Annotated in this window: 203 protein-coding genes, 1 tRNA gene and 1 riboswitch (1 of these 205 cut by a window edge); of the genes, 129 read left to right on the forward strand and 75 right to left on the reverse strand. The window is 40.6% G+C overall.

Features of this window, described 5'->3' with window-relative positions:
* Positions 1-450 precede the first annotated feature (450 nt).
* Positions 451-2,205: a S8 family peptidase gene (locus OQ268_RS13865; protein ID WP_407674010.1), complete on the forward strand. Its 1,755-nt coding sequence runs from the start codon at positions 451-453 to the stop codon at positions 2,203-2,205.
* Here OQ268_RS13865 and OQ268_RS13870 read toward each other — a convergent pair.
* From OQ268_RS13870 to OQ268_RS13880, 3 genes are read right to left on the reverse strand one after another with little or no spacing between them, the layout of a single operon-like run.
* Complete coding sequence (locus OQ268_RS13870; RefSeq protein ID WP_265856894.1) at positions 2,195-2,989, reverse strand: polysaccharide deacetylase family protein; 795 nt, start codon at positions 2,987-2,989, stop codon at positions 2,195-2,197. The genes OQ268_RS13865 and OQ268_RS13870 overlap by 11 nt on opposite strands.
* Entirely contained in the window at positions 2,989-3,921 is a 933-nt protein-coding gene (locus tag OQ268_RS13875) for a glycosyltransferase family 2 protein (RefSeq protein WP_265856895.1), read from the reverse strand. Before OQ268_RS13875 ends, OQ268_RS13870 begins: the two co-directional genes overlap by 1 nt.
* Entirely contained in the window at positions 3,918-5,102 is a 1,185-nt protein-coding gene (locus OQ268_RS13880) for a glycosyltransferase family 87 protein (RefSeq protein WP_265856896.1), read from the reverse strand. The genes OQ268_RS13875 and OQ268_RS13880 overlap by 4 nt, the downstream gene beginning before the upstream one ends.
* An 840-nt stretch (positions 5,103-5,942) precedes the next feature.
* On the opposite strand from OQ268_RS13880, the gene OQ268_RS13885 reads away from it, so the two are divergent.
* Genes OQ268_RS13885 through OQ268_RS13895 form a run of 3 tightly spaced genes read left to right on the forward strand, consistent with a single transcriptional unit; the run spans position 5,943 to position 13,245 of the window.
* The gene (locus OQ268_RS13885) at positions 5,943-7,946 is read left to right on the forward strand and encodes a hypothetical protein (protein WP_265856898.1); all 2,004 of its coding nucleotides are present in this window, start codon (positions 5,943-5,945) and stop codon (positions 7,944-7,946) included.
* A gap of 59 nt (positions 7,947-8,005) precedes the next feature.
* Positions 8,006-9,364: a hypothetical protein gene (locus OQ268_RS13890; RefSeq protein WP_265856899.1), complete on the forward strand. Its 1,359-nt coding sequence runs from the start codon at positions 8,006-8,008 to the stop codon at positions 9,362-9,364.
* 11 nt (positions 9,365-9,375) lie between these two features.
* The gene (locus OQ268_RS13895; RefSeq protein ID WP_265856900.1) at positions 9,376-13,245 is read left to right on the forward strand and encodes a beta strand repeat-containing protein; all 3,870 of its coding nucleotides are present in this window, start codon (positions 9,376-9,378) and stop codon (positions 13,243-13,245) included.
* A gap of 543 nt (positions 13,246-13,788) precedes the next feature.
* On the opposite strand, the gene OQ268_RS13900 is transcribed toward OQ268_RS13895, so the two are convergent.
* Entirely contained in the window at positions 13,789-14,829 is a 1,041-nt protein-coding gene (locus OQ268_RS13900) for a S41 family peptidase (RefSeq protein ID WP_265856902.1), read from the reverse strand.
* A gap of 673 nt (positions 14,830-15,502) precedes the next feature.
* Between OQ268_RS13900 and OQ268_RS13905 the strand changes: the two genes are divergently transcribed.
* From OQ268_RS13905 to OQ268_RS13915, 3 genes are all read left to right on the forward strand, one after another.
* A complete protein-coding gene (locus OQ268_RS13905; protein ID WP_008245487.1) occupies positions 15,503-16,699 on the forward strand; it encodes a sulfite oxidase in 1,197 nt (398 codons plus the stop codon).
* Positions 16,700-16,857: 158 nt separating this feature from the next.
* On the forward strand, positions 16,858-17,388 hold the full coding sequence (locus tag OQ268_RS13910) for a DUF305 domain-containing protein (RefSeq protein ID WP_056095405.1): 531 nt from the start codon (positions 16,858-16,860) through the stop codon (positions 17,386-17,388).
* Positions 17,389-17,391: 3 nt separating this feature from the next.
* Positions 17,392-18,783: a beta-propeller fold lactonase family protein gene (locus OQ268_RS13915; protein WP_056095402.1), complete on the forward strand. Its 1,392-nt coding sequence runs from the start codon at positions 17,392-17,394 to the stop codon at positions 18,781-18,783.
* Between the two features lie 6 nt (positions 18,784-18,789).
* Here OQ268_RS13915 and OQ268_RS13920 read toward each other — a convergent pair whose 3' ends face one another.
* From OQ268_RS13920 to OQ268_RS13940, 5 genes are all read right to left on the reverse strand, one after another.
* A complete protein-coding gene (locus OQ268_RS13920; protein ID WP_008245480.1) occupies positions 18,790-19,776 on the reverse strand; it encodes a YeiH family protein in 987 nt (328 codons plus the stop codon).
* A 117-nt stretch (positions 19,777-19,893) separates the two neighbouring features.
* Positions 19,894-20,619, reverse strand: a complete 726-nt coding sequence (locus OQ268_RS13925; protein ID WP_265856904.1) for a substrate-binding domain-containing protein — start codon at positions 20,617-20,619, stop codon at positions 19,894-19,896.
* Positions 20,620-20,654: 35 nt separating this feature from the next.
* On the reverse strand, positions 20,655-21,575 hold the full coding sequence (locus OQ268_RS13930) for a molybdate ABC transporter substrate-binding protein (protein WP_056870676.1): 921 nt from the start codon (positions 21,573-21,575) through the stop codon (positions 20,655-20,657).
* A 19-nt stretch (positions 21,576-21,594) separates the two neighbouring features.
* Positions 21,595-22,050 carry a DsrE family protein gene (locus OQ268_RS13935; RefSeq protein ID WP_008245470.1) on the reverse strand — a complete coding sequence of 152 codons (456 nt, stop codon included), beginning with the start codon at positions 22,048-22,050 and terminating at the stop codon, positions 21,595-21,597.
* A 19-nt stretch (positions 22,051-22,069) separates the two neighbouring features.
* Positions 22,070-23,155, reverse strand: a complete 1,086-nt coding sequence (locus OQ268_RS13940) for a c-type cytochrome (RefSeq protein ID WP_187593149.1) — start codon at positions 23,153-23,155, stop codon at positions 22,070-22,072.
* A 144-nt stretch (positions 23,156-23,299) separates the two neighbouring features.
* Here OQ268_RS13940 and OQ268_RS13945 point away from each other — a divergent pair, with 144 nt between their 5' ends.
* Genes OQ268_RS13945 through OQ268_RS13955 form a run of 3 tightly spaced genes read left to right on the forward strand, consistent with a single transcriptional unit; the run spans position 23,300 to position 25,128 of the window.
* Positions 23,300-24,199: a LysR family transcriptional regulator gene (locus OQ268_RS13945; RefSeq protein ID WP_056095397.1), complete on the forward strand. Its 900-nt coding sequence runs from the start codon at positions 23,300-23,302 to the stop codon at positions 24,197-24,199.
* Positions 24,192-24,698, forward strand: coding sequence for a hypothetical protein (locus OQ268_RS13950; protein ID WP_056095394.1), 507 nt, complete (start codon positions 24,192-24,194; stop codon positions 24,696-24,698). The genes OQ268_RS13945 and OQ268_RS13950 overlap by 8 nt, the downstream gene beginning before the upstream one ends.
* 40 nt (positions 24,699-24,738) lie before the next feature.
* Entirely contained in the window at positions 24,739-25,128 is a 390-nt protein-coding gene (locus tag OQ268_RS13955; RefSeq protein WP_008245456.1) for a YidH family protein, read from the forward strand.
* Between the two features lie 160 nt (positions 25,129-25,288).
* On the opposite strand, the gene OQ268_RS13960 is transcribed toward OQ268_RS13955, so the two are convergent.
* The 4 genes from OQ268_RS13960 to OQ268_RS13975 are packed head-to-tail and all read right to left on the reverse strand — an operon-like array spanning position 25,289 to position 28,910.
* Complete coding sequence (locus OQ268_RS13960) at positions 25,289-26,581, reverse strand: voltage-gated chloride channel family protein (RefSeq protein WP_265856908.1); 1,293 nt, start codon at positions 26,579-26,581, stop codon at positions 25,289-25,291.
* Between the two features lie 18 nt (positions 26,582-26,599).
* Positions 26,600-27,880: a phosphopyruvate hydratase gene (gene eno / locus OQ268_RS13965; RefSeq protein WP_008245454.1), complete on the reverse strand. Its 1,281-nt coding sequence runs from the start codon at positions 27,878-27,880 to the stop codon at positions 26,600-26,602.
* Between the two features lie 58 nt (positions 27,881-27,938).
* Positions 27,939-28,352, reverse strand: coding sequence for an EamA family transporter (locus OQ268_RS13970; RefSeq protein WP_008245453.1), 414 nt, complete (start codon positions 28,350-28,352; stop codon positions 27,939-27,941).
* A 9-nt stretch (positions 28,353-28,361) separates the two neighbouring features.
* Complete coding sequence (locus tag OQ268_RS13975; protein ID WP_187593151.1) at positions 28,362-28,910, reverse strand: phosphatase PAP2 family protein; 549 nt, start codon at positions 28,908-28,910, stop codon at positions 28,362-28,364.
* 42 nt (positions 28,911-28,952) lie between these two features.
* Positions 28,953-29,021: riboswitch (Fluoride riboswitch) on the reverse strand.
* Positions 29,022-29,350: 329 nt separating this feature from the next.
* Here OQ268_RS13975 and OQ268_RS13980 point away from each other — a divergent pair.
* The 8 genes from OQ268_RS13980 to OQ268_RS14015 all read left to right on the forward strand — a co-directional run bounded on the left by OQ268_RS13980 (position 29,351) and on the right by OQ268_RS14015 (position 38,365).
* Entirely contained in the window at positions 29,351-29,587 is a 237-nt protein-coding gene (locus OQ268_RS13980; protein ID WP_231459955.1) for a four-helix bundle copper-binding protein, read from the forward strand.
* A 1,544-nt stretch (positions 29,588-31,131) separates the two neighbouring features.
* Positions 31,132-32,523 carry a TolC family protein gene (locus OQ268_RS13985; protein ID WP_056095310.1) on the forward strand — a complete coding sequence of 464 codons (1,392 nt, stop codon included), beginning with the start codon at positions 31,132-31,134 and terminating at the stop codon, positions 32,521-32,523.
* 7 nt (positions 32,524-32,530) lie between these two features.
* Positions 32,531-35,752 carry an efflux RND transporter permease subunit gene (locus OQ268_RS13990; protein ID WP_056095306.1) on the forward strand — a complete coding sequence of 1,074 codons (3,222 nt, stop codon included), beginning with the start codon at positions 32,531-32,533 and terminating at the stop codon, positions 35,750-35,752.
* Between the two features lie 12 nt (positions 35,753-35,764).
* Positions 35,765-36,844 carry an efflux RND transporter periplasmic adaptor subunit gene (locus OQ268_RS13995; RefSeq protein WP_056095304.1) on the forward strand — a complete coding sequence of 360 codons (1,080 nt, stop codon included), beginning with the start codon at positions 35,765-35,767 and terminating at the stop codon, positions 36,842-36,844.
* Between the two features lie 68 nt (positions 36,845-36,912).
* On the forward strand, positions 36,913-37,143 hold the full coding sequence (locus OQ268_RS14000; protein ID WP_056095301.1) for a hypothetical protein: 231 nt from the start codon (positions 36,913-36,915) through the stop codon (positions 37,141-37,143).
* Positions 37,140-37,706: a hypothetical protein gene (locus OQ268_RS14005; RefSeq protein WP_056095298.1), complete on the forward strand. Its 567-nt coding sequence runs from the start codon at positions 37,140-37,142 to the stop codon at positions 37,704-37,706. Before OQ268_RS14000 ends, OQ268_RS14005 begins: the two co-directional genes overlap by 4 nt.
* Before the next feature lie 31 nt (positions 37,707-37,737).
* Positions 37,738-37,920, forward strand: coding sequence for a hypothetical protein (locus OQ268_RS14010; protein WP_056095295.1), 183 nt, complete (start codon positions 37,738-37,740; stop codon positions 37,918-37,920).
* Between the two features lie 97 nt (positions 37,921-38,017).
* A complete protein-coding gene (locus OQ268_RS14015) occupies positions 38,018-38,365 on the forward strand; it encodes a response regulator (protein WP_265856913.1) in 348 nt (115 codons plus the stop codon).
* Positions 38,366-38,438: 73 nt separating this feature from the next.
* Here the strand turns inward: OQ268_RS14015 and OQ268_RS14020 are convergent, their stop codons facing one another.
* From OQ268_RS14020 to OQ268_RS14075, 12 genes are all read right to left on the reverse strand, one after another.
* The gene (locus OQ268_RS14020) at positions 38,439-38,828 is read right to left on the reverse strand and encodes a YidH family protein (protein WP_056095288.1); all 390 of its coding nucleotides are present in this window, start codon (positions 38,826-38,828) and stop codon (positions 38,439-38,441) included.
* A 340-nt stretch (positions 38,829-39,168) separates the two neighbouring features.
* On the reverse strand, positions 39,169-39,624 hold the full coding sequence (locus OQ268_RS14025; protein WP_056095285.1) for a DsrE family protein: 456 nt from the start codon (positions 39,622-39,624) through the stop codon (positions 39,169-39,171).
* Between the two features lie 4 nt (positions 39,625-39,628).
* Positions 39,629-40,708 (reverse strand): c-type cytochrome, encoded by a 1,080-nt coding sequence (locus OQ268_RS14030; RefSeq protein ID WP_199562757.1) that lies wholly within the window; start codon positions 40,706-40,708, stop codon positions 39,629-39,631.
* Positions 40,709-40,720: 12 nt separating this feature from the next.
* Positions 40,721-42,061, reverse strand: coding sequence for an MBL fold metallo-hydrolase (locus tag OQ268_RS14035; protein WP_056095282.1), 1,341 nt, complete (start codon positions 42,059-42,061; stop codon positions 40,721-40,723).
* A gap of 122 nt (positions 42,062-42,183) precedes the next feature.
* Positions 42,184-42,465 (reverse strand): DUF983 domain-containing protein, encoded by a 282-nt coding sequence (locus OQ268_RS14040; protein WP_187593152.1) that lies wholly within the window; start codon positions 42,463-42,465, stop codon positions 42,184-42,186.
* A gap of 110 nt (positions 42,466-42,575) precedes the next feature.
* Positions 42,576-42,989 carry a DUF6691 family protein gene (locus OQ268_RS14045; RefSeq protein WP_090985890.1) on the reverse strand — a complete coding sequence of 138 codons (414 nt, stop codon included), beginning with the start codon at positions 42,987-42,989 and terminating at the stop codon, positions 42,576-42,578.
* An 11-nt stretch (positions 42,990-43,000) separates the two neighbouring features.
* Entirely contained in the window at positions 43,001-43,558 is a 558-nt protein-coding gene (locus OQ268_RS14050; protein ID WP_056095272.1) for a YeeE/YedE family protein, read from the reverse strand.
* A 163-nt stretch (positions 43,559-43,721) separates the two neighbouring features.
* Positions 43,722-44,060 (reverse strand): rhodanese-like domain-containing protein, encoded by a 339-nt coding sequence (locus OQ268_RS14055; RefSeq protein WP_197413310.1) that lies wholly within the window; start codon positions 44,058-44,060, stop codon positions 43,722-43,724.
* Positions 44,061-44,076: 16 nt separating this feature from the next.
* Positions 44,077-44,697 (reverse strand): class I SAM-dependent methyltransferase, encoded by a 621-nt coding sequence (locus OQ268_RS14060; RefSeq protein ID WP_056095270.1) that lies wholly within the window; start codon positions 44,695-44,697, stop codon positions 44,077-44,079.
* A 7-nt stretch (positions 44,698-44,704) separates the two neighbouring features.
* Positions 44,705-46,123: an MBL fold metallo-hydrolase gene (locus OQ268_RS14065; protein WP_056095268.1), complete on the reverse strand. Its 1,419-nt coding sequence runs from the start codon at positions 46,121-46,123 to the stop codon at positions 44,705-44,707.
* A gap of 85 nt (positions 46,124-46,208) precedes the next feature.
* A complete protein-coding gene (locus tag OQ268_RS14070) occupies positions 46,209-47,006 on the reverse strand; it encodes a sulfite exporter TauE/SafE family protein (RefSeq protein WP_265856926.1) in 798 nt (265 codons plus the stop codon).
* Positions 47,007-47,130: 124 nt separating this feature from the next.
* Positions 47,131-47,772: a Crp/Fnr family transcriptional regulator gene (locus OQ268_RS14075; RefSeq protein ID WP_090985886.1), complete on the reverse strand. Its 642-nt coding sequence runs from the start codon at positions 47,770-47,772 to the stop codon at positions 47,131-47,133.
* A gap of 505 nt (positions 47,773-48,277) precedes the next feature.
* Between OQ268_RS14075 and OQ268_RS14080 the strand changes: the two genes are divergently transcribed.
* From OQ268_RS14080 to OQ268_RS14175, 21 genes are all read left to right on the forward strand, one after another.
* Positions 48,278-49,258: an efflux RND transporter periplasmic adaptor subunit gene (locus OQ268_RS14080; protein WP_265856928.1), complete on the forward strand. Its 981-nt coding sequence runs from the start codon at positions 48,278-48,280 to the stop codon at positions 49,256-49,258.
* Positions 49,251-50,465 carry an efflux RND transporter periplasmic adaptor subunit gene (locus tag OQ268_RS14085; RefSeq protein WP_187593154.1) on the forward strand — a complete coding sequence of 405 codons (1,215 nt, stop codon included), beginning with the start codon at positions 49,251-49,253 and terminating at the stop codon, positions 50,463-50,465. The genes OQ268_RS14080 and OQ268_RS14085 overlap by 8 nt, the downstream gene beginning before the upstream one ends.
* 285 nt (positions 50,466-50,750) lie before the next feature.
* The gene (locus OQ268_RS14090; protein ID WP_265856930.1) at positions 50,751-51,188 is read left to right on the forward strand and encodes a hypothetical protein; all 438 of its coding nucleotides are present in this window, start codon (positions 50,751-50,753) and stop codon (positions 51,186-51,188) included.
* Between the two features lie 108 nt (positions 51,189-51,296).
* Positions 51,297-51,785 (forward strand): DUF3347 domain-containing protein, encoded by a 489-nt coding sequence (locus OQ268_RS14095; RefSeq protein WP_265856932.1) that lies wholly within the window; start codon positions 51,297-51,299, stop codon positions 51,783-51,785.
* 117 nt (positions 51,786-51,902) lie between these two features.
* Positions 51,903-52,475 carry a DUF3347 domain-containing protein gene (locus tag OQ268_RS14100; protein ID WP_265856933.1) on the forward strand — a complete coding sequence of 191 codons (573 nt, stop codon included), beginning with the start codon at positions 51,903-51,905 and terminating at the stop codon, positions 52,473-52,475.
* Positions 52,476-52,482: 7 nt separating this feature from the next.
* Positions 52,483-52,959 (forward strand): heme-binding domain-containing protein, encoded by a 477-nt coding sequence (locus tag OQ268_RS14105; RefSeq protein WP_056095245.1) that lies wholly within the window; start codon positions 52,483-52,485, stop codon positions 52,957-52,959.
* A gap of 12 nt (positions 52,960-52,971) precedes the next feature.
* Positions 52,972-55,755 carry a multicopper oxidase domain-containing protein gene (locus OQ268_RS14110; RefSeq protein WP_265856936.1) on the forward strand — a complete coding sequence of 928 codons (2,784 nt, stop codon included), beginning with the start codon at positions 52,972-52,974 and terminating at the stop codon, positions 55,753-55,755.
* Between the two features lie 12 nt (positions 55,756-55,767).
* Complete coding sequence (locus OQ268_RS14115) at positions 55,768-58,305, forward strand: heavy metal translocating P-type ATPase (protein ID WP_265856937.1); 2,538 nt, start codon at positions 55,768-55,770, stop codon at positions 58,303-58,305.
* A complete protein-coding gene (locus tag OQ268_RS14120; protein WP_056095240.1) occupies positions 58,289-58,612 on the forward strand; it encodes a hypothetical protein in 324 nt (107 codons plus the stop codon). The genes OQ268_RS14115 and OQ268_RS14120 overlap by 17 nt, the downstream gene beginning before the upstream one ends.
* Positions 58,613-59,328: 716 nt before the next feature.
* A complete protein-coding gene (locus OQ268_RS14125; RefSeq protein ID WP_265856939.1) occupies positions 59,329-61,509 on the forward strand; it encodes a TonB-dependent receptor in 2,181 nt (726 codons plus the stop codon).
* Positions 61,510-61,928: 419 nt separating this feature from the next.
* A complete protein-coding gene (locus OQ268_RS17960; RefSeq protein WP_146202963.1) occupies positions 61,929-62,249 on the forward strand; it encodes a DUF6660 family protein in 321 nt (106 codons plus the stop codon).
* Between the two features lie 104 nt (positions 62,250-62,353).
* Positions 62,354-66,736, forward strand: coding sequence for a CusA/CzcA family heavy metal efflux RND transporter (locus OQ268_RS14130; protein WP_090985881.1), 4,383 nt, complete (start codon positions 62,354-62,356; stop codon positions 66,734-66,736).
* A gap of 10 nt (positions 66,737-66,746) precedes the next feature.
* The gene (locus tag OQ268_RS14135; protein ID WP_265856942.1) at positions 66,747-67,979 is read left to right on the forward strand and encodes an efflux RND transporter periplasmic adaptor subunit; all 1,233 of its coding nucleotides are present in this window, start codon (positions 66,747-66,749) and stop codon (positions 67,977-67,979) included.
* A 148-nt stretch (positions 67,980-68,127) separates the two neighbouring features.
* Positions 68,128-70,320, forward strand: a complete 2,193-nt coding sequence (locus OQ268_RS14140) for a heavy metal translocating P-type ATPase (protein ID WP_265856945.1) — start codon at positions 68,128-68,130, stop codon at positions 70,318-70,320.
* Positions 70,321-70,323: 3 nt separating this feature from the next.
* On the forward strand, positions 70,324-70,857 hold the full coding sequence (locus OQ268_RS14145; protein WP_265856947.1) for a divalent metal cation transporter: 534 nt from the start codon (positions 70,324-70,326) through the stop codon (positions 70,855-70,857).
* Positions 70,847-71,590 carry a ZIP family metal transporter gene (locus OQ268_RS14150; RefSeq protein WP_265856949.1) on the forward strand — a complete coding sequence of 248 codons (744 nt, stop codon included), beginning with the start codon at positions 70,847-70,849 and terminating at the stop codon, positions 71,588-71,590. The genes OQ268_RS14145 and OQ268_RS14150 overlap by 11 nt, the downstream gene beginning before the upstream one ends.
* A 9-nt stretch (positions 71,591-71,599) precedes the next feature.
* Positions 71,600-72,286 carry a DUF1345 domain-containing protein gene (locus OQ268_RS14155; protein WP_265856951.1) on the forward strand — a complete coding sequence of 229 codons (687 nt, stop codon included), beginning with the start codon at positions 71,600-71,602 and terminating at the stop codon, positions 72,284-72,286.
* A gap of 22 nt (positions 72,287-72,308) precedes the next feature.
* The gene (locus tag OQ268_RS14160) at positions 72,309-72,485 is read left to right on the forward strand and encodes a DUF2188 domain-containing protein (protein WP_167398035.1); all 177 of its coding nucleotides are present in this window, start codon (positions 72,309-72,311) and stop codon (positions 72,483-72,485) included.
* Between the two features lie 98 nt (positions 72,486-72,583).
* Complete coding sequence (locus tag OQ268_RS14165) at positions 72,584-72,838, forward strand: hypothetical protein (RefSeq protein WP_139222305.1); 255 nt, start codon at positions 72,584-72,586, stop codon at positions 72,836-72,838.
* Positions 72,835-74,784: an LTA synthase family protein gene (locus OQ268_RS14170; RefSeq protein WP_265856954.1), complete on the forward strand. Its 1,950-nt coding sequence runs from the start codon at positions 72,835-72,837 to the stop codon at positions 74,782-74,784. Before OQ268_RS14165 ends, OQ268_RS14170 begins: the two co-directional genes overlap by 4 nt.
* Positions 74,785-74,791: 7 nt before the next feature.
* Complete coding sequence (locus OQ268_RS14175) at positions 74,792-75,484, forward strand: HD domain-containing protein (protein ID WP_265856956.1); 693 nt, start codon at positions 74,792-74,794, stop codon at positions 75,482-75,484.
* A gap of 75 nt (positions 75,485-75,559) precedes the next feature.
* Here the strand turns inward: OQ268_RS14175 and OQ268_RS14180 are convergent, their stop codons facing one another.
* The 3 genes from OQ268_RS14180 to OQ268_RS14190 all read right to left on the reverse strand — a co-directional run bounded on the left by OQ268_RS14180 (position 75,560) and on the right by OQ268_RS14190 (position 78,434).
* Positions 75,560-76,786 (reverse strand): hypothetical protein, encoded by a 1,227-nt coding sequence (locus tag OQ268_RS14180; protein ID WP_265856958.1) that lies wholly within the window; start codon positions 76,784-76,786, stop codon positions 75,560-75,562.
* Positions 76,783-77,094, reverse strand: a complete 312-nt coding sequence (locus tag OQ268_RS14185; protein ID WP_265856959.1) for a QcrA and Rieske domain-containing protein — start codon at positions 77,092-77,094, stop codon at positions 76,783-76,785. Before OQ268_RS14185 ends, OQ268_RS14180 begins: the two co-directional genes overlap by 4 nt.
* A 137-nt stretch (positions 77,095-77,231) precedes the next feature.
* Positions 77,232-78,434, reverse strand: coding sequence for a di-heme oxidoredictase family protein (locus tag OQ268_RS14190; protein ID WP_265856961.1), 1,203 nt, complete (start codon positions 78,432-78,434; stop codon positions 77,232-77,234).
* A 411-nt stretch (positions 78,435-78,845) separates the two neighbouring features.
* On the opposite strand from OQ268_RS14190, the gene OQ268_RS14195 reads away from it, so the two are divergent.
* The 12 genes from OQ268_RS14195 (at position 78,846) to OQ268_RS14245 (ending at position 93,929) form a co-directional block, all read left to right on the forward strand.
* Positions 78,846-79,025, forward strand: coding sequence for a histone H1 (locus OQ268_RS14195; RefSeq protein ID WP_090985867.1), 180 nt, complete (start codon positions 78,846-78,848; stop codon positions 79,023-79,025).
* Positions 79,026-79,190: 165 nt separating this feature from the next.
* Positions 79,191-79,877 carry an AbiV family abortive infection protein gene (locus OQ268_RS14200; protein ID WP_131538550.1) on the forward strand — a complete coding sequence of 229 codons (687 nt, stop codon included), beginning with the start codon at positions 79,191-79,193 and terminating at the stop codon, positions 79,875-79,877.
* A 393-nt stretch (positions 79,878-80,270) separates the two neighbouring features.
* Positions 80,271-81,089 (forward strand): hypothetical protein, encoded by an 819-nt coding sequence (locus OQ268_RS14205; RefSeq protein ID WP_131538549.1) that lies wholly within the window; start codon positions 80,271-80,273, stop codon positions 81,087-81,089.
* Positions 81,090-81,190: 101 nt separating this feature from the next.
* A complete protein-coding gene (locus tag OQ268_RS14210) occupies positions 81,191-82,765 on the forward strand; it encodes a hypothetical protein (protein WP_265856966.1) in 1,575 nt (524 codons plus the stop codon).
* A 526-nt stretch (positions 82,766-83,291) separates the two neighbouring features.
* Entirely contained in the window at positions 83,292-84,089 is a 798-nt protein-coding gene (locus tag OQ268_RS14215; protein WP_265856968.1) for an SOS response-associated peptidase, read from the forward strand.
* 38 nt (positions 84,090-84,127) lie between these two features.
* On the forward strand, positions 84,128-85,138 hold the full coding sequence (locus OQ268_RS14220; RefSeq protein ID WP_265856970.1) for a DUF6602 domain-containing protein: 1,011 nt from the start codon (positions 84,128-84,130) through the stop codon (positions 85,136-85,138).
* A gap of 229 nt (positions 85,139-85,367) precedes the next feature.
* The gene (locus tag OQ268_RS14225) at positions 85,368-86,105 is read left to right on the forward strand and encodes an ImuA family protein (RefSeq protein ID WP_265856972.1); all 738 of its coding nucleotides are present in this window, start codon (positions 85,368-85,370) and stop codon (positions 86,103-86,105) included.
* A 5-nt stretch (positions 86,106-86,110) separates the two neighbouring features.
* Positions 86,111-87,619: a Y-family DNA polymerase gene (locus OQ268_RS14230; protein WP_265856974.1), complete on the forward strand. Its 1,509-nt coding sequence runs from the start codon at positions 86,111-86,113 to the stop codon at positions 87,617-87,619.
* A gap of 12 nt (positions 87,620-87,631) precedes the next feature.
* On the forward strand, positions 87,632-90,862 hold the full coding sequence (locus OQ268_RS14235) for an error-prone DNA polymerase (RefSeq protein ID WP_265856976.1): 3,231 nt from the start codon (positions 87,632-87,634) through the stop codon (positions 90,860-90,862).
* 130 nt (positions 90,863-90,992) lie between these two features.
* The gene (locus tag OQ268_RS14240) at positions 90,993-91,946 is read left to right on the forward strand and encodes an ABC-three component system protein (RefSeq protein WP_265856978.1); all 954 of its coding nucleotides are present in this window, start codon (positions 90,993-90,995) and stop codon (positions 91,944-91,946) included.
* A 2-nt stretch (positions 91,947-91,948) separates the two neighbouring features.
* Positions 91,949-92,215, forward strand: coding sequence for an ABC-three component system middle component 6 (locus tag OQ268_RS17965; protein ID WP_407674006.1), 267 nt, complete (start codon positions 91,949-91,951; stop codon positions 92,213-92,215).
* Positions 92,187-93,929, forward strand: coding sequence for a DUF2326 domain-containing protein (locus OQ268_RS14245; RefSeq protein ID WP_265856980.1), 1,743 nt, complete (start codon positions 92,187-92,189; stop codon positions 93,927-93,929). Before OQ268_RS17965 ends, OQ268_RS14245 begins: the two co-directional genes overlap by 29 nt.
* Positions 93,930-93,957: 28 nt before the next feature.
* On the opposite strand, the gene OQ268_RS14250 is transcribed toward OQ268_RS14245, so the two are convergent.
* Complete coding sequence (locus tag OQ268_RS14250) at positions 93,958-94,836, reverse strand: TIR domain-containing protein (protein WP_265856981.1); 879 nt, start codon at positions 94,834-94,836, stop codon at positions 93,958-93,960.
* A gap of 375 nt (positions 94,837-95,211) precedes the next feature.
* On the opposite strand from OQ268_RS14250, the gene OQ268_RS14255 reads away from it, so the two are divergent.
* The 6 genes from OQ268_RS14255 (at position 95,212) to OQ268_RS14280 (ending at position 101,618) form a co-directional block, all read left to right on the forward strand.
* Positions 95,212-96,147, forward strand: a complete 936-nt coding sequence (locus tag OQ268_RS14255; RefSeq protein WP_265856983.1) for a hypothetical protein — start codon at positions 95,212-95,214, stop codon at positions 96,145-96,147.
* 52 nt (positions 96,148-96,199) lie between these two features.
* A complete protein-coding gene (locus tag OQ268_RS14260; RefSeq protein WP_265856985.1) occupies positions 96,200-96,787 on the forward strand; it encodes a hypothetical protein in 588 nt (195 codons plus the stop codon).
* 66 nt (positions 96,788-96,853) lie between these two features.
* Positions 96,854-97,696 carry a DNA adenine methylase gene (locus OQ268_RS14265; protein ID WP_265856986.1) on the forward strand — a complete coding sequence of 281 codons (843 nt, stop codon included), beginning with the start codon at positions 96,854-96,856 and terminating at the stop codon, positions 97,694-97,696.
* Between the two features lies 1 nt (position 97,697).
* On the forward strand, positions 97,698-98,900 hold the full coding sequence (locus tag OQ268_RS14270) for a metallophosphoesterase family protein (protein WP_265856988.1): 1,203 nt from the start codon (positions 97,698-97,700) through the stop codon (positions 98,898-98,900).
* Positions 98,887-100,683 (forward strand): ORC-CDC6 family AAA ATPase, encoded by a 1,797-nt coding sequence (locus OQ268_RS14275; protein ID WP_265856990.1) that lies wholly within the window; start codon positions 98,887-98,889, stop codon positions 100,681-100,683. Before OQ268_RS14270 ends, OQ268_RS14275 begins: the two co-directional genes overlap by 14 nt.
* A 2-nt stretch (positions 100,684-100,685) precedes the next feature.
* Positions 100,686-101,618, forward strand: a complete 933-nt coding sequence (locus OQ268_RS14280; protein WP_265856992.1) for a hypothetical protein — start codon at positions 100,686-100,688, stop codon at positions 101,616-101,618.
* Between the two features lie 192 nt (positions 101,619-101,810).
* Here OQ268_RS14280 and ligD read toward each other — a convergent pair whose 3' ends face one another.
* Together ligD and OQ268_RS14290 are read right to left on the reverse strand one after the other, a co-directional pair.
* Positions 101,811-102,125, reverse strand: a complete 315-nt coding sequence (gene ligD, locus OQ268_RS14285) for a non-homologous end-joining DNA ligase LigD (RefSeq protein WP_265856994.1) — start codon at positions 102,123-102,125, stop codon at positions 101,811-101,813.
* Positions 102,126-102,180: 55 nt separating this feature from the next.
* Entirely contained in the window at positions 102,181-103,257 is a 1,077-nt protein-coding gene (locus OQ268_RS14290; RefSeq protein WP_265856996.1) for a sensor histidine kinase, read from the reverse strand.
* A gap of 90 nt (positions 103,258-103,347) precedes the next feature.
* Between OQ268_RS14290 and OQ268_RS14295 the strand changes: the two genes are divergently transcribed.
* Complete coding sequence (locus OQ268_RS14295; RefSeq protein WP_186462339.1) at positions 103,348-103,491, forward strand: hypothetical protein; 144 nt, start codon at positions 103,348-103,350, stop codon at positions 103,489-103,491.
* A 16-nt stretch (positions 103,492-103,507) separates the two neighbouring features.
* On the opposite strand, the gene OQ268_RS14300 is transcribed toward OQ268_RS14295, so the two are convergent.
* Together OQ268_RS14300 and OQ268_RS14305 are read right to left on the reverse strand one after the other, a co-directional pair.
* Positions 103,508-104,239, reverse strand: coding sequence for a LytR/AlgR family response regulator transcription factor (locus tag OQ268_RS14300; protein ID WP_265856998.1), 732 nt, complete (start codon positions 104,237-104,239; stop codon positions 103,508-103,510).
* A gap of 59 nt (positions 104,240-104,298) precedes the next feature.
* Positions 104,299-104,679 carry a helix-turn-helix domain-containing protein gene (locus tag OQ268_RS14305; protein WP_265856999.1) on the reverse strand — a complete coding sequence of 127 codons (381 nt, stop codon included), beginning with the start codon at positions 104,677-104,679 and terminating at the stop codon, positions 104,299-104,301.
* 638 nt (positions 104,680-105,317) lie between these two features.
* Between OQ268_RS14305 and OQ268_RS14310 the strand changes: the two genes are divergently transcribed.
* The 3 genes from OQ268_RS14310 to OQ268_RS14320 are packed head-to-tail and all read left to right on the forward strand — an operon-like array spanning position 105,318 to position 110,698.
* The gene (locus tag OQ268_RS14310; protein ID WP_265857002.1) at positions 105,318-106,067 is read left to right on the forward strand and encodes a TlpA family protein disulfide reductase; all 750 of its coding nucleotides are present in this window, start codon (positions 105,318-105,320) and stop codon (positions 106,065-106,067) included.
* 2 nt (positions 106,068-106,069) lie between these two features.
* On the forward strand, positions 106,070-109,297 hold the full coding sequence (locus OQ268_RS14315) for a SusC/RagA family TonB-linked outer membrane protein (RefSeq protein ID WP_265857004.1): 3,228 nt from the start codon (positions 106,070-106,072) through the stop codon (positions 109,295-109,297).
* A gap of 27 nt (positions 109,298-109,324) precedes the next feature.
* Positions 109,325-110,698: a RagB/SusD family nutrient uptake outer membrane protein gene (locus OQ268_RS14320; RefSeq protein WP_131538532.1), complete on the forward strand. Its 1,374-nt coding sequence runs from the start codon at positions 109,325-109,327 to the stop codon at positions 110,696-110,698.
* 58 nt (positions 110,699-110,756) lie between these two features.
* On the opposite strand, the gene OQ268_RS14325 is transcribed toward OQ268_RS14320, so the two are convergent.
* From OQ268_RS14325 to OQ268_RS14340, 5 genes are all read right to left on the reverse strand, one after another.
* Positions 110,757-111,140: a hypothetical protein gene (locus OQ268_RS14325; protein ID WP_145859783.1), complete on the reverse strand. Its 384-nt coding sequence runs from the start codon at positions 111,138-111,140 to the stop codon at positions 110,757-110,759.
* A gap of 90 nt (positions 111,141-111,230) precedes the next feature.
* Complete coding sequence (locus OQ268_RS17970) at positions 111,231-111,722, reverse strand: MauE/DoxX family redox-associated membrane protein (RefSeq protein WP_407674007.1); 492 nt, start codon at positions 111,720-111,722, stop codon at positions 111,231-111,233.
* A gap of 158 nt (positions 111,723-111,880) precedes the next feature.
* Positions 111,881-112,450 (reverse strand): Crp/Fnr family transcriptional regulator, encoded by a 570-nt coding sequence (locus OQ268_RS14330; protein WP_131538530.1) that lies wholly within the window; start codon positions 112,448-112,450, stop codon positions 111,881-111,883.
* An 89-nt stretch (positions 112,451-112,539) separates the two neighbouring features.
* Complete coding sequence (locus OQ268_RS14335; protein WP_131538529.1) at positions 112,540-112,989, reverse strand: cyclic nucleotide-binding domain-containing protein; 450 nt, start codon at positions 112,987-112,989, stop codon at positions 112,540-112,542.
* A 112-nt stretch (positions 112,990-113,101) separates the two neighbouring features.
* Positions 113,102-114,241 (reverse strand): hypothetical protein, encoded by a 1,140-nt coding sequence (locus OQ268_RS14340; RefSeq protein ID WP_265857009.1) that lies wholly within the window; start codon positions 114,239-114,241, stop codon positions 113,102-113,104.
* Positions 114,242-114,537: 296 nt separating this feature from the next.
* On the opposite strand from OQ268_RS14340, the gene OQ268_RS14345 reads away from it, so the two are divergent.
* The gene (locus tag OQ268_RS14345; RefSeq protein ID WP_131538527.1) at positions 114,538-115,380 is read left to right on the forward strand and encodes an RteC domain-containing protein; all 843 of its coding nucleotides are present in this window, start codon (positions 114,538-114,540) and stop codon (positions 115,378-115,380) included.
* A gap of 567 nt (positions 115,381-115,947) precedes the next feature.
* Positions 115,948-116,919: a toprim domain-containing protein gene (locus tag OQ268_RS14350; RefSeq protein ID WP_265857012.1), complete on the forward strand. Its 972-nt coding sequence runs from the start codon at positions 115,948-115,950 to the stop codon at positions 116,917-116,919.
* Positions 116,920-117,050: 131 nt separating this feature from the next.
* On the opposite strand, the gene OQ268_RS14355 is transcribed toward OQ268_RS14350, so the two are convergent.
* Positions 117,051-117,257 carry a DUF6965 family protein gene (locus OQ268_RS14355; protein WP_131538525.1) on the reverse strand — a complete coding sequence of 69 codons (207 nt, stop codon included), beginning with the start codon at positions 117,255-117,257 and terminating at the stop codon, positions 117,051-117,053.
* Between the two features lie 258 nt (positions 117,258-117,515).
* On the opposite strand from OQ268_RS14355, the gene OQ268_RS14360 reads away from it, so the two are divergent.
* The 29 genes from OQ268_RS14360 to OQ268_RS17975 all read left to right on the forward strand — a co-directional run bounded on the left by OQ268_RS14360 (position 117,516) and on the right by OQ268_RS17975 (position 141,385).
* Positions 117,516-117,923, forward strand: a complete 408-nt coding sequence (locus tag OQ268_RS14360; RefSeq protein ID WP_056095082.1) for a plasmid mobilization protein — start codon at positions 117,516-117,518, stop codon at positions 117,921-117,923.
* Positions 117,924-117,926: 3 nt separating this feature from the next.
* Positions 117,927-119,117 carry a relaxase/mobilization nuclease domain-containing protein gene (locus tag OQ268_RS14365; RefSeq protein ID WP_265857013.1) on the forward strand — a complete coding sequence of 397 codons (1,191 nt, stop codon included), beginning with the start codon at positions 117,927-117,929 and terminating at the stop codon, positions 119,115-119,117.
* A gap of 12 nt (positions 119,118-119,129) precedes the next feature.
* Positions 119,130-119,765 (forward strand): ParA family protein, encoded by a 636-nt coding sequence (locus OQ268_RS14370; RefSeq protein ID WP_265857015.1) that lies wholly within the window; start codon positions 119,130-119,132, stop codon positions 119,763-119,765.
* The gene (locus OQ268_RS14375) at positions 119,762-120,142 is read left to right on the forward strand and encodes a hypothetical protein (protein WP_131538522.1); all 381 of its coding nucleotides are present in this window, start codon (positions 119,762-119,764) and stop codon (positions 120,140-120,142) included. The genes OQ268_RS14370 and OQ268_RS14375 overlap by 4 nt, the downstream gene beginning before the upstream one ends.
* Positions 120,129-120,461 carry a hypothetical protein gene (locus OQ268_RS14380; RefSeq protein ID WP_265857017.1) on the forward strand — a complete coding sequence of 111 codons (333 nt, stop codon included), beginning with the start codon at positions 120,129-120,131 and terminating at the stop codon, positions 120,459-120,461. The genes OQ268_RS14375 and OQ268_RS14380 overlap by 14 nt, the downstream gene beginning before the upstream one ends.
* Before the next feature lie 5 nt (positions 120,462-120,466).
* Entirely contained in the window at positions 120,467-120,778 is a 312-nt protein-coding gene (locus tag OQ268_RS14385; RefSeq protein WP_265857018.1) for a DUF4134 family protein, read from the forward strand.
* 57 nt (positions 120,779-120,835) lie between these two features.
* Positions 120,836-121,123, forward strand: a complete 288-nt coding sequence (locus OQ268_RS14390; RefSeq protein WP_322974018.1) for a DUF4134 domain-containing protein — start codon at positions 120,836-120,838, stop codon at positions 121,121-121,123.
* A 278-nt stretch (positions 121,124-121,401) separates the two neighbouring features.
* Positions 121,402-123,840: a TraG family conjugative transposon ATPase gene (locus OQ268_RS14395; RefSeq protein ID WP_265857021.1), complete on the forward strand. Its 2,439-nt coding sequence runs from the start codon at positions 121,402-121,404 to the stop codon at positions 123,838-123,840.
* 11 nt (positions 123,841-123,851) lie between these two features.
* Positions 123,852-124,514 carry a hypothetical protein gene (locus OQ268_RS14400; protein ID WP_265857024.1) on the forward strand — a complete coding sequence of 221 codons (663 nt, stop codon included), beginning with the start codon at positions 123,852-123,854 and terminating at the stop codon, positions 124,512-124,514.
* The gene (locus OQ268_RS14405) at positions 124,511-125,167 is read left to right on the forward strand and encodes a hypothetical protein (protein WP_265857025.1); all 657 of its coding nucleotides are present in this window, start codon (positions 124,511-124,513) and stop codon (positions 125,165-125,167) included. Before OQ268_RS14400 ends, OQ268_RS14405 begins: the two co-directional genes overlap by 4 nt.
* A gap of 4 nt (positions 125,168-125,171) precedes the next feature.
* A complete protein-coding gene (locus OQ268_RS14410; protein ID WP_265857027.1) occupies positions 125,172-125,837 on the forward strand; it encodes a hypothetical protein in 666 nt (221 codons plus the stop codon).
* Positions 125,834-126,607 carry a hypothetical protein gene (locus tag OQ268_RS14415; protein ID WP_265857028.1) on the forward strand — a complete coding sequence of 258 codons (774 nt, stop codon included), beginning with the start codon at positions 125,834-125,836 and terminating at the stop codon, positions 126,605-126,607. The genes OQ268_RS14410 and OQ268_RS14415 overlap by 4 nt, the downstream gene beginning before the upstream one ends.
* 3 nt (positions 126,608-126,610) lie before the next feature.
* Positions 126,611-127,738, forward strand: a complete 1,128-nt coding sequence (locus OQ268_RS14420) for a plasmid transfer protein (RefSeq protein ID WP_187593216.1) — start codon at positions 126,611-126,613, stop codon at positions 127,736-127,738.
* A gap of 4 nt (positions 127,739-127,742) precedes the next feature.
* Positions 127,743-128,363 (forward strand): conjugative transposon protein TraK, encoded by a 621-nt coding sequence (gene traK / locus OQ268_RS14425; RefSeq protein ID WP_265857030.1) that lies wholly within the window; start codon positions 127,743-127,745, stop codon positions 128,361-128,363.
* On the forward strand, positions 128,363-128,746 hold the full coding sequence (locus OQ268_RS14430; RefSeq protein WP_265857032.1) for a hypothetical protein: 384 nt from the start codon (positions 128,363-128,365) through the stop codon (positions 128,744-128,746). The genes traK and OQ268_RS14430 overlap by 1 nt, the downstream gene beginning before the upstream one ends.
* Before the next feature lie 9 nt (positions 128,747-128,755).
* On the forward strand, positions 128,756-129,982 hold the full coding sequence (locus OQ268_RS14435) for a conjugative transposon protein TraM (RefSeq protein ID WP_265857034.1): 1,227 nt from the start codon (positions 128,756-128,758) through the stop codon (positions 129,980-129,982).
* A gap of 6 nt (positions 129,983-129,988) precedes the next feature.
* Positions 129,989-130,828 (forward strand): DUF4138 domain-containing protein, encoded by an 840-nt coding sequence (locus OQ268_RS14440; RefSeq protein WP_265857035.1) that lies wholly within the window; start codon positions 129,989-129,991, stop codon positions 130,826-130,828.
* 9 nt (positions 130,829-130,837) lie between these two features.
* Complete coding sequence (locus OQ268_RS14445; protein WP_265857037.1) at positions 130,838-132,880, forward strand: type IV secretory system conjugative DNA transfer family protein; 2,043 nt, start codon at positions 130,838-130,840, stop codon at positions 132,878-132,880.
* Positions 132,881-132,916: 36 nt separating this feature from the next.
* A complete protein-coding gene (locus tag OQ268_RS14450; RefSeq protein WP_265857039.1) occupies positions 132,917-133,339 on the forward strand; it encodes a hypothetical protein in 423 nt (140 codons plus the stop codon).
* 70 nt (positions 133,340-133,409) lie between these two features.
* On the forward strand, positions 133,410-133,946 hold the full coding sequence (locus tag OQ268_RS14455) for a M23 family metallopeptidase (protein WP_165585740.1): 537 nt from the start codon (positions 133,410-133,412) through the stop codon (positions 133,944-133,946).
* Positions 133,939-135,153, forward strand: a complete 1,215-nt coding sequence (locus OQ268_RS14460) for an ArdC family protein (RefSeq protein ID WP_265857044.1) — start codon at positions 133,939-133,941, stop codon at positions 135,151-135,153. Before OQ268_RS14455 ends, OQ268_RS14460 begins: the two co-directional genes overlap by 8 nt.
* A 9-nt stretch (positions 135,154-135,162) precedes the next feature.
* Entirely contained in the window at positions 135,163-135,963 is an 801-nt protein-coding gene (locus OQ268_RS14465; RefSeq protein WP_265857046.1) for a DUF4099 domain-containing protein, read from the forward strand.
* Positions 135,964-136,426: 463 nt separating this feature from the next.
* Positions 136,427-136,744, forward strand: coding sequence for a hypothetical protein (locus OQ268_RS14470; RefSeq protein WP_265857048.1), 318 nt, complete (start codon positions 136,427-136,429; stop codon positions 136,742-136,744).
* 20 nt (positions 136,745-136,764) lie between these two features.
* Positions 136,765-137,628 (forward strand): hypothetical protein, encoded by an 864-nt coding sequence (locus OQ268_RS14475; protein WP_265857050.1) that lies wholly within the window; start codon positions 136,765-136,767, stop codon positions 137,626-137,628.
* Between the two features lie 23 nt (positions 137,629-137,651).
* Positions 137,652-137,852: a hypothetical protein gene (locus OQ268_RS14480; RefSeq protein WP_265857052.1), complete on the forward strand. Its 201-nt coding sequence runs from the start codon at positions 137,652-137,654 to the stop codon at positions 137,850-137,852.
* Between the two features lie 5 nt (positions 137,853-137,857).
* Positions 137,858-138,682, forward strand: a complete 825-nt coding sequence (locus OQ268_RS14485) for a DNA adenine methylase (RefSeq protein WP_265857054.1) — start codon at positions 137,858-137,860, stop codon at positions 138,680-138,682.
* A complete protein-coding gene (locus OQ268_RS14490; protein ID WP_131535377.1) occupies positions 138,679-139,353 on the forward strand; it encodes a hypothetical protein in 675 nt (224 codons plus the stop codon). Before OQ268_RS14485 ends, OQ268_RS14490 begins: the two co-directional genes overlap by 4 nt.
* A 184-nt stretch (positions 139,354-139,537) precedes the next feature.
* Positions 139,538-139,720 (forward strand): hypothetical protein, encoded by a 183-nt coding sequence (locus OQ268_RS14495; RefSeq protein ID WP_265857057.1) that lies wholly within the window; start codon positions 139,538-139,540, stop codon positions 139,718-139,720.
* Between the two features lie 51 nt (positions 139,721-139,771).
* The gene (locus OQ268_RS17975) at positions 139,772-141,385 is read left to right on the forward strand and encodes a recombinase family protein (protein ID WP_369817107.1); all 1,614 of its coding nucleotides are present in this window, start codon (positions 139,772-139,774) and stop codon (positions 141,383-141,385) included.
* On the opposite strand, the gene OQ268_RS14500 is transcribed toward OQ268_RS17975, so the two are convergent.
* Positions 141,345-141,418 (reverse strand) — tRNA-Met (locus OQ268_RS14500). The genes OQ268_RS17975 and OQ268_RS14500 overlap by 41 nt on opposite strands.
* A gap of 136 nt (positions 141,419-141,554) precedes the next feature.
* Here OQ268_RS14500 and OQ268_RS14505 point away from each other — a divergent pair.
* The 3 genes from OQ268_RS14505 (at position 141,555) to OQ268_RS14515 (ending at position 144,737) form a co-directional block, all read left to right on the forward strand.
* Entirely contained in the window at positions 141,555-141,935 is a 381-nt protein-coding gene (locus OQ268_RS14505; RefSeq protein ID WP_010600323.1) for an START-like domain-containing protein, read from the forward strand.
* Positions 141,936-141,963: 28 nt separating this feature from the next.
* A complete protein-coding gene (locus OQ268_RS14510) occupies positions 141,964-143,391 on the forward strand; it encodes an LptF/LptG family permease (protein ID WP_265857060.1) in 1,428 nt (475 codons plus the stop codon).
* Between the two features lie 134 nt (positions 143,392-143,525).
* Positions 143,526-144,737 (forward strand): bifunctional 3,4-dihydroxy-2-butanone-4-phosphate synthase/GTP cyclohydrolase II, encoded by a 1,212-nt coding sequence (locus tag OQ268_RS14515; protein ID WP_265857061.1) that lies wholly within the window; start codon positions 143,526-143,528, stop codon positions 144,735-144,737.
* A gap of 100 nt (positions 144,738-144,837) precedes the next feature.
* Here the strand turns inward: OQ268_RS14515 and OQ268_RS14520 are convergent, their stop codons facing one another.
* Entirely contained in the window at positions 144,838-149,166 is a 4,329-nt protein-coding gene (locus OQ268_RS14520) for a translocation/assembly module TamB domain-containing protein (protein ID WP_265857062.1), read from the reverse strand.
* A 177-nt stretch (positions 149,167-149,343) separates the two neighbouring features.
* On the opposite strand from OQ268_RS14520, the gene tsaD reads away from it, so the two are divergent.
* Together tsaD and OQ268_RS14530 are read left to right on the forward strand one after the other, a co-directional pair.
* A complete protein-coding gene (gene tsaD, locus OQ268_RS14525; protein WP_265857063.1) occupies positions 149,344-150,345 on the forward strand; it encodes a tRNA (adenosine(37)-N6)-threonylcarbamoyltransferase complex transferase subunit TsaD in 1,002 nt (333 codons plus the stop codon).
* Positions 150,346-150,397: 52 nt separating this feature from the next.
* Complete coding sequence (locus tag OQ268_RS14530; protein ID WP_265857064.1) at positions 150,398-150,595, forward strand: hypothetical protein; 198 nt, start codon at positions 150,398-150,400, stop codon at positions 150,593-150,595.
* A 150-nt stretch (positions 150,596-150,745) separates the two neighbouring features.
* Here OQ268_RS14530 and recA read toward each other — a convergent pair whose 3' ends face one another.
* The 5 genes from recA to OQ268_RS14555 all read right to left on the reverse strand — a co-directional run bounded on the left by recA (position 150,746) and on the right by OQ268_RS14555 (position 154,850).
* A complete protein-coding gene (recA, locus tag OQ268_RS14535; RefSeq protein WP_265857065.1) occupies positions 150,746-151,759 on the reverse strand; it encodes a recombinase RecA in 1,014 nt (337 codons plus the stop codon).
* A 134-nt stretch (positions 151,760-151,893) separates the two neighbouring features.
* Entirely contained in the window at positions 151,894-152,559 is a 666-nt protein-coding gene (nth, locus tag OQ268_RS14540; protein WP_265857066.1) for an endonuclease III, read from the reverse strand.
* Between the two features lie 88 nt (positions 152,560-152,647).
* Positions 152,648-153,829: an MFS transporter gene (locus OQ268_RS14545; protein WP_265857068.1), complete on the reverse strand. Its 1,182-nt coding sequence runs from the start codon at positions 153,827-153,829 to the stop codon at positions 152,648-152,650.
* Between the two features lie 154 nt (positions 153,830-153,983).
* Positions 153,984-154,127: a hypothetical protein gene (locus tag OQ268_RS14550; RefSeq protein WP_265857069.1), complete on the reverse strand. Its 144-nt coding sequence runs from the start codon at positions 154,125-154,127 to the stop codon at positions 153,984-153,986.
* Between the two features lie 138 nt (positions 154,128-154,265).
* Positions 154,266-154,850 (reverse strand): RNA polymerase sigma factor, encoded by a 585-nt coding sequence (locus OQ268_RS14555; protein ID WP_265857071.1) that lies wholly within the window; start codon positions 154,848-154,850, stop codon positions 154,266-154,268.
* 259 nt (positions 154,851-155,109) lie between these two features.
* Here OQ268_RS14555 and uvrA point away from each other — a divergent pair, with 259 nt between their 5' ends.
* Complete coding sequence (uvrA, locus tag OQ268_RS14560; RefSeq protein WP_265857073.1) at positions 155,110-157,923, forward strand: excinuclease ABC subunit UvrA; 2,814 nt, start codon at positions 155,110-155,112, stop codon at positions 157,921-157,923.
* Between the two features lie 8 nt (positions 157,924-157,931).
* Positions 157,932-158,585, forward strand: coding sequence for a LysE family transporter (locus OQ268_RS14565; RefSeq protein ID WP_265857074.1), 654 nt, complete (start codon positions 157,932-157,934; stop codon positions 158,583-158,585).
* 23 nt (positions 158,586-158,608) lie between these two features.
* On the opposite strand, the gene OQ268_RS14570 is transcribed toward OQ268_RS14565, so the two are convergent.
* Entirely contained in the window at positions 158,609-159,643 is a 1,035-nt protein-coding gene (locus tag OQ268_RS14570; RefSeq protein WP_265857077.1) for a DUF2157 domain-containing protein, read from the reverse strand.
* 60 nt (positions 159,644-159,703) lie between these two features.
* A complete protein-coding gene (locus OQ268_RS14575) occupies positions 159,704-161,917 on the reverse strand; it encodes a cation:proton antiporter domain-containing protein (protein ID WP_265857079.1) in 2,214 nt (737 codons plus the stop codon).
* A gap of 219 nt (positions 161,918-162,136) precedes the next feature.
* Here OQ268_RS14575 and OQ268_RS14580 point away from each other — a divergent pair, with 219 nt between their 5' ends.
* The gene (locus tag OQ268_RS14580; protein ID WP_265857081.1) at positions 162,137-162,337 is read left to right on the forward strand and encodes a hypothetical protein; all 201 of its coding nucleotides are present in this window, start codon (positions 162,137-162,139) and stop codon (positions 162,335-162,337) included.
* 67 nt (positions 162,338-162,404) lie between these two features.
* Here OQ268_RS14580 and OQ268_RS14585 read toward each other — a convergent pair whose 3' ends face one another.
* The 6 genes from OQ268_RS14585 to OQ268_RS14610 form a co-directional block, all read right to left on the reverse strand.
* On the reverse strand, positions 162,405-163,403 hold the full coding sequence (locus tag OQ268_RS14585) for a bifunctional riboflavin kinase/FAD synthetase (RefSeq protein ID WP_265857083.1): 999 nt from the start codon (positions 163,401-163,403) through the stop codon (positions 162,405-162,407).
* Positions 163,404-163,538: 135 nt separating this feature from the next.
* Positions 163,539-164,399 carry a YitT family protein gene (locus OQ268_RS14590; RefSeq protein ID WP_265857084.1) on the reverse strand — a complete coding sequence of 287 codons (861 nt, stop codon included), beginning with the start codon at positions 164,397-164,399 and terminating at the stop codon, positions 163,539-163,541.
* Positions 164,396-165,127, reverse strand: a complete 732-nt coding sequence (gene truB, locus OQ268_RS14595) for a tRNA pseudouridine(55) synthase TruB (RefSeq protein WP_265857086.1) — start codon at positions 165,125-165,127, stop codon at positions 164,396-164,398. The genes OQ268_RS14590 and truB overlap by 4 nt, the downstream gene beginning before the upstream one ends.
* Before the next feature lie 26 nt (positions 165,128-165,153).
* The gene (locus OQ268_RS14600; RefSeq protein WP_265857088.1) at positions 165,154-165,948 is read right to left on the reverse strand and encodes an undecaprenyl-diphosphate phosphatase; all 795 of its coding nucleotides are present in this window, start codon (positions 165,946-165,948) and stop codon (positions 165,154-165,156) included.
* Between the two features lie 129 nt (positions 165,949-166,077).
* The gene (locus tag OQ268_RS14605; protein ID WP_265857090.1) at positions 166,078-166,308 is read right to left on the reverse strand and encodes a DUF3098 domain-containing protein; all 231 of its coding nucleotides are present in this window, start codon (positions 166,306-166,308) and stop codon (positions 166,078-166,080) included.
* Entirely contained in the window at positions 166,308-167,186 is an 879-nt protein-coding gene (locus OQ268_RS14610; RefSeq protein WP_265857092.1) for a cell division protein FtsX, read from the reverse strand. The genes OQ268_RS14605 and OQ268_RS14610 overlap by 1 nt, the downstream gene beginning before the upstream one ends.
* 186 nt (positions 167,187-167,372) lie before the next feature.
* On the opposite strand from OQ268_RS14610, the gene OQ268_RS14615 reads away from it, so the two are divergent.
* Both OQ268_RS14615 and leuS read left to right on the forward strand, forming a co-directional pair.
* The gene (locus OQ268_RS14615) at positions 167,373-167,798 is read left to right on the forward strand and encodes a lipocalin family protein (RefSeq protein ID WP_265857095.1); all 426 of its coding nucleotides are present in this window, start codon (positions 167,373-167,375) and stop codon (positions 167,796-167,798) included.
* Positions 167,799-167,991: 193 nt separating this feature from the next.
* Positions 167,992-170,778, forward strand: coding sequence for a leucine--tRNA ligase (gene leuS, locus OQ268_RS14620; protein WP_265857097.1), 2,787 nt, complete (start codon positions 167,992-167,994; stop codon positions 170,776-170,778).
* A gap of 347 nt (positions 170,779-171,125) precedes the next feature.
* Here leuS and OQ268_RS14625 read toward each other — a convergent pair whose 3' ends face one another.
* From OQ268_RS14625 to OQ268_RS14635, 3 genes are all read right to left on the reverse strand, one after another.
* Positions 171,126-172,424 (reverse strand): DEAD/DEAH box helicase, encoded by a 1,299-nt coding sequence (locus tag OQ268_RS14625; RefSeq protein WP_265857100.1) that lies wholly within the window; start codon positions 172,422-172,424, stop codon positions 171,126-171,128.
* 223 nt (positions 172,425-172,647) lie between these two features.
* Entirely contained in the window at positions 172,648-173,982 is a 1,335-nt protein-coding gene (locus OQ268_RS14630; protein WP_265857102.1) for an MFS transporter, read from the reverse strand.
* 332 nt (positions 173,983-174,314) lie between these two features.
* Entirely contained in the window at positions 174,315-175,658 is a 1,344-nt protein-coding gene (locus tag OQ268_RS14635) for an APC family permease (protein WP_265857104.1), read from the reverse strand.
* Positions 175,659-175,981: 323 nt separating this feature from the next.
* On the opposite strand from OQ268_RS14635, the gene OQ268_RS14640 reads away from it, so the two are divergent.
* Together OQ268_RS14640 and OQ268_RS14645 are read left to right on the forward strand one after the other, a co-directional pair.
* Positions 175,982-177,850: a DNA topoisomerase IV subunit B gene (locus OQ268_RS14640; RefSeq protein ID WP_265857106.1), complete on the forward strand. Its 1,869-nt coding sequence runs from the start codon at positions 175,982-175,984 to the stop codon at positions 177,848-177,850.
* A 40-nt stretch (positions 177,851-177,890) separates the two neighbouring features.
* Positions 177,891-180,029: an ATP-binding protein gene (locus OQ268_RS14645; protein WP_265857107.1), complete on the forward strand. Its 2,139-nt coding sequence runs from the start codon at positions 177,891-177,893 to the stop codon at positions 180,027-180,029.
* A gap of 22 nt (positions 180,030-180,051) precedes the next feature.
* Here OQ268_RS14645 and OQ268_RS14650 read toward each other — a convergent pair whose 3' ends face one another.
* The 3 genes from OQ268_RS14650 to OQ268_RS14660 are packed head-to-tail and all read right to left on the reverse strand — an operon-like array spanning position 180,052 to position 188,379.
* On the reverse strand, positions 180,052-181,074 hold the full coding sequence (locus OQ268_RS14650; RefSeq protein WP_265857109.1) for a YihY/virulence factor BrkB family protein: 1,023 nt from the start codon (positions 181,072-181,074) through the stop codon (positions 180,052-180,054).
* An 8-nt stretch (positions 181,075-181,082) separates the two neighbouring features.
* Positions 181,083-183,398, reverse strand: coding sequence for a translocation and assembly module lipoprotein TamL (gene tamL / locus OQ268_RS14655; protein WP_265857111.1), 2,316 nt, complete (start codon positions 183,396-183,398; stop codon positions 181,083-181,085).
* Positions 183,382-188,379 (reverse strand): translocation/assembly module TamB domain-containing protein, encoded by a 4,998-nt coding sequence (locus OQ268_RS14660; RefSeq protein WP_265857113.1) that lies wholly within the window; start codon positions 188,377-188,379, stop codon positions 183,382-183,384. Before OQ268_RS14660 ends, tamL begins: the two co-directional genes overlap by 17 nt.
* A gap of 146 nt (positions 188,380-188,525) precedes the next feature.
* Here OQ268_RS14660 and OQ268_RS14665 point away from each other — a divergent pair, with 146 nt between their 5' ends.
* The 4 genes from OQ268_RS14665 to OQ268_RS14680 all read left to right on the forward strand — a co-directional run bounded on the left by OQ268_RS14665 (position 188,526) and on the right by OQ268_RS14680 (position 194,352).
* Complete coding sequence (locus OQ268_RS14665) at positions 188,526-189,014, forward strand: cytidine deaminase (RefSeq protein ID WP_265857115.1); 489 nt, start codon at positions 188,526-188,528, stop codon at positions 189,012-189,014.
* 292 nt (positions 189,015-189,306) lie between these two features.
* Positions 189,307-192,186 (forward strand): DNA gyrase/topoisomerase IV subunit A, encoded by a 2,880-nt coding sequence (locus OQ268_RS14670; RefSeq protein ID WP_265857117.1) that lies wholly within the window; start codon positions 189,307-189,309, stop codon positions 192,184-192,186.
* Between the two features lie 420 nt (positions 192,187-192,606).
* Positions 192,607-193,227 (forward strand): nicotinamide riboside transporter PnuC, encoded by a 621-nt coding sequence (gene pnuC / locus OQ268_RS14675; protein ID WP_265857118.1) that lies wholly within the window; start codon positions 192,607-192,609, stop codon positions 193,225-193,227.
* Between the two features lie 36 nt (positions 193,228-193,263).
* Positions 193,264-194,352, forward strand: a complete 1,089-nt coding sequence (locus tag OQ268_RS14680) for an acyl-CoA dehydrogenase family protein (protein WP_265857120.1) — start codon at positions 193,264-193,266, stop codon at positions 194,350-194,352.
* Here OQ268_RS14680 and OQ268_RS14685 read toward each other — a convergent pair whose 3' ends face one another.
* Complete coding sequence (locus OQ268_RS14685; RefSeq protein ID WP_265857121.1) at positions 194,353-195,117, reverse strand: response regulator transcription factor; 765 nt, start codon at positions 195,115-195,117, stop codon at positions 194,353-194,355.
* A gap of 93 nt (positions 195,118-195,210) precedes the next feature.
* Here OQ268_RS14685 and OQ268_RS14690 point away from each other — a divergent pair, with 93 nt between their 5' ends.
* Entirely contained in the window at positions 195,211-195,861 is a 651-nt protein-coding gene (locus OQ268_RS14690) for a DUF1349 domain-containing protein (protein ID WP_265857123.1), read from the forward strand.
* 59 nt (positions 195,862-195,920) lie between these two features.
* Here OQ268_RS14690 and OQ268_RS14695 read toward each other — a convergent pair whose 3' ends face one another.
* From OQ268_RS14695 to OQ268_RS14710, 4 genes are all read right to left on the reverse strand, one after another.
* Positions 195,921-196,970, reverse strand: a complete 1,050-nt coding sequence (locus OQ268_RS14695) for a hypothetical protein (protein WP_265857125.1) — start codon at positions 196,968-196,970, stop codon at positions 195,921-195,923.
* 101 nt (positions 196,971-197,071) lie between these two features.
* Positions 197,072-197,953: a class I SAM-dependent methyltransferase gene (locus OQ268_RS14700; RefSeq protein WP_265857127.1), complete on the reverse strand. Its 882-nt coding sequence runs from the start codon at positions 197,951-197,953 to the stop codon at positions 197,072-197,074.
* Between the two features lie 107 nt (positions 197,954-198,060).
* Positions 198,061-198,813, reverse strand: a complete 753-nt coding sequence (locus OQ268_RS14705) for an ABC transporter ATP-binding protein (RefSeq protein WP_265857129.1) — start codon at positions 198,811-198,813, stop codon at positions 198,061-198,063.
* A complete protein-coding gene (locus tag OQ268_RS14710; RefSeq protein WP_121950500.1) occupies positions 198,813-199,547 on the reverse strand; it encodes an MlaE family ABC transporter permease in 735 nt (244 codons plus the stop codon). The genes OQ268_RS14705 and OQ268_RS14710 overlap by 1 nt, the downstream gene beginning before the upstream one ends.
* Positions 199,548-199,694: 147 nt before the next feature.
* Between OQ268_RS14710 and OQ268_RS14715 the strand changes: the two genes are divergently transcribed.
* From OQ268_RS14715 to ispG, 5 genes are all read left to right on the forward strand, one after another.
* A complete protein-coding gene (locus OQ268_RS14715; protein ID WP_265857132.1) occupies positions 199,695-200,384 on the forward strand; it encodes an SDR family oxidoreductase in 690 nt (229 codons plus the stop codon).
* 16 nt (positions 200,385-200,400) lie between these two features.
* Positions 200,401-201,105 (forward strand): PspC domain-containing protein, encoded by a 705-nt coding sequence (locus OQ268_RS14720; protein ID WP_265857134.1) that lies wholly within the window; start codon positions 200,401-200,403, stop codon positions 201,103-201,105.
* Positions 201,106-201,110: 5 nt separating this feature from the next.
* The gene (locus OQ268_RS14725; RefSeq protein ID WP_265857136.1) at positions 201,111-202,085 is read left to right on the forward strand and encodes a LiaF transmembrane domain-containing protein; all 975 of its coding nucleotides are present in this window, start codon (positions 201,111-201,113) and stop codon (positions 202,083-202,085) included.
* 65 nt (positions 202,086-202,150) lie between these two features.
* A complete protein-coding gene (locus OQ268_RS14730) occupies positions 202,151-202,765 on the forward strand; it encodes an RDD family protein (protein ID WP_265857138.1) in 615 nt (204 codons plus the stop codon).
* Between the two features lie 180 nt (positions 202,766-202,945).
* Positions 202,946-204,910, forward strand: a complete 1,965-nt coding sequence (ispG, locus tag OQ268_RS14735; protein WP_265857140.1) for a (E)-4-hydroxy-3-methylbut-2-enyl-diphosphate synthase — start codon at positions 202,946-202,948, stop codon at positions 204,908-204,910.
* 57 nt (positions 204,911-204,967) lie between these two features.
* Here ispG and OQ268_RS14740 read toward each other — a convergent pair whose 3' ends face one another.
* Together OQ268_RS14740 and OQ268_RS14745 are read right to left on the reverse strand one after the other, a co-directional pair.
* On the reverse strand, positions 204,968-205,792 hold the full coding sequence (locus OQ268_RS14740) for an alpha/beta hydrolase family protein (protein WP_265857142.1): 825 nt from the start codon (positions 205,790-205,792) through the stop codon (positions 204,968-204,970).
* Between the two features lie 168 nt (positions 205,793-205,960).
* A complete protein-coding gene (locus OQ268_RS14745) occupies positions 205,961-206,356 on the reverse strand; it encodes a DoxX family protein (RefSeq protein WP_265857144.1) in 396 nt (131 codons plus the stop codon).
* A gap of 102 nt (positions 206,357-206,458) precedes the next feature.
* Between OQ268_RS14745 and hemA the strand changes: the two genes are divergently transcribed.
* The 14 genes from hemA to OQ268_RS14815 all read left to right on the forward strand — a co-directional run bounded on the left by hemA (position 206,459) and on the right by OQ268_RS14815 (position 222,450).
* Positions 206,459-207,685 carry a glutamyl-tRNA reductase gene (gene hemA, locus OQ268_RS14750; protein WP_265857146.1) on the forward strand — a complete coding sequence of 409 codons (1,227 nt, stop codon included), beginning with the start codon at positions 206,459-206,461 and terminating at the stop codon, positions 207,683-207,685.
* 360 nt (positions 207,686-208,045) lie between these two features.
* Entirely contained in the window at positions 208,046-209,626 is a 1,581-nt protein-coding gene (hemC, locus tag OQ268_RS14755; RefSeq protein WP_265857148.1) for a hydroxymethylbilane synthase, read from the forward strand.
* 344 nt (positions 209,627-209,970) lie between these two features.
* The gene (hemB, locus tag OQ268_RS14760; RefSeq protein WP_265857150.1) at positions 209,971-210,939 is read left to right on the forward strand and encodes a porphobilinogen synthase; all 969 of its coding nucleotides are present in this window, start codon (positions 209,971-209,973) and stop codon (positions 210,937-210,939) included.
* A gap of 86 nt (positions 210,940-211,025) precedes the next feature.
* Positions 211,026-212,396 carry a glutamate-1-semialdehyde 2,1-aminomutase gene (gene hemL, locus OQ268_RS14765; protein WP_265857152.1) on the forward strand — a complete coding sequence of 457 codons (1,371 nt, stop codon included), beginning with the start codon at positions 211,026-211,028 and terminating at the stop codon, positions 212,394-212,396.
* A 1,045-nt stretch (positions 212,397-213,441) separates the two neighbouring features.
* Positions 213,442-214,308 (forward strand): sensor histidine kinase, encoded by an 867-nt coding sequence (locus tag OQ268_RS14770; protein ID WP_265857154.1) that lies wholly within the window; start codon positions 213,442-213,444, stop codon positions 214,306-214,308.
* 8 nt (positions 214,309-214,316) lie between these two features.
* Positions 214,317-215,021, forward strand: a complete 705-nt coding sequence (locus OQ268_RS14775) for a response regulator transcription factor (protein WP_025146905.1) — start codon at positions 214,317-214,319, stop codon at positions 215,019-215,021.
* On the forward strand, positions 215,021-215,536 hold the full coding sequence (locus OQ268_RS14780) for a hypothetical protein (protein WP_265857156.1): 516 nt from the start codon (positions 215,021-215,023) through the stop codon (positions 215,534-215,536). The genes OQ268_RS14775 and OQ268_RS14780 overlap by 1 nt, the downstream gene beginning before the upstream one ends.
* 190 nt (positions 215,537-215,726) lie before the next feature.
* Entirely contained in the window at positions 215,727-216,752 is a 1,026-nt protein-coding gene (gene hemE / locus OQ268_RS14785) for a uroporphyrinogen decarboxylase (RefSeq protein ID WP_265857157.1), read from the forward strand.
* A gap of 14 nt (positions 216,753-216,766) precedes the next feature.
* Entirely contained in the window at positions 216,767-217,327 is a 561-nt protein-coding gene (locus OQ268_RS14790; RefSeq protein WP_265857159.1) for a CopD family protein, read from the forward strand.
* 163 nt (positions 217,328-217,490) lie between these two features.
* On the forward strand, positions 217,491-218,639 hold the full coding sequence (locus tag OQ268_RS14795; RefSeq protein WP_265857161.1) for a hypothetical protein: 1,149 nt from the start codon (positions 217,491-217,493) through the stop codon (positions 218,637-218,639).
* 555 nt (positions 218,640-219,194) lie between these two features.
* Positions 219,195-219,764, forward strand: a complete 570-nt coding sequence (locus OQ268_RS14800; protein ID WP_265857163.1) for an RNA polymerase sigma factor — start codon at positions 219,195-219,197, stop codon at positions 219,762-219,764.
* On the forward strand, positions 219,745-220,503 hold the full coding sequence (locus tag OQ268_RS14805; protein WP_265857165.1) for a hypothetical protein: 759 nt from the start codon (positions 219,745-219,747) through the stop codon (positions 220,501-220,503). Before OQ268_RS14800 ends, OQ268_RS14805 begins: the two co-directional genes overlap by 20 nt.
* A 27-nt stretch (positions 220,504-220,530) precedes the next feature.
* Positions 220,531-221,340: an outer membrane beta-barrel protein gene (locus OQ268_RS14810; protein ID WP_265857167.1), complete on the forward strand. Its 810-nt coding sequence runs from the start codon at positions 220,531-220,533 to the stop codon at positions 221,338-221,340.
* Between the two features lie 114 nt (positions 221,341-221,454).
* Positions 221,455-222,450, forward strand: a complete 996-nt coding sequence (locus OQ268_RS14815; protein WP_265857169.1) for an ABC transporter ATP-binding protein — start codon at positions 221,455-221,457, stop codon at positions 222,448-222,450.
* A gap of 4 nt (positions 222,451-222,454) precedes the next feature.
* Here the strand turns inward: OQ268_RS14815 and OQ268_RS14820 are convergent, their stop codons facing one another.
* Positions 222,455-222,865 (reverse strand): hypothetical protein, encoded by a 411-nt coding sequence (locus tag OQ268_RS14820; RefSeq protein ID WP_265857170.1) that lies wholly within the window; start codon positions 222,863-222,865, stop codon positions 222,455-222,457.
* 134 nt (positions 222,866-222,999) lie between these two features.
* Between OQ268_RS14820 and OQ268_RS14825 the strand changes: the two genes are divergently transcribed.
* Complete coding sequence (locus tag OQ268_RS14825) at positions 223,000-223,560, forward strand: DUF4230 domain-containing protein (RefSeq protein WP_265857172.1); 561 nt, start codon at positions 223,000-223,002, stop codon at positions 223,558-223,560.
* A gap of 71 nt (positions 223,561-223,631) precedes the next feature.
* On the opposite strand, the gene OQ268_RS14830 is transcribed toward OQ268_RS14825, so the two are convergent.
* The 7 genes from OQ268_RS14830 to OQ268_RS14860 form a co-directional block, all read right to left on the reverse strand.
* Complete coding sequence (locus tag OQ268_RS14830; RefSeq protein ID WP_265857174.1) at positions 223,632-223,982, reverse strand: cupin domain-containing protein; 351 nt, start codon at positions 223,980-223,982, stop codon at positions 223,632-223,634.
* 145 nt (positions 223,983-224,127) lie between these two features.
* Positions 224,128-225,378, reverse strand: a complete 1,251-nt coding sequence (gene ilvA, locus OQ268_RS14835) for a threonine ammonia-lyase IlvA (RefSeq protein WP_265857175.1) — start codon at positions 225,376-225,378, stop codon at positions 224,128-224,130.
* Positions 225,379-225,722: 344 nt separating this feature from the next.
* Positions 225,723-226,883: a 2-isopropylmalate synthase gene (locus tag OQ268_RS14840; RefSeq protein WP_407674012.1), complete on the reverse strand. Its 1,161-nt coding sequence runs from the start codon at positions 226,881-226,883 to the stop codon at positions 225,723-225,725.
* 10 nt (positions 226,884-226,893) lie between these two features.
* Positions 226,894-227,985, reverse strand: a complete 1,092-nt coding sequence (gene leuB, locus OQ268_RS14845) for a 3-isopropylmalate dehydrogenase (protein WP_265857180.1) — start codon at positions 227,983-227,985, stop codon at positions 226,894-226,896.
* A gap of 2 nt (positions 227,986-227,987) precedes the next feature.
* Positions 227,988-229,451 carry an ATP-binding cassette domain-containing protein gene (locus OQ268_RS14850; RefSeq protein WP_265857182.1) on the reverse strand — a complete coding sequence of 488 codons (1,464 nt, stop codon included), beginning with the start codon at positions 229,449-229,451 and terminating at the stop codon, positions 227,988-227,990.
* Positions 229,452-229,580: 129 nt separating this feature from the next.
* Entirely contained in the window at positions 229,581-230,162 is a 582-nt protein-coding gene (leuD, locus tag OQ268_RS14855) for a 3-isopropylmalate dehydratase small subunit (protein ID WP_265857184.1), read from the reverse strand.
* A gap of 121 nt (positions 230,163-230,283) precedes the next feature.
* On the reverse strand, positions 230,284-230,686 hold the 3' portion of the coding sequence (locus OQ268_RS14860) for a class I SAM-dependent methyltransferase (protein WP_265857185.1). 359 nt of this gene lie beyond the right edge of the window; the window shows 403 of its 762 coding nt (coding positions 360-762); its start codon lies off the right edge, out of view; it ends in the stop codon at positions 230,284-230,286.

Below are 230,686 nucleotides of genomic sequence, written 5' to 3' on the forward strand. Positions count from 1 at the left end.
GCAAAGTGGAAAGTTCAGAGTTGAAAGTTCAAGGTTGAAAGTTCAAAGTGGAAAATGGAAAGTTCAAAGTTGAAAGTTCAAGGTTCAAAGTAGATGGCTCAAATTATGCAACGTAAAATTGGCGCTTAAGCATACTTACTGAAACTATAAATACATCGGGTAGTCGGTTGGACTTTCGCTACTCCGAACATACTTTTACTGTTCCTGCCATCTAGGCCCGATGGGACGGAAATACTTTTTGTGGCATGCCCAATCCGCCGGCAACACCGCCCGCAAAAAGATTGGAGGTACAGCGGGACCGAACCTAACATACATGGCATTGACCTTGCCCTACAACATATTTAGGAGGTATATTGGCTAACTCTTAATGTGATTGTTAAAAATTGTAAAATCTGCCTTGCCCGAAGCAATAAAACCGTATTATTGTAATATTACGTAGATAGTGTTATGATGATTTCGACCTTTAAAAAGTTATTTCTCCTAAGTTTTCTAATGTTTTGTGGAGGCATTGGCTTTGCTCAAAAAAAGAATGTAGAACTGCCACCGAATTGGTTTAATCTGGATTTGACCGAGAATGGATATTTTGGAATCAGTACGGAGAAAGCCTACCGGGAACTTCTCAAAGATAAACAAGCAAAGGAACAGATTGTAGTTGCCGTTATCGATGGTGGTATAGATATTTCTCATCCTGATTTGAAGCAGGTATTGTGGGTTAACAAGAAGGAGATTGCTGGGAACGGTATTGATGACGATGGAAATGGTTATATTGATGATGTGCATGGATGGAATTTTATTGGTTCTAAGAAAGGTAATTTGCAATACGACAACCTGGAATTGGTTAGATTGTTAAGAATTTATACCCCAAAATATCAGTCTACTACTAACCTAACCCCATTGGATAGTACCCAGAAGGAAGAATACAAACTTTATAAGCGGATGATTGGGGATTTCGGGAAGAAATATGAAGATGCAAGTAATACGTTCTCAGTGCTTTTGGCCATAAATAAATTAATGGATTCGGTAGCCAAAACAAACAAAAAGCAGATTCCTTCTTATGAAGATATTGAGCGTTATAAAACTGATGATGATGTGGAAATGCAGATTAAAACCATCATCAGAAAAGGGAGTAAGGATGATGGGAGTTTTGAGAAGTTTTATAAAAACATTAAGGACGGGTATGCGCAATACGATGCCATGCTTAAATACAACTTAAATCCTAAATACGACATGCGGGCAGAATTGGTTGGCGATAATTACGCTGACAGCAAGGACCGTAACTATGGAAATAATGATGTAAAAGGGCCCGATGCCCAGCATGGTACACATGTTGGAGGTATTATTGGTGCACAAAGAGATAATTCGGTTGGGATAATGGGTGTTGCAAACAATGTTCGTATTATGGCAATTAGGGTTGTGCCCACCGGCGACGAGCGAGATAAGGACGTAGCCAATGGAATACGCTATGCGGTTGATAATGGTGCGAGGGTGATTAATATGAGCTTTGGGAAAGCTTACAAATGGGATAAAAAAATTGTAGATGATGCTGTAAAGTATGCTGAAACTAAGGGCGTTTTATTAGTACATGCTGCTGGTAACGACAATCAAAGTAATGACATAGAGGAGAACTACCCTAATAAATATTACGAAAGCGCGGAGGCTGAAGCTTTCAAGCTGGCACATAAAAAACCTAGTCGCCCGGATTTTACACCACCTAAACCCAATCAAAATGGGATGGGTATGCGTCCCCCGATCAACAATACCTCGTTGAAGCCTGCCCCAATAGACTCTGCCAAGTACAAGCTGCCACATGCAAACAACTGGATAGAAGTAGGTGCAAGTGCCTATGCAGACGATGAAACATTAAAGGCAGATTTTTCTAACTATGGAAAATTTAATGTAGATGTATTTGCTCCAGGCTTTTTGATTAATTCTACTGTTCCAGATGGGAAATATGAAGCCCTGGATGGTACTAGTATGGCTTCGCCAGTGGTTGCTGGTTTAGCGGGATTAATTTTAAGTTACTATCCAAAACTTACACCAGCACAGGTGAGAGAGATTATTATGAAATCTGTTACCCCCGTAAACCATAAGGTGAAGTATAAAAATGAAAGAGGCGAGAATGTGCGGGTGCCGTTTAGTGATATTTGTGTAAGTGGTGGTATTGTAAATGCTTACAATGCCTTAAAATTAGCTGCTACATATTAGTTTTCCGGCTATCTGTAATATTGATGAAATCCTTAAAAGTGCCGAACGGGTAATTCTTTTGTTTAATCCATGCGATAAAGTGATCCATTCGGTCTATCATTTTCGGGCCAGTATTTTTACGTACATACGCTGGAAAACCAAAACGATTTACATCACTTAGATCTGTAAACTCCCATGGATGAAAATAGATATTTAGGTAGCCATCTTTTTTGTAAGTAATATTGGCTAACCACTTATAAATGCCCAAAGGCAAATTATGAAAAGAGAGCCAAAACAATGGAAACCTAACTAGCGGACTTACCGAAGCAGGTATTTGTAGTACTTCATTTTTGTTAAAATAAGTTCTGGAAATGTTAAAGTTGTTATACCTACCCGGAAGATAAGTTGGGTTGATGGATGTATTATAAACATAGCCAGCTTTCTTGACTTCGTTTTCATCAACGGGCATCATTCTGGCCATGCGATAGCCCAGTATCGACGTTCCACTTAATTCTTCGAGCTTAAGTTTAGATTGTAAAAGGTGAGCTGGTTTAAAATCTGAGTGATAGTAGCCATGCGAGGCCAATTCGTGGCCGCTTTTTATAATTCTTTCTATAAGATCAGGTATGTTTTCTGCAAAAGTTACGGTGCAGAAAAAGGTTGCCTTTACCTGATATTCATCAAGCAGATCGAGAATGGAAATGGTGCCAGCTCTGGAGATGGCAATCTGATCTGCAAAGTCTATTTGCTTGCCATATTCAAAAGGCATATCAAATTCTTCAATATCAAAACTTAGCAATACCATTATTTAGGGGAAATATTTGTTGAACGAATAATATAGTTGGGGCGGTTTTTAGATTGCATGAACATTTTGCCAACATAGATGCCGATAATACCAAGAATGATGAGTTGCAAACCACCAAAAAAAACGATCGTCATTATCATAGATGCCCAACCCGAAACCTCTACGTTGTTCACGAATGCAAAGATGACATAAGGCACATATAGCACAGATGCAAAAGATAAAATAAAACCAAGGTAGACTGCAGTGTACAGTGGTTTTATGCTAAATGAAGTTACCCCATGCAGTGCAAGTCTAAACATCTTCTTTAGCGTATACTTACTAGATCCTGAAAAGCGTGGAGCAGGATTATACCTGATGGCGTACTGCCTAAATCCTAGCCACTTAACCAATCCACGTAGAAACGGTTCGTTTTCGTGGAAATTTCGAAAAACGTTAACCACTTTTTGGTCTAATAGGCGGAAATCTGCAGCGCCTGGCTCTAAGTCGATGTCGGAAAGCCAGTTTAAAATTTTATAAAATAAACTAGATGATTTTCTTTTTCCTTTAGATAAAGATTTATCTTCTTCTCTAATGGTGTAAACCACTTCGTTTCCTTCTTCCCATTTCTGGATCATCAATGGTATGAGTTCTGGTGGATGCTGCATGTCCCCATCCATTGAAATGACGCAATCGCCAAAGGCATGGTCCATTCCTGCTTTAACAGCCAGCTGATGACCGAAATTCCTCGAAAATTCCAAAAAGAAAATATTGGTAGCTGTGTTGGCAAGTTCTTTAATTTTTTCCAATGTTTTATCGGCGCTGCCATCATCAACCAAAATAATTTCGAAATTATAATCAATGGTAGCGAAAACTTGTTGAAGACTGTCTATTAATACAAAAATATTGTCGGCCTCGTTATAGGCTGGGATTACAATAGAAACTAATTTATTCATTTCAGATCAATCAGATAGTTTTCAAAATCTTCTCTTAGCATTTGATAGATAATCACCAACCAAATAATAGCGCAAGGTAGGGCTTTGAGCGAATATAGACGAACAAATTCCTTTACGGCCTTTGGAAAAAGATCGGTTGGCGATAGGCTTGTTAAAATAAAGGCAAAAATGAATAGTGAGATTATCCAGGTATCTTGCGGCCTTCTTTGAATTACATACCAAATGGCTACACCAGTAAAAGCAATAATGTAGGTGGGTGACTCTGATCCGCTGCTGAAAATAACGGTAAATAATAGTGTAGAAGCTAAAAGCATTAGTTGGAATGCTCTATTTTTAAATTGCTTAATACGCAAATAAGGTAAAAGAAATATTGCCAGGCCGCCTAACAAAAAAGGTGCGTTTGGAAGTTCTGCATTGCCAGTTACCCTACGGCATATACCCATCACAGATATATCCTGAAACGAAGTTAAAGAAGCATTGTCGGCATTTTTATGCACCAGAGAATTGTACCAGTCTCCATAGGATTGGATTACAAAAGAAGGTGAGGATAGAAGCATTGGAAGGCAGAAAAGAATGGCCAGTAAGGCAATGCCAGCAATAATAAACTTTAATTTCTGCTTGCTAAAAAAGAAAAATGCAAGTCCTACGATACCGTATAGCTTGATCAAAGTGCCGAGTGCAATAAAAAAGGCGGACTTAACTTCTTCTTTTTTGCTGATGTAAGCGAAACTTAGCAAAATGAAGCCTGTTAGCGCGATGTTGAATTGAAAACTAAACAAAGCAGTAAGGGTTTCGTGTGCGCAAATCCATGCCATAAGTATCTTTTTGCGCTCACTTAAAGGCAAGCTGAAAATTCCCCAGAGCAATATCGATACGTTTGCCATATTCCAAAGAATCATCCCAAAGCCATCTGGAAGGATAGCGAATGGAGCAATTACTAGAGAAAAAATGGGTCCGTAGTGGTTGCTGTCCTTATATTCGGGATAAGTAAGATAAAGATTTTGAAGCGATTCGGTATGGTTGAAAACGTACTTAAATATGAGGTAATTGTTGTAAGAATGGTGCAGATACTGCTTCGACCCAGCTATAATGGCCAATAATATATAAACTCCAATTACACACTGTTTGGTTAGCAGCAGCGCTGATACTTTTTCTAGCGTCGATTTTTTAAAAATACTCATAACAAATGGAACCGCAATATAGCTATTTTGAGTTTATCTGGCTCAAAACAGTATTGCTCAAATCACAAAATCCAGCTGCGATTTTCAGCTTGTTAAATTTTTTACTCATTGCTATTCAAACACTTTAAACATGAAGGATAGTTAGCGTATCTCCACCGCCAAAAGTATAATGGTTTGATGAGAAGGGAGTTTAATTGGTGTTTTGATTACGTTGCATGTAAATAAGGTTTAGGATGACTTATTTAGATTATTCCCTTGATAGTATTAGCGAATAAAACTTGACAATCTGAGATAAGAAATATATAAAGGCAGAAAATGTTAATTAACTATTAATGTTGATGAATTTTTTCCCCAAAGTGAGGAAATAAAACATCGAAGGTTTTGCCTTTAGTAGTATGAGCGTCTCAACAAGGGTATTCTGTCTTCGTGGTATATCGTTTGTCATTAGAATAGATTGTGCAAATGTTTATTTCAACATGTTAAATATGAAGTATTCTATGGTTCGAACAAGTAATAAACCAAAACAAGTAGTGATTTTAAAGCCTACTGTTTTCTCGTGTATAGCCGGAAATAGAAATAGACAAGTCCGGATTGGATATCAAAATAAAAATCAAATATGTCAACGGTTTTATTAAATATAAAACACTTACATAAAAAAACGCATACCAATTTGGGTTTATTCGCAGTGTTATTTCGGCTAACAAGAAGGAATGAGTACCAACAAAATCGGCATCATCTCAAGCAAGACTTTACGAGTGCTAGATGTCTGGCTATTTACATCCTGGTAGGGCTATTAAGCCTATCATTAAAAAATTATAAAAAATAATATCAAAGTTTACTATGAATATATTTTCAATGTCTATCCTCAACGTTAAACACACTGCTATCAGAAGTGCTCTTTTGTGTTTATTTATAGTAGGTGCTTTAAGTCAGATAGTGCAAGCCCAACAAGGTTTTGGTACGAATAATCCTGCTGCATCATCTGTGGTAGATATGACCGCTACCGACAAAGGAGTATTGCTTCCGCGTATTGCTTTAACAAGTACCGCTTTGGCAGCCCCAGTGGTTTCTCCAGCAAACGCACTAACCGTTTTTAATACGAATACAGCTGGAGATGTGAAGCCAGGCTACTATTATTGGAATTTGGCACAAGCTAAATGGGTAAGCTTAAATGATGAACAAGCAGACGTACGGATGGTTGGTGGGAACAATCACATCACGCAAGACGCAGGTGTACTAGGTAATGGCACGAGTGCTGGTACAGGTTCTGGGAATATTCTGTTCGGGCAAAATTCAGGAAAGTCGACGAACTTATCTAACCGTGATAATAACATCATGATTGGTCAGTCTGCTGGGGGAAATGCAGACACACAAGAGGCTATACTTATTGGATGGAATGCAGGAAGTAAACTTGGCACTTCAACTTTTGGATTGGATGTAGACCCTGGTGTTTATATAGGCGTATTTGCCGGAGCTGAACAAAGTAGGGTGATTCCTAACTTTGGGAGTAGAAATGTATTTGTGGGATCAAGCGCAGGAAGGAACGGGCAGAATTTCAAAAGTGTAATTATTGGTTCTTCAGCGGGAAGTGATGTAAATGGGCAGAACAATATTTTGCTTGGTAGTGATGTTGGTGGTTCGCTCAATTCAGATAACAACATATTAATTGGTACTGCGCTTACCGCTATTAGCAATACAACAGGCAACCAACTAAATATTGGGGGGTGGATCTATGGCGACAATGGTAAAATTGGAATCGGAACTGGAACCACTGTACCATCCGAACGGTTAGATATTGCAAATGGAGGCATTAAAATAAGGGATTTGAATTTACCAGCTTATACTGCAAATCTGTCAACTGATAAAGTTGTTATGGCTGATCCTGATGGAATATTAAAAGCCATTTCAGCATCAAGTTTGATTGGTGACGTTAGCCCCTGGAATGTTCAAAACACATCTACAAAAGCTACACTAAATAGTCAGAACATTTATCAAAATGGAAAGGTTGCAGTTGGGTTTTCTTCCACAGACGCGGTTTCCGCTAAACAATTAGAAGTAAAGGGCGATATATTAGTAAATAAAGTAGATGCTGGGGTGATGTATCGGTTTGAAACAAATAATGATGACCAGGCCAATATCATTGCAGTTGCAGATGATAATATTGTTCCAACAGTATCGGGCAGCGGAGGCTTTTTAAGTGTAGGCAGATTAGTTTCGAGCTTTAGTAATGCAGTAGATACTAAATTCGGAGTTTTTGAATTATCCCCTGGACGAGCAATGGTTAACTACCAAGATAAGGCTACAGGGTTAGAAGCTTCTCTTTCGGCTAAAGAAGGAGAAGCCTTTCTAGGTACAGGCAAGAATTATATAACAAGTAACGAAGGAACTTTTGTTAATGCTACTCAAACCGATGGTGTTCAATTTATTTTTGGTAAACAATTCAATCCTAGTGGTGTACAAACCTATAAATTTCCTACCAATACAGGAGCGGCAAACCAGGTGTTAACAACCAACGGCACAACAAATGCCCAGTTGATATGGAAAGATTTATCAGCGGCAAGTATCAAATCTAATATCATTAAGATAACCGCTGGTTATACTACTACGGCCGATGATTATACGATTTTAGTTAATGCTACAACAGGGGGAATTACGTTAACCCTGCCAACTGCAAGTTCGAGTTTGGGCCGTATACTGGTTATTCGTAAGACAGATGAGACGAGTAATTTACTAACCTTTAGCGAGGCTATTAAAATTTCTGAGACTACAAGTTTTACAACGCTAAACGTTAATTCTACTATTCGAATTCAAAGTGATGGAATTGCCTGGTATAAAATAGACTAATGATGGAAACAGGTAAGCTAATAAACAATCAATTGCGCAATTGTACCCATAAAGTTATAATGAAAAATAAAATCATAATCGTAACGGCTTTAGTTATGGCTCTTGGCTACACGGCAGGGGCACAAACAACTTCACAGAAAATAGGTGAAAATCCAACTATAAAAGATGCCTCAGCCTTGCTTGAATTAGAAGCGAACAATAAGGGCTTATTAATCCCGAGAGTTAATTTGACAAGTACAACACTTGCAGCCCCGGTTACTTCTCCTGCGAATGCGCTAACAGTCTTTAATACTAATACAGCTGGAGATGTAATGCCAGGCTACTATTATTGGAGTTTAATTGAAGGAAAGTGGATACGTTTGACAGATAATACGTTCTATAATGGACTTGAGTTGAACGGAACTAAGGCCGGTTTAGGAGGTACACTAGATCATGATAGCAAAATATTCCTTAATAACAAGGAACTGAGTTTTATGAGCGGGTCTGAAGGGTTGCCGTTTCCATCCACGAGGTCAACGGTGATCAACAAAAATGGAATTAAATTAAGATATAATGATGGCGGTGGCGCCCTAGACCCTGACATTAGGGATTATTATTTAAGCATAGAGAATACAAGAACGGTACTAAACACGAATACACAACTTGGTACACCATTCGATGGCATCACTACTGGACTTAAAAGTATTTTTACATTAAGGAACTTAAACGAGGAAAAGTATATTGGAGGACAATTTGGAGCTATCACTGGGTCATCTGTAGGGCTGAATCTTGTTCAAATTGGCGTGCTGGCAAAAGCAGACTATAATCTTTCGTTAAGCCAGGCTAACCAGGTTATAGGTGGCTATTTTGAAGCGAATAATACCTCAACCGGTTCGCTTAGTAATTATGCTTTGTATGCAAAGGCTACCGGGAGCAATCCATATGCATTGTATGCAGATGGCGGCGCAGTGTTGATTAAAGATCTAAATAGTGCTGCGACACCAGTAGGAGGTGCTGTTAGACCAGTTAATGTTGATGCGAACGGAAAGTTAGTGATAGGTACTTCGGCAATGCCCGGTTTCTTCTACGCTCCTTCGATGGTAATGCCAACAAGCAATATCGACCTACCTAACCATGTTACCTATGATGCTGGTAATCAAACATTCACGGTTGACCTATATGCAGTTTATGGTGAACAATTTGGCATGTTTGGAGACGTTTCGGGTGCCAGCAGAACAGCTATTAAAAGCACGGGAGCTGGAGCACTGCCAGTTCTACCTGCCACTGCTTTAGGTTATTTTGTAACTTATTTTGATAATACGGTATTTGATCCTTCCAGTATTACATTAAGCCCAAGCGGACTGCTAACCTATAAAATTTTAGCTACAGGTACTGTTGGTGCTAAAACTTATATGAATTTAGTATTTAAAGTATTGTAGCATTAAAATTAATGAAGAATTCACCTCTCTATAAGTTTTTACTGGTTGCGGCAATGCTCTGTTTCACTATTAGTGCAAGTGCGCAAAATACCTACTATTGGTTTGGTGGTGCCGGAAATTGGTCACAAGTTAGTCACTGGTCTTTAACTTCAGGTAACAGCGGTGGAGTTATTGCTCCTGCAGTACCAACTTCCAATGATCATGTGATTTTCGACGATAATTCAGGTTTCGGAACGTCAACAGCAACCAATACTGTCACCATTAGTTTAGAAGCTTTCAGCAAAAACTTTATTGTGGCTACAACGGCTACTGGAAATAGTCCTCGGTTTGCTGGTGCTGCTACATTAAACGTATTTGGGTCTATCAGTTTTTCAAATAATACATCTTGGGTCAAAACCGGCGATGTGTTTCTAAAATCAGTTGGAGCGGCAACTATTACGCCCAACGGTGTAACTACAATTAGTTCTAATTGGATAGTAAGTAGCGGAAGTTATACTCTACTAGGTCCCTGGATCGCGGCAAGCTTCCTTTATGTAAATGCAGGTGCAACATTAAGTACCAATGGACATACACTCAACGTCATTAATTTCGTTCATAATGGTCATGTAAACTTAGGGGCTTCCATTGTAAATTGTTCGGGCTCATGGAACTCTTCAGCAGGGGCAACTGTTAATGCCGGCACTAGTACTATTAATGTTAAAAGTACTTCTTATATCATTTTAAGCTCGATTGGTTTTGCTTCTACGGCTGGACTGACCTGGTATAACGTCAATGTTGAAAGTCCGAGTGCTACAAATTTTAGTGGTGGTTCTGGTTGCACTTTCAACGATGTGAGTTTTTTATTAAAAGGTAAGTTCACCATTATCGGCAACAATAATTTCAGGAATTTGACTTTATCTCCAGGAGCTATTCACGAGTTTACGGGAGGTAGCAATCAGGTTTTGTCGGGAGTGTTAACTTCAACTACACCAGACTGTGAGGGATTGACCGAAATCCGCACCACTACCTTCCCGTCGGCGAGAGCAACATTGACTGTACCTGGGATAACCAATGTTATTAACGCCAGAATCACGAATATGGCGGCAAGCGGAGGTACAATAAATGTGGTTGGCGTAGATAATGGAGGGAATTTGGGTTTCACATTTACATCTCCCATACCTAAAACCCTCTATTGGGTTGGTGGTTCAGGCGGCGATTGGAACAACACAGCAAACTGGTCCAATTTATCTGGTGGTCCTGGAGGCTATTGTATTCCTACTCAGTTCGACAATGTTATTTTCGATAGCAACTCTAATGCATCTGTTCCTGTAAATATCGGCGCTTCGGCTCAAGGTTACTGTCATAATATTACCGTAACCGGATGGGCGGGAGCTGTTTTATCCATTACAGGTGGAGCTTCTTCAAGTTTAAATATTTTCGGCGCAAGTACCTGGAAGAACGGAATGAACTATAGTGTTCCAACAACAAGGTACTTATCCTCAGACCCTTCCGAACCACTTGTTTTTGATGGGGTATTGCAGCGAACTAATACTTATTTCTCTGGCTCTGGAGGGTGGATTTTTCAAGATAATTTCGATACAGGAACAGGGGCCGTAGATTATGGAATGTGGCTAGAAAAAGGAACGTTAAATACCAATAGTAAAAATATATTTTTGCAAGGCGTCTTTCGGTCGGCCGAATCATTTGTTAACGAAAATAGTCCGCGAACACTTATTCTAGGCAGCTCAGAATTTAGTGTGGTGAACTGGATAACTAACATAAATGGCGGAACTACCGCCAATTATTCTCTAGATCCTGGTACCAGCCATATCATTGTACGTGGAGATAGTGGCGGTGGTGGTAATTTCAACACCGTTACAGGGCAAAATTTCTACAATCTAACTTTCAAAAGTATTTCCGCTTCATTTGTCGGTTATGACTTGATTTTTAATAAGGTAGTGGCTGAAAATAATTTAACTATCATTGGTCAAAAAAACTATCAGATATTACAGTTAGCGTCAAGCAAAATTACCCGAATTTCGCATATGCAAACAATAGCTCAGCAACTGGTTGCTGGCAGTTTCGATTGTGCGCCAATGGCAGAAATTATAGATAATGGAAATAATGGTACCATAAGTATGCCACCATCGGCAACACCAGTTGTCATTCATAACGTTAGAATGCAAGGAATTGATGCTATTGGAGGAAATACCTTTAATGCAACAGGGGTTGATTTGGGAGGCAATAACGGTTGGACATTCGCCGGAGTAGCATCCAAAACGCTCTATTGGATCGGCGGATCTGGACAATGGAACGATCCTTTACACTGGAGTACAAATGCTGATGGTTCGCCATCCGGTGGCTGTGTTCCCAACCAATATGATGATGTCATTTTCAACCAATTTTCTGGACCTGGTACGTCAGCAATAGCAATTACGGTAAATACTAATCCAGCCTACTTTAAGAATATGATCTGGACAGCAGGTGCTCCTATTGGCGCCACCATCACCTCCGATCAAAATATCTTCTGCTATGGATCAATGACGATGGGACAAAACATGTCGTGGATTTCTACAAGCAATACGATATATTTTAAATCTTCAGTTGCTGCTCAATCGATTTTATTTAATGGATCATCTTCAAGACTTGGACTCGATTTCGATAATCCAACAGGGGGGTGGATATTTCAAGATTATGTAAAACTCGTAAATCTTGCAGGCATACAATTTCGTTCTGGGAGTTTGAGTTTTAATGGAAATAATGCAGAATTAGGAAGCTTTTTTTCATATGACGTGCCAAGTAGAAACTTAAACATCTCCAATTCCCAAATCAATATTACTACGTCTTTTACATATAAAGGAAGTTTAGGAATACTTAATGCGATTGGAAGTACTATCTCAGTGGGTACTACTTTTACTTCGGAAAGTACCATCCTCCAGTGGCACGATATAATAATGAGGGCAGGGGCAGTAGGTAATTTCGTTGGAGGTGGCGCCAATTATAATCGCGTATGGCTGAGGAAAAGTACTACGGTTAGCGGTAATAACCACATGAAGATTTTAGAGATTGATCAGAACCAGGTTACAACAACACTAACCGCAGGTAGCACACAAACGGTTGATAATATGCTTTACTTAAGTGGTACACCTTGTCAGTTTAATCGAATATATTCATCCATAGTTGGAACTTCAGCAAACCTAAACGTTCTCGCTGGAAATGACAAGTTTGATTTTGTTTATGTTAGGAACATCAACGCAAGTGGTGTCACACTATCATTTGAGCGGAACAGTGTTAATGAAGGCGGCAATAACAATATTTCTTTTTTAACGAGTGGAAGTACCGGATTAATCGGTTTGGGCAATGATTTGGAATGCAATGAGTTTGATGCAGCTATCCCAACAACTTATACCTTAAATGCACAAGGATTTTATGGTGGCCCGAGTACAACCTACAGCTGGACTAAAATTGGTGACCCAGCGCACAGTGGTGTTCTAGGCACAGACAGTACGCTAGATATCAGCACACTTGGTTTTGGTACCTATCGCGTTGATGTAAACTATCAAGGAAGCACAAGTTGTATTGTAAACGACCAGATCACCGTTACCCAACGTACTGTAGTTCCAATTACAGCCAATAATCAATCGGTATGTATAGGTTCACAAGCTACTGTCGCCAAGTTGACTGCATCAGGAAGTAATATTAAGTGGTACGATGTTCCAGCGAATGGGACAGCATTGGCATTAAATACGCTATTGATTAACGGCGCAACTTACTATGCCTCGCAAACAGTAAATGGATGCGAAAGTCGTCGTGTAGCGGTGGTGGTAATCTTAAATTCTTGTTTTGTTCCAGTAAATCCTTCGATGAGGAGTAGAGTGAACGCAACAGTTGCGACAAATTAGAATGTAAGATAAGTTAGCGTCACCATTCTGAAATTTTGCTTTTTTCTTGTGAGCTCAAATTGCATTCATGTGTAACGATTTAAAATTTGCCTACATATTTGGCATGTCAATCGCAAAGAGATCCGATTAACATGCCAATAAAGCGCTTTGCGAAAATTACCTCAGTGAAATTTTTACTTATTGTGTTTTTTAAAATCTTATGGCGCTCAATTTAGCTCCGCTGTCTCAGTATTATCTTGGATTTCTGGGTTTTCTAATAAGATCAGCTTTATACCACAAATAGATAGGGATGTTTGGTCGATCTTTTGGAAGTTATGTTTTCAGGGATGAAGAAGTAGTATCAATTATCCAAATTTGCTATCACTTGTGCTTTCTAATCCTATTAATAATCGGTTGGAATGCCAAGATTTCCCAAAAACCTTCTGCTTTAGCATTAAATTAATTAAATCGAGTAGTTGCTTCTGTTTTCCAGTGGTTGATGAGGAACAGAATAACGCACATTTATGCAAAGTTTTCTAATATTATTCATTAAAAAATTGCACCCTATTTATCTGTTTTTAACCAATTTAATGCAGCAATAATCTTTTTGTCAGCGTTAAGGTTCTCGAAATTATCACCGCCAATGATGATCTGGTCTGGTTGCACATCCTTCCAGTATGCATTCCCATTCCGGTCAGCCTCAATGGCAGTAGACATAAACACACCTAATGAATATGCCAACCAGAAAGAATCGTTTGCAGTAGTGTAACCTCCGGTATTTTCGCCGATGAACATCGTGTTTTTACGTCCTTTAAAGGAAATTGCCACCGCCTCACCAGAGCTGGCCGTAAATCGGCTTAGCAAGACGACAACCTTTAAATTACTGGCGGGAGCGCCGATATTTGCAATTGTGCAGTAGGTATCTTTTCCAGAGTAAGCGCTGTTAGGGGTAACACCCCAGCTCTCATCTTCCTTGCCATCGGCACCAACAAATGCGCCTAAGTTGCCTGGTTTAAATAGGTTGGCTATGCCGCCCAACATGGCAAACATTGCTCCACCCGTATTCAGGCGAAGATCTATCACCAATCCCTTTAATTTACTAGGATCAAGTTTGTTTAAGGCACTTTGTATTTCCTGACCAATCCGATCCTGATCTCCTTTAGCTCTTGGGTTGTTTGCAGGAATAAGCAAATAACCATAACCCTTTGCCAGCATCTGGCTTTTTAAAGTCGGTTCCTGTTTTGTAGCTTCAATTAGATTTTTGTAAGTCGGAGTATCAATGGCCTTGCTAGGCACCCGCCACGAATAATATTTGCCTTGATAGTTCATAAAAGCATGGTGGTCGCCTAGCATTTCAAATAATAATTTTATTGCAGGTATCGCTTCTTTAACGGTTTTAGCGCCTGCTGCCTTTGCACGTACCTGACTTTCTATCTGTGACCAATTCACTTTTTCACGGAAGATAGATTTAGTCTTGGCAAAGCTCAATGTAGTATCAATCAAAAGCTTTACACTATCTGTAGGAGATGCATTAGCTTGCCTATATACAAAAAGCGTAGGGATGATCAACGAAAAGAAAACAGCAAATTTCAATAGGAATTTCATAAGATATAGTTTTCAGTAAATCTGATCTTATTTGTGATAATTGCAATTTATTTTATCCCAAACCCCTGTAAAATTATCCCAACCTTATGGATTATTGCAAATAGTTTTCACGCTTGCCCAATTTATTGGGATGAAAAAATGAAATTGTTCAAATTATAATATATTTCCATACACATTACGTAACTTAATGGCAAAGATGTAAACTGTTCATTTAGCGTTTGAAATGCATTAGCAAAGAAAAAAGCCTTTAGATTTTTAAGTCTAAAGGCTTGATAATTAATGTAGAGTCAATCCGCGGAAGTTCGAACTTTTATGAGCATTGCGAAGCGATAGTTGATTTTGAGAATTTGTTAAACAATAAGGTGGAAAGGCAGTATCGTAAAAAGAAATTACTATAAGTTTTACCAAGGAATTTATCATTTTGAAATCTATTCCAATAGCCTCTTCAATGAATTGTTTCGCCCATTTTTGTATTATCAAGAAACGACCGTTTTTTGATAGAAATTGAGATGAGTATTTGATAAACAGTTATAGAACTATTGTGTCTTTTCTAGCAGGCCAGCGATGAAGTAAAGTCTACAGTTGTTTCCTTTCAACCATCAAGAAAAAGGAAGAATACAAGTTATCCTATGAGAGATTTTTGGCTATATTGTAATCACCTACATTTATTGAAATGAAAAACGACAAAACATCACAAAACTACACGTTAAACAGACGTAACTTTGTTACTGGAATTATCCCGGTGATAGCTGGCGCAACAATACCATCCTGGGCTTCGGCGAAGGAGATTCAACAAACCAGAGAAGACAATGACTTTCCAGGACTTATTACGCGAGAGAAAAAGCCATTAAATATGGAGTTTCCATTTCCTACGTTAAAAAACAGGATTACTCCAAATAACCAGTTCTTCATCAGGAGTCATTTTAATATTCCCAATATTGATGCTACAAATTGGGAATTAGAGATTGGCGGCAACACCAATCATGTCATAAAGATCAATCTGAGCGAACTTAAAAAGCTTCCTGCAAAAAAGGTAATGGCTACTATAGAATGTGCCGGAAACGGACGTGCTAACCTCGCCCCAAAAGTGAAGGGTTTAGGATGGGAACAAGGTGGGATCAGCAATGCTGAATGGACAGGAGTACCTTTATCCGTATTGTTAAAGAAGGCTGGCATAAAGGTGGGTACGGTAGACATTATTTTGGAAGGGAATGATGAGGGGATGATTACAGAAGAGCCGAAATCACCAGGAAAAATCAAATTCGCCCGAAGCATTCCGTTAAATATAGCAATGCAGGATCACATCATCATCGCCTATGAAATGAATGGAAAACCATTGAGTGCTGAACATGGTTTCCCGGCAAGGGCAATTATTCCAGGATGGTATGGTATGGCATCTGTGAAATGGCTGATGAAAATTACTGCATCTGAAAAGCCGTTTGATGGCTATTGGCAGACGATTGAATATGCTTACTGGAAGCGTGTTGAAGGACTACCTACCTTGACGCCCGTAACCACTACATTGGTTAAGTCTGAAATATCAAGGCCGGTATTGTTTGAAGCGGTGCCGGCTGGAAAACCTTATCAAGTAAGGGGTGCAGGATGGTCAGGTGATAGTAACCTATCGAAAGTAGAAATAAGCACGGATAAAGGAAATTCATGGCAACCAGCAAAATTAATTGGTCCTGCTATCCCTTTCGCCTGGCAGCTATTTGAATTTGAATGGGTGGTTCCTGCTAAGACTGGAAGATATAGTTTAATGGCTAGAGCGACAGATCAAAATGGCAAAACGCAACCCATGGAGCATGATTTAGACAGAAGAACTTACATGGTTAATTTTATCTCGCCAATTGATGTAGATGTAATATAGCTCAATAAGAACAAATTTCAGGATCTTGCGGTTATCGCATAAGGCTTGTTTGGCATAAACAGTTTATCACAATTAATATTCTACATCAAACCATGATCAGATTCACGTCTATACTTCTACTATTTGCTAGTTTCTCTGCACGAGCACAACATGAACACATGCAAATGGCAACTAAAAAAAATGTCTTCCTTGGGCAAATGGCTCATATGATGATGAAGATGGATGAAATATCAGCTACCACATCTGCAGACAGAGATTTCATACAAATGATGATCCCACATCACCAGGGTGCTATTGATATGGCAGAAGAAGAGATTAAGACCGGAAAAAATAAAGAAATGATTCAGCTAGCTAAAAGTATCAAAGCTGAGCAACAAACCCAGATTCAGCAAATGCGACTCCTGCTCAGCCATCCTGAAGGATTTATCGCTACAGGCAACCAACATCAAAACGCCAACCAGAAGATGATGAAAGTGATGATGGAACAAATGCCTGAAGAAAAACAATTGTCTGATACTGATCTGTCCTTTGCAAGGATAATGCTTCCTCACCATCAGGCTGCCATCGACATGGCTAAAGTTGAGTTGCGGTATGGAAAAAATAAAAATGTAAAAAGACTGGCCGAGAATATTATCTCAGATGAACAGATAGAAATCCAACAAATGAAGACATTTACAAACTCCCATTAACATATGAAAAAGATATCCTTGTTTACGCTATTAATATTCAGTTTTGCCCTACAATCAAAAGCACAATCAATCTATGCCCAAGACAGGGTTTATACAGGCAATCAGATATCTAATACGGTTTCTGTCTTAGATCCCTCAACACAAACGCTATTAGGAAATATTGTTCTTGGTAAACCCCAACCTGATATCTTAAGTCCTCTATATAAGGGACAGGCCCTGGTTCATGGCCTGGGTTATTCCCCTAAAAGGCAATTACTAGCAGCGGTTTCCATTGGATCAAATTCAGTAACCTTTATTTCAACAGCAAAAAATAAAGTTTTAAAAACTGTTTATATCGGACGTTCACCGCATGAGGCAACCTTTAACCCTTCAGGATCACAGGCATGGATATCGGTAAGAGGAGAATCGTATATCAGCGTAATTGATGCAAATAAACTGATTGAAATCAAGCAAATTCCAGTAGCCGACGGCCCGGGAATGGTTGCTTTTACTCCAGATGGAAAATGGGCTTATATTTGTTCCAGCTTTACTGCAGAAGTGGATGTAGTGAATGCAACTTCTTATGCTATTGTAAAGCGTATTCCAGTAGTTAGTCCATTTTCTCCAAATATATTCTGTAGTCCTGATGGGAAATGGATTGCATTGACACATAAGGATGTAGGGAAGATCACTGTCATCAGCACGGAGACAAATACGATACATACAGTACTAAATACAGGTCCAATTACCAACCATGTCACTTTTACTTTAGTTAATGATTCACCTGTGATGCTGGCAACCATTGGCGGAGAAAACAGCTTAAAAGTATTTAGTGTTTCACAAGATTTCAAGCTTACTGATAGCGTTGCGACAGGATCATTGCCACATGGCGTCTGGACTTCGGCAGATGGTAAATTTGCATATGTCGGATTAGAAAATGATGACCAGGTACAAGTGGTTGATCTGGTAAAAATGGCCGTTGTAAAAACCATTGCTATTGGACAATGTCCGCAAGCATTGTTGTACGCCGCTAATGCCAGCCCTGCAAATGCCTCAAAAGAAAATTTAACCCCGCTTAATCTTGCAGACAAAAGTCAGGTGATTAAATTGATGAATAAGGATAATTCAATGTCATCAGGCATGCTAAACGTAAGAAGCGTAGGCTTGACTGATCTTGTCCAACAGGACTTTAAAAAACTCGAGCCAAATACTTCGTATACTTTAGCGTTAACCAACTCCTCAAATGATACGTTTAACGCAGATTATGTCATCAATTCTTTTAAGACCGATGAAAAAGGAGCTTTTAGCGGTCAATCCTCGGGGATAATTAAGAGTGTAGGAACAGGTGGCGCCGATTATAAACATGTGGTTCTTATTGATGATCTTTCAAAAAAGCTGGTGATGATCAGTAACTAATGTATTTTAAACCAAAGATATAACTGCCCATAATGCAGCACTTGAAATTACTATCCATAAAATTACGCCTTGTAACAGTGGCATTATCCCCACTGCTTTCAAGATAGTAAATGAGAGTCCGCTTCCTATCAGGAACAAGGTTAAAGTTAAGCCTGCTTTTGCTAATGCTACAAAGTAGGGCGCAAAAGGCTTAATAAAAGGTAAGTAGGTGTTGGCGATCATTGCCAGGATAAATAGCCCTATAAAATAGGGTATACTAACTTTGCTATTGTTGCTTTTGAACAGGAAAGATGTACCAAACGCTACGGGAACAATCCATAGTGCTCTGGCTAACTTAACAGTTGTGGCTATCTGTAGTGCTTGTTCACCATATTTACTGGCTGCCCCAACAACAGAACTGGTATCGTGAATAGCAATGGCACACCACATACCAAATTGTGACTGTGACAAGTTAAGCGCATGTCCGATAGCGGGGAAAAGAAATAAGGCCACCGAGTTGAGTATAAAAACAGTACCCATTGCAACGGAGATCTGTTTTTCTTCTGCGTTCATTACAGGCGACAATGCAGCAATAGCACTTCCACCACAGATCGCCGTTCCAGCTGATATCAAAAAAGATGTTTTACGTTCTATTTTAAATACTTTTCCCAGGATAAAACCAATGATAAGCACTCCGAAAATAGAAACTACGGTAAACAGTACGCCTTCTTTTCCTGCTTTCATTGCACTGAATACATTCATTCCAAATCCTAGCCCGACAACAGAAATTTTTAGCAGCAGGTTTGTGGCCTTGTGATTTAAATGCAGATAGGGATGTTCCATTAGTTGCGCCAATACTAATCCTAGCAATAAGGCTAAAGGAGGCGACATAAATGGAAAGAGGCACAGCAAAACTGCCAGGATGAAGATAATTTTACGGGTGTTTAAATTTAAGTTTAGCAGGTTACCCGCCTTTATTTTAGAAGAATTTGAATTGTCTTTGATTTGTGTCATAATTTTGATTGTCTTTATTTTCTAATTCAAAGATCCATAACTAATAAACCCCGATCAAATCATTAAAACTTATCTTCCATAACTTCATGTTATAGAAGATAAGTTTTTAGACATTATTTATTCCCAACCCCATTTTTTGAAAATGAGATGTCCTTTATCGGATTGCATAAACTTGATAAAATCCTCAGTTTCCGACTTATGCGTACCAGTGCTACCCCTCACTACAGGTGTACCTCTATAGACTGTTTGTGTAACAGGAATCCTAACCATTGAGGTGAGGTCTGGTAAACGGTTATGCCAGGAGCCAAATGTTATCCAGGCATCATATTGAGGATCATTTTTCCATGCAGCAATACCCAATGCCGAATTTGCAAATGTACCTGCTATACGCTGCTGTATGTTTGCAATCAGATCTTGTCGACCTGCCAAATCTTCCCAAAGCCCCATTTGCCCAGCCCCATTCACATCAAGAATTTTCACACCTGGTTTACAGAGATCGCCCAGATTTTTGATGTTTTTAGGATTGCCGGGCCGTACCAGGATCGCTGCCGCACGTTTATATAACTCTGTCCGAGAGTTCGCCACTATCATGTTTGGGTGGTCAGACATGAATTTTGAAAGCATGTATTCTGCTCCTCCAAAGAACAGATCTGCATGTTTCATTGCATCCGGCATCCATTCATTATCTGGCCCGGCAGTGACTTTAATTACGATATCATGCTGCTTTCCAAAAACCTTCGCACATTCATTGATCGGTCCGAGCGGCCCACCGGGACCATAGACATATAAAGTATCGTTTGGGATTTGTGCATTCCCAATGGTCACTACAGCAACGACTGACAATATGGTTAAAAATATATTTTTCATTGTGTTTATGTTTAAGGTAAATCAAAACCAAACTTTTTGTAGATGGCAGCAGCCTGCGGACTGATCAAAAAATCCATAAAATCTTTTGCAGCGGCCGGATGTGGCGCATCTTTTAACTGTCCCGCTATATATTGCGCATGGATATTCTCTTTTTCAGGAATTTCAATGAGCTCAACAGGATGGCCAATCATTTTCTGATAGTAGGCCTCAGTATACCATACTGGAGCGGCGTCACTTTCGTTGTATAGGATCCTCATTGGTGATTGGCGATGATGGATCATGGTAAGATAAGTAGTCTTATCTTTAACTTTATCTTCCATGATGGTAGATTTTAATGTTTCCCCTCCAGCTTTCACATAGGCTTCTTCAATACGTTTACCGATCCCTTCATTCTCTGGATTGGGCATACTGATCCTCAGCTCTTTATTTGCTAAATCTTTGAGTGACTTCAATGCCTTCGGATTTCCCTTTTGGACCATGATTGCCAACCTGTTTCTAGCATATAAAGTCGTTTTGCTAAACCATTCAGGGGTCATGTCTATCCGGTTCTTACCAGCTGTATAAACATCCGGCTTTAAGGTAATTCTCATGTTGCCCACCACAATGCTACCGGTTTTTATTTGTTGGGCTAAAATGCCTGGGGGAAGCGTTTCGGCAAATACCCGCTGATAATGTGGATATGACTTTTTAAAGGCTGCAATTAATTCGTCAATGCACATAAACTGGTTACCGGCAAAGAAAACCACCAGTTGGGGATCATTAATGTCTCCAAAAAGATCAGGCACATTGTCTACTCCAGGTACTGTGAACTGAACTTTACTTTCAGGTGGAGTATTCCAGGGCGGATCAAAGCGATGATCCTGGGCCTTAACATTTCCACAAAGCAATAAAAATGCAACTGTGGCTAAAAAGGTGTGATTTATATATTTCATGATTTTCTAATTATTTGGTTTAAGGATGTACAACTGCCCATCCCTGATATTGACGGATGATGATTTCACCATTGCCGCTGGGTACATAACTGATAAAATCAAATAAGGTATTTTTTTCGATTTTCCTTTCTCTGACGGTATTTTCACATTGTGCAAGAATTACTCCTCTGGATTGCAGTTCTAACAATGTTTTTTCAAAAGATCCGTTCTTCTGGTAAACAGCTACGCCATCTCCAAAGGCAATAAGTTCTGCATTGATTTTCCCTTTTAACCTGGGATCGTCGAGTGCATTTTTTAGGTTTCGAAGTGTTCCTGCAATCTTTTTCTCATCACCGTTATTGATTACATACAGTGCCTTATAATTTTTCAGGGTGGCTTTTGCCCCTGTAAAATTAGCAGGTGTAGCTTGGGCAAAAGTGGCCGAGGTTGCTGCGATCAGCAAAAATAATGTACAGATTAAGGTTATTTTTTTCATGATTTTAGATTTTGATGATTTATTTAGTTGTTAGTTTTACTTGTTTTTCGGAGGTTACAATTGGTGCAAATGGACCATACTTATGTTGATTTTCAGAAAATTTGTCGGCATATGGTCCGTATGGCGCATCAAAAGGTTTTTTTAACAAATCAGGGTAATCTTTTCCCTGATCTTTATGTGGTCTTGGCTGTGAGTTCACAAAAGCAGCGAGATCCCAGGCCTCCTCATCACTTAACCGCGCATCTCCATATCTGGCACCATATGGCATATTGTTCTTTACGAACCCCGCAAAGTTACTGAGTCTATACATCCCTGCGCCATCATTGTAGCTGTGTTTGCCCCATAATGGCGGATAAACATAAGTTAGTTTGTCTTCATCGAGTATTCCCTCACCATTTGCACCATGACAACTTTGACATTTACTGGTATATAAAATCGCTCCATGTTTGACATTCGCTGCCCTATCCAGGAATTTTAATTTTTCGGTTCCCGTTCCAAACACTTTCTCCCCTTTTTTTACACCTGTTCCAAGCCATTTCATATAAGCCAGCATTGCCTGTATCTCTTTACTAGATTCGTCTGGTACTTTGCCTGCAAGACTTCGATTGAAGCACTCTGCAATACGTGCCGATGCAGGTTCAACCTTTCCTGATCTGCCACTCATTTTAGGAAAACTGGAAATAAAACCAGCATAATTATTTCCGAACAGTTTGGTTCCACCCTCGAGGTGACAATTCTGACAATTCATACCATTTGTAATACGGGCTATGGATCCATTTGGCCCAAAATATTTGCTCGTATGTGCTATTAATTCTTTGCCATACCTGATCATCTGGCCGTACTTGGTGTCCGCCGGAATCGTATTTTCATCAGGCGCTTTCCAGGCATCAGCAGGTACAACCTGGCTTTTGACGTTAACAGCAGCTATACCGGTTTCCACATCCTGTTTGGTTTTTGCTGTCACTACATCTGGCTGCCCATTAAAAAATAAAGTGCAGATGAAAATGGTTCCACAAGCAACAAATAGAAACGCAATGATAGCCGTTGTCCTGGCTGTATATATAAGTGCTTGTCTGATTTCTTTTTCTGTTGATTCCTTATTCATAACCAATATTTTTCTGTTACAAATGTGCATTTATTCTACTCATCAGAAAAAGCATAAAAAGTTATTGATGATAACGTAAGGTTATGATGTCAGTACCCGTTGAAACAAATTGTTTGTATCTTAGGTTATCTACTAAAACCGTGTATGATAGATTTCCGTTTGCAAGTATTTTATGCTGTCGCTAAAAGGCTGAATTTTACAAAGGCCTCGGCAGAGTTATTTATCAGTCAGCCTGCTGTAACCAAACACATTAAAGAATTAGAGCAGGAGTTCAAAATGTCATTATTTGAACGCAGTGGAAACAAAAAAATCAGCCTCACCCCAGCCGGCGAATTATTGTTGCATTACGCAGAACAGATTTTTGGAACTTACCGGGAACTGGAATATGATATGAATCTACTTACTAAACAGCATAAAGGAATATTGAGGATTGGTGCCAGCAGTACTGTGGCACAATATATCATTCCACCTGTATTGGCACAGTTTCACAATAAGTTTAAGGATATACAAATTCAACTGGTTACCGGAAACACAGAAGATGTAGAGCAGCGTTTGATTGCTAAGGAAATAGATTTTGGAATCATTGAAGGCATCTCCCGGAACCCACAGATTAAATACGAACAATATCTAAAAGACGAGCTGGTGCTGGTGTGTTCTGGTCACAATTATGCCATGAAAAAGGAAATGATCAAACCGAATGAGTTGAAGGATTATGATTTATTACTTCGTGAACCTGGTTCTGGTACACTAGATGTTATTGCATATGCTTTAAAAGCACACCAGATAAAGGTGGGGGACTTAAATATAGAAATGCAGTTAGGTAGTACCGAAAGCATTAAATCCTATTTGATTCACAGCAAATGCCTGGCTTTTTTATCTATCCACTCCATATTGAAAGAGCTCAAGAATAATGAATGCCGCATCATAGATATCAAGGATATGGTTATCGAAAGGCCGTTTCATTTCATTCAGCTTCATGGTCAGCAGGACGCTCTGGCGGAACTATTTATGCGCTTCGCTAAAAGCTACAACTATAATGTATAGTGTTACCGAAATTTCGAGGCAATATCAGCCAGCTAAAGTGCTGCTGCTCTTTGTTTCTGAAGCTCCTGGAGGTGACGATAAACATTTTTACCTGGGAAATACTAATCTGTTTCGAACAATTTATCTTGCATTTAGTGAGGTATTTGGCGATTTTAAATCTGTAGAAGATTTTTTGCAGTTCTTTAAAGGCACGGGATGCTTTTTGGAACATCTAACTTGTACACCTATTGATAAATCGTCAGTTAAAATCAGAAAAAACCAGAGGCAGGGGGGAATAGAGCAATTAGCTCATAAAATCAGAACATATCAACCCCGATTAATCATGATCCTAATGAAAAGCATTGAACAAGAGGTTAAAGAATCTATTGACCTATCAGGCTTATCGTTTATCGAAGAAATTGCAGTTACCTGCTATCCTGCCGGCACTGAATCAAACAGGCTTACTTGCATCCGGGATACCAGGGTTATCATCTCCAAACTGGCATCGATATTGACATAACATGCAAATATATTGCTGTAATATACCGATACAGAACAAGATGAAAATTCAAGATCAGGAAAACACCAAACAGCATGCAGGAGACCATTTGGCTAATGAAAGAACATTTTTGGCCTGGATCAGAACCAGTATTGGTATCATGGGATTTGGCTTCGTGGTGATGAAATTCTCGCTATTTATCAAGCAGATCAGTGCCGCACTGGGGAGTAAAGTGCCCCTGCACCAAACCGGAGATTCCCGCATTATCGGGATTTTTCTAGTTGCCCTGGGAGCAATTACTATCATTTGTTCTTACTTAAGATATAATTCAACGAAAGAACAATTGAATCAGGGGGTGTATTACCATTCAACACTTTTTGTTAAAGTTTTAACCGCTTTAGTTTTCATAGCTAGTATACTTTTACTGCTCTACCTTATTAAAACAACATAGGCAGTTAAATCATCTGTACTTGATGCTTTAGAAAAGAGAGGAAGGAAAGCGGTCGATATAGCGTTGCTTTTTGATATAAATTGCTGATTGCATTGGTCAAGGATCTTATAAAAATTTCACCTCTTTATGATAATCCACAGGAACAGGATAAGTCAATATTTTATGTTCCCGTAAATATTTTGGGTACCGCAATACGCTGTGAAGAATATATACCTGAATGGCCACTGAAAAAATAGGCTGTAAAACAGGCTACCGCAAAAAACATGGTGTATTCACTACCAAAAAGTTCTATACCCATAATCGTACAGGCAAGGGGTGTATTCGTTGCACCAGCAAAAACAGCAATAAATCCAAGGGCAGCAAACAAACTAACTGGAGCATTTAATAAGGTCGAAAGTGCATTGCCTAATGTTGCGCCAATATAAAACAAAGGCGTTACCTCACCACCTTTAAATCCAGTTCCTAATGTTAAAGTTGTGTAAATGGTCTTCCATAACCAGCTCCAAGTATCTGCTCCACCAGGCTGAAAAGCAGAGGGAATTGTAACGGCTCCTTGGTATTCGCTATCCACGCCCAAACTTAAGTAATCCGGTTTCCCGATGGCGTAAGTCAAGCCTATAATAATCAGACCACCGATAACAGGAATAAGCCACTGGATCTTACATACTTTAGAAAAAAAGGCCTTGATCTCATGCACCATTACAGCAAACAGGTAGCTGGCCAGACCAAACAATGTGGATGCTAGAATAACCTTACTAAGCAGGAGTAGGTTTACCGGCAGGTATTCAGATAGAAAGTAGGCACTTTTCTCTATGTGATCGATGTGATAAGCGGTATGATGGATGCCCCAGGCAGAGACAGTAAGATCACCAAGCACGCTGGCAATTAATGCGGGAAGTAAAGCCTTGTACTCTATTCTTCCAATGGCCAGAACTTCCATTGCAAATATGGCACCGGTGAGCGGTGTTCCGAACACCGCCCCAAACCCGGCTGCAATTCCCGCGGTAAGGAGCATCTTGGTGTCTACCTCATTTAGCTTAAACCAGCGGCTAAACATTCCTGCGATGCTTCCTCCGATTTGTACCGCGGTTCCCTCTCTTCCAGCCGATCCGCCAAACAAATGGGTAATCACTGTAGTTATTAAGATTACTGGCGCCATCTGCCTGGGCACTCCACCACCCGGCCTATGGATTTCATCCATGATCAGGTTATTTCCTTTTTCTGAGGACCTACCAACTGACTGATAAATCAGGTGGATCACAATACCTGCTAAAGGTAGCAGAAAAATGAGACAGGTATGCTGAAAGCGAAAGTGAATGGCCCAGCCTAGCAGCCAAAGGAACAAGGCAACCATACTTCCTATTGCAATGGCAACAGGAAGTATAAGCAGCGTCCATCGAACCGCATATTTAAAAACCGAAAGGTGTTCAAATAAAAATTTATTATGTTTCATTGTAGGTTAGCGGCTGATTTATAATTTTTTATAAAAAGTATTGATTCCTGCAAATGATGCCCTATCACCAAGTTCTTCTTCTATCCGAAGCAACTGGTTAAATTTAGATACCCTTTCAGAGCGGCAGCCACTTCCTGTTTTGATGTGCCCCGCACCGGTAGCGACAACCAGATCCGCAATTGTCGTGTCTTCAGTTTCACCACTGCGGTGAGAAATAAAGCAATTGTAACCGTTTTTTTGGGCTAGTTCTACGGCCTTTAGCGTTTCGGAAACTGTACCGATCTGGTTCAATTTAATCAGTACGCTGTTTGCAATGCCCTGGTCGATTCCCTGCTGGATAATACTCGGGTTGGTGCAGAATATATCATCTCCAACCAATTCCACTTTGTCTCCCAAAAGGCTGGTCAGCTTTTTCCATCCCTCCCAATCGTTTTCGCCCAACCCGTCTTCCAACAGGATAATTGGGTACTCTTTTAACCATCCTTCCCAAAAGCCAATCATTTCATCTGTTGTGATCCGTTCTTTAGAACTTTTATAAAATTCATATTTTCCATTATTCCACATTTCGCTGGTCGCTGGGTCAAGACAAAGGGAAATATCCTTGCCTGGAGCAAAACCGGCAATATGTATCGCTTCCATGATGATTTGGACGGCTTCCTCATTAGAACTCAGATTTGGCGCAAACCCACCTTCGTCACCAACTCCGGTATAATAGCCTTTCGCTTTTAGCAGACTTCTCAGGGAATGAAAAACAGCTTCGCCCATACGGATACTTTCCTTAAACGAGGGGGCGTTATGAGGGGCAATCATAAATTCCTGAAAATCGATGTTGTTATCAGAATGCCTTCCCCCATTAATGACATTCATGCACGGTACGGGCATTACGTAACCTTCCCTTTCCACTAGCTGCCTATACAAGGGAATCCCTTTTGCAACGGCCGAAGCCCGGGCGAAGGCGATTGAGGCCGCAAGCATCGCATTTGCGCCGAGCCTTGATTTATTCTCGGTTCCATCCAGACCAATTATATGATCATCGAAGGCCTGCTGACCCTCAAAGGATAAGCCGGTGACTGATTTGCCGACTTCGACGTTAATCCCTTTTACTGCTTTTTCCACGCCTTTACCATTATAGCGCTCTGGATCACCATCTCTAAGCTCTACGGCTTCTTTTTCACCCGTACTTGCCCCGGATGGAGAAATACCCCTTGCTGTTGTTCCGTTAAGAGTGACTTCTACTTCTACTGTCGGATTGCCCCTGGAATCCAAAATTTCACGGGCATGAATTTTAGTTAATTTCATAGTTTTTTGTTTTATATTGATTTTTAGTATTTCGGTTGCTTACAAATAATTGAGTTTCTCAAAAGATCAAAACCAGTGTTCCCCCAATGATCAGCAGGGCACCAAAGAATACTTTCAGGGTAAGAGCTTCTTTCAGGAACACCATTGCAAGTATAATAGTTAGGGCAACACTCAACTTATCAACAGGGGCGACCTGGGACACTTTCCCGATCTGCAAAGCCTTGTAGTAGAATATCCAGGACAAGCCGGTGGCAAGGCCAGATAAAAAAAGAAATAGCAGGTTATGCTTTGACAGTTCCGTAATTCCTTTAAGTTCGCCTCTGGCCATTACGATCCCCCAGGCTACAATCAGTATTACCACCGTTCGTATGGCAGTAGCCAAATCAGAATTGACATTGGTTACGCCGACTTTTGCAAAGATGGCCGTAAGGGAAGCAAAGAAAGCTGATAATAGCGCGTAGATCCACCACATAGTTTTATGTTAATTTTCCGTTATTGAATAATTCCAAAGTAATGAGTACAAGAACCGTTGCTCCGGCAATGATCCGGTAAATGCCGAACCAGCGGAAAGAATGCTTTTGAAGATAGGTGATGAAAGAGCGGATGGCCATCCATACATCCCACCCGCACCTGCTTTACTTAAATGAATGATCGTAGTTAGATTCGGTTCATGGGAAGGGCGTAGACGCTTAACGGTGTTTTTAATCAGTCCTGAAGCAATCTGATCTGCACTAGCAACTAGTAGCGCAATGGTAATAAGAACCTGCCAAATTTTTTTGCAGAAATTCTGGAAGAGGCAATAAATAATGAAGGCATAAAAAGGAAGCCAAAAACGCTTATCACTGGCCCAGTACATGATCGTATCCCAGAATGCATTATGGTGCTGATTTATCCACAAGAACCATTCAGTTTCAACCGGCAGGACCATTGCTAACACTGATCTCACTTTGGCAGACAGACAAAGTAAGACAAGCGCAATTAAGATAGCTGCCAGCAATAAGAGTTGAGAATTTATTTTTAATTTTTTCACCTACAATACTTTGACCGGCAGATTTTATTACCTGCTGGAATTTCTATTGTAGGCGCCATCAGCTTTTGAAAAAAGCGGTTGAATCGGAAGGACACCATTTCCGTATTGCAAATATAATACTAATAAAATGATGTGCAAAATCTTAAAGTAGGTGTTGAGAATTTAATTTATCACTATTCCTCCTTATTTGAATACGAGAACCAGTTTCTTATTCTTCTACCGTTTAAACAAGCATCATATCACGGGATTAAAGCTTTTCTTAAACAAAATGAAACCGCCTGGAAATAACCATGTTATCTATATAGGAATTTTTTTTATAACCCTAAAAAATTAAAGTTATGGGATACCATGAATGGAAAAACTGTATTGATGCATGCTTAAAGTGTGCTTCAATTTGCAATCATTGTGCAAGTTCATGCACTCAGGAAGAAGACGTGAAAATGATGGCGCGGTGTATTGAGCTTGATATGCAATGTGCAGCCATCTGCTACTCTGCCGCTCAATTGATGAGTATGGGTAGCTCTTTTGCTCAAGACATTTGCCGTATTTGCGCAGATATTTGCCAGCAATGCGGAGATGAGTGTAGTAATCATCATACCCAGCATTGTCAGGAATGTGCAGATGCTTGTAAGGCTTGTGCGGAAGAATGCAGAAGAATGACAGGAGTAGCTGCTTAAGATGCCAATCACCGTGAGCATTAATTGATTAAGGGCAGCATTCTAGTTGCCCTTTCATTTTTATAAATAGGCAAATTTATTCCATTCATTTTATTTTCATTATTCCCTCATTATTTGATATTTACCAAGGTTTGAGGTTGTTCTTGGTATGTCCTTTCTCTAGCCTTAAAAAAATGGGTTTTTTAGGATATGATTCTCATAAACTCATTCCATTATTCAAATAAGAATTTCAGTTTTTGATGATGAGTACTTGATAATTCGAATTCTATGAAAATGAAGGCTAGATGCGAGTTGAGGAATGCATTAAATAATGCATGAACTTTCAATTCCCGCTTCATCAAATTATTTCAAAAAACAAAAAATACAAATTTCATTTCAATGGCGGTGTTAAATCAATCACGTTGTTAAACCGAGGGTATGTACCTTCTAAATTAAATGCAAGCTACATGGCATTTGCGCATAATTGTAAAAAAATTTAGACCAAACGGATTTCCCCCCGTTTATCCTATAATTGAATAATATTCAAGCTGATCGATGTTCGCAATTGAAACTGATCCACATGCTTATTTGGCTAATTAGATAGCAGTTTATGGAGTTCAACACTGATGTCTAGACAATTGGTGTTTTATAAATAGTTGCGGTATATCTTAATTTTAGGGAAAATTCTAAAAAGTTCGAACCGAAAAATTCAATTTAATCTATTGTAAGTGACTTATTTTCAAGTTCTTAATGTTTAAAAAATAAGAGGCATACTTTTTAGATGCCTCATATTGCCACTTAGTAGGGTCAACCCGCGGAAGTTCGACCCTTTTTGAGCATTGTGAAGCTGTGGTTAATTTTGATAAAGTTTTGAACAACAAGATGGAGGGACAGTATAGGAAAAAGAAATTATTCGATGACAATCGAAAGTAGGGTGAGAAATATCGTAACCTAATATTTGTTGATATTTTGTAACGGTTTTGTTGCGGTTTATCCTCTCATCTTTTTAGATTAATGCAGATTTTAGCGCCTATATATTTAGGTTGTTAAATTTGAAGGGTTTGAAAGTTAAGCAGGTACCAAATTGCTCTATAATTGGAGTCGTCTTGCTGTACCTGATTATCTCTTTGGGCAATATCTTTTTTTTATCCAACCTCTCCCTTTTAGAGTCCGCCCGGGGAATAAAATCAGCTGCGCAGTACAAAGGTAGCTTTTCTCCGCTTGGAAAGGATTCAAAAATTACCAGACAATTTAAGTGTATCCTTGATGAACGCAAGAAAACCGTGCTTCCTGTTTTGGAAGCTTTTCTTATCGGCGTCATCTTATTTTTGGGGCTTTCGCTTTTAGCCTCTAACCTAAACAGGTATTTTCTTGAGATCAGATACAGGATTGCCGGATCAGTCCCAATTTATATTTCCAACCAGGTCTTTCGGATCTGAGATTTATCTCAATTTTCTTTTATTGACAGGTCCTTCAAATGATGAAGTGACGACGGCCGGTTAATCACCGTGTTTCCTGTCCAAGACGTCCGTCAAATCTTTTTCCTTAAATTTTAATTTAAAGACATGATCCGTATTAAACAGATTTTCTGTTTGTTCCCACTTTTATATATGGGGCTGGAAAGCCATGCCCAAACCTCCCCAAAGCCCATCGGGATCGTTGATCTGATCGATCACGTGACCGCTTTTTCACCTTCACTGGCCGCTGATTCAGCAACAGTTGATATACGTGCCGCCCAGTTAAGAGAGACCGCGGCGAATGCCCTTCCAAATCTGAAGCTTAATTATCAGGCAGATCTGGGCTCAAACAATAATGTTGCAGGGCCATACATGGCCTTTGGTATTGTTCCTTCCAATTCCAGAGGTGTTAGGACTGAAAGCACTACCAAGGCTACACTTACTAATCTTGGTATTGTCTCCCTTGATTGGGAGGTCTATAATTTTGGTGCCTATAAAGCTCAGAATGCAGTCGCCAAATCAGAACTTGTCGTTGAACGATCCAAGTTTGCCCAGCGCCGATACCAGACAAGGGCCATCGCTATTGATGATTACCTGAGTCTACTAAAGCTTCAGGACATGCTATCCATTCAAGCAAGCAATATCAGTCGCAATGAGCAGATCAACCGTTCGATTTTATCCCTTGCCAGAAGCGGTGTGCGTCCGGGTGTGGATACCAGTATCGCAGGGGCCGAACTCTCCAAATCAAGATTGAACTATATTGAAATGGACAATACCTACAGACAGGTTCAGCTCGACATTGCAGCAATCAGCGGGCTAAATCCGGAAAGTATTGTCGCTGACAGTACGATCCTGGATCGGCTAAAATCGCTTGAGGTAAACCTATCGGTAAAGTTGACCGACAGTTCAAGCCATCCGCTGCTTGATTTCTACAAAAGCAATTATCTAAGCAGCGTTGAGAAGGAAAACCTGGTCAAAAAAGCCTATAATCCAAAGGTAAGCCTGCAAGCTGCTGCCTGGTCAAGGGGATCAAGCATTGATGCCAATGATAATTTCAACAGTCTCTCGAATGGCTTGGAATGGCAACGGGAAAATTACCTCGTGGGCGTAGGGATCAGTTATAACTTATTTGATCTGCGCAGGCGTCAGTTGAAGCTTAGGACCCAAAAGGCCAGTAGCAATTTTTACTTAAAGGAACTACAGCAGGAGCGGCTAATGTTATCAAATGCCGCCCTTCAGGCAGGCCTTGAGATCAGTACCGCGCATAAAAGACTCGATGAAATACCAAACCAGCTAAAGGCAGCGGCCGCAGGGTATCGCCAGAAGCTCTCGCTTTATAAGAACGGGCTGACCGACATCATTGAGCTCAATGCAGCCCTGACCATCCTTTACCGTGCAGAAACCGATTTTGTCAACGCAAAATATCTGTACATCCGGGCGCTTTTTCAAAAGGCTATCGCCACCAACCAAGTAGATTCACTGTTAAACACATTAAAATAATAAAGATATGTCAATGGTTACCTCGGCCCTGAAAAAGCCGATTACAACAGTGGTGATCACCGCGAGTTTACTGCTCTTTGCAGTTCTCAGTGCGCTGAAGATCCCAATAGATATTTTCCCCCAGCTTAATTCGCCGACAATATATGTTATTGAATCCTACGGAGGTATGTCTCCACAACAGATGGAGGGCTTCTTCTCCACTCGTCTACAGGATCAGTTTCTTTATGTTAATGGCGTTAAGAATATTACCGCCAAAAACATTCAGGGTTTGACGATGCTAAAGCTGAGTTTTTATGAAAGCACCAATATGGCAGAGGCTTCTGCCCAGGTTGCCTTGCAGGTTAACCGGGCCATGAAGTTCTTCCCTCCAGGCGCTTTGCCTCCGCAGGTGGTCCGCTTTGATGCCTCTTCACTGCCAGTAGGCCAGCTTGTACTCTCGGCCAAATCCCGCAGTCTGAAAGAAATCTATGATATGGCGGCAACGCGTATCAGGCCCATGTTTTCCTCTGTCGCAGGGCTTTCAGCGCCACCGCCATTCGGTGCCAATTCCCGCTCGATTACCATTAGTGTAGATCCGAGCAAATTAAGGAGTTATAATCTGACTCCGGACGAGGTGGTAGGGGCTTTATCCAAGTTCAATGTCATGTCTCCTTCGGGAAATCTAAGGTTGGACAATACCATGATGGTGACCTCTATGAACTCCCTGGTTAAAACGGTCGATGAATTCAACAACATTCCAATAGCTACAAAAAACGGCGTTTCAATATTGGTAAGGGATGTGGCAAGGGTTGCCGATGCAGCGGATGTTACCGTGGATTATGCATTGATCAACGGGAAACGGTCTGTGTATATTCCTGTGGTCAAAACAGCAGACGCCTCGACTTGGTCAGTGGTAAAGTCCTTAAAGGCCAAAATCCCCGAAATGCAGAGCCTCTTGCCGGACGATGTCCACATCTCTTATGAATTTGACCAGTCTGTTGCCGTTATCAACTCGGTAAAAAGCCTGATCACTGAAGGTGGTCTTGGTGCACTATTAACGGGCCTAATGGTGTTGCTATTCCTGCGTGATCTGCGAAGCAGTCTTATCGTGGTGATCACCATTCCGGTATCGATTTTAATTGGGGTGCTTTTACTAGGCATGTTCGGTCAGACCATAAATATCATGACCTTGAGCGGTCTGGCACTTGCAATAGGGATCCTGGTCGATCAGGCAACGGTGACGATCGAAAATATCCATCAGCACCTGGAAATGGGCAAGCCCAAACGCGAAGCCATTTACGATGCCTGTGAAGAAATCGCATTCCCGCTGCTGCTCATCCTGCTGTGTATTCTGGCAGTATTTGCACCATCTTTTATGATGAACGGTATACCAAAGGCGATGTTTTTGCCACTATCCCTTTCGATTGGCTTCACCATGGTTGTCTCTTTCATCGTGGCCCAGACCTTAGTTCCCATTCTATCCAACTGGATGATAAACGAAGAACGTTACCAGCACTATGACCATGGTAAGATCCATGCTCATGCAGGAGAGGCCCTGGACGAGAGGCAAGGAGAGCAGGTAGAAAAGCATCTGCAAAATGAAAAGGATGAACCGGAAAAAAATGATTTCTTTGAAAGGGTGAAGGTGCGGTTTATGGCAATCATCCAGCGGTGGATGCCGATGAAAAAAGGTATTGTCGGGATTTATTTAGTTCTGGTGATTTCTCTTGCAGGACTGGGATTTGTTTTTATTGGAAAGGATATGATGCCAAAGCTCAATAACGGACAGTTCCAGATCCGCATCAAAGCGCCGGACGGTACCAGATTAGAGCGCACCGAGGAGAAATTTAAGCAGGTACTTTCCATTATCAATCAGACAGTAGATAACCATATCGCAGTTAGTTCGGGATACGTTGGGCTTATTCCGAGTAGTTACGGAACAAGTAACTTATATATCTTCAATACCGGTACCCATGAGGCTGTGCTTCAGGTGAACCTTGATGAAGATTATAAGGTAAATATGGATGAGCTGAAAGATGCGCTGAGAAAGAACATCGCTTATAAACTTCCTGACCTACGTATCACCTTTGAGCCGATTGACATGACCGAAAAGATTATGAGCCAAGGCGCTGCAACTCCTATTGAGATCAGAGTAGCAGGAAAAGATATGGACCAGATCGAGTCTTACGCTAATAAGGTGCTCTCTAAACTTAAAAAAATAGATTACCTCCGTGATATCCAGATTGCTCAACCCCTGCACATTCCCGTGGTTTCTATTACCCTTGATAGATTAAAGGCGGCGCAGTTTGGGCTGAACGTGGTTGATATCGCAAGGTCAGTTACTGCAAGTACCTCATCCAGCCGATTTACTGAGAAGAACCAATGGCTCGATGAAAAAACCGCCTATACCTACCAGGTACAGGTACAGGTTCCAGAGTATGTCATGAATACAATGGATGAGCTCAAAGAAATTCCTTTGGTTAAAGGGCAGAGCAGTCCGGTACTGGGCGACATCGCTACTTTCAATACCAGTTACCTTCCAGGAGAATATGACCGCTCCGGGCCAAGACGCTTTCTGACCGTGAGCGCAAACATTTATAAAAAGGATCTTGGAACGGCAACTGCTGATGTAGAAAAGGCACTAAAGTCCGTAGGCACGCCTCCTAAGGGACTAACTGCTGAAGTGAAAGGTATGTCGAGCCTGTTGACTGAAACACTATCTTCTCTTCAGGGCGGACTTGCTTTTGCGATATTGGTGATCTTCCTGCTGCTTGCGGCCAATTACCAGTCTTTCAAGCTTTCGCTGACGGTTCTTTCGACCGTTCCTGCTGTAATCCTTGGGTCGCTTACCGCATTATTGCTTACAGGCTCGACCCTCAATCTACAGAGCTACATGGGGATGATCATGTCCACCGGGGTGTCAGTGGCCAATGCGATACTTATCGTGACCAACGCCGAAAAACTCAGGCTGGATTACAAGGATTCTACCCGGGCGGCAGTGGTGAGTGCCGGGATTCGTTTAAGGCCGATCCTGATGACCAGTTTTGCGATGATAGCCGGGATGATCCCGATGGCCTCTGGGTTGGGCGAATCCGGTGAACAGACCGCGCCGCTCGGCAGGGCTGTTATTGGCGGGCTATTCTTTTCAACCCTTGCCGCGCTCTTCATCCTTCCGCAGGTTTTCGCCTGGGTACAGAAAAAAAGCAGCTTAAAAGAACCAAACCTAATGCCTAGAAAAACAAGAATTTAAAAGATAAACAACATGAAAACCAGATTCATTCCCATCATAATAATTATAAGTACTCTGGCCGCGTGTGGCGGAAACCAGAAGCCCGTGAACATCAGTCCCGAAAAAAACGGCAAGGAAGCCAAATATGAAACCACAAAGGTCGAAGAAGAGGCCCTTTCCAGTTTTACCCGCATTCCCGGGGTGCTCAAGCCTTTCAACCAGGTAAACATTTTTCCCAAGGCCAATGGTTTTGTAAAAGCAATACTGGTCGATTTGGGTTCTAAGGTGACCAAAGGCCAGCTGCTGATGACCCTGGAAGCACCGGAACTCGAATCACAATTGCAATCGGCAAATTCCCGTTACCTGCAGGCACGGGAGACCGCATCGGCGAGCAGTGAGAAATACAGACGTCTGAAAGAAGCAGCAAAAGAGGAAGGTTCGGTATCTCCGCTAGAACTTGATAATGCGCTTTCCAGGATGAAAGGAGATAAGGCCATAGCGGAGGCTGAGCGGTCAAATGTATCCTCCGTACGTACCATGCAGGACTACTTGAAAGTATATGCGCCTTTTGACGGGGTGATCGTTGACAGGAATGTATCACCGGGAGCACTGGTGTCGGCGGGCAAATCTTCGGACCTACCCATGCTGGTATTGCAGGACCTGACCCACATGAGGCTTGAAGTTTCTATACCTGAGGATTATGTAGACAAAGTGGACCTAAGCCAGATGGTCAAGTTCCGCTTCAATGCGCTGCCGGGGGAACAGCGCCAGGCCAAGATCAGCCGGTCTGCAAATTCACTGGGCAACATGCGCCAGGAAATCGTCGAGGTTGACGTGGCCAATAAAGATAACAGGTTGAAGGCCGGCATGTATGCCGAGGTTGAAATCCCGCTTAAATCCGGTGCGACTTCGCTTCTTGTGCCTAATTCTGCTATCGTGCGTTCTACAGAACGGAAGTACGTAGTGGAAATTGCAAATGGTAAAGCCAAGCTCGTTGACATTAAGGAAGGGATGAAGGGAACAGAGATGACCGAGATTTTTGGTTCCATCAAAGCCGGGACAGAGATTATTTCGCCCGCGAACGATGAGATCAAAAGCGGTCAGACGCTATAAAACATTGCCGGGCGGATATTAGCCGCCCGGCAAATCTTTTTATTAGTCAGATAAGAAAAAAGGAAAATATGAAAGATTTAGAATTTAACCATGAGTTTGAAATCGGGGGAAAACACATTTGCATAGATGTCCCAAAGAAAAGATGCAACCAGGTCTACATCGAGGGAGAGCTGGTTGGGACGGTTTGGGAATGTAAAAAACAAGGGGTAATATCCTTTGTATCAAGAGATTTTAAGCTTGCCCCTTACCTGGAAAGCATTGCGGCCGAGTTAAACATTTTTTACAGGACCTCCCTATGAGTGCCTATGCCGGATGGACATTTCAACCTTTTCTGATCTGTTTCCTGTTATTAATGACTGTAAAGGTAAAGGCGCAAGATCAAACTGCCGTCCCCAAGATATCGGTAGGCTTTGTCATGGGCTTTCCGACCGGTAAGACGGCTAAAACTTATGTCAACGGATATGGGGCATCAACAAAGGTGGAATTCAAGGTTTCGGAGCACCTCAACCTAACCGGATCTGCGGGCTATATGACTTTCCGCTACAGGGATGAGGTAAAAAAACGTCTCGATTATTTAGGAGAGCCAACAAGCATGAATGGTGTTGTTCCAATTAAAGTCGGAGCAAAATATTACTTTGAAGGTATCTATTACGCTGCCCTTGAGCTTGGTGCAGCAAATACTCTTGGAGACCGGCTGAATACCTCTTTTGCCTACGGACCGACTTTGGGTGCCAGCATTCCAATTTCGAAGCATTATAGTGCAGATCTCGGCCTTCGTTATGAGGGTTGGAAAAGCAGCGGAGGGCAGGTTTCCTTTTTTGGACTTCGTTTGGCTCTGGCAATTTCAGGAACTAAAAAATAATAGGCAAAATATTTAACCTAAAATTTAAATTATGACAGAGAAAAATATTTCACAACCATTTGAAACTTTTGACCATAATAAATCCTCAGCAAAGGGTGGAGATAACGCATATCACCCCGCAAACCAAGATAGAGAGGTTTTATTGCGTTACCTGCTGGAGCGGTTGAACCTGGAAACCGGCCATCTCAATGAGAAGCGAAAATTGAGGAAGTAGGGGCCTTTTTAGACCTTTAAAAAAACATTCGTAGGAATGGCAAATCAGATTTATTATAACCAGGGGCAACCCACAATATGCATGACAAATGGAAAAGATGATATATCTTTTGGAAAATGATGAGGGTATAACCGAAGTATTACAGCTTCTTTTTAACAGTGAGGGGTACGGGGTTTCCGCGTTTTCTTCGGTAAGCTCGTTTATGGCAGGGCTAAGTGATCATGTTGCAGATCTTTTTCTGCTGGATGTTATGCTCCCCGATGGAAACGGCATTGAAGTCTGCAGTTACCTGAAGTCCTTAGAGAAAACCCGGAATGTTCCGATTATCATGATGAGTGCTCATGCGGACCGTTATGACATCAGAAGGGGCTGCGCTGCAGAGAATTTTATTAAAAAGCCTTTCGATATTCACGACCTGCTGCGTTTGGTAGCGAAACATATTTGACCGGTGATAAAGTACGGGTTCTCTCAAGTTTGGTATTCGTGCTCACAATCAGTGTTTCCATGTCAGAGATCCGCTAAGTCGTTCTTACAAGATATATCAACAAAAGCATGCTTGAAATGAAAATAACCACGGTAAGGACTTTGATGAGTGTAGAGGAATGGTAATAACTGCCTTGATTAATAAGTGTATGAGTTTTTTGATAGCGCATAAATGCCAGGATGATGGTCAGTGCGCCTACCCCGACAAGAAGTATTCCTATCCTCTGTGAGTTGCCGGTTTGGTGTACGACGGCTTTGGCCCCAAGAGCGAGAGTGATCTGCTTGATAAAAAGTGAAAACTTTACCACCACAAAACCAAAGCCCATAATTCCTATGCTAGTTCTTATCCAGGCAAGAAAAGTCCGTTCGTTGGCCAGATGGTCACCAGTGTTTGATTTAGGAATGGCTTGTTCTTCTTTTTCCATTATTGATAATATTGGTTGACGGATCACCGCATGCCTGATTAACAAAATTTTATCAATGCTGTTTGGGCGAGTACTGTTTTAATTATGTAGCTTTTCGATAAATTCCCTAGCATTTTTAAATGCGTTACTCCGCACAGCACATACGATGATAGACAATTTTGTCGAACCTTTTGAATTTTAGTGTTGCCGGCATAAGCCATTGATATTTAAACATGACAATAATTTTCGGCGTTTGCGGCCCCGGGTGAAATGGATCCGGCACAACTGATCCTAATCTTTGCATCGTATCCAAATACCAATTTGCACCTTTTAAAGATTCACTGCCGTTTTGGTTTTTACATTAGGGATGAACGATTACCCATCCTTCCGCCGAACGGATGATGATCTCTCCGTTGCCGCTTGGCACATAGCTGATGAAATCGAAGAGATCTGACTTATCGATTTTCCGCTCGCGAACGGTATTCTCGCACTGCGCCAGAATTACGCCCTTTGACTTTAGCAAATTAAGCTGCTCAAGGAACTTTCCATCCTTGCGATAAACCGCCACGCCATCCCCGAAGGCGATAAGCTCAACCTCCAGTTTTCCCTTCAATCTTGGATCCTCCAAAGCATTGTTGATGTTCCTGAGTGTTCCCGAAATATGTTTTTCCTCGGCACTGTTAAGTACATATAGCGCTTTATATGATTTCTTTTTTGCAACAGCACCCGTAAACGGTTTTTTTGTCTCCTGTGCAGATACATTGGTGGTGATGACCATCATGATGACAAGCTGGAGTAAGATCAGTAATTTTTTCATGTTTCTATTTTTTCTGTTTTATAGGTGCGTGCTGTTCAGCCATGTCAATAAAGGGACCATATTTATGCTGCTTTTCGCTAAAGTGATCTGCATATGGCCCGAAGGGATAATCTATTGGCTTTGTGTACAGGTTTTTATAGTCGTTTTTGGAATCCAGGTGCGGTCTGGGCTGCGCATTCACAAATGCAGCTACGTCCCAGGCTTCCGCATCCGTTAAGTTCGGATCTTTGTAGGTGGCGCCATAAGGCATGTTGTTTTTGACAAATCCTGCAAAATTTCCAAGCCTGAACATTCCTGCACCATCGTTATAGCTGTCCCTGCCCCAAAGGGGAGGGTACATATATCCTTTTCCATCAGGTGAGGCAACGCCTTTGCCCGTTTCTCCATGACAGCTGCTGCATTTGGAGGCATATACCATTTTCCCCTTCAGGGGATCTGCAGGCACATCCAGATATGGGATTTTTTTTACCGAATTATCCGCAATGGAATGTGCGGCATCCTGTTTTTTTCCAACCCATTTTAAATAGGCCAACATGGCGACCATTTCCCTGGAATTTCTTCCCGGAGCTTTGCCGTTCATGCTTCGCTCGAAGCACTCATTAATCCGTTCAAAGGCTTCTTCCTTTCTACCGCTTCTTGCGCTCATTTTTGGAAAACCTGCATAAAAGATGGAGAAATTATTCGCAAAGGGCCTGGTTCCTGCATCCAAGTGGCAGTTCTGACAATTCATACCATTAGTCAGCTTTCCTACGATACCCTGCGGCCCTAAATAGTATGCCGTACGGACAATCAAATCCCGGCCATACCTGATCAGATCCGCATCAGCTTTGCCCTGAAGCTGCATCGTATCAGGCGCCTTCCAATATTCGGGTTTAGCAACACGGCGCTCTAAAGGTTTTATTTGATTCTTTTGAATGGATGGATTAGGCTTATCCGCATAGAAACTTTTTGGAAGATGAAATCCGCTGAGTGCTAAAACAAGAGAAAACATGATCACAACGAATAGAAATGACGTCCATACGAGATATTTTCCAAACCGGGCAAATACCTGCAGTTTATCCTCGTTGTTTCTTTCTGTTTTCACACTTTTAAAATATTAATTCTGAAAATCCTTAATGGCCTCACCAATATCAAGCACCTTTTGCTTGCCATCAATAACGGATGCAATCAGTGAGCTTGCAGCCGCACTTCTGTATCCACCGGCGCAGTGTACTGCTACGGGTTGCTCCAGCGGAATTTCGTTTACCCTTTCCCTTAAATTTCCCAGTGGAATATTTATGCTGTTCTCAAAAATACTGTTTTCCATACGCTCTGTCTTGTTCCTCACATCCACAATGGTATATCCATTTTGGTTCTCTTTAAAATTTTGGATATCGATAATCTCATCCGGGACAGTTTCTACTGCGTTTATAAAACCGCCGGCAAGCTGCGTTTCATACCCGATGGATGCGGTCCTCGCGATAAGACTATGCAATGTAGCAAGATTTTCTGCCATAAGATAATAAGGCTCTTCAGGCTTCACAATGCTGCCCAGCCAGGTTTCAAATTTGTTTCCATCCATGATATTTACAGCGCCTTCTATATGTCCCTTCTTAAAAACATCTTCCCTTCGCGTATCGATAATTAGGGCATTTGGTTTTAAGTTTTCACCGGATTCCATGATCTGAACCGCACTTACCGAATCTTCAAACGGTGCTGCGCCTTTCTTGTTCAAGGCCACATCAAAAGGGAAGTAAAATGGAATGAATGGCTGGTTTTCATTTAATGCGCTCACAAAATCGGCCTCAGTCATTTCCTGCAGTGACCAGTTACTTCTTTTTTCAGCACCAATGGTACTGCTATTGGCCTCGCTCAACGCTTTTCCGCAGAGCGTACCTGCCCCGTGTGCCGGATACAGAATCACTTCATCTGAGAGTTTCATCAGTTTGTCCCTTAATGAATGGTACATTTGGGCGGCAAGGAAATTGCGTTCCGCCATTGAATCACCTCCGCTTTCCCTTAAATCCGGCCTTCCGCAGTCACCGATAAAAAGGGTATCTCCGGAAAATAGCGCTTTTTGTTTCCCATCGTGTTCGAGCAAAATACTGATACTATCCGGAGAGTGCCCCGGGGTGTTGATTGCCCTTAAGGTGATCTTTCCCAGGGTTATCGTCTGGTCTTCATCAAATGGGGAAAACAGGTAGGACGGCGTATTGAGTTTGCTGCAATATATTGTTGCGCCGGTCTTATGATGGATTTCAAGATGAGCACTCACAAAATCCGCATGCGGGTGCGTCTCGATAACACCAACTATTTTGGCCTGGTGTTTTTCGGCAAAATGGTAATATGCAGACGGATCCCTGGAGGGATCGATCAATATGATTTCATTCCGGCATTCGCTCAGTACCGCGTAGCTGTAATGGGAGAGGTGCTTGTCTTCAAATTGTTCTATTTTCATGTGTTTTTATTTTTGATTAATGTGTTTAACGGTATGATTCCTGCCTTTGCCAGGTTTACATCAAATTTACCCTTTAGCGGTTCTTCGCACTGTAACTTTTGTCACAGCGCCCCAAAATCTTCTCAGCAGTTTCTGCCTGCACTTTCATCATATTTGATCGGAGAGAGGATATGGAGCAAAAGGGTCCTGGCATAGCGGTAGTTGAAGGTGAACAGTAGGATGACCGGAGAAATAGTGGTTGCGATGATTGCCCACTGCTCTTCTTCGCCAAAGATCATGAATGCCAGAATGCCCGCATTGACAAGTTCTGCGACAATGAAAACATAGCTCACATACATCGCTCCGATAAAGAAGCCCGGCTCTATCTCATAGTTCAGGTTGCAGCAGGCAAATTTTTTATTCATCTGATCATATTTCCAATGGAACATGGAATGGGTATATAATTTTCCCTTTCGGCACCTGGGACATCTATGGTCTATTATAGCCCTTAGTTTGCTCATCAGATTCTATTTTATTAATGAGGGAGCTTGCTTTTCATCGCTCCGTATAGATAGGTGCCCAGGAGCGCACCAAGGATGACCACCGCCATACCGGCATATCCGCTCCCAAGGTTGACGAACATGGGGCCGGGACAGGCGCCGGTGAGTGCCCAGCCCAGGCCGAAAATGGTGCCGCCTAGTAGGTATTTTATATAGGCCTTGTCCTTATCGTGGAAGACAATCGGATTTCCGGCCAGATCCTTGGCTTTGAATTTTTTGATCAGCCATACTGCAATTACGCCAAGTACAACGGCCGTACCAATAATTCCATACATATGGTAAGACTGGAAACGGAACATTTCCTGGATCCTGTACCAGGAAACAGCCTCAGACTTGGTCATGATGATTCCGAAAAGTGTTCCTGCAAGAATATATTTTATGAATTTCATTTTTTTTAGATTTAAAAGATAAAAGGCATGATGAGGAAAGTCATGATCAGGCCACCAACAAAGAAACCGATTACGGCTACTAGTGATGGTACTTGCAGATTCGAAAGCCCGGATATGGCGTGACCAGAAGTACAACCGCCTGCATAACGAGATCCAAAACCGACTAATAAACCACCGATGAGTAAAATAGCCAGCGTTTTTAAATCTTTCATTGCTTCCAGTGAAAACAGGCCGGTTGGATTTAACCCACCATCGAACTTAATGCCCAATTGATTTAAATCGGAGATTGTGGCGGATGATAATTTTACGGGAGATGGACTGCTAAGGTAATTTGTAGCAACAAATCCACCTATTACCGAGCCGATAAGGAACATGAGGTTCCAGGTCTGGTCTTTCCATTTAAAATCAAAAAATTTTACTTTCCTGCCTGCTCCGGCTATGCTGCACATCGTTCGCAGGTTTGATGAAAAGCCAAAGGACTTTCCGAAAAAAAGTAGGATGAGCATAATGAGTACGATCATGCTGCCCGAGAAATACCAAGGCCAGGGTTGTTTAATAAAATCAATCATGTTTTTTTAAATGAAATGTTAATATGGGTGTTTTTGTTGTTGTTAAAAGGTAATGCCTGTGGCGGTTTGAGCAAGTAAGTGCTGAATCATTTTAGCAAACTGCCATCCCGAAGAAATCCGGCCGGCAGCGTTGAATAGATCAATATTTCTTGAATATATTTCTTCATTTTGGCCAGGTACCGATACCTCCAACCAGGTTGAATGCTTCCACCCCAAGTTTTCTCATCTCCGATACCGCTGAGGAGGAACGCTTTCCACTTCTGCAATAGAGGAAATACCGCTTGGCCTTATCCAGCTTTGCAAGTTCTAAAGAAAAGGCAGAACCCAGGAAATCGATATATATGGCTGAAGGAAGCGCGCCTGGGGCATATTCAGGCTTTGTCCTTACATCTAAGAGGACTGCGTCACTGCTTTTTGTAAATTCGTTTTTGAAGTGGTAGCCATCGAGGTTGTACGCACCTTTTGAAAAAAAACTGCTGATCATTTGAAGTAGTTTATTCATTGTATTTATTCGTTTCTTATTGCTCTGTATTTTTTTTAAAGCTGCAGAACAGAAAATCCTGCGTGCTTTGCATTGGGGTAGTGTGCTCTTGCGGCCTGCACTCTATTTCGGTAAACCCTTCTCTAAATATCTCGCGCAGCGTTCTTTCACTGTATCTTGAAACGGGCAGGCCACTGCATTTTTCTGGTCCGGTGAGCGAAAAAGTCGCCATGACCAAGTATTCTCCGGTAAACTGACCTGCCGTGTTTGCATAACTATGGATTTCCTCTGATGAATGAAGGAAATGAAAAGTGGCCCGGTCATGCCAGACTGCATAACTTCTTTGCGGCACAAAATCCCTGATGTCTGTCTCGATCCAGTGTATCCTGCCAGACAGTTCTCCAAGCCTTGCCTTTGCCTTTTCCAATGCCCGGGAAGATATATCCACTACGGTAATATCGCTGTAGCCTTCCTGAAGCAAAAAATCCACAAGCAGACTGTCTCCCCCGCCAATATCGATTATCGGAGCAGATTTATCCAGATTGAACCCCGTTATCATCTCCATTGAAACTGTGGGGTAGACCTGCGTCCAGCTGACCTGGTCAGGACTTTTTTCTAAATACACCTTTTCCCAGTGCGATTTTTTCTCATTTTTCATATCCCTTTTATATTAAGGTACTTGGACATACAAATGCTGTAGTCGGAATACATCCGTTTTCCTGTATGGCCTTAAAACCACCAGCCACATCGATGAGGTTGTGGTACCCGCGTGAGCGCATGATGGAATTGAAAATAACAGAACGGTAACCACCTGCGCAGTGAACAAAGTAGGTCTTGGTTTTATCGACGGTGCCGAGGTTTTCGTTGATATAATCCAGTGGAAGGTTGACAGCACCCTCGACATGCTCGCTTAAGTATTCCTTTGTTTTTCTGACGTCCAGAATATTTACCTCCGCTTTTTTGCCGATTTCGGCCAGCCGGGCTACACAAACCGATTTTATCTCGTCGGTTTCCTGACCAGCTTTTTTCCAGGCAACGACGCCGCCATCTAGGTAACCTACTGCACCATCAAATCCTACTCTTGATAAACGGGTGAGCACTTCTTCAATTCTACCCTCATCTGTAATAAGTAAAATAGGATGTTTAATGTCCGGGATTAAAGTTCCTACCCAGGGGGCGAAATTTCCATCGATGCCAATATTTACCGAGTTTGGGAGAAAGCCTTTTATAAAATCCTCTGGAGCTCTTGTGTCGAGAATTACCGCTCCTGTTTCATTTGCAACCCGCTCAAAAGCATCGGGGTTAAGGGCTTGCATGCCTCGTTCTATCACTTTGTTAAAACTATCATATCCATGGATGTTCATCATGACGTTTTCAGGAAAATATGCAGGAGGCGGTAAAAGACCATCAGTAACCTCTTTAATGAATTCGTCTTTGGACATGCCTGCCCTTAGCGCATAATTGGTCTTCTTTTGATTTCCCAAAAGATCGGTGGTCTCTTTGCTCATATTTTTTCCGCATGCGCTACCCGCACCATGTGCAGGATAAACCATAATATCATCGCTTAAAGGCATGATCTTATTGCGTAAAGAATCAAAGAGATAACCTGCTAGCATCTCACTTGTAAGCTCACTGACCGGTTTCTGTGCCAGATCGGGTCTTCCCACATCGCCTATAAAAAGCGTATCGCCGGAGAACAGTGCTATTTCCTTTCCTTGCTCATCGCTAACCAGGAAACAGGTGCTTTCCATGGTATGTCCTGGGGTGTGCAACACTTTAATCTTTGCCCCACCAAGTCGCAACACTTCTCCGTCTTTCGCACCGTAAAAATCAAAGTCGGGTTTTGCATTCGGCCCGTAAACGATTTCTGCGCCGCTTTCTTTAGCCAGATCAATGTGTCCGGATACAAAATCGGCATGGAAATGTGTTTCGAGCACGTATTTTATTTTTGCGTTGTTCTTCCGTGCACGTTCCATATACGGACTAACCTCTCGAAGCGGATCGATAATGGCCGCCTCTCCGTTGCTTTCTATATAATAGGCACCTTGTGCCAGACATCCGGTGTAAATTTGTTCTATAATCATGATGATTAAATTAGTATGTCAAAATTAATCCTTAACGATATGGTCGTTGGTGACTTTTGTCACACAAGGAGTTTGTTTCTGAAGGTTACTTAAATATTACCTCTTTTAGAATGATGTAGCAACCCATAACCAGTACAAACCACCCGAAACCTTTCTTCAGTTTTCCTCCATCTATTTTTTTGTTTATCATTCCACCTACCACGATACCGGCGATGGCAACGGTAGTAATTTTGGCGAGAAAGATCCAGTCGATATGGAAATGTCCAAGATCGCCGGTGAAACCGATGAGCGAATTAAGCGCTATGATGAAAAGTGAAGTACCTACGGCCTCTTTCATGGGTAAGCCCACTAAAATAACAAGTGTAGGAATAAGTAGAAAGCCACCACCAGCACCCAAAAAACCAGTAGCGAGGCCGATGGCAATGCCGTATAAAAACAGTTTACCGATGTGAAGTGGGGGTTTTTCTATTCGGGTGCTGCTTTCTGCTCTTGCACCTTTAATCATCGCTGTTGCAGCCGCTACCATCAAAACTGCAAAGAGTACCATCATGAGCATGTTTTCTGTTAACTCAAAATCGCCGATTTTTATTATTATCTTGGGTATAAGGGGGATAATGAATTTGCGGGTTAAGAATACAGTTGAGATGGATGCACTACCAAACAGCAAAGCTGTATTAATATTCACCAGCCCACGCTTAAAATTCCCGACTGTACCTGCTAAACTTGTAGAGCCAACGATGAACAATGAATAAGAAGTAGCCAATAGCGGATTAACCCCAAATAGGTAAACCAGTACCGGCATGGTGAGGATAGAACCGCCACCGCCGATCAATCCAAGCGAAATTCCAATTAAGGCAGATGCAACGTATGCAATGATTTCCATTTCTGTTATTTTTTAACAAAAATCGAGTTATCATCTACCAATGTTGGTGACTTTTGTCACACTCATTATATTTTCAAGAAGTGATGCCTTTCGCAGTAAAAATAACTTTATTCTTTTTATGGGCTTAGGCTAAATATTCGATGTAATTACGGTACATCTTAATTTCTCCTGCCTGCTCCATTTTCTTAAGCAGCCTTGAAATTACTTCCCGGGAGGTGTTCAAATCAGATGCAATTTCACTGTGGGTAAGGTGCAGTTCTTTTGTGTTTAAATCTCCAGCTTGCTTTTTCAGGTAAAAGGCCAGCCGCTCATCCATTGCCTTAAAGGCGATATTATCGATGACAAAGAGGAGTTCTTCAAAGCGCATACGGTATGTTTCAATGACAAAGTAATACCATGTTCTGTAATCCCGCATCAGCTTATCCATCAGGGCAATCGGAATCATGAGTACCTTGGTCTGTTCAATGGCCTTTGCCATTACCTGACTGGTTTCCTGTTTGGTTGCGCATATCATGGAAAGTGCACACGCATTTCCTGGCTGGAGATAATACATAAAGAATTCCTGTCCATCTTCTCCCTCCCTGTAGAGCTTTACCATGCCTTCTACGATAAGCACCGTGGAGCGCATATTCTGCCCAGTTTGCATGAGCATATCACCTCCCTGAAAATCCCTAAGCGTCGCATTCTCGATAAGGATGGTCTTAAGGGCAGGTTCAAACTGGGGAAAAAGTCTTTCGATGTATTCCGCAATGGTCATATCTTTCATTTTAGCTGTTTTGGATTTTAAAGATAACTATACTGCAGGCCTGCGCCAAAATTCTTTAAAATATTGGAATACATTTTTTGGATATAGAATAAAGGGTATAATAAATTTACAAAGAAACTCTCTATGGTTCCCTAATTAAAACATGCAGCGCGTTTTTTCCAAAGTAAACCTAACACTTCGTCCAGGGATAAAGCTGACAAAAATCACATATTGTTTTTTATTTTTTATCCCTTGTTAATCTTTATGTTTTTTGATCGACCCGGAAAGAAATAGCCCGATCAGTGCGACTTTTTAAAGGTACCACCATAACTATGAATCGTAACAATGAGGTCATAATTAGCTTCTGAGGCGTGGCTTACTAGTCTTTGGGCATTTAATTTTATATATTGAATTAAAGTGGCTCAAACGCTTGCTGGCTTAAGACTTATTGTTATCCAAATAGGATCAGTGGGGATCTGCTTTTTAAAGGGTCCCCACTTTATGGACTACTTGGGGCAATTTCCTGATGGCGGCTAATATATTTTTTTACGTTGCGGTTTTTCAGTTTCTGCCTATGTTCCCAACCCTGACCCATCTTATTGAATACCTATTTAGAATATATATTCCGCTTCCCGTTCAGACTTTCGGTTTCTTTGTGGCCCTGGCATTTATTTCTGGTTACCTGCTGTTTTCTGCTGAGCTTAAAAGAAAGGAGGCTGCAGGACATATAGCACCTGTTGAGATTATTATACAGCCTAAGAAGGAGATTTTGTTATGGGAATGGATAACCAATGGATTTTTAGGTTTTCTTATCGGGTATAAACTGGTTTATGCTGCAGGGAACTATGCTGCTTTTGCTGCTGAACCCGGACAAATCATCCTCTCTCCAAGGGGAAGCTTACCGGGAGGGTTGCTGCTTTGCGCAATTCTTCTTTTTACCGTCTACCTTAAAAAACGCAGGCTTTCTCTGTCGGACCATAGGCCGGTTCATATTTTAAGGCACCCTTACCAGATTATGCCTGAGCTGATCACCTGGGCTGCCCTGTTCCAGGCCATTATCAAGATCGACAGAAATTCACTGGCCAGCTTAGAGTTAAATCAACCGGTTAAGATTACCCTGCCGGATCTGCCAGGTAAAACGTTATATGGGAAAGTAGATTTTATTGAACCTACCCTTCAGCAAGGTGACAAAACGGTTAGCGCAAGGGTTTATCTGGACAATATGGAACATCAGCTGAAGGTAAACAGTCTAATCAATGCCTCAATAGAGACGGGAAAATCCAAAGGGCTTTGGATACCGAGGTCTGCTCTGCAGGATCTTGGGCAGACAAAAATAATCTGGCTAAAAAAAGGCAGCTTATACTATGCACATAGTGTAAATATTGGGACTTTCAAAGGGAACGAAATACAGATAACAAGAGGCCTTTCCGCAACCGATACCCTGGCAGTAGATGCAGGGTATTTAACAGACAGTGAGAGTTTCATCAAAACAAAGGGTCATGAATAACATAAAAAGAATTAACCTGAAAAGGATCTGTGCCTTACTGATTATTGTGCTTTCAGTAAGTATATTTAACAGCTGCAAACAAAAAGCAGAGCCGGCGGCAAAAGCAAAAAGCAAATTTTACTATACCTGTTCCATGCATCCACAGATACATGAAGACCATCCCGGCAACTGTCCGATCTGTGGCATGAAACTGATCAAGGTCGAACTTACTGGATCAGGAAATTCTGCCACGGAAAAAATAACATTGACAGCAAGCCAGATTCAGTTGGCAGGCATAACAGTTGATACGGTAAGGGAAGAAAATACAGGGGGCGAAAAACTTCTGACCGGAACAGTTGCCACGGACGAAAGTAAGGCGGAAGAGATCAGTGCAAGAGTGGCCGGACGCATACAGCGTTTATTTGTTAGGTCCGTTGGAGAAAAAATAACAATAGGTCAGGCAGTGTATTCCATTTATAGCGAAGACCTGTTATCAGCCGAAAAAGAATACCTTTTGGCCAGGCAGCAGCAGAAGGTATTAAATAATCCTGACGTCGATTATGAGGCCATGATCAAGACAGTAGAGCACAAGTTATTGTTATGGGGCCTGAACTCCGCCCAGATCATAAATCTTTCTTCTTTGTCCAAAACTTCGGCCACTGTTACCATATACAGCAAGGTTAACGGAACGGTAAGCGACATAGCCATCCACGAGGGTGATTACGTAACTGAAGGGATGGCTATATTAAAAACGCAAGGGTTAGCCAATCTATGGATAGAGGCGCAGTTATATGCCGGCGAAAGCGGAAACTATAAGGAAAATGACATGGTGAATGTCTCTTTTCCAGATCTGAACGGACAGGTTGTTAAAGGCAAGGTGGAATTTGTAAATCCTGAACTATCAGATGAATCTAAGGTTGTGCTCATCCGGATCGCAGTTCCAAATACGCAGGGGCTGATCAGGCCGGGGATGTTGGCATACATTTCCATTGGTAATGGAAAACAGAATGCTGTTGCTGTGCCCACATCTTCAATACTAGCAGGAGGTAAAGGCAATAAGGTATGGATCAAAAATCGTGATGGAAGTTTTTCTGGAAGAAAGGTCAATACCGGAGCAGAGAACGGGGGCTATGTGCAGGTATTGTCTGGCATTTCACTAGGTGAAATAGTGGTCACCAGTAGAGCCTACCTCTTGGAGAGTGAATCGATATTCAAAAATGGAGGGTAAGGTTATGATTTGGTGCGTCATATCTTATGGATAAATACCCATGGTAAGTAAAATTTGGCATAGTATGTAGCTTGATTGCGCTAATACTGTCTGGACCTTGGTGAAAAGCAAATCCAGCATTTGACAGGTCGGAGTCGGCGAAACGAAATTACTTTTCGAGGGGCCGAAAAATATTGAAACAAGTTCAATGTCAGAAATTTGAGGTGATTTTCTAATATAATTATATAAAAGATATGGGAAATTATATAAATTTAATTTTGCATCTTTATATAGATTTGTAGTCTGATGAAAACCAAAGCCATCTTTCTTTTAGTGATTTTTCTGCTCAACACTGTTGTTGGCCTTGCCTGTGCAGTTGGAATGGAAAGAGATAATCACGGAGAAATTGATGATCATGTTTCCTCTAAAAAGAATAATCACAAACATGATCATCAGCATAAAGGTGCACATGTGCATAAACACAGTGCTTCAAATGGACCGAATCTTTCAAAAGAAGATCCCTGTTGCAAGACTCTGGTCAACGACCTTGTGGTTCAGGGGAAGCTTGTTCCCCAAAGCGTTAAAAACCAGGTTATCCTACCTGTTCTATTGCTTCCAGATTATAATTACAACTTTTTAATTCCTTCTGTCAAACTGGCTCTCAAAAAGAGCGTTTACGCCGGACAGCGGGAGCGGCCACCCAACAGGGACATCCGGATTTCCATCAATAGCTTTCAGATATAAGATTTCACCAAGAATTACCAATAGAGCCCGTGTTACATTGACATGGTGCCTGGCTTTCGCGCGGCCAAAACTCCTGCGGAAAGAGTGTAAACATTTAATCTTAAAATCATGAAAAAAATATTTTTTCTGGTTGCCCTATTGGCAATCGTTTTCACTGGCCGCGTCCTTGCGCAAAATAGCCAGACACAGTCACTTTTAACTTCTTATTACGATATCAAAAATGCATTGATAAATGCAGATGCGACAGTCGCCGCCTCAAAAGCCACTGAGTTTTCCAGAGCGCTGGGCAGCATGGACATGAAGTCAATGCCAGAAGCCGATATGAATATATTTATAGGTTTACAGGATAAGCTTGCCTTTGATGCCAAGCACATATCGGAGAGTAAGGATATTGCCCATCAGAGAGAATATTTCGCAACTTTTTCTGCCAATCTTTTTAAACTGGCAAAAGCCGTTAAACTCACCAAAGCGCCTGTTTATTATACCTATTGTCCGATGAAAAAGAGCTATTGGCTTTCTGATAACGCTGGTATCAAAAACCCTTATTTCGGTAAGCAGATGCTGACCTGTGGTGCAGTAAAGGAGACTATCAAATAATTCATATTGTTATTGAGCGGACATTTAGCATTGTGATGTTTTGGTCCGTTCAATATAGCTATATGCATATATTCTACATACAGCTCGAAATAATTTATTCAAGATATATCAAAAACAATGAAAACATTAATATATAGCCTTCTGGGCCCACTATTTTTCCTTGCCGCCTGTACAAATGGCAAAAATGAAAAGCAAGATTCCGCTGTTGCGGATTCCACGACCAAAAATGTTTCTAGGGAAACCAATAATGTAAAAAAATCCCAAACGGCTGCGCTTTTATCCGGCTATCTGAAACTGAAAAATGCCCTGACCACGGACGATGATAAACAAGCTGCCGCCGCAGGCAGTGAAATGGTCGCAGCGTTCGCCAGTTTTGATGAAAAATCATTGACTTCGGAGCAGGCCAGGGCATATAGCGATATTCGGGATGATGCCAAAGAGCACGCAGAGCATATCGGTTCCAATGCAGGCAATATTGTCCATCAACGTGAGCATTTCGATATGCTGAGCAAAGACATGTACGATATGATCAAGCTCCTTGGCACTGACAAGCCCCTGTATGTGGACCGTTGTCCCATGTACAACAATAACAAGGGTGCAATCTGGGTGAGTGAGATAAAGGAGATCAAAAACCCTTACCTTGGAAAAACGATGCCCACCTGTGGCACTGTCAAAGAAGAACTGAAATAGCACAAAAATGACGGGCATAAAAAAAACCTTTCTTGGGCTATTAGTTATCTTCATGCTTATGCAGATCTTACAGCCTGCACGCAATAAAAGCGCGCAGGCTATGCCTCAGGATATATCCACACTTGTTCCTATGCCTGATGATGTGCAGGGGATACTTAAAAAATCATGTTATGACTGTCACAGCAACAACACGGAATATCCATGGTATGCCTATGTTCAGCCGCTTCACTGGTACCTTAACAGTCACATACGATCGGGAAAAGAGGAGCTGAACTTTAATGAATTTGCCGGCTATACCTTGCGGAGGCGTCAGAACAAACTGCGGGCCATAGAAAATAGCTTAAAAGATGGTACAATGCCGCTTTCCTCTTATAGCCTGATCCACAGAAATGCAATATTAGATCCAAGGGAAAAGTCGATACTCATAAAGTGGGTACAGAATTCAAGGGATAGTTTGAACAGAAAGAATCTCACTGCTCTTTAAATTAACAAAGAAATGAAAAATATATTAACAGTCTTTTTATTGATAATTTATTCTGTGGTTTCCGCCCAGGATATGAAGGGAATGAAAACGGACAAGAACGGCAGTGCTGGTCAGTCCAGGGTAATCTATACCTGTGTGATGCACCCGGAAATACAATCGGAAAAACCCGGTAACTGTCCAAAGTGCGGAATGAAGCTTATCCTGCAGAAAGGTAAAGTGGATAAGGCAAAGACAGCTGATCCGGGCAAAAAGAAGCAAGGTACAAAAAAGGGAGCTATGGAAGGCATGAAAATGCTGGCAGAAAAATTGGAAAGTAAGCCAAAAGAGGAATCAGTAACCTATACCTGCCCAATGCACCCTGAGATCCATGACTCCAAACCTGGCAACTGTCCCAAATGCGGGATGAAGCTAATCAGGGAAAAGCCCAGGTCAGCGCCTGAACAGAATGGGGGAACAAAGGAAAGTTCCAAAAAGAGTGAGGATATGGGGGATATGGCGGGCATGGCAATGGATGATAACAGTTCTGACATGGAAAATATCAAAACTGCAAAGGCCAATTTGGGCCCGATTAAGACCGTTGCGAATAAATTTCCACCACGTACCGTGCGTTATGATCTTTACATAGCCGATACAACGGTAAATTATGGGAGAAAATCAAAGCGGGCAATTGCGGTAAACGGTCAGATCCCCATGCCCACACTGACCTTTACGCAGGGCGATACCGCCCTGATCTACGTGCACAATAATCTCGACGAGGAAACCGCGCTGCACTGGCACGGACTTTTTCTTCCGAACAAGATGGATGGTGTTCCTTTTCTGACCCAAATGCCGATCAAACCGCACACTACCTACATCTATAAGTTTCCCATCGTCCAACATGGAACGCACTGGTACCACAGCCACAGCGGCCTTCAGGAACAGATAGGTATGTATGGGGCATTTATCATGAACAAACGTACGGAGTGGGATATTCCAACCCTTCCAGTAGTCATTAGCGAATGGACAGATATGAAGCCCGAGGAGGTTCATAGAAGCCTGAAAAATGCCAACGACTGGTTTGCCATCAAAAAAGGGACTACCCAGAGTTATGCAGAAGCGATCAGGACCGGACATTTTAAAACAAAGGTAGCCAATGAATGGAAGCGCATGAATGCCATGGATGTGAGCGATGTTTATTATGAAGCCTTTCTCATCAATGGGAAAAATCAGAACGAACAGCCGCAGTTCAAGGCTGGGGACAAGGTAAGGCTGCGTATTGCAAACGGTGGAGCCTCAGATTATTTCTGGCTTAAATATGCAGGGGGCAAGATTACCGTTGTCGCTACCGATGGAAATGATGTGGAGCCTGTAGAGGTCGACAGGCTGATTATAGCGGTTTCCGAAACCTATGATGTAGTGGTCACGATTCCGGAAAATAAGAGCTATGAATTTTTGGTCACTCCTGAAGACCGTACGGGATCAGCATCACTATGGCTGGGCAAGGGAGAAAAGGTCCATGCAGAGAAAATGCCCAAACTGAAGTATTTTGCCGGAATGAAAATGATGAACGATATGATGGATATGAGCGGCAATATGGTACAGATGGAAGGCATGAAGATGCAGAACCAGATCATGGATATGAATACGGTGATGTACCCGGAGGTAACCGGTGAAGAAAATTCAAAAACAGAGAAAAAAATGAAGGGGATGCCTGGTATGCAGATGTCTGGTGACAAGAGCATGGCAGGGATGAATATGGAGGCAGAAACCGCCGATATCGTTACTCTGAACTATAATATGCTTCGAGATCCAAAGAAAACAACCCTGCCAAAAGGCCCATGGAAGGAACTTAAGTTTGACCTTACAGGAAATATGAACCGTTACGTCTGGACGCTGGATAACAAAACCGTTTCTGAAAGCGATAAGATACTGATAAAAAAGGGCGAAAATGTTAGGATAATCCTTTACAACAACAGTATGATGCGCCATCCTATGCACCTTCATGGCCATGACTTCAGGGTAATTAACCGGCAGGGAGAATATGCCCCGATGAAGAACATTATCGACATCATGCCCATGGAGCGGGATACCCTTGAATTTGCAGCAACAGAGCCAGGAGGCGACTGGTTCTTCCACTGCCATATTCTCTATCACATGATGAGCGGTATGGGAAGGGTATTCAGTTATGAGAATTCTCCGCCTAATCCCGAAATCCCGGACCCCAAGCTGGCACAGCGAAAACTTTTCAGTGATGACAGGGTATTTCATCCAATGGCACGCATCGGAATCGAAACCAATGGCAGCGACGGAGAGATTATGCTCGCCAATACCCGTTACCGCTTTACCACTGAATGGCGGATTGGGTTTGACAAGGAAATGGGCTATGAAAGTGAAAGTCATTTTGGAAGATATATCGGGAGAAACCAATGGCTATTGCCCTATATCGGATGGGATTTTAGAAAAAGAACGGTTGATCCCTTGGACAAGAATGTTTTCGGGCAATCACTTTCGCCGGGAAACAATCTTTTCGGGCAGGGAAATACCAAAAATTTCAGGCAGGTATTTCATTTGGGAGTTCAATATACCCTACCACTGCTGATCGTTGCAGATGCTTCCCTCGATCACAAGGGGAATGTCAGGTTTCAGCTGATGAGGGAAGATATCCCCGTTTCCAAAAGACTGCGCTTCCAGTTTATGGTCAATACCGATAAGGAATATATGGCCGGATTCAGGTACATCGTTACTAAGTATTTTGGGCTTTCAACACATTATGACAGTGATATGGGCTATGGCGCCGGATTGACATTAAGCTATTAACAAATCAAAAACATGGAACACACCTATAAAATAACCGGAATGAGCTGTCAGGGCTGCCGGAGCAAAGTCGAAAATGTGCTGAATGCGATTGATGGCGTTTCTGCACAGGTGACCCTTGAACCTGCTGAAGCCGTCATAACTATGCAAGAACATATCCCGACGGAAAAGCTGCAGGAGGCTCTTTCTGCCGCCGGACATTACGGTATTGAAATGGCAGTTCAGGGAAAACATGTTCTAAAATCTTCAGAACATCCTAATCATGATCATTCAACCCATGAGCAAAGTCCCAAGGTTGAAAATGATGATAAAAATGAAGCGGGAGGCCTGTTTTATTGTCCTATGCACTGTCAAGGTCAGAAGACTTATGATAAGCCAGGTCATTGCCCTGTATGCGGGATGGACCTGGTAAAACAGCCTGCCAAGAAACAGGCATCTCAATTTACCTGCCCCATGCATCCCGAGATTATCAGGGACAAACCAGGATCATGTCCGCTCTGCGGAATGGACCTGGTACCTACAGGGACAAACCTTGAAGAAGAAGATAAAACTTATGAAACCCTGCTCAAAAAGTTCAAGATTGCAGCAGGTTTTACCATACCCATTTTTGTTATTGCCATGACGGAAATGATTCCCAGCAATCCTTTGTTTGATCTAATGGAACTTAAATACTGGAACTGGGTTCAGTTTTTTCTTTCTATTCCGGTGGTCTTTTATGCAACCTGGATGTTCTTTCAGCGTGCATGGCAATCCATCATTACCTGGAAACTGAACATGTTTACACTGATTGGGATTGGTGCCGGGGTATCCTGGGGCTTCAGTATTGTCGCCCTTCTATTCCCCGGAGTTTTTCCTGATCAGTTTAAAACACATCACGGCACCGTTTTCGTTTATTTTGAGGCGGCAACCGTGATTCTTACGCTGGTACTGCTCGGTCAGCTTTTGGAAGCCCGGGCGCATGGCAAAACCAACAGCGCCATTAAGGAGCTGTTGAAGCTGGCACCTAATTCAGCAACAAAAGTGGTCGGGGATAAGGAAATATCAGTATCTATTGATGATATTCAGAAAGGAGATCTGCTGAGGGTAAAGCCTGGTGAAAAAATTCCGGTGGATGGTAGTATTAAGAACGGGGAAGCTGTAATTGATGAATCCATGATCACAGGAGAACCCCTTCCTGTTGAGAAAAAGATAGGGGATAAAATCAGTTCAGGAACCATCAATGGTAAAAAGACCTTTGTCATGCTTGCCGAAAAGGTAGGCTCAGAAACACTGCTTTCTCAGATCATCGAAATGGTCAATTCCGCCAGCCGCTCAAAAGCGCCCATCCAAAAGATGGCCGATAAAATTTCAGGTTATTTCGTGCCTGTTGTGGTATTGATTTCTATTGTAACGTTCGTGGTATGGGCAGTATACGGCCCCGATCCGGCCTATGTTTATGCTTTTGTAAATGCAATCGCGGTATTGATTATTGCATGCCCATGTGCGCTAGGCCTGGCTACCCCAATGTCGGTAATGGTGGGAGTAGGGAAGGGCGCTCAGTCTGGTATACTGATCAAAAATGCGGAATCTCTTGAGAAAATGAATGCTATTGATGTAGTGGTCATCGATAAAACTGGTACGGTTACAGAGGGAAAGCCCTCGGTTGAAAGTGTGGTTAGCGTAGATAAGGGCTTTACCGAAAAACAGATCCTGGAGAAAATTGTGGCTTTGAACAGCAGCAGCGAACATCCATTGGCACAGGCAACTTTGCGTTATGGGGAGGAAAACGAAATATCCGTTAAGGCTATATCCGACTTTGAGGCCGTTACCGGGAAGGGCGTAACAGGCAGTCTGAATGGGGAAAGACTGGCTTTGGGGAACCAAAAACTGATGGAGCATGTTAAAGCGGCGATTGATCCTAGTCTGTCCGAGCAGGTTAGTGCCGCTCAAAGGCAGGGCAAGACGGTTTCTTATTTGGCCGTTGGAAATAAAGCAGTGGGGTTTGTTGTGATTTCGGATAAGATCAAGCATTCCAGCACAGCTGCTATTCTAAAGCTCCAGCAGGAAGGCATCAAGGTAATCATGTTTACCGGAGACAATGAGGATACAGCGAGGGCAGTAAGCGCAACTTTAAATCTGGATGGGTTCAAAGCTCAGATGTTGCCTGAAGATAAGCTGAATGAAATAAAAAAACTACAGGCCGAAGGCAAAAAGGTAGCCATGGCAGGTGACGGCATCAATGATGCCCCTGCACTTTCCCAGGCTGATATCGGGATTGCCATGGGCACGGGAACAGACGTTGCTATCCAGAGTGCCTCGATTACATTGGTGAAGGGGGATTTAAACGGGATCGCAAAAGCAAGGTTGTTGAGCCATAAAGTAATGGGCAATATCAAAGGAAACCTGTTTTTTGCCCTGGGATACAATGTATTGGGGATTCCGATAGCGGCTGGTATTTTATATCCGTTTTTTGGAGTTTTACTTTCTCCCATGATAGCTGCACTCGCGATGAGTTTTAGCTCGGTTTCCGTTATTTTGAATTCCCTGAGATTGAGAAATGCCAAAATCGACTGATATTTTTTTAGTAGAGGAAAAAGGCAGATGCTGTTACCGATGGCCGTTGCGTGAGGATAACAGGGGATATTTGAAAACGCTTCCGGCGCATATCAGGTTAGAATATAAACTGAGCGGTGAAAAACTAAATCTTGTTTTCGCGCACGGCAGTACCAGTAGTATAGATGAATACATACTGATAGACACAGATGCAGACTATGTTTTGGAAATGCTTAAAGAAGCTGATGCAGATCTGCTTTTTGTGGTGCACTTCCACAAGCCGTATCACAGAATTTGGAAACCCCATATTGAAAGTTCAAACATGTGATCAACCTGGGATCCCTCGGAAAGCCTAACGACGGTGACCCAAGGGGTTGTTACCTTATGTTCACTTAAATGCAGGCTGTTCTACAACCGATGCAAATAGTATTGAAATTGAATTCAAGCGTGTCGAGCACGACGTGGAAGCATCCCCCACAGCTATCATAAACAGTCCCCCTGTCCGGTGAGTTTGCTGATGCCTTGAAGCTTGCGAAATAACCCCAATCAATTGGACAGTCAAATTTGAGGGTGCCAGGCTCTTATTCTTCATTTACAGATCTTGCAATCTATTATATCACATAACAACAACACAGAGTATTAGTAAATTTTATACTTTTACACCGTGAAATTCATTGCCCTGGTTTTATCTCTCATCGTATATACGCTAACCGCGGTACCATGCTGCGCTTTAGCGCGAGAAGATAGCCATGTACTGAAAACCGATAAAGCGGAAAAACATGCTTGCAGTGAACATAACGATAATTGTTGCAAAGGCTGTTCACCGTTTTATGTCTGTGGTACCTGTATCGGCTTTACCATCACTACACGGACAACGATCGTTTTTGCGGCCCAGCTTTTACCTGTACAGCATAATACGGCTTACATCCCACTTCAGCTACAGGCCATTTCAATTTCTATCTGGCAGCCGCCCAAACTTTCGTAGTTTATTTTTCCCTCGTCCTAACCGGACATATTTATCGAAATCATTATTTAAAGATCATTATGAAAAGAACGATTGTGGTTTTGGCTATACTGTTGTTTACAGTTACCGCCTTTGCCCAAAATAGATATAAAGCCGTCATCAAAGACGCAAAGACAAACCAAGTACTTCCAGGAGCTACGTTAAAAGTTCTTGGAACGACCATTGGCGCTAAATCAGATAGTGCAGGTAATGCAAGTATTAATGGTATACCCTCAGGTAAACAGATCATTCAGTTTAGTTATGTAGGCTATCAGACCAAAACTGATACGCTGACCTTTCCCCTTGCTGAAACTAACGTTTTGACTATTTTACTTACTGCAGCTGGAGAAGACGAGGACTTGGAGGATGTAGTGATCTCAGCTACAAGGAGCAGCCGTACCATTGATAATATTCCTACACGGGTTGAGGTCATCGCCGGGGAAGAACTGGACGAAAAAGGTAATATGAAACCTGGCGACATCCGCATGATGCTGGCAGAAAGCACAGGCATCCAGACCCAGCAGACTTCTGCGACCAGCGGAAATTCCAGTATCCGCATACAGGGACTGGACGGAAAATATACCCAGATCATTAGGGACGGTTTTCCATTATACTCTGGTTTCTCGGGTGGATTGGGCCTGCTTCAGATTGCCCCATTGGATTTGCAGCAGGTAGAGGTGATCAAAGGTTCATCGTCCACCCTTTACGGAGGTGGAGCAATTGCTGGACTGGTGAACCTGGTTTCTAAAAAACCGACTGAAGCGCGTCAGCTTAATTTCCTTTTAAACGGTACTTCTGCTTTGGGACTGGATGCCAGTGGTTTTTATGGACAGAAATTTGATAAAATAGGTATCACGGTTTATGGTGCATACAACAAAGGGACTGCCTATGATCCTTCTGATATTGGCTTAACCGCTATCCCCAAGTTTGACCGTTTCACCCTGAACCCCAAACTATATTTTTATTTCAATGATGCGACTACGCTTTTGGCCGGAATCAACGCCACAACTGAAAAACGGATTGGCGGCGACCTGGAATATGTGAAGGGAAATGGCAGTGCTGCCCATTCTTATTTTGAGGAGAATAAAACCGGGCGTTACAGCTCTCAGGTTGAGTTGGATCATAGACTGAGCGAAAAGGAAAAGCTTGTTATCCGCAATTCGGTGAGCTATTACGACCGGAGTATTGGGTTGCCAAATTACCTTTTTTCAGGCGTTCAAGTGTCAACCTACAGTGAGGCCAATTATAGCCGTAACGGAGAAAAAGCAGACTGGGTGTTGGGGGTGAACTTTTTGACCGACAATTTTAAGGAAGACCAGAACAGTGACAATGCACTCAGAAGTTACAATTATAATACCATTGGGGCATTTGCACAGAACACCTGGAACATATCTAAAAAAATTAGTCTTGAATCAGGAGTAAGGGGAGATTACCACAATGAATACGGATTTTTCTTCTTACCAAGAATTTCCGGATTGTGGAAGATCAATGAACATTTTTCTACCCGATTAGGCGGTGGTCTGGGTTATAAGGCACCAACTGTATTTACCGAAGATGCTGAGCGGATCCAGTTCAGAAATGTAGCGCCTTTAGATGTGGCCAATACAAAGGCGGAACGCTCTTATGGCGCCAACTATGATGTTAACTATCGCACCTCATTGTTTGACGGAGCGGTTGGATTCAGCATCAATCAGATGTTTTTTTATACCCGTATCAATAACCCGATATTGCTGACTGCTGCTAATGGAGCCAACCTGACCTATGTTCAGCCTAAAGGTAATTTAGATACCAGGGGAATGGAAACAAATGCCAAAGTAACCTACGGTGATTTTAAACTTTTCATCGGTTATACATTAGCGGATGTGAACCAGCATACAGGAGGCACCAGCACAAATTATCCGCTGGTTTCAAAGCACAGGGTAAATAATGTATTGATGTATGAGCTTGAAGATAAATGGAAGATCGGTGCCGAAGCATACTATTTCAGCAAACAGAAGTTAAACGATGGTGCCACTGGTAAAAGCTATTGGACAGCTGGTCTGATGGCAGAAAAGCTTTGGGAACGGTTTTCAATTTTTGTGAATTTTGAGAATTTAACGGACACTAGGCAGACCAGCTTTGATTCGATCTATACAGGTAGCATTACTAGCCCTGTTTTCAGGGACATCTATGCGCCTGTAGATGGGTTTGTAGTAAACGGAGGGATAAAATTCAAACTTTAAACCTGTAGTAATCGACTTTTCTGGGTAGTGGATTCACATTTTAGCCGGGCCAGGGATTTGATGGCCAAAAAATCCCTGGCTGGCTGAATAATTGAAGCTTTCGGTGCGGTTAAAAGACATTTCCCATCAGAAGAGTCTATGCTGGCCGATAAGGTCTGTTAGTGGAAGATTCAGGCTTACCTCTGGACTTATCTCATCAATAAATGAAAACTTCCTTCCCTTTTTACCCAGATTATATGAAGTTTTTTGATTTGGGCAAAGAAGGTTTCCGTTTGGTTGTTCAAGTGGTGGAACTTTTGAATGATGGGTGAAAACCTATAGGCTATGATTATTTTAATAAAAAAGTATTAAATTTTTTCAAACCAGGACTAAAAAAAATTGTTCTTAAATAAGTTTATATATTTGGTAAAATTTTGAAAGTGAAAATATCCAGTTTGTTTCTCTGCTTCATTATCGTAATACTCAGCTGCATTCCATGCGCTGACGTATTGGCTATGGGTAAGTTGCATGGTGGACCATTAACTGAAAAAAGCATAACAACCCATTCTACAGAAAAAGAACGCAGTGATTTCTGTTCACCGTTCTGCGTTTGTTCCTGCTGTAATACCACTTCTGAAGTTATTTCTTCAACACCTCTTGTGGTAATCTCAAAACCAATAAGCTCAGAATATAATGAAGCTTACATGGGTGAGGTTATCTCTTTACCATTATCTGTTTGGCAGCCGCCTAAATTAAGTTAAAAATCGATCTTCATTTCGATGCTATGTTTTTGCCCGTATAATCCATACGAGGCTACGCTGTGCATTGATCTGGTTTTTTTATTTTTTACTTAATTAAACAAATAATGCTGAAAAAAATTATTCAGTTTTCAATAGCGAATAAGCTTGTAATAGCCCTGTTCACCTTGGGGCTGATCGCATGGGGCGTATATTCCCTGAGACAACTTCCCATTGATGCCGTTCCTGATATCACCAATAATCAGGTTCAGGTCATAACCCTTAGCCCATCCCTTGCTACCCAGGAGGTAGAAAGGCTTATTTCCTATCCCGTAGAACAGACCATGTCCACCATACCTGAAATAGAGCAGGTACGCTCCATTTCAAGGTTCGGACTATCGGTTGTAACTATCGTATTCCATGATGATGTTGACATCTACTGGGCCCGGCAACAGGTAAACGAAAAGCTTGCCGAGGCCAAGAATAACATCCCATCAGGACTTGGTAATCCAGAAATATCACCCATATCAACAGGTCTTGGGGAGATATACCAATACGTGATCCATGCAAAGCCTGGATTCGAAAAGAAATTCAACGCACGAGAGCTGCGTAGTATCCAGGACTGGATCGTAAGGAGACAGCTCCTCGGGACGCCAGGCATTGCAGAGGTCAACAGTTTCGGAGGACTTTTGAAACAGTATGAGATTGCGCTTGATCCCGATAAGCTGCGGAGCCTGAACCTGAGCATCAGCGATGTTTTCGCTGCCCTTGAACAGAACAATCAGAACACGGGAGGCGCCTATATAGACAAAAAGCCAAATGCCTATTTTATTAGGAGCGAAGGCCTGGTCGGCAATCTTGATGACATCAATAAGATCGTTGTCAAAAACAATGCGAATGGAATCCCGGTACTTATCCACGATATCGCCACCGTACAGATCGGTAGTTCCATACGTTACGGCGCACTTACCCGTGCCACAAAGGATGGTGAAGGTGAGGCTGTTGGCGGTATAGTAATGATGTTGAAAGGCGCAAATGCCAATAACGTGGTAAAACAGGTGAAGGCGAAGATAGACCGAATCAGCAAAACTCTACCCAAGGGGGTAACCATTGAGCCGTTCTTAGATAGAAGTGCGCTTGTTGATCGTGCCATGGGCACAGTAGCCAAAAACCTGATCGAGGGCGCCCTGATTGTTATTTTTGTCCTAGTTCTTTTTCTTGGGAATTTTAGGGCCGGGCTGGTTGTTGCCTCGGTGATTCCGCTTGCCATGCTATTTGCGATTTCCCTGATGAACCTTTTTGGCGTATCGGGAAACCTGATGAGTCTTGGCGCGATAGATTTCGGACTTATCGTCGACGGGGCGGTAATTATTGTGGAAGCCACCATGCACATCCTCTCTGGGAATAAGCTCGGCCGCGCCTACTCGCAGGCCGAAATGGATGAGCAGGTTGAAAAATCTGCCGTGCGGATGATGAGCGCTGCGGCATTTGGACAGATCATTATTCTGATCGTTTATCTTCCCATCCTTGCCCTTGTAGGTATTGAAGGCAAGATGTTCGGACCTATGGCACAAACCGTTTCCTTTGCCATATTGGGGGCCTTTATTTTGTCCCTTACCTATGTTCCTATGGTTTCCTCGCTTTTCTTAAGCAAAAAAGTTGCGCACAAAAAGAATTTTTCAGATCGGATGATGGATTTTTTCCAGCGCCGTTACACTCCAATGATCAAGGCTGCACTCAATAAAAGAGTAATTGTTGTGGCATCATCGGTTGTTCTTCTGGCCATCAGTATTTTTATCTTTACCCGGATGGGGGGAGAATTCATTCCCACGTTGGAGGAAGGTGATTTTGCGGTAGAAACCAGGTTACTTACCGGCAGTTCCCTTTCCCAGACCATTGATAAAGTAAATCAGGCTTCAAAAATCCTTGTAGAAAAGTTTCCAGAGGTGAAAGAAGTAATTGGTAAGGTTGGTGCTGCCGAGATTCCTACCGATCCCATGCCAATGGAAGCATGCGATCTGACCATCATACTCAAAGATAAAAAAGACTGGACCACTACCCACGATAGGGAAGAACTGGCCGAGTTGATGAGTAAGGCACTTGAAGAAGTTCCCGGCGTGAGCTTCGGTTTTTCACAACCAATCCAATTACGCTCAAATGAACTTATCTCGGGAGTTAGACAGGATATTGGGATCAAAATTTTCGGAGATGACCTAGAATCCCTCACCAGTATCTCCCAAAAGATCGGGAAAATTGTTTCGGGTGTAGAGGGCGCAAAAGATCTCTATCTGGAACAGGCAACCGGTCTGCCACAGATTGTGGTAAAGATCAACCGTGACCGGATTGCACAATATGGATTGAGCATAGGGACGGTTAACCAGGCACTCAACACTGCTTTTGCAGGACAATCTGCGGGGCTGGTATATGAGGGAGAGCAGCGTTACGATATCATTGTGCGCCTTTCCCAACAGAACCGCCAAGGTATTGACGATGTTAAAAATGTCTATGTGACTGCCCCGAACGGCAATCAGGTTCCACTTGACCAACTTGCTGACATAGAGTTTAAGATAGGCCCTAACCAGATTCAACGTGAGGATACCAAACGGCGCATCATAGTGGGGCTGAATGTCCGTGGGCGTGATATCCAGAGTGTGGTAACAGAGATCGAGCAGAAAATAAACGAACAGATCAAAATGCCCGCAGGATATTACATTACCTATGGAGGGCAGTTCGAAAACTTAAAAGAGGCGACACAAAGGCTCTCTATTGCCGTTCCGGTTGCACTTTTACTTATATTGCTATTGCTGTATTTCTCATTTGGATCTGTAAAACAGTCGATACTGATTTTTTCTGCTATTCCGATGGCCGCAATCGGCGGAATATTTGCATTAATCCTAAGGGGAATGCCTTTCAGCATTTCCGCCGGTGTTGGATTTATTGCATTATTCGGGGTAGCCGTGCTCAACGGAATCGTACTGATTACCGAATTCAACAGATTGAAAAAAATGGATAAATATAGTATAAGGGACATTGTCCTCAAGGGAACTGCTATCCGTCTAAGACCTGTACTGATGACCGCAACTGTTGCCTCTCTTGGGTTCCTTCCAATGGCAATATCCAGTGCAGCAGGCGCTGAGGTGCAGAAACCACTAGCAACCGTAGTAATCGGGGGACTCATTACCTCCACCATATTAACCTTAATCGTCCTTCCAGTGCTATATACTTATTTTGAAGGTTGGAAAAGCAAAAAAACTGCCCTTCCAACAACTGTAGTTACCCTAGCGGTGTTTTTTGGACTTTTCATTTTATCGGGACAGGCCCGGGCGCAGACGGTTCCCACCAAGGGTATGAGCCTTGAGCAGGCTTTGAGCACAGCATTGAGTAATAACCAGGCTGTGAAGTCGTCCACCCTGCAGATTGGCAGGCAACAGGCGCTAAGGGGATCCTCAACAGATCTGGGAAAGACCAGCTTTGAGGTGCAGTACGGACAGATGAATACCATCAAACGCGACAATAACTTTTCGGCTTCTCAGAACATACCCTATCCGGGTCTGTTCAAAAGTCAGCGCAACTTGTATGATGCGCAGATCAGGGGAGCTGAAATCGGCCTTCAGGTAACACAGAGAGAACTTTCCTATCAGGTGAAAAGCGTTTACGCCCAGTTGGGCTATTTCATTGCCCTTCAAAAGCTTTACAAAAGCCAGGACAGTGTTTACAGTAACTTTCTGAAGGCCGCCTCATTGAGGTACCAGGCCGGAGAGACCAACCTGCTTGAAAAAACTACCGCCGAAACTCAGTATAATGAGGTTCGCAACCAGATGAGCAAGAACGAAGCTGATATCCTCGCCTATACCGCCGAACTTAAGCGTTTGCTGAATACCAGAGAACAGATCAGTATCATGAACGCGGAATTTGGCCAGGTAGTCTGGAATGTTAGCCAGACTGATACCGTTACATCAGAAAATCCAATTCTTGCGCTGCAGGCCCAGCAGATAGATATTGCCGACAAGACGGTAAGGCTCGAGCGCTCACGCTCTGGCCCCGATTTCAGTATCGGCTATTTCAACCAGTCTATTATCGGAGCACAGAATGTTGGCGGTCAGGATCTTTATTTTAATGGAGGCAAACGTTTTCAGGGGGTTTCCGCAGGGATCTCCATACCGCTTTTCTTTAAGCCTTTCTCCTCAAGGATAAAAGCCGCAAAGATAGATAAGCAGGTAGCCGAAAGCGATTTTATCCTTTCCCAGACAGATCTTCGAGGAAGGTATGAGCAGGCTTTCCAGGACCTTCAAAAAAATTCCAGAAGTATCGCCTATTACAAGAACAGTGCCCTACCGAATGCCAACCTGATCCTAAAGCAGTCCCAGATTGCATTTCAGGCAGGAGAGATCGGCTATGTAGAATATCTGCAGGCTCTGCGTACCTACTCTGATATCCGCTTCAGCTATCTGGAGGCCATCAACCAATATAATCAATCAGTATACACATTACAGTACCTAAAAGGTCAATAACAATATAAAAATGAAAAAAATATTTAAAGCCCTCAGCCGATTATCTTACATAGGGGCACTGGCAGTAGTGCTTTCTTCCTGCGGCAGCAAGGAAAAAGATGGCGCTGGAACAGAAGCCCCTGCAGACAGCACGGCCACGGAGGAAAGCAACTCAGTAGAGCTCAGCCAGTCGCAGTTCAAGTCCGTAGGGGTAGAGCTGGGAAGTCCCGAGCTCCGTGCCCTAAGTGGTATGCTGAAAGTAAACGGTTTCATAGATGTTCCACCACAGAACCTGGTGAGCATTACCACTCAGATGGGCGGTATTGTAAAATCCACTCCGCTGTTACAAGGTACAAAGGTGAGCAAAGGTCAGGTTATTGCCATACTCCAGAATCAGGAATATGTGCAGATGCAACAGGATTACCTGGAGAGCAAAAGCCAGCTTGAACTTTCGGATTCTGAATACAAAAGACAACAGACCCTTGCCCAGCAGAACGTTAATGCTCAAAAAACACTCCAACAGGCCAAAGCAGGTTATCTGGGAAATCTTGCAAGGGAAAATGCATTAAAGCAACGTCTTCAACTGATCAATATCAATCCGTCCTCGCTAAACGCCGGCAATATCCGTAGCCAGATAAATATCTACTCGCCTATCAATGGCTATGTAACCAAGGTTAACGTAAATACGGGCAAATTTGTGGCCCCCAATGATGCAATGTTCGAGATCGTAAACAGTTCGAATCTCCACGTTGAGCTCAACGTTTTCGAAAAAGATGCACAGAAGGTAAAAAAAGGACAGAAGGTGCTTTTTTCGCTCACAAATGATTCAACCCAGCGTACTGCTGTCGTACAGCTGGTAGGCGGTGAGATCAATGCCGATAAGACCGTGACCGTTCATGCTATTGCCCAGGGAAGCGCGGGGTTTATCCCCGGTACCTACCTTAAGGCTTTCATCGAAACAGGTGCCGTTCAGGTAATGGCTTTGCCATCTGCTGCGGTTGTAGACTTTGAGGGCAAAAAATACATTTTCATCCAGAACTCGGCGGACAAAAAGGCAAAGGAACCAGCAAAAAACGAATCCGGAAACAAAGAGGGCGCCACTGAGGCCGGCCATCATTTTGAAATGGTAGAGGTTACAACGGGTATATCCGACGGCGGTTATGTAGAGGTAACCATGCCTTCGGGACGGGATTTTACAGGCAAGGTTGTACTTAAAGGTACATATGATCTGCTGTCAAAAATGAAGAACAGCGAAGAAGAGTAAAGTCCCCACAAAGAATTTTTAGTACACACATTGAATAAAAGGTGCCTCGTTAGGGAGGCATCTTTTTAAAAAAAGTGAACCCAAACGGGCAGAGAATATAGATAAAGCGGTTGCCCTGAATATTCAACAAAAATCAATTTACCCCGATATGGAAAACAAGAAGAAAAAATCCGACACCAAATCATCTGCCAAAAAGCCTGTAGTCCGGAAGGAAGGCTCAGATTCCAAAGAAACAAAAGCGAAGCCGGTAAAGGAAGAAACCAAAACTTCTTCACAGCCTATTTCTGAAAAACCATCCAGGAAGGGAAAAGAAGCTGAAAAGGAGAAAGAGGCACATCTTGACCATGCTGAAGAGGAAGGTCATGATCATGAACATGGCGGGATTTTCGGGAAGAACACGGAAATGATCTTCGCCTTTATCTGTGGCGCGGCGCTGGGGATAGGATTTGGAATTTCTTTCATAGACGGTGTTCCCGAATGGGCAAGCCTTGCACTCTACATAACAGCCTATTTCTTTGGCGGTTTCTTTACGGCCAAGGAAGCAGTTGAAACTATACTGAAAGGTGGCTTTGAGATCGACTTTCTGATGCTGGTCGCCGCAATCGGCGCAGCGATCCTGGGCTCCTGGGCCGAAGGCGCATTATTGCTCTTCCTGTTCAGTCTGGGACATGCGATGGAACACTATGCGATGGGCAAGGCAAGAAAATCTATAGCTGCCCTTACCAGTCTGGCTCCCCCGACAGCCCTGGTTGTCCGGGATGGCAAGGAATCTGAAGTGCGCATTGAAGATCTTCAGCTTGGAGATGTCATTATCATCAAGCCCAACAGCAAGATTCCGGCAGACGGAGTGGTTGTAAAAGGTGAGGGCAGTGTCAACCAGGCTCCTATTACGGGTGAGAGTGTGCCAGTGGACAAATCACCCGTACCGGATGCATCAAAGGACTATTCTGCCGAAAAAACCATCAAGCCCCAGTTCCGTGTATTTGCCGGAACAATCAACGGAGCCTCGGTTCTGGAGGTGAAGGTAATCAGGGAAGCCAAGGATTCTACCATCTCACGCCTGATCAAAATGGTAAATGAGGCGGAAAAACAAAAATCCCCAACGCAGCTATTTACCGACAGGTTCGAAAAGTATTTCGTTCCGGTTGTACTGGTTCTGGTGACCGCACTATGTTTTGCATTCCTGGTTATTGATGAGCCGTTTAGCAAAAGTTTTTACCGCGCGATGTCCGTACTGGTTGCTGCCAGCCCGTGCGCTTTGGCGATTTCTACCCCAAGCGCAGTACTTAGCGGTATTGCAAGGGCTGCACGTGGCGGAGTCCTTATAAAGGGAGGGCGGCCACTGGAAGATCTGGGCGAACTCAACGCCATCGCGTTCGACAAGACCGGAACACTTACCGAAGGCAAGCCCCAGCTCACAAACGTGATTCCACTGAACGACATATCTGAAGAGGAACTAATGGGTATTGCTGTTGCAGTTGAAAAACTCAGCGACCACCCGCTGGCCGAAGCAATTGTAAAAGGCGCACTCGAAAAGATGAAGAAAAAATCCGTTCCTGAGGCACATAACGTGAAAGGCATTACCGGAAGAGGTGTTCAGGCTGAGGTCAACGGTAAAAAAGTATTCATTGGAAACAAGGCCCTTTTTGAAAAGGATGGAATACCCGAAGATATTCTCAAACAGGTTGAAGAGCTGGAAAAGGGCGGACATACTTCAATGCTTGTCAGGGTCGATAAAGATTTCATCGGCATTCTTTCCCTTATGGATGTTCCCCGTGAAGAGGCAAAACATGTGCTTAAAGAACTCGAAGAGCTGGGGATCAAAAAAATGATTATGCTCACCGGGGACAACCAACAGGTTGCAGAAGCGGTAGCTAAACAGATCGGTGTAACCGAGGCATGGGGCAACCTTATGCCGGAAGACAAAGTCAAGGCAGTACAGAAACTCGCCAAATCAGAAAAAATGGTTGCGATGGTGGGAGACGGCGTGAATGATGCCCCGGCCATGGCCAAAAGTACCGTAGGTATCGCTATGGGCGCTGCGGGATCTGATGTTGCTTTGGAAACAGCAGATATTGCCCTGATGGGCGATAAGCTGGAAAGCCTTCCCTTTGCCATCGGGCTTAGCCGTAAAGCCCGGGGCATCATTAAACAGAACCTCTGGATTTCCCTTGGTGTTGTCGCCGCACTTATTCCACTGACCATACTGGGTGTCGCTTCGATCGGACCGGCAGTAATCGCCCACGAGGGATCGACGCTGGTCGTAGTGTTCAATGCGCTGCGCTTACTTGCTTACGACAACGGACATAATAAAAAAGCACCGAAAAAGAGGAAAAAATAAGGCATGTTCAAAAAGGTTAAAAAATTCCTGAAAGCCCTGGGGCCGGGCATCGTTACCGGTGCGAGTGACGATGACCCATCAGGTATTTCCACCTATTCACAGGGCGGTGCAAAATATGGTCTGGCAGCACTCTGGACATTGATCATCACGTTCCCCTTGCAGGCTGCAGTCCAGGATTGCGACCGTATCAGGCTGACCACAATGCTTAGGAAACACTATCCAAAATGGGTATTGTACCTGTTGATCATATTCAGCGTGCTGGCAATCGTCCTGAACATTGGTGCCGATATCGCTGATATGGACGCTGTGGAGCATCTCATATTTCCTGCCGTTCATGCAATTGTTTTTAGTGTGCTCTTTACCGGAGTACCTCTATTCTTCATCATCTATCTGCCTTACTCGACACTTGGCTCAGTTCTGAAATATCTGTTCCTGACCCCCATGGAGATTCTTATCGGCACATGCCTCGACCTCAATCTGGGGTGCCTTTCCTTTGGTGCCTATAGATTTTATTTAAGAAAGAATTATGCAGGCTAAACAACTTATTTCATTAAACATACTGCTGTTTGCAGCGTTTCCGGTCGTCTTACTTATAGTCGGTGGCATGATCGTAACCTGGAAAAAGCCGACGGCTGCTGTGCAGAGTACGATCCTCCACTTTGCTGCAGGGGTAGTTTTTTCAGTCGTGGCAGTCGAGCTTTTGCCAGATATGATTAGGATCCATGATACAACCGCGATAATTATAGGTTTTACCTTGGGTATTTCGGCCATGCTTCTGATCAAATGGTATACCGCCAGGCTTGAGCTCAAAATGGGCGGAACAAACGACAGCAAGCTGTTGCCTTGGGGAATGCTTATCGCGGTAGGCATTGACCTCCTTTTGGACGGTCTTCTTTTAGGGATAGGATTTGCAGCGGGATCAAAAGAAGGAACCCTGCTTGCACTGGCACTTGCGATGGAATGCCTTTCGCTGGGACTTGCAGTAGGTACCAGGCTGACCAAGCTTGGAAATTCCAAAAGGAGGCTGATCAGGGTGCTCTCGCTATTTGGCCTGGTTTTTCTATTGGGAACAGGGGGAGGTTTTTTTATACTGCATTTTACAGGAGAAAAAGTACTGGAACTTGTGCTCTCATTTGGTAGCGCAGCCTTACTGTTTTTAGTTACCGAGGAACTTCTTGTCGAAGCCCATGAAGAAAAGGATTCTCCATTTTTTACCGCGGCTTTTTTCTTAGGATTTCTTCTGTTTATGGTTCTGGGGCTCATTATTTAATCTAAACCGATGAATATTATCGCTAAAATCAGTCAGTTCGATGCGCACCATAAACTTTACCTCTCCCTGGGTGTTGCTCTTGCCGCCCTTGGTATTTGCTATGTTATGGAACTGGAAGCCTCTGTCAGGTGGATGGTTGCATGGCTAAGCTATGCAACAACCAGCATTGCGCTTGCATGGACAACCATTAACTCCTCGCATCCCAGTCAGATAAAACACGATGCCCATGCTCAGGATTCCAGCAGGACGCTCATTTTTCTTTTTGCCATAGCAGCTGCATTTGCCAGTCTTTTTTCCATTATTATCCTTTTGCGTGAGAATTCGGAAAAGACCGATCAGGGCCTTTTTATGACTATCGTTATTCCGTTGCTCTGCGTGGTTAGCTCATGGTGGCTGGTTCATACGGTCTTTACCATGCGATATGCACATTTCTATTACTGTGACATCGAGCATGAGAAGAAAGGAAAAATAGAAAAGCCCGGAGGACTGATCTTTCCGGGAGAAGAAGATCCCGATTATATGGATTTTGTCTATTTCGCTTTCGTGGTTGGAATGACTTTTCAGGTATCTGACGTAGAAATCTCCTCCAAACGGATCCGAAGGCTTGCCTGGATGCACGGTGTGCTTTCATTTGCCTTTAATACAGTAATAGTTGCCCTGACAATCAATGTGCTCTCGGGCATGATCCAAAAATAATTTAATATAAAACTAAAGACCTATGGACTGGACACCAGAAAATTTTCCACTTGAGATGAAGGACCTTGACCCAAGGGTAAGGGAAAAAGCGATCGAGATCGCAAACGAACTTAGAATTACCAAAGAGGTAAGCGAGCTCAATATTGTTGAGGTTGCCATCAACAGGGCCCAGCAATGGTTTATCAGCCTGGAGGGATAACGGCAGTGCAAAGATTATCCCCTGATCACACAAAATATAATCCAAACCGCGGAAAGGTATCCACAAGGCTCCTGACCGATCTTAAAACATTGATTAAAATGCAGACCAAAAGAAACAACAGGCCCAGGCCTGGTGCTGCCAGGGGTGGGGGAACAGCTCCAAAAAAGAAAAAGGCCAAGGGGCCAAAGAAATCGGTTTTCCTGATGGTATTTTATTGGATACTGGCGCTGCTGCTGGCACTCGCCATTTATTTTAAAGCCAAACATTTCTATAATTCACATTGGAACAAGGATACCAACGAAAAAACAACGATTCTGTTATCAACACCCCCGGATCTAAAAAATAAACCATGAAGCAGATTTTTATGAAAAGCCGATATAGTGTACTATATTCCTTTATCTTTTTCTTCATCTGTGTCTCGACCATGCTGAGGATCAGTTTTACTGCGGTTTCGCTCGGAAAGGCGGGGCTGGGATTTGGAGAAATCCTCACCGCCTTTGCTAAAGGATTCGTCTTCGATCTTGGGGTGGCCACATATTTCAGTGTATTTTATGCCTTTTATCTGCTCATCCTTCCCCAAAAATGGAACAGGACTGGATTTAACAAGGTGTTTACCCATATCCTTCTTTTTCTGATGGTCTTGATTTCGATATTTTCTTTTTTCGCTGAATTTACTTTTTGGCGGGAATTTGAGAGCCGTTTTAACTTTATAGCAGTAGATTATCTGGTCTATACTTATGAGGTTGTGCACAACATCAACGAGTCCTATCCGCTGCCGCTTTTGATTTCAGCTGTTGTCATCATCTCCCTTTTATGGAACTATCTTATGAAAGGGGCGTTCAGGAAGAGCTTCGAGTCTGCTACACCTTTTGCCCGTCGATCGGTAAATACGGCCCTGATCATTCTGACAACAATATTCTATACGATAGAGATAGATAACTCCTGGGGGGATAAAAGCGGTAACCGTTATGCAGCAGAAATTTCCAAAGCAGGGATATATTCTTTCGTAGCGGCCTTCAAGGCGAATGAGCTTAACTACGATCAGTTTTATCCCATGCTCGCAAATCAGCTTGCCTTCAATTTGGTAAGAAAAGAACTCTCCTCTCCCTCTAGCAGGTTTATTTTCAAAGGGCCTTCGGTACGTAGATCGGTTCTGGCCGGTAATGGACAGACGGAACCCAATGTCATCACGGTGGTCATGGAGAGTTTTAGCGCTGATTATATGGGCACTTTTGGCAATACACAAAAACTGACACCTGTTCTGGATTCGCTGGCCAAAGAGAGCATCCTGTTCGAGCGCATGTATGCAACAGGCACCCGTACCGTGCGAGGGATGGAGGCGCTTTCCCTCGCCGTTCCGCCAACACCGGGGAACAGTATTGTAAGGAGGAGCAATAATGCAAACCTGAGCACAATAGGCAGTATTTTTTCCAAACGTGGGTATTCCACAGGCTTTTTTTATGGCGGGGACGGTTACTTTGACAATATGAACCAGTTCTTCGGAAGCAATGGCTATGACATAACAGATAGGGGAAGGAAGCTTACAATGGGCGATGCCTATCTGGTAAAGCGGACCATCCTGACCGATAGCGAAGTGAGCTTTGAAAATGCATGGGGCGTATCGGACGGGGATCTTTTCGCTGCGGTAATCCGTGATGCGGATAAAAGGCACTCGTTAAAGACGCCTTTCTACGATTTTGTCATGACCACTTCCAACCATCGGCCCTTTACCTATCCCAAAGGAAAGATAGATATCCCACCGGGTACGGGAAGAGAGGGCGCAGTAAAATATACCGATTATGCCATTGGGGAATTTTTAAGACAGGTCCGGAAAAAGCCATGGTTCAGCAATACCGTGTTTATATTCGTTGCCGATCACTGCGCGGAAAGCGCGGGAAAGAACGAGATTGATATCTCCCGTTACCATATCCCGGCGATGATATACAACCTCAATGGACTGCCCCCTTCGATAATTCCCAGCCTTTGCTCACAGATAGATCTCTATCCAACCTTGTTCGGTCTGTTGAAATGGGACTTTGAGAGCAATAACTTCGGTATGGACGTTCGATCACCCGGGTACCGCCCAAGGATCTTGCTAGGAACCTATCAAAAGCTCGGTTATCTCCGTAGCGACACCCTTGTGGTACTCAGTCCAAGGAAAGCCCCACAGAGTTATCTTTATGATTTTAAAACCAATACACAGACCTCAGCGAAATCTTCTGAAACACTTGGAAGGGAAGCCATATCTTATTATCAGAGTGCCTATTATCTCTTTAGGACAGGCGGATTAAAAGAATAAGAATATTATGAATTATTATCAGTTATTATTGATCTGTGTGCTAGCGGGGTCTGTGATCCTGCTAACAGGTAAATACTTTTTTAAGCGCAGGCGCAGAAACATCTTCAGCATGCTTATTGGAGATGTTCAAGCTTATGTAAGCTATCTTTTTGAGGAGCACTGGCAGACTGACCTGGCATACCACGATCTGGATCATACCAGACTTGTGGTCAAAAGGACCCAGGAAATCGCTTCCAATTTTCGCCTGGATGACCTTCAGGAATTCATACTTTTCTCTGCCGCATGGTTTCATGACACCGGGCAGCTAACTGGGCCTCCTGCCGGCCATGAGCATCGAAGCGTGCGGCTGATGGAAGAGTTTCTTTCAGATAAAGGGATTGCACCGGATATCATCTCCACCATTGGCCGCTGCATACTCTCCACCTCAATTCCACATAGCCCTAGCAATGTCCTTGAAGAAATTATCTGTGATGCTGATACCTATAACCTGGGCAATGAGGAATTTCTCATCACCGATGCAAAGGTTGCGCGCGAAATGCAGAAAAGGGCAGATGTGGACCTAAGCCATTGGGATAAAAAAACACTTGCATTTCTATCGGCTCACCGTTTTTTTACGCCTTATTGCAAGTCTATGCTCTCGCAGGGAAAGCAAAATAATATCCATTTGGTACGGGAACGCATAAAAAATAAATCAGACTAAACACAATAAATGGATTTGGACAATGAATGGGATATACTCTTAGGCTTCTTATCGCGTTTATCCTGGCAGGTATCATTAAAAATAGGTTGACACCCCGAACTGCACCGCTCCGGTTCTGGCAGGCGGGTTTCCAAGGATATCCTTCTGCCACTGTTTTCGGTAGGAAAACCTCAGCACGGTTTGTTGCCTTGGCCTGAAACTGATGCCGGGCATTACACTGAAAAGCTCATCACCAATATTCCCGCCGGTCTCCCTGAACTTTCCCACATTCCAGTCCACATACTCTACCCTGCAGGCTAAACTTACAACAGAATGCTGCCAGCCCAGAATCGTTCTTTTGATCACAGGTTGGACAATATCTATATATCCGCCCATCTGACGGCTCCCGAACTGCTGGGAATAGGTGTCGGGAACATCGACCTTGATCCATGCCCACTCAGCGGTGATGAAGGTCTTAAGTTTGGGAAGTGTAGTGTTAAAGTCTATGGCGAAAACATTTAGCCTGCGTTTGTCATCGATAACAATCCCGTCCGACTGCCATTTATTGTAAACCCCTCCCATATAGGATAGGCCGAGTTCGCCTATATTGTTCCTACGCACTGCTACCTTTCCCGTTAGCAGTGGCTGCCCGCTTGCAATTTCTTCAAACCTTTCCGGATTCCTTTTTGAAGCAGCCAGAGAGGTTCTGTTTTCATGGTTTGCAATAATGGAATCGTCAAAGCTGCTTGTGGCATATAACTCGTAGCCCAGCATCCAGTCACCGCTATAGTTTTTGCCATAAATCCCGAATCCTGCACTGCTCCAGGTTGCAGGCAGCATCTGTGTCATGGCGATCGGACGGTCGGTGAATTCCCATTTAGGACCGTCATGGTTCTGGTTGAATGCACCAATGGGATTTAATATCATCCCACCCCTTAAATTAAGCAAAGGGTGCAGTTCAAGATCCAGCGCAGCAAATTCAACCGCTATTTCTTTTTCAGCAGGTTCAAATTCGATCTCGGAAAGGAACTTGATGCGCTTGGAAATGGTTGAGGCTACAAATAGCGTCATCCTTCTGAACTGGAACTGCTGTCCTTCAGAGATCCCGTCTGTACCCTGATACTGCCAGTTGGCTTCCATATACCCGCCCACCGATACCGGAAGTTTTCCCACGGCAATAAAAGGCCGTTCATAAACTGCATCCATGTTGAGTGAGTTTTTTGCTGTATCACCGGGTTTGGCCCTTAAAAGTTTCGGGTCGATCTGGGCAAAGGCCATCTGACCGATACCAATAGACATGATTAGCGTTAAGAGTTTTTTCATACTGCCTTCAGTGAAATTTTGATCCTGGTTTTTTCTATGGTAATGGGGAAAGTTCTTAAGTTTGCTTCTGCCGGACCATTTGTCATTCTGCCCTTATTGTCAAATTCACTTCCATGGGCCGGACATTGAAGCCTGTCTCCGAAAGCCTGGAGCTCGGTTCCCTGGTGGGTGCACTGCATCCATAGTGCAGAATAATTCAGTTCATCATGCCGGTAGATACAGATGGGGTATCGGAGCAGGTCATTGCTGACTACAATGTATCTTTTGAACTGAACATTTTTTCCCTGTCTGAGCTCAAAGTCTTTCATTTCTACGACTAGGTTATCCCCTGCAATCTCGCCCGTCGCCGGCACCAGGCTGCTGCATCCACTGATCAACGTGGTGATCCCAAGGCCTCCAAGGCAGGCCATTCCACAGCCTTTTATAAAATCTTTTCTTTTCATTTCTATAGTGATTCTAAAAATCTGAGCATCGCATTTTTTTCTGCCCCTGACAGCTGGTTGAACCTGTTGCGGCTTGCAGATGCCTCTCCTCCATGAAGGGTTACCGCCTCTTCGATGCTTTTTGCCCTTCCATCATGCAGCAGATGATAAGATCCCCCCTGTGAATTCATCGAAAGTCCCAGTCCCCATAGGGGCGGGGTCCTCCATTCGAAGGTCTTAGCCGATCCTTCCGTATAACCATCGTCCAGCCCAGGTCCCATATCATGGAGCAACAGGTCGGTATAGGGATGGAATTCTTTGTTGGACAGAGCGGCTACTGGAGAAAAACCTGTTTTTAGGGTAGGCTTGTGACAGCCTGAACAGTTAATCTTTTCGAACAGTTTCCTGCCAGTTTCAACTTCCGCATTCCCCGCATCGCGCTGCATGGGTGCTTTTAGCGTCTGTAGATAAAACACCACGTTATTCACTGTAAGTGTGGGGATTTCAGGGTCAATCACCATCCGCGTATAGGCATCCACAGGATCAAAGCTTGAAGTGATCCCGATATCCTGGTTGTAGGCATTCACAGTCTGGTGGAGCAGGTTATATGCTGCCGCCTTTTTTCCAAAACGATGGATATATTTTCCCTTCAGTACAATAGCATTGTTAATCGCCTGAACATATGTGGGAAGTATTGCGTAATTCGGGATACCAGAAATGCCGTCATTATCCAGATCCTGGGGGTCAGCCATAGCTAGTATATCTGCATCAGCTACCAGTTCGAGAAAGCCAAGGCCGGTATTAGCAGGCGGTGTAAATTTTGAAAAGGTGGCCCCTGATGGGATTTGCTCAGGTTTGTATCCGGGAATAGCCCTGTTCTGCAGTTGTGGGCCTCCCTGGTCCAAAAATTTATTGCCTGTTTCATCGGTCTGCCCGAAACGGACCAGCGTAGTAAAAGGATGGCCTTTGCCGTCACCCGCATGGCAGCTTCCACAGCTGGTTGCAACAAAGCCTGGCCCAAGGCCGTTCTCAGGACTAAATATCTCATTGTTGAAGGCCGCGTCTCCCGAAGCGAACCGTCTGAGCTGTTCATAGCTGAGTCCTTCTACCGGGCCATCAAGAATTTCATCCTCTTTTGGAGAAGAAGGGATTATCTTCTCACAGGACACCATTATAGCAACCAGGCTCATAAGTGAAAGCAGGACAATGGGTAATCTTTTCTGCATGTTATCTGATTTTTTGTAAATCTAATAATAAAAATAGAAAAGACTAAAAATAAATTTAGATTTATCTAAATTTATTTTTAGATTGATTTTAACGGTGTCGGAATTATAATGCACGGCTCCCAAAGTGACCTACTTTTTTAACATGAGCACGGAATGCAGTATTATAAGCCAAAGCAGTAAATCATCTATTGCTTTTAAATCAGGAACTTAACCGGATAGGGTGTTTTGTTGGCGGATGCTACGGTTTATCCATTGTAAGCAGATGTAATAAGGGCAGGCAATGATGCAGGATTCGGAATTTTTAAAGTTCTTTTTGAATTTTGGTTGAAATGTTTAGTTTTAGGGCTGGAATACGGTTTCCTAGATAAAAAACAATACCAGGGTCATCTGGCCCTTTAAAAAAAATCAGTTATGGACAAATTCAAACAGGTGCAGGAAGTTATTGCTTCAGTAGAAGCCGATGTAACAAAATTTTATGATGGTGGAAACGCAGCGGCTGGTACGCGAGTACGTAAGGCAATGCAGGACCTTAAGGTTTTGGCTCAAGAGATAAGGGCTGAAGTTACAGAGAAAAAAAATAACGATAAATAAACAAGAGACTGTTTTGGGAAATAAGGCCATTAGTGTATAAACTGATGGCTTTTTTATTTTATGGTTGACATGCTGAATTTATCTCAGAGTTTAAGAGAATATGTGCAAAAGATTTTTTGCACAAAGCTTATACTCAGCTTATTTTAGAAAGCTACGCTCAAATATATGCATACCTTGGATACGCCTTCAAAACCACGTGGGTGGAACGACCTGACCCTACAAGAATTTAAATCAATATATCCTGTCATAGAGGAAAATGCAAATAGGCATTTCCGCTGCGCTGAAATACTTGGGAAATCTGACGAACCTCAGAATGCAATCGCTCATTTGATTTTGGGTACAGAAGAACTCATAAAAGCTTTTGCCTGTTTGCTAATGTCTAGAAAAGTACCCCTGAGACAGCAATCATGGTTTAAGAAGATTTTCCTTCATCACAAGGTAAGGCATGATCTGGTTAAGGATTTTTTTTCGATGTATCTTTTGTTTCGCTTTTCTTCGTCTACAAACTTAAGGCCAACTGGAATATTCTCCTTTTTAGGGGCAGCATTAATGAATACTGCCATGGCTACAGCTAATTACTTTTGGTGGAGCAATGCCGATAGTTTGAAACAGAGGGCTTTCTATGTTGACTTTATTAATTCAATTGTCGATCCCTCTACTATTACGGCTGGCGACTATCAGGTAGCTAAAGCTTATGTCAATCTTTTCCAAAAAGACATTGCTAAACTTATGAGATCCATTGAGGTAATGTCCGATAAAGAATTAAAGTCTTGGACTCCATTTAACATTAACGAGTTGGATAAGCTTCGGGAACAGGCATACAAATTGCAAAAAGAAAGAAAAAAATCATGAGGCATGGAACGTTTGCTTTCCGTATTTTGCAGAAAATTATTTTGCCATTTTGGAGTTTTTCAAGTCACTTAATAAATCAACGATAAAGAACAGGTTGGTAGCTTTTTCTAAGAAAGCTGAATAATTCTTATAAAGACATCTATAGGTTTATGTGCTGGAATGATTTTCAAAAGCAATTTATGGTTGGAGTGGAGGGAATTTACGACATCAAAACTTATGCTGGGGTACTAAATGGCTACTCATTAGAGTAAAAAAGCTGCAAAAATAAAACCGGGCTTGTAATAATCCTATTGGACAGCTCTGTTTTACGAACAGTTTTTTGTTGCCTAAACAACTAATTCTGTTTAATATTTCCTAGATTGGGATTCACGCTTACCTCAGATTTGACTTTTTATGACGCTAGTAATTGCACAGAGGAACGACAAAGGTGTATCGTTCTCTTCAGATTCCAGGATTTCGTTTGGTGAGGCTGGTTTCTTTGATAAGGGGATCAAGATATTTATTGTTCCTTTTAAATTAAAAGGGCCTGCAAAATCCAGGGAGGATTTCAATAAGTATGAACAAGAGCTAAGCTATGGGCTTGCGGTCGTGGGAAGTTCCATTAATGCGAATACAGTTAAAGACTCCATTGCCGAAATTCTCCCGAATGTAACCTATCTAACAAACATGTCTGATGTATCTATCATAGGGATCAGTTCCCTTGTTCTTAAATACTATAGGGAGGTTTCTCAGGAGCTAACCGCTGTTCTGGGAAAAACAGGCCTTTCGGAAATTCTACTTGGAGGCTACTGCATCGTCAAGAAGCGGGTGCGTATAGTGCGTTTTTATCCGGATATAAAGGAAGATCAAGTCGAGTACCAATTTGAAGAGATACTGCCAGAGCATGGAATGATGTTTTTCGGCTCGGGTAAAGCGTATGCTGAACAGGTCTTTAAGGAAAACGAAACTCTAGATCCATTGCAGATATTAAAAAAGGTAATTGAATCCAAGGCCGATGCTGCGGTAGGTGGAAACATGCAGCGCGGAAACTTTTATGGTGAAAATTTTAAAATCAGTGGAGTCGTAGAGGACCAGCTAGACGAAAAAGGTAATTCAATTAAGAAGACAAATTACAGAAGAGCCTTTCTGGTTGAGAATGAAATTGAAGAATTCAAAAAGCCACCATATTTAGCATTAACATATGGATATACTTCGGTCAAACTGATACCCTGAAGCTAAAGCAGTATGGTACTGGCTAAGAACTAGCCTGCAGTAAAATTTGCCTCCATGCGGATTATATATAATACTGATTTGCAAAACCAATAACAAACGATATGAAGAAAGGATCTCTGGAAGAGTTGTATGACTACTTTAAAAAATTCCATTTATCTGATACGCTCTATTTATTCGGGGCAATTAATGCTGTTTTGAAATATGGTGAGCAAAAGCTCCACAGCTCGAATGTTCCAGAGCATCTGTATAGATGGATAGGTCGGTTGACAGAGCAGGAAAGAAAGTTTGTTGGATTAAATCTGACCCGGATGGCAAGATTTATGATCTTGAGCGGGGCGAATGATCATAAAGGACAACGTATGTTGCTTGATACCCCAGCTTTTCATAAGGCTTACGAAATGGTAATAGAGCTTTATGATACAGACGTTGACATTTCAATCGACCAAGGTCCGGAGGCCATATCTCAATATTTCTCTCGCATTGGTCAAATCCAGTTCCCCCTGCAAGCAAGGCAGCATACCGTTATTGGAAGAGGTTATGCCATGTTCATATCGAATCCTTCTATTGCAACTTCTGCATATGACTTTAACAGAAAGCTAATGGAGTTTTACAAACTGGATTGTTTTCAGTTTATGGCTACAGGTATTGCGATGTGGTTATTGGTAAATGGGATATTAGACTACGAAATGACCATAGAGATCTCCAAATTAAAAGACATCGTCACCCCGGAAGCAATATCTATTTTCACAGAATTGGCAACAGGAACTGCAAAACAATACAGGGAGATGGTTCGTGGTCCAGGTCGAGGCAATCAGATGGATAAATTAAAAGACATTTATGGACATGACCCCTTCACCGCCATGCCCGCAATACGCGTAGATAGATCCAGCGTTCTCAGGGCTGGTACCGTAGTCGTCCCTCAGCCTAAATATTTTCTGGAAAAGGCAAGTGCTGGGATATTTTATTTATTGGCAAATAAAGAACAACAAATCGCAAACGTTGCTGGAAAAACGGGAGAAAATCCCTTTCGGAATGCGTTTGGAATCGTTTTCAGGGAATATATTGGACGGCACCTCAAGACGCCAAGCAAATCACACACATTTATTGATCTAGACGTTGATTTTTCCGAGCCTTGGACTGGACTTCTTCCTGATTTTGCACTTATTAATGCTGAAGTATGTTTGCTTGTGGAAGTTAAAACAACCTTATTAAAACTTCCGGCAAGGAGTTATTTTGAACCTGAAATCATCAAAGGGGAGGTTCAGGCTGGTAACCTAAAAAAGGCCGTACGGCAATTGGATTCATTTAGGAAGGCTATATTAGAAAAAAAAGTTAAAGATGTTAGGTTTGGAAAAGTAACAAGAATCCTAAATATCATAGTTGGATATGATCAGGTATATGTTTTAAACTCTGCTATTCTTCCAGATCTAACCACAGCACACAAGGAAATCTCTTATGATCTTCAGCTCGCCAGTATCGCTGATATTGAAATGATGGGCAGTGCATTGGAACAAGGATTCAACCTAAATGAGCTCATGGGCAAGAAAGTTGCGGACACTGGTGCCGTCCGATGGTCTATCGCTACTTATTTACAACATTGTCATGTAACATCAAAAAATCAAATACTGAATGAGGCTTTTCTTCAATGTATGGAAAGGTTAGGGCTGAACAAGTAAACCTTAAAAGGCCCAAGTTTAGTAAAAACCTAGTGATCACGTATCTAGAAGCAGGAAAGAATCAACAGAGAGAAATGGAAAAAAATTAATGGCATTTATAATAAATCTGCTCAAGTTACGTCTTTATATATGAGAGCGTTAATTTAGAACGGGGAATGATCATCACGATTGTTCCCCGTTTTTTATTTTGTGTCTGAAAGTTAGGCGCTTGACTACTATTAGTTTCTTGGATTTTTTCCTTAATTTTAATCGTGAGGAAAATTGAACCACCATTTGAACTAGTGCTTGATGGGCGGCAGATTATGGTCTCTGAACATGAGTTCGGTTCGAACAGGGTATTCCATGTTAACTTTGGCGGTTGGAAAAAGCCGCTGGTGATTGCTATCGGAATTGGTATCCGGGATCAGAAGTTCTGGACTTCAATCCCCCAGGGGAGACAGGCCGAAGCGCAGGAGATAGGGAAATTAATTGCGGAGCATATCCGCGCTAATAGGAAAGAATCATGTGTTATTACAACGGACAGAAAGTGACCAGAGCCGAGTTTATCCAACTCAAGCAATTGGAAAAAGCGGTCAGAAACTATGATTTTTTGGACAAGGGCGTACATAATGGGTTCAACTATGCGCCATGTGCAATTGTTGTTGCGACTGATGACCGCAGAGATTTTGAGATCCAACAGGCCGAATGGGGATTTATCCCAGGTTATGCAAAAGACCGCGAAGAGGCCAAAAAGTTTAGGGGCATGTATACCACGCTCAACTTTAAGGCGGAGAATCTTTTTACTAATGAAGCTGGTAAAAAATCCATGTGGGCAGAGGCTGCGCGCCAGCGTCGATGTCTGGTGCTCTCAACTGGTATCATCGAATCCATGCATGTACCTACCTATGGTAAGAAGGGCCAGTTGCTGAAGGCAACAGATAAAGTTCCCTATATGATTGGTATTGTGGATAAAGAATATTTCTGGTTTCCCGGAGTATATAATGATTGGTTTGATAAGGAAGCCGGGCAATGGGTGCGTACGGTTGCCTTTGGAACTACCGCGGCAAATGGAATCATGCAGCAGATCCATAATTCTAAAAAAAGAATGCCAACTATCCTTACGGATGATTTGGCCTGGGAGTGGCTAATGGAGGAACCGAGCGAAGAACGCCTGACCGAAATTGCACTTACCCAAATCCCATCAAAATTAATGGAGGCATGTACCATCGATAAGGATTACCGTTTTGCAGGCGAGGCTACGCCGGCTGATTATCCCGATCATCCAGCTCTTGACCTTACCTTTGTGGATCAGGAACAACTGGATTTTGATCATTGGAGAAACTAGCGGTTCTTTTTTAATTTAGCGCAAAAGATAGAAACGAAATGTCAAGCCAAAAGCCGCTCCAACCACAGATGGCAAGCCAGGGATGGAAACAGTTCCTCGCCGCAAAAACCCGAATGCTTGCTGCCTATGATTTAGCGAAGGATCTGGAAAACAATAAGCTGGTAAAAGTCAGACATGGTCTTGTAGCAGAGGCCGAATTTCGAAAATGGCTAAGCGAATTTCTGCCAAAAAGATATGCGGTAACATCTGGATATATCATTTCACCCGGGATTTCCAGCAAGGAGCACATGGTGCATTATGATGTGATCATATATGACCAGTTGGAATCTCCTGTGCTTTGGGTCGAGGATAATCCAGATTCTTCCGGTCAGGGAAAGTCGCTGGCAATACCTGTTGAGTATGTTCATGCGGTATTTGAGGTGAAATCCGCATTTAACAGGCAGTCAGCGAAGGAAGCGGTCGACCAGCTGTCCAAGCTTAAGCCATTATTGGCGCGGGTAGACCCGCCGACCAGTCGCGCCAAGATGTATCTTCCTGCCAATTTCTTCTGTGCAACTGTATTTTTCGAACTCCGTAAAGAGCATGATAAAGATTTTGCAGCTATGGATGAACTAGTTAATGCCACAATGATTCGAAGATTCTACGGGGGAATTATACTCCGGGCCGAAACGCTTGATAGATACAACAGCGGAAAAATAAGCTTCAGAAATGAAAATGTCGATTCTAAGCCAAACAACAACTCATCGTTATCCTTTTGGACAACATCGAAATGCCTAAAGTATAAGGATGATCAATATTTCAGCCTGCTGCTGACATTCTGGGAACAGCATTTTTCCGAGTTTGCCTTTGACATCTTAGCGCTTTTGAAAAACACCTATCAGCCCAATGTTCTGTCCAGTCTATATTGCACGGGTTCCACCTCTTTGGAAAATGGCAGTATCGTAGAAACCAGGTACGCTGATCCGGAAGGCTACAAGCGATACCAGGAAGAAACGGCGGCAATTCTTAAAGCACAGGGTTTCGTTGGATTGGAGCCATCGGATATCTAATTTTACGAGTTTTCCTTATTTGGCAACACAAGGGAATACTTATTTTTTTCTTTTTTGCAAGATAAAATAAACAATCTGTGTGCGCAACATTAGGCTATGCCTTAATTGGAGTTCTCCACCAAAAGCACAATCTTTTCAACATTTTGTATTTTACTAACAATTTTAGCTTTATGTTTGTTGTACAATTTTAGAATACTAAAAATAATAGTATAAAATTAACTCGAATACCATGGATGCTAAAAGGGAATTGTTTCAAAAATTGCAGCAGGATATCCTGTTGTGGCAGGGCTTTAAGCCCGTTGCCTCGGGCAAGGCTGAGCGAATCGGCCTAGGAGAGATTGAAGATGCTTTCCCAGGTGGAGTATTCCCCAAAAAAGCGATCCATGAGTTTATTACTGTAGTCCCGGAACAATCAGCGGCAAGCGATGGCTTCATCGCAGGTCTGCTGGCTGTGCTTATGGAAAACGGTGCGGCATGCGTATGGGCAAGTACTTCGCGTCGTCTTTTCCCTGCCTCGCTCGGCCTGTTCAATGTCGAGCCCGAGCGCATTATTTTTATGGATGTACAGACCGAAAAGGATGTGCTATGGATTACAGAAGAGGCCCTCAAGTGCGAGGGGCTCGCGGCCGTAGTCGCCGAGGTAAATAATTTATCACTTATCGAATCTCGAAGATTGCAGCTGGCTGTAGAGTCAAGTGGCGTAACAGGATTTATCCTCCGAAAAGATGAAAATAAAACCGCAAGTACAGTGGCCACCGCGAGATGGAGGATAAGTCCCCTGCCTTCGCAAACAGAAGATGGAATGCCAGGCCTGGGTTTTCCACGCTGGCAGGTCGAGCTGCTAAAGGTGCGCAATGGGAATCCTGGAAACTTCGTGCTGGAATGGGCTGGAGAAAAATTCGAGGAAGTTAAGAAAGTCAAAAAGGAAATTGTTTGGTCTGAAATGGAGGGCAGGCAGATTGGATAGATATCATGCAAAGGCGTTTTGTTTCCATATGGTTCCGCCAGCTGCTGGCTGACTGGCAGCTTATCCGCAGGCCCGAGCTTTCTGGCGTGCCCTTTGTTTTTACTGCGCCCGACCACGGCCGAATGATGATCACCGCGGTGAGCGAGCTGGGCCATGGATTTGGTGTCGAGGTTGGAATGCGTGCTGCAGATGCAAAGGCCATTTGTCCCGGACTTGAGGTGTTGGATGATAAACCCGGAAGACCCAGAAAACTGCTCAAAGGGCTTGGCGAATGGTGCGTGCGCTATTCTCCTATAGTTGCAATCGATGAATTTGCGATGGATGGGCTGCTGCTTGAGGCAACCGGATGCAGCCATCTTTGGGGCGGGGAACGCGGATATCTAAAAGAAATCGTTTCCAGGTTAAAAAGCAAGGGTTATACCGTCCGCGTAGCGATAGCCGATACGCCCGGAGCCGCATGGGCGATATCCCATTACGGAAAAGTGACCCCGCTGATCCCGATAGGCGAGCATGTAGATGCTTTGCTCAATCTGGTGCCAGATGCGCTGCGCCTTGAGGAGACCACATTAGCGAAACTTCGAAAACTCGGATTCTATCAGATCAAGAGTTTTATTGGAATGCCCAGATCCGTATTGCGCAGGCGCTTTGGCGAGGAATTTCTGCTACGCTTGGCCCAGGCGATAGGCACAGAAAACGAAGTACTCATTCCCATGCAGGTACCTGTGCCTTTCAGCGAGAGACTGGCTTGCCTAGAGCCTATCAAAACAAGGAACGGGATAGAAATTGCCATCAATAAATTACTGGAAAACCTGTGCAAGCGAATGCAGGCCGAGGGAAAGGGGCTAAGATCCGGCGTGCTTACCTGCTACCGTATCGATGGCAAAGTGGTACAGGTTGATATCGGTACAAGTGGAGCATCGCATAATATCAGCCACCTTTTGAAGCTATTTCAGCTGAAGATCGATCAGATCAGGCCAGCCCTTGGCATCGAGCTTTTTGTGCTGGATGCGCCGAAGGTGGATGATGTCGAGGTTCCACAAGAAGAAATGTGGACATCAAAGCCGGGCCTGGATGATCAGAGCGTAATCAAATTGCTTGACCGCGTCGCTGGAAAGGTAGGTTTTCAGGTGATACATCGCTATTTGCCCGCCAAAAGATACTGGCCAGAACGGGCGATACTCAAAGCGGTTTCAGTAACCGAAAAACCAAATGCGCCATGGCGGGTGGATAAGCCAAGGCCTACAGAGCTGCTAAAAACTCCGGTTGCAATTGAGGTAATGGCAATTATCCCAGATCATCCCCCTAAGTTTTTTATCTATAAGGGAGTTCGACATATCATTGCAAAAGCCGATGGCCCGGAGCGGATCGAACGGGAATGGTGGCTGGACGAGGGCGAGCACAGGGATTACTATCAGGTAGAGGATGAGCAGGGCGGCCGTTATTGGCTGTTCCGTTCGGGGCATTATGGCGGAGAAAATAAGTACAAATGGTTTATCCATGGATTTTTTGCATAAGGAAGATAAGTTATGGCGTATAGCGAATTACAGGTTACATCAAATTTTAGTTTCTTGCGGGGGGCCTCGCATGCCCATGAGCTCGTGGAACAGGCGGAGACTTTTGGCTATCAAAAAATAGCGATCACAGACCGTAATACCCTGGCGGGGATTGTCCGCGCACATGCGGCTTGCAGGGAAAAAAACCTGAAGCTTATTCCGGCTTGCAGGCTGGATCTGCTGGATGGGCAAAGCCTTTTGGCATATCCAACCGACAAGGAAGCGTACGGCAGATTGTCGGCGCTGCTTACCCTTGGCAATATGCGCGCCGAAAAAGGTTCCTGCCATATTTCAAGGGCGGATGTTTATGCCCATAGCAAGGGGATCATCTTCTGCCTAGTGATGCCCGGCGAGCTTAACCGCAGGTTTGAATACGAGCCTAGTTTTATCAGCGCTGTCGCAGAATACAGTCAGGCACTGAATGGTCAGTTATATTTAGCAGCTACCAGATCTTATTTGGGAAACGATGATAAGCTTATCTTCCGGACCTCGCAGCTTTCAGATTTTTACGGAATTCCGGTTGTTGCAACGGGCGATATCCATTACCATGATCCCTCGCGCAGGGAATTGCAGGATGTGCTAACATGCGTACGGGAGAAATGCACCATCCAAGATGCCGGGTTTCGCTTGCATCAGAATGCAGAACGATATATGAAAGAGGTCGCCGAGATGGAGCGATTGTTTAGAAAATACCCAAGTGCTATCAAAAATACGATGATCATTGCCGAGGCCTGTAATTTTTCATTGGATGAGCTAAAATATGTTTATCCCGAAGAGATCAATCAAAGCGGCAGAAGTCCAATGGAAGAACTAGAGTTCCTGACATGGAAAGGAGCGCATGAGTTTTACGGTGAAGAAATCCCTGAAAAGGTGGTTAAAATGATCCACCATGAAATGGAATTTGTGAGGCAGATGGATTATGCCAATTATTTTCTTTTTGTTGAAGATATTGTACGCGAGGCCAGATCGAGAGGGATTCTTTGCCAGGGAAGGGGTTCTGCGGCCAATTCTGCGATATGTTTTGTTCTGGGAATTACTTCGGTTAATCCCATGAAATTCGATCTGCTTTTTGAGCGCTTTATTTCGCCCGCCAGAAACGAGCCACCCGATATTGATGTGGATTTTGAGCATGAGCGTAGGGAAGAAATCATCCAGTATATCTACAATAAGTACGGGCGTGACCGGGCGGCAATCGTAGCGACAGTCACCCAGCAGCACCAGAAGGGCGCAATTAGGGATGTGGGAAAAGCGATGGGACTTTCAGTGGATACAATCAATAGGTTGTCGAGTTCTATTTGGGAGTTTACAGATGAATGGTTCGAGGGAAAACGGGTTACAGAACAGGGCTTAAATCCGGATGATCCGCACCTTAAAAAAACGCTGGAGCTTACTTCCCAGATGATGGGCTTTCCTCGGCAGCTCGGCCAGCACACCGGGGGATTTGTGGTAACTCAAGGCAAGCTTACCGACCTGTGCCCTATCCTAAATGCGCGGATGGAGGACCGAACAAATATCGAGTGGAATAAAGATGATATCGATGCGCTGGGCTTTTTAAAAGTGGATGTATTGGCGCTTGGCATGCTTACCTGCATACGAAAGGCGTTTGACCTTTGCCGTGACCACTATGGAAAGCAGTTTACCCTGGCGAATATCCCGCAAGACGACCCCGAAGTCTATGATATGATCTGTCTGGCTGATACATTAGGGGTATTTCAAATTGAGAGCCGGGCGCAGATGTCGATGCTTCCAAGGCTTAAGCCTAGGGAATTTTATGATCTGGTGATCGAGGTCGCAATTGTCAGGCCCGGGCCAATACAGGGAGATATGGTACATCCATATCTGCGCAGGCGAAATGGCGAAGAACCCGTGGTGTATCCATCGCCGGAACTCGAAGAGATTTTGGGCAGAACCCTGGGCGTTCCGCTTTTCCAGGAACAGGCGATGAAGATTGCCATTGTTGCTGCTGGTTTTACCCCTGCCGAGGCTGATGGTCTGCGGCGGAGTATGGCAACCTTCAAATTTAAGGGGCTGGTAAACCAGTATGAGCAAAAACTGATTGATGGGATGCTGGCAAAGGGATACACGCTAGAGTTTGCAAAGCGAATATTCAAACAGCTGGAGGGATTTGGAAGCTATGGTTTTCCTGAGTCCCATGCGGCAAGTTTTGCGCTGCTGGTATATGTATCCTGCTGGCTAAAGCATTATTATCCGGATGTTTTTGCTACGGCATTGCTGAACAGTATGCCGATGGGCTTTTACCAGCCCGCGCAGATCGTTATCGATGCGCAGAAACATACCGTAGCGGTGCGCGAGGTGGATGTTAACCATTCGCTGTGGGATAATAAGCTCGAAGAAAAATCGGGCAAATATTTCGCGCTGAGGTTGGGATTCCGGCAGATCAGTGGCATCCGGTCTGATGATATTGAGACCCTGGTGAATGGTCGTGGCGAAGGATATAAATGCATTACCGCGCTTCGCGATGCTGGCGTTTCACTAGCGGCGCTTGAGAGACTGGCCGATGCGGATGCTTTCCGATCCATGGGAATGGATCGGAGAAAGGCCCTATGGGAAGTTTCGGCTTTGCAGGACATGCCGGTGGAACTTTTCAAGGGACAGGCATCTGAAAGCGTGCTGGAAACACAGGTCGAGCTTCCGCTTATGGGAAAGGGAGAACACGTGGTGCAGGATTATGCAACGGTTGGACTTTCGCTCAAAGCTCATCCGGTGAGTTTTGTGAGGCCGCAACTGGATATGCTCAATATCCGCAGTTGCCACCATATCAACAATGATTCTACAGATGGCCAATTGGTAAAAGTAGCGGGATTGGTACTGGTACGCCAGCGTCCAGGAACTGCGGGTGGAGTTTGCTTTATCACTATCGAAGACGAGACTGGGTATTCTAATCTGGTGGTCTTTGAAAAATTGTTTGAAACCTATCGCAAGGAAATATTGCATGCTAGGCTGCTGATGGTAGAAGGCCGATTGCAGCGAGAGGGAAAGGTAGTGCACGTGATAGTTAGCAAATGTTTTGATTTCACGAAGATGCTTGGAAAGTTGGTACAACGAGACGTTGATGAACTGCCGGTATTGACTTTGGCGAGAGGCGATGAAAAGACTGCGCCTTATCCATCGCAGAATAGGCGGGCACAGGTTCGAGAAGAAGCACCTAAAAAAGCTTTTCATGGCGGAAGGAATTTTAAATAACTTAAATATTTTGAGACGAAACCTAATTACAAGGTTTTTAAGAATAGAGACTGCGCCGAGTTATGGACATTTTCATCTCGAACGTGCTAATTGTTAAATAAAATTTCTATTTTCACTAAGCCAACCCCATATGACCCCAACAGAACAATATTACGCCAGGAAGCTATTCCAACTTGAGATCTACAAACGTAAAGGTCAGGATTTCGAGAATTTTTTCACGAGAATCATGCAACTGTCAAATAAATCATTTGTGCCGATAACTCCCCAGGGTAGTTATGGTGATAGAAAAAATGATGGCTTCATCAAAAATGAAGGAAAGTATTATCAGGTTTATTCTCCCGCCGACCCAACCCTCAATGAAAAGAAAACGATTGATAAACTGGTTACCGATTTCGGAGGTTTGTACAAATACTGGAATGGCCAGGTGGCTCCAATTCAAGAATTTTATTATGTAGTTAACGACAAATATACTGGTTGTTTTCCAAGCCTGTTTCCTGAATTGAAAAAGATTGAAAATGCCCATCCAGGTGTTTCTTGTGCCCCATTTTTATCGAACCAACTCGAGGATTTGTTCATGGAACTTTCTGATGAAGATAAACAGGACATAATAGGACTTGTTGCAGTTCCAGAGGAGATTACTCTTGATGTATCTGTTTTGAATGATGTGATTATGTATCTGGAGAAACTTGATGTAGAATATATAAAGGAAGATTTCCCCCAAAATCCGAATTTTGAAGAAAAGATTGAGTTCAATAACATTAGCCCTCAAATAGCTACAATTTTCCAATTTGGTTCTTATCAAGATGGAGCATTGAAGGAATATTTTACGATCAACAGTACGTTTACTAAGAACGACCTGCGAAATACATTTAACCAGCTATATCTGGAGGGAATACGGGAGATCCCAAATTCGCCAGATAAAAACGACCTTGTTTTTTTCTATATCTTGAATAAAGCATTTCCATCTAACAAAAAGGTAATAAAGGATGCTATCTTTGTACTCATGTCTTATTTCTTTGGCTACTGCGATATTTTTGAAGAACCGGTAAAACCGCAACAGCCAACTCAGATTACACTATTTTAAGTATGATTTTGCCAAATAAACACATTCGAATAGCAGAATCTTTATTGGGATTAGGGGGGTATCTTCTCAAATATTTAAAAGATGGGCCACAAACTGTTGACCAATTATGGTTTAAAGTATCCAAACAAAACAACGCGAAAAAAGCATTTGCATATCACGGTTTCGATAACGTGGTTCTTTCACTTAATTATTTATACATAATCGGCGCAATAGAAATAAATGCCGAGGGCTTAATATACAATGCGGCTAATCAAACTTTCGGCGAATAAGCCAGATTTCAAAACCGTTAAATTCAATAAAACGGGAATCTCTATCATTTTAGGGAAGCGGCATAATGACGACTATACCCAAAACAAAAAGGGAACGTATAATAGTGTTGGAAAATCGCTCATCATCAATTTAATACACTTTTGCCTCGGGTCGCAGAAAAATCCAGAATTTGAGTCTAAACTTGATACATGGGAGTTTTTTCTTGATTTCGAAATTGGCCAGGAGACCTTCAAAGTAGCAAGAAATTGCGTCAACCAAGGAGTGGTATCCTTAAATGAAAAAGAGATGACCTTGAAAGAATATACCGATTTTCTTGGTACGAAGGTTTTCGCTATTCCGCCAGAATCAAAGTTTTTAACTTTCAGATCCCTTATACCCCGGTTTATTAGACCACAAAAAAGTAGTTATATAACCTACGACAGTTATCTTAAGAATGAACAACCGTCAGGTGAACTTGTTAATAACGCTTTTTTACTCGGTCTGGACATCTCTCTTATCTTAAAAAAACAGGGATTAAAAGATGACCTCGACCGGGTTGAGGAAATGAAAAAATCAGTGGAAAGTGATCCGGTTATAAAATCTTTCTTCTCATCAGACGAAGATGACTATGAAATTGATGTAGTTGATCTGAAACAAAAAATTGGGAAACTTGAAAAAAGCATCTCTGAATTCAAGGTGGCTGAAGATTATTATCAAGTAGTGAAAGAAGCTGACCAACTGAAATTTGAGCTTAAAAGTTATGAGAACAGGGCATCCAGCTACAAAACTGCGATTGGAAACATTGAAAAGAGTTTGCAATATACCCCGGATATACCTAGAAAGAAGATAATAGATTTATATCGGGAAGCGGAGATACAGCTGCCAGATTATGTCAAAAAACAATTAGCTGATGTTGAAGAATTTAATGGGAAGCTCTTGGACAATAGGTCACAACGGTTAATTCGGGAAAAGAACGACTTTGAAAAAAAACTTAGGGATGTTGAGGCCATAATAAAAAACTTGGGTAGGCAAAAAGATTCTAAACTGGAATATTTGAATACAAGAGGTGCGTTAGATGAATTTACCAAGCTTAACGAACAGCTAAAAGATCTAAAAATCCGATATGATAGCATTGAGAAATTCAGGCTTCTCAAACAGGAATATAAAAACAAAACAGAGGAGTTAAAACGGGAGTTTAGTCTTCAAAATACCGCAACTCTAGATTATCTCACCAGGAAGCGGGAATTAATCGAAAAGAACATCATTCTATTCAAAGAACTTACTGACGAATTTTATGAGCACAAACGTGCGGGGATAGACATCAAAAGCAATGAGGGGATAAACAAAACTCGGTTTGAAATTAAGGCAAAAATTGATGATGATAAAGGTGATGGTGTAAACGACGTAAAAATATTTTGCTTTGATTGGACAATCCTAAAGGCACAGCACAACCATAATGTTAAGTTGTTGTTTCACGATAGTCGTTTGCTGTCAGAGATCGATTCACGTCAACAAGCTACGCTTATGAAGGTGGCTTATGATAACACTGCAGAAAGTGATTTGCAATACGTTATATCAATTAATCAAACTACTTACGACTCTTTAAAGGCCGAAATGCAAGTGGATGAATTCAATGATATCATAGAAGATAACATTATTCTGGAGCTTACTGACGAATCAGATAAATCTAAATTACTTGGTATTCAAGTGGATCTTGATTACGATAAGGAGTAGAAAAACAGGAGGTAGGTAGTATTGGACATTAATCGATAAACCTAATTTTTCGTGAGTCAGCATCGATTTCTAAAAAAACAACATCTCCTGATTTAATACCAAATGCTTTTCTTATTATCGATGGTACAATCATACGGGCATTGTTTTGGGAAAATCCACAAAAATGGCCCTCAATATTTTGTGACGGATCAGTGGGAAAAAATAATTTTTCTCCAAGCTTTATTCCATTGAATAATGGTGCCAATAATGATGGAAGAACAATTGGAACAACGGATTCAATGGCAAGGCTGTTCAATGGGGTGCCTTTGTGTTTAGCTTTAAGATCAGCAACCTTTTTTCTTTTGGTTTCATTACTAATATATCCCGTAATCTCGTAATAACAGTTTACCCTTGATTTTTGATTTATTTCAGAATTGCTAGCGATCTCTTTGACAAGTTCTGTTTTTTCTTTTTCAAGTAAACGTACGTCTTTGTTCAGTTTAATCGCATTAATTATTTTTGTCAACTCCAAAGTATAGGCATCCCCAATAGAGTGGGCTTTATCATCTCTTAACGTAAACGTGATGTTGGAGAAATCGGCCCTCAGCATACTATTTAATTGCGTAGGAATATCGGTATTTCGCAAAACTACTGGAATAATTTTTTGTAGAATATTCTTATCAAACGATTTCACCGCTTCGTCAATTTCCAACGCTACCCAATCACTTCCTTTGATATTATTTGACAGTACGATAATAAAATGGGTTGATTCCTTTATGCCATTTAATAGACTATCCGAAAGCTGATCGCCAATTTTTAATTCATCTTGATCCACCCAAGTTTCGATGTCATTGAAGTTGAGGTCCTCTTTCAATTTTCTTACAAAAGGCTTATCCTTGCTGCTATGAGAAATAAATGCTTTAAACATGTTTTGCGTTTTTGCAATATAGCTTTTTTTACAAAAAGGGGAACTGCGAATCCTTTAAATTTCTATCAGATTTAGGTAATATGAGATGCACGCAATTTTTGTAAGGTGCTTGATAGTATAGGAAGATAAATCTAACTAGTCTTGAAATTTTAAATCTGATTTTCAGGAAACGGATGCCTCAAATCCTATCTGTAAAGACCATTAGCACTAATTTCCAATATGACTGTGGGTAATTTAGAGACATTTTTACCGATTTATTATCATTAGTGAATTTGAATATTTGGTCATGGTCAAAACTATTCTAATATTTTTTGTCTAATGAGTCCGATATTATCTAGAATATTGTAAATTGATAGCCAATAAAATTTATCGCTCTTGAAGTCATTATTACAACCCAAAAAATCCAGAAGAATATTTCTTTTGTTGATAGTTTCCTTGTTGGCAATCATTATTCTTCTCAGAATTTTTGTTATTGTGAACTTTCATCCTGAAATCATAAAAGGTGTTTCAACAGAAGAGCCGATGTGGCATGCACTAGTTCTAAAATTACTAGACGGCATCTTCGTGTCATTAATTGTCACCGTTTCTGTCGGTCTTTTCATGTTTTACATCGAGGTTCCAGATAACGACAAAAAATTCGACATTATTGAATCGTTGCGATTAGAGGAGTTATTTGACGCAGAATTGGCTCAAACGGATACATGGCATTTTAGTGGTGGAATGGGGCGTCATACTAGGGCAAAAACAATTCCTTTAATGGATAAATCCGCTCGAAGTTCGAATCGACATAAATCTTTAAAGATTCACTTACTAGATCCGTCGGATGAAAAGATATGTGGTGCTTATTCCAGTTATAGAGGTTCGCTTTCTTCGGCTAAAAGAGGTAAAGTACAGTGGAGTTTGCAGTTTGTGCGGAGGGAGTTGCTAAGCACCGTGCTGGTTGCGGCTATCTATAAAACTAATAACCCTAATTTTGATATTATTTTGAAATTCAAAAGTGTTTTTTCAACACTAAGGATTGATTTGAGTTCCCGAGCGGCGTTAATTACAAAGGAAGATAGAGCAGAGCCTGCATTAATGTGCCGGTCGGAATCTTTCTTATTTAAGGCCTATCAGGAAGAGGCAGCACAGACGTTTAAGCTTAATTTGCCAATAGATATTCAACTTGCAGATAAATATCAAGTGAAAAAAATAACTTTTCAAGACGTACAAAAAATGTTGAACGAACTTAGTTTAGATATGAATCTATCTGAAGATGATTATAAGGCTATTTGCAAAATAATTAGAGACAACGATAATCCCTATGCATAAAACTGATTTCGAAAGACTAAGAGATTTATTTCGCACATCTGACCGATTGAAGATGCAAGTAGAAATCCAGCAACTAATAGATGGTCTGCAGAACACTGAAAAAATGGAATATACTTTCTTCTTCCATCCTTTGGGTTTTGTTTATACAGTCCTCCATTCATTTCAGGACGGCGAAAGTATACGCTTGCATATTTGGAATAAAAAATTTTATGACATAACACCAATGCTTGATATTCACGGCCATTATTATAAGGTAAAGAGTTATGTGTATTGTGGATGTGTAATGAATCAGTTGTATAGCCTGAATGATATTGGAGGAATTGAGGTAAGTCAATATAAGGGCAGTTACCCAGCAAATGGAGATCGGACTTTGACGAAAATTAAAGAGGGATTGTTTGTCCTAAAGGAAGATAAGGAGGTTCATTGCGGTGGAGAGCTTTATACAATTGGTCATGACCAGATTCACTCTGGCGGAGCATTTGGTGGTCTGCCAGCATGCACAGTAGTCTATACCCAGGATCCTCGCGATAAGCATCCGCAGGTTTTTGGTATAAATGAGTTAAAAGAACAAATATCTTTCCCGAAGACGCGGGTTCCTGAAGAAGTTTTGAAAAGTATTTTTGAAGATCTTGATAAATAAGTGAATGGCCACTGTAGGATTAGAAATAGTTTAGAGACCATTTTATGTCTATATTCGTTTCGCTAAATGGATAAATTAATTGAAAATAAACATACTATACCTTTTTTGAGGTGGACAGGTTCCAAACGATGGTTTACGAAAACCTACCTTACGGATTTTATGCCGGAAGAATTCGGTGACTATCATGAGCCATTTTTAGGGGCGGGTGCAGTATACTTTCATCTTGCAAACCAATTTAGTGAGGAAAGACAGTTTTTCCTTTCTGATTCCAACGAAGACTTAATTAATGTATATGTTCAGATTCGCGATAATCCCGTGGAAGTAATTAGTGAATTGAAGAGGTTCAAAAATACTGAGGAAGATTATTACCATATCCGAAGTCTTAGCTTTGAATCTTTAGTTGAACGGGCAGCTCGTTTTATTTATTTGAATAGAACCTCTTTCAATGGGATATACCGGGTAAATAGTCGCGGTATATATAATGTACCTTATGGTAAGCGACCGAAAGTAGATTTTGTAACGCAAGAACTATTGACAAAAGTTAGTGAAAAACTTCAAAATGCTCATATAAATACGCAGGGCTTTGAAGAAAGCCTATCCAATATAAAATGTGGAGATCTGGTTTTTTTAGATCCACCATACACTGTTGCGCATGAGAATAACGGATTCATAGAATATAACCAGCAGTTATTTGCATGGGAGGATCAAGAGCGGCTCAGAGCATTTGTCGAAAAAATAAATGAGTTGGGAGCCTATTTTATTCTAACAAATGCAAGCCACTTTTCTATTGCGAACCTTTATGAGGGGGTTGGTTCAATAAGAAAATTATCAAGAAATAGCCAAGTAGGCGGCAGAAATAAAACTCGCAGAATGTATAATGAACTGATTATCTCTAACATTAAGATCTGAGATGGCAATAAAAAAACTAAAAATTGCTGTGATAAGTGACCTTCATTGTCATCCTGAGCAAATCGAATTTTCGAAAAACAACACGTGGCTGTTCAGTGATAAGCTAAGGCTACCGACTACGGAGCATCCAGTGGAAAATCTCCTTGGCATTATTGAAGCAGAAAAAATCGAAGTTGACTTGGTGCTAAGTCCGGGAGACTTTACACATCAATCAGATAAACAAGGCTTTTTTTCGGGATGGTCGTATGTAAATGAATTAGCGCGTGCGTTAAAAGCAAAAGAGGTAATAGCAACAATTGGAAATCATGACATAGATTCTAGGCATACTCATTCGAAATACAGTTTTGATATTCCCAAAAAAATAAGCCAAAGTTTTCCGATAGAAAAAGATCGATTAAAAAATTTTTGGGATACTGGCTTTACTTTCATCGAGGAGTCTGAATTTCAGATCTTGGTTGTGAATAGTACTCATTACCACACCCATAGCGAGAAAGACAACCCCATGGAAAATCCGGTGGTAAAGGGAAAGATGGATTTAGCGCAAATCGAACAGATCGAGAACTACCTTAAAGAAAACAACGACCAAAAAAAAATAAAAATTGCCTTAGTTCATCATCACCCGATACAGCACGCTAGGCAGAAACTTGGCGAACACGATTTTATTGAAAATGGGGAGAATTTTTTGAATGTTTTAGGAGATTTTAAGTTTGACTTATTGATTCATGGCCATAAACATGACCCATGGCTAAGGTATTCGCCAACTCAAAGCGGATTCTCTTTGCCTATACTTTCATCTGGAAGTTTTGCCGCCACCAATCAGATTTCCTGGATTAGTAAGTTCAATTATTTCCATTTAATTGAGATTTCAAAAGTAGAAGAAATTCCAGCTACAGGAATTTTGGAAACATTCACCTATAAGAATGGTATTGGTTGGAAGAAGGATAAAGAAGATGGTTTTTACCCTTTTTCAGGATTTGGATATTTAGATAATTTGCAATCAATAGTAGACAAAGTGAAGGAGAAGTTGGCCGAGACAACTAACGGGATGCTGAAATGGGACCTCATAATTGAAAATATCCCAGAGGTTCAGCATCTAACACCGGACAAAATGGAAGAGTTGGAAGAAAAATTTTTAATAGAAAATATTTTGCTTACGAGTAAAATTGGAGTAAGACCCCGCCATGTGTATTATGAAAGAGATTGATAATTTTTACAATACCTATAATGCTAGGCACCTGAAGCCTTCGGAGGTAGCTGAGAGCTTTATCTTTTCAAGTAGCTTTGAAAAGCTTATACAAAATGACCACTCGATTATTTTAGGTGCTAGAGGTTGTGGCAAAACGACATTAATGAAGATGCTTACACTGCCAGCCTTATACAACTGGCAGCATGAGAAGGCAGCTGAAATAAGGTCTGGCCTTCCTTTTTACGCAATTTACATATCTACTGACATTTATTGGGATGTTAAGAACCAAACATATAGTTCTGAATTAGAGTCATTTGGAAATTTTTCCGAAAAAATTTCTCTTTTTTCAGTTACCAGTAATGTCTTCACTTCTTTGTGCGAGACATTCAAAAACATCCTAGAGATTGACATACAGTGCTATGATGAAAATAAAGAGTTGGAATTATGTAAGCATTTGATCAAAGCATGGAAGTTAAATGCGACAGTTCCTAAGTTGGAATACATCAAGGAGGCGTTAAATGAGAGGGTCGATTATGTCAACCAGTTAATTCAGAATGTGATTTTCAATTACAAAAAAGGACAGGATATACCTAGTCCCGATTTTTTCAACCTATCATTCGAAACCTCATTGGAATATATAATCCCAATTTTCGAACGGATTTATTCTTTGCAGAATAAGCGCCAATGGGCGTTATGTTTCGATGAATTGGAATTTGCTCCAATATGGTTGCAAGAAAAACTTTTTCGGTCGCTTAGGAGTAGGACACAATATATTCTGTATAAACTTAGTTCAAGCCCAATTCTGCCGTTGGATTTGGAAAAAACATTAAGGCATGAATACAGTGCGACAACGGGCAATGATGTTACTATGATAAAGATGTGGGGATCTTCTGAAGCAGACAATTTCTCAAAGAAAATTATTGAATCATACCTATTAAGGAAGCTTAACATAGATGATGCGAAACAGTATTTTGGATCTAACGAAACTTATAATAAGCAAGCGAACAGCTACAGCGAAGGCAGCAAATTTTATAACGAAATGCTTGAGCTCGTTAACAAGGATGAAGCTTTTAAAACATTTCTTGAGGAGAGAAAAATTGATATCAACAGACCAATACCTGTAGACAATCAAAAAGATATTCTGTTTAGAAAAATAAAGCCAGTAGTTGTTTATAGAAATTATTATCTTTCTGATAATAGAAAATTAGATGCGTTAAAATTCAAGGTTTCTCGCAGAAGTAGAAAAACAGGTGAACTATATTCAGGGATCGAAGTTTTGACAAAAATATGTGATGGCAATCCACGCTGGCTTATTGCCATTATTACATCCATACTTTCGAAATCATTAAATCGTGGCATTTCTGAAAAGTTGCAGTATGATGAAATTATTAGTGCGGCAAAACGATTCCAGAATGTTATTGCCAATATTCCAACTGGTGCTTCAATCTCAATTCCATTGACTGAAATTATCGAAAGAATTGGCACATTTTTTAAAATGCAAATATTGGGCCCTGTTTTCAATCTTGATCCCAAGGGTACATTCACGGTAGATGAAAGCGAGCATGAAATATCTGACGAAATTATAACTTTACTAGAGAAAGGAATTTCACAGGGTGCATTAATTTTGGTCGATAGTGATAACCAATCATTTGATTTTGAAATAAGGGGTAAAAGATTGAAGCTTTCCTATCTTTTTGCTCCACTTTATGATTTACCTCTTAGGAAATATACAGCTATTAAATTGAGTGAATGTTTGAGAGGCTTAGAGATAGAAAGTGCTGGACAAATCTCATTATTTTAATTATGGAGCTAGAATACGGTAGACAGGTAGAACTTGGAGAGGTAAAGGGTAAGATCATTGACCTTTTTATTTTTGCCTGCAATCATGAAAAACGCATTTTGTGTGCACATAAATATATATCGGAAACTAATTCGATATTAAAAACTATTGCTCTTTGTTATAAGCCAATTCCAAAAAAGTGTATCAAAGGCATCACTTACAGCCAAATACAAAACCATGTAGAAATTTATGAAATATTAGATTCTCAATTTGCTGGTTACGCCAATAAAGAGGTTAATATTGTAGTTGACTATTCCTGTATGACGAAATCATGGTATTACTCGATTATCTTATATCTGACCAAAAGAAATTTGTTGTTATCCAAGGTAAATGCTTTTTTCATATATACTCCATCAAAATATTCTGCACCTCAAAAACCAAAACATAATACAGAAATTGCGCCGTTGCCAGGAAAATATGTGGTGCCGACCAATAAGCCAAAGGCTTTAATAGTTTGTCTTGGATACGAGCAGAACAAGGCTGAAGGAATCATTGATCACCTAGATCCTAAAATCTGTTATGTGTTTTACACCGAACCCGCTCTTGATCCAAAATTTGTTGCGACTGTTAAAGCCAATAACAAGAATATACTTCAACATTATAACAATGTCATAACTTACAAATTTGATGACATGTTATATCTGGAGCGCCAATTGACTTCACTTTATTATTTACTTAGGGAAGATTATAGTATAATAATTGCTCCGTTAGGACCTAAACCTTTCACATTCATTTCAATGCTTCTTTCAGTGAAATTTCCGGATATCGACATTTGGAGAGTAGGTTCTGGTTCGGATATCAACGAATATTTAAGAGAGCCATTAAATAGTCAAACATTTGTGATAAACGAAGTTGTTTTCAATAACTTCACCCTTAACGACGGAGTGCAAGACTAAAGTTAATTTATTCCACAATGCCAAAGTCGGCGTCATTTTCTTTTTTGAAAATCTAATCAAGGTGCTCTTCAAAAGTTACTAGGTTCAATACCTCATCTTTTAAAAATGTAATGAAAACTTCCATATCCTCTTTAATGATCACCGTTCTGAAGAATCAAGGTACATTTTTCTGCCGCGTTTGGAAACGGTGAGCTAAAACCTGGTGAATTTGTGAAGCTCCATGTTCACTTGTCGAACGATAATGATGGCAATGAGCTGCGAATGTTCATAGGTATATTTGGCACCAATAGGAATATAAAGATGCATGCCGGTTGATCCAGAAGTTTTGGGAAAGCTCGGAACGCCAATCGCGTCCAGTATGGATCTGGTTACCTGGGCAGCCTGGATCACTTGCTCGTAGGTATTCTTTTCTGGATCCAAGTCTATTAGGCAATACTCCCTATAATCTGGCGAGGCTGCCCTGCTGAACCAGGAGCTCATCTCACTGCGGCCTAGCGTATTCAACATTCGTTATACAAATAATTCCACAAGGCATGGCCACTACTAGGCTCATTGTCTAAATTTAAAACTTTAACTTCAGCTTCACATCAAAGTAATCTTTATCTCTTTTGCCATACATAAATGAGAATTTATCGCCATATGCTAGACTAAGTCGCTTCTCAATATTCTCCATCCCCTTATTGAAACCTGATTGGTGGATTTTGGTGTTAATAAGATTCGATGTTTCTATTAACAGCTTCCCTTTGCTTAAATTAATAGTTAGTATTCCAGGGTTGCTAGGTTTTTGTAAATTCCCATGTTTAAGCATATTTTCGACCAGTGTTATGATGACCAGAGGAATAAAGCGAAGGTTTTTCACTTCCTCGGGAAATGAAAAATCAATGTACTGTACCTCATCTTTTCTGATTTTATTCAGTGAAATTAAGTTGTAGATCTGATTGAGCTCTTCTTCCAACTTTGGAAAGTTGTCGTTTGATTCTCTTGTATCTAAACTGAACCGCATAAGTTCAGCAAGATTAAGGACAGCCTCCCCTGCATCCTCGTTGAACTTTCGCACACTATCATATAAAAAACTCAATGTATTGAACAAAAGGTGCGGGTTAATCTGAGCCCGGAGATATTCATATTGAGCAACATTCAATTCGTTCTGTATTTCCTTCGTTCGAATATTATTTAAGTATTCTTGCTTTTCTGCCTGCTCACGTTTGTTTCGCTCTTCCTTATATTCTATAAATAAAAAGTAAAAGCAGGAAAGCCCAATAAAGAACAATCCTCTCCATAGCGATTGGAAGAAGCTTCGGTAATTTTCAACAATGGTAACCACATTAAACTCCTTACTCGAATCTGATAAAATATAATTAAGAATGGATCTTAAAAATATATATAAGCCAATCTGAACCACCATCAGAAAACATACCCTTGTCCACGAGTTTCTCATCTTAAAGCTTTTCCCGAGAACCAAATGTGCATTTGTATAAAAGAGGATGATATTTAGCACGTAATGGAGCAAATAATTTAATGGTTTGCCAAATGCTCCCGCCGCAAGACCTATAAGCGTTATTTCAAAAAAGATAAAAAGCGCCCATCCGATTAAATGGATTCTCTGGGTTTTTGACCACTCAAAAATTTTCTTTGTCATGCTATAAACTGTATTGGTGTAACTCCATATTATCACGGTGTAATAACTTTTTTTACCATATCCAATAGGGCTAGTTTCAAAATAAAAAACATGAAACACATCCCTCAAAAACTGATTAAAAAAACAGCATTTGTTTTTAAATCGCAGAAAAACCAGAGGTTGTCATCAACCGATCCAACCAATTCCAGTATTACGATTATTGCAACTGAAACTTTCGTTGCATTGAAAAAGTAGACTGAAGACAATAAGACTACCGGCCGGATCTTAAGGTTTTTCGTTCTAAAAATTCATTAAAGCTATCTTTGTAACTATTGCCCATTGGAACAACATAAGAACCCATTTTTAGCGTATTTCCAATAACTTTCTCCACCTTCTCTGCATTGACAAAAAATGATCGATGTACCCTATAGAAAAGTGTTCCCCAAAAATCCTTTTCTACCTCCTTCATGGTCAGGTAAACCATGTATTTAGTCTCCTCTGTGACGATATTGATATAATTCTTTTCGCTTTCAAAAAACAGTATTTTGGATTTTTTGATTTTAAGCCTCTGCCCCCTGTCGCCAATACTTACGAAGAAAAATTTTCTTCCTGACTGTTTAGACTTTTCTATTTTCTTTGTTTCCGATTCAAGGATGTCCCAGACAGTTTTTATAAACTTGGGTTTAGATATGGGTTTGACTAAATAACGGGATGCATCCACCTCAAAAGCTTCTACTGCATATTTAGTAAATGCCGTAGTAAATACTATAAACCTAGCTCTATTCACCAATTTTTTTGCAAGTTCAATGCCAGTAATACTAGGCATGTCTATATCTAGAAAGATAAAGTCGATCTTATCCTTTATGCTAATTTCGGATAGAGCTACCAGCGGATCTAGGTAGGTCTTGACTAAAGTAAGATTTTGATTTGTTTCTATATAATCTGATAAGATAGAAATAGAATGTTTTTCATCGTCGATAACGACGCAACGTAATTGTTCCATATGTCAAAGTTTAAATTGTTCAGTCCTTCTTGACCTCTCAATTACTTTGCATTTTCAAATTAACGTTCTGATTCTTCTTTTGGTTCGATTTTTATTACCTCAGTAGTTTTCTTCTGGGAGATGGAACCGTCTCTGTTAATTTTATTTGTCCTTTTTAGAGTTAATCTAACCATATCATATTGCGGTTGCTCTAGTGGAAGGACATCTTGAATCTTGCAATTGAGAGCGATAGCTAACAAGTGAATGTGCCTTATGCTGTACTTGGCTCGTTCGGTATATGTCTCGACTTTTGAAACAAATCCATCAGCTAATTTCATCTTTTGCGTTAATTGAAGTTGCGTCATTTTATTAGCTATTCTCAAAGCTTTAACTCTTTCAATTAATAGAAAATCTAAGTGTGAGATTTCAACAAAAAATAACTCGTCATCTATGGCTACCATTTACATTCGCAAGTGACTGATTTTGATGATTTAAGTCAACTCCACTTGTGGATTTGGTTAACGTTTTGTATCTTAGCCTTAACAAAATTAACGATATAGAAAAACGATAAAAATCATACATCCATTAATTGGATTGAGTAATTACTGAAAGAACTTGTGGTGAAAAGTAGGACGTTCGAACACGAGAGGTAGGTAAAACTCAATTCCTATGCTATCTTTGTATAGCATACGGATTTGGGTCGCCTGCTTTATTTGAGTTCGGCCGCTGCAAAGCGGTGGTGGTCCTACACCTTCACTTCAAATAAAGCGTAAAGGCGGCCCTTTTCCGTTTTCCTTTCGGTTAACACAGATTAACCATGAAAGCAATTGAAATTAATATTCCTTTTTATTTCAGCACTACATGCTTATTTTTGGGCTATTTTATAGCCCCTCATATTTCTGTTTTCTTTATTCTCGGATGGTCATTCATCATTCTTATTAGCCTGGTAATCTGTTCACCTGAATAGGATACCAGGCTAGGGCAGGTCACCTTAATGGTTAATGATAAAAAATAGGTTCTTTAATAATGCACCTGCCTTAGTTTTCTTCAATATTTGAGTTTCCTCATTTAATTTCCGAATCAACTAACTAAACCAACCATGATGAAAAAAACGATATATTTTATCGCTAAGGCACTGCTATGTAATTTTTTTAAACCTAAAATTAGCATTGAGACTAATTTTTCTGAAAATGCACTGAATAAGTTTTCTAAACACGTCCTCGATTTTACAGAAAGCGAAAAGCTGATCAAAAGTGTAGCAGCCCTTTCCTTTAACGAAATTAAGCTCGAACGGTTAAAAAGAAAAAAAATTCTCGTTTTAGTTTTTCTTTTAATCATCAGTATTTCGGTCCAAGCACAAGAAAAAAGTCAGAATTATTCCATAGGTATAGATAAAAAGATCCCTAAAGTGTTTCTCTCGAAGGTTATTAACTATTCAGCGACCGAAATCCGTCTTTCAGACTTAAAAGGTAAAGCGGTAATTCTCGATTTTTGGGCTACGTTTTGCTCCGCTTGTTTGATAGAATTTCCTAAAATGGATAGCTTCCAAAAGCAGTATAACAAAAACCTACAGGTGATATTGATCAATACTTATTCGAAAGATACCGAAAAAGTACTTGGCGATTTTCTGGTACACCAAAAGTCTAAATTGTCGGGTTTTTCTTTGCCGATTGCTCAAAGTGATAGTACACTACGCGAGATCTTCCCCATCAAAAGCATGCCTCATTATATATGGGTAGGATCTGACGGAAGAATCAAAGCAATCACTCGAGCCGAACAGGTTACTGCTCCAAATATTGAACGGTTGATTGCAGGACTGTCCCTCAACTTAAAAATCAAAACAGATTAAAAATGAAAATAAATAATTTTAACGCCAGAAAAATGAAATGGAATTTCTTCCTATTAGTTGTGGCAATATTACTTATCATGCTTTCTGCATTTACTGCCTACGCGCAAGATAACCAAGAAGTTCGTGGGAAGGTGACTGATCTTGACGGCAAGTCTATTATCGTTTCAATTCGTTTTAAGGGGGGGGTAACCCTTGCTGATAGAGACGGAAGCTTTGCTATAAAAGGGTTAAAACTTGGTGATACTATTCGTTTTACTGCCACAGGATTCAAAAGTGTGACCAGGACCAATGAGAAACCTGGCTCTTTTATGTCCATCAAAATGACAGAGGAAATCCAGCAACTGGAGGAAGTTTTAGTGCAGACTGGTTATCAGAGTGCGAAGCCAAATGAAATAAATGGAACAATTTCCTTAATCGATGAAAAAGCTCTGAATGCTCGATCCGGTACCAGTATACTTGACCGCCTCATAGGACAGAGTAGCGGGTTGATGTTGCAAGTAGGGAAAAGTAATAACAATCCTCAAAACAATACTAATATCAGTATAAGGGGGCTTGGAACGATTAATGGTCCCCTAGATCCCCTTATTGTTTTAGACGGTTTTATTTATGAGGGCGATATTGCCAACATAAATCCAAATGATGTTGAGAACGTCTCGATATTAAAGGATGCGGCCTCAGCTTCTATTTGGGGTGCAAGAGCTGGAAATGGGGTCATCATTATTACAACTAAGAAAGGTAAACTAAACCAAGCCATGCAGCTTTCATTTAACGCTAACTTTCTTTTACAGGATCTTCCAAAACTTACTGCGGTAGGACAAATGGAAAACAGTGATTATATCGCGGTAGAAAAACAGCTCTTTAATGCAGGCTATTTTAATGACAGGATAACCTCCACACCGTGGGCAGCCATTACTCCAGTTGTGGAAATTTTGTTAGCCCAGCGGGATGGCAAAATTTCGCAATCGACTGCCGATGAACAAGTACAAAATTTGCTGAAGAATAATACTCAGCAATCCTATTTGGATAACTTTTACACTCGTGCCCTAACCCAGCAATACAATCTTAACATTAAAGGTGGGGGAGAAAGAAATAGCTATTTATTTTCTGCAGCTTACGATCATGTTAAAGGAGAGACTTATAGTAATACCGATAAGTTAAATCTGCATCTTGCGAATGATTTCAAACTTCTAAAAAAACTTGACCTTAATACAAATATCTATTTCACAAATGTTGATAGCAAAACAGGAAGGCCAAGTTTCAATTCGCTAAGCATTGGAAGTCGTTACCCAACCTATATGGACTTTAGTTCGCCGGGCGGTATGGCGACGAGCTATCGTAGCATTTACACGGATACTTTAGCCTCTGGAAAATTTTTAGACTGGAAATACTATCCAACTGAAGATTATAAACATGATTACAATAGGCGTAAAACTCAAGAACTTTATGCAAATTTCGGTCTAAAGTATCAAATTTTAGATGGGTTAAACCTACAGTTAAATTACCAATATCAGCGGCAAAACTCAAGTGATGAAAGAACCTCAGACGCTGAAAGTTATGCTGCCAGAAACCTGGTAAACACTTTTAGCCAATTCAATAGGGCAACTGGGATAGTGACTTATCCCGTTCCGAAAGGAGGAATTCTGTTAGCTAATACATCAGTTGTGAATTCACAGACTGGGCGAGCACAGTTCAATTATAACAGGATTTTTGGAGTGCACAGTATTACCGCCATTGCTGGGAGTGAGGTAAGATCCTCAAATACTTCTGCAATGGGAAACAGGCGGCTTGGATATCAATCCGATCCCCTTTATTTTAGTCCCGTCGACGAAGTTGGATATTACCCTGAATATCTTACAGGCAATACTAACCAGATTGGTGGAGTAAACACTTTACTTGAAACTGCCTATCGTTTTTTAAGTATGTACAGCAATGTTGCATACAGTTATAAAGGGAAATACCTGATTTCTGGAAGTGTCCGTAGAGATGGTTCCAATATTTTTGGTGCAAATACAAATGATAAATGGAAACCGTTATGGTCAGCTGGTTTGGGCTGGAAGGTCTCTGATGAGAGTTTTTATAACATCGACTGGCTACCTGTTCTCCGCCTAACAGGTACATTTGGCTATAGTGGAAATGTCGATCTAAGCAAAACAGCGCTACCAATTGCCGGATATGGAACGAATTCAATTACCCGTTTTCCAATTACAAGGATCAATACTATAAACAATCCTGATTTGCGCTGGGAACAGCTCTCACAGCTTAACCTAAAGATAGATTTCGAGCTAAAAAAACAAGTTCTAAGTGGATCTCTGGCATGGTATGTCAAAAGGGGATCTGATCTATATGGAAGGGATTCTTACGATTATACATCTTGGGGGGCGAATGACGAAATTGTTAGGAACGTAGCGGATATGGTTGGACATGGTTTTGATGCCGATTTTCATAGCCGCAATATCCAGGGTAAAAATTTTAGCTGGAACAGCGATCTTTTCTTTAGCTATAACCTAAGCAAGACAAAAAAATATTACTCTAAAACTATGGCAAGTATTTATTCGATGATATCTGGTGGTAATTATATAACGCCTTTAGAGGGATATCCGCTATATGCTGTTGCGGCATATAAGTGGGGAGGACTCGACAATAAAGGAAACCCGCAAGGGTATCTGAATGGATCCTTAAGTACCGATTACGCAGCTATGTTAAATGAAGCTAGCAACACGGGAAGCAATTTAGTCTACCTTGGAGCTTCAAGTCCAGCTTATTTTGGATCGATAATCAATACTTTCAGATTCAAGGGGCTAAGCGTCTCTTTCAATCTCAATTATAAATTGGGTTACAGGGTCAAAAAGCCAACGATAAGTTATTCACAGTTGATTAGTAATGGAATTGGTAATGCTCAGTTTTCCAACCGATGGCAGAATCCTGGGGATGAGCAAAAAACCAATGTCCCTTCATTCATATATCCTAATTCATCATTAAGGGATGCATTTTTCTATTCATCAGAACCTAATGTAATGCGTGGAGACCATGTTAGAATGGATTATCTGCGCATAGGGTATACCTTGAATACCTCGCAATGGAAATCCCCGTTCCGAAACCTTGAACTCTATTCAGGTATGCAGAATATAGGAATCTTATGGAGAGCAAATAAGGATGGTTATGATCCCGATTATGCAAATGTAATTCCCCCTTCACTTCAATTTTCTTTCGGTATAAAGGGCGCATTTTAATAGATCTGTTATAAAAAATAAAAAGAGATGAAAAGATTAAAAGTTTTGAGAATATTTATTACAGGTATTGGTATTCTTGCCATATTCTCAGGTTGTAAAAAATTTCTCGATGTGAAGTCAGATAAGCAGCTTGTCGTTCCAAATACCCTTGTAGACATTCAAGGACTATTGGATGATGCAAATTTGATGAACATCCGTACATCACCCTCTTTCGGAGAGGCTTCGAGTGATGATTTTTTTCTCCCCTCGGAGAATTATAAATCACTGATCACAAGGGGGCAGGAGGCCTACACCTGGCAGCCAACACCCTATAGATTTCAAAATGACTGGAGTTTGGCTTACACGGCAGTTTTCAACTGTAATTTAAGTTTAGAATTACTGGAAAAGATAGACAGGACATCTTCTAATTCTGCCGCCTGGGACAATGTGAAGGGTAGTGCATTGTTTTTCAGAGCGTATTATTTCTTAATGCTGACGAATCAATTTGGATTGGCATATGATGAGCAGTCATCTAAAACCGATTTGGGAATAGCGCTTCGCCTAAATTCAGATTTTAATATTCCCTCAATTAGATCCTCAGTCAGTGATTGTTATAGCCGAATTATAGAAGATGCGAGTCAGGCACTTAGATTATTGCCAGATTACCCTCAGCATGTCATGAGGCCATCTAAAGTTGCGACTGCGGCTTTGCTCTCACGATGCTTTCTGTATATGCGGAAGTATGATCTTGCGATGAAATACACTATTGAAGCGCTGGCATTAAATAATAAGCTCATGGACTTCAATGGTGACGCTGATTTACTGGCTCTTACCAGTGCAGTACCAGTGAAAAAGTTCAATAAGGAAACCATCTGGTATGCGGAACTTTCAAGCAATTTTGGTGTAAATACTGTGTCGAGATCACGTATCGACTCTAACCTGTATTCATCTTATTCCGCAAACGACCTTAGAAAAGTTGCATTTTTCAAATCCGCTGCGCCGTATCAGCAGTTTAAAGGAAACTATACGGCGAACGCAACGGTTTATTTTTCTGGCCTAGCGACCGATGAACTCTACCTCACAAGTGCGGAATGCAAGGCCTGGCTAAACGATTTACCTGGAGCAATGGATGATTTAAATAAATTGCTAAAGTCACGCTGGAAAAGTACGACTATATATTCTCCAATTGTTGCAAGCGATAAGCAGGATGCTTTGTCCAAAATCCGATTGGAAAGAAGAAAAGAACTGTTAATGAGGGGGCTTCGTTTTGCAGATATCAAGCGATATAACAAAGAAGGGGCGAATATAATTTTAAGACGGATTATCGACGGCAAAGTTTACAGCCTTCCGCCAGATTCGCGGTATTATGCTTTGCCGCTTCCCACAGACGTAATCGAATTGTCTGGTATGACTCAAAACTAATTGTTTAACATGGGGAGGATCTTTTTCTGCCCCATGTTAAATTCACTAGACAGAAAAATTATTGATCTGCGCGATTGATAATTTCCATGTCTTCATCAGCACTTCCAATTACGTAGGCTGAACTGGTTGTGTATGGAGACGCATTAAGGTTTAAGGTTGATTTAAGAGTGGGCGTACCTCCTGTGTTGACAAACGCCTGATCTACCTTGATAGTACATGGTGCTTGTAGATCTTCTTCACAGCTGGGAGCCGAAGGATCATAAGTCCAGTTGCTTAACGTTTCTACATCACCTTCAGCATGAGGAATTGCGTTATAACGGAATTGGTACTGAACTCTTTTACCAATTGAGTCCGATTTGAACGCAGAACCACCAACTACTAATACTAATCCTAAAGCGGCGGCCATTAGGCCTTTGCTTAAATTTTTTACTAATGTTTGCATAATTTAAGGATGCTTTTTACTTTGAAAAAACAAGCGAAAAAGTTAGTTTAAGATTTGGGCACTATGCCCTGGTTAATTGTGTTAATTAGTTTAGGTACTTTTATTTTTTTCTTTGCCGGTTAACCTCCTTTCTCTCTTCTCGGTATGAACTAAACAGAGTACATTTATGGAAATTAATAGCAGATTAAAATATAGATGGTTTTTCCAGCTCATCTTGGAAATAAGACCGCCACAACTACAGGGTACTTTTGGGAAAACGTGACTTAAGATCAGAATTATATAGATTGTAAATCCTAAGAGAAGGGAAAGTGAAATCCATAACCCCAATCTGTGTCTATTTAAAACTAGTAGGGTAGCAGAGATTAACTCAAGGGTTGGAATTAGGTATGTCAGTGCAATAGTAATAACATTAGAGAAAGGCTGCTCCTCCATCTGGCGCTGATAAAGTTGCAAATCTGTCAGTTTTGCAAATACAGCATACGACCAAAGTAATGTTAAAAGAAATAACCCGCTTGAATTCAGGTATGAAACTAATCTTGCGTTGTTCGTTTGCGCCCCTCTATTTAAATAAGTATTTTCCATTTTTCTTTATCCTTTCTAACAACCATCAGATTGTAGATTAAAGTTCGAAACAATAGAAGTATGAATCGCTACCCGAATTCGGTGATTTTTGCTCTTTTTGCACCCCATAGGAGGTGTAATAATGATATTGTTATTTGTGTATTTATATGATTGTCAATTCATTGCTTTCTGTATTTGCGTTTAATCTTAAAGAGGTATTTTGACTCTATAGCAAGTAACGAGGCCAGTATTTTATGGATGGGGAGGTTGATCAGCTCTGGATGTAGATTTCGGAAATGCAGAAATCTTGTTTCTGCATGCCTGATCCTTAGCATTTGCTCTCTCTGCTTTACATTCTGTATGTTTTCCTCGTATATTTCTAGTAGTATTAGTGAAAATTTGGGATTTACTTTTGCATGCTCATTCCATTGGATAAGATTTAAAGCGTAACCTGAACTATCTTTTAGAAAATTTATATATTCAATTGATTGGCTAAACGAAAAAAAAGAAGTTGTGGGTAATATGAATCCATGCTCTAGTATCCATGATGTATGTTCCTGCCCCTCATGTATAAAGTACCCTCGGGCTAAACCATCTTCTATAAAATAAAGTTCCGGATAGGAGTGGTCGGGTGTGCTAAGTAGTAGACCCTTGTTAAAAAACTTGGGAACAAACATTTCGGCAATCTGCATTGCAAGATTTACGTTGGCATTTTGAAGGCTTTGAAGTTTTTCGATGAGTCGTTTCATTTGATAAATGATTTTTAGTGAACCTTTTGTGGGTGCGATAAAATGATAATTAATAAGTTTTAGCGGACGTGATACTTTTTTTGAACCGGCTACTCGGTTTTATTAATTTTAAACAGGATTGTAAATAGTCTGTTGAAATGAAATGATGTGAAGTTTAGGTCAAGCAAGTATGCATCGAAGAACAATTTCATCAGATTGGAGAAGTGCTTTTCGCTTATTGCGATTATAGAACAATCTTCTAAAAATTCTACATAAAGCTCATACCTTGATCCAGGAATTATTTTAGCAAAGTGATACAAAAAATCGTTTGTGCGGTTAGTACCAATAATAATCTCCTCATCCGTGTCTTTATCAATGGCAATTATGTGCAGTGTCCCTTTTTCAATTAGGGGAAAAAACAGATTCTTCTCCCGCGATATAAAAAGCGCTTGACCTTTTAAATAAGGTATTTTTTGTGCGATAGTAGCAATGTATGCTTTGAGACCTGCTGAGAGGGGATTGAAAGCACTTAGTTTCAATGTGTAATCTTCACCGTTCATAATCTTTTTGGGATAAAGAACGGTGATTTTAATATTTTGTCAAGTTGCAGAATTTTTAGCCGAGTGCAACCCCCACTGCACATATCAATACACCAGTTTTCCTCTATTAGCCTTAATATCGCTCCTGGGCCAGAGCCAACATTTCGCTTAGTTTTGCGATAACTTTTTTGATATCTTCACTCGCATGATTATAATGCGCGTTTCTTGCGCTCTTTTCTGAGATTGATTCGCGTTCTACAGTGCTAAAATGTCGAGCTATATACTGGTGCGCAAATTTTGCCCTTTGCCATATAATTATTCCAGTTTCCATCTGCAGATGGACAAAAAATGCCAATTGTTTTACTGAGAATGATACCTTATAGTTGGCATTCATAATTCCGGCTTCCTCAACTTCATGATTGACAAACTCCATCGCTCTAAGTAAAAGCAGTTCTTCCCTCAAGAATCTCTTGATTGCCCTTTTAACATCAGGGCTATTCTCAAATTGAAGCTTATGATCCTGAATGAATAAAACGCGCATTTCTTTTCGAAAAAGGCAAACTGATGAGATTTGCTCACCTAATGTTGTTTTGTTTTCGATCTCCTTAGATATTAAGAGTTTTGCATGATTGTACAATTGGCTATGATTTATACCGTTTTCTAGAAAGATTTTTACTAATCCAAATTCATCGGTAGAATTGGTTTCAATAATTTTTCTATGTATTTCTCTAAAGCTACTCTTCCAAAATCCCAGATCCCTAAAACTAACTATTTGCCCCACGTCTAATATAGCGCTGGTCAATTCCAATACTTCTTTGGTGAAACACCGTTGCTGAAGCTCGTCGAGAATTAGACTCAACACCTCTTTTATTCCAGATTCCTCTGAATAAATAATTCTTTTGGGCACTTTACCTTTGTGATCGAAAATTCCGGGAAAAATTTCTCTCATCCAGTTTATAAGACTTTCCAATTTGTCCAACAGAATTTCCAGTGAGCCCACTATTATTTTTTTATTCGTTTTGGCTCCCTGTTCCGAAATTTCAGCACTGACCTTATCCATCAATAAGGTGATATTCTGCTGGTGGAAATTAAAATATGTCTTAACTTTTTCCCTATTGTTTAGATCTATAGCGATATCCTTAAAAAATCTGATCAGTCTGGCATATTCTCTTTCGAGGTTTTTCTTCGATTCTACGGTATAGTTTTTTGCAAAGCTGGTCTTGTTCTGTAAGCTCTGAAAATGCTCCTCAAAAAAAGTAAATTGATAGTTCATACGTGATTTTTATCTACAATTTAGGTTCAATAATGTTGCTGTTAAAGGTTTTTACACCGGGGCCTATTGGAGTTACACCAATAGGCTTTTAACAAGGACGAAGATATTTTCAGGCCTTAATTTCAAGAAGGAAATAGTAATCGGATTCTTTGTAAATACTATTTTTTCAGGGGGTTGAGAATTTGTGCAACCGATAGGCAACTTGATTCTATGCCTGCAATAATTCAATTTGCAGCAACGCAGGCTGAATTTTAGCTGCCTAAAATAAACCTATTTTTCATCTAAATCCTTTGTGTATGTTAATCCCCCAATCCGAACACCTGTACCTGGAAATGACCTCTAAGCTTCATGCTGGAAAAAATGAACTTATAAGTGATCTGCTTAGGTTATCCTCCTCCCTTGAAATGATAGAAAGCAGCACAATCCGTTTAAATTCCCTGGCAAACCGATTAGGTTTTTCCTCGGAAGCAGAAGAGATTTTTTTCTTTAAACAGATCAAGCCCAAGTTTTACAGTTGGAAAATTTTTATTGTAGAACAGTTCAATATTGTCTCGAATATTCCAGTAGATACGGATGAGGCAATCCGAACTTATTACATAAGAGAAATGGATTTCTTAAGAAGATATTTTGAACAAAATCAATTTCTTTACCAATATTATCTCAATGACCAGAGCGCACTAGATGAAGAATACTTTTTAAGGCGCAATAGGCAGAAAATACTTCCCGCAATGAATTTTGGTGAATTCGAGACAAAGGGAGATTATACCTTTGCTAAATTCCGTGCGTATGAACATTTGCGGGAGTTTATATTGACACGCATCAGACTGGTATACAGCAATCCAGAATCCTCAATATTTCAATTGTTGTCAAAAAACTCAAACCTGAGATGGACAGACGATAAAGTGAAGCTTGTAGAACTTGCCTATGGCATATATTTTATGGGGTCATTGAATAATGGAAAAGCAGATATATCCCAGGTCGTTGATATTCTTGAAAAGAGCTTAAATGTAGATCTGGGTGTCGCTTATCGCAAGTTCATTGATATTTCTAGAAGGAAAAGCAAGGGATATACTGTTTATTTAGACAGTATGAGAAATGCCATAAACGATCATATTGCCAGAAAACTTAAGTTTAATTGATAATCAACCAAATTGCCAATTTCACTTTGTATAATTTTTCTCATATCGCAGGATATCCTCAAAATAATCCAGATTAAAAAAATTACACACCTAAATAAAAGTGTTATAGTTTTTGTAAATAAAATGCTAGTGATGTAATGAAAATTCTCTTCTGTTTAATAAAAATGATCAGTAATCAACTAAACTGATGAATGTAAAATTTATAACAAATCTGATCTCCAACAAATAACTTTCAGATCAAGGCAAAAATAGCCTTATAAAAATCGTTCACACTATTTTCATAGTGTCAATAACACGTCTTGCACATACTGAATTTTGAGCCAACAAAAGAGTTGGTCTTTGACATTCAGGAATGAAACATTACCCTTTAGATTGAAGGGAATTTTGCGAAGCTTTGAGATGACGTCAAAAAGGTGAAAGCGCATTGGCAGACGATAAGTCCGGTTTGTAGAAATCGACGCGAGTAGTTCCAAAATTACAATATATAGAGGCCCTTCTTTTTGGGTTCTATTTTAAAGGGGCGATAAGCCCCTTTTTTGTTTCTGAAAATTCTAAAACTAAATCGGTATGTCAGCTTTTTTAAACGTTAATGAGATCAAGGAGAAAGTGTCGCTCCTCGATCTTTTGAAGAACTTGGGGTTTAGTCCCCAGAAAGTATCGGGGGGAGAGTATTTTTTTCTAAGTATGTTGCGTGAAGAATATACGGCCTCACTTTGTGTAAATGATAATCTGGGGGTCTGGTTTGACCATGGCGGTGCAGGAGTATCGGGAATAAAAAGCGGAAGCATAATCGATTTTGGCCTTGCATATTGGTATCCCTCAAGCTTTCCTGAGGTTCTTAAAAAAATCGTAGAGTATGCAAAAATAAACCTTGAGAGAACCGAGGATGTGCCTGTTGATAATTCCCGAAGGCCCTTGCCCTTCAAAGTTCCAAGATATGAAGTAGAAGTAGTAAATGAATCAATCGGCAACGATGTCATCAGCTCTTATCTTAAAGGCAGGGGAGTGCAAAGCGTTGCAGGTGGTTATTTATATGAACTTTATTATTCGGTCATGGACAGCAGCAATAAGCGCAGGAATTACTTTGCTTCTGCATGGCCAAATGAGAATGGTGGCTGGGAGGTACGCAACAAATATTTTAAGGGTTGCCTGGGGCACAAGGGGATGAGTTTTTTGCAGGGGGCTGTTGACAGGCTAGGTGTCTTTGAAGGTTACTTTGATTTTCTGAGCTGGAAAGTCGAACATCCACAGGATCCTGCATCCATATTGGTGTTAAATTCCCTTTCGTTTCTACAGGCTGCCAAGGGTAGGTCAAACCAGTTTGGTTCTATTGAACTTTATTTTGACCATGATAAAGCAGGAAAATCTGCTGCGCAGGAATTTATCCGAGATGTACATGGAAGTATAGACTGTTCGTTCAAATATGCAGGGTTTAAGGATTATAATGAAAAGCTTGTGGCTGATCTAAGGCAAATTGAAAAATCTATTGTTAAGCCTATGCCTTTTAGTGTAGAGAGTGGTTTTGGTATAACACGTTGATATATGAATATATAACTATGTAAATATTGAGCTATATAGATATAATTATATCTGTATATGTTTAAATATCAATATGCCTCTATCGGTATATGTGGATATTCTTATATAGAAATATGTGGATATATGTTTAGCTAGTTAGACTCAATGATAAGTTTCATCATTTTTAGTCTTACTAATAGTGGCTTATTGATTTTACTTTCCGGATTAGCTCTAAGTGGCCCGAAATGGCTCTCTAGAAATAAATCAAAGTCAGTTACTTTTGTTGCCTCATTTAAAAACACCGGCATTTCCGGTCTCTGGCAATTCTTGAAAAACTCTTCTAATTCCTGCAGCTCCATCTGGCAAAGATAGCTTTAGGCTTTCTGTTTTGCCGGAATACTTTTTAACAAAATCCTAATAAACCAAGCTTAAGTTTTTTGGTTTTTATCCTTTCGTTATAGTTGGTGTATTTTGGTTTTTTAGCCTGCAAGTTGTGTTTTTGTTGCTCAAAAACCCTATAACTTGCCCGCTTTTTTTCGCCTTGGGGGCGTAGCGGGATGGAAAAAACGTCGCAACTAGTTTTTTCTTCTTCGGAGGATGTCCCTTAATTGTTGAATATGACCAAGAAAAAGAATGGGAGGCCTTTAAAATTAGATGGTAAAAGAACCAGGTTCATTAAGGCCAGATTTACCGAGGAAGAATATGCTTTACTCCGAAACCTTTGGCTTTCCCTTGGATTGAAAGAAAGTGATTTCTTGCGGCAAAGGCTTTTAATCTCCTCTGCGGTTTCAAATAAAATCAATGCTGTTGAAGTTTTAAAACACCTGAACCAGATCGGTGCAGAGATCGGTAGGTCAGGAAACAACATTAACCAGCTTGCCCGGCATGCGAACTTTTTAAATAAACGAGGAATGCTCTCTGCTGAAATTGTACTTCAGTTCAACACGATTTTTACTGATTACATCTCAATATTTAGAGGAATGGAGAGAGCAACCAGGGAATTACTCAGGTTATTAAAGGCTTAATTTATGATTGTAAAAATTCTTTGGAAATCAAAGACTTTTAGGGCAATTAGGTATAATACCAATAAAGTTGAAAAAAATAAGGGAGAACTGGTAAAGGTATCCGGTTTTGGGGCGCTGCAAGGGTTATCTGAGATCAGGCCTGGAGATTATATAAACTACCTCTCATCCCTAGCGAGCAGAAACCGCAGGGTTGTATATCCGCAATTTCATGCAATGATATCTTCAAAGGGCAGAAGCTTGGACAAGGGGGAACTAGTTACACTGGCCGAAGGCTGGCTAGAGGGCATGGGTTATGGAAATCAGCCGTATCTTCTCATTTTCCACAAGGACACGCAGAATAATCACATCCACATGGTCTCTTCAAGAATAGACCTGGAAGGGAAAAAGATTTCGGACAGCTTTGAGAAGATCAGGGCTTATAAGGTACTGAATAAACTTATCGGTAATGATGAGAAACATGCTGCTGAAAAAGCTTTGACGAGGGCACTTCAATACAGCTTCTCCAATAAGGCGCAGTTTATGATGTTGCTTGAAAGACAGGGATATGCATTAAAAGTTCTGGAGGATACGCTTGATCTCTCAAAATATGGTGAAAAAGTGGGCAGTGTAAGCTTAGATAAAATAGAACAAAAAATTGCCCGGTTTTCACCTGACCAGAAAAGAAAGGAACAGTTAAAACAGGTTTTTGAAAAATATAGGCCAATTACCGATTCCAGAATCCAAGCGATCAGGGAAGATCTTCCAGGTGGCGAGAAGGGAAAAGTAATAGGCTATACCTCTGAGTTAAGCGAAAAACTATCTTCTTCATTCGGCCTTAAGTTTGTATTTCATTTTAAAGGTGACAAGCCGCCATATGGCTATACCATTTTAGACCATTCCACCAAGGAAGTTTTTAAAGGTGGCGATATTATGTCTCTAACTAAGTTTATGGAGACTTTACGCCAAACCGAAGACGTAAAAACGTTAATACCCATTTCGGAGGGTATTTATGAAAATCAGTTTTCTCCAAAGGAAGAGATGCTCCTTGAAAATCCATCAGAGTCAATATTTCCTGCTGACGAGGTTGAAATGCATGATTGTATATCCATTGGCGAATTCTCTTTGGATATAGACATCTCTGATGATATTGATGATGAGCAGATCCTCGGACGGAATAGGCGCAGGCAAAAAAAAGCAAGAACCAATACACGTTAAATTTTTATGCTTATGGTTATATTAATTGGAAATCAGAAAGGGGGAGCCGGTAAAAGTACACTCTGCCTGTTACTGGCCTATTTCCTCTCAATGCTTAAAAAAAAGAAGGTTACCGTTCTGGATATGGACTACCAGGCTTCGATTTCAGGCAAGTTTGAAAAGGCAAAGATTCTGGAAAACGACCCCGTCTTCGAGGTTATTCCCTCTGATCTTAAGTACTTCCCGGCTCTGCTGGAACTGCTTAACCAAAATAGGGATGAGTTTGTGCTCATTGATCTTCCGGGTAAAATGGACGATGACCTATTGATTCCCATTATCAGTTCCGCGGAACTCATTATCTGCCCGTTTAATTATGATGAATTTTCTGTAGACAGTACAGTGCTCTTTTCGCTTGTATGTCGGGAGATCAATAATTTATCACCCATGGTGTATGTGCCAAATAGGATTAAAACAACCGTAAAGTATGAAACCAGGGAAGAGGTAGACAAGGTACTATCCAGATTTGGAAAGATTTCTCCCGGTATTTCTGACCGCATCGATTTTCAGCGGGTAGGAACCATCCATATCCCGGCCTCTTTAATTCCAGTTTTTATGCCGGCAATGGACTTTATCTATGGCAGCTTTATGAAGAAAGGTATATCGACATGAGCGAAATCAAGTCCCTTGCCGATCAATTGAAATCAAGGATCCAAGAAGAAAAGGGATTGCCGGAAAAATCCCAGGCCAGTCATGGCGCTGAAAAGATTGGTGTAAAAAAAACTGAATCCAAAGAAACGGCCGTGAACGCCAAGCGTCTAGCGAGTTTTCTCTCATCCCTGCGGGACTTTAATATGGATGGGCAGGAGAAAATCCTTATCCGGATTGATAATCGTACAATGAGCAAGCTGAGGCAATTAAAGGCCGCATCCAATATCGATATGACGCGGGTCATTGTTTTTTCCCTCCACCAGTTTTTAAAAAGCCACCCCTGGCTAAATGAATATATTTCACAAACCCTAAAAAAAATGACCCATGAGCTGGACTAATTTCTTGGCCATAATCTTTATTGTATATCTGGTTTATTATTTACTGAACTTATTTTTTGATCTTTTTCTATCTCAAAGAGGCACCGTAGATGAAACTGCGGTAGACGAGCTTTTCTTTGCACAAACATTTACCCCTGAGCTGATTACCCTGGAAGAGAAAGCAGAGGAGGCTGTTGCTACGGATTCAGAAAAAAAGGAAAAACCAGGCCCTTATTTGCCAACAGGTCCAATTAGCTCAAGTGGAGGCATTGGACTAAAACAGCTTTTTTCCCTTGCGAAGGACAACCTCATCGAACATACGCGGGCAATACCTTACTAAACTCCATGAGGTTTTCTTTATTCTTTTTAAGGGCAGCGTCAGTTGCTTTTTTTTTGCTCTTTACTTTTTCCGCTAATGCTCAACCAGGAATCTCAGAGTTTTATTCCGCCTCTGCAGAGGTGAAAGGCTGGTATTTTTCGCTCTCGGATCTGGTATTGGTTATTGGCGCAATCGCAGGAATCCTAGGTGGGCTTAGGGTTTATGCCAATTGGCAGATGGGCAAGCACCACATCGACGCGCAGGTTATGGGATGGTTCTTCTCATGCCTCTTTTTATCTCTCATCGGTGTATTCCTCCGCGGTCTTTTCGGACTGTAAATACAATTTTATTCAATTTAAATCAATTTTTTTATGACAAGAAAAAGCAAAAGACTTTTGTCATTGGCCGCGCTATTGGGTTTAGTGCAGGCAGTTTCCGCCCAGACTGGGGGAGGAACAACAGGAATTAATGCGGCGACTTCCTCGCTGACCTCTTATGTAGATCCGGTTTCTACACTCACCCTTGCGATTGGTGCCGTGGTAGGTATTATCGGCGGGGTACGTGTCTACATCAAATGGAATTCCGGAGATCAGGACATCAACAAAGAAATTATGGGCTGGGGAGGTTCCTGCCTTTTTCTGGTTCTGGTATCGGTAGTGATCAAGGCTTTCTTTGGCGTATAGCATGAGGATGTATCCAGTTTACAAGGGGCTTCAAAAGCCCCTCGTTTATCGGGGTTTCAAGGGGAAGTATATTGCTTATGGCATTTCTTCCTTAGGTCTTGGGCTGGTCACCGGAGGCCTAGCCGGTGCGCTCCTCAATATGTATATCGGTGGCCTCTTAACCATTCTTTCAATAGCCGGTGGGCTCCTCTACACATATTCCAAGCAGGCATCCGGTCTTCATGATAAGACCAGATCCAGGGAGATATTCATTCATCGTATTTATTTAAGGCGAGGTTATGGGAAAACAGGAATTTAAACTGCCATATGCCGGAATAGAAGAGATAGGCGGACTTTCCGTTCTTTATGGTGAGTCAGGCGATTTTTCAGTAATTCTTTCTATCGAAAATCCGGTGCTTATTTATTCCGCTGATCCGGCAGGCTACCAGGCCTTTCATCTTCTGCTTCTCAATGTGATCAAGATATTGAGTGAAGGGTATATCATTCAGAAACAGGATGTGTTCTCTAAAAGAACTTATCAGGCGAAAGTGCAAAGTGAACCCCTTCAGCAAAAATACGATGAGCATTTTTCAGGGAGGGAATATATTGAGCACTCTAGTTATCTGGTTATAACCCGTCAGGTCAAACGAAGGGCAATGTACGTTTATGACAGGAAAGCCCTTTTGGATTTTGTATCCAATATTGCCAAGGTCTGTGAACTATTGAAAGGAGCATCGGTATCACCAAAAGTACTGCCCCAGGGTGAGATAGAACGCTATATTTCGCGGATGCTTGCCATGGATTTCTCCTCAGACCATTTTTCGCTCAATAACTTAAGGGCCGGGGATACTGAAATAGGTATTGGGAAAAAGGTGATCCGCTGCATGAGCCTGGTCAATATCGATTCCATTGACATGCCTGAATCCATTGGGCCATATTTAATGGCGAACGACGGAAAAGGACTACAGGAATTTCCGATGGACAACCTTTCTTTCCTGTCATCAGTTCCGGGTATTGAAAGTCTTGTTTATAACCAATTAATTGAAATTCCTTCCCAGGGCATTACCCTGAACAAACTGCAGCTGAAACGCAAGCGGCATTCCGGAGTTCCTGATCCAGCCAATCAGATGTGTGTGGAGGATATTGATAAGTTGCTCATAGATGTGGCAAGGGAAAACCAGTTGCTCGTCAATGCGCACTATTCTTTATTGGTCTGCTGCGAACTTCCACTTCTGGATACCAGCTGTAACTTTATTGAAGCTTCCCTATTTCAGCAGGGGATTATCCCCTCCAAGAATGCCTATAACCAGATGGAACTCTTTAGGAGTGCCTTGCCTGGAAATGCAGTGGAACTGAAAAAATACGACTGGTTCCTCACCACTTCGGATGCGGCCGTTTGCCTGTTCTACAAGGAACGGCTGATGCGGGATGAGCCCTCCAAATTTCTCATGCGCTTTACCGATAGGAGAGGAATCCCTGTAGGCATAGATCCAGCAGATCTTCCTATGGAATCTGGCAGGATTACCAACCGTTCAAAATTTGTTCTGGGCAGCTCTGGTACTGGTAAATCCTTTTTTATGAACAGCCTGCTTGAACAGTATATGCTTTATAATTACGACATCGTGATCGTTGATGTAGGACATTCCTATTCCGGGCTATGCAATTATTTTGGAGGAAAGTATTACACCTATACCGAGGAGAATCCGATCACGATGAATCCCTTTCTTATTTCTGAAGCAGAATATAACATCGAAAAGAAGGATTTCCTCAAAACACTTATCGGACTTCTTTTAAAGGGTGCAGAGGGAAGCGTATCGCAGATTGAGGACACGGTTTTCTCAAATGTACTCTCGGCCTACTATTCAGACTTCTTTTTAGGAGAGGCTGATTATGCGCTGTGTTTTGATTCTTTCTACCATTATTCGATCGTTAAGATTTCGGAGATCAAGGAAAATGAGAAGATCAGTTTCGATCTTGATGAGTACCGTTATGTACTTAAAAAATTCTGTCTTGGCGGAGAGTACGGTAGGCTGCTCAACGAAAGTGCTGATCTTTCAGATTTTACAGAGCGTTTTATTGTCTACGAAATTGATTCAATCAAGGAAAATAGGGTTCTTTTTCCAATCGTGACGCTGGTGATTATGGATTTGGTACTGCAGAAAATGAGGCACCGTACAGGCCAGCGAAAAGCGATGATTTTGGAAGAAGCGTGGAAGGCAATCGCCTCTCCGCTAATGGCTAACTACATTCTTTACCTCTATAAAACGATGAGGAAATTCTGGGGAGAGCCAATTGTGGTGACGCAGGAACTGGGCGATATTATCGGAAATGCTGTAATAAAGGATTCCATTCTGGCCAGTTCCGACACCATCTGCCTGCTCGATCAATCCAAGTTTAGGGGGAATTATGCAGAGGTAGCAAAACTCCTAGCGCTCAGTGAGGTAGAGCAGCGAAAGATATTTACCATCAATGCGCTTGAAAATAAGGCCGGCCGCGGGAAATTCAAGGAGGTTTACATTAAGCGCGGAAGTATAGGGGAGGTCTATGGCGTTGAAGTGTCGCTTTTTCAGTATTTAACCTTCACAACCGAAAAACCCGAAAAGACTGCTGTTGAATCTTATGTCAAGCGTTACGGCTCTTATCCTCTGGGACTGGAACATTTCGTTGCCGATATGAAAGTGAGCGCAATCTCTCTTCCCGAATTTGTCAAGAAAGTCAATTCATCCATCACAAGTTAAATTCTATTTTTATGCGAAAAATATTCATCTATTTTTTATTTGGAATCTTCGTGCAATCGGCCTCCGCACAAATATACGTTGACCCAACAACCGCTGCGGCCACGGCCGCCCATGCAGGGGTGATGAACAGCGGTCTGTCCCGAACCAGCGACAACCTTACTCTGGTGCAGAGAGCCCAGTTAGCGGTAACCGGTCAGCTTGGAATTGTAAACGACCTTCAATCCACTATTTACAGAGGTTTATCTGAGGTTTCAGGAGTAATGAGGTCTCTGCTTTCTGTTAAGGATATTTATGAGATATCTCAGGATATTGTTATTGATGTGAATAAGGCGATAAATATCGCCTCTGGTGACCCGGTATTATTGCTGTTTGCCGAAGGAGGTGCTAGAGAGTTCAAAACCCGTTCGATCAACCTTGCTACCGAGGTTAGCTCTTTTGTATTAAAAGACGGGAGGGACGCGCTGATGGATTCCGGTGAACGGGCAAAGCTTCTCAATAGGATCGTCACAGAACTTACCATCCTCCGGGGAGTGGCCTATGGCATGTACCGTACGATGTACTGGGCAAAGCAGCGCGGAATCTTAAATTCCCTAAACCCTTATGCCGGATATATCAATATTGATAAACGCATAGCGGACGATATTATCAGGAATGCCAAGATGCTCAAGCAATGAAAAGCGCAGCATTTATCACGGCTATGATTTTTATATCAATGGCTGCTCATGCGCAGTTGAATGTCGGGCTTTTGCACCAGCTTGTGGGTAATAGCAAAACAGAACACGGAAAACAGTCTGATGCGAGGGACAGGCAGGCGGGATCCACTGCAAATGAGGAGGCAAACAAAACCCTGATGGTAAGATTAAAGAATAAATACAGGGATATCCAGTCCAGATTCAAAACTTTGGGACTTGCTATTGATGCGGCGCAGATTGGAATCGAAGCTTATCCATTGATCGCTGATATTAACAGAAGCCAGGGGACGATTTTTGATTTATGCAAGGACGATCCTGTACTTTCCGTTCTGGCCATACAGGCAGAGTTGGATATGGGGGATCGGGCACATGCACTGCTGAATTTTTTGTACGGACTTGCTCTTTCTATGCAGGACATCAACCAGATGAAGCAGAGCGACCGCAAAATGCTCTTTTCCCATGTGCTCACCGAACTCCGCCTGATAGCTGGGGCATCCAGAGGACTGGCGGTAACCCTTCAATATTCTTCAAGAAAAAAGGTTTTCAATCAGCTAAACCCTTTCTCAGAATTTATCAATACCGATAAAAAACTGGTGGATGATATCCTTCGAAAAAAAGATATCCTTAAAAACTGATGTTATGAAATTGCTTATTTTAATTTTTTTAATGCTGATTGGTCATTATTGTAGTAAGGCTCAAAAGGTAGTTTTTGACCGCGGGCATTTTAATATCGTTAATGAAAATGGCGCAGTACGTCTGGCAGCTGAAAATACGTATAACAGTTATTTAAATACGATCAACAACCGCCTTTCAGATATTAATCTCAATCTGGGCGCGGTCGTTATGGTTCAGTCATTAATTCTGTCTTCCTTAAGAGAAGTTGATCAGGGGCTCAAAACCGCAATCGCGGTCAGACAGATCGGCTCGCTGGTTGCCGAGATTTCATCGGAAAGTGCCGGGATGATTGATATAGCCAAAACAGATCCCCATCTGCTGCTTTTTGCAGAAGAGGTTTCCCGCCAGTTAAAAGATAGGGGGGTAAACCTATTTTCAGAAGTCTCTGCTTTTGTATTGAAGGAAGGCGAAAACGTCCTCATGGATTTCGAAAAGCACGATGCGCTGCTTAAGAAAATTGCCCTAGAGCTCCGCGTCATCCGTGCCCTGGTATTCAGCATGAAAAAATCCATGTACTGGGCAAAAATGAATGGAGTCTTCCGTTCGCTTAATCCCTATCAGGGCTTTATCAATCAGGATCTGCGTCTCGGGAGTGATATTTTATTCAAATCAAAACTTTTAAAACGATGAAAAAACCTTTTTTGCTTCTTTTCCTCTGTTTGCTCTCAACGCTCCTCTGGGCACAGAAGAAAATTACCGACAAACACATTACCTACCAGCAGGAACGAATGGTCTTCAAGCAATGGGATGCGGATAAGTTTACGCCCAAACCAGGTTTTTTGGGGCTTAATCCAGATTACTGGATTACCTGGGCACTTCATCCAAATTATCCCAAAACAGATCTTAGGCCCTTGGGGCCGGTAGGGCCACAGACGCAGCGGATGATGTTTGCTGCGGCCATGCAAAATACGGATAACCTCTACAAATTGCATGCAGATACCCTTCGCAATACGGCGCTGAGCGAGGCCTCCAATTATTCTTCGGCACTGGCTTTCGCCGATCCCCTTTGGCTGATGTACTATCGCAACGAGTTTGAAGGGTTATTAAATCAGGTAGATTCCGATATGCTTGCAGGCCTTTCGTTTGCTGAACAGAAATACATGATCTCTACGGGGCTATTTGACTGGTTCAGGGAGGAAAGCCGTGCGCTTCTTGAAAGACTTGAAATCGCGAGGTCGACTACCATAGACCGGGGATCAAGGATAATGGCCTATCATAGGATGCTCGCAGAGTTTAGGAAACTTTCTGCTAGCTGGGAAACCAAGAAATCCAGGGCAAGGACCTATCTATCTATCCGCTCATCTGCCGAGAAGTTGAGGTCTGGTGAGGTTCCAAGACCAGCATCATCAAAGAGCGATATACAAATTGCAAATGATATCCTTAAAAAATCAAAACTATAAGCAATGGATATTTTAAATGTTATAACCGGCACAGCCGGTTTTTTTGTGCAGTCTGTCCCCGATTCTTTCAAGGACACTTTTAATTTTCTTCAGGGCAACGGTGTCTATGAGGAAGGGATGATGCATTTTCTTCATGAGATGAAAAATACGATCTGGACCCACTATGATGCCTTTATTGCAGATGCGCAGGCATTGGCAGCAATTTTTATGCTCATCTTTTTTGCTATTAAAAGCTATGAGATGATTTCAGGGGATAAACAGCTCGAAATAATGCCGCTACTTCGCCCTTTCGGTCTGACCATGGTAATCTTATGGTGGAGCATATTTACCCGGGTAATTGCCTATCCAACCGATGTGATTGAGCAAAAGACCTCGGCAATGTTCGATGGAAGCCAGACCGAGATCAATGACCTCAGGCTCCAAAGAGCAAAGCTAATGGTAGAGGTTTCTGATCAGCTCTATAAAATTCAGGCCGAAACGCAGACAGCAAAAACAGAGGCCGATACCTGGTATGAAAATGCCTGGGAATCTGTAAAATCCTCGGTAAAAGAAGGGTTTTCCGAGGTTTGGAATCCCATTGTGGAAATGAGAAACAGGCTGGAGGTTGGTCTGCAGCTTTTGGCTACCTCTCTTTTGGAGACACTCGCTATATGGATACTCAGGGTCTGCACCTACATTATTTTTATCATTCAGATCATCTTTTCCACGATACTGATTATTCTAGGCCCCTTTTCAGTAGCCGTTTCTATTCTGCCAGCTTTCAGGGATTCCTTTTCGACATGGGTGGCAAGGTTCATTTCCGTAAACCTTTATTCCGGTATTGCCTATTTAGTGATGTATGTAGCCTCTCTCTTTCAGCATTATGCTCTTGAGGCAGAAATTACCCGTTATCAGGAGCTTGTTGGGACTGGCGGGGCAAGCCTTGAAAAACTTGGATGGTTTGCCAGTAATGGAGTTCTCTCCTTTGGAATGGTAATCGTAACCTTTATCATCGGTGCACTAACTATGCTTACCGTGCCGAGCATTTCAACATGGATAGTATCCACATCGGGTGTATCTTCTGCCGCAAGTTCTATGGGAAGAGGTGCATCAAGCATGACCAGGGTTGCTGGACAGATAATGGGAGGATAGAGAGATGATGATAAAAAGTATCGAATCCAAAATCCGTCTGGCCACATTCCTTTCGCTGGGAAGTTTTTTGCTCTGTCTATCGGTAGTCGCTGTTGTTTCTTTTTTTGCCTATGGATATGTTAGGGATTCTCGTAAAAGTATTTATATTCTTGACCCCTCGGGAACACCAATCCTGGCAAAACAGACCGATGTGCAGCTAAACAGAGCAGCAGAATACCAGGCACATATTGCAAAATTCCATTCTCTTTTCTTTTCACTGGTACCAGATGATAAGTTCATAGAATATCAGATGAAACAGGCCATGTACCTTATTGATGAAAGTGGTGCCCTTCAGTATAATAACCTGAAGGAAAAAGGTTTTTTTACCTCTATTCTCTCCTCCTCTGCTGTACTCACGCTCCGCACCGATTCTATTTTTTTAGATGAAAAAAGAATGTATTTCCGGTATTATGGTACCCAGAAAATAGACAGGAGAAGCTCGAGCGTCACCCGCTCGCTTATCACGGAGGGAAGCCTGGTCGATCTTGAAACAAGATCTGACAATAATCCCCACGCGGTCTTAATTACCAGATGGAAGACATTAGAGAACAGGGATATTTCAACTATAGATAAAAATGCATTTTAATGAAAAAGACAACTGTGTTTTCAGAACTCAGAAATGAGTTCTCTGATCTGATCGAACATCTCCTGGCCTCCATATCAGGCTTTTTTAAAAAATACCCGAAGGTTATCTTCTCATCTATGGTGCTGCTACTAGCCAGTTCCTTTCTCTTGTGCTTTACGCTGCTGAGAATGGAATCAAAAGCCCCTATAGAAAAAAAAGCACTGCTAAAAGTTGAGGGCGGGCTTAGCGAGATAGGAACAACTTTAAGTAAGCTTAAAAGAACTCTTGAAATTAGGGAAGCGCTGAAAGTTTTATTGACCAAGGAAACGCTAAATAGCCAGGACAGCCTGCTCATGGTCAGTATGGTAGCCGAGCTTGAGCGTGCCGGCCAAACGAAGAATTAATTAAAATATATGAAAAAAATAGATTTAAAAAAGCCCAGGTACGCGCTTCCCATAATCTGTCTGCCTTTTCTTTTTCTCTTCTTTTATGTCTATAAAAGCAGTTTTGGAAAAGAAGGTAAAATAGTCCTGGGAAGAGATTCGCTACAGACCAACGTGGCAAATGTTTCCGAGCTGGTGAGGAACCAGGAGCTTTCGGGAAAGCTGGATGCCTTTAGAAATAAATTCAAGCAGGCCGATGGATACACTGCTGTTGGTAGTATTGGTGAAGAAAACCAGCAGCTTGCAGAAGTAAGCTCATCCTACAATTTGAGGGAAAAGCGTATCCTAGATTCCATTGACCAGGTAATGAAGGCAAAATATGCTCTGCCAGGCAGACCGGAAAATGTGAGCCATGGATATTCTGCGGCAGGACAGGGATTTGTAAAGTCACGGAACCCTTCCAAAACCGAGCAGGACATCGCACTCGCCTCGGCACTCTCGAAGATAAAAATGCAGGAGAACAGGGTGAATAAGGAGGTTGATAACTCTAAAAACCCATCCGATCCCATGCAGCTTTTTCGGGCGCAGATGGCTCTTGTGGACAGTATGGGGAAAGCTAATGATCCCGCCGTAAGGGAGAATATGGAAAAAGAACGAGCTCTGAAACTGGCCGAAGCAGAAGCCAAAAGCAGGAAGATCATTCCGGTCAAAAGATCGCCTGGCGTTTCGGGGGCGTTCAATACCATAGTTTCAGGAGATGGCGAACGCCCTATTTCTGCGATCATTGATCAGGATATTACCGGCTTTTCAGGATCACGCCTGCGAGTACGGCTGACTGATGATATCATGGCCGGCAAGTTTATGATCCCTAAAGGTACCTACCTCTATGCAACTATTTCAGGGTTTTCTGCCCAGAGGGTATCCTTGGTGATCTCATCTGTATTCCATGGCGGGGAAATTCTGCCGGTAAATCTTCAGGTTTATGACAACGATGGAATGGCCGGTATTTATGTTCCATCATCCGCCTTTCGCGAATTTACCAGGGACATGAGCAGTTCAAGCACGCAAGGGATTACCATCCAGCAGATGGCGGAAAACAACAATCAACTCGTTATGGGGGTGCTTTCCAAGATGTTCCAGTCTACAACAACAGCGGTAAACAAGTTGATCAGGTCCAATAAGGTCAAGGTCAGATACAATACCCAGGTTTATCTCATTGATCCCAATGAGCTTAAAAGAAAACAACAATCTTATTAGAATTTCATGAAAAAAATATTGTTCCTAGCTCAGATTTTCCTGAGCTCACTGGCTCTTTATGCGCAAGTGCCACACTCAGTTACCGTTGCCGATATTCCGGTAATCGGAATATCGGGTTCAGTTTCACTCCATTTCATCTCGCCAGAGAAAATTTCCTATGTAGACCTATCCAGCAGTTCGCTGATTGGTGACCTTCCGAAAAAGAACATTCTCAGGATCAAGGCGATTCCAGACTCTGTTGCCAATCTTAGTACCAGCGGCGATGCTGGCTTGGTTACCATTGTCGGAGAAACCTTTATTGCACAATACAGACTCTCCTTTTTATCGCCTTCCAATCCCGAGCTGGTTTCCACACAAATCGATATCCTGCCAACCTATATGAGATCCGTTGATATTTCGGGGATAGGATTATCACAGAACGAAATGAAGAGCAATGCACTTTCCCTGCTAGAGCGCAGAGGGGATTCCCGAATTAAAAAAGAATCAGCCTTCGGGATATCTCTGGTTGTCAACAGGGTTTATACCCTTGGCGATTGCATCCTCCTTGACCTGAGCTTCCAGAACTCCACAAATCTCATCTTTGATGTCGACGAGCTGAGGTTTAAGATAGCCGACAGAAAGATCAATAAATCCACCAATGTCCAGTCCATAGAGTTAAAGCCGGTCTTTCAGCTTTATCCCTTTGAAAGATTTTCGAAATCCTATCGTAATATTTATATCCTTAAAAAAACCACCTTTCCCGGTGACAAGGAATTCAGTATTGAATTATCGGAAAAGCAGATTTCCGGAAGAAATCTTCGCGCTTCATTAAGTTACTCCGATATCCTAAACGCCGACACCTTTTAATGTTTCATTATGGAAGAAAGCAAGGAACAACAGAGCCTGCACCGCTTCCTTCAGTTTGCCATTTATCTAGCCCTTTTGCTAGATGTGCTCATGTTTGTCTATGCAACTAAGCTGTTAACTGATTCTGGTGCAGAGAAAATCGGGCTCGCCAGGTTTCTGGTGCGTATGTCACGGATTATTATTTACCAACACCCGCTCTACAGCCGGTTTTTCTCGTTGTTGCTTATCTCGCTGGTTTCAATCGGGACACTGAGCAAAAAAGAAAAAGATCTTGATGCTAAAACAGCGATCATTTATCCGCTCGTGTTGGGGTTAGTCTTAATGGCGGCCAGTATCTTTTTTTTCGGTGAAAAGGGGACTGCGGTTTTTTATCTGACCAGCTGGCAGGATATCGGGTATATCTCTTTATTGTTGATGGGGACGATCCTGGTGCACCTAGCGATGGACAATGTTTCCAAGATTATCAGCTCTTCTTTAGGTAAGGATAAGTGGAATACCGAAGAAGAATCCTTTATGCAGGCAAGAAAGCCTGTGAACGGACCATTTGCAGTTACCATCCCCTCACTTTTTTATTACCGCAAGAAAGTACATTCGGGCTTCATTAACATAGAGAACATCTTTCGCGGAACGCTTTTGATCGGGACCCCGGGCTCGGGCAAGAGTTTTGGCATTGTTATGCCCTTTATCCGCCAGCTTGTCTTTAAGGAGTTCTGTATCTGCTGTTATGACTTTAAGTTTCCCGACCTGGGTCAGATCGCCTATTACCATTACCTGCTGGGTAAAAAGCAGGACAGGCTCTCAGGCTTTGATTTTCATGTCATCAACTTAACCCAAGTAGAGCGGAGCAGGAGAATAAATGTATTAAGACCAGATTACATAGTAACGCTGGCCGATGCTGGCGAAACAGCGGAAGCACTGGTAGAAGCCTTGAAAAAAGGGGATAAATCCGGTGGTAGCGATCAGTTCTTTACCCAGAGTGCGGTAAATTTTCTCTCCTCCTGCATTTATTTCTTTTCTCAGTACCAGGGAGGGAAGTATTCTACTTTTCCGCACGTACTTTCATTTTTGAACTGTAGTTATGAGCAGATTTTTTCGGTGCTGTTTTCCAATCCTGAGCTTGGGAGCTTACTTTCTCCATTTGCCACTGCATGGCAGGCTAAAGCTTTCAACCAGCTAGAGGGGCAGATCGGAACGCTAAAGGTATTCATCTCCCGCCTAGCTACAAAAGAAACGTTCTGGGTTTTTTCTGGGGATGATTTCAACTTAAAGATTTCATCCCGGGTGGAGCCCTCTATATTAGTCCTTGCCAATGACCCCAATACACAGAATATCAATTCCGCCTGCTATTCTGTAGTGCTCAACAGGCTGACCAGGCTTATCAACTCTAAAGGAAACCGGCCCTCGGCCTTGATTATCGATGAGCTGCCAACCTTATTTGTGCACCGCATTGAAAATCTAATTGCCACTGCCAGATCAAATAAGGTAGCGGTTCTCATGGGACTCCAGGAGCTTCCACAGTTTCAGCAGCAATATGGAAAGGATACCGCAACCACCATTACCTCGGTAGTAGGGAATGTACTTTCTGGCTCGGTAAGGAACAAGGAAACGCTGGAATGGCTGGAGCGGCTTTTTGGGAAAGTTAAGCAACAGTCAGAGAGCTTGTCCATTGATAGAACCAAGACATCGGTGTCGCTCTCGGAAAAACTAGAATCGCTGATTCCTGCAGGTAAGATCGCATCATTGAAAGCCGGAGAGCTCGTTGGTATGCTTGCAGCGGATGCAGTAGAAGAATATACCGGAAAATTTGATACCTCGGCGATCAACTGCAGGGTGAACCTTGATATGGAGGCAATAGCTACAGAGGAAAAAGCTTACCCTGATATGCCGTTGTATTATGATTTCGCAGGAAAAAAGGATGAGATTCTCCGTAAAAACTTCATGCGCATAAATGATGAAATACAGGTATTGGTTAAAAAATTCAGAACCGAGGCTACCGTCCCAAAAAATGGGGAAAGTCCCAAAGCCTCCATGGCAGGCGGAATGAAGAGATAAACAAACTATTTTTTTTCAATCTTAAAATCAATTTTTATGGAAGAATTAACCGGCCGGCTTGTGGTGGTACATCCTCAGCTGACAACAGATCCTGTTTCCAGACAGGGTCAGATAGGTGTAATTGCAATAGCGGATCTTCAAAAAGATAACATTAGCGTCGGCTTTGGTGGTGGTCCACTTGGCAGGTATTCCTCAGATGCCCTCCTTGTGCTAAAGGATAAAAGGGAGCTTTATCAGGATATTATGACCGGGGTAAAGGATATGGATGCTGGTACTTTTAAAGACCTGCTCGATATTAATATGAAACAGGAGTATTCAGATTATGGTAACATTTCTGCTGCGATGAAGATTGCTGTCGAAAATCCAGAGGTGATGAAAAGGAGCATGATTTCCCTGGAGGACTATTTTTCACGAAATCACAATATAAATGTCAGCGAAGCGGTTTCTTTTGAGCGTTAGGCTTTTGGCAGGCGTACTTCTCATCTTTGTTTGCTCTTCTCTATCATGCTACTCCCAAATCTCCTTGCCTTTGAATTCAATAAAGGTAAATAGCGCTTTTGGTAAAAGGATACATCCTGTTACCCATTTTGCGGATTTCCATCGTGGCATTGATCTTCACGCAAGAAATGAGCCTGTATTTTCTTTTCTTACCGGAAAGGTATCCGGCGTAGGCTTTAATCCAATTCTGGGAAAATTTATAAGGATTGATCATTCAGGCCTTGAAAGCATATATGGCCACCTCTCCATTATTCTTGTTCGAAAGGGCGAGGAAGTCCGTTCTGGGGAAGTTATAGCGGTTACGGGATCTACCGGTAGGGTGACTGGCGAACACCTGCACTTTAGTTTGCGCATCGGGGGAGTCTACATCGATCCTGTAAACTTTATTCTTCGCTACTATAAAGTAGCCAAAATTAATCAAATAAATTTTATGGAAAATTCAGCCTATTTGACCCTAAGGCAAAAACTGGAACTACTCGCCATGGTAGAGGAAGTGGAACTGAATCAGGACGAGGCCTGGGTTTACGGAATTGGTTTTGCGGATACGGAGGAAGAGCAAGATGGATAAAAAAGATGTTCATAAACCCCTGCACGTTCAGGTTGCCGAGAAAGTAATTGAGGCACTCCGCGCCGGAACCGCACCCTGGCAGATTCCATGGGATTCAGCGGGCATTCCTCTTCTAATGCCTTACAATTTTCAGAGCGGCAATAGATATAAGGGAATCAATGCCCTATCACTTTTGATGGCAGGTAGGGAAGATCCAAGATGGATGACCTACAGGCAGGCAGAGGAAAGCGGAATGCAGGTGAGAAAGGGAGAGAAATCCATGCTCATCCAGTTCGTTAAAACAAGTGATGAGCGAACCAGGCGCGACGCTTCAGGAAAGGTTATGCATGATGAGTTCGGAAAGCCCATAAAGGAAACAAGGGAACTTCCCCATGCCATTGTTCGCAATGCTTACGTGTTTAATGCCGCGCAGATCGAGGGCATGCCCAAACTGGAAAGAGAAAAGCCAGGCACCACGTGGGCACCGGTTGAGCGGGCAGAGAATCTCATTGCCTCCTCAGGCGCAGTAATTTTTCACCAATATTCCGCAAATGCCTTTTATGACCCAAAAAGGGATGCTATTACGCTTCCCTACAAGGACTGGTTTTCTGAAAGCCACAAATATTATGCTACACTGCTCCACGAACTGGGACACTGGACGGGGCATCCAGACCGGTTGAACCGAGACATGGGTAAAGGCTTTGGGGATGCGAGCTATGCCAGGGAGGAACTCAGGGCAGAAATCGCTTCGATGCTTATTGGACAGGAACTTGGTATAGGCCATGACCCGGGACAGCATTATGCCTATGTGGAAAGCTGGATATCGATTCTGGAGAACAATCCTTTTGAGATCTTTTCTGCTTCCATGGATGCCGAGCGTATTCTTGGCTATATCATGGATATAGAAATAAAGCAGGAGATTACCAGTGAAAAGGTTTCCCTGAATGCGATGCAGCCTGCTCCCGGAAAAGCTTCTGGGTATCTCACCACGGGAGATAAGATTCCATATAACGGATCGGTCTATGAGGTTCTAGGCCATTTAAAACAGGGAAGGCTGAAGATGCATGAAAGCCTGAACGGCAATGCATTTACATTGGGCCGGGAAGATAAACTCTACGCAGCGCTTTTATATCTCAAACGCGAAATGGGTGCTGAGTTTCAAAATGATAAGCACACTAACCAGATTGGCGAAGCTGCGAACCAATCACATCTTGATTTAAACAGATAAAACGAATTTATGAAAAATATAATTATCGAGGAGGCCCTGCCCGTTGCAGAGCTATCCAGGCTAGGGCTATACGACGGGACCAGGTACTTATTGGACGACACAGACATTGCTGCACTTCTTTCGGGCAGGAGAACTTCTTTAGTGAACCTAAAGAATCTGGTCAGCGAGGCTTTTGCTATTGATAGCCTGGATGCTAAGCTATCCTTAAACCTGGATGAAGATAGTCTCCACGAGATAAAATTGCATCCTATTTACAAGGAGCCGAAACTGTCTCCGGATTTATTGGATGTTGAAGCTGATGCGCTGGTCGCAGGAGAGGTTAAGAATATTGCAAAACCCATTAATTTTCCTGATGGTACAAGTAGGACTATCGTATTTGAATATGATAGTGAAACCAGGGAGTTCATTTCCTATGATCCAAAAGGGGTAGAGGTTCCATTTCAGATCAACGGAGAGAAACTAGATGTAAAGAAAAGTAAGGATTTTGCCCTAGGACGCATTGTGCAGCTAATCGATGGGACGATGATTCAGCATAGGGCCAGTGAGCCCAAGGGGATCGTAGCCAGCCGTACAGCACTTATCTTAACTTTTTTGAAAGACGGTAAAGCCGCGGGTTTCTTATTAAAAGATCTCGCTCCCATAATGGATTCAAGTATTCATCAGACTCCCTTTTCGCCAGGCTTTGAATCAGCATTCCTGGAAATGAAAAAAAACGATGGCGCAATTTCAGACGAGATGTTGCAGCAGAGAGAACTCGATGAGTTCAAAAACGAGTATAGCCGCGGCTATAGTCATGGCATATCCAGATAAATATGGACAGAGAATGGGTTATGTGCGATGGTTTCGCATACCTGATTCCTTGCGGGTTGCCAGAGATATGTATCCGTACTGTTTATCTTTTTTATGAAAAAAGGGATTGTCTAAAAGTTCTATCAGATGCTACCTCAGTCAAATTTCGGGATGCCGCGCTGGCAACGTTTGGTTTTCTTGCTCTTCCGGAAGGTATAATACGCATCAGCTTGGTATTTCCCAATGCGAAATTCGTGACTGTATTCGGAGATGATCTGCCTGCAATCGTATTAACCTGTAAGATTTCGCTATGGCTGAAAGGATTTGACGCAACTTTTCTGGTTTTATCCCATCATGTGATTTTCACTTTTAAGTCATGTGAATTTTCATGTGCGGAATCACTCTTTTCACTTAATAGGTTTTGTAAGATCACCGGATTTAGGACTAATCTAAGGCCTTTGCAAATCCGGTAAAATCCATTCCCATGATTCCAGAAATTTTCAAACAGGATATAAGTCTCGATATCCGGGTATTCGGATTCGATGTCAATGTCAATTATGTGTACAACTGGCCCAGCAAAAGAAATGATGAAAAAGAGCCAACCGTTGTACACCTGGAGTTTCGCTCAGATTCCAATATTATATCCGGTACCGGCTACCGGTCACATTTTCTCTTTTCTGCTTTTTTAAAGGATTGCGGATATGCGTCCATCGAGGAACTGGCAATCTCCCTTGGCGAACACCTCGCCCGGGAAAATGGCTATAGCCCTCCCCAGCCTGAGCAACAGCTTAGCCTATTTTGATTAATTAATAATATATTCTTATGAATGAACAAAATTTGGATTATCTAAAAAAGAGCCTGGATTATCTGGGCTTTGGAACAAAACTCAACGATGTTCTTGAATCAGCAATTTCCAGGGAACTCCCTGCTTTTACCCTCGGAGTTACGCAAAGCTACACATCTGCCAACGCCAAAAAGAATCCTGCAATTGGTTCCGATCAGGTCAGGTTCATGCTGAACTTCAACCGCTCCAAGCAGAGCGATATGTATTTTCTGAACGATTATGAGGTAACTCTGAATAAGGCCGGAAGTGCCTTGCCTATCAGACAAGTCTTTGATCTGGAAAGGGACAACCGGATTACGGCGCTACAGGCCTATAAACTACTCTCTGGGAACTCACTTGAACGGGATGTTTACACCAAATTGGAAAACAGTGAGGGTTCGGAAAAGAAAAAGGTTTGGTTTAAGCTCAACCTTGATGTTCAGGATGCCTACGGGAATCATCCCCTGAAAAAATTCTACCCCGAATTCAAGTTTGAGCTATCTGATGCCATAGACAAATATCCGTTCAAGGGTCTTACTGAACTTGGAAAGGATGGTATGATGAAAATGCTGAGAAGTGGCCATCTGGCACCTGCCGAGATGATGGTGGGTAAGAAAGCCGTTGCTGTAATGGTAACCGCGAATCCCCAGTTTAAGGGACTTGATGTTTATGATAAGAACATGGCCATTATCCGCCAGGATGAAATCTTTCCTAAAAAAGAAGAGCAAAAAGAAAGCACGGCCTCGGCTGAGCAAAGAACTTCCCAAAAAAGCGAAATCGATGCCAGCAATACAGAAGAGCGGTTTCCTTGGGAAAACCAGCGGGATGGTGATACCTCCCAAAGCGAGGAAATAGGAAGATAATCTTTTGTAACAGCAAAGAAAAAATGAGAAAGCTTTTAGCTAAGATAGACCGCATCCGCGCAAGCGGATGGGTTACCCTTGATCTTAAGGAAGATCACCTGCTATATAACTTAAACGGCAAGCGCTATCATGTGGAAAGTATGGCCACGCCCGATATCAAGTGCAGGGTGTCGGTAATGGTTGAGGGGAAAAAAGTTGATTTAAGTATTGACGATTTGTATTAGAATTTATGACCAAACTAAAATTAAGAACCCCCATAAGCTATTATGGGGGTAAACAAAAATTAGCCAAACGTATTGTTTCGGTAATTCCGCCACATGTGCTTTATTGTGAGCCTTTTATTGGTGGCGCGGCGGTATTCTTTGCTAAAGAACACTCAAAGGTTGAGGTAATTAATGATACCAATAAAGAACTGATGAATTTTTATAGGGTAGCGAAGGAGGATTTTACTTCACTAGAAAAGGAGATCAGGATCTCTCTTCATTCCAGGGATCTGCACAGAAAGGCTTCGGTGATCTATAACAATCCGGATATGTTTTCGGAGGTAAAAAGGGCATGGGCAGTCTGGTTGACTTCATCACAGAGCTTTTCTTCGCAGCTTGACAGCAGTTGGGGATATGATAAATCAGGTAATACCACAACAAAAAAAATAAATTCCAAGAAAGAAGGATTTGTTGAAGAAATGGCTATCAGGCTCCAGAACTGCCAGATAGAATGCGCAGATGCGCTTTACATCATCGCAAGCCGCGATACCGCAGATAGTTTCTTTTACTGTGATCCGCCCTACTACAACTCTGACTGTGGTCACTATGACGGTTATTCTGAAGGGGATTTTGAAGCCCTTCTTTTTTTACTGGCCGGAATAAAAGGCAAGTTTTTGCTCTCTTCCTACCCATCTCCAATATTGGAAAAATATGCCAAAGAACATGGCTGGCATCAATGGTCGGTAAAGCAACAGGTTTCCGTTAATGCAAAAGGAGGAAAGCAGAAAAGCAAGACGGAGGTGCTAACAGCTAACTACCCGATAGACCTAAAGACGGAATTTGGAGTTTGAAAGTAAAGGAAATAAACCCAGAATTGCTGGCACTTTATCATGGTTCGCTTGGACTGGACGGTATGAAAATAAACATCCAGTCCGGTAAAGGAGTTGGCTGGAATGCTCTCACTTTGGGAAATGCATTTTATACTTCAATAAGTGAGGACGCCGCCTGCCTTTTTAGCCATCTCGTACTCCAGAAGTCAAGACTGAACGGTGAAGCGGGGTTTGATAATCTTGGATATGCCAAAATCTATAAGATAACACTCAGTAAGGATGCCAGCATTTTGGATGCTGACAAAGCTCTGGACGCATCTCGCGTCCGGAGTATTTTGCTGTGCGCAGGAGTTTCCGAGCGATACCTAAATCACCGGCACGATGACCAGCTCTCTGATTTTTACAAGGTTGCTGATCTGCTCTGCTACGGGATGAACTGGGAAGGTAACCGTAATGAATATCTTACAAGGGTACTGGGTTACGACGGACTTTTAATTAAAGAGAGAGCCTGGGAAAACTGGGATTATTATCCGTCAGGCATTGGGATTGACTGGGATAAAATAAACGACCCGAAACTTTGGCCACCAAAAACAGTCGCGATATACAATACAGATCGTGTAGCGGGATTTGAGGTGATCCGCGATGGCGTAATTGATTCTTTGGCGATAGATCATTCAGATTTGCAAAGATAAATTATTAACAGGAGACTCATGTGCTCATCTCAAAATGTGAGTACATTAATGATAGATGTACCCCAGTTTATACCTATTTGCATCTATTTCTAACAGGAGCGTAATTAATTGTGATTATCCAATCCTGTTATTCTTCAGAATACCTTTCTAAAAATATTTGTTACTCAAAATAAACGTCATGGATATGGAGTTTGATTTAAATATAGAAACTATTGTGCGCCAGCATGATCTAACCATAGAAGAGGTGCTTTCAAAGCAAATGTTTTCACATTTTACCGAGGAGCAGGCTAATGATGTGATCCTTACTATCAAAAAAATGTCTATAATCATTTTTAATGCAAGTGAAAAAAAGGAGCAAAAAACTTGATAAAATAATTGATTATTAGTATCTTATAGTGTAATCAAAGAAGTATTATTTATGTCAGACATCTTTTTTTTCGACTCATTTGCAAAAGGGAAACAAAATAAAAAAGTTTCCAAAAGCTTGGAATGCGTTATCTATACAAGGGTTAGTAGTAAAGAGCAGGCTGATAATTTAAGCCTGGGAACCCAATTGAAGGCATGTATGCTATACGCAGAGAAATTTGGGTTTAATATTGCCGCTCAGTTTGGGGGAACCTACGAAAGCGCTGAGAACGATGAGAGAAAGCAATTTACCGCCATGCTTTCTTTCGTGAAAAAATTCAAAGGAAAAATATCTTCTATCTTAGTGTATAGTCTGGAGAGGTTTTCAAGAAATGACAACTCAATCTGGCTTAGCGGAGAATTGAGGCGCTTAGGTATAGAAATAATTTCCGTAACACAACCTATTGATACCTCGAGTGCTTCGGGTCAGATGCAACAAAAGTTGTTGTTCCTGTTTGGCGAGTTTGACAATCAATTGAGAAAGCAAAAATGTAGTGCTGGTATAAAAGAGATGTTACTGCGTGGTGATTGGCCGACTAATCCCCCTTTAGGATTTGAGATTGACAGATCGAAGAACAAAAGGCAGATTGTTATAAATGGGAAGGGAAGGCTCATTCGTCAGGCCTTTGAATGGAAAGCTTATGAAAATGTGTCAAATGAGGTAATTCGCGATAGGTTGGCGGCTAAAGGACTAAAATTGATTCATCAGCGTATCTCAGAAATCTTTAGAAATCCATTCTATTGTGGCTTGATGGTGCACAATATGTTGGAGGGACAAGTGGTTGTGGGCAATCACGAGAAATTAATTAGCAGGGAACTTTTCTTAAAGGTTAACGGTATGCTAGATAAGATTCCCCATGGTTTTTCACTAAATGAAGAAAATGTGCACATTCCTTTGAAGCGCTTTATGGTATGTGCCGAATGCGGGAAGCCGTTGAGTGGCTACCTCGCACGCAAAAAGAATATACATTATTATAAATGCAAAACCAAAGCTTGCTGTAATAACAAAAATGCTGATTCTCTTAATTCCAGATTTGCAGACATACTTGATTTCTTTAAAATTGACATTGCCAAGGAATATATAGAACTATTGGTTGAGCAGGTTGCTGCAACATTTAACCAGTTGACTCAAAATAAGCAAGCGGATCTATTAGAGTTGGAGAACAGCCATAGAGAAGTGAAGAAGAAGGTGGAGCGATTAGAGGAAAGATATATTGAAGAAGATATAAGTCAGGAACTTTACACAAAGTACCATGAGAAATATTCGGACGAAAAAAGAGAAATTGAGCGGAATTTGCTCATCCTGTCTAATAAAAGTTCGAACCTTTTAAAATGTGTTAGGTTGGCTATAGAATATGCCACTCAGCTACCTTTAAACTGGCTTTCTGGTGATTACCATACTAAGCAACAACTCCAAACATTACTGTTCCCTAGTGGTATGAGTTATGATAAGAAAAATGATAAAGTTCGAACCACTGAAATAAATTTAGTGTTTTTGTATATAGCTTATTTTCAGCAACTTATCAGTAAAAAGAAAAGAGGCATACCAGAATTATCTCTGGATTATGCCTCTTTTGCCGATTCGGTAGCGGGGAGCAGGATCGAACTGCCGACCTCAGGGTTATGAATCCTGCGCTCTAACCATCTGAGCTACCCCGCCGAGTAAAAATATTTGCTTATATTATCAAATATTTAGTGGCTATTTTTTGGAGTTGCAAATATAGAATAATTTACCTTTCTTTAGAAAAATAAATAAAAAAAAAATAGTCCGGAAGTCATTCTGGTAATGAATTAACATGGCAGAAAAGAAAAAATTTACGCTTGAGTACGAGGTTAAATCGTCGCCACGAATATTATATAGCTTTATTAGTGAGCCAAATGGCTTATCACAATGGTTTGCAGATGACGTCAATTTCCGCGACCAGGTTTATACCTTCACTTGGGATGATGAGCAACTTAAAGCTAAGCTTGTTTCCATCAAAGAAAACAAATTAGTTAAATTTAAGTGGCTTGATGACGAGCCACAGTGCTATTTCGAAATGGAAATTGTACAGGATGAACTTACTAATGATGTTGCCCTATCAATAACAGATTTCACTACCGACGATCTCTTAGCGGAAAAAAAATTAATCTGGGACAATCAAATTGACTATCTCATTAGCGTTTTAGGTGCATAGTTAACTGACCAATGCTTACCTTTGTAAGGTGAAAAAAATACATCTTCTCTTAATAAAAGCATTTGTAAAACCTTTTCTTGCCACCTTCTTTGTGGTGATGTTTATCCTTTTGATGTTTTTTTTATTCAAGTGGATAGATGATTTAATTGGGAAAGGTTTTGAATGGTACACCATTCTAGAATTGATGTATTATGCTTCCGCGGCGAATGTTTCGATGGCTTTGCCGCTGTCTGTGCTTTTATCATCCATCATGACATTTGGTACCTTGGGCGAAAACTATGAATTGGTTGCTATAAAATCTGCAGGGATATCATTACAAAAAGCCATGAGACCGCTTTTTGTCGTTATTATATTCCTCACGGTAGCTTCGTTTTTATTTTCCAATTATATGCTGCCAAAAGCCAATTTAAAATTTGGCTCATTGCTATATGATGTTAGGAATAAAAAACTCTCATTTTTAATAAAACCCGGTGTATTTAACAATAGTATTCCTAACTTTTCTATTCGTGTAGACGCCAAAGATGCAGCAGGCAAGCTCAGTGGAATTTTGATTTATGATCACCGTGGAACAAATGGAATCCCTAAAGTGGTAATGGCTAAGGAAGGGGAGATGAATAAAACTGCTGACGGAAAATTTTTAATACTCAAACTTAAAGATGGGGTGCAGTATGAAGAGCAGGCCAGCAGTAGTGGGCCTTATAATCCACGTCAGGTTTTAAACAGAACTCGTTTTAAAGAAACAGAACCTAGATTCGATCTATCGTCATTCGATATGAACCGAACCGATCCGAACGCATTTGGCAATAGCACACCGATGCTTAATTTGAAAGGTATAGTAAAAAAGAGAGATTCGCTATCAAAATTGCTAGATACGATGGGCATGAGTACGAAGAGAATTGTAGCCAACAACTTTAAGCAGTTTAATATTGCAAAAGGTTACCAAAACGTAAAAGTTGCGCCACTATCCATTAGCGATAATATTGTGAAAGACATTCCGAACGGATCTAAAAAAACAAGTATAGATAATGCCACGAATATTGTGGCGGGTATTGTGCAAAATATCACAAGTAGTGCCCCTCGACAAGCCGACTTGACAAGTGAAATTATTTTCACACGGGTAGAATATCAAAGGAAGTTTACATTGGCGGCATCCTGTATACTTTTATTCTTCATTGGTGCGCCGCTCGGTGCCATTATCAGGAAGGGTGGTATGGGGTTGCCAGTTGTTATAGCTATATCCTTCTTCTTAATTTACCACATCATCACAACGGTGGCAGAAAAATCTGCTCGCGAAGGATCAATTAACCCCGTGTTTGGCATGTGGATAGCCGTTATCGTATTATCGCCGCTCGCTGCATTTCTTACGTATAAAGCTACGGTAGATTCTGCGCTTTTCGATGTAAACTACTACAAGCAATTTTTCAAAAAGTTACTGCGCATTAAGCAAAAAGATTAGCCATTATCCTTTACTTATAAATGATATTTGGTAGTAAAATTTGCTGATGAAGGTTGTACCTTTGTACTGGCAAAAAGGTGGTGAGCGCTGTTATATCCAATAGTTTTTCACCTTATTTCAAGAGCCTAAGAAAAATGCAAACACAATTAAACACCATAGAAGAAGCCATAGCTGATATTAAAGCAGGCAAGGTAATTATCGTTGTCGATGATGAAAATAGAGAAAACGAAGGTGATTTCTTAACAGCCGCAGAAAATGCAACACCCGAAGTAATTAATTTCATGGCAACTTATGGGCGTGGTTTAATTTGTGCGCCATTAACAGAGGAGCGTTGTAAAGAATTGAACCTGGATCTTATGGTTGGAAAAAATACGGCTGCTTACGAAACCAACTTCACTGTTTCTGTAGATTTGGTAGGGTATGGTTGTACTACGGGTATTTCAGCAAGCGATCGTTCTAAAACCATGCTAGCATTGGTAAATCCTAAAACAGACCCGGTAGAATTAGGTAGGCCCGGACATATCTTTCCTCTGATAGCAAGAGATGGAGGCGTGATTAGGCGTGCTGGCCACACAGAGGCGGCGGTAGATTTGGCCCGTTTAGCCGGAATGAATCCCGCGGGATTATTGGTAGAAATTTTGAAGGAAGACGGCGAGATGGCCAGGCTTCCAGATTTATTAAAAATAGCCGAACAACATCAACTGAAAATTATTTCTATTGAAGATTTGATCGCTTACCGCTTAAATATCGATAGCTTGATAAAGAAGGAAGTAACAATCGACCTTCCTACCCAATGGGGCGAATTTAAAATGACAGCTTATACCCAGCTCGATAATAATGCTACGCATTTGGCAATTTCTAAAGGCGAATGGGGTGCTGATGAACCTGTGTTGGCCCGTGTACACAGCTCTTGTGTAACGGGGGATATTTTTGGGTCTTGCCGCTGCGACTGTGGCCCACAACTGCATAAAGCATTAGAAATGATCCAAGCTGAAGGCAAAGGTATTGTGGTTTATATGAATCAAGAAGGTAGGGGAATCGGTTTGATCAACAAACTTAGGTCCTATAATTTACAGGATGCTGGCTTCGATACCGTTGAAGCTAATATTAAATTGGGCTTTAAAGGGGATGAACGGGACTATGGGGTAGGTGCTCAGATTTTGCGTTCGGAAGGCATTACAAAGATGCGGCTAATGAGCAATAACCCAACTAAACGTGCTGGCTTAATTGGTTACGGATTAGAAGTTGTAGAAAATATTCCAATCGAAATTCAAAGCAATATTCATAATGAGCGCTATCTTAAAACAAAACGAGATAAAATGGGCCACTCTATTATGAAGGGATAGTTACTCCAGTAGTAAATAGTAAGCCATCAGTTAAATGTGGGGATCATACTCAACATCTTACTGATGGCTTTTGCGTTTAATTGGAAGTGAGCCAAGGTGTTTAACGCCTTGGTCCGTTATTTTTTGTTTGATTGATGATTACCTCTTTGCTTAATGATTTATTCGTTTTCACCGGTGCTTCGCTTTGCTTACGTTTTAAATTTCTACGGTAAGAGCCAGAAAGCTTCTGGATAAACTCTTTGAAGGTATCAAACTGTTGTGTATAAACCAATCCGAAAGAGGTTACGTTAGCCGTAGGACTGATACCGCTATTCAAGAAAATGCTTTGCTGGGTAGGCGGTTTGTTGGCTGCCTTAACTGTCAAGCTTCCATCACTTTTAATCAGATATAAAGCTTCAACTTCTCTACCTACATTTCTCGAAAAGTCGATTACGTTAAAATCGTTAACGCTATTTCGATCTACAATTCCTGCATTTACTACAAGCCTATTATTAAAAAATTTAAATGAAGCATTAGCCTCGTTCAAAGATCTAACGTTTAGATCTACAAAGTTTAGATTTAATGATGATAGTACATTATTGAATTGATTGAATACCAACTCCGTCGCCGTACTGGTTGCGGTAGAACTTAGTTGGTTGCCAATAGATTCGCCGCCGTTTCCAGATGCAAAACTTCTTCTGATAATTAAGCTAAATGCCTGTAAATTTAAGTTGTTTTGATCGCTTAGATAGGTTTGTAATTGTTCTTTGATAGATGGCTGTGAAGGGAAATTGATATCCAGTTTAATGTCTGGCTGGAGTAATAAGCCTGTTAAGCCCATTTCTACTTCCGTATCAACACGCTGATTTGCGTTACTACTTGCGTCTCGGTTAGCTGCTTTAAATAAGTCGCTTAGGTTAGCACGAAGCGCATAAACCGCTTTCAGGTTTATTTGTGCCGCTGTAGGGTTGCCTGTCCACCGAATCGTTCCACCCTGCCTAATTTCAAATTTTTTATTGATCACTTCCTGAGCCGTAAAATCAAAACTTCCGGTTTCAATAATATAATCTCCAGACATTTCAAAATCACCTAAACTGTTAATGTTTAGATTTAACTCAGCATTACCCTTTCCACTTAAATTACCTAATGTAGTAAAAATGTTCGCTGTTGTATTTGGGTCAATAGATAGCTTAAACGTTAAAGTTAAACCATCAAAACTGGTTGTTTTTTTAACCACTTTACTAGAATCACGACTGATAAAATTGATGAAATCCTTGTCAGATACTGTTTCCGAACTATTTAATGGCAAGTTAAAAACTGTTCCTTTTTCGGTTTTGGCTTTAATATCAATCTTCATTTTACTAGTAGGTCCATTGAATTTGAATAAACCAGTACCGTACGCCCTTCCAAAGTATACAGAGTTATCTTTCGATGTGGTATTTAGTGCCATGAAATTGTTCGCATTTACCCTCACATCCAAGGTTGGATCATTAATATTGTTAAGATCTACGGAACCTTCTGCACTGGCTTCATGCCCTTCCAAATCTCGCAATACAAAATCATCGAGATAAATCACACTATTCTTTACGCTAACCTCGTCGGTAATAACATAGGTTGTTTTAAGATAGTTCACCATCAGCTGCCCTTTATCTAGCGCTAAAGAACCATTTATTTCTGGTTGATCTAATTTCCCTTTAACTGTTAAATCGGCCGAGATATTTCCTTTTAAATTAGATACCAGCTGTTTAACAAAAGGTTCCAATATCGTCAGCTTACTTTCATTCATCCTCACATTTAAATCTATCAGTTTTTCCTTCAGATCTACATTTCCAGTTAATTTAAAGGTTTCCGTATTTTCAGTCATTACGCTGGTAAATACATTAACTTTATTGCTTTGGTTATCAAATGATGATGTATCTGTTAGGGTACCAATATAAATATCATTGAAGTTTAGTGAATCTATTTTTAGATCATCGTTGATTGTTGGCGATTTTAAAATTCCATAAACTCTGGTATTTCCATTTACATCACCATTCAGTTTTACACCAAATCCTTTGGTAAATGGATTAAGCGTTTTCAAACTAAAATCTTTAAAGCCAACAGTTAGTAGATCTTTTGGATCATCTGAAATTAAACCATCCACAATCAGCTGCTGGTCTCCATTCGTCAAGTCGAAATTGCTAATCTGGGTTTTGCCGTTATTAAGTACAATGCGCACTTTATCCTGGATTCGCCATTCTTCATTATTAATTTTTAAGATGGATGGAAGGACGCTCAATCTTGCAGCAGTGTCTTGATTTTTTGTAAACTCTACCAAGCCGTTTAAATCTAACTGATTAGCTTCATCAGCATTGCTCATCTTCACGTTAAATGCTAGGCTATCGTTGCGCAAGATGTTTGAAATATTCACATCTTTGATATACAAACTGTCGTTTAGCTGAACGCGGTCTGAAGTTACAATGAGTTGCAGCTGTTCTTTTGTGGTATTTTCATCTAGTATGATATTATTCACCACAATGCCACTGTATTTCAACTTTCTCACAAACCCAGTAAGGGTAGCTGTATTATTTCGTGAATCAAAATCGCCGATAATGGTAGCGCCTTCTTCCATTTCCAAACCCGGCGAAATCAACTGTGCCAACGGTTCAAACTTTTTGATTTTCAAATTAAATTGAAAGATTTGCTCTTTGTATTTAATGATATCAGTTTTTAGAGAAGGAACATATGTTTTGGCAATTGCCTTGTAGTATGATGCAATTGAATTTAGATCATACTGACCCGAAATACTAGCATCTAGTATATCCGATTTAATATTTAAATTTCTGCTTGTGCCTGTACCATTGGCAACAAGTTGCACAGAATCGATCATGTAAATCCCTTTGGGGTTTTGTAACCTAATCTCTTCAATAAGCAAATTTCCTTCAATATTATTTAAGTTGGTACCCGAAAAATTGGTCTTAAACTTTGCATCAACCATTAAAGAATCTTTCATCAGCTTAAGCGCTTTAAGCCTGGCTTTAGAAATCGTAGCGTTGAAGTTGAAAACTGGTAATTTGGGATTTAGGTTTACGCCACCATCAAAAATAAGTTTTACATTCTTATCATCGATGCTCAACTTCCCATCGAAATATTTTTTGTTAAACGTGCCGTCAATCTTTACATTCCGGTATCGATAATTATTAAAATCGATGTAATCGACATCTCCATTCAATTTTTCCGTTAAATTTTTAAGCTCCGTACCACGACCTTTTACATATAACGATGAACTAATTTTGCCTAACGATTTCTCTTCTAACAAATTCCCAATGTTAAAATCGAAAGTTTTCACATTGCCCGTGTAAGAAGGAACATCATTTTTATCGATTTTCATATTTACATCAGAAACAATACGGCCCAATTTGGTTTTAAATTCGCCATAGGCGATGAAATCATTTTGAAAACCTGTAAAACTTCCATTGAAGTTGATATTGCCAAACTTACTTACGATAGTTGGAATTAATGTCTTTTTGCTATTGGTAATGCCCCGTAAAACTTCATCCAAATCGGTTTTATTGGTACCCGCAAGATCAATTTTCAAATCCATAAAAGTCTCTTTCCATTTGGGTAAGCCCTTTAGGATAAAGTCACCTTTAATATAAGTTGCTTTTCCGGTTCTTAGCGATAACTTTTTTGCCCTTAAGTTATTTACTAATCCCGTAATTTGACCATCAACATCAATATCAAGCTTCATGTCTTTCATTTCCGGTGCAAAGAATGCAACATCTCTAGACGATAGGTGGCTATCTTTAAACACGGCCTTCATCCGCACGCTATCGATGTAATGATTGAAATCGCGATAGGTGTTAAACTTCATCTGATAATAATTACTCAAGCGACTTTGGTTGGTTACCAGTAAGAGATTTTTAAGCTCGATAGCATTGCTGTCAATGGTAGTTTGTGCTGTTAAATTTTTAAGGTAAAAACCACTTCGTTCTTTTAGCGTAAGATTTTTGATATTGGTTTTCATCAAATGGTTCTTCGTGTCCAACCCTTCAAAAATGCCGCTCAGCTCTTTTACATCAACATTGTCAAAGTTTACACTTTGCCCTTGGAGCGTATCTTTGGCGCCAAAATTTTTATATCTGAAAGCGAATTTATTAAGGATAAGTCTACCTAAGCTGACATCGTAGGGTTTACTTTTCTTTTTCCTTACAGTGGGTTTACCAGAATCGAAATAGTTAATTATAAAATCGAGGTTAGAAGACTTATCTTTGAAATCCTTTAGGAAAAATTGGCCATTGTTAATTTGGATGGTATTAATGTCGATGATTCGTTTATCAAGCGACAGTTGATTAATATCAACCATAAATTGAGGTGTGCTCAAGAGCGTATCCTTTTGTAAATCTAGAACCAAGAGTTCTTCAAATACAATTGATTTAAAAGGTTGAATGTATAAACTTTTTATAGACACAGTTGTATTAAGCTCTTTTGAAAGATATGCAGCTGCCTTTTTTGCTACATAAGTTTGTACGGGCTTAAATTGAAGTGTGAAAATAATAAGCGCAAGCAGCAAGATTATTGATGCAATTACCCAAAGGAGTATTTTAAATAGTTTTTTAATAATTTTGCAGCTTAAAATTTAAATAATTTGTCTGTTATACTTGCAATCGAATCCTCATGCGATGATACTTCTGTCGCTATATGTAACAACGGCAAAATTACGGCCAATGTTATTGCAAACCAAACAATTCATGAAAATTATGGTGGGGTAATCCCTGAATTGGCATCCAGGGTACATCAGCAAAATATTGTACCTACTGTGGCACAAGCGTTGAAAAATGCAAATGTTACAAAACAGGACATCAGTGCCGTTGCTTTCACACAAGGTCCCGGCCTTTTGGGGTCGCTTTTGGTAGGCGTGTCGTTCGCAAAATCTTTTGCCTTGGCTCTGGGGATACCTTTAATTTCTGTTAATCATATGCATGCGCATATATTGGCACATTTCATTGATGAACCGAAGCCAAAGTTTCCATTTTTGTGTTTAACCGTTTCTGGAGGGCATACGCAAATTGTGCTGGTCAAAGATTATTTCGATATGGAAATTATTGGTGAAACTTTAGATGATGCTGCTGGAGAAGCCTTCGATAAAACAGCCAAGATTCTACAGTTACCTTACCCTGGTGGACCGCTGATTGACAAACATGCCCAGTTAGGCAATCCTAAAGCATTTAAATTCGCCGAACCGCAGATAGCCGATTTAAACTTCAGTTTCAGTGGCTTTAAAACTTCGATACTTTATTTTATTCGTAAGCAGGAAAAGGAAAATGAGAATTTTATTGAAGAAAATTTGAATGATATTTGTGCGTCGGTGCAATACAGCATTGTTCAGATCTTATTAAACAAATTAAAGAAAGCAGCAATTCAATATCAAATTAATGAGATCGCAATAGCTGGTGGAGTATCTGCAAATTCTGGATTAAGAAATGGTTTGCACGAAACTGCTGCTCAACTGGGTTGGAATATTTACATTCCGGCTTTTCAATATTGTACAGACAATGCCGGAATGATTGCAATAGCCGGCCACCACAAATTTTTGGCTGAAGATTTTGTAGCGCAAGATATTGCTCCCAAGGCCCGAATGGAGTTTTAATTAAATAGTAAACGTTGTGCTGAGAAATGCCAACTAAATAAAATCAAAAGATATGACTGGAGCATCACTAATATTTTGGATTGTTTGTGCAATACCGCTTATAGGAATTATATTTTACCTGATTAGGAAAGATAAGAATAAGTTAAAAGGAAGCTGGGGGGTAGTTATTTTAGGTGCCCTGGTAATTGCTGCCCTATTGGTGATTGTTTACGTTACCAAAGATTTTAATGCAGTTTTTAGTCAGAACTAGCTACAGGCATACTTAATTAGTAAGCAAGGTAAGCCGAAAATTTGATTATACTGATCTTCTGCTAGAATTTGAGGCATTCGCTTAACTTTTAGGTTGTTGCAGACATCAATAATGCTGAAGGGTTTAACCTCCAGCATTAATGTTTATATGTTATTTTTCTTGCAGGTGTTCTCCGGTAACTTCTGCTTTAATTTTTGTTTCAAGTTCTTCCGCCAGTTCTGGGTTGTCGCTTAACAATTGCTTAACTGCGTCTCTTCCTTGTCCCAGCTTCGTGTCGCCATAAGAAAACCACGATCCTGCTTTCTTAATAATTCCGAAGTCTACACCTAGGTCAATAATTTCTCCATTTTTAGAAATCCCCTCACCAAACATCACATCAAATTCTGCTATGCGGAAAGGAGGTGCAACTTTGTTTTTAACAATTTTTACCTTCACCCGGTTACCAGACACTTCATCAGAATCTTTAATCTGTGAAATACGACGAATATCTAAACGAACAGAGGCGTAAAATTTCAAGGCATTACCACCCGTTGTTGTTTCAGGGTTACCAAACATTACACCAATTTTATCTCTTAATTGGTTAATGAAAATACAGCAACATCCGGTTTTAGAAATGGTACCGGTCAATTTACGCAGAGCCTGACTCATCAAACGGGCATGTAACCCCATTTTGCTATCGCCCATTTCACCTTCAATCTCACTTTTAGGTACCAGTGCAGCTACTGAGTCAATAACAATTACATCAATTGCTCCAGAGCGGATCAAATTATCTGCAATCTCTAATGCTTGTTCGCCATTATCTGGTTGAGAAATCAATAAGTTATCGGTATCTACACCTAATTTCTTTGCGTAGAATTGATCGAAAGCGTGTTCGGCGTCAATAAACGCGGCTATTCCACCCTTCCTTTGTGCTTCTGCAATAATGTGTGTAGCCAGGGTGGTTTTACCTGACGATTCAGGTCCATAAATCTCAATTACCCTGCCTTTCGGAATCCCGCCAATACCTAATGCAATATCTAAACTAATTGATCCGGTAGAAATAAAATCTATAGGTTCAATAGCAGTATCACCCAATTTCATGATGGTACCTTTTCCGTAAGATTTTTCTAGTTTATCTAATGTTAATTGTAATGCTTTTAATTTATCTGGATTTGCGCTTGCCATTTGTTTTATAATTTGATCTCGTAAATATAATTGATAATCGGCTAAAATAAGTTAATGTTAGTAATTTGTAATACTAAAATATTTAGCTAAGTTAAATCTTTTTCAACTAATGTCAATAGTAATTTAAAATTAATTTATGACTCTCTTTTTTCTCGCTCTTGCCTGGCAACCTGCTTCTCAAAATATCTGCAGATATGCGTGATTTCGCATGTCTCACATTTCGGGCTTCTAGCTAAGCACACGTATCGGCCATGTAAAATAAGCCAGTGGTGGGCAATATGGATGTCTTGTTCTGGGAGATTCTTCACCAGATCTTTTTCTACGGCCAAGGGCGTTTTTCCGTTGGTAAGGCCCAAGCGGTTTGCTACTCGGAAAACATGTGTATCTACTGCCATTGCCGGTGCATTATATATTACAGATGCAATAACATTTGCTGTCTTCCTTCCAACACCTGGCATTTTCTGCAAATCATCAATAGCTGAGGGAACTACGTCATCAAATTCATTTATCAAGATATTAGCCATGCCTACCAAGTGTTTTGCCTTGTTGTTCGGATAGCTGATACTTTTGATGTAGTCGAACACAATATCTGGCGTGGCCTCTGCTAACGATTTTGCATTTGGAAAACGCTGAAATAGGGAAGGCGTTACCATATTAACCCTTTTATCAGTGCATTGGGCAGATAGAATTACAGCTACCAGCAGCTGATATGGATTATTGTAGTGTAGTTCGGTCTCGGCATCGGGTTGTTTAGCCGAAAAGTGTTCAACAAAAAGTTTATACCGTTCCTTTTTAAGCATGCGCAAATATAGAAAATAGATTGTTGCACAGCCGGGTTTTAACTTTCAACTGTAGACATTGTCCACAACAATCATCATTACTCTTGTATTAATGAGCAGCGACGTACTTTCCTCTAGGTAATGACTGCTGAGGATTTCTTTTAATAAACCAGAAGGCAAAGCATGCACCAATTAAAGCCATCGCGGCACCAACGTAAGCGGGAGAGGTATAGTCAAAACCATAAACTAAAGGCAATCCGCCAAAAAATGCACCCAAAGCATTTCCAATATTAAAGCTCGCCTGACTAGCAGAAGCAGCAAGCATTTCTGCACCTTGAGCAGACTGTATCATCAACATTTGAATGGGTGCTGCCAAAGAAAAGGCAACTGCGCCAGTAATAAATGTCATGACTATTGCCAGCGCTTGGTTGCCAGAAACGAAATGTACAATTGTTAAAGTAATTACCATTAAAATTAATAATGCGGCGGCTGCTTTTGCCGGAGAATATTTATCGGCCAGTAGCCCTCCAAGATAGTTTCCAGTCATCATTCCTAATCCGGCAAGCATTAAAATGTACGTAACGGTATTTGCGGAAAAGCCTGCAACCTCGGTCATTAACGGTGCAATGTAACTGTACCAGGTAAACAAGCCTCCTGTTCCAATAGAAATCATGAAGATGATGATCCACGCACTACGTTTGGTAAAGAACCTGAGTTCTTCTTTTAAGTTCCGGTTTTTAGCCGCTTCCAGAGCCGGAAGCCATAATTTTAAGCTTAACAGGGTAACTAATCCTACAAAAACCACAACAGCAAAGGATATGCGCCATGAAAAGTTATGGCCAATATAAGTGCCCAAAGGCACCCCTATGATATTTGCAATGGTAAGACCCATAAACATTAACGATACCGCCTGTGCTTCCTTGCCTTTTTTTGCAATTCTACTTGCCACTACCGACCCAACGCCAAAAAACGCACCGTGTGGCAATCCAGATAATAATCTCGAAATAAATAAGGTATTGAATGTAGGAGCGAATGCCGAGAAGGCGTTAAATGCAGTAAACATTACCATCAAAGCAATTAAAATTTTCTTTGGTGGATATTTTCCGGCAATGATGATAAGCAGGGGAGCACCGATAACCACTCCTAAAGCATAAGCAGAAATTAAATGGCCTGCTTTAGGGATAGTCACATTCAGATCATTGGCAATATCCGGGAGTAATCCCATCATAACAAATTCTGTTATGCCGATACCTAAACCCCCTAGGGTTAATGGAAGAAGATTTTTATTCATTAGTGCTTAGTGTTAAAAGTACACTATGCAAAGGTATCTATTTCTCCGTTAAGCGAAAGTAATTTAAATGGTCAAGGGCATTAATGCGGAACGATTAGGCAAAAAAAAACTGTCTTACGCTTGTATGACAGTTTTATAGCTCATGTAAATTTCGTTACTTCAACCGGCTGTAGGCCATAATTTTCTTGATAGTTTCATCCTGAGGATCTCTTGATAACCGATCTAATTTATCTTTCATCTGATGATAAAATAAATTAATTTCTGTGTCAGATTCGATATCCATTTTAGACTGAGACATGTTTTGGGTTGGTGAATTTACATTTGTGTTTGATGTAGAGGTTTTTGTCATAAGCAACTAAAAGTTATTGTTTTATAAACTTAACGATAGTTCAGATGCTTTATTTCAAAACAAAAAACAAAAAATGTAACTTTTTTATTACCCTTTATAAGTCATCTCTTTCGTCTTAAGCATTTTGCGAAGGTTGCTCAATGCATAACGCATTCTGCCCAATGCCGTATTAATGCTCACGTCGGTTAAATCGGCTATTTCCTTAAAACTAAGGTCCGCATAATGTCGCATCAGCAACACTTCCTTTTGTTCATCTGGCAACAGGTGAATCATTGCTTTCAAGTCTTTATGGGTTTGGTCACGAAGCATTCTTTCTTCAGCACTTTCGTCATAAAAGTGTAGCATATTGAATACATCCATACCATCAGAGCTGGTAATGACTGGAGTTCTTTTTTCCTTCCTAAAATAATCGATAACTAAGTTATGCGCAATACGCATTACCCACGGCAAGAATTTTCCTTCCTCGTTATATCTTCCAGATCGCAACGTATTAATCACTTTTATAAATGCATCCTGAAAAATATCCTCCGCCAAATATTGGTCTTTAACCAATAAGTAGATAGAAGTATAAATTTTACTTTTATGTCGTTTTAAAAGTTCTTGCAATCCATTCTCGTTCCCGGCAATATATACTTTTACCAGGTCCTGATCGTTGTATGATTGTAAATTCATAGGTTTACCTACACTAAATCCCTTACTGTTTGCTAAAAATTAATTTGTAGATGTTTAATTTCTATAGCTGATCTCCTATGCTTTTTTGAATATGTTAGTTTGGCTTTGAGGTTGTTAATATCCAAAGAAAGTTATTTTTTTATCAAAATGCAAAAAATAAAATGTTAAAAAATAAATTAACCACCTCAGTACCGTATTTTTGTATCTTCTTAAAACCCTAATTGATATAAGGGGTTTCAATATATATTCTTATTAATACATGAGCAAAAAAGAGGCCGAAAAAGATCCGCATAGAAATATTATCATTAAAGGTGCCAGGGTGCACAATCTTAAAAATATAGATGTTGCTATTCCTAAAAATAAATTAGTTGTAGTAACTGGCATGTCTGGGTCTGGAAAATCTTCACTTGCATTTGATACCCTTTATGCAGAAGGCCAGCGTAGGTATGTAGAAAGTTTATCATCATACGCCCGACAATTTATGGGCAGAATGAATAAGCCCGATGTAGATTATATTAAAGGAATAGCGCCAGCCATTGCAATAGAGCAGAAAGTAATAACATCTAACCCACGCTCTACTGTTGGAACCTCTACCGAGATCTACGATTATCTAAAACTCTTGTTTTCGCGTATTGGCAAAACGATATCGCCTGTTTCTGGTAAAGAAGTAAAAAAAGATTCGGTAAGTACGGTAGTAGATTATGTTAGCGCTTTGGGTAACGAAGAGACCGTAACCATTTTTTGTCCGCTCTATCCGCACAATAACAGAACCATAAAGGAAGAGTTAGCCATTCTTTTACAGAAAGGCTTTTTGAGGGTCTTAATTGATCAGCAAATATTAAAAATAGAATCGATTTTAGATGATGCAGACTTTAAAGATGAAGCGCTAACAGACGATAAAACTGTTCAGATTCTGATTGATAGAATAATAACCAACCAGGAAGAAGAAACACTTAACCGCTTGGCAGATTCTGTACAGACTGCATTTTTTGAAGGTAAAGGCGATTGTTACGTAGAAGTTGCAGGCGAAACCAAACATTTTAGCGACCGTTTTGAGCTCGATGGCATTAAATTCGAAGAGCCGACGCCGAATTTCTTCTCTTTTAATAATCCGTATGGTGCGTGTAAACGCTGCGAAGGTTATGGAAATGTAATTGGCATTGATGAAGATTTGGTAATACCAGATAAAAGTAAAAGTGTTTTTGACAATGCAATTGCCCCTTGGCGAGGAGAAAAGATGGGCGTATGGTTGCAAAATTTTGTGAAAGCTGCACCTAAATTCGAGTTTCCAATTCATAGGCCTTATAGTCAGTTAACTGCTAAAGAGCAACGCTTGTTATGGAAAGGAAATAAGTATTTTGAAGGGCTTGATGCTTTTTTTAAGGAGTTAGAGGAACAAACCTATAAGATACAATATCGGGTAATGCTTTCTCGCTATCGTGGGAAAACTACATGCCCCGATTGTAAAGGATCACGCCTTCGCAAAGATGCTTCATATGTGAAAATTGAAGACAAATCTATTATCGATATTGTTCTGATGCCACTTGCTAAAGCATTAGTATTCTTTAATGAGCTTAAACTAAATGCCAACGATACAAAAATTGCAAAGCGATTACTTGCCGAAATTGATAACCGTTTTCTTTATTTGAATAATGTTGGGTTAGGGTATTTAACATTAAATCGTTTATCGAATACGCTGTCAGGAGGCGAATCACAACGTATTAACTTAGCGACATCGTTAGGAAGTAGTTTAGTAGGCTCTATCTATGTGTTAGATGAGCCAAGTATTGGCCTTCATCCGCGTGATACCAATAAGCTAATCGAAGTGCTTATTTCGCTTAGGAATGTCGGTAATACGGTTTTGGTTGTAGAGCACGAAGAAGAAATGATGCGTGCTGCTGATCATATTATTGATATTGGGCCAGAAGCGGGTACCCATGGTGGAAACTTGGTTTTTAGCGGTAATTACCAAGAGATTTTAAAAGATAAAACCAGTTTAACCGGGCGATATCTATCTGGAGTTGATCAAATTGCTATTCCAGATAAAAGAAGAAAATGGAAAGACCATGTGCTGATTAAAGGGGCAAGGGAAAACAACCTGCAGAATATCGACGTAAAATTCCCACTTGGTATTTTTACGGCGGTAAGCGGTGTTTCTGGTTCGGGAAAAACCAGTTTGGTTAAAAAAATATTGTATCCTGCTTTGCAAAAAGCGATTGGTAATTATGCTGGTGAACAAACCGGAGCTTATGATGGTATTTTTGGAAACTATGACCTCGTAAGTGCGGTAGAAATGGTCGACCAAAATCCCATAGGCCGTTCCAGTAGATCTAACCCGGTAACTTATGTAAAAGCCTGGGATGATATCAGGGCATTATTTTCAAGTCAGGCGGCTGCGAAAGCAGCGGGTTTAAAGCCAGCTGCCTTTTCTTTTAATGTAGAAGGTGGGCGGTGCGATGTTTGCCAGGGAGAGGGAGAAGTGAAGATCGAAATGCAGTTTATGGCTGATATTTATTTGCCGTGCGAAGCTTGTGGTGGCAAACGCTTCAAACAACAGGTGCTCGATGTAACCTATAAAGACAAGAATGTTTCTGAGATTTTAGATATGACCATTGATGAAGCCGTTGATTTCTTCCAATCTGAAACAAAAATCCTGAATAAATTAAATCCGCTGGTAGATGTTGGTTTGGGCTACGTTCATTTAGGGCAATCATCCAATACCTTGTCTGGTGGCGAAGCACAACGTATTAAACTTGCATCTTTCTTGATAAAGGGGAATAATGCCAACAAGACCGTTTTTATATTTGATGAGCCAACAACAGGTCTGCATTTTCATGATATAAAAAAGTTGCTTAAAGCTCTAAATACGCTCATTGAACAAGGAAATACCATCTTGGTGATCGAACACAATATGGATATGATTAAATGTGCTGATTGGGTAATTGATATTGGGCCGGAAGGTGGAGATGGTGGGGGTAGCGTTGTTTTTGAAGGTGTTCCTGAAGATTTGGTAAAACAGCAAGATTCCTACACCGGAAAATATTTGGCATCGCATTTAAATTTAAATACATAATTTAGGCAATGCTTTTTTTAACGTTTTTCATCGGCATTATCCTCAATGCAATGGGGTACATTCCTCCAGGCAATATCAACCTAACCGTAGCGCAGCTTACCATCAACAAAGGGATGCGCCAGGTTTGGTATTTTATCATTTCTTTTTCATGCGTTGAAATTTTTTTCACCTTCGGGATGATGCGTTTTGCACGTTGGGCTATGAGTGATATCAATCCGAATGAAGCCGTAAGCGAGGTGAGGTTAGGCACATTGGTAGATAGTTTCATGATCCTAATGTTTATTACGATGGGTACCATCACATGGATTAATAGGAAAAAGGCACCTAAAACAAGTAATAAAAAGGAAGATAAGCGTAGTGGAAGCGTGTTGTATGGTCTGATATTGGGGGTGTTAAATCCTGTTCAGATTCCGTTTTGGTTATTTTTTGGTAACTACGTCATCTTGCACGAATGGATCGAGACCGATTACTTATCGTTGGTACTCTTTAGCATTGGCTCTGGGTTTGGATCGGCACTTGCACTTTACCTGTATGCACATTTCGCCACATTTATACAAGAGAAATTTGCCCTAAGCAGCTTAATCATAAACAAATCAATTGCCATATTTTTATACGCATTGGCGGCATATTTAGTGGTGAAACAATTATTTATTGTATTATAAACTGTAGTTTTTCTTCGGAAGAATTACTTTAAGAATTCGACATTCCAAATCTTTTCTGCTTTTCTGCCAATGAGCCAAAAAGAGGCTGCCAGTACCGAAAAGAACAGGGCTTTATGCCAGCTATCCCAAAAATATTCGAAATAACGGGTGTACAGGTTGATGAACAAAAACGTAATCCCAAATTCCCTTGCAACATCATCGTGAAATTTCAAGCCTATCACCGTGCTGGCAACACATACTCCTGCAGAAATCAAGGCCCAGTAGAATAGGCTTAGCTGCCTAATGGCATACCATTCTTCAAGGCTGGCGAAATTGCCGAAAACTGATAATGCCCACAGCGCTACAAACAAATAAACCATGCCGGCAATATAGGTAACCTGGAAAAACGATTTGGTTTGGGTAAACATCTTCATGATAAAGGCAGCTGAAGTTAATACAGCACCAAATACTACAAAGCGCAAAGGGTAATTCATGCCCAGGAAATAATAGTTCCAGCGACTTAAATATCCGGTTTCGGTACCAAACCAAGCCCCTAATGATAGCAGCGCAAAGATCCAAATGAGGCGAGACCTAAATAAATAGCCTAAGGCACCATAAGTAAATACGGAAATTAGAATAAGGATGGCAAAATTGCCCGAACCATGATCAATTGCTTTACCAAAATAGGCAATGGCATTCGCCGTAAACAGAATCGCAGAAAATACTATTGCCTCGTTGCTAAATTTTAAGTGAGATAATTTTTTCTTTCTTTTAAAGCCTAAAACATATAGCCAGGCAGCCAATGCTGCAGAGAGAAATGCGATTACAATATTTGGGGTATCATAAATTCGTTGTAGATAGTTGAGGATGGAATTGTCTATAAGCAGGGAGCCTAAAGCAATAAACCCGCAGGCCAATGCTACCCAAAATGCATATTGTGCCAAACGGAGCCAATCGAAATTCTTAGCCTCATAGCTTTGGCGAAGTTTGCTGCCAGTCTGTTCATCGATTAAGCCTTCAATCTGCCATTGGTCAATGATGTCATCCAGAAACTCGCTTTTTTCCCTATCAATTTTCATAGCTACACGAATATATAAAGTTTTTAGCCACAGCCAAATGCTTTAATTATATATGATTGCTTAGATAACCGCTTTTATTTTCTTATTGTTTCCAACAATCCAAATCACGTCACCATTATCAAAAACAAAGTCTGATGAAGGATTTAATATTTTGTCTGCTCCTCGCTCTATCCCCACAATTAGTGCCTGTGCTTTTTCCCTTATACCTGCATTTCTAATGCTTAGACCATACACTGGCGATTCGTAATTTATCACCACTTTTTGCAAACTCATTTCCTTATCTGGGAAATTTTTCTCCTGCTCAGTTTCTGGAATCTCTATTTCCAATACGGATTTTACTGCTGCGAGCTGATCATCTGTCCCAATCAACAGTAACTTATCGTTAGGATAAAGTCTTTCATCTCTGCCAGGGGTGGGGATGTTGTTCCTGCCTCGCTCTATCATGGCAATGTTTACACCATATTTTTCCCTGATCATTAGGCTGGCAAGCGTTCGGCCAACCACTTCAGATTCTGGGGAAACCGTGAGTTCTGCCAAATGTGTATCCCATGGCAGAATAGCCGGTTTTTGATTTTCCCTTGCATTTAAGTTAAGAATAAAGCGTTTTTCGAGTTTATCATAGAATGATTGGAGTTTCCTCGAAAAGATAACCATGCCCGAAACAATAAGTACTATTGCGATTCCCGCAGCCACCCAGGTATCGAAAAACTCATACATCAAAAAGCCAACAAAGAAGATACCTAAAGCAACTCTAAAAAATTCTATCGCAATTAATGGCCCACGTGTATACTTTTTATTAAGCCAAAGGTGAGAATATGCTGTTTTTTGGATCCGCCTGATAGATAGCGCCCATAAGAAAGGCGCCATTAAAATAAATGAGGCTATGATGCTGATAATGATGGATACGAGGCTATTTGTTATGTTTCTATCGATAAATGGTTGCACATACCTAAACGCCAAAAAAATGATGGCTATAATAATTACCGAGTGAATAATGGTATTAGAGATGTATGAACGGAGTAAGATTTTCCAATCGCTTAGCGTTACTATTCCTTCGGTACTGGTGCTGTAGCGATCGATTCCATCCTGCCATTTTTGTGGTAAAACTCTTTTTAAGAAACCGTAAAAGGGATCAGCTAGTTTGATTAGGTAAGGAGAGGTAAAAGTGGTTATGGCTGCTGCTGCAACTGCGATAGGGTAGAGGAAATCGCTGGTTACTTTGAGTGTAAGCCCTAATGAGGCGATGATAAACGAGAATTCTCCGATTTGCGCCAAGCTTAAGCCAGACTGCACCGAGGTTTTTAAGGGTTGCCCAGAAAGTAAAGCCCCAAGAATGGTAAACAAGATTTTGCCTAGAATAATCACCAGCGTGGCAAATATGATGGGAACGGCATATTTCACAAGCATCTCCGGATCTATAAGCATGCCCACAGATACAAAAAATACTGCCGCAAATAAATCTTTTACCGATTTAGTGAGGTGTTCTATACGCTCCGCCTGCGTAGTTTCGGCCAAAATGGAACCCATAATAAAAGCGCCCAGAGCAGGAGAAAAACCAACCTGATCTGCCAGCAGAACCATGATTAGGCAGAGCGCTAGAGATACTACCAGCATGGTTTCATCATTCATCAGTTTTTTGGTGGCTTTTAAAAAGGAAGGAATTAAAAATATACCACCCAAAAACCAAAGTACAAGGAAAAAGGCCAGCTTTAAAATAGATAGCACCATTTCTGTACCTGCAGATTGCTGACTAACCGCCAAGGTAGAGAACAGAACCAGTAATAAAATGGCGAGAAGATCTTCCACAATCAAGACTCCAAATACTAATCCTGCGAACTTCTTGTGTTTTAGGCCTAGCTCTTCGAAGGCCTTAATGGCAATCATAGTTGAGGAAATAGACAAGATGCCGCCCATAAATAGGCTATCCATGTCGCTCCACCCCATTGCTTTACCTAATAAATAGCCAGCCAAAATGATAAAAAGAACCTTTACAATAGCGGTAATGGATGCAGAGCCGCCCACCTTTACAAGTTTTTTAAAACTAAACTCCAGGCCTAAACTAAAGAGAAGGAAAATAACCCCTATCTCGCCCCAAATATTAATGCTTTTAGTGTCGGTAACGGAGGGTAAGAAGGTGAGGTGTGAGCCAACCAATAACCCGGCAATGATGTAGCCTAAAACGAGCGGTTGCTTAATCTTTTTAAATATGAGTGTGGTTATCCCAGCCGCGGCAAGAATTAACCCTAAATCTGCGATTAAATCTGGTAAATGCATTTATAAATCGTTAAGTGATTAAAAAGTATCCAGACAGAACTGGACTAAATGATGTGAAGGCAAGCTATAGTTATTTGCTACCAAAAAACGTGTTTGGGGTAGCGTAATTTAAACTTGCACCAATATTTATAGTTTAATCTTTTAACAACAACCTTTGAAGAAGTGATATTGCTAAAGCACAAAAACACCATTAGGGCTATAATCGAATTTACCCGAAAAATGTTTGCACTTTCAGTGGGTTTAATGATTAAGTTAGTTTCAAAACACTCATCATCAATATTCAAATTAATATACAACCTATTGCGTTTGGCTTCTGGTGTGGACGAGATCTCGCTCGTTGTAGATTTTGTTTTAAATGCAGCTTTCGGCGATGCGGATGCCGCAAAACCCAAGATAAAAACAAAAGATAAGATCACGTAAAAAAGCCTCATTGTGGCTAATATAGCGAAAAAGAGGCTTTTTATGAACTAAAATTACATTTTTAGCACTACGGCTGGGTAGAAAAAAAAGACAATGTTGCCGCTTTGTCGGTATGGAGTTGTTGGGTTAATGCTTCAAGACCGGTAAATTTTACGTCGTGTCTCAAGAATTTTAAGAAGTTCATTTTTATATCCTGACCGTAAATTTCCTTATCGAAATCGAAAATATTAACCTCGATGTTCCTGGTCATTCCGTTTATTGTTGGCCTTTGGCCGATGTAGGCCATACCACGAAAAATACAAGGCTTCAACTTTTTAACTGAAGGCATTGAACTTTCTGCTTTTGGTACTGCAGGAGATGTTGTCGCCTCCAATTCGACGGTTACGGCATAAATTCCATCGCCTGGAATAAGCTTATAAGTCTCTTCGACGAAAATATTAGCTGTAGGAAAGCCAATGGTTCTGCCAATTTTATCGCCTTTAATTACGCGGCCAAAAATAGAGAAGGGGTAACCAAGATAATCTGCAGCAAGATTCACATCTCCGGCTAAGAGTGCTTGTCTTATCTTTGTAGAACTTACAGCTACATCATGAATGTCTTGCTCCATAATTTCTTCTACAGTGAAATCGAAATGCTGACCGGCGGTTTTCAGTATGGACAGGTTTCCCGTTCTATCTTTACCAAAACGGTGGTCGTAACCAATAATGATGTGCTTTGTGCCAATATGGTTTACCAAAATATTTCTAATGTAATCTTCTGGTAACTGATTAGAAAAATCGCGGGTGAAGGGTGTAATGATTAAATGATCTACCCCGAGTTGCTTTAAAATTTCGGCCTTTTCGTTAATGGTACTAATCATTTTTAACTCCTGGTTTTCAGGGTCGATAATCATCCGCGGGTGCGGGAAAAAAGTTAAGATTACGCTTTCGCCACCATCTGCTTTTGCTTTTGCAACCAGTTGGTTGATAATTTTCTGATGACCGAAATGAACCCCGTCGAAAGTGCCAATTGTTACTACTGCATTATCAAGCTTTTGGAATTCTGAAAGGTTGTGATATATTTTCAAAGGGTATAATTTTTAGACTTTTGGTTTTGCGTTAGGGATGGGAGCGGTATCCCCCGATTTTTCATCGGGGATTTAGCGTACAGCCCGACCCCTTGCGCAGCTTGGGGTAACGCCCAAATTTTAAATATTTAATTTCTAGTGTAAGGCATGGCGTTTAACTACTCCACCTTTTAAATCGGCTATTTGCTGTTGAATCACAAACGCATCGCTGTCTATAGACCTGATGGCACTCTGAAGTTTACTCATTTCTAGTTTTGTAACTACGGTGAAAACAATATCGATGTCTTTCTTTTGTCCATAACCCCCTTCGCCTTTGTAAATGGTTACACCCCGTTTCATTTGGTCGATAATAAAAGTTTTTATCTCTTCCTGATGTTCTGAGATGATGGTAACCCCGGTATATTGTTCCAAGCCGTTTACAATAAAATCTATTGTGTTTGATGCAGATAAATATGTTAAGATAGCATATAACGCAGTTTCTATGTTTAAAAAATAGGCAGCGAAAGCAAAAATTATGATGTTTAGGATAAGGATAATATTGCCCACGGTAAGCACGCTATTTTTACTGATGTACAACGCAAGTACCTCTGTACCATCTATTACGCAACCTCCACGCATGGCTAGGCCGATGCCCCCACCGAGAAATAAACCACCAAAGAAAGCGATAAGTAGTTTATCGTGCGTAATGGGCTGGAATGGTAGCACAATTAGCGCAACAGATAGGGCGGCAATGGCAACAGCTGTTTTAATGGCAAAACCTTTACCTATTTGGCGGTAACCTAAAATTACGAATGGAATGTTAATGAGTGCAATAAGATAAGATAAATTCCAGCCGGTAAGGGTGCTCAACAAGAGGGATATACCCGTTACACCACCATCTATAAAATGGCTCGGCATTAAAAAACTTTTTAAACCAAAGCACGCCGAAGTTACACCGGCAATGGTTAAGAGGATCTCTTTGGCAAAGCGAACATTTTTATTTCGGATGTGGTTCATGCCTGTTCTGCAGATTTAACTTCTTCTTTCTTACTACGAATATAATTAACAAGCTCTAGAACCTCAAAAGAATTATCTAGTAAAAAGTTTCCGCTGCGGGTGCGGGTAAGTTTAGACAAGTATGCACCATTATCAAGTGATTTTCCAAAATCTGAAACCAAGGAACGAATGTAAGTTCCTTTGCTGCAAACAATTCTAAAATCGATTTCAGGAAGCGCAATTCTGGTAATTTCAAACTCCGGAACATTTACAAAGCGCTTGCGCAACTCTACTTCCTCGCCCAAGCGAGCCTTAACATACAGGCGTTCGCCATTAATTTTAACGGCCGAATGTGCCGGTGGGTATTGTTCTATATCACCAATGAAAGGGGCAGTGGCGGCATGTATTTCTTCTTCGGTGATGGTACTGATACCAAAGGTTTGATCTACCGCTGTTTCCATGTCGAAAGATGGCGTAGTCGCCCCAAGAATCATGGTACCTGTGTATTCTTTTTCTTCTGCCTGGAAAGTATCGATTTGTTTGGTTAGTTTGCCGGTGCAGATAATTAGTAGGCCCGTTGCCAAAGGATCTAATGTGCCAGCATGACCAACCTTGAGCTTTAAGGGCTTTAAAGAGTTGCGAATTTTACCTACTACATCAAAAGATGTCCATTTGTAGGGTTTGTTAATTAGCAGTAATTCGCCCTCGGCAAAATTGAAATCTCTGAACTTTGAATTTTCTGTACTCACAAATCTTTTTTGCGCAAAGATACAGATTAAATTATTTGCATGCTTCTACCACTAAGTAATAGAATGATGATGATTAAACCAGCAATAATGCGGTACCAACCGAACATTTTAAAGCCGTGCTTATTTAGGTAGCCAATAAAGCTACGAATGGCCAACAATGCTACTATGAACGCTACAACATTACCAATAACAAGCAGATTTATTTGATTTTGGGTTATGCTGTGTCCTTCTTGATAAAAGTCGAATAACTTTTTTGCGGTCGCAGCAAACATGGTGGGCACCGCCAGAAAAAAGGAAAATTCTGCGGCTACTTTCCGGCTCAGTTTCTGGCTCATACCACCAACAATGGTTGCTCCGGAACGCGATACGCCCGGAATCATGGCAATACATTGAAAGAAGCCAATTTTTAATGCTGTTATGTAGTTTATATCGTCTTCTTCGGTTACGGTTGGATTGCTAAACCACTTATCTACAAAGAGCAAAATGATTCCGCCAACAAGCAACGAAATACCCACAGCCATGGGACTTTCCAAAAGCTCATCGATTTTTTTGCTCAATAACAAGCCAAATACTGCCGCAGGAATAAATGCAACAAGTAATTTAATATAGAAATTGATGGATTTAAAAAATCTTTTAAAATACAACACCACAACAGATAGTATGGCACCCAGCTGAATGGCAACGGTGAAAAGTTTAACAAAAGGATCAGCGGCTATTCCCATAAAAGATGATCCGATGATCATGTGGCCGGTGCTCGATACTGGTAGAAATTCGGTTAATCCTTCAATTATAGCAAGGATAATGGCTTCGAAATAATTCATAAGTGGTTTGATGGGGAATGATGGAAAAGTACACCCTTGCGGATAAGCACGTAAGAAATAACAGGACAAGACATTTTTTTGCCCTCAATAGCCTAAACTACCAGATCTTATTGCGTCTAATTGAGGGCGTTACTTTTTAAGAATGGCATAAATTCCGAAGGCAAAGCCGGCAAGCACCACAAGAGGCGCCAATAGCGTTCTTCTAAAATCGTAGATGTCGCCAGTTGTGCCCATCATTAATATAAAACCCACCACAACAATTGCCATGCTAATCAACAGTAACTGGTAGTTCTTTTTGGTAAAAACTAACTCGTTTTTAGCATCTTTTACACCAGGATTTGGTTTTTTTTCTAAAGCCATTATCTATAAAGATTATAAGATTTTAAACGTAAATATCTGCTTACGGCAAACCAGGTACTAATGCCGGTAATGAAAATACCAATGATTACTAAGCCAACAAAGACAAAGCCGAATTCTTTGTAGTTGTTGAGAATAATAATTTCTGGTACTTCTTTGCGGGCATATATTAGGGTAGCAAGTAAAATAATAATTGCGATAAATGCAGCAATTAAACCGTGCAAAGCAGCAAATAATAAGAAAGGACGTCTGATAAAATTTTTTGTTGCACCAACTAACTGCATACTTTTAATTAAAAAGCGTTGCGAGTAAATAGCAAGACGTATAGTGTTGTTTATCAAAGCAATAGAGATAATCAGCAGTAGCATGGCAAAAGCAAGAATAATCAGGCCGATGGTATTGATGTTTTTGTTTACCATATCTATTAAGGAGCTTTGGTAAACTACCTCCTTTACTACCGGGTTTTTGGCGATATTAATTTTTAATTCATCTATGCTTTTATTGTTCGCGTAGGCCGCTTTGAGGTAAACATCAAATGTTGAGGTTAGTGGATTATAACCCAAAAAGTTTACGAAATCCTCACCTAAATCTTGAGTCAAGTTTCTTGCCGCCAGTTCTTTATTTACGTATTGCGTTTGCTTAACTTTGGGGTTGGCGTTAAGTTCTTTCTGGAAGGCTAAAATGTCTGTTTCTTTTGCTCCTTCATCAACAATAATGTTTAAAACTATATTTTCTTTAACGTAGTTAGATAGGTTTTTGGCATGTACAAGTACCAACCCAAGCAGGCCTAGCATAAGCAAAACCAAGGCAATACTAATTATCGTTGAGATATATACTGTTTTGGTTTTTTTTGATGCATCACTTACTTCGAATTCTTCCATGTATTTCAGTTTTGTTTTTGCGAAAATATAAATTATACCTGATAAACACCAATATAATCAACATTAACGCCACTCCTTTTAATTTCTTTCAGTGTTTTTAGATAAATTTTTTGGCAACTGCTAAACACGGTACGAAATTTGTTCACACGGCGTTAATTATAATAAACTAAAACAAATTCAATTGCGATGAAAAGACAAATCACATTTCTAGGCCTTCTAATGATGTTTACCATTACTTTTATTGGCTGTAAGAAAGATGAAACCTCTCTTAAAGCCCGGATGTTAGGCAAATGGATGTTGGTAAAAATAGAAACTAGCGGATACACCACTGCAGAAACTGTAGCAGATCCTACAAAAGTTAACGGAACGGCTGTTTATGGAACGAGTGCTGATTACGTTGATTTTAAACCTAACAATGATGATCAGGTGGAATTGAGCTTGAGGGGTAATAGAACAATCGGAACATACCTGATTACTTTCGAAGATCAGTTTACAATGGACCTAAATGACGGTCAGAATTATGCAGTGGTTAACAGCATAACCCCTACCCAGTTTCAATTCACCTCAACTATTGATAACAGGATCAAAAAAGTATACTACTTAAAAAAATAAGCTTTAAGAAATTAGCGTATAATGCCATTGACTTACAATCAATGGCTTTTTTTTGCTCGAGGTTTTGAGTTTTTTTCCGATAAATCGCTAAGCCAGTATGAGCTGTAGGGCCAGGTTTTGGGCAATCAAATTTAGTTTCACTAAACCCCTTATTTTCTGTATTTTTGCACCTTTAAAAAATTTATAACTGGCAATGGATTACCAATTCAAAGAAATAGAACAAAAGTGGCAGAAATTTTGGGCAGATAATAAAACGTTTAAAGCCGAAAGCAATTCTGACAAACCTAAATATTATGTTTTAGATATGTTTCCTTATCCATCTGGAGCAGGTTTACATGTTGGTCATCCGCTGGGTTACATTGCTTCTGATATTTTTTCCCGCTATAAACGACTAAAAGGTTTTAATGTTTTGCATCCAATGGGATACGATTCTTTCGGATTACCTGCAGAACAGTATGCCATCCAAACTGGTCAGCATCCGGCCATAACAACAGAAGCTAACATTGCAACCTACCGCAGGCAGTTAGATCAAATTGGTTTTTCTTTCGACTGGAGCCGAGAAGTTCGCACTAGCGAACCCGCTTATTACAAGTGGACGCAATGGATTTTTATGCAGTTGTTTAATTCGTGGTACAACATCGAAAACGATAAAGCAGAGGATATTTCTACTTTGATCGAAAAATTCAATACATCTGGCTCTGCCGATGTAAAAGCAGTTTGTGATGACGATGTGAAATCATTCTTGCCAAGCGATTGGGCTACTTTTACAGAAGAAGAGAAGCAGGAAGAGTTGTTAAAATACCGTTTAACATATCTAAGAGAAAGTACGGTAAACTGGTGCCCAGCTTTGGGAACGGTTTTGGCAAACGATGAGGTAAAAGACGGATTTTCTGAGCGTGGTGGTTTCCCTGTTGAGCAAAAGAAAATGATGCAGTGGAGCATGAGGATTACTGCTTATGCCGATAGACTTTTACAAGGGTTAGATACGATCGATTGGCCGGAACCTATTAAAGAAATGCAGCGCAACTGGATAGGGAAGAGTGTTGGTGCTTCAGTAAAATTCCAGGTTGAAGCCAGTGATAAACAAATTGAAGTTTTTACCACCAGGGTAGATACCATTTTTGGCGTGTCTTATTTGGTGTTGGCACCAGAACATGAATGGGTTGGAGAGTTAACTACGCCAGAACAGAAGCAGGCGGTAGAAAATTATATAAACCAAACCAAAAAGAAATCTGAACTCGATAGGATGGCAGATACCAAGACGGTTTCTGGTGCTTTTACTGGTACTTATGTAATCAATCCGGTTAGTGGAGAGCGTGTTCCACTTTGGATTGCAGATTATGTACTTGCAGGCTACGGCACAGGTGCGGTAATGGGCGTACCAAGTGGCGACCAACGCGATTGGTTGTTTGCAACGCATTTTAACCTGCCAATTATTCAGATTTTGGATGGGCAAAAAGATATAGATGTACAAGCAGACCCCACAAAAGAGGGAAAATATATAAATTCTGGTTTCATTGACGGAATGACGTATAAAGAAGCAGTTCCATACTTAAATAATTGGTTAGAAGAGAACGGAGTTGGAAAAGCTAAAGTTAATTTCCGCCAGCGCGACGCTATTTTTGGTCGCCAGCGTTATTGGGGAGAACCTATTCCTGTTTATTTTAAAGATGGCCTTCCATATTTATTAAAGGAAGAGGAATTGCCTTTAGTGTTGCCAGAGATTGATAAATATTTACCTACCGAAACAGGCGAACCACCATTAGCCAGAGCAGAGGGTTGGACGCCAGGCAATGGAGAACATTACGAATTAAGTACTATGCCAGGGTGGGCAGGAAGCAGCTGGTATTGGTACCGCTATATGGATGCCAATAACGATACTGATTTTGCTTCAAAAGAAGCGATTGAATACTGGAAAGATGTAGATTTATATATTGGCGGTTCTGAACACGCAACCGGTCACTTATTGTACAGCCGTTTCTGGAACAAGTTTCTGAAAGATTTGGGTTACACCAAAGAGGAAGAGCCATTCAAAAAGTTGATTAATCAAGGTATGATTCAGGGCAGAAGCAATTTTGTATATAGGGTAAGCGATGCTGATGGTAAGCCGACGAATACCTATGTTTCTGCCGGATTAAGGAAAGATTACAAGACTGGTGCTTTGCATGTAGATGTGAATATTGTTGAAAATGACGTGCTGAACCTCAATAAGTTCAAAGCCTCGAGAGAGGAATATGCAAATGCAGAATTTATTCTCGAAGGTGGAAAATACATCTGCGGCGTCGAAGTAGAAAAAATGTCTAAATCAAAATTCAATGTGGTTAATCCAGATGATTTGATTGAGCGTTACGGAGCCGATACTTTGCGTATGTATGAAATGTTTTTAGGTCCGTTAGAGCAAAGTAAACCTTGGAATACCAATGGCATCGAAGGAGTATTTAAATTTCTACGCAAGTTTTGGCGTTTGTTCCACAACGAAGCCTGGGAGTTCAATGTTTCTGATGATGAGCCTGCCAAAGCAGAATTTAAAACCTTGCACAAGATCATAAAGAAAGTACAAGACGACATCGAGCGTTTTTCTTTCAATACTTCAGTTTCTAGTTTCATGATTGCCGTTAATGAATTAACAGATTTAAAATGTAACAAGCGCAGTATCTTGCAAGAAATGGTGGTAATTCTGTCGCCTTACGCACCACACATTTGCGAAGAACTTTGGGTATTGCTTGGCAATAGTGCGGGCACATTGTCTTATACCGCTTTCCCAACCTTTAATCCAGCGCATTTAGTAGAAGATGAATTTGCTTATCCGGTTTCAATAAATGGGAAGATGAAGATGAATTTGAATCTGGGCCTGGCATTAACCCAGCCAGAGGTAGAAGAAATCTTGTTGGCTAATGAGCAATTTCAAAAGTTCCTGGATGGCAAAGCACCCAAGAAAATCATTTTTGTTAAAGGAAAGATAATTAATGTGGTGGTGTAAAAGCTGAAGGCTTAAAGACCAAAGCAAAAAGCTTTTAGTAAGCTTTATAAAGAGAAACCCCGAAATGCGCAATCACTTCGGGGTTTTTTGTTCTTTATCATCGTGAGGTAAGAAGCAATCCTAATGCTCTGGATTTGTACCGATTGTTGTAAGATTGCTTTGTGCCTCGCAATAGCAATAACAACTGCGCTTAGCTTGTGTTCCGTAATCACTTATTTATGGCCATCCGGCTTCAGCCGACGGATAACTGATAAAAACAAACCCCAGAGTATAAATCTACAGTCTGGGGTTTTATGTAACTTGGTAAGAAAGCTTTGGTCTTTCCTCTTTAGTTTTTAAGCTGTCTCCTATCTCTCAGCTTTTCTTCTATTGCCGCCAAACCTTCGGTTGTTGCTGGCATTACGAGGTTTGCCACTCATGTTCCCATCGCCACTTTTCTTAGCGCCACCGCCTTTAGATTGTGCCTGTGGTTTCCGTTTCACCTGATTTTTCGCCAACATATTTTCCCACGAAAGTGGGTAAGGATGATCATCAACAACGGGTAATGTAATTTTGATCAGTTTCTGAATATCTAGCAAATATTCATTTTCTTCTGCATCGCAAAAAGATATAGCGATTCCGTTAGCGCCTGCACGTCCGGTACGCCCAATCCTGTGCACGTAAGATTCAGGAATATTTGGTAATTCATAGTTGAATACATGTGATAACTGATCGATATCAATTCCACGTGCAGCAATATCAGTTGCGACTAACACCCGGATTTTACGATCTTTAAAATCAGTAAGTGCTCTCTGGCGGGCGTTCTGAGATTTGTTGCCGTGAATAGCAGCAGCCTTAATTCCGGCATAACCCAAATCCTTTACAATGCGATCTGCGCCATGCTTGGTTCTCGTAAAAACCAAAGCGGTTTCAATTGCCTTATCATCTAAAAGGTGGATTAACAACTTCTTTTTATCAGGTTTATCAACAAAATAAATAGACTGGTTAATGGTTTCTGCGGTTGATGATACCGGTGTAACCTCTACTTTTGTCGGATTTGAAAGGATGGTATTGGCAAGCTTTTGTATTTCATCTGGCATAGTAGCCGAGAAAAACAAGGTTTGGCGCTTGGCGGGTAATTTAGCTACAGTTCTTTTTACGTCGTGAATAAATCCCATATCGAGCATACGATCTGCCTCATCTAATACAAATAGTTCGATAGTGCTTAGACTTATAAAACCCTGGTTCATTAAATCTAATAAACGTCCCGGAGTTGCAACTAAAATATCCACACCTTTCCTCAAAGCTTCAACCTGCGAGTGCTGGCTTACCCCGCCAAAAATTACTAAATGACGTAAGTTTAAATGGCGGCCATAAGCTTTAAAACTTTCTTCAATTTGAATAGCGAGTTCGCGAGTTGGCGTTAAAATTAAAGCTTTAATGTTCTTGGTTGCTTTGGTATTGAGGTGTTTCTCGTGCAGCAATTGCAACATCGGAATGGCAAATGCTGCCGTTTTACCGGTTCCAGTCTGTGCGCAGCCTAGTAAATCTTTACCTTTTAAAATAGTTGGGATGGATTGTTCCTGTATAGGAGTAGGTTGTGTATAACCTTCTGTCTCAAGCGCCTTTAAAATAGGCTCAATGAGGTTTAATTCTTTGAATAACATGTATTTTTATCTGTAATATTTATTGAAGAAGCTAGAACAATCAATTGTTGAAGGACTAACTTGCGGAGAGAATATGCCATGTAGAATGGCAAGCCCTTATTCCTGCTTCGAGGGCAAAGGTACGTAAATTAATTGTTTATTGATGCATGGTTGCTTTCATGCTCTATTTTAAACCATATCATGATCTTACCTAGAACGATAGCTGAATCAATTTAAGAGGTGATTATTTTTCTTCTTTAAACCTGCTGAAGAAAAGCAAGGCAATTAAGCACAGTAGAAAGCCTACCACACCGTTTAATCGCAAGCCGAAATCATTTCCGGGGTCTTTGCCGTAAATGGTGAGCATAGCAAAAATTGCAATTCCAAGTGTTTGGCCAAGCTTCACGAAGAGATATTTAACGGCAAAGAACATACCTTCATGGTTCTCGCCAGTTTCGAGCGTGTCTTTCTGGGCAATATCTGCTAGTATTGCTGTGGGCAAAATGCCCAATGCTGCCAGCGGAAATGATGCAGATAACACCAATAAATAGATTTGCACATGAGCACTTAAAGGCATTTTCCCCAGGAAGAATATTGTGATAAAGATGAGGCACAAGACGAAAAATGCCATTAACACGAATGGTTTTTTGCCAAATCTGGCAGAGCCAAAATTTACCAGTGGATAAAAAAACAAAGAAGCTAACACCATGGCCCCCATAAACTTACCGCCATCAGACTCTGGAAGCCCCAGAAGCACGGTGCAAAAGAATAGCAAGCCGCTGGAAATAATGCTTAGCGCAGTGTAAAAAGCAAAATCGGAAATGAGGTAGTATTTGAAATTGGAATTTTTAAATGTGTTTGTTATAGCAGGCCAGAGTGGTATATGGGTTGGTTTCGCCACAGAAAATTCTTTTTCGTTGATAAAGAAAATGGGCAACAGCATGATTAAACCTGAAAAAATACAAAGCCCCCAGATGGCAATCTGAACCGCCTCGCTCCGGTTCGCCACAACAAAGCTGCTTTCTACAAGATCTGCAAAGTTATTGGTACAGGCAGAAAGAATAATCCCAATTACAAAACCAACCTGTTGATAGCTTGATAGTTTAACTTTCTGCCTGGGTGTTTCGGTTACTTCTGCCAAGAGGGCATTGTATGGGATAATGTAAGTGGTTACCGAAACAAAAAACAGGCATAGCGTAAGGGTTAGCCACCAGGCATTGTGGAGACTTTCGCTCTTTTGGAGTGGATAAAATACCAATCCGCAGAAAATCATAGCAGGAAAAATTGCCCATTTCATAAATGGTATTCTCCTACCCTTTGGATTTGTACTCGCATCACTTTTGGAAGCAATAAATGGGTCGAATATGGCATCTACTAACCTGCCAGATGCAGCAATAATGGATAGGATATTAAATGCGCCCAAAAATACAAGCTGGGGAACCAGGGTTGGTAAACCAGCATTGGTAGGGGGAAGGTAAAAATAGGGGAGCATAACGATAATAATGTTCGTCATGGTGCTCCAGCCAACCATTCCGGCGGCGTAGGCAACTTCTTGTTTAATTGAAAGTCTTTTTGCCATCTATTGTTGCAATGATATTGGTATCGAGGTGTTTTTTAATAGGAGTAAAGATGTTGTTTATAAATTTGTTAGCGATAGATTTTAGCACGCAGCCGACCGAAAATAAAAAACGATATGCTTTTTAGGGCAATACTTTTAAATATGCGTTTGCTTCATTTTAACACTGTCTTTGCCGTCTAAACCCGACAGCAACGAAAATACTTTTTTTTGTGTTTAAAGATGCGAAGGCTTACAAATAATTAGCAGTTGCTATACTTAAATTACAAAAAAAAGATTGTAGTGGATGGCGGGGCTGCTATTTCAAAAAAGTGTTGCAATTGCTTTCCTAATTTTTATTGACGATTGCGCCTGGCAAAGTTGATTACGAAATAGATGATAAGAAAACCAATGAAAATATATAGTCCATTTAGCGCCGCATTAGGATCGTCCATGTAAATGCTAAGTGCTACGAAAGTGTATGCGGCTATGAAAATAACGGGCAAAATGGGATAGAGTGGAACGGTATAAATGGTTTTTCGATCTAAATGGGCGGTTCGCTTGCGCAAAATAAAAATGGTAGCTGCAGAGCTTGCCATGCTAATGCTCTCCAGAAAAATGGTATAGTTTAAAATTTTATCGAACGTTTTTGCGTAAAAAATAATTACTACGGCAATGAGGGCAAATACTGTTAAACTTATGGTGATAACTGAGGTTTTTTTATTTATGCTGCTAAATGCCTTAGGTAGCGCCCCTTCTTCGCCCATGGCAAACATTGCCCTTGGGTTGCTTAGTAAATTCACATTTACATAGCCCATTACCGAAATAAAGATTATGATAGATAGCATGTTAAAGCCCGCTGGGCCAAATATTTTAGCTGCCAGAATAGCGGCGATGCTTTCGGCTGTTTTTAGTTCTTCGAAACCGATGACTTTAACATAGACGTAATTTAAGATCATGTAAAGCATTACAATGATGGTTAAACCAATGATGATGGATCTTGGAATAACTTTTTTGGCATCTTTTACTTCGCCGCCGAAATTGATGGTTTGCGCATAACCTGCATAAGAAAAAGAAACAGCGATTAAACAAAGGCCTAAAGCTTTACCATAATCTACCCAATTGGGGATGCCGCCAGTTGTTGCCTTAAATACTGGTGTGTTGGTTTGTGCCTGTGTTCCGAAAAAAACTGCACAAATTAGCGTTAAAATTAAGCCGAGCTTAACCAGGGTAAGTATGTTTTGGGTTTTTGAGCTTGCTTTTAAACCTAACAGGTTGATAAAATAGAAAACCAAAATTGTGGTAATGGCAATAGCTACCCGATAGGTTTCGGTTTGCAAGTGTGCCGGTAAAATTATTTTTCCTAAATATTCGGCACCTATGATAGAAATTGCGGCCACTGATGCTGCGCTTGAAATAATAACGATGCAGTTGATTGCAAAGGCTATGGACGGATGGTAGGCTGCAGAAAAAATTTTATAATAACCCCCGGTAACAGGAAATCGCGATCCGATTTCGGCATATGTAAGGGCACCGCAAAACGCTACGAAACCACCTATGAACCAGGCAAGATAAAAAAGTTCTGGAATTTGTGCTTTTGCAGCCACATTAACAGGCGTACGAAAAATACCCATGCCTATTACCAGGCTTACCACAATCATGGATAAATCGAAGAGCGAAAGTTGCCTTTTTTGTTGCATTAATTTAGTTATGAATGATGGTTTAAGATAGGCAAATATAGCTGATATATGGTGCAGACGGAGAAAAACCTCTTAATTAAAATGTGTTTTAATTGATGTTGAAATCTTGATTTGCTAGCTTCGAAGAATAAATCTATTATTGTACAATAATTTTTTGCTATTCGAGGCTGTTGTGTAACATATTGAAGCCAAGTGTCTCGTTATCAAATCATCCCTGAATAATTATCATTTTGAACGTTAAAGCTAAACTCCGATCATCCCTCGGCTTGGCTGATTTGTATGGTTACAAACTTCAATTGAAATGATAAACAAATAAAAAATTTATGGCAGAAGTAATTTATAACGACGACAGTATTCGATCATTAGACTGGAAAGAACACATTAGACTACGCCCCGGTATGTATATTGGTAAGCTTGGTGATGGCTCTGCACAGGATGATGGTATTTATGTTTTGTTAAAGGAAATTGTAGATAATTCTATCGATGAGTTTGTAATGGGCACCGGCAAAACCATCGAAATTACCGTTTCTGAGCAAAAAATAAACGTTCGCGATTATGGTCGCGGGATACCGTTGGGCAAAGTGATAGACTGTGTAAGCAAGATTAATACAGGTGGTAAATACGACAGTAATGCTTTCCAGAAATCTGTAGGCTTAAATGGGGTAGGTACCAAAGCCGTAAATGCCCTGTCTACTACTTTTATGGTTCAGAGTTACCGCGATGGAAAAACTAAGAAAGTAGAATTTTCTAAGGGTGAGATTGTAAATGAGCAGCCAGTAATTGATACTACACAGCGTAATGGAACAGCCATCACCTTCTATCCAGATGAAACAATTTTTAGGAACTACCATTACATTCCTGATTTTGTGGAGAGTATGGTTTGGAACTATGTGTTTCTAAACACTGGCCTAACCATCAATTTCAATAATCAGAAGTATTTTTCTGAGCGGGGTTTGTACGATTTGCTTTCGAAGTTTAACAAACCAGAAGAAATTCGTTATCCGATTATCCATTTGGTGGGTGCCGACATAGAAATCGCCATGACACATGGCCAGCAATACGGAGAAGATTACCACTCGTTTGTAAATGGCCAGCACACCACGCAAGGTGGTACACACCAGGCTGCATTTAGGGCTGCTGTAGTAAAAACGGTTAGGGAGTTTTTTAAGAAAGAGTTCGAAGCATCTGATGTGCGTTCCTCTATCATTGCAGCTATTTCCGTGCGGGTGCAAGAGCCGGTTTTCGAATCGCAAACAAAAACCAAACTCGGCTCGCAAAATATGGGTCCGGAAGGCCCATCTGTTGCTACTTTCATTAATGATTTTGTTAAGAAAGAGTTAGATAATTATCTTCATAAAAATCCAGAAGTAGCTGATGCCTTGCTTAAACGTATTATGCAATCTGAAAGAGAACGCAAAGACATTGCCGGTATCAAAAAGCTTGCGAACGATAGGGCGAAAAAAGCACAGCTGCACAATAAGAAGCTACGCGATTGTAAGGTGCATTTCAACTCTACCCACGAAAAGCGGTACGAAACAACGCTTTTTATTACTGAGGGAGACTCAGCTTCGGGATCCATTACCAAATCTAGAGATGTAGATTGCCAGGCCGTATTTAGTTTGAAAGGAAAGCCCCTTAACTGCTATGAATTAACCAAGAAAGTGGTTTACGAGAATGAAGAATTTAACCTGCTGCAACACGCCCTTAATATTGAAGATGGCTTGGAAGGCTTACATTACAACAACATCGTTATTGCTACCGATGCAGATGTAGATGGCATGCACATTAGATTGCTAATGATGACCTTCTTTCTTCAGTTTTTTCCTGATTTAGTAAAAGCAGGACATGTTTATATTTTACAAACCCCATTATTCAGGGTTCGAAATAAAAAAGAAACCATTTATTGTTATAGTGATGAAGAACGTCGAAATGCAATTGAAAAGTTAGGTAACAAACCCGAGATTACCCGTTTTAAAGGTTTGGGAGAGATTTCTCCCGATGAATTTGGTTTGTTCATTGGCAAGGATATCAGGCTAGACCCTGTAATTCTTAAAGATCAAACCATTAAGAGTTTGCTTGAATATTACATGGGTAAGAATACCCCAGACAGGCAACAACATATTATTAAAAACCTCCGGGTAGAGAAGGATGAAGTGCAAGAAGAACCTAAAATTATTGATGAAGTAGCATAAATTTTCGACGTGATTTAATCCGAAAATTAAATTAACGCCATTGAAACCCACTAAAAGCTCTGCAGGAAAATATCTGATTGTTGTATTTTTAATTTTGTTGATTTTTGGAATAACCCTCGGGTTGTTTGTTAATTTCTCTAAAGTACCATTGTTAAAATCGGTAAATAAAATTGTTCGTGTGCACAATGATTTTTCAAGGTTAGACAATTGTATTTTTAAACTTTACAACGCAGAAAACGATTGTAGGATGTTTGTGGTTAGTGGCGACCGGGATTATTATTTTCAATTTACCAAAGAGATCATGGAGGTTTCGGTTACGATCGACTCCCTGGCGCAGGAAGAGCTAAAAGAAAAGCCATTATCATCTGCATATTTCGAAACCTTAATCAGGCAGAAAAAGGTACGCACACTTCAATTTATCCAGCTTAAACGATTATCGGATAGCTTAATTAATTTTTCTTTCCAGTTTGATAGTGTTGCCGCGAATGCTATTCCCGCAGTAAAAGCTTTTAAGGCCGACCAGTTTAAAAGTGTTGTAAAAATTGATACCATCAAATCTGCCCCTCCTGTACAACATAAAAAACGGATGTTCGGTCGTATTGTAGACGCCATTAAATCTAAAAACAAAAGAGCAAATGACAGCGCTAAAATAACCATTATTAAAACAACGGTTTCTGACAAAACTGCCGCTGCAGAATTGGCTTATAACAAATTGAAGTTAAAGGCTGTTAGCGATTACTATCTACGTCTCTACCGCATTAACAAAACATTAAAAACGAAAGAAAAGCAGCTTTTGGTAGTCAATCACCAATTGGTAACTAGTATTGTTAATACACTCAAAGATTATAAAGCCAGTGAAACCAAATATTATAACGCCGTTAGGCAATTGGTTGCTGTTTCTACCTACAGTACTATCGAAAATTTAGACAGATTTTCTTTCATTCTGATAATGTTTGCAACGGGCTTACTGTTGTTTGTATTTTTTACCATCTATAATTTCTACAAAAATGAAAAGGCCCTGGTAGAGGTAAGCAACAAGGCTACCTTGTATGCACTATCGAAAAGTCGGTTCCTGGCCAATATGAGTCACGAAATCAGAACGCCACTTAATTCAATCATCGGGTTTTCAGAGCAACTAAGTCAGGCCGACCTCCAAACCGAAGAAAAACAGCAAGTTGGTGCCATTAGAAATTCTTCCGTTATGTTGCTGGATGTGGTGAATGACATCCTTGATTTTTCGAAATACGAAACGGGAAAGGTTATTTTAGATCGAGTTGCATTTTCGCCGTATGTGGCGATAATTGATGTTTTCGAAAGTATGAAAATTCAAGCAGGTAAGAAAAAGATTGGCTTCATATCGAAAATGTCTTTCAACAACGAGGTGTATATTATGGGCGATCCACTTCGTTTGAAGCAGCTAATTATGAATCTACTTAGCAATGCCATTAAATTTACCAAAGCAGGTGAGGTTTCTTTAACAGCAGATTTAGTTATCACCCAAAGTAATAAGGCCAATTTAAAGGTGAGTATTAAAGATACAGGCTTAGGTATTAATCCTATAGATCAGAAAATCATTTTTGATGAGTTTGCGCAAGTCTACTATTCATCAACCAAAGAGAAACAACAAGGTACTGGCCTTGGTTTAGCCATCTGCAAAAAGATTGTAGAATTTCATGGTGGCACCATAAATGTGACCAGCGAAGAGAAGACCGGCTCTACTTTCTCTTTCGACCTGCCATATGAAATTACCACAAAACCCCTTATAATTAACGAAGGGAGGGTAAAAGGGGATGTTGCCGCACTTGCAGGTAAGCGAATTTTGCTGGCAGATGATAATATGCTGAATATTCTACTGGCAAGTACGATATTAAAAAAATACAGTGTGAATTTGGATGCTGCCTATAATGGTAAAGAGGCGCTTGAATTATTTGAAGAGAACAACTATGATTTGGTATTGACCGATATCCAAATGCCGGAAATGGGCGGTATAGAACTTACCCAGAACATTCGGAACAATTTAGATGGAGCGAAAAAACGCACTCCAATTCTAGGTGTTACGGCAAACGTAATGCAAGAGGATAGGGAAAAATACCTCACATCTGGTATGAACGAGCTGGTGCTTAAACCATTTTTAGAGCAAGAACTAATGGATAAAGTGATGCGCTTGTTAAAAGCCTAATTACGGAAAGAATTTATACGCATTAACTTTCTGGTGCGTTCACTGTATTTTCTGGATGCTGCGGAGGTAAAACATCTACTTTCTTCTCTACAATAGTAATTTTAGTAAAAACCGCGTATTTTGACGGGGCAATTCCGCCATCGTATTTTTCGGCATAGGCCTGGGTGAATTCTGCTCCAAAATATAAAATAATTGAAGTGTAATAGATCCACAGGAGAATGACGATGATTGAACTTGCTGCTCCGAATGCAGAACCTGGATTGCCTTTCTCGATATAAATGCCGATGAGATATTTTCCCAGACTGAACAATATTGCTGTAAACAGCGCTCCTAAAATGGCCGATCTCCACTTGATTACTACGTCTGGCAATACCTTAAAAATAACTGTAAAAACTGCAGTAACGGCGGCAAGTGTTATTACATTGTTGAGAATGTAAATAAGCAAAGCCATAGTGTTATCGGCAACAGGTAACACTTTATCTATCTCCGTTTGTGATATCAGGGCTGTTAATTTATCGCCTAAACCAACAACTACGCTATTAATTACCAGGGATACCAGCAACAGAAAACCCATCGATACGATCAGTGAGAATGATAGTAGCCTGTTGGTAAGCATTTTCAGCCAACCTTTTTTGGGGATTGCTTTAACCTTCCAAATCATGTTAATGCTGTCTTGTATTTCGATGAAGATTGCCGTAGATCCGATGATTAGTGTGGCAATACCCACAATTAGGCCGATGGTAGACTGGCCAGATTTGTTGGCATGTTCTACAAAACCCTGAATCTGGGTTGTAGCCTCAGGGCCGACCATGTCATTCACCTGAGCAAAAAATTTGTTTCTTGTACTGGTGTTCATGGCATCGCCGAAAAATAGCGTTGCCGCAGACAATACGATAATGATTAGCGGCGTAAGTGAAAATATGGTGTAATATGCCAAAGACGCACTTAGTTTTGTTATTCTATCTTCAGCAAAACCTTTGCCGGCAGCTATAAAAAGTTGGTAAAGTGCTATAAAAAAACTTTTGATTTTGTTTATTAACTTCATTCTGACTATTAAAAAGGATATCCAATCCCAATATTAAAAATTAAATTCTGACGGCGCCAGTCTTTATTTCCAAACGATATGTCATCGAAAACCCAACGTTGTCCTTCAGCAAGATACGGTTTACGAACTGGAAACGCCACATCTAACCTAATAACAAAAATCGTTGCATCTACACGAAGTCCTGCACCGGTTCCAACTGCAAGTTCGCTAAGGGCATTCTTAAATTTGAAACCAGATCCCAGTCTTGCGGTCTCGGGTCTGCCGGGTTCCCCAAGATCCTCTTTTCGAAGCCAAATGTTTCCTGCGTCTACAAATAATGCGCCGTACAATACGCTCACCAGCTTAAACCTTAACTCTGAATTAAGCATCAGTTTAATGTCTCCACCTTGATCTGCAAAAAAAGCATCGTCTGGCACTTTATACGTACCGGGGCCTAAAGTTCTGGCTGGAAACGCCCGGATATCGTTACTTCCGCCTGCAAAGAATTGACGTACAAAAGGTAGTGATGTACTGCTTCCGTAAGCATATCCGTAGCCTAAGTTAAGCCTGTTTGCCCAGGTTAGGTTACGTGTAATTTTATAGTAATCACGTAAATCCGCTTCCACCCTTACAAATTGAGAAAGGGGGACATTGAATAAGGTACGTTCGCCAAAATCATTTTTCGGAACAAATGCGCCCCAAAGATTACCGCCTGTTTCTATCGATCCGAAGAAATAAGTGTTATTACGGCGGTTGGTTTCCATTTGGTTGGTGAAGGTAAAGTTATAATTACTTCCAATAATGAATTGATTTTGCAATGTTGTTCTTAACAGGGGATTAGCTCTAAACAAGCTATCTCTAGCATTTGAATCTGGAAAGCCGGTAGAAACGTAGCTAACTGATATCGGATTAAAGTTATGCTCCTTGTATTGATTTTCTTTAAAGTTGTACCCAAATTCGCCCTTAAAAGCATGTAACGTATATTCTGAACCTCTATTTAGCATCTGGTAAGACAAAGATGCAATGGTTTTAGGAATGAAAGCGTTTGTACTGTTCGGTTTATAGAAGGGAACAATGAATCTTGGAAAAGTTAATTTGGCTTCGGTTGTTAGCGAAAGTGAATTCCGCCCAACTGATGTTCCTTTAACTTGAGTTTCGAAACCACCACTTGCGCTAACATCCAACTGCTCTGCACCCCTAAAAAGATTCCTGGTGGTTTGTGTCACCTTCACTTCAGAACCTACAAAATTATTCGATTTACTAGTTCCTGTAACTGAAAAGGTTAATGAATTTTTCTTAAGTGGTGTAAGGTAGATGTTGAGGTCCAGCTGGTTGTTTCTAAAACTATCAAGAGGTAAAAATTCTGCTCGCACATCTTGAAATGCGCCAATATTTACCATCCTATTTAAAGATTGATTGTGATCTTTACGATTGTACAGCTCGCCTTTTTGAAAGAATACTAAGCGATCGAATAAACGAGGCTTGAAGGTATTCTTATCATCGTAAATACTGAAATCGTTATAAGGTAGCGGAGTCAAATTTCTTAAGATACTGTCTCGTCTCAGCGAATAATTCGGATAGATGTTGATGTTTTTAATGGTGTAAGGTTTTAGCCCAGCATCTGGAGCGATATCTTTCACTTTGATATTTACATTTACCAGGTTTTTGCTGATGGTACTATCAACTTGCATAATGAGATAGTCTGGGCTGAAATAAAAATACCCATTTTCTTTCAAGTCGTTATCTATCCTTACTCGCTCGTTTTTGTAAACATCTAAGTCATAAAAATCACCTACTTTTAAAAGCGTTTTATCTTTATTTGTATTGATGATTTTCGTCAACACGCCAGAATCTGGTGGAAAGGTAACTTTATTAATTTTATACCTGATGCCAGTTTCGGCAGTATAAATTGCTTTACCTTTTTTATCTTTTACTACAGTATCTCCAGTTACTGCAGCTTGTAGGTAGCCTTGGCTTAGAAGGTAGCTCGTTAATACATCGTTGTTATATTTCAGTTTAACTTCACTTAATAAAACCGGCGGTTCGCCTTGCCTACGTAACCAATTTCTAAAACCTTTCGGTTTTTTAGGTTCGCCGGCCAGGTTATATATGCCCAGCTTAAATTTTATCCCCAGAATAGATTTGTTTGGTCTGGGCCTGGTTTTACTTTCCAAATCAGTTTTTACCTGTTTTTCATTGGCAATTTTACCCGAAGAATCGGGATTTATTTTCACTTCTGCGCCAGTATATAAAATTTGTCCGGGTTTTAGCGATTTTGTACTACTACAGCCCGCGTAAACTAAACAGGCCAATAAAAATAAAATAGGTCTAGTTAGTTGTCTCATCTTGTGCTCTCTGTTCAATGTTTCTATTTCTTCTATTTCTCTTCTTTTGGAATATCTCTCTAAACTTGTTATAGTCTACCACTAGTGTAAATCCTAAACCTGTTTCTATTATTTGGCCTTGCACAATCACATCATTTTGGTTTCTCCTATAGGCTCTTAAACGATACCTGCCATCATTTGATAATGCATATTCTACATTAACATTTCCCGCAATATCGGTCGATTTTTCGCCAGGTGCCTGCGGACCTTCCAGGGCGAAAGAGCTTCCTACCGTTACTGTTAAACGATCATTCAGTAATTTCTTAGATAGGCCTACTTCCAAATCAGTTTTTTGTTCTAACGATCCAGTAGAATAATCTTCGGATGAGTTAACACCAAAATTAAGATCTACTCCCTGGATTAAGTCTGAAGTAAGGTTATTCAACTGCTCGGTTAATAATTTGCTTACGCTCGAACGAGCAAGGGTAGAAACCCCACCGCCGCCACCGGCTAAACTTTGGAAAGGATTATTGGCAATGAACCTGTTTAAAGCCAACAAAGCAAAAACCTGTTTGTTCAACTCACTTTCATCTCTGTTTACATTTTGCAACTTGGTATAGGCCAAGCTTCCGATTTGCGTTCCGCGTTCGTTTTCTGGTAGGTCTATCCTAAAAGAAATGATTGGCTTCAATAATTCGCCTTTCATCATCAGGTAAACCTGAAAAGGAATTTTTGTTTTTGCCTGCACTAAATCAGGCTGATTTAATAAGTCTATCGGCGCCGCGTTTACCTCGTACATCGCTGTAAGGTTTACGTTTGCAGCGGTTGGCTCTCCTGTCCATACAATGGTACTTCCTTTTACCAATCTAAATTCCTTTTTACCTAACGGACCAACAGATAAGTTGTAAGACCCATCGATAACCTCATATCTACCTGTCAAACTAATTTTTCCACTAGGATCCATCGTTGCGTTTAAATCGGCATCGCCTTTAATGTTTAATGCATCGCCATTAGAAGGGTCTACTACTACGTTCAACTCTGCCTCTGGGTCTATACTGATTTTGGCTACCAGATTTACGCCTTTTATCGGAGATTTACTTATGCTATCTACTTTCAAAGCTTTTTGACCGTTAAATGGTGGTGCATCTGCATCGATAAATTGAACAATCCCTTCCTGATCGATAACTGCGGGGTCGTTAGCCGGAACGGCGAAAAAGAACTTGGTACCTTTATTTACCCTAAGATCCATGTTAACATCTGGCTGGTTCAAATCTCCACGCACACGAATTGTGCTGGTGATGAAAACCGTGCCGTAAATCATCTCGTTATCTGCAGCGGTAGAGTTAATAGCCCTGAAATTATTCATACGAAGGTCTAAACCAAAGCGATAATTCTTGTAATCTTTGGTATAAACTTTTCCATTAATCGTTGCTTTTTGGTTAAGCGAATCGAGCATTGTAAAGTTATTAAAGCTAATCCCCTCATTGGTAAACGAGATTTTTTCATTCGGTAAACGGAAATATGAGTTAACATAGGCTACGTTTATCCCGGCATTATTGAAGGTTAAATCGCCTAAGATTTTGGGTGCAGTTAATGCACCTTTCACCGTTAGTGCCCCTGTTAGCGTTCCAGTTCCATTCTTTAACTGGCCTTGAGATAAGCTTTCGATATTCTTCATCTCAATCTTATCAATGTTTACCGTCAAATCAAGTGCACTTTCAGGCGCAGTGTAATAGAAGCCATTTACTCGAAGGTCGTGCACGCCGGTTAATGCTACATTTACTTCGAAAGCATTCTTAGTGTTATTGTTTACTGCCACACGTAAAGTTCCTAATTCATCTTTTTGGTAGCGAAGTTGATCAATAGTAAGGTTAGCTTCAAACTTCGGTGTAGATGCCAAATCTGCTACTTTCGCGGTTCCATTTAAGCGTCCACCCACCAGCGTGGTATCAGTCTCTGCAAATTTGGTTAGGGTTTCCAATTGGAAATCTTTAAACTCTACATTTAATGGCGCATTGGGCTGTGAAGGGTTACTATTAATTGATAGCGACTGCCCACTGTTGCTGATAGCAAATTGATTAACCAAAATGCCAGATTGACCAAACTGGATGAAGTTGTCCTGGGAAACGACCCATTTCTGATAGTCTAATAAAAGTTTTTGTGGGTCGAGGCTAAATTTAAAATCTTTATTAATGGATTGGAAATTACCGCCAATTACATATTTATCTCTTAATTGCCTATCTCTTAAGAAAACATTTACGCCCAAGTTGTTATTGGCAGCAGCACCGCTTATTTCTGTATTAAACAATGATATGGAAGGGCTTTGCAAACTTTTAACTGTTAGCGCATAGGCCAATCTATTATTGGCATTATTAATATCTATTACTGTTGTATCTACTTTAAAATCGCCGTAAACCACCTGGGGGAAGTTTCCCTTAATTTGTAGGCTATCTTTTTGGGTATCAATTAAGCCATAAAATTGAGATGATTTAAAGACAGTAAGTTCAGGAACAAATTGTTTTAATAGCTTAGAATCGTAAACCTGAATATTAAAACGTAAACGCTGATCGAGTATTTTAGCTACCTGTCCGAAAGTATAATACTTATTAATCTCATTGATGACTGCACTGCCAACTTTGGTTAATTGATATTTTCCATCAATCTTAGCTGAAAGGATTTCCGATCTTAAGGTTAGCTCATTTTCTTCTGCGGTAGATTTTGCCCTTACAGAAATGGTATCTACGTTGATTCTTTGCTGGTCCTTTACCACCTGCAATCCGGTTACATCTACCGAACCATTGAGGTAGTCGGCATCTGCCGTTTTCAAATCAACATTAATTAGGCCAGCAGCACTTAATACCGTTGGGCTGAAATTTAAAGCTTGTAGGTTTACCTGTTTTAGATCTAAATTAGCCTTAACTGCCGGATATTTGCCGCCAAGACTCACATTAGCATCGAGTTTAAAATTAGCATTGCTATCTGGCATGCTACTTTTTATCGCAACATTTTGATTAGCATAAGTTCCGGCCAAATTTAAATTGCGGTAAGTATATTTATTGTAATAGGCATTGATAACTCTGGCATTAAATTTTGCATTGATTTTTTTAGGGTCTAAACCCGTACCTGCCACATCGGCTTTAACCGTTACACGGCCTAATTTAGGTTGCATTTTTAATAATCTGCCTACATTGAAGTTATTTAGGCTAACATCTGCTTTGTATCGTTCGCGACCTTTCGGACCATTCATCGATGCAGTTAACACCGCACCACCCATGTCGGTCTGGATATTCATATTCGTGTTGAAATCCGTCATTGAACCTTTGAAATTACCACGGGCGTTAATTACATTTGGCAATTCGATGCTCGGCGGAAGAGATTTACGGGGAACCGCTACCAGGATATCGTTTTTGGTAACATATAATTTTTTAATGTTCAGGTTGAGGTACGTTTTGTTAATATCTGGTAAACCCTTCGCGGTACCACTGATATCTATCTGCGTATTTTTTAGACCTGTAATTTGTAGTTTTGGAATATTCAAATTATTCAGGTAGCCATTTACATCAGCGTTGAGCGTAATTTTTTCATTTCGATAATTCGCAGGAATTGCATCGCTAAAGTAACCGGCATCTTTCAACCCAATAGCGGTATTTTTAAAACTGAGTGCCAATTTCACTCTTTCAGGATGTTTTGTAAGGTCATCCATGGAGGTAAAGTTTAATTCAGTACTATTCTCGATATTCGTATTCGGGGTTTTCAGCACGAAGTTGCTCAGCTTAATCTGCTTATCGTTATAGATGGCATCACCTTTTAATACGTTCAGCGCAAACCCACTTTTCTCATTTAAAGAGCCATTTTTTACATTTGCTTTTATGCCATCTGCACTATAACTCACATCACCAGCACCAAAATTTAGGTTGGTAATTTTAAGGTGATTAAAATCCATTCCCTTTGCTGCCGGTTTTGCTGCCAGGTTATCGAATTGGAAACTATTATCAGCAAGGCTGATGTTTTTGATGAGCAAACCTAGCGGTGATTTTTGAGGTGCAACTGTATCCTTAACCTTTTTTAAATCGTTGCTTGGTGCGGGTTTGAAAGCGAAAAGAATGTTCGATTTATTTAATTTGGCATCGCCAACGGTGTATTTGCTGTTGGTTAAATCTACTTTTAAATCTACCAAGCCCAATTCGTTTACATCAGCAACCGCTTTGGTAGTAGAAATCTGGTCATCGTAATTTACCTTCACATTATTGAATGCAAAATTTTCTACCTCTATTAAAGGTAATTTTCCGGTCGCTTTTTCGCTGCTATCTACACTATTTGTTACATGCTGAACCAAAGTTACCAATGGTTTTTGCTGCAGATAGCGCAGCGAGGTATTGTTTAAGGCCAAATCGCGAATAACATAATGTTGGTTGGCTAAATCGAAGGTTTTCAGCTTCGTTTTGAAGGCCCCGAGGTATAGTTTTACGTCGTTCCCTGCAACGTCATCTCGGTAGGTGATGCCAATATCTTCAAATGAAACTTTATCGACAGAAAATTTGAGCGTAGAAGTGGTGTCTTGATCTACTTTTTCTTCAGGTTTCTTTTGATCGCTCATAAAAGCATCAACGAGAAAAGAGAAGTTGAACGTGGTATCGGGACTAATACGTGTTACATTTGCCCTTATTGTTTTGAGTTCGATGTTATTTACTTCGACTGTATTTTTTAAGAGTTTAAATAAGCTAATATCCACTGCCAACTTTTCGGCATATAATAGTGTGTCGCCTTTTCGATCTTCAATGTAGAATTTATTTAATACCACATCTTTTGGCAAGGCAATTTTAATACTCTCTAAACTAACCTCGGTTTTGGTCTTATTTTTAAGGTAATTGATTGCTTTTCCCTTCACGAAGTTTTGCACTGCCGGGATATTGAGCGACAAAGCGATTGCTACAACAAGCAATATAATTGAGGCAATAACCCAAAGTAAAACTTTTAAACTTTTGCGTACGTATTTATTCAAAGCGGAATGTGTTTGGTGGTTCTAAAATGCTAAATGTATGCCAGAATCGTAAAATTATATAGCATGACTATAATAAATACAAAAAATAAACTAAATTGTTCGCCCGCTGTAAAAATTTAACATCCTGCGGTTGTAATTGATTATAAATGAAATTATTAAATCTGAACATAAGTTTTGAACAGTATGCGGATATTGATGACTTAAGCGCACAAGATCAGCAGCTGTGTTTATCGGCAGTGCAAGCGTTGGAAACTTCATACTCACCATATTCAAAATTCCGGGTTGGAACGGCCATCCGGCTGCAAAATGAATCGATTGTTTTGGGGAGCAACCAGGAAAATCTGGCCTATCCATCTGGTTTATGTGCCGAGCGGGTTGCACTATTTTCGATTGGAGCACAATACCCGGATGCGGTAATTGAAAGCATGGCGATTACAGCCCAAACAGATAGTTTTGAAATTTTAAAACCAATTACCTCTTGTGGGGGTTGCCTGCAAGTAATGGCTGAATTTGAACGTAAACAGCATAAACCAATCTCGGTATTATTTTACTGCCTGAATGGCGAAATTTTAAAGGTGCCAAGCGTACAAAGCTTATTGCCCTTTTCTTTTGTAGAAGATAGATTAGAACGCTAACCACCAATACCACAAATTTTGATTTTCTTAACATTAGGTGGGCAACCTGGGTTGACTAGCACAGCTTTTTGTTACTAAACCTAACTGAAGCGATATCCTTTTTGCCAGCGGTGGTTAGGCGCAGGAGGAAGGCAAAAAGATTTAGCGGAAGGGAGGAGCAAACGTTAAAAATGGTGAATGAAACTGCTTTTCGAAATCAGCTTTTAATTTTTACGGGCTTAAATGTGAATAACCAATATTTATGCAGTACAATCATTTTATTATATTTACAGCTGCCAATTTTTGTAGATAAATGAGTGAAGAATTAGACCCAAACATAAACGAAGAACACAAACATACCATAACCCCAATTAACGGTTTATACGAAAACTGGTTTCTCGATTATGCGTCTTATGTAATTCTAGATCGGGCTGTTCCGCATATTCATGATGGATTAAAACCTGTTCAACGGCGCATTATGCATTCACTTAAAGAGATGGATGATGGACGCTTTAACAAGGCTGCAAATGTAATTGGTAATACTATGAAGTACCACCCTCATGGTGATGCTTCTATTGGTGATGCCATGGTGCAGATTGGTCAGAAAGATTTGCTGATTGATATGCAAGGCAACTGGGGCGACCCAATAACCGGCGATAGTGCAGCTGCACCGCGGTACATTGAGGCCCGCCTTTCTAAATTTGCGAACGAAGTGGTGTTTAATCCCGATACCACTGAATGGCAACTCAGTTACGATGGGCGTAATAACGAACCAATTACCTTGCCTGTTAAGTTTCCGTTGCTATTGGCGCAAGGAGCAGAGGGTATTGCCGTTGGTTTGGCCACTAAGGTTATGCCCCATAATTTTAATGAGCTGCTTGATGCATCCATTGAGGTGTTAAGAGGTAGCCGCCCGAATATATTACCTGATTTCTTTACGGGTGGTATGGCTGATTTTTCTAACTACAACGAAGGCCAGCGTGGTGGGAAGATTAGAGTAAGAGCAAAAATTACTGAAAAAGATAAGAAGACATTGGTAATTACCGAGGTGCCCTACAGCACGACAACCAGTTCGGTTATAGATAGTATTCTGGCGGCCAATGACAAGGGCAAGATTAAAATTAAAAAAATTGAAGACAGCACCGCCGCTAATGTAGAAATTTTAGTTCACTTGGCGCCGGGCATATCTCCAGATGTAACAATAGATGCACTTTACGCATTTACAGCTTGCGAAGTTTCCATTTCTCCAAATACCTGTATTATTCTCGATGATAAGCCGCACTTTTTGAGTGTGAACGACATCTTAATTGAAAATACAAAGCATACCAAAAGCTTACTTAAAAAAGAGCTGGAAATTAGACTGCACGAATTGCAGGAGAAAATTTTCTTTAGCTCTTTACTTAAAATATTTATTCAGGAGGGGATGTACAAAAACCCTGAATATGAAAATTCTGCCAATTTCGATACCGTTGTTGCGGTGTTGCATGTATTGTTCGATCCCTTTAAGCCAACGCTTTACCGTGAGATTTTGCCGGAAGATTTTAAGAAGCTTATTGATAAGCCCATGAGTAGCATCACCCGTTTTGATGTGAAAAAGGCGGATGAGCAGATGAAAAATCTGGAAGATGAGATTAAGGTGGTCAAAAATCACTTAAAACACCTAACGGACTATACCATTGCATGGTTCCAAAAACTGAAAGATAAATATGGTAAAGGCCGCGAACGGAAAACTGAAATTCGTTTGTTCGATAAAGTGGAAGCTTCTAAAGTAGCTTTAGCAAACGTTAAACTCTATGTTAACCGGGAGGATGGGTTTATTGGTACAAGTTTGCGTAAGGACGAGTTTGTTGCCGATTGCTCGGATATTGATGAGGTGATCGTTTTTAGGGAGGATGGCAAGTGCCTAATTACCAAAGTAGCCGAAAAAACCTTTGTGGGTAAAGGCGTAATCCATGCGCAGGTTTTTAAAAAGAACGATGAGCGTACCATTTACAATATGGTATATAAAGATGGCAGCAGTGGTACCTCTTACAATAAGCGTTTTGCAGTGGTGGGTGTTACCCGCGATAAGGAATACGATTTAACCAAAGGCACAAAAGGTTCGAAAGTGTTGTACTTTACCGCCAACCCAAATGGGGAAGCAGAAATTGTAAATGTAGCACTGAAACCGCATTCCAAATTGCGTAAATTACAGTTCGACTTAGATTTTGCCGAAGTGGCGATTAAAGGTCGCGGTTCGCAAGGAAACATCGTGTCTAAATATCCGGTTAAGAAAATTATACTTAAAAGTAAGGGTGTATCTACCTTATCGGGTCTTAAAATCTGGTACGATGAATTACTTAAAAGGCTTAACGTAGACGGAAGAGGGAAATACCTAGGTGAGTTTGATGGAGACGACCGCATCTTGCAAGTTCACCAGGATGGGCATTACGAGCTGAGCACTTTTGAATTGAGTAACCACTTTGATGATGGCCTGCTCTTAATTGAACAATTTGATCCACAAAAAATATTTGCTGCGGTCCATTTTGATGGAAAGGCACAAAATTATTTTGTTAAACGTTTTGTTTTCGAATTGCAATCGGTGGGAAGAAAGACCATTTTCATTAGCGAGGAGCCTAAATCCCGCTTACTGTTTTTAACTGCAAACCCAGCCGCAAAGCTCGTTGTTGAGGTTTTGAAAGGGAAGACACAGATACCCGAAACGCTAGACCTTGTATTGGCCGAGCTTATTGATGTTAAGGGTTTAAAAGCTAATGGCAATCGCTTATCGCCACATGATGTGCAGAAAGTTGTGTTGGATGAGCCCGAAACTGAAATAGAGGAATCCGGACCTGACATAGAACAATTAGCAGATGATTTGCCTGTAGAACCAGCCGATCTGGAAGATGCTGATCAGCAGAAAGAGGGATTAACAGTGGTTGAACCGCCAGCCAAGGTTGATGATAAACTCAATGCTCAAAAGCCAAAGTTCGAAAGAAATATAGAACAGCAGGCTAGCGATAAGCCGGTTTCGGATAATGAAACGGTTGATACTATGGCGGTTGAAGAAACCATAGAAGAACCTGAGCCAGCAGTGTCTAGCAAGCCGGCGCAGCAAAAAGGCGAAGAGAAAGCTAGTAAAAAGGTGGATTTTGAGATCACAAATCCTGATGATATTGAGATTGATGATAAAGGACAGTTAGGGTTGTTCTAACAGACACCTAAATCATTTGAAATATCAAAGCCTCTAATGCAAGCTCACAAAGCATTAGAGGCTTTTTGTCTACATAGCAATATCTTGCGCAATCAAAATTCCTTTTCATCTTTTGGTAACAAACTCAATAAAAAACACCAACTTCCCGTTAAAAAACTATATTTGCCTTACTCAAAGGGGTGCTTGTAACATTACCCATTAATTTTGCAGGCTGAGATGATACCCATTTTGGAGGTTTAAGCTGTAAGGCTTAAGGCGTAAGGTTTTCCTTTCACCTTTTAACCCTACACCTTCGGCCTTTCAAAAGCACCTGATTCGGATAATGCCGGCGTAGGGAAGAGGTTAAATTTACAATGCTGTTTTGCCCCGAAAGCAGTTTTCATTATTTTTTTATAGCCACCAAGGCAAAAAGTATTGTAAATGAACTTTCAAGCATGGTTTAAGCTTTTTCAAGAACAAATTTCGCATACCTCGTGGGTAGAATGGCTAGCCGTGGCCTTCGGTGTGGTAGAGGTTTTGTTAGCTAAACGAAATAACATCTGGCTGTACCCTACCGGGATCGTATCCATATTGTTGTCAATGTTCCTCCTTTTGAATGTGAAACTCTATGCAGAAATGCTGCTAAGTATTTATTATTTGGTTATGAGTGCGTATGGATGGGCCATCTGGAAAAAGCGAAAACTTGACGGTGAAAACCAGGTTGCCTGGAGCACTAATAGGGAACTGATGATTGCAGTGCTAATTTCTATAATTGGATTTTTGGTCTTTTATTTTGTGTTGAAAAATCACACCGATTCGGATGTTCCATTGTTGGATGCATTTGTATCTGCAACGGCATGGGCAGGAATGTGGCTTTTAGCTAAGCGGAAAATCGAGAACTGGATATTTCTGAATATTTCGAACATCGTCGCGATTCCGCTCTTGGTGCATAAGAAACTTCCATTAATGGCATGCTTAACTACTTTTCTTTTTGTGGTAGCCATTTTTGGGTTCTTAGAATGGAAAAAAATTCTCGGCAAAAGAAAGTTTGCTGTAGCCTAAAACGAATTTCAACCTCCTGATTTCACACTTCATTATATGCAAGATACCTTAACACCTAATTGGCAAGAGATAGTAAATAAATTTGCTGCAGCATCTGAACAAATGGGCGAGTTGCATCCAGAAATCTTAGCCCTTGCTTATCAAGAAAACTGGTTTAAACTTTTTGTTCCTGAAATTTACGGCGGACCAGGTAAAAAATTGCCAGAAATTTTAAGGTTAGAGGAAGAACTGGCTGAGGCCGATGGAAGCTTAGGATGGACGATAACTTTGTGTGCAGGCGCTGCCTGGTTTGCAGGGTTTTTGGACCCTACTTTAGCTGCCGAAGTTTTTGCAGATCGAACCGTTTGTTTTGCCGGCAGTGGTGCCGTGGGCGGTAACGCAAGGAAAACAGCTGGGGGTTATCTGATAAATGGCCACTGGAAATATGCGAGCGGGGCGCTGCATGCGACCATTTTTACTGCCAATTGTGTTTTAGAAGATGAACAAGGGATTGAAATTTTAGATGCAGATGGCCAGCCAAAAATTATGTCTTTTATCCTGAAAAGGGATGAGGTAGAAATTTTGTCTGGTTGGTCGTACTTTGGCTTAATTGCCACAGGCAGCCATGCTTTCGAAGTATCGAATTTACAAGTCCCTGAAAATAGAACTTTCAAAATTAACGATACGATTGAAGTGGCCGACCAAGGTTTTGATTATCCGTTTTTGCAACTTGCTGAAACAACGTTGGCGGTAAACAGTTTAGGTATGTGCAATCACTTTATCAGGTTGGTAGAAGCTTCTTTCTTTGCACGCTCTGGTTTACGAAGGTATAATGCAGATCAAATTGCCTATTTTAATAAGGAGCTTAGCTATTGCAAAAAGGAAGTAAAGGATTTGAGAGCCATATTTTATAAAGTTTTTGATCAATCTTGGGAACAGCTAATTTCAGATGGTACTATCGCAGAAGAGCTACTTAAAGAAGTAAGTTTGTGCAGTAGAAAGCTTGCCCATGCTTGCAGGAAAGCAAGCGATATGCTTTTTCCATATTGCGGGTTGGAAGCGGCCAAGAAAGAATCAGAAATTAACAGGGTTTGGCGAGACCTTCATACGGCAAGTCAGCACGCTTTACTCACCTTTGAAAACTAATTATATCAACTGCATAATCTCGGCAATTCTACAGGCTTCATGTGAATTATTAACCCTAAGTTTCTCCAATATGTTTTGTCGGTGGCGATTTACTGTGTTGATGCTTATTTGAAATGCATCGGCAATTTCTTTGCTCATTTTGCCTTTTCTAATAAGTTGGAGAATTTCTTTCTCTCTTAGTGATAAAATATTAGATGATTTTTGGTTGTCGGGCTTTAGAATTTCCCCTGTGGCAGAATTTACAATCAGCCGGTGTGGTTTGTTAATGGTGAACTCCTCATCAAGCAAATTATACAGGCACAGCGCCAGCCATAAGCTACCATTTGGCAAACTTGATACATAGAACATGCGATGTTTAATGAACGTATATTCGTCATCTTTGTTCAGTATTCGAATTCTACTGCTCACATGATAGTTGGCTCTATCTTTAATGGGCATATTCTTTATCATATTGAAGAACTGCAGTTCCAGTAAATGTTTATCAAGCAAATCGTCAGGATGAATCTTACTGAAAATCACTTCTTCCCATATCGTATTTATTTCCGAGGAATTATTTTGCACGGAAAGGCCCAATTCTTTAGCAACACCCCCATGATAAATATAACTCTTATTTGTTTTCATATCGCTAAGGACGGCGATTGAATTTTCTATTTCTGCATACATAAAAGCCATATATTGATAGTGCGCTAAACCTACTACCTTGTCATGACCTTCATTAAATACTTGGTTAAGTAATTTCTCATTTAACGTATTTATGATATTCATTGTCTATGGTTATTTATCAGTATTGCCGGCCTGCTTCTTGTTCTCTACCTTCGTTAGCGTAAATATAAATATGGTTATTAACTCAAAGAACAAATGAAAAAAATTATTTTAAGCATCATAACATTAGCAATGGTGCAAACTGGCCTTGCACAAAGCTTAGATAAAATGCAATGGTTTAATGAACCAGAAAAGTGGGAGATAAACAATAATGCCCTTACCATGTTTGTAACACCACAAAGCGATTACTGGAGAATCTCACACTATGGTTTCACGGTTGATGATGCTCCATTTTATTATGCTACTTACGGTGGCGAGTTTGAAGTTAAGGTAAAGATAACCGGAGAATATAAAGCCCGTTTTGATCAAATGGGTTTAATGATCCGCATTGATAACGAAAACTATATTAAAACAGGAATTGAGTTTGTTGATGGAAAATATAACCTGAGTACGGTTGTGACACATAGAACGAGCGACTGGAGTGTAACAACCTTAGATAAAACACCCCCATTTTTATGGATAAAAGCGGTTCGAAGATTAGATGCAGTAGAAATATTTTATTCTTATGATGATAAAAATTACCTGATGTTGCGTAATGCAAATCTCCAAGATAACAAGCCGGTAATGGTGGGATTAATGGCGGCAAGCCCAGATGGAAATGGCTTTAAAGCCAAGTTCGAGAATTTTAAAGTTAAGCACTTACCAGACCAACGAAGATTAGAGTGGTTAAAAAAGAACGAAAATTAAAATAAAGCATTACAAAGTAAAAGAGCCTGATCATTCTCATGATGCAGGCTCTTTCAAGATTATTGATATTGGATGTAAATTGGTTTCGGTGTTAACTTCAACAATTCTTCTGGCGTAAGTAACCGTTTTGGTTCTTTCTTTAAGTCGTTTTTGTAGAACAATTTGAAACCAGTAAACTGAACTGGCTCTCCATAAACGAAATGGCGATACGTACCTTTCTTCAATTCTGGTTCACCCCAACCGTCCATATGTACTACAACTTGCACTTCTGGGCGCAATTTGATGTTCTGCGAATTGGTAACCATTTTTTTAGTAAAACGGTGTAATACAAAAACTTTTGGTGGCAGGTTGTATTTTTTTACCAGATCGGCTAAATAACCGGTAACGTAGTTGATATCGGTAGCATCATACGTTCCGATTTTTTTACCTGGCAACGTACCATCTTTCATCGAAAATTCTGGGTCGATGCCTAAATGCACATAAGGCAACTCCAAATATTTTTCAATGTGTGGCAATTCGGCCTTTATGGTACTTAGAGCAACCTGTAGGTCTAAGAACACAATTGTATTCGGTTGCATCTTTGCAATTTTTAACACAGAATCAATCTGCTTATTGCCCATGCGATTGATGTACTTGCCGTCTTTGCCAGGCGTGCCACTGGCTACAGCAGCAATGTAGTGCAAGCCCGGTTGTACTGGCGTACTCGGATCTGCCTTTTCCCAATGTTTTACTTCAGCATTTAAACGTTGCCACATTTCTTTCGGTGCATATTCGCCTAAGGCACCCATCTTTTTCGAGTGCAAATTGCCGTAATAAACTACGATCCTTTTAAAAGGTAAAATAGCGCCATTTAATGGAATAGGCTGATTTTTTACCGGCCATTTTCCTGTTGTGTCTCCATTTGCAAGCTTTCTAACCAGAGAGTCATACACTTTCGGATCAACAGGTTTCATTACATTTTCGGTAGAGTCTGCTTTCTTTTTGGTTGTATCTGAAGAGAACATTTTGCCGATGCCACCGTCGGTTTTGCCGTCTGACTGACAGTTGGCAAATAGCGTAACTGCGGCGAAGCCCAGCAATACTGTGCCTGCTAATTGAGGAAATTTCATAAAGTTATTAATAGATAGTTGGTATTAGTTTACGCTTTCGGATTTGTTGAGTTGTGAAAGTATCACCGAAAAAGGTAAGTTTAAAATAAAGTAATTAACATTTACACATTGCAGAATTTGCCGAAAACCCCTAGCGGTAATTTGGTACCCGCAGTTGCCTGGAGATAAAGCTCGCCAGTTTGCAGGTTTGTAACGGTTGGCAACGATGTACGAATTAGATTTTCTACAATAACTGATGAAAATCCCAAAGAATAAGTGTTCAAAATTAGAAAATGCTCTTGTTCATCTAACAGTTGAACCACGTCTTGCATCATTTCCTGGATATGATCTTCGAGCTTCCATTTTTCACCATTAGGACCATGTCCATACGCGGGCGGGTCTAAAATGATGCCGTTGTACTTCTTGCCTCTTTTTAACTCTTTCTTTACAAACTTCAAGGCATCTTCAACCATCCAGCGGGTATTTTTCAATCCAGAAAGTTCTTGGTTTTCATTTGCCCACGTTACTACCTGTTTTATAGAGTCAACGTGTGTGGTTTCTGCACCAGCTGCATTTGCAATTAACGATGCAGCGCCAGTATAGGCGAAAAGATTTAATACTTTTGGCTGAGGGTTTTTAAATTTTTTGATAGATGAAGATATAAAATCCCAGTTGACGGCTTGCTCTGGAAACACGCCTACGTGCTTAAAGGAGGTTAAGCCCAGACGGAGTTTAATAGCAACCTCATTATTCTTATATTCTACATGCCACCTGTCTGGTATAGACTGGTTTTTTTTAACCCACTCTCCGGCAGTTGCAGATCTTCCTCTAAAGGTAATGTTTGCTGTTTTTTTCCATTCCTGTTCAGACAAGGTCTTTTTCCAAACCGCCTGAGGCTCAGGTCTGATTGTAATAACACTGCCAAACCTTTCTAATTTTTCAAAATCCCCGCAATCAATGAGTTCGTAATCTTTCCAGTGCGTTGGGGCAAGTAATTCTATCATGTGTTATGATGTAAATCGTCATTGCGAAGTACCAGACAATCCGTTAACCAGATTTCTAAGCGCTTGGCAATGACGACAGTAATTTTAATTTAAATGTAAGTAATTTTTTAAAATTTGTCTTTTGCAGCCTTCATGAAACGACTCGCAAAAACAAAATCATTTAATTCCTGAATATCGGTATGCGCAATTTCTTTGTTGCTACCTTCCCAAAACTTTTTGCCTTGGTGTAGGAAAAGGATATAATCACCAATTCCCATTACTGAATTCATATCATGAGTAACCACAATGGTAGTGGTTTTAAATTCTTCAGTAAGTTCCTGAATCAGTTCATCAATAACGATAGATGTTTTTGGATCCAGCCCCGAATTGGGTTCATCACAGAACAAATATTTTGGGTTCATAGAAATCGCTCGGGCAATACCCACGCGTTTCTTCATTCCCCCTGAAAGCTCGGCAGGGAACAATTTATTTTTTCCGGCCAGGTTAACGCGTTCCAAGCAAAAGTTTACGCGTTCTAATTTCTCTTTTCTGGTTTGCTCGGTAAACATGTTTAAAGGAAACATAATGTTGTCCTCAACAGTCATACTATCAAACAATGCCGAACCCTGGAATAACATCCCAATTTCTTTACGTACTTCAATTCGCTGTTCATAAGTCATGGGCGTAAAATCTCGGCCATCGTAAAGTACCGAACCCGAATCTGGCTGGTGTAAACCTACCATGCATTTTAAAAGCGTTGTTTTACCAGACCCAGAACCTCCAATAATTAAATTGGTTACACCCTCTTCAAATTTCCCAGAGATCCCCTTCAACACCTCGTTTCCAGAAAACGACTTAAAAATATCTTTAACTTCAATCATTATAATAGCAGTTGAGTAACCAAATAATCGCAAACAAGTATAGAGATACAGCTAATAACAACTGCCCTGGTACTTGCCTGAGAAACTTCTAATGCCCCGCCACGAACATAAAAACCCTCGTAGGCTGGTACAGATGTAATGATAAATCCAAAAACAAAAGCCTTAACTAAAGCTACTACAATGGTGTAAGGATTAAAATCTGTGGTAATTCCTTGGATATATTCTGCTGGCGTAACTGCACCAGAAATAGAACCACCAATGTAACCGCCAGAAATACTTAAGAACATCGAAATGATAACCAGCATTGGCACCATCGTGATTCCCGATATAATTTTGGGAAGGATGAGGTAACCCGGTGCATTGATACCCATAATTTCAAGCGCATCAATTTGTTCGGTAACCCGCATTGATCCAATTTCGGAAGAAATAGCAGAACCAATCTTACCAGCTAAAACAATGGCACTTATGGTTGGGCTTAGCTCTAAAATACTCGAATCTCGGTTAACTGAGCCAATAATTGTTTTTGGGATGAAATCGCTAACCAACTGAAAAGCAATTTGGAGCGTCATTACCGCACCTATAAATGTAGAGATGATGGCAATTAATCCCAAGGAGCCCACACCTACATAATCCATTTGCTTGGCAATCTCTTTGAGGTATATTTTCAGTTTTTCCGGCCTTCTGAATACAGACTTGAGTAGCAGGATGTATCTGCCGAAATTGGTAAAATTCATTCCGTATGTTGCTTAATTTAAATGATCATTTTTATAGTACTACAAAGAAACGATAAAAAAGTTGTCGCTCTTTGATATTTACAAAATTATTAGTGGTTTTGAATATAAATATGGTTTTTTGTTAACAAAAACTAATCCATAATAAAAATGAATGCGGTAATAACTGGAGCAACTAAGGGAATTGGCAGAGCTATAACGATTAAACTATGGGAAAAGGGGTACAACCTTATCCTCACCGCTAGAAATAAGAAAGCGCTGGATGCCCTTCGGGATGAACTAGTTCTTCCCGGGAGGGAGATAATTACCGTCGCCTTAGATTGCAGCAACAAAGCAGCGATTACCGAATTTTTAGAATTCGTAGATCAGAAGTTTAATACAATAGACATATTAGTAAATAACGTAGGTGTGTTTTTTCCTGGTAACTTGCTTGATGAGAACGATGATATTTTCGAAATGCAACAACGTCTTAACCTCAATGCCACTTATTATCTGAGTAAATTTTTCGGTCGGAAAATGCGTACTGCCCAATCTGGGCACATTTTTAACATCTGTTCTGTTGCTAGTTTAGCACCTGTAAAAAATGCCGGGAGTTATAGTGTAACAAAAGCAGCGATGTTAAGTCTTAATCATGTATTGCGGCAGGAATTAGCACCACACCAAGTAAAAGTGACTGCGTTTTTACCCGGCTCAACAAGAACCGCTTCATGGGATGGAACAACTATCCCCGATGAAAAATTTGTTCAGCCAGAAGACATCGCAGAAACGCTTTACACCATTGTAACTTTGAGCAAAGGGGTAAATGTTGATGAGGTATTGATGACGCCGCTGGATTTTTAAACACAATGAAAACGTTATGGAAAAGAAGCTTTTTAGAAACGAACACGATAAGATGATAGCTGGGGTAGCTTCTGGACTTGCAGATTATTTGCAAGTTGAGGTTACCATCGTAAGACTATTGTTTGTATTATCAGCCTTTTTTATGGCTGGTGGCGGATTAATTGCCTATATAATCATGTGGATCATCGTTCCGGTAAATCAAGATCCGGAAGCAAGATTCTCAAAATTTAATGATTATTTCAGCAAACACAATCCAAATACAAATTCATTTGGTAGTAGCGGTGGGTTTGGTGGCCCAACAGGCTCCGGACAAAGCAATTGGACACAACCTATGAATGAAAATACCAACAAAGCGCCGTTTGAAACAAAAAATGATTTCACCTCTTTCAACAAACCGAACGATAGCGGACGCACCATTGCTGGTTTAGTGTTACTGGTAATAGGAGGCTTTTTTCTGATGAGAGAGATGGATTTTATTCCATATTGGTTTACCTTTAGAAACTTCTTTAAATTTATGTGGCCGCTTGTTTTTATTGCATTGGGTATTAGTATTATAGCCAAGTCGAAGCGAAAAAACGATTGGCAGGCGTTTCAAAATCAGCAACAACAGCATCCTACAGACGAAATGAAAGCCACAACCACAGTATCTAACACAGATGCCACAACGGAGAACATTTCAGAAAACGAAAATAATTCAACACCTCACAATCCTCAAGCATAAACATTATGAGATTAGATAGATTAATTTGGGGTATATTACTGCTTTTTATTGGCGGTGTACTTCTACTGGAAAATTTTGGAATTATCGAATTCTACTGGCGTAACATATGGGGTTTTTGGCCTATCTTCTTAATTATCGCCGGGCTAAATATCCTTTTCAATAAAAATAATTCCCAAACAGGAAGTATTATCTCTATAGGGGTATTGGTGGTAGCGCTTTCCGTCTTATTTGTAAAAGGGCAGCAGGCGCCAGAGCGTGGATCTTGGTGGGGCAATCATTTCAAAAATGACGTGGATATCAACATTGGCGATAACGACGATGACTCGGATAGCGACATGGATACCGCAGTTAAAAAATTTAAGTTATCAGAGCCATTTGTTGCAGAGGAAAATACAAAGAAAACTGTATTAAACATATCAGGAGGGGGGATTTCATTCAACCTAAATGGTAATACAGATCAGCTTATTAACGCAAATGTAAATGGTAAGAATGGTAATTTTTCGCTTAAAAAAATGGTTACGGATAGTGCAACAATCTTAACCTTCCAGCTGGATGATAAAAAGAAGAAATGGAAATTTAACAATGGGGCAAACGATGTAGATTTTAGCCTGAATAAAGCGGCAGATTGGAGCATCTTTATGAAACTTGGGGCGGGAGAAGCCAATCTCGATTTGAGGGCTTACAAGGTTCGTACTTTTCATTTTGATGGCGGAGCATCGGCATTGGATATCAAAGTTGGAGATTTACTTCCAATTACAGATATCGTAGTAAAATCTGGTGTAGCAGATGTAAAAATTGAAGTTCCTGAAGGTTCTGGGTGTAGAATTACTACCCGTACAGGTCTATCTGCCAAAGATTTTGAGGGATTTGAGAAGCTATATGAAGGTGTTTATGAAACACCTAACTACAAAACATCCAGCAAAAAAATATTTATTAATCTGGATGGTGGATTGAGTAACTTTGAGGTGAGTAGACACTAAGAATTTAGACTGCAAAGTTTAATGTCTTGATTTATTGTGGCTTTAGTGCTCAACAAAATAGTTTAATGGATTTGATCAAAGAATACACCGTTGTAATTAATGGTAAACCACAAGGACCCTTTAGTCTGGCCGATCTCAATCAACTGGATATAAAACCCAGCACTTTCGTCCGAAAAAAAGGTATGGATGATTATAAAGAAGCTCATGCAATTGCAGAATTGCGTGAGCTTTTAGGTTTTACATATCAAAAAACCGCACCCCAATACTTTGCAGCATTTGATCAGCGTTTGCTGGCTTCTGTAATCGATCATTTTTTAATCTTCGGTATTTACACAATTGTCATTTTAACAAGCTATCTTTTTATTATCGATAAAAACGAAAGAATTATGGCTTTCCTGGTGCCATTTCCAAGTATTTTTATAATCAAGTTGCTTTATGGGATTTTCGCCGAGGCATCAGCGAAGCAGGCCACCATAGGCAAAAAAATGCTCAATATTAAAGTTACCGATCTGGAGGGAAGCAGAATTTCCATCGGGCGTTCCTTAACACGCAACCTTTCTAAAATATTTTCGGTTATACCTGTATTTTTTGGCTACCTCTACAGTTTTCTGAATAAGAAAAATCAATGCTGGCACGACATCTCTGCAAACACTTTGGTTATAAAAGATAGGCTGATCTAGAGATTATGTTTTGTTGATTAGTTGTTAGATATAGCTGTTAATCTAAAACAAGAAAAGCATATAATTGATCGTGATTTTAAGTGAAACTGCTATTGAAACTAGTTTTCATCTTACAACCTTGCAACAATTTAACAATCCATCAATTTAACAATTGAACATTTACCATATCTTTGCTTTCGCATGGAAAATTTATCGATCAAGGAAAAATTATCAGGAGGTTATTGTAATAGTCTATCACACTATGCCCGGTTTCCAACCCGCGAGGTTAACATTGGCGATATCGCTTTAGGGGGTAATAACCCAATCCGGATACAATCCATGACGACTACCGACACCATGAACACAATTGCAACGGTAGAGCAAACGATCCGTATGGTTGAATCTGGCTGCGATTATGTACGCATCACTGCTCCAAGTATTAAGGAAGCGGAGAACTTAGCGGCAATAAAAAAAGAGCTCCGCAAACGCGGTTACGAAGTTCCTCTTATTGCTGATATTCACTTCACGCCAAACGCCGCTGAGCTGGCTGCCAGGATTGTTGAAAAAGTACGTGTTAACCCTGGTAATTATGCTGATAAAAAGAAATTCGAGAGTTTAAACTATACTCAAGAAGCCTATAATGCGGAATTAGAACGAATTAACAAGAAGTTCATCCCACTGGTGAAAATCTGTAAGGAGTATGGCACAGCAATGCGTATTGGTACCAATCACGGTTCACTTTCTGATCGGATTATGAGCCATTATGGCGATACACCTAGAGGAATGGTAGAGTCTGCAATGGAATTTATACGTATGTGCGAGGCCGAGAACTATTACAACTTGGTTATCTCCATGAAAGCCAGCAATACCCAGGTAATGGTGCAAGCCTATAGATTATTGGTAGAAACCATGGTTAAAGAAGGGATGAATTATCCTTTGCACCTTGGCGTCACTGAGGCTGGAGATGGCGAGGATGGTCGGATTAAGTCGGCAGTTGGGATTGGTACTTTACTGGAAGATGGGTTAGGCGATACCATCCGCGTATCTTTAACTGAAGATCCTGAATTTGAGGCGCCAGTGGCCAAAGCACTGGCAGATCGTTATGCGACAAGAAAGCAAAGCGCAATATCGCCGAGTGAACCAGCACTTTCTAGTAGCGGCTTTCCTGCAACCTATTCGCCTTACGCCTATGCCCGCAGGGCTACCCAAACCGTTCAACACATTGGAGGCCACAACCATCCAGTTGTTATGATAGATGTATCCAGAGAAAACCTGAAAGACCCTTATTTTTTAAGTGCTATTGGTTATAACTACAGTGCCGGTTTAGATAAATACAACCTTGCCGATCAGGCCTGCGATATCGCTTTTCTAGGCGATAACTTGCCATCATTTTCATTTCCGGGGAACTTAAAGCAGGTTTCCAACTATCAAACCTGGCTTAAGCTTAAGGATAGAAATAATTGTCACCCGCTATTTAACCTTGAGGATTTTCTTAAAAGTGATACTCGGGATGAATTTCTAAACTTTGTGACCATAGATGCAAAACAATTCGATCAGCTCAAAACGATGTCGATAGATCGGGTAGTGTTGATTCTAGAAACGAGTGAAGAACATGGAATGGCCGAGCAGAGAGCGTTTTTTACGTTTTTACAAGCCAATCGTTTAGAGGTTCCAGTCATAATTAAACGGAGTTACAAAGACCTAGATGCCGACCATCTAATGCTATTTGCTGCAACAGACCTTGGGGCACTACTTACTGACGGTTTCGGCGACGGTGTTTGGATCGATTCACCAGATCATCAACTCGGCTTAATAAATGCTACAAGCTTTGGTATTTTGCAAGCTACCCGAACCAGAATCAGCAAAACTGAATACATTTCTTGTCCCAGTTGTGGCAGAACGCTGTTCGATTTGCAGGAGACCACCCAACTTATCAGGTCGCGAACAGATCATTTAAAAGGCCTTAAAATTGGTATTATGGGCTGTATTGTAAATGGTCCGGGCGAAATGGCCGACGCCGATTACGGTTATGTGGGCACTGGCCCAGATAAAATTACCCTTTACCGCGGACAAGAAGTAGTTAAAAAGAATGTTACTACTGCCTTTGCATTAGATGAACTGATTGAAATTATAAAAGGTGACGGAAATTGGGTAGAGAAAGTATAGGCCATCACCAGGCTGTTCTTCCTCAAAATAAAATAATGGACATAATAATCTGCCTACTTATTCTTCCATAAATAACAAACATTTTTCGCAATTTCTAAATAGCGCAGGGGGTAGCGTTTCGCGTTCAAAGGGATGCGTTGCACCATAAACATGGTTAGCGCCTTCTATTTTTACCAATCTGCTACCGGGGCAAGCATCTGCCAACAGTTGTGCGTTTTCGAAAGGTACGTTCACATCTTCATCACCTTGCACTATTAACCATGGGATATTGATGCGCCTGGCGCTTTCCAGGATATCCAAAGTCTTCCTATTTTCCTCGAAATCTTCAAGCAGAGATACATTTAGCGGCATCTGCTCTTTTGTTCTCGCATTGGTTACATGTATTTTTCCTGTTTTTTTCCAATCGGCTTCCTGCTCCTTCTTCCAAAGGCTATTAAAACTCGAAATGGCACTCCAGGTAATCAGTTTACTAATCCTAAGATCGTTTGCGGCAGCAATAACTGCCAAGCCACCGCCCCTGCTGTGCCCAATTAAATTTATTTCAACATCCCTGCCATAAGACTTTTCAATAAAATCAAGTATGGCGTTTACATCGTAAAGTTCTTTTGAAATGGTGTTGTTTGCAAACGTTTCCAAATCTGTTACATCGCCAGGCTCACTAATTTTTACGCCGCTATGGGAAAGGTTAAACTTAATATACCGATATCCGTTGCTGGCAAAATAACGGGCCACCATATTATGCGTACCCCAATCCTTAAACCCCTTAAACCCATGGATAAAAAGTACGATAGGCGTATTTGGGTTCATCTTGTCAAAAGTAATGTCTCCTAAAATTAGTTTCCCATCCGCACCATTAAGGCTAAATTCGCTTTGTGTAATCATATTTTTTTAACAATCAATCGTGTATAGTGTTTGTTTTAATGTGCGTAAACGTGCAAGATGCCCAAGTTCATAAACAATTCAGTTATGTCTTGTATTGCCTTCTGCCACGCAGTTTTTACCGTTGCTACTTAAGCAGGTTAACAAAGTTTAAAAGATGATATTGCCGCCTTATTTTCTTCGGCAATAATACCATGCCCAGGCAATTAACATCAATTGAATTGGTATTCTCACCCAAGCCACAAATGCAGTCACCATTACTTTGCCCAACATATACGGCGCCATTTTTATCATGTAAATATGTGCTGGCAAGAACGCAATCAGCATTAAAATGATTAAGATAGCTGCTACTTGTCTTGTTCTCGAGAACAGCAATAGCAAGCCCAATGCAATCTCAATTACCCCAGATAATACAATTAACATGTTATGGTAAGGCAACCATGGAGGCATAATGCCGTCGTAAAAAGCAGTTGATATAAAATGATTTATGCCTGCAGCTACATAAAAAAGTCCGTAAATCCAGATTGATATTTTATACCAGAAGGTATTTTCTAGGGTGATTTTCATTATTTAAAACCGTTCTAAATTAGCGTATATTACAGATTAATGACGTTGACATCCCCCAACCATGTTACTTTTGTATCCCGATAATAGTTAATAACGGAGCAATTGGAATATTTAAAAGTAATAGCTTTTACGCATCACCACATCGATCTAAAATCTTTAGGCAAATTAGTTATTTGCGATCAGAGTTTAGATAGCAGATTGAAGAACATTCAAACTGAGCTTCCGGTTAGCGAGATTTTCTATATCGGCACCTGTAACCGCGTAGAGTTTGTATTTCTTACTAAAGAAAAAACTGATAAAGCCTTCGTAACCCGTTTTCTTACTGTTCTAGATATGGGCTTACCGCCAGAGTTTATGGAGCGGTTTCTCGATAATGTAACCGTTTACGAGAATGAGGAAGCGTTCAATCATCTTTTAAGAACATCCTGCTCTTTAGAAAGCCTGGTAGTTGGCGAAAAGGAAATTTTGGCACAAATTCGTAAAGCTTACGAAAATTGCCGCGATGCAGGTTTTACCGGCGATTACATGCGCATGATCATGGATCGTGTGGTGAAGACAGCTAAGGAAGTTTACACCCACACCAATATTTCTAAAAATCCGGTCTCTGTTGTATCATTGGCTTATCGCAAGCTTAAAGAATTAAATATGTGTGGCAACTCTCGCATCCTAATCATCGGTGCCGGAGAAACCAATCAAAATATTGCGAAATACCTTAACAAACATAGATACTCCAACTTTTCTATCTTTAACCGTACCCTTTCTAAGGCAGAGAGTTTGGCGGAAGAGTTAAACGGGAAAGCCTATCCACTGTCGGCATTAGAAAATTTCTCTCAAGGCTTCGATGTCATTATTACCTGTACTGGTGCTACCGAGGCCATTATTACCGAGGCACTGTACGCTAAATTGCTAAATGGCGATTCAGGTAAGAAAGTAATTGTCGATTTGGCCATTCCAAACGATGTTGCCCCAGCGGTTATCCACAATAACCTTGTTCACTACATTGAGGTAGAATCGTTAAAAGAAGTTGCTCGTAAAAATATTCAGGAACGATACAGCGAACTCGTACATGCCGAAGAAATTATTAGCGCCAACATCATCGAGTTTTTTACCGTTTTAAAGCAACGCCGCATTGAGCTTGCTATGCAAGAAGTGCCTCGCAAAATCAAGGAGATAAAAAACACAGCCTTGAATGGTGTTTTTGCAGATGAGATTAGCCAAATGGATGAAAACTCGAGAGAAGTATTAGAACGAGTAATGAATTACATGGAGAAAAAATACATCAGTGTTCCCATGATTATGGCGAAAGAAATTCTGGTTAAGCAATCTTAAGCTTCCTTCAGACATTTCGTTATTTACCCGTAAACCTATATCTTTTTTTGGAAAAGCAGTTTTCTTTGCTTTTAGGGTTGTTTCAGTCCCGCTTTCCATTACAATCTTTTTGCGGGTGTTTTTGCCCAACTTCCAAGATAACTACTCCAAAAAGTATTTCCATTTCAATCGGGTTTATACAGTTCTGCCACTGCCTGTTTGTTTAAAGCAGGTTGGCTAGATAGTGCCAATTCTCTACTGCAGAATAATATAAAAGTGTAAACCAAGCCCTAACCATTGTGTAACCTCACTGTCGCATTTTTAAACAATTTACAAGATAAAGCTGTATTTAGTTAGATTTGTAAATCATTAAATAGAGCAGTGAAGAAATTAACTATTGGAACACGCGGGAGCGAACTTGCATTATGGCAAGCTAATCACATTAAAGATGAATTGGCTGTAATTGGTATTGAGGCAGAGATTAAAATCATCAAAACCCAAGGCGATAAAATTCTCAATTTACGGTTAGATAAACTCGAAGGAAAAGGATTTTTCACGAAAGAGTTAGAAGAGGAACTTTTAGGTGGTACTATAGATTTGGCCGTACATTGTTTAAAAGATTTGCCAACCACGCATCCAACAGGTCTAACCATAGCGGCCATTCCTCCACGGGAAGAAGCCACTGAATACCTGCTCATATTAAAAGACTGTGTTGATGTTTCCCAAAAGTTATCCTTAAAAAAGGGTGCTATGGTAGGTACTTCGTCTAACAGAAGAAAAGCCCAGCTCTTAGGCTTGCGTAGCGATTTAGAAATCGAAGATCTACGTGGAAACGTGCCTACACGCATTCAAAAGCTTAGAGATGAAGACTATGATGCCATTATGCTTGCTAAAGCTGGTATCAAGCGTTTAGGCTTAGATGTTAGCGAATTCCATGTAGAAGAATTATCGCCTACAGAATTTGTTCCGGCGCCGGCGCAAGGTGCTTTGGCCATACAAATTCGAGAAAACGACCAGGCCCTTTTCGATGCTTTGCAAAAACTACACGATCCTGCAACTGCAGAAGAGGTAGGTGTAGAACGTAAAGTTTTAAATTTGTTCGAAGGCGGCTGCCATATGCCATTGGGTTGTTACTGCCAAAATGAAGATGGCTTGTTCGAGGTTTGGACTTCTAAAGCAGAAACTGCAGAAGATTTCCCGGAAAGGTTATTTCTACGCTCGGACACTACAGTAGGTTTAGCAGAAAAAATTGTAGCCAAATTTAGTAAAGAGCGTAAAAAACCAGCTAAAGTGTTTATCTCCAGAGAAATTGGTGCGCACAGTTATTTTCGTAAGGCGCTAGAAAGTAATGGAATAGAAATAGAAGGTAGATCTTTAATCCGTACGTTTCCAATTGTTACGGTTTTAGATCAGTTTATATTAAAAAATGTCGATTGGATTTTCTTTAGCAGCAGAAATAGTGTTGACTATTTTTTTAATTTGAAGCCTCAATTGCCTAAGAAAACCAAATTTGGAGTAGTGGGTAGGGGTTCTGAAGATGCGTTGCGCAAACATGGTCATTTTGCAGATTTTGTTGGCGAAAGCGGCGACATTGCAGAGGTGGCGGCAGATTTTGCTCAACTCGTATCTGGTAAGAACGTACTTTTCCCTCGGGCACAAGATTCTCTACAATCTATTCAAAAAGGTTTACCTGCCGATGCAAAAGTGATCGATCTGCCAATCTATGAAACGGTAATCGAAGAGAACATCGATCAGAGCTATGCCGATGTGCTTATTTTCACCAGCCCGTCTAATGTAGATGCTTATTTTGCCGATAACTTATTAACTCCTGGTCAGCAGGTGATAGCGATAGGCAACTCTACGGGTAAGAAATTTGAAGAAATGGGCGTAAAGTATGCTTTGCCATATTCTCCAGATGAGATTGGCTTGTCAGAAGCGGTGTTTGGGATAGAGATTAAGTAGAGGCGGGGGAGATATAGCATTAAGGCAAAGGGAAGCAACCTAAAGGCAAGAAACCCAACAATGCGGTCATTGAAAGGTTCGAAACGTTATGATTTGCCTATGTAACTTATCTTGCACTTAAGGTTCAACCTTAAACCCGATTGAAGAGAAAAGCCTTTTTTGTTATCCTGACAGCCAATTATCACGATGTTGCTCACCGCACAAAACGAGAATTGTAGGATGGCAGAAACTAAAAAAGCTTGCAACGGAAAGCGGGACTACAGTGGCCGATAAATTACTGCAACTGCTTTTCGAGAAAATAAAAATCAAGTTTCGATACTTGGTACTAAATAGATAATAAAAAGATGTTACACCGTCCGAGAAGATTAAGGAAAAACCCGTTGGTTAGAGAGATGGTAGCCGAAACCCGACTATCGAAAGATATGTTTGTATACCCGTATTTTGTAGTACCTGGAACAAACGTTACGCATGCGATTGATGCAATGCCTGGTGTAAACCACTATTCGGTTGATACTTTAGTTAAGGATGTTGAGGCCGGAATGAGGAAAGGCTTGAATAAAATTATGCTTTTTGGCGTGGGCGATGAAAAATCTGCTGAAGCAAAATCTGCCTACCACGACCATTCGTTAGTACCAACTGCGGTAAGGGAATTGAAAAAGCAATTCGGTGATGATTTGTATGTGGTTACAGATGTTTGCGTTTGTTCTTACACTACACATGGTCATTGTGGCATTCTGGAAAATGATTATGTTGACAATGATAAAACCGTTGATGTTATTGCAAAGATGGCTTTGGCACATGCACAAGCTGGAGCTGATATGTTTGCGCCATCGGATATGATGGATGGCAGAATTGAAGCTATGCGTAAACTTCTAGATGAAAACGGTTTCGTTAATGCTGCTATTATGAGCCACGCCACGAAGTTTGCTTCCGCTTATTATGGGCCGTTTAGAGAAGCTGCAGACTGTGCGCCAAGTAAAGGCGATAGAAAAGCATATCAAATGGATTTCAGAAACCCTTTGGAAGCCCTGCGGGAGGCTAAATTAGACGAGCATGAAGGTGCAGATGTTTTGATGGTGAAGCCTGGTTTAGCATATCTGGATATTATTCAGCGTTTAAAACAGGATACCAATTTACCAATCGCTGTTTACAATGTTTCGGGCGAATATTCTATGGTTAAAGCAGCAGCCGAACGTGGATGGATTGACGAACAAAAAGTGGTTATGGAAACCATGCACGCTTTTGCAAGGGCCGGCGCCAGTATCATTACCACATACCACATTAAAGATATTTTAAATAACAATTGGATGTAATAAAGGTGTGAGGTAAAAGGTATAAGGCGAAAGGTACAGATCTACGCCCTAAACCCTACGCCTCTAAACCCTAAACCTTGATAAAAATGTTAGATCAATTAAAGAAAATGTTTTCAGGCAATGAGGCTGAAATTCCTGTAAATACTGGGAGTAAGCCCGATATTTCGAGGGTAAAGTCTGCCGAACTATACGAAAAATCAAAAACGTATTTCCCGGGTGGTGTAAATTCGCCAGTAAGGGCTTTTAAATCTGTCTACGGTACGCCATTATTTATTGAAAAGGGTGATGGCTGCTACATTTGGGATGCTGATGGAAACCAATTTATTGATTTCTGTGGAAGTTGGGGTCCGCTTATTTTAGGCCATAACAATTCTAAGATTAGAGATAAAGTTACCCAAGTAATGCAGAACGGAATGAGCTTTGGCGCACCAACAGCTTTGGAAAATGAACTTGCGGAGCTAATCATCAAGAATAATCGTTTTGTAGAAAAAATTCGTTTTACAAGTTCTGGAACGGAAGCGGTAATGTCGGCAATTCGTTTAGCCAGGGGTTTTACGGGTCGTGATAAGATTATTAAATTTGAAGGTTGTTACCATGGACATAGTGATTCGCTTTTAGTAAAGGCGGGTTCGGGTTTGGTTACTTTTGGTGAAACTTCCTCGGCTGGTGTTCCGAAATCATTTGCTGAAGAAACTGTCGTTATTCCACTAAATGACAGGAATGCAATTGAGGCGGCTTTCACACAGTTTAAAGACCAGGTGGCTGCGGTAATTATAGAAGGGATTCCTGCTAACAATGGACTGATTTTACAGGATGAAGAATATATCAAATTTCTAAGAAAAATTACTAAGGATAATGGCGCACTTTTAATCTTTGATGAGGTAATTACTGGCTTTAGAGTAGGTTTCGAAGGTGCGGCGGCCTATTATGGTATTACTCCCGATATTGTTACCTATGGAAAAATTATTGGTGGTGGTTTGCCTGTAGGTATGTACGGTGCCAGGGCGGAAATTATGGCTTACGTTTCTCCAGATGGTGGTGTTTACCAGGCGGGTACTTTATCTGGAAACCCGGTTGCCATGGCAGCAGGGATTGCTACGTTAACTGAACTTAGCAAATCTGGTTTCTATAAAGAGTTGAACCAGAAAACACAAGATTTTGTGGCTAGCATTCAGCGTTTTGCCACGGCCAGAAATTACAAGTTTAAGGTATTTACCGTAGGTTCTATTTTTTGGTTTGCTTTTACAGATAAGGGTAAAATTCAATGTGCTGATGATATTGATGCTGCTAGTATGGAGAAGTTTAAGGTGATGCATCGCGAATTGCTAAACCGGGGTATTTATTTGGGTCCGTCGGGGTACGAAGTTGGTTTTGTATCTGCAGCGCATACTAAAATTGAATTGGAGAAGGCGAAGAGAGCGATTTTTGAGGCGCTCGATTTGGTGTTTAAGAAATAGTTTCGACAAGTAGTTGTCGAGGGTCATTCCCTGCTGTTGGTGAGATGGCTGAAAGGCGGGTTTTTTATATTGAACCATATAAGACATTCAAGTACATATAAGTTATTTTGTTGTTTGTTTATATGACTTTGAGGGACATTTACCTCGGTTAGAGGGGTGCCTGAAAGGCGGGTGTTTTTATATTGAACCATATAAGACATTTAAGAACATATAAGTTTTGTGCTTTTGTTTATATGGCTTTGAGGGGATTCCCCTCTGCTAGAGGGGTGCCTGAAAGGCGGGGTGTTTTACTTATTGAACCATATAAGGCATTTAAGGACATATAAGTTCTTTATTTTGTTTATATGGCTTTGAGGGACATTTACCTCGGTTAGAGGGGTGCTGAAAGGCGGGTTTTTTTATACTGAACCATATAAGACATTTAAGAACATATAAGTTTTGTGCTTTGTTTATATGACTTTGAGGGGGATTTACCTCGGTTAGAGGGGTGCCTGAAAGGCGGTTTTTTTTATACTGAACCATGTAAGACATTTAAGAACATATAAGTTTTGTGCTTTTGTTTATATGACTTTGAGGGGATTCCCCTCTGTTAGAGGGGTGCCTGAAAGGCGGGGTGTTTTACTTATTGAACCATATAAGGCATTTAAGGACATATAAGTTTTGTGCTTTTGTTTATATGACTTTGAGGGGGATTCCCCTCTGTTAGAGGGGTGCCTGAAAGGCGGGGTGTTTTTATATTGAACCATATAAGGCATTTAAGGACATATAAGTTGTTTTGTGCTTTGTTTATATGACTTTGAGGGGTGCCTGACAGGCGGGGTGTTTTTCAGGTTATCAGCACAGTCAGTATTGTTATAAACCCGATTGAAGGGGAAATACTTTTTGTTGCAGCTAACCTCCGGGTTCTGATTACCGATGACAAAAAGGTTGAAACGAAAAGCGGGGCTGCCAGAACCGAAACGAACAGGAATTTGCTTTCCAAAAAAAATGTAATTTAGGAATTTTAATCATTAAGGCAATTCCTTAAATCATATTAATTTTAGAGATGAAAAAATCGATCATCATATTTTATGCACTACTGCTTTATGCATTAATTCAGCTCATTTCTTGGGGTACCCTAGTGGTGCGTTTGCAACCAAGCCGCATGACGATGATTATGGGGGAAGGCTCTGTGTTTTTGTTCCTGCTGTGCGTGGGTGGTTATTTTTTACACCAATCATTAAAACGTGAAGATAAGTTGCGGGAACAACAGCAGAACTTCTTAATGTCGATTACCCACGAATTGAAGTCGCCACTGGCGGCCATTAAACTTTCTATACAAACTATTGTAAAAAGAGATTTAGATAAGGCTCGGCAGGTTTCGCTGCTTAATAATTCGCTGAAAGATATTGAACGACTGGATGATTTGGTAGAAAATATGCTCTTGGCAACTAAGATAGAAAATCGATCTTATACGTTTCCGAAAGAGGAATTTAACTTCTCTGAATTGGTTTATAAAATTACAGATCGTTTGCAAGTGCACTCTTGTGGTAATGAGCAGCTTATTAATGCCCAAATTCAGCCAAATTTGCAGATAGTAGGTGACAAATTTGCCTTATCATCGGTAGTAACCAATTTGATTGAGAATGCAGTTAAATATTCTAGTCCTTGCGATGAGATAAATGTGGCTCTAGATCAAATAGATGGCCATTTAAGATTGAGTGTGACTGATAAAGGCCCCGGTATTTCGGATGCGGAAAAAATGTTAATATTTGATAAGTTTTACCGCGTTGGTAATGAGAATGTCAGAAAAGCGAAGGGAACGGGTTTAGGCTTGTTTATTGTGAAAGAGGTTTTACAATACCATGATGCAGATATTACTGTAAAAGATAATTTGCCTCAGGGAAGTATTTTTGAAGTAACATTTAGTTAATCTCATTTATGTCACAAAAATTAAGAATCTTATTGGTAGAAGACGAGGATCACTTGTTAGACGCTATCAAATTAAACCTGGAACTGGAAGGTTATAAAGTTCACGCTGTTAAAGATGGCAAAACCGCTCTTAAAATATTTAAAGAAGAACGCTTTAACCTTATTATCTTAGATGTAATGCTTCCTGAAATGGATGGGTTCCAGGTATGCGAAACCATTCGTTTGGAGAATGCAGAAGTTCCAATAATGTTTTTAACCGCTAAAAACACATCAGAAGACCGTGTTTTAGGATTGAAAAAAGGTGCTGACGATTATTTGGTTAAACCATTTAATTTAGAAGAATTAATTCTTCGTGTTGGAATTTTAGTTAAACGCAGTTTAAAATCTGATGATTTAAAAGAGCTGAACTCTTACAAAATTGGTGATAAAACCATTTATTTTAATTCATTTGAGTTGAAACATGATGATGGCACGATCACACCGCTGACTAAAAAGGAAACGATGCTATTGAAACTGCTTATTGAGCGTAAAAATGATGCGGTATCTAGAGAGCAGATTTTGGAAACCGTTTGGAATTATGACGTTTATCCATCTACAAGAACGATAGATAACTTTATCTTAACTTTCCGTAAATATTTCGAGCCCGACCAAAAGAATCCGGTTTATTTCCACTCCATTCGTGGTGTAGGCTACAAATTTACCGATAGCCATTAATGTATAACAGTTTAGGTAGATATGTGCTCATGGCTGTTTTTTTAGCAGCAGCCCTGGTTTGCGTATTTTATGATCAGTTTGAGCTGGCATTGGTTGCTGGCTTTTTAGTGTTGTTTGTAATATGGAGCCACATTCGCCATGGTTCGGTGTTAATGGCCTCCAAATATTTTAAAAACAATGATTTTGCAAAAGCGAGGTTAATGCTTGCCGAAGTACCCAATCCGGAAAGGTTATCGAAAAATAGAAGGGGTTACTACGAGTTTATGCAGGGCAACCTGGCGTTAAGGGATGAAGACTTTGATAAGGCTGAATATCATTTTCAATTAGCAAGTCGCTTTCCAGTAGGTGGAAAAAATGAAAAATCTTATGTCATTATACACCTGGCAAATTTAGCCCTTCGAAAAAAAGACAGAGAGCGTGCGGTAGCCTATGTAGAGAAGGCGAAAGAGTTAGCGCTATCTTCCCGATCTAAGGAGATTATAACGAAGATTGAGAAAGAAATAAGCAGGTTATAATTTTTTTATTGTCATTTTGAACAACGAAGTACCGGTTTAGGAATAAAAAGGCACTTCGTTTTTTTTTATTTTATAACTTTGTCCAATTAAAATTTAAGATAACTCGTCACGAAAAACCTGGCTCGGTAGCATATTTTTAGCGTTGTGCAACATATACAGGGTGGCGTAAGCGGAGCACCAAATACAAATCATGGAGAATAATTTATTTTTAGACGCAGCATTTTCAAAACAAACAGAACGCCCACCGGTATGGATGATGCGCCAGGCAGGTCGATTTATGCCTCAATATTGGGAGATAAAAAATAAATACTCTTTTTTAGAGATGTGCAAAACCCCCGAAATTGCAGCAGATGTTACCATGTTACCTGTTGATTTGTTAGATATTGATGCCGCAATTTTATTCTGTGATATTCTGGTAACTGGAGAAGCTATGGGTGGCGATTTAAGTTTTACCCAGGGCGTGGGTCCGAAGTTTGCCAACCCTGTGCGTAATGCGCAAGATATTGATAACCTAAATGTTGATTGCCTGGATGAATTGCAATACGTTGCGGAGGCGATTAAAGTGATTCAACAACGTTTGAGTGGAAGAATTCCCCTAATTGGTTTCGCTGGGGCGCCGTTCACGGTAATGAGTTATTTAATTGAAGGTGGCTCTTCAAAAGATTTTAAGCTCACCAAGCTTTTTATTCATAATCAACCAGAGTTAGCACACAAACTTTTAGCGAAGATTGCAAAGGTAACAGCAGATTATTTGAACCTCCAAATTGCTGCAGGTGTTAATGCCGTTCAAATTTTTGATAGCTGGGCACTTGCCTTATCTTGGAACGACTACCAGGAATTTTCGCACCGCTATATTCAGGAAATCATATCAAACTTAAACAGAAAGGATATTCCGGTGATTTCTTTCTGTAAAGGGAGTTCGGTTTTTGCGCCTATTATGGCTGAGGCAAAGCCTGATGTGATTTCTGTTGACTGGAATGCAGATTTACTAAACATTAAAAATGCTTTACCCGCCGGTATAGCTGTGCAAGGTAATTTAGATCCGCATATCTTATATGCTGATCAATCGGTTATTAAAGCGCAAATACATAAGCTTTTTGAACGTATGCGTGGCACCGAAGGTTTTATCTTCAACTTAGGTCATGGTATTATGCCTGATATTCCGTTCGATAATGTAAAGTTTGCAATTGATGTGGTAAAGGCATTTAAGTACTGATAGCTTAATGTAAGATGATCGAAATCCTACAGCCTTATTATCGATATTTTCTTGCGGTTCATATCGTATTTGTCATCAGTTGGATGGCTGGATTATTTTATATTTTAAGCTTATTTATCTACCATACTGAAGCAAATGATAAGGCTGAGCCCGAACGGGGCATCTTAAAATTGCAGTTCGTAAAGATGGAAAGTACCTTATGGAAAATTATCTGCGCTCCGGCAATGGTAATTTCTGTCTTTGCAGGCGTTTCAATGTTAACATTAAATTCGGCCTTGCTCCAGGCCGATTGGATGCTTGTGAAACTTGGTTTCGTTATCGGATTGTTAATTTATCATTTTATTTGTCGAAATATAGTTAAACAACTTAGGAACGATTCGTTTAAGCTAAGCAGCTTCCAACTTCGGCTATGGCGAGAGCTGGCCACCATTTTTATGATTGCGATTGTATTTGTTGTGATTCTTAAAGATGCACTAAACTGGATTTACGGCCTCGTGGGTATTATGGGCGTTGCCATGGCAATTATGATTGCGGTTAAGCTTTACAAAAATTATCGCAAGAAAACAAATAGATAATTCCTGTTATTCCAATCGATCAAATCAATATCAGCTTTGGTTCTATTTTATACGTTGTGATTTTCGCGATGCTTATATTTTGTTTTCTTTCCGTAAACTTCAAGTACCTGGCGGTTAAATAAATAAAAAAGTATTCTAAATTTGGGGAATATAAGCCAAGCACATGTTCATACACAAAGGCATTAATAAAGCCTTACTTTTACTATTACTTCTATTTACAGGTCACTTCGCATCTGCTCAGTTTAACAAGTCGGCTTTTGAGAATAGGATTCGCCCCGATAGCAGTTTCCGAGATGAAGTTCACTTTAACTTTTATAATTTGAACTACGTACGTAACTACGAGTACACCAACGATTTTCACGATGGCTATACCTTGTATGGAACACAACTGCAGCCACAGATTGTATATTATGCGCACCCAAATTTGGCCATTACCGCCGGCGCTTTCATTCGCAAGGATTTTGGTAGAAATGGGGTAACAGACGCTAAGCCATTGTTCAGTTTAAAATACCATAAAAGAAACTTAACCTTAGTATTCGGAAGTTTAGAAGGAGGAATTCAGCATAAATACATTGAACCGTTATACAATTTCGAAAGAACAATTACGAATCCAATTGAGTACGGAACACAATTATTAATTGAGCGCAGGAAATTTAATTTAGATGCCTGGATCGCCTGGCAAAAGATGATCGAAAAAGGCGAGGCGGCGAAAGAAGAAATTGTTGGTGGTTTATCAACAGAAACAACTATTGCCGAAAATAACGGATGGAAGTTTAGCTTCCCTGCTCAGTTTCTTGCGTTTCACCAAGGCGGACAGATAGATGTTTTGAAAGAAATTCCGATTAGTACGGTTTTTAATGGTGCTGCAGGGTTGAAGTTGCATAAACAGATCAACACCAACATAAAACAGGTTTATACAGATAATTATGTGGCTGTTTATAAAGATTTTTCTCCTGAGAAAAGGAAAGTATATCAGGGTGGTTTTGGTTTATGGCTGAACGCTGGTGTAGAGAGTAAATGGGGCAGTTTGGTTGCTTCGTACTGGAAGGGTAATAACTTTATTTCAATTAAAGGGATGCCATTATACGAATCGGTTTCAAGTAATCTATACACCAATGGTTTAACGCAAAGCGGAAGAAACATTGTTTCATTACGATATGCTTACCAAAAAGAACTGATACCGAATTTATACCTTGATGTTCGTTTCGAACCACATGTTGATTTAGATCACACAGATAAGCAACTGCAGTTTAATCATTCATTTTTCTTAACCTATAAACAGGATTTTAGACTGTTCAAGGTTAAGAAATAAATTTTTGTCTTAGCCAGATGGACACTATCTTTTGACAACAGAAGAAACAAGTTGCCAGATGAAAATTTATATTCAAGGTAGTAATTGGCTTTGGCAGTTAATGCTCAAAAGTTTGTTAGGCTGGATTAAGGTTAACGACGCGTTTATACTAGGGCATTGTTAGGTTAAAATTACAATTTCTTAATACTATTTCTTTGGTGTTGGCTTAAACCAATGGGCAAAAGTAAGGTCTTTACGTTTTAGCCAAATTTTGCATTTTGCTGCTTTGTTTTTAGCAAAGCCATGACATCTTTAAACCCGATAAAAGTGGAAATACTTTTTGTTTGCAGGTCTTCGACAAGCTCAAACTAACAAATGCAAAAAGATTGGAACGGTTAGCGGGACTAACACTAAAAAATGCTTCTGCCATTGTTTTCCAAATCAAAAATAATATCTTTCTTAAATAAATTCTTTTTATATCATTGATAATCAATTCACAACAAATTATTTAATATTTTTTTATTACCTCATGCAACCATTGTTTGCGATCTGCCATCTTCTATATACAAACGCACAATGAAATTGACCCGAAGCTATACGATAGATGATTTAATGGAAGGCTGCAAAGCAGGCGACCGAAAGATGCAAGAGTTGCTGTACAGGCAAACTGCACCTAAAATGCTGGCAGTATGCATGCGTTATGCAAAGGATAAAATGGAAGCTGAGGATATTTTGCAGATGGGATATATCAAAGTTTTCCAGAAGATAGAAGCCTATAGAGGTGATGGTTCATTTGAAGGTTGGATTAGAAGAGTAATGGTAAACACTGCGATTGAAAGTTACCGCAAGAATTTGCGTAGCCTGAATGTTGTTGAGATAGATGAAGCATACGAGCAACCATCAACTGGATTTGATTTTGGCACACTTGGCATGCAAGATTTAATGAAGGTGATTCAGAAATTGGCTGATGGTTATCGTATGGTATTTAATATGTATGCGATAGAAGGGTACTCGCATAAGGAAATTAGCGAAACGCTTGGTATATCCGAGGGTGCCAGTAAATCGCAACTATCTAGAGCCAGGGCAATTTTAAAAGAGGAAATTATAAAAATGGAGGGATTTGGTTATGCAACCTATACAGGATAAAGATTTTGATAAGCTATTTAAAAATGCTTTTGATGATGCAGAAATTAAGCCATCGAGAGATTTGTGGGGCAGCATTGAAAGCGAAATTGAACCTAAGAAAAAAAGGATTTTTCCGATTTACTGGCTAGCTGCAGCGGCAGTTCTATTGGTTGCCACCGTTGGGTTTTTGGTTTATCAACAGCAAGATACGCAATCCAAACAATTTGTAAATTATGTAGCCCCTGGCGTTGTTAAACCAGGAGAAGAGAAACAACATTCGGCTGGTGAAGTTGCTACGACGATTGAAACCGCTACCCCGAAAACACCATTGCCAGTAAGTGTGCAACCTATTACAAATACGGCAAAAGTTAAAAATGGCGCCAGAGTTAAACCATTACAAAAGCAACACATTGTTACTGCTCCAGAAATGCAAAAACAAGAAACGATGATTGCTGCAGTACAAGAGCCTCAAAGAGATTTGAAAGCAAAGATAGATGAAGCTGTACTGGCGAAAACGAATGATGTTGTTTTAGCTGCGAATCCAACAAACATTAAAATAGATGATGTAGTTGATGTTAGTGCTGAAACGACAGATGCTGATACCAGGAATATCAGAAATGTTGGTGATGTTGTAAACTTCATCGTAAACAAAGTGGATAAAAGAAAAGATAAGTTTATCCAGTTCCGTACTGATGATGATGATTCCTCAATATCATCGATTAATATCGGCCCTTTTAAATTTGGTAAAAAGAAAAAATAATCAATACACAAAATAAACACTCACAATATGAAACATCTGATTTTTACAACACTTTTGGTAAGCGGACTTGCCGGTGTTATGGCTCCAAGTGCATTTGCACAACAAGATACGGTAGTTAAAGATACAGTTATCAAAAAGAAAACAAAATATACTGTTAGAATTGGTGGCGGTACGCTGATCTCAAAAACAGATAGCACTGAGAACGCTAAAAAAGGACGCTTTGTTGGTGGCGTTACTTTTACCAGGGTAGATTTGGGTTTCTCTAGGTTGATTGATAATGGCGACTTCAACTTATCTCCAAACAATGAATTCTTAGATTACAAAGGTGGCAAAACAAGCACTTTCTCATTTGATGTATTACAGTTGGGGTACCGTTTTAATTCTAACTTCAAAGTGTATGTTGCAGGCGGTTTTGACTGGACACTGATCAGATTACGTGATAACATTACCATCCAAAAGAATCAACCAACCTTGGCTTACGTTAACGAAAACATCGAATTTTCCAAAAATCGCTTTTCTAGCAGTTATGTACACATACCTTTAAATTTTGAAATTCGTACCAAAGAAAATGCTAAGGGCAAAAGGTTCTACTTTGTATTGGGGCCAGAAGTTAGCTTCTTATTAAATGGTAAGGTGAAGCAAATTAGCGAGGAGCGTGGGAAAGACAAACAATACGATAACTATCATTTTCAATCTGTGCGCTACGGTGGTTCAATCAGGTTCGGTTACAATGGCTTAGGTTTGTTTACGAAATATTATTTCAACGATATGTTTAATACGCCCGCCCAAGCAGGTTTAAGGAATATGAGCTTCGGTATTACTTTTGGTTTAAACTAAAATATCATCACACACATAAATGTTAAATCCTGTTTCGGTTAGGCGAAACAGGATTTTTTGTTTATAAGCCAAAGCCTTTACCCTAAAACCCTTAAGCTTTCCTATCTTTACGTCGTGAGCGACAATATAATCAGCGTTAAAAATTTAACAAAGCAGTACCAGGACGAACAGGCTGGGGGCATAAAAAATGTCAGTTTTGATATTAATCGTGGCGACGTGGTAGCCATTATTGGTGAAAGTGGCAGCGGCAAATCTACCTTGTTAAAATCGATTTACGGCTTGTTAAAAACTGATGAGGGAGAAATCTTTTTCGAAAATGAAAAAGTTAAAGGACCAGATGAACAGTTGATCCCCGGTCATAAACAGATGAAGATGGTAACGCAAGACTTCTCTTTAAATATCTATGCGAAAGTTTACGACAATATTGCCTCACAGCTATCAAATACCGATTTAAAAACCAAAGAGGCAAAGACTTTGGCTATAATGGAGCATTTGCGGATTCTACCATTACAAAATAAAAAAATAATTGAGCTTAGCGGCGGAGAGCAACAACGCGTAGCCATTGCCAAAGCTATGGTTGCCGATACCAAGGTTTTACTCCTGGATGAACCTTTTAGCCAGGTAGACGCTTTGCTTAAAAACCAGCTGCGTGCAGATATTAAACGCGTTGCTGCTGAAACGGGTGTAACGGTAATTTTGGTTTCTCATGATCCTGCTGATGGCTTATTTTTAGCCGACCAGTTGTTGATTTTACGAAACGGCGAACTCTTGCAAACTGGTAAGCCATCAGAAATTTACCAAAAGCCTAAACATATTTATACAGCACAGATTTTAGGGAATGCGGTTGTTCTATCTCGTGGCGATGCAGAAAAGTTGGGTATTAAAACTTTCGCTGGCACGGTGGTTTTCTATCCCGAATGGGCCGAAATAAATAGTAACTGGAGTAGCAGAAGGTTTGAAGTAAAAGACGTTTACTACAAAGGGTTTTATGACGAACTGCTCTTGGAAAGAAATGGCGTAACCGTTAGGGCATTACAACTGAACCGCGGGGCACATAAAAAAAACGACCACGTTCAGTTGAACATCGGTCGTTTTCTAGAATTTTTGTAGGTTTCTACAAGTCGTTGCCAACAAGTACAACCTTTACCCTAACCGTAGAGGTAGGCTTTATTGGCGTAGTAGCTTGATAGTCGGCACTTTGGATATCTATCGAAACGCCACCGTTGTAAACTTCAAAACTATAGGCATCTACATTATAAACAAATGGTACGGCAATGTAACTTGTTCCATTGTTATAAGATATGTAAACCAATGTTCCTTCATTGTCTACGTGGTATTGGTCTATCTCCGGAATAGAAATATTAGCAGAGTAGGTTTTAGCATCGTTACTCAAAATCCACGAATTTGAAGAGATGTCTTTCACCACGGTGAGAATGGTGTTGTTGTTTTGAACCAAAACTTCTTTTTTGCACGATGCCAAACCTAGTGTGGCGATGCAAAGCATTAAAATGGTAAGCTTTTTCATGTTGATTAGTGTTTATTTGTGTGTATGTTGCGTAATACAAAACCACTGCCAAAAATGTTCGAAAAACGAATTGTGGTTTAATAATTGTTTCAAATTAGTAACCTCCATTAGAGATTTGAATTAAACGCAATAGCATGAGAGTATTTTTTAGAGTTTTACCATGGTTGATATTAGTTGTAGCTGGCTACCTTTTTATCTCTAAAAAGTTTAGTATCAATACTTCGGTAGAGAGCAAACATCAGCTATTGGTTGAGAAAATAGAGGCTATAGGTAAATTAGAACTGGTGCGCTACCAAATCAGCGATGTATTAGAACACAAAAACAAAACTGATTTTTTGCCTGAAGCCAGTGTGTTACTAATTATTAAAGCCGAGGCGGTAGGATGTATAGATCTGATGAAAATTAGACGTGAAGATATTACAATTGATGCAGATACAGCTGTAGTAAATTTGCCACAGCCAGAAATCTGTTATGTTACAATAGACCATAAAGATTCAAGGGTTTACGACACTAAAATGGCTTTCTTTCGCGAAGCCAAATTGGTTGATGAAGCTTATAAGGCGGCGGAGCGTAAAATTACTACCGAGGTAGAAAAATCCGATATTCTTGCACAAACAAAAACCAATGCCGCCAATGTGCTCAAGCCGATTATTGAAGGCTTAGGTTACAAAAACGTACGGTTGACTTTTGAATAGGACAGGGCTAATCGCCAAAAAGTTATTTTCAGTAAATCGCCCTTTGGGCAGGCCTACACGCTTTACATTGCTTATTTAAGGAAGTCTTCCCGGTGTGGATTAAAGATATCTATAAGCAATCCCTTTTCCATACAAACCACTCCATGGTAAACCAATGTTGGTGCAAAGAAAATATCGCCCTCATGGAGTATCTGCTTTTTATCGCCCATGGTTACCTCAAAACTTCCCTTAGCCACGTAACTCATTTGCAAATGCGGATGGTTATGCAAAGCTCCATTAGCGCCCTTTTCGAATTCAACCTTCACCAACATCATACTGTTATCGTAAGCCATAATTTTGCGCCTTACACCAGCCCCTAAATCTTCCCAATCAATATCACTATCGGCAATCAATGTTTTGTCGGCTAAATCTTTAAAGTTCATTTTTTCAATTCTTACGGAACACTCGGTATCTCAACTGTAGGGCGGAAAGATCTTTTCTCCAGGCAATTGATTGAATAACTTGAATGTACTTCATTAAAGTCCACTCAATATTACGGCTTGATAAGTTTCGGTTAAACATGGATCCCTATACCAAGTATTCAAACAAAGTCTGATCTTGGTTCAACTCTATAATTTCGAATTTAAAATCCTTCATTCGTTGCAGCAAGCTGGCATAATCATGCTTGTTCGATAGCTCAATCCCTACTAAAGCAGGGCCATTTTCTTTATTTGTTTTTTTTATGAACTCGAAACGAGTAATGTCATCTTGCGGACCTAGAACTTCATTTACAAATAATTTCAAGGCTCCCGGACGCTGCGGAAAGCGAACGATAAAATAGTGTTTCAAACCTTCAAAAAGGAGCGATTTCTCCTTAATCTCCTGCATCCTTTCAATGTCGTTATTGCCACCACTAATAATACAAACCACATTTTTGCCTGCAATCTGGTCTTTAACCTGCTCTAAAGCAGCCACAGAAAGTGCGCCGGCAGGCTCTACAACAATAGCATCTTCGTTGTAAAGTTTTAATATGGTAGTGCAAATTTGCCCTTCAGGAATTAAATAAGTAGAACTCAGCAATTCCTGGCAATATTGGTAGGTAATCCAACCCATTCGTTTCACAGCAGCGCCATCCACAAAGCGTTCAATATTCTCAACCGTTATAGGTCCTCCATTCTTTAAAGCCTCACTTAAGGAAGGTGCGCCCATGGGCTCAACGCCAAAAATCTTAACATCGGGTTTTGCCGTTTGTAAGTATGCACTTACGCCAGATGCCAGGCCGCCACCACCTACAGGCACAATAATGGCATCAAGGTTTGGTAGATCTTCTAAAATTTCAACAGCCACAGTTGCCTGTCCTTCAATCACTTTTTCATCATCAAAGGGCGGAATAAAAGTAGATGATTTCGCCTCGCAGTAAATCAATGCCTCTTTCAAGCAATCATCAAAAGTGTCGCCAACCAAAATAATTTCGATATTGTCGCCGCCAAACATATTTACCTGCTTAATTTTCTGCTTGGGCGTAATTTCAGGCATAAATATTACCCCCTTAATTCCTAGCTTTTTGCACGAAAATGCAACACCTTGCGCATGGTTACCCGCACTTGCGCACACTACGCCATTCATTAAATCTGCTTGCGGCAGCTGACTAATTTTGTTATACGCACCACGCAACTTGTAAGACCGTACAATCTGCAAATCTTCTCTCTTTAGGTAAATACTTGCATTATATTGTGCTGAAAGTCCGGCATTAAACTCCAGCGGGGTACGTTTTACCACACCCTTGAGCCGTTGCATGGCCGAATTAAAATCTAAAGTATTTGGGGTTGTCGTATTCATTTCTATCATTTCAAGAATCCAGATTGGTTGCCAGGCCAATTATTATTATTTGTAAAGCAGCAGCAATGTTAGTCGGTTAATGCAGTCCTGCTATCCGTTACAATCTTTTTAAAACAAAATATGCTGCGCCAATTAAAGGTGTAATATTATCGCTCACAATACCTCGTTCCTCGGCATCATCCTATATTTTCGGTAGCATACCTTTAAAAAGTATTTTCACTACTATCAGGTTTATCGAACCTCGTAAAGTGCTTCGATGTGAAACCGCATTAGCAGTTAAAAATACGATGCTGTATCAATAAGCTTTAATCTAAAACCCAGTCAATTTGCATTTCGCCTTTGCGCTATGCCAAATGTAGCGCAACCAATTGGTTTAAGTCCATATCGTTTATACCTTGCTTACTATCAGCAAGAATTAAAAACTGCTTATAAACAATATCCAGATGCTCTTTTTCTAAATAATGCCCTAATCGGTCTAGGTGGTGTTTTAAGGCAGCACGACCGCTTCTCGCGGTCAGTACAATCGTCGCATCGGGAAAGCCTACATCTTCAGGTTTAATAATTTCATAGTTCTCACGGTTTTTCAAGAAACCATCCTGGTGTATACCAGAACTATGCGAAAATGCATTCCCGCCAACAATTGCCTTATTTGGCTGCACTGGCATGTTCATTTGATTTCTCACCATGTGGCTCATCTCATAAAAACGAGTGGTATCTATCTGCGTATTCAGACCTAAAATTTTGTGCGTTTTTAAAATCATTACCACTTCTTCCATCGAGGTGTTTCCGGCACGCTCGCCAATGCCATTAATAGTGCATTCTACCTGACGGGCACCATTTTGCAAACCAGCAATAGAATTTGCAGTAGCCAAGCCTAAATCATTATGGCAATGTACGGATATAATGGCTTTATCAATATTCTTAACATTTTCTTTTAGAAACTTGATTTTAGAGCCGTACTGGTCTGGCAAGCAATATCCATTAGTATCAGGAATATTTACTACCGTTGCACCGGCAGCAATTACCGCTTCCACCATTTTCGCTAAAAACTCAATATCTGCACGCCCAGCATCTTCGGCATAAAATTCAATATCTTCCACATACTTTTTAGCATATTTCACGGCATCAATAGCCCGTTCCAGAATATCTTCGCGGGTGCTGTTGAATTTATGCTTAATATGGAAATCTGAGGCGCCAATCCCGGTATGAATCCGTGGCCGTTTCGCATATCGTAATGCATCTGCAGCAACATCAATATCATTCTTATTTGCACGGGTTAAAGCACAAATAATTGGATTATTTACCGCTTTAGAAAGTTCAATAACACTATTAAAATCTCCAGGGCTCGATACCGGGAAACCCGCCTCAATTACGTCAACACCTAAAAGTTCGAGCGATTTTGCGATTTCAACTTTTTGGTTAGTATCTAACTGGCAGCCGGGTACCTGTTCGCCATCACGTAAGGTGGTGTCGAAAATGTAAACTTTGTTTGGATCGTGAATCATCATCTTATATTTAGGATTGATTGTTTTTTTGTGATAAGAATTTTAAGACCAATTTGCCCATCTCTGCTGTGCCCAACACCTTAAAACGGTTGGTACTTTGGTCGGCAATATCGTTTGTTCTGAAACCTTCTTTCAAAACTTCATCTATGGTATCCACCAGAAACTTGGCTTCCTCTTTTAAACCAAAACCGATCTCGAGCATCAGCGCTGCCGAAAGGATAGAAGCAAGCGGATTTGCAAGGTCTTTACCAGTAATATCGTGTGCAGAACCGTGTATAGGCTCGAAGAAACCAGTACTTTCGCCCACAGACGCAGATGCAAGCATTCCCATAGATCCTGCAATCTGCGAAGCTTCATCGGTAAGGATGTCGCCAAATAAATTTGCCGTTAAAACCACATCGAATTTTTTTGGGTTTTTGATCAACTGCATGGCTGCGTTATCAATAAACATGTGTTCGGTTTCAACATCAGGGTATTGTTTTGCAATCTCCTGAACGGTTTCACGCCACAAGCGAGAGCTTTCGAGAACGTTGGCTTTATCTACAGAACACAATCTTTTACTACGTTGTTGTGCTGCCTGATATGCTTTATGTGCAATACGCTCAACTTCGTATTTATGGTAAATCATTAAGTCTGAAGCCGTATTTCGATCTTCCGAGCGAGATTTCTCGCCGAAATAAACATCGCCAGTTAATTCTCTGAAAAACAAAATATCTGTTCCCCTTAAAATTTCAGGTTTAATACTCGATGCCTGAAGCAGTTCGTCAAACAGCAATATTGGGCGAAGGTTTGCAAATAGACCAAGCTCTTTACGAATTTTCAATAAACCTTGCTCTGGCCTAACTTTCAGGCTTGGATCGTTATCATATTTTGCATGACCAATAGCGCCAAACAGGATGGCATCACTTTTTCGTGCTTTTTCTAACGTTTCATCAGGCAAAGGTTCGCCAGTAGTTTCAATTGCCACGTGTCCCATCAAGGCTTCCTCGAACACAAACTCATGTCCAAAGATTTCAGCAATTTTCTCTAAAGCTGCTTTTCCCCATGTAGTCACTTCGGGTCCAATACCGTCTCCTGGTATTACTAAAATGTTCTTCTTCATTCTTAAACGCTTTCTAGTATATCTTCAACGAGTTTTACCTCGCCTTTTTCTAATAAAATTCTTTTTTCTATACAGGTTGGCAATTGCGCTTCAAAATGACCAACGTAAATCAGCGTCATTCCGTTGCTGCACAATCTATCAACCAATGTGTTAAATTGTTGTGTTTGTTGTTGGTCTAAACCTTGGCAAGGTTCATCCAAAATCAATAGTTCAGGGTTTTTAATAATTGTTCTAGCCAATAAAACCAACCTTTGTTTTCCTAAAGGTAGCGCAGTTAATAGCTCGTTTTTTGATGAGGTTAATCCAAAATACTCGACCAACTCATCAACCTGTTCGCTCTTGCTATAAGGTAGCTGCTGGAAAAGCCCAACAGTATCGTAGAAACCAGAAGCAATACTCTGCCATACTGTAGCATTGGCGTCGAAATACCAGTGAAATTCTGGTGATATTAACCCAATATGTTGTTTAATTTCCCAAATACTTTCACCACTTCCTCGTCGGTTACCAAACAAATAAAGTTCATTAGCGTAAGATTGGGGATGGTCGCCATTAATCAAGCTTAGTAACGTAGATTTACCCGAACCGTTATGGCCTTGCAAAAGCCACTTGTCACCAGCATTTACTTCCCAATTAATATTCCTTAATACCTGTTTATCACCATAGCTGATATTTACATCAACCATTTTTACCATTTGTTTTGCCGTATATATAGGAGACGATTGCAAGAATGTTGGAATATGCTTCAAATTCTCCTGAGCAGCTTCTAGCCTAGCTTCTTTGCGGGGAGAGGTAACTAATTGGTTATCTCTTAATGTCGCAAAGCAGTTGATGCACAATGGCAATTCTTCATCATTGCTTATCAAAATGAATTGGACGCCGATCGCCGCCAGCTGGTCTAGCAAAATATTTAGACTTTTACGAGATGCTGCATCTAAGCCTGTATATGGTTGATCAATAATTAACAATTGTGGTTTTAGCCACAATGCTTTTACCAGCTGTAATTTTTTGTGCTCTCCACTTGATAATTCAATTAACTGAGAACTGGCAAATGACGAAAAGTGCAGCTTTTCCAATATCGGCTCTACCTGATCAAAATGAAGGTTATTTTCTTTGCCGAAACTCGCTAATTCTCCATGAACGGTAACAGTATCTTTAGCCTGCTGACTGGTATAACGTTGTTGATAATAAAAATTGGCAACACCTTCTAAGTTTTTAAATTGATACCAACTCGCTACAAATAATGCTTTTTTAGGTAGTTCACTATCTAAATTGAAGCGGATTTTTACCTCGCCACTTGCAGTCTCTAAACCAGCTATAATTTTAGCTAACGTTGTTTTTCCACTGCCACTTTCTCCAGATAAAACCCAGTTTTCGCCTGCGTTTATAGTCCAATTCAAATCCTTTAACACCTGCTTTTGCTGGTATTTTAGGTTTAGGTTTTGAATACTGACTATACTTTCTTTCACTGTGTTCTTTTTTTGAATTTCAAATGGTTTTTGGCGCTCGTCATGCTGAATTTATTTCAGCATCTGTTATGCATTAATTCTTATAAGTTAGACCCTGAAATAAATTCAGGGTGACGACACATATTTGTTTTAGCTCTTCTCGAATGCCTCAATCAAATCTTTTTGTGCCAGGATAAAATCGATATCATCATAGCCATTAATCAAACACGATTTTTTATAAGGGTTTATTTCAAAATCCTCTTTTGCACCGGTAGCTAAAATCATAACGGTTTGATTTTCCAGGTCTACTTCCAGAGCAGATTTTGCATCAATCTCAACTGCATTAAAAATCTGAGCCAAAAAATCTTCACTCACTTGTATGGGCAGCAAGCCATTGTTAAGTGCATTTCCTTTAAAAATATCAGCAAAGAAGCTGCTAATTACGACATCAAAACCTGCATCTTGAATGGCCCAGGCTGCATGCTCACGACTGCTGCCACAACCAAAATTTTTACCGGCAACCAAAATTTTTCCACTGTATGTTGGGTTGTTCAGCACGAAATCAGCTTTCAGACTATTGTCGTTTTCATAACGCCAGTCACGAAATAAGTTTTCTCCAAAACCCTCGCGAGTAGTTGCTTTTAGAAATCTGGCCGGAATAATCTGGTCGGTATCTATGTTTTCTATATTTAACGGTACAACCGCCGATGTTAATTTTGTGAATTTTTTCATTTCAAATCGTATCAAGTAGCGAGTATCAAGTATCAAGACTTGTATTCACGTTATTTTAGTACACTGTATTTTTTTAGCTTTCGTCTTTATGCTTTTTAAACCTTCAACCTCACAATACCCTCTACCTTTTATGGGCCTTAATCCTCAATCTTCTGTAATCGGCAACCCATTCACCATTTATAAAATAGTTCGGTTTTAAAATTTCTACAGCAAGGGTTTTAATAGCTTCGCCTTCATCATCAGTTAGGTTTTTAAAAGCATGGGTAGCAAATTGATTAATCCAACTAATCATTCCATTTTCACCCTTTAGTTTTGTAGGTCTATCAAATAACCAAGCTTGTTCAACTTCAAAACCAGCGTTTTCCAACAAGGTGGTGTATGTGGAGATAGATGGGAAGTACCAAAAGTTATTGATCACTTTATCGGCGAGGCCTAAATTTTTAGCTGCAGAAGTTATCGCATCAGTGATACTCTTCACATTTCTTTTTCCGCCAAATTCTGCTACTAACCTTCCGCCGGTTCTT

Source organism: Pedobacter sandarakinus (genome assembly GCF_026240095.1).
GTDB lineage: Bacteria > Bacteroidota > Bacteroidia > Sphingobacteriales > Sphingobacteriaceae > Pedobacter > Pedobacter sandarakinus.

Coding starts and splice junctions, on each gene's coding strand:
- OQ268_RS13865 (WP_407674010.1), top strand. CDS start 451: ATGATTTCGACCTTTAAAAAGTTATTTCTCCTAAGTTTTCTAATGTTT.
- OQ268_RS13870 (WP_265856894.1), bottom strand. CDS start 2,989: ATGGTATTGCTAAGTTTTGATATTGAAGAATTTGATATGCCTTTTGAA.
- OQ268_RS13875 (WP_265856895.1), bottom strand. CDS start 3,921: ATGAATAAATTAGTTTCTATTGTAATCCCAGCCTATAACGAGGCCGAC.
- OQ268_RS13880 (WP_265856896.1), bottom strand. CDS start 5,102: ATGAGTATTTTTAAAAAATCGACGCTAGAAAAAGTATCAGCGCTGCTG.
- OQ268_RS13885 (WP_265856898.1), top strand. CDS start 5,943: ATGAATATATTTTCAATGTCTATCCTCAACGTTAAACACACTGCTATC.
- OQ268_RS13890 (WP_265856899.1), top strand. CDS start 8,006: ATGAAAAATAAAATCATAATCGTAACGGCTTTAGTTATGGCTCTTGGC.
- OQ268_RS13895 (WP_265856900.1), top strand. CDS start 9,376: ATGAAGAATTCACCTCTCTATAAGTTTTTACTGGTTGCGGCAATGCTC.
- OQ268_RS13900 (WP_265856902.1), bottom strand. CDS start 14,829: ATGAAATTCCTATTGAAATTTGCTGTTTTCTTTTCGTTGATCATCCCT.
- OQ268_RS13905 (WP_008245487.1), top strand. CDS start 15,503: ATGAAAAACGACAAAACATCACAAAACTACACGTTAAACAGACGTAAC.
- OQ268_RS13910 (WP_056095405.1), top strand. CDS start 16,858: ATGCAAATGGCAACTAAAAAAAATGTCTTCCTTGGGCAAATGGCTCAT.
- OQ268_RS13915 (WP_056095402.1), top strand. CDS start 17,392: ATGAAAAAGATATCCTTGTTTACGCTATTAATATTCAGTTTTGCCCTA.
- OQ268_RS13920 (WP_008245480.1), bottom strand. CDS start 19,776: ATGACACAAATCAAAGACAATTCAAATTCTTCTAAAATAAAGGCGGGT.
- OQ268_RS13930 (WP_056870676.1), bottom strand. CDS start 21,575: ATGAAATATATAAATCACACCTTTTTAGCCACAGTTGCATTTTTATTG.
- OQ268_RS13935 (WP_008245470.1), bottom strand. CDS start 22,050: ATGAAAAAAATAACCTTAATCTGTACATTATTTTTGCTGATCGCAGCA.
- OQ268_RS13940 (WP_187593149.1), bottom strand. CDS start 23,155: ATGAATAAGGAATCAACAGAAAAAGAAATCAGACAAGCACTTATATAT.
- OQ268_RS13945 (WP_056095397.1), top strand. CDS start 23,300: ATGATAGATTTCCGTTTGCAAGTATTTTATGCTGTCGCTAAAAGGCTG.
- OQ268_RS13950 (WP_056095394.1), top strand. CDS start 24,192: ATGTATAGTGTTACCGAAATTTCGAGGCAATATCAGCCAGCTAAAGTG.
- OQ268_RS13955 (WP_008245456.1), top strand. CDS start 24,739: ATGAAAATTCAAGATCAGGAAAACACCAAACAGCATGCAGGAGACCAT.
- OQ268_RS13960 (WP_265856908.1), bottom strand. CDS start 26,581: ATGAAACATAATAAATTTTTATTTGAACACCTTTCGGTTTTTAAATAT.
- eno (WP_008245454.1), bottom strand. CDS start 27,880: ATGAAATTAACTAAAATTCATGCCCGTGAAATTTTGGATTCCAGGGGC.
- OQ268_RS13970 (WP_008245453.1), bottom strand. CDS start 28,352: ATGTGGTGGATCTACGCGCTATTATCAGCTTTCTTTGCTTCCCTTACG.
- OQ268_RS13980 (WP_231459955.1), top strand. CDS start 29,351: ATGATGGCGCGGTGTATTGAGCTTGATATGCAATGTGCAGCCATCTGC.
- OQ268_RS13985 (WP_056095310.1), top strand. CDS start 31,132: ATGATCCGTATTAAACAGATTTTCTGTTTGTTCCCACTTTTATATATG.
- OQ268_RS13990 (WP_056095306.1), top strand. CDS start 32,531: ATGTCAATGGTTACCTCGGCCCTGAAAAAGCCGATTACAACAGTGGTG.
- OQ268_RS13995 (WP_056095304.1), top strand. CDS start 35,765: ATGAAAACCAGATTCATTCCCATCATAATAATTATAAGTACTCTGGCC.
- OQ268_RS14000 (WP_056095301.1), top strand. CDS start 36,913: ATGAAAGATTTAGAATTTAACCATGAGTTTGAAATCGGGGGAAAACAC.
- OQ268_RS14005 (WP_056095298.1), top strand. CDS start 37,140: ATGAGTGCCTATGCCGGATGGACATTTCAACCTTTTCTGATCTGTTTC.
- OQ268_RS14010 (WP_056095295.1), top strand. CDS start 37,738: ATGACAGAGAAAAATATTTCACAACCATTTGAAACTTTTGACCATAAT.
- OQ268_RS14015 (WP_265856913.1), top strand. CDS start 38,018: ATGATATATCTTTTGGAAAATGATGAGGGTATAACCGAAGTATTACAG.
- OQ268_RS14020 (WP_056095288.1), bottom strand. CDS start 38,828: ATGGAAAAAGAAGAACAAGCCATTCCTAAATCAAACACTGGTGACCAT.
- OQ268_RS14025 (WP_056095285.1), bottom strand. CDS start 39,624: ATGAAAAAATTACTGATCTTACTCCAGCTTGTCATCATGATGGTCATC.
- OQ268_RS14035 (WP_056095282.1), bottom strand. CDS start 42,061: ATGAAAATAGAACAATTTGAAGACAAGCACCTCTCCCATTACAGCTAC.
- OQ268_RS14040 (WP_187593152.1), bottom strand. CDS start 42,465: ATGAATAAAAAATTTGCCTGCTGCAACCTGAACTATGAGATAGAGCCG.
- OQ268_RS14045 (WP_090985890.1), bottom strand. CDS start 42,989: ATGAAATTCATAAAATATATTCTTGCAGGAACACTTTTCGGAATCATC.
- OQ268_RS14050 (WP_056095272.1), bottom strand. CDS start 43,558: ATGATTGATTTTATTAAACAACCCTGGCCTTGGTATTTCTCGGGCAGC.
- OQ268_RS14055 (WP_197413310.1), bottom strand. CDS start 44,060: ATGAATAAACTACTTCAAATGATCAGCAGTTTTTTTTCAAAAGGTGCG.
- OQ268_RS14060 (WP_056095270.1), bottom strand. CDS start 44,697: ATGAAAAATGAGAAAAAATCGCACTGGGAAAAGGTGTATTTAGAAAAA.
- OQ268_RS14065 (WP_056095268.1), bottom strand. CDS start 46,123: ATGATTATAGAACAAATTTACACCGGATGTCTGGCACAAGGTGCCTAT.
- OQ268_RS14070 (WP_265856926.1), bottom strand. CDS start 47,006: ATGGAAATCATTGCATACGTTGCATCTGCCTTAATTGGAATTTCGCTT.
- OQ268_RS14075 (WP_090985886.1), bottom strand. CDS start 47,772: ATGAAAGATATGACCATTGCGGAATACATCGAAAGACTTTTTCCCCAG.
- OQ268_RS14080 (WP_265856928.1), top strand. CDS start 48,278: ATGGCGGCTAATATATTTTTTTACGTTGCGGTTTTTCAGTTTCTGCCT.
- OQ268_RS14085 (WP_187593154.1), top strand. CDS start 49,251: ATGAATAACATAAAAAGAATTAACCTGAAAAGGATCTGTGCCTTACTG.
- OQ268_RS14090 (WP_265856930.1), top strand. CDS start 50,751: ATGAAAACCAAAGCCATCTTTCTTTTAGTGATTTTTCTGCTCAACACT.
- OQ268_RS14095 (WP_265856932.1), top strand. CDS start 51,297: ATGAAAAAAATATTTTTTCTGGTTGCCCTATTGGCAATCGTTTTCACT.
- OQ268_RS14100 (WP_265856933.1), top strand. CDS start 51,903: ATGAAAACATTAATATATAGCCTTCTGGGCCCACTATTTTTCCTTGCC.
- OQ268_RS14105 (WP_056095245.1), top strand. CDS start 52,483: ATGACGGGCATAAAAAAAACCTTTCTTGGGCTATTAGTTATCTTCATG.
- OQ268_RS14110 (WP_265856936.1), top strand. CDS start 52,972: ATGAAAAATATATTAACAGTCTTTTTATTGATAATTTATTCTGTGGTT.
- OQ268_RS14115 (WP_265856937.1), top strand. CDS start 55,768: ATGGAACACACCTATAAAATAACCGGAATGAGCTGTCAGGGCTGCCGG.
- OQ268_RS14120 (WP_056095240.1), top strand. CDS start 58,289: ATGCCAAAATCGACTGATATTTTTTTAGTAGAGGAAAAAGGCAGATGC.
- OQ268_RS14125 (WP_265856939.1), top strand. CDS start 59,329: ATGAAAAGAACGATTGTGGTTTTGGCTATACTGTTGTTTACAGTTACC.
- OQ268_RS14130 (WP_090985881.1), top strand. CDS start 62,354: ATGCTGAAAAAAATTATTCAGTTTTCAATAGCGAATAAGCTTGTAATA.
- OQ268_RS14135 (WP_265856942.1), top strand. CDS start 66,747: ATGAAAAAAATATTTAAAGCCCTCAGCCGATTATCTTACATAGGGGCA.
- OQ268_RS14140 (WP_265856945.1), top strand. CDS start 68,128: ATGGAAAACAAGAAGAAAAAATCCGACACCAAATCATCTGCCAAAAAG.
- OQ268_RS14145 (WP_265856947.1), top strand. CDS start 70,324: ATGTTCAAAAAGGTTAAAAAATTCCTGAAAGCCCTGGGGCCGGGCATC.
- OQ268_RS14150 (WP_265856949.1), top strand. CDS start 70,847: ATGCAGGCTAAACAACTTATTTCATTAAACATACTGCTGTTTGCAGCG.
- OQ268_RS14155 (WP_265856951.1), top strand. CDS start 71,600: ATGAATATTATCGCTAAAATCAGTCAGTTCGATGCGCACCATAAACTT.
- OQ268_RS14160 (WP_167398035.1), top strand. CDS start 72,309: ATGGACTGGACACCAGAAAATTTTCCACTTGAGATGAAGGACCTTGAC.
- OQ268_RS14165 (WP_139222305.1), top strand. CDS start 72,584: ATGCAGACCAAAAGAAACAACAGGCCCAGGCCTGGTGCTGCCAGGGGT.
- OQ268_RS14170 (WP_265856954.1), top strand. CDS start 72,835: ATGAAGCAGATTTTTATGAAAAGCCGATATAGTGTACTATATTCCTTT.
- OQ268_RS14175 (WP_265856956.1), top strand. CDS start 74,792: ATGAATTATTATCAGTTATTATTGATCTGTGTGCTAGCGGGGTCTGTG.
- OQ268_RS14180 (WP_265856958.1), bottom strand. CDS start 76,786: ATGAAAAAACTCTTAACGCTAATCATGTCTATTGGTATCGGTCAGATG.
- OQ268_RS14185 (WP_265856959.1), bottom strand. CDS start 77,094: ATGAAAGACTTTGAGCTCAGACAGGGAAAAAATGTTCAGTTCAAAAGA.
- OQ268_RS14190 (WP_265856961.1), bottom strand. CDS start 78,434: ATGCAGAAAAGATTACCCATTGTCCTGCTTTCACTTATGAGCCTGGTT.
- OQ268_RS14195 (WP_090985867.1), top strand. CDS start 78,846: ATGGACAAATTCAAACAGGTGCAGGAAGTTATTGCTTCAGTAGAAGCC.
- OQ268_RS14200 (WP_131538550.1), top strand. CDS start 79,191: ATGCATACCTTGGATACGCCTTCAAAACCACGTGGGTGGAACGACCTG.
- OQ268_RS14205 (WP_131538549.1), top strand. CDS start 80,271: ATGACGCTAGTAATTGCACAGAGGAACGACAAAGGTGTATCGTTCTCT.
- OQ268_RS14210 (WP_265856966.1), top strand. CDS start 81,191: ATGAAGAAAGGATCTCTGGAAGAGTTGTATGACTACTTTAAAAAATTC.
- OQ268_RS14220 (WP_265856970.1), top strand. CDS start 84,128: ATGTCAAGCCAAAAGCCGCTCCAACCACAGATGGCAAGCCAGGGATGG.
- OQ268_RS14225 (WP_265856972.1), top strand. CDS start 85,368: ATGGATGCTAAAAGGGAATTGTTTCAAAAATTGCAGCAGGATATCCTG.
- OQ268_RS14230 (WP_265856974.1), top strand. CDS start 86,111: ATGCAAAGGCGTTTTGTTTCCATATGGTTCCGCCAGCTGCTGGCTGAC.
- OQ268_RS14235 (WP_265856976.1), top strand. CDS start 87,632: ATGGCGTATAGCGAATTACAGGTTACATCAAATTTTAGTTTCTTGCGG.
- OQ268_RS14240 (WP_265856978.1), top strand. CDS start 90,993: ATGACCCCAACAGAACAATATTACGCCAGGAAGCTATTCCAACTTGAG.
- OQ268_RS17965 (WP_407674006.1), top strand. CDS start 91,949: ATGATTTTGCCAAATAAACACATTCGAATAGCAGAATCTTTATTGGGA.
- OQ268_RS14245 (WP_265856980.1), top strand. CDS start 92,187: ATGCGGCTAATCAAACTTTCGGCGAATAAGCCAGATTTCAAAACCGTT.
- OQ268_RS14250 (WP_265856981.1), bottom strand. CDS start 94,836: ATGTTTAAAGCATTTATTTCTCATAGCAGCAAGGATAAGCCTTTTGTA.
- OQ268_RS14260 (WP_265856985.1), top strand. CDS start 96,200: ATGCAAGTAGAAATCCAGCAACTAATAGATGGTCTGCAGAACACTGAA.
- OQ268_RS14265 (WP_265856986.1), top strand. CDS start 96,854: ATGGATAAATTAATTGAAAATAAACATACTATACCTTTTTTGAGGTGG.
- OQ268_RS14270 (WP_265856988.1), top strand. CDS start 97,698: ATGGCAATAAAAAAACTAAAAATTGCTGTGATAAGTGACCTTCATTGT.
- OQ268_RS14275 (WP_265856990.1), top strand. CDS start 98,887: ATGAAAGAGATTGATAATTTTTACAATACCTATAATGCTAGGCACCTG.
- OQ268_RS14280 (WP_265856992.1), top strand. CDS start 100,686: ATGGAGCTAGAATACGGTAGACAGGTAGAACTTGGAGAGGTAAAGGGT.
- ligD (WP_265856994.1), bottom strand. CDS start 102,125: ATGTTGAATACGCTAGGCCGCAGTGAGATGAGCTCCTGGTTCAGCAGG.
- OQ268_RS14290 (WP_265856996.1), bottom strand. CDS start 103,257: ATGACAAAGAAAATTTTTGAGTGGTCAAAAACCCAGAGAATCCATTTA.
- OQ268_RS14295 (WP_186462339.1), top strand. CDS start 103,348: ATGAAACACATCCCTCAAAAACTGATTAAAAAAACAGCATTTGTTTTT.
- OQ268_RS14300 (WP_265856998.1), bottom strand. CDS start 104,239: ATGGAACAATTACGTTGCGTCGTTATCGACGATGAAAAACATTCTATT.
- OQ268_RS14305 (WP_265856999.1), bottom strand. CDS start 104,679: ATGGTAGCCATAGATGACGAGTTATTTTTTGTTGAAATCTCACACTTA.
- OQ268_RS14310 (WP_265857002.1), top strand. CDS start 105,318: ATGATGAAAAAAACGATATATTTTATCGCTAAGGCACTGCTATGTAAT.
- OQ268_RS14315 (WP_265857004.1), top strand. CDS start 106,070: ATGAAAATAAATAATTTTAACGCCAGAAAAATGAAATGGAATTTCTTC.
- OQ268_RS14320 (WP_131538532.1), top strand. CDS start 109,325: ATGAAAAGATTAAAAGTTTTGAGAATATTTATTACAGGTATTGGTATT.
- OQ268_RS14325 (WP_145859783.1), bottom strand. CDS start 111,140: ATGCAAACATTAGTAAAAAATTTAAGCAAAGGCCTAATGGCCGCCGCT.
- OQ268_RS17970 (WP_407674007.1), bottom strand. CDS start 111,722: ATGGAAAATACTTATTTAAATAGAGGGGCGCAAACGAACAACGCAAGA.
- OQ268_RS14330 (WP_131538530.1), bottom strand. CDS start 112,450: ATGAAACGACTCATCGAAAAACTTCAAAGCCTTCAAAATGCCAACGTA.
- OQ268_RS14335 (WP_131538529.1), bottom strand. CDS start 112,989: ATGAACGGTGAAGATTACACATTGAAACTAAGTGCTTTCAATCCCCTC.
- OQ268_RS14340 (WP_265857009.1), bottom strand. CDS start 114,241: ATGAACTATCAATTTACTTTTTTTGAGGAGCATTTTCAGAGCTTACAG.
- OQ268_RS14345 (WP_131538527.1), top strand. CDS start 114,538: ATGTTAATCCCCCAATCCGAACACCTGTACCTGGAAATGACCTCTAAG.
- OQ268_RS14350 (WP_265857012.1), top strand. CDS start 115,948: ATGTCAGCTTTTTTAAACGTTAATGAGATCAAGGAGAAAGTGTCGCTC.
- OQ268_RS14355 (WP_131538525.1), bottom strand. CDS start 117,257: ATGGAGCTGCAGGAATTAGAAGAGTTTTTCAAGAATTGCCAGAGACCG.
- OQ268_RS14360 (WP_056095082.1), top strand. CDS start 117,516: ATGACCAAGAAAAAGAATGGGAGGCCTTTAAAATTAGATGGTAAAAGA.
- OQ268_RS14365 (WP_265857013.1), top strand. CDS start 117,927: ATGATTGTAAAAATTCTTTGGAAATCAAAGACTTTTAGGGCAATTAGG.
- OQ268_RS14370 (WP_265857015.1), top strand. CDS start 119,130: ATGGTTATATTAATTGGAAATCAGAAAGGGGGAGCCGGTAAAAGTACA.
- OQ268_RS14375 (WP_131538522.1), top strand. CDS start 119,762: ATGAGCGAAATCAAGTCCCTTGCCGATCAATTGAAATCAAGGATCCAA.
- OQ268_RS14380 (WP_265857017.1), top strand. CDS start 120,129: ATGAGCTGGACTAATTTCTTGGCCATAATCTTTATTGTATATCTGGTT.
- OQ268_RS14385 (WP_265857018.1), top strand. CDS start 120,467: ATGAGGTTTTCTTTATTCTTTTTAAGGGCAGCGTCAGTTGCTTTTTTT.
- OQ268_RS14395 (WP_265857021.1), top strand. CDS start 121,402: ATGGGAAAACAGGAATTTAAACTGCCATATGCCGGAATAGAAGAGATA.
- OQ268_RS14400 (WP_265857024.1), top strand. CDS start 123,852: ATGCGAAAAATATTCATCTATTTTTTATTTGGAATCTTCGTGCAATCG.
- OQ268_RS14405 (WP_265857025.1), top strand. CDS start 124,511: ATGAAAAGCGCAGCATTTATCACGGCTATGATTTTTATATCAATGGCT.
- OQ268_RS14410 (WP_265857027.1), top strand. CDS start 125,172: ATGAAATTGCTTATTTTAATTTTTTTAATGCTGATTGGTCATTATTGT.
- OQ268_RS14415 (WP_265857028.1), top strand. CDS start 125,834: ATGAAAAAACCTTTTTTGCTTCTTTTCCTCTGTTTGCTCTCAACGCTC.
- OQ268_RS14420 (WP_187593216.1), top strand. CDS start 126,611: ATGGATATTTTAAATGTTATAACCGGCACAGCCGGTTTTTTTGTGCAG.
- traK (WP_265857030.1), top strand. CDS start 127,743: ATGATGATAAAAAGTATCGAATCCAAAATCCGTCTGGCCACATTCCTT.
- OQ268_RS14430 (WP_265857032.1), top strand. CDS start 128,363: ATGAAAAAGACAACTGTGTTTTCAGAACTCAGAAATGAGTTCTCTGAT.
- OQ268_RS14435 (WP_265857034.1), top strand. CDS start 128,756: ATGAAAAAAATAGATTTAAAAAAGCCCAGGTACGCGCTTCCCATAATC.
- OQ268_RS14440 (WP_265857035.1), top strand. CDS start 129,989: ATGAAAAAAATATTGTTCCTAGCTCAGATTTTCCTGAGCTCACTGGCT.
- OQ268_RS14445 (WP_265857037.1), top strand. CDS start 130,838: ATGGAAGAAAGCAAGGAACAACAGAGCCTGCACCGCTTCCTTCAGTTT.
- OQ268_RS14450 (WP_265857039.1), top strand. CDS start 132,917: ATGGAAGAATTAACCGGCCGGCTTGTGGTGGTACATCCTCAGCTGACA.
- OQ268_RS14460 (WP_265857044.1), top strand. CDS start 133,939: ATGGATAAAAAAGATGTTCATAAACCCCTGCACGTTCAGGTTGCCGAG.
- OQ268_RS14465 (WP_265857046.1), top strand. CDS start 135,163: ATGAAAAATATAATTATCGAGGAGGCCCTGCCCGTTGCAGAGCTATCC.
- OQ268_RS14470 (WP_265857048.1), top strand. CDS start 136,427: ATGATTCCAGAAATTTTCAAACAGGATATAAGTCTCGATATCCGGGTA.
- OQ268_RS14475 (WP_265857050.1), top strand. CDS start 136,765: ATGAATGAACAAAATTTGGATTATCTAAAAAAGAGCCTGGATTATCTG.
- OQ268_RS14480 (WP_265857052.1), top strand. CDS start 137,652: ATGAGAAAGCTTTTAGCTAAGATAGACCGCATCCGCGCAAGCGGATGG.
- OQ268_RS14485 (WP_265857054.1), top strand. CDS start 137,858: ATGACCAAACTAAAATTAAGAACCCCCATAAGCTATTATGGGGGTAAA.
- OQ268_RS14495 (WP_265857057.1), top strand. CDS start 139,538: ATGGAGTTTGATTTAAATATAGAAACTATTGTGCGCCAGCATGATCTA.
- OQ268_RS17975 (WP_369817107.1), top strand. CDS start 139,772: ATGTCAGACATCTTTTTTTTCGACTCATTTGCAAAAGGGAAACAAAAT.
- OQ268_RS14505 (WP_010600323.1), top strand. CDS start 141,555: ATGGCAGAAAAGAAAAAATTTACGCTTGAGTACGAGGTTAAATCGTCG.
- OQ268_RS14515 (WP_265857061.1), top strand. CDS start 143,526: ATGCAAACACAATTAAACACCATAGAAGAAGCCATAGCTGATATTAAA.
- OQ268_RS14530 (WP_265857064.1), top strand. CDS start 150,398: ATGACTGGAGCATCACTAATATTTTGGATTGTTTGTGCAATACCGCTT.
- recA (WP_265857065.1), bottom strand. CDS start 151,759: ATGGCAAGCGCAAATCCAGATAAATTAAAAGCATTACAATTAACATTA.
- nth (WP_265857066.1), bottom strand. CDS start 152,559: ATGCTTAAAAAGGAACGGTATAAACTTTTTGTTGAACACTTTTCGGCT.
- OQ268_RS14545 (WP_265857068.1), bottom strand. CDS start 153,829: ATGAATAAAAATCTTCTTCCATTAACCCTAGGGGGTTTAGGTATCGGC.
- OQ268_RS14550 (WP_265857069.1), bottom strand. CDS start 154,127: ATGTCTCAGTCTAAAATGGATATCGAATCTGACACAGAAATTAATTTA.
- OQ268_RS14555 (WP_265857071.1), bottom strand. CDS start 154,850: ATGAATTTACAATCATACAACGATCAGGACCTGGTAAAAGTATATATT.
- uvrA (WP_265857073.1), top strand. CDS start 155,110: ATGAGCAAAAAAGAGGCCGAAAAAGATCCGCATAGAAATATTATCATT.
- OQ268_RS14565 (WP_265857074.1), top strand. CDS start 157,932: ATGCTTTTTTTAACGTTTTTCATCGGCATTATCCTCAATGCAATGGGG.
- OQ268_RS14570 (WP_265857077.1), bottom strand. CDS start 159,643: ATGAAAATTGATAGGGAAAAAAGCGAGTTTCTGGATGACATCATTGAC.
- OQ268_RS14575 (WP_265857079.1), bottom strand. CDS start 161,917: ATGCATTTACCAGATTTAATCGCAGATTTAGGGTTAATTCTTGCCGCG.
- OQ268_RS14580 (WP_265857081.1), top strand. CDS start 162,137: ATGTTTGCACTTTCAGTGGGTTTAATGATTAAGTTAGTTTCAAAACAC.
- OQ268_RS14590 (WP_265857084.1), bottom strand. CDS start 164,399: ATGAACCACATCCGAAATAAAAATGTTCGCTTTGCCAAAGAGATCCTC.
- OQ268_RS14600 (WP_265857088.1), bottom strand. CDS start 165,948: ATGAATTATTTCGAAGCCATTATCCTTGCTATAATTGAAGGATTAACC.
- OQ268_RS14605 (WP_265857090.1), bottom strand. CDS start 166,308: ATGGCTTTAGAAAAAAAACCAAATCCTGGTGTAAAAGATGCTAAAAAC.
- OQ268_RS14610 (WP_265857092.1), bottom strand. CDS start 167,186: ATGGAAGAATTCGAAGTAAGTGATGCATCAAAAAAAACCAAAACAGTA.
- OQ268_RS14615 (WP_265857095.1), top strand. CDS start 167,373: ATGAAAAGACAAATCACATTTCTAGGCCTTCTAATGATGTTTACCATT.
- leuS (WP_265857097.1), top strand. CDS start 167,992: ATGGATTACCAATTCAAAGAAATAGAACAAAAGTGGCAGAAATTTTGG.
- OQ268_RS14625 (WP_265857100.1), bottom strand. CDS start 172,424: ATGTTATTCAAAGAATTAAACCTCATTGAGCCTATTTTAAAGGCGCTT.
- OQ268_RS14630 (WP_265857102.1), bottom strand. CDS start 173,982: ATGGCAAAAAGACTTTCAATTAAACAAGAAGTTGCCTACGCCGCCGGA.
- OQ268_RS14635 (WP_265857104.1), bottom strand. CDS start 175,658: ATGCAACAAAAAAGGCAACTTTCGCTCTTCGATTTATCCATGATTGTG.
- OQ268_RS14640 (WP_265857106.1), top strand. CDS start 175,982: ATGGCAGAAGTAATTTATAACGACGACAGTATTCGATCATTAGACTGG.
- OQ268_RS14650 (WP_265857109.1), bottom strand. CDS start 181,074: ATGAAGTTAATAAACAAAATCAAAAGTTTTTTTATAGCACTTTACCAA.
- tamL (WP_265857111.1), bottom strand. CDS start 183,398: ATGAGACAACTAACTAGACCTATTTTATTTTTATTGGCCTGTTTAGTT.
- OQ268_RS14665 (WP_265857115.1), top strand. CDS start 188,526: ATGAAATTATTAAATCTGAACATAAGTTTTGAACAGTATGCGGATATT.
- OQ268_RS14670 (WP_265857117.1), top strand. CDS start 189,307: ATGAGTGAAGAATTAGACCCAAACATAAACGAAGAACACAAACATACC.
- pnuC (WP_265857118.1), top strand. CDS start 192,607: ATGAACTTTCAAGCATGGTTTAAGCTTTTTCAAGAACAAATTTCGCAT.
- OQ268_RS14680 (WP_265857120.1), top strand. CDS start 193,264: ATGCAAGATACCTTAACACCTAATTGGCAAGAGATAGTAAATAAATTT.
- OQ268_RS14685 (WP_265857121.1), bottom strand. CDS start 195,117: ATGAATATCATAAATACGTTAAATGAGAAATTACTTAACCAAGTATTT.
- OQ268_RS14690 (WP_265857123.1), top strand. CDS start 195,211: ATGAAAAAAATTATTTTAAGCATCATAACATTAGCAATGGTGCAAACT.
- OQ268_RS14695 (WP_265857125.1), bottom strand. CDS start 196,970: ATGAAATTTCCTCAATTAGCAGGCACAGTATTGCTGGGCTTCGCCGCA.
- OQ268_RS14700 (WP_265857127.1), bottom strand. CDS start 197,953: ATGATAGAATTACTTGCCCCAACGCACTGGAAAGATTACGAACTCATT.
- OQ268_RS14705 (WP_265857129.1), bottom strand. CDS start 198,813: ATGATTGAAGTTAAAGATATTTTTAAGTCGTTTTCTGGAAACGAGGTG.
- OQ268_RS14710 (WP_121950500.1), bottom strand. CDS start 199,547: ATGAATTTTACCAATTTCGGCAGATACATCCTGCTACTCAAGTCTGTA.
- OQ268_RS14715 (WP_265857132.1), top strand. CDS start 199,695: ATGAATGCGGTAATAACTGGAGCAACTAAGGGAATTGGCAGAGCTATA.
- OQ268_RS14720 (WP_265857134.1), top strand. CDS start 200,401: ATGGAAAAGAAGCTTTTTAGAAACGAACACGATAAGATGATAGCTGGG.
- OQ268_RS14725 (WP_265857136.1), top strand. CDS start 201,111: ATGAGATTAGATAGATTAATTTGGGGTATATTACTGCTTTTTATTGGC.
- OQ268_RS14730 (WP_265857138.1), top strand. CDS start 202,151: ATGGATTTGATCAAAGAATACACCGTTGTAATTAATGGTAAACCACAA.
- ispG (WP_265857140.1), top strand. CDS start 202,946: ATGGAAAATTTATCGATCAAGGAAAAATTATCAGGAGGTTATTGTAAT.
- OQ268_RS14740 (WP_265857142.1), bottom strand. CDS start 205,792: ATGATTACACAAAGCGAATTTAGCCTTAATGGTGCGGATGGGAAACTA.
- OQ268_RS14745 (WP_265857144.1), bottom strand. CDS start 206,356: ATGAAAATCACCCTAGAAAATACCTTCTGGTATAAAATATCAATCTGG.
- hemB (WP_265857150.1), top strand. CDS start 209,971: ATGTTACACCGTCCGAGAAGATTAAGGAAAAACCCGTTGGTTAGAGAG.
- hemL (WP_265857152.1), top strand. CDS start 211,026: ATGTTAGATCAATTAAAGAAAATGTTTTCAGGCAATGAGGCTGAAATT.
- OQ268_RS14770 (WP_265857154.1), top strand. CDS start 213,442: ATGAAAAAATCGATCATCATATTTTATGCACTACTGCTTTATGCATTA.
- OQ268_RS14775 (WP_025146905.1), top strand. CDS start 214,317: ATGTCACAAAAATTAAGAATCTTATTGGTAGAAGACGAGGATCACTTG.
- OQ268_RS14780 (WP_265857156.1), top strand. CDS start 215,021: ATGTATAACAGTTTAGGTAGATATGTGCTCATGGCTGTTTTTTTAGCA.
- hemE (WP_265857157.1), top strand. CDS start 215,727: ATGGAGAATAATTTATTTTTAGACGCAGCATTTTCAAAACAAACAGAA.
- OQ268_RS14790 (WP_265857159.1), top strand. CDS start 216,767: ATGATCGAAATCCTACAGCCTTATTATCGATATTTTCTTGCGGTTCAT.
- OQ268_RS14795 (WP_265857161.1), top strand. CDS start 217,491: ATGTTCATACACAAAGGCATTAATAAAGCCTTACTTTTACTATTACTT.
- OQ268_RS14800 (WP_265857163.1), top strand. CDS start 219,195: ATGAAATTGACCCGAAGCTATACGATAGATGATTTAATGGAAGGCTGC.
- OQ268_RS14805 (WP_265857165.1), top strand. CDS start 219,745: ATGCAACCTATACAGGATAAAGATTTTGATAAGCTATTTAAAAATGCT.
- OQ268_RS14810 (WP_265857167.1), top strand. CDS start 220,531: ATGAAACATCTGATTTTTACAACACTTTTGGTAAGCGGACTTGCCGGT.
- OQ268_RS14820 (WP_265857170.1), bottom strand. CDS start 222,865: ATGAAAAAGCTTACCATTTTAATGCTTTGCATCGCCACACTAGGTTTG.
- OQ268_RS14825 (WP_265857172.1), top strand. CDS start 223,000: ATGAGAGTATTTTTTAGAGTTTTACCATGGTTGATATTAGTTGTAGCT.
- OQ268_RS14830 (WP_265857174.1), bottom strand. CDS start 223,982: ATGAACTTTAAAGATTTAGCCGACAAAACATTGATTGCCGATAGTGAT.
- ilvA (WP_265857175.1), bottom strand. CDS start 225,378: ATGAATACGACAACCCCAAATACTTTAGATTTTAATTCGGCCATGCAA.
- OQ268_RS14840 (WP_407674012.1), bottom strand. CDS start 226,883: ATGATTCACGATCCAAACAAAGTTTACATTTTCGACACCACCTTACGT.
- leuB (WP_265857180.1), bottom strand. CDS start 227,985: ATGAAGAAGAACATTTTAGTAATACCAGGAGACGGTATTGGACCCGAA.
- leuD (WP_265857184.1), bottom strand. CDS start 230,162: ATGAAAAAATTCACAAAATTAACATCGGCGGTTGTACCGTTAAATATA.